General features: G+C 71.0%; 188 protein-coding genes, 4 pseudogenes and 2 riboswitches (2 of these 194 cut by a window edge). Of the genes and pseudogenes, 99 read left to right on the top strand and 93 right to left on the bottom strand.

Annotated elements, in window-relative coordinates; translation table 11 throughout:
• The 3 genes in view from OG792_RS19700 to OG792_RS19690 are tightly spaced (each overlapping or abutting the next) and all read left to right on the top strand, a layout consistent with a single transcriptional unit that may run on beyond the window.
• A protein-coding gene (locus OG792_RS19700; RefSeq protein WP_329111334.1) for an energy-coupling factor transporter transmembrane component T crosses the window boundary here: on the top strand, positions 1-494 show its final stretch. Its footprint begins 646 nt before the window's first position; 494 of the gene's 1,140 nt are visible here — the last part of the coding sequence; the start codon falls outside the window, past its left edge; the stop codon is at positions 492-494.
• The gene (locus OG792_RS19695) at positions 491-2,140 is read left to right on the top strand and encodes an ABC transporter ATP-binding protein (RefSeq protein ID WP_329100946.1); all 1,650 of its coding nucleotides are present in this window, start codon (positions 491-493) and stop codon (positions 2,138-2,140) included. The genes OG792_RS19700 and OG792_RS19695 overlap by 4 nt, the downstream gene beginning before the upstream one ends.
• Positions 2,137-3,057: an ECF transporter S component gene (locus OG792_RS19690; protein ID WP_329100944.1), complete on the top strand. Its 921-nt coding sequence runs from the start codon at positions 2,137-2,139 to the stop codon at positions 3,055-3,057. Before OG792_RS19695 ends, OG792_RS19690 begins: the two co-directional genes overlap by 4 nt.
• 41 nt (positions 3,058-3,098) lie before the next feature.
• On the opposite strand, the gene OG792_RS19685 is transcribed toward OG792_RS19690, so the two are convergent.
• Positions 3,099-4,541: a prenyltransferase/squalene oxidase repeat-containing protein gene (locus tag OG792_RS19685; protein ID WP_329100942.1), complete on the bottom strand. Its 1,443-nt coding sequence runs from the start codon at positions 4,539-4,541 to the stop codon at positions 3,099-3,101.
• A gap of 141 nt (positions 4,542-4,682) precedes the next feature.
• Positions 4,683-4,754, bottom strand: a riboswitch (cobalamin riboswitch).
• Positions 4,755-4,948: 194 nt separating this feature from the next.
• Positions 4,949-5,071, top strand: a riboswitch (cobalamin riboswitch).
• A gap of 97 nt (positions 5,072-5,168) precedes the next feature.
• Here OG792_RS19685 and OG792_RS19680 point away from each other — a divergent pair.
• The 9 genes from OG792_RS19680 to OG792_RS19635 all read left to right on the top strand — a co-directional run bounded on the left by OG792_RS19680 (position 5,169) and on the right by OG792_RS19635 (position 13,704).
• Complete coding sequence (locus OG792_RS19680) at positions 5,169-6,197, top strand: prenyltransferase/squalene oxidase repeat-containing protein (RefSeq protein ID WP_329100940.1); 1,029 nt, start codon at positions 5,169-5,171, stop codon at positions 6,195-6,197.
• A gap of 235 nt (positions 6,198-6,432) precedes the next feature.
• The gene (locus OG792_RS19675) at positions 6,433-7,245 is read left to right on the top strand and encodes an ATP-binding cassette domain-containing protein (protein ID WP_329100937.1); all 813 of its coding nucleotides are present in this window, start codon (positions 6,433-6,435) and stop codon (positions 7,243-7,245) included.
• Entirely contained in the window at positions 7,242-8,561 is a 1,320-nt protein-coding gene (locus OG792_RS19670) for a hypothetical protein (RefSeq protein WP_329100935.1), read from the top strand. The genes OG792_RS19675 and OG792_RS19670 overlap by 4 nt, the downstream gene beginning before the upstream one ends.
• Position 8,562: 1 nt before the next feature.
• Positions 8,563-9,234 carry an NAD(P)-dependent oxidoreductase gene (locus tag OG792_RS19665; RefSeq protein WP_329100933.1) on the top strand — a complete coding sequence of 224 codons (672 nt, stop codon included), beginning with the start codon at positions 8,563-8,565 and terminating at the stop codon, positions 9,232-9,234.
• Positions 9,235-9,352: 118 nt separating this feature from the next.
• Positions 9,353-9,805 carry a hypothetical protein gene (locus OG792_RS19660; RefSeq protein WP_329100931.1) on the top strand — a complete coding sequence of 151 codons (453 nt, stop codon included), beginning with the start codon at positions 9,353-9,355 and terminating at the stop codon, positions 9,803-9,805.
• A gap of 49 nt (positions 9,806-9,854) precedes the next feature.
• Complete coding sequence (locus OG792_RS19655; protein ID WP_329100929.1) at positions 9,855-11,042, top strand: sensor histidine kinase; 1,188 nt, start codon at positions 9,855-9,857, stop codon at positions 11,040-11,042.
• A 3-nt stretch (positions 11,043-11,045) separates the two neighbouring features.
• Entirely contained in the window at positions 11,046-11,696 is a 651-nt protein-coding gene (locus tag OG792_RS19650) for a response regulator transcription factor (protein ID WP_329100928.1), read from the top strand.
• A 120-nt stretch (positions 11,697-11,816) separates the two neighbouring features.
• A complete protein-coding gene (locus OG792_RS19645) occupies positions 11,817-12,860 on the top strand; it encodes a DUF418 domain-containing protein (protein ID WP_329100925.1) in 1,044 nt (347 codons plus the stop codon).
• A gap of 244 nt (positions 12,861-13,104) precedes the next feature.
• Entirely contained in the window at positions 13,105-13,704 is a 600-nt protein-coding gene (locus tag OG792_RS19635; protein WP_442932254.1) for an MBL fold metallo-hydrolase, read from the top strand.
• A gap of 142 nt (positions 13,705-13,846) precedes the next feature.
• Here the strand turns inward: OG792_RS19635 and OG792_RS19630 are convergent, their stop codons facing one another.
• Positions 13,847-14,728 carry a hypothetical protein gene (locus OG792_RS19630; protein ID WP_329100923.1) on the bottom strand — a complete coding sequence of 294 codons (882 nt, stop codon included), beginning with the start codon at positions 14,726-14,728 and terminating at the stop codon, positions 13,847-13,849.
• Positions 14,729-15,421: 693 nt separating this feature from the next.
• Here OG792_RS19630 and OG792_RS19625 point away from each other — a divergent pair.
• Positions 15,422-15,766 carry a hypothetical protein gene (locus tag OG792_RS19625; protein WP_329111620.1) on the top strand — a complete coding sequence of 115 codons (345 nt, stop codon included), beginning with the start codon at positions 15,422-15,424 and terminating at the stop codon, positions 15,764-15,766.
• Positions 15,767-15,796: 30 nt separating this feature from the next.
• Here the strand turns inward: OG792_RS19625 and OG792_RS34740 are convergent.
• Positions 15,797-16,080: pseudogene (locus tag OG792_RS34740) on the bottom strand (VOC family protein).
• A gap of 77 nt (positions 16,081-16,157) precedes the next feature.
• Between OG792_RS34740 and OG792_RS19615 the strand changes: the two are divergent.
• Positions 16,158-16,385: a hypothetical protein gene (locus OG792_RS19615; RefSeq protein ID WP_329100922.1), complete on the top strand. Its 228-nt coding sequence runs from the start codon at positions 16,158-16,160 to the stop codon at positions 16,383-16,385.
• 13 nt (positions 16,386-16,398) lie between these two features.
• Here the strand turns inward: OG792_RS19615 and OG792_RS19610 are convergent, their stop codons facing one another.
• Both OG792_RS19610 and OG792_RS19605 read right to left on the bottom strand, forming a co-directional pair.
• Positions 16,399-16,704, bottom strand: coding sequence for a VOC family protein (locus OG792_RS19610; RefSeq protein WP_329100920.1), 306 nt, complete (start codon positions 16,702-16,704; stop codon positions 16,399-16,401).
• 262 nt (positions 16,705-16,966) lie between these two features.
• Positions 16,967-17,836 (bottom strand): AraC family transcriptional regulator, encoded by an 870-nt coding sequence (locus OG792_RS19605; RefSeq protein WP_329100919.1) that lies wholly within the window; start codon positions 17,834-17,836, stop codon positions 16,967-16,969.
• Positions 17,837-18,783: 947 nt separating this feature from the next.
• Here OG792_RS19605 and OG792_RS19600 point away from each other — a divergent pair.
• From OG792_RS19600 to OG792_RS19580, 5 genes are all read left to right on the top strand, one after another.
• Positions 18,784-19,314: a F0F1 ATP synthase subunit B gene (locus tag OG792_RS19600; protein WP_329100917.1), complete on the top strand. Its 531-nt coding sequence runs from the start codon at positions 18,784-18,786 to the stop codon at positions 19,312-19,314.
• Between the two features lie 316 nt (positions 19,315-19,630).
• On the top strand, positions 19,631-20,176 hold the full coding sequence (locus tag OG792_RS19595) for a LysE family translocator (RefSeq protein WP_329100915.1): 546 nt from the start codon (positions 19,631-19,633) through the stop codon (positions 20,174-20,176).
• 87 nt (positions 20,177-20,263) lie between these two features.
• Entirely contained in the window at positions 20,264-21,100 is an 837-nt protein-coding gene (locus OG792_RS19590; RefSeq protein ID WP_329100913.1) for an NAD(P)H-binding protein, read from the top strand.
• A 386-nt stretch (positions 21,101-21,486) separates the two neighbouring features.
• Positions 21,487-22,590 (top strand): aromatic ring-hydroxylating dioxygenase subunit alpha, encoded by a 1,104-nt coding sequence (locus tag OG792_RS19585; protein ID WP_329100911.1) that lies wholly within the window; start codon positions 21,487-21,489, stop codon positions 22,588-22,590.
• Positions 22,591-22,598: 8 nt separating this feature from the next.
• Positions 22,599-23,207 (top strand): nucleoside deaminase, encoded by a 609-nt coding sequence (locus OG792_RS19580; RefSeq protein WP_329100910.1) that lies wholly within the window; start codon positions 22,599-22,601, stop codon positions 23,205-23,207.
• Positions 23,208-23,263: 56 nt separating this feature from the next.
• Here the strand turns inward: OG792_RS19580 and OG792_RS19575 are convergent, their stop codons facing one another.
• From OG792_RS19575 to OG792_RS19565, 3 genes and pseudogenes are all read right to left on the bottom strand, one after another.
• The gene (locus OG792_RS19575; RefSeq protein ID WP_329100909.1) at positions 23,264-23,962 is read right to left on the bottom strand and encodes a M24 family metallopeptidase; all 699 of its coding nucleotides are present in this window, start codon (positions 23,960-23,962) and stop codon (positions 23,264-23,266) included.
• A gap of 101 nt (positions 23,963-24,063) precedes the next feature.
• Positions 24,064-24,360 (bottom strand): annotated as a pseudogene (eno, locus tag OG792_RS19570) (phosphopyruvate hydratase); the annotation flags it as partial.
• A 29-nt stretch (positions 24,361-24,389) separates the two neighbouring features.
• Entirely contained in the window at positions 24,390-24,854 is a 465-nt protein-coding gene (locus OG792_RS19565; protein WP_329100908.1) for an ATP-binding protein, read from the bottom strand.
• 257 nt (positions 24,855-25,111) lie between these two features.
• Between OG792_RS19565 and OG792_RS19560 the strand changes: the two genes are divergently transcribed.
• Positions 25,112-25,387, top strand: coding sequence for a GlsB/YeaQ/YmgE family stress response membrane protein (locus OG792_RS19560; RefSeq protein ID WP_329100906.1), 276 nt, complete (start codon positions 25,112-25,114; stop codon positions 25,385-25,387).
• 8 nt (positions 25,388-25,395) lie between these two features.
• Here the strand turns inward: OG792_RS19560 and OG792_RS19555 are convergent, their stop codons facing one another.
• Complete coding sequence (locus OG792_RS19555; RefSeq protein WP_329100903.1) at positions 25,396-25,764, bottom strand: STAS domain-containing protein; 369 nt, start codon at positions 25,762-25,764, stop codon at positions 25,396-25,398.
• Between the two features lie 264 nt (positions 25,765-26,028).
• On the opposite strand from OG792_RS19555, the gene OG792_RS19550 reads away from it, so the two are divergent.
• Together OG792_RS19550 and OG792_RS19545 are read left to right on the top strand one after the other, a co-directional pair.
• Entirely contained in the window at positions 26,029-27,315 is a 1,287-nt protein-coding gene (locus tag OG792_RS19550; protein WP_329100902.1) for a hypothetical protein, read from the top strand.
• Positions 27,316-27,394: 79 nt separating this feature from the next.
• Positions 27,395-27,946 carry a hypothetical protein gene (locus OG792_RS19545; RefSeq protein ID WP_329100899.1) on the top strand — a complete coding sequence of 184 codons (552 nt, stop codon included), beginning with the start codon at positions 27,395-27,397 and terminating at the stop codon, positions 27,944-27,946.
• Positions 27,947-28,070: 124 nt separating this feature from the next.
• Here the strand turns inward: OG792_RS19545 and OG792_RS19540 are convergent, their stop codons facing one another.
• The gene (locus tag OG792_RS19540; RefSeq protein WP_329100898.1) at positions 28,071-29,372 is read right to left on the bottom strand and encodes a low temperature requirement protein A; all 1,302 of its coding nucleotides are present in this window, start codon (positions 29,370-29,372) and stop codon (positions 28,071-28,073) included.
• A 384-nt stretch (positions 29,373-29,756) separates the two neighbouring features.
• On the opposite strand from OG792_RS19540, the gene OG792_RS19535 reads away from it, so the two are divergent.
• The 4 genes from OG792_RS19535 (at position 29,757) to OG792_RS19520 (ending at position 35,191) form a co-directional block, all read left to right on the top strand.
• Positions 29,757-31,319, top strand: a complete 1,563-nt coding sequence (locus tag OG792_RS19535) for a DUF4331 domain-containing protein (RefSeq protein ID WP_329100896.1) — start codon at positions 29,757-29,759, stop codon at positions 31,317-31,319.
• Between the two features lie 136 nt (positions 31,320-31,455).
• Complete coding sequence (locus OG792_RS19530; RefSeq protein ID WP_329100894.1) at positions 31,456-32,151, top strand: class F sortase; 696 nt, start codon at positions 31,456-31,458, stop codon at positions 32,149-32,151.
• Positions 32,148-33,503, top strand: a complete 1,356-nt coding sequence (locus OG792_RS19525) for a tetratricopeptide repeat protein (RefSeq protein ID WP_329100892.1) — start codon at positions 32,148-32,150, stop codon at positions 33,501-33,503. The genes OG792_RS19530 and OG792_RS19525 overlap by 4 nt, the downstream gene beginning before the upstream one ends.
• Positions 33,500-35,191, top strand: a complete 1,692-nt coding sequence (locus tag OG792_RS19520; protein WP_329100890.1) for a hypothetical protein — start codon at positions 33,500-33,502, stop codon at positions 35,189-35,191. Before OG792_RS19525 ends, OG792_RS19520 begins: the two co-directional genes overlap by 4 nt.
• Before the next feature lie 91 nt (positions 35,192-35,282).
• Here OG792_RS19520 and OG792_RS19515 read toward each other — a convergent pair whose 3' ends face one another.
• Complete coding sequence (locus OG792_RS19515; protein ID WP_329100889.1) at positions 35,283-35,693, bottom strand: hypothetical protein; 411 nt, start codon at positions 35,691-35,693, stop codon at positions 35,283-35,285.
• A gap of 106 nt (positions 35,694-35,799) precedes the next feature.
• A complete protein-coding gene (locus tag OG792_RS19510; RefSeq protein WP_329100887.1) occupies positions 35,800-37,122 on the bottom strand; it encodes an amidohydrolase in 1,323 nt (440 codons plus the stop codon).
• Positions 37,123-37,307: 185 nt separating this feature from the next.
• Between OG792_RS19510 and OG792_RS19505 the strand changes: the two genes are divergently transcribed.
• Positions 37,308-37,502, top strand: coding sequence for a thiazolylpeptide-type bacteriocin (locus OG792_RS19505; RefSeq protein WP_329100885.1), 195 nt, complete (start codon positions 37,308-37,310; stop codon positions 37,500-37,502).
• Positions 37,503-37,603: 101 nt separating this feature from the next.
• Here the strand turns inward: OG792_RS19505 and OG792_RS19500 are convergent, their stop codons facing one another.
• The 10 genes from OG792_RS19500 to OG792_RS19455 all read right to left on the bottom strand — a co-directional run bounded on the left by OG792_RS19500 (position 37,604) and on the right by OG792_RS19455 (position 54,100).
• Positions 37,604-39,628, bottom strand: coding sequence for a TOMM precursor leader peptide-binding protein (locus OG792_RS19500; protein ID WP_329100884.1), 2,025 nt, complete (start codon positions 39,626-39,628; stop codon positions 37,604-37,606).
• Positions 39,625-40,380, bottom strand: a complete 756-nt coding sequence (locus tag OG792_RS19495) for an ABC transporter permease (protein WP_329100882.1) — start codon at positions 40,378-40,380, stop codon at positions 39,625-39,627. The genes OG792_RS19500 and OG792_RS19495 overlap by 4 nt, the downstream gene beginning before the upstream one ends.
• Complete coding sequence (locus tag OG792_RS19490; protein ID WP_329100880.1) at positions 40,377-41,309, bottom strand: ABC transporter ATP-binding protein; 933 nt, start codon at positions 41,307-41,309, stop codon at positions 40,377-40,379. Before OG792_RS19490 ends, OG792_RS19495 begins: the two co-directional genes overlap by 4 nt.
• Positions 41,309-42,562, bottom strand: a complete 1,254-nt coding sequence (locus OG792_RS19485; RefSeq protein WP_329100879.1) for a metalloprotease — start codon at positions 42,560-42,562, stop codon at positions 41,309-41,311. Before OG792_RS19485 ends, OG792_RS19490 begins: the two co-directional genes overlap by 1 nt.
• Positions 42,559-43,623, bottom strand: a complete 1,065-nt coding sequence (locus tag OG792_RS19480) for a lantibiotic dehydratase C-terminal domain-containing protein (protein ID WP_329100877.1) — start codon at positions 43,621-43,623, stop codon at positions 42,559-42,561. Before OG792_RS19480 ends, OG792_RS19485 begins: the two co-directional genes overlap by 4 nt.
• Positions 43,620-46,334: a lantibiotic dehydratase gene (locus OG792_RS19475; RefSeq protein ID WP_329100874.1), complete on the bottom strand. Its 2,715-nt coding sequence runs from the start codon at positions 46,332-46,334 to the stop codon at positions 43,620-43,622. Before OG792_RS19475 ends, OG792_RS19480 begins: the two co-directional genes overlap by 4 nt.
• 21 nt (positions 46,335-46,355) lie before the next feature.
• A complete protein-coding gene (locus OG792_RS19470; RefSeq protein WP_329111331.1) occupies positions 46,356-47,930 on the bottom strand; it encodes a SagB family peptide dehydrogenase in 1,575 nt (524 codons plus the stop codon).
• A 97-nt stretch (positions 47,931-48,027) separates the two neighbouring features.
• On the bottom strand, positions 48,028-49,929 hold the full coding sequence (locus OG792_RS19465; RefSeq protein ID WP_442932486.1) for a TOMM precursor leader peptide-binding protein: 1,902 nt from the start codon (positions 49,927-49,929) through the stop codon (positions 48,028-48,030).
• 116 nt (positions 49,930-50,045) lie between these two features.
• Positions 50,046-52,304 (bottom strand): TOMM precursor leader peptide-binding protein, encoded by a 2,259-nt coding sequence (locus OG792_RS19460; RefSeq protein WP_329100872.1) that lies wholly within the window; start codon positions 52,302-52,304, stop codon positions 50,046-50,048.
• A 14-nt stretch (positions 52,305-52,318) separates the two neighbouring features.
• Entirely contained in the window at positions 52,319-54,100 is a 1,782-nt protein-coding gene (locus OG792_RS19455; protein ID WP_329100870.1) for a BTAD domain-containing putative transcriptional regulator, read from the bottom strand.
• 461 nt (positions 54,101-54,561) lie between these two features.
• Between OG792_RS19455 and OG792_RS34735 the strand changes: the two genes are divergently transcribed.
• On the top strand, positions 54,562-54,906 hold the full coding sequence (locus OG792_RS34735) for a tetratricopeptide repeat protein (protein WP_442932251.1): 345 nt from the start codon (positions 54,562-54,564) through the stop codon (positions 54,904-54,906).
• Positions 54,907-54,937: 31 nt separating this feature from the next.
• Here OG792_RS34735 and OG792_RS19445 read toward each other — a convergent pair whose 3' ends face one another.
• From OG792_RS19445 to OG792_RS19435, 3 genes are all read right to left on the bottom strand, one after another.
• A complete protein-coding gene (locus OG792_RS19445) occupies positions 54,938-55,378 on the bottom strand; it encodes a hypothetical protein (RefSeq protein WP_329100868.1) in 441 nt (146 codons plus the stop codon).
• Between the two features lie 108 nt (positions 55,379-55,486).
• Positions 55,487-55,780 (bottom strand): DUF1330 domain-containing protein, encoded by a 294-nt coding sequence (locus OG792_RS19440; protein ID WP_329100865.1) that lies wholly within the window; start codon positions 55,778-55,780, stop codon positions 55,487-55,489.
• Between the two features lie 171 nt (positions 55,781-55,951).
• The gene (locus OG792_RS19435) at positions 55,952-58,690 is read right to left on the bottom strand and encodes an ATP-binding protein (RefSeq protein ID WP_329100863.1); all 2,739 of its coding nucleotides are present in this window, start codon (positions 58,688-58,690) and stop codon (positions 55,952-55,954) included.
• A 333-nt stretch (positions 58,691-59,023) separates the two neighbouring features.
• Here OG792_RS19435 and OG792_RS19430 point away from each other — a divergent pair, with 333 nt between their 5' ends.
• A complete protein-coding gene (locus OG792_RS19430) occupies positions 59,024-59,404 on the top strand; it encodes a VOC family protein (RefSeq protein ID WP_329100861.1) in 381 nt (126 codons plus the stop codon).
• A 458-nt stretch (positions 59,405-59,862) separates the two neighbouring features.
• Here OG792_RS19430 and OG792_RS19425 read toward each other — a convergent pair whose 3' ends face one another.
• Positions 59,863-60,297, bottom strand: a complete 435-nt coding sequence (locus tag OG792_RS19425; protein WP_329100859.1) for a VOC family protein — start codon at positions 60,295-60,297, stop codon at positions 59,863-59,865.
• 254 nt (positions 60,298-60,551) lie between these two features.
• A complete protein-coding gene (locus OG792_RS19420; RefSeq protein ID WP_329100857.1) occupies positions 60,552-61,538 on the bottom strand; it encodes a DUF4331 family protein in 987 nt (328 codons plus the stop codon).
• 338 nt (positions 61,539-61,876) lie between these two features.
• Between OG792_RS19420 and OG792_RS19415 the strand changes: the two genes are divergently transcribed.
• A complete protein-coding gene (locus OG792_RS19415; protein ID WP_329100854.1) occupies positions 61,877-62,752 on the top strand; it encodes an alpha/beta fold hydrolase in 876 nt (291 codons plus the stop codon).
• Positions 62,753-62,829: 77 nt separating this feature from the next.
• Here OG792_RS19415 and OG792_RS19410 read toward each other — a convergent pair whose 3' ends face one another.
• On the bottom strand, positions 62,830-64,785 hold the full coding sequence (locus OG792_RS19410; protein WP_329100852.1) for a peptidoglycan DD-metalloendopeptidase family protein: 1,956 nt from the start codon (positions 64,783-64,785) through the stop codon (positions 62,830-62,832).
• A 354-nt stretch (positions 64,786-65,139) separates the two neighbouring features.
• Here OG792_RS19410 and OG792_RS19405 point away from each other — a divergent pair, with 354 nt between their 5' ends.
• From OG792_RS19405 to OG792_RS19395, 3 genes are read left to right on the top strand one after another with little or no spacing between them, the layout of a single operon-like run.
• Positions 65,140-67,800: a helix-turn-helix transcriptional regulator gene (locus OG792_RS19405; RefSeq protein ID WP_329100850.1), complete on the top strand. Its 2,661-nt coding sequence runs from the start codon at positions 65,140-65,142 to the stop codon at positions 67,798-67,800.
• A gap of 20 nt (positions 67,801-67,820) precedes the next feature.
• On the top strand, positions 67,821-68,282 hold the full coding sequence (locus OG792_RS19400; RefSeq protein ID WP_329100848.1) for a globin domain-containing protein: 462 nt from the start codon (positions 67,821-67,823) through the stop codon (positions 68,280-68,282).
• A gap of 35 nt (positions 68,283-68,317) precedes the next feature.
• Positions 68,318-69,520: a low temperature requirement protein A gene (locus tag OG792_RS19395; protein WP_329100845.1), complete on the top strand. Its 1,203-nt coding sequence runs from the start codon at positions 68,318-68,320 to the stop codon at positions 69,518-69,520.
• Between the two features lie 83 nt (positions 69,521-69,603).
• Here the strand turns inward: OG792_RS19395 and OG792_RS19390 are convergent, their stop codons facing one another.
• The 6 genes from OG792_RS19390 to OG792_RS19365 all read right to left on the bottom strand — a co-directional run bounded on the left by OG792_RS19390 (position 69,604) and on the right by OG792_RS19365 (position 84,339).
• Positions 69,604-70,782, bottom strand: a complete 1,179-nt coding sequence (locus OG792_RS19390; RefSeq protein ID WP_329100843.1) for an FAD-dependent monooxygenase — start codon at positions 70,780-70,782, stop codon at positions 69,604-69,606.
• Positions 70,783-70,826: 44 nt separating this feature from the next.
• On the bottom strand, positions 70,827-78,074 hold the full coding sequence (locus tag OG792_RS19385; RefSeq protein ID WP_329100841.1) for a non-ribosomal peptide synthetase: 7,248 nt from the start codon (positions 78,072-78,074) through the stop codon (positions 70,827-70,829).
• 400 nt (positions 78,075-78,474) lie between these two features.
• Entirely contained in the window at positions 78,475-79,836 is a 1,362-nt protein-coding gene (locus OG792_RS19380; RefSeq protein ID WP_329100839.1) for an NAD(P)/FAD-dependent oxidoreductase, read from the bottom strand.
• Between the two features lie 393 nt (positions 79,837-80,229).
• Positions 80,230-81,255, bottom strand: a complete 1,026-nt coding sequence (locus tag OG792_RS19375; RefSeq protein ID WP_329100837.1) for a methyltransferase — start codon at positions 81,253-81,255, stop codon at positions 80,230-80,232.
• Positions 81,252-83,633, bottom strand: coding sequence for an aminotransferase class V-fold PLP-dependent enzyme (locus tag OG792_RS19370; RefSeq protein WP_329100835.1), 2,382 nt, complete (start codon positions 83,631-83,633; stop codon positions 81,252-81,254). Before OG792_RS19370 ends, OG792_RS19375 begins: the two co-directional genes overlap by 4 nt.
• Complete coding sequence (locus OG792_RS19365) at positions 83,626-84,339, bottom strand: tryptophan 2,3-dioxygenase family protein (protein WP_329100833.1); 714 nt, start codon at positions 84,337-84,339, stop codon at positions 83,626-83,628. The genes OG792_RS19370 and OG792_RS19365 overlap by 8 nt, the downstream gene beginning before the upstream one ends.
• A gap of 447 nt (positions 84,340-84,786) precedes the next feature.
• Here OG792_RS19365 and OG792_RS19360 point away from each other — a divergent pair, with 447 nt between their 5' ends.
• Complete coding sequence (locus OG792_RS19360; RefSeq protein ID WP_329100830.1) at positions 84,787-85,251, top strand: heme-degrading domain-containing protein; 465 nt, start codon at positions 84,787-84,789, stop codon at positions 85,249-85,251.
• A 167-nt stretch (positions 85,252-85,418) separates the two neighbouring features.
• On the opposite strand, the gene OG792_RS19355 is transcribed toward OG792_RS19360, so the two are convergent.
• The 3 genes from OG792_RS19355 to OG792_RS19345 form a co-directional block, all read right to left on the bottom strand.
• A complete protein-coding gene (locus tag OG792_RS19355; RefSeq protein WP_329100828.1) occupies positions 85,419-85,784 on the bottom strand; it encodes a hypothetical protein in 366 nt (121 codons plus the stop codon).
• Positions 85,785-85,793: 9 nt separating this feature from the next.
• Positions 85,794-86,195: a flagellar protein FlhE gene (locus tag OG792_RS19350; RefSeq protein WP_329100827.1), complete on the bottom strand. Its 402-nt coding sequence runs from the start codon at positions 86,193-86,195 to the stop codon at positions 85,794-85,796.
• Between the two features lie 183 nt (positions 86,196-86,378).
• Complete coding sequence (locus OG792_RS19345; RefSeq protein ID WP_329100824.1) at positions 86,379-87,419, bottom strand: alcohol dehydrogenase catalytic domain-containing protein; 1,041 nt, start codon at positions 87,417-87,419, stop codon at positions 86,379-86,381.
• 218 nt (positions 87,420-87,637) lie between these two features.
• Between OG792_RS19345 and OG792_RS19340 the strand changes: the two genes are divergently transcribed.
• Positions 87,638-89,365 carry a GAF domain-containing sensor histidine kinase gene (locus tag OG792_RS19340; protein WP_329100821.1) on the top strand — a complete coding sequence of 576 codons (1,728 nt, stop codon included), beginning with the start codon at positions 87,638-87,640 and terminating at the stop codon, positions 89,363-89,365.
• 16 nt (positions 89,366-89,381) lie between these two features.
• On the opposite strand, the gene OG792_RS19335 is transcribed toward OG792_RS19340, so the two are convergent.
• Positions 89,382-90,020 (bottom strand): response regulator transcription factor, encoded by a 639-nt coding sequence (locus tag OG792_RS19335; RefSeq protein WP_329100819.1) that lies wholly within the window; start codon positions 90,018-90,020, stop codon positions 89,382-89,384.
• A gap of 185 nt (positions 90,021-90,205) precedes the next feature.
• Between OG792_RS19335 and OG792_RS19330 the strand changes: the two genes are divergently transcribed.
• Entirely contained in the window at positions 90,206-91,171 is a 966-nt protein-coding gene (locus OG792_RS19330) for an Acg family FMN-binding oxidoreductase (RefSeq protein ID WP_442932249.1), read from the top strand.
• Between the two features lie 135 nt (positions 91,172-91,306).
• On the opposite strand, the gene OG792_RS19325 is transcribed toward OG792_RS19330, so the two are convergent.
• Complete coding sequence (locus tag OG792_RS19325) at positions 91,307-93,376, bottom strand: S8 family peptidase (protein WP_329100818.1); 2,070 nt, start codon at positions 93,374-93,376, stop codon at positions 91,307-91,309.
• 203 nt (positions 93,377-93,579) lie between these two features.
• Positions 93,580-95,337, bottom strand: a complete 1,758-nt coding sequence (locus tag OG792_RS19320; protein WP_329100817.1) for a glycoside hydrolase domain-containing protein — start codon at positions 95,335-95,337, stop codon at positions 93,580-93,582.
• A gap of 218 nt (positions 95,338-95,555) precedes the next feature.
• On the opposite strand from OG792_RS19320, the gene OG792_RS19315 reads away from it, so the two are divergent.
• From OG792_RS19315 to OG792_RS19305, 3 genes and pseudogenes are all read left to right on the top strand, one after another.
• Positions 95,556-96,479: a calcium-binding protein gene (locus tag OG792_RS19315; protein ID WP_329100815.1), complete on the top strand. Its 924-nt coding sequence runs from the start codon at positions 95,556-95,558 to the stop codon at positions 96,477-96,479.
• A 112-nt stretch (positions 96,480-96,591) separates the two neighbouring features.
• A pseudogene (locus OG792_RS19310) lies at positions 96,592-97,338 on the top strand (AfsR/SARP family transcriptional regulator); the annotation flags it as partial.
• Between the two features lie 768 nt (positions 97,339-98,106).
• On the top strand, positions 98,107-98,457 hold the full coding sequence (locus tag OG792_RS19305; protein ID WP_329111326.1) for a DoxX family protein: 351 nt from the start codon (positions 98,107-98,109) through the stop codon (positions 98,455-98,457).
• A 232-nt stretch (positions 98,458-98,689) separates the two neighbouring features.
• On the opposite strand, the gene OG792_RS19300 is transcribed toward OG792_RS19305, so the two are convergent.
• The 3 genes from OG792_RS19300 to OG792_RS19290 all read right to left on the bottom strand — a co-directional run bounded on the left by OG792_RS19300 (position 98,690) and on the right by OG792_RS19290 (position 101,223).
• Positions 98,690-99,070: a hypothetical protein gene (locus OG792_RS19300; RefSeq protein ID WP_329100814.1), complete on the bottom strand. Its 381-nt coding sequence runs from the start codon at positions 99,068-99,070 to the stop codon at positions 98,690-98,692.
• Positions 99,071-99,334: 264 nt separating this feature from the next.
• Positions 99,335-99,970 (bottom strand): response regulator transcription factor, encoded by a 636-nt coding sequence (locus OG792_RS19295; protein ID WP_329100813.1) that lies wholly within the window; start codon positions 99,968-99,970, stop codon positions 99,335-99,337.
• On the bottom strand, positions 99,922-101,223 hold the full coding sequence (locus OG792_RS19290) for a sensor histidine kinase (protein WP_329100811.1): 1,302 nt from the start codon (positions 101,221-101,223) through the stop codon (positions 99,922-99,924). Before OG792_RS19290 ends, OG792_RS19295 begins: the two co-directional genes overlap by 49 nt.
• Before the next feature lie 114 nt (positions 101,224-101,337).
• Between OG792_RS19290 and OG792_RS19285 the strand changes: the two genes are divergently transcribed.
• Complete coding sequence (locus tag OG792_RS19285) at positions 101,338-102,369, top strand: fatty acid desaturase family protein (RefSeq protein WP_329100809.1); 1,032 nt, start codon at positions 101,338-101,340, stop codon at positions 102,367-102,369.
• Positions 102,370-102,422: 53 nt separating this feature from the next.
• Here the strand turns inward: OG792_RS19285 and OG792_RS19280 are convergent, their stop codons facing one another.
• From OG792_RS19280 to modA, 5 genes are all read right to left on the bottom strand, one after another.
• Positions 102,423-103,091, bottom strand: coding sequence for a cysteine hydrolase family protein (locus OG792_RS19280; protein ID WP_329100807.1), 669 nt, complete (start codon positions 103,089-103,091; stop codon positions 102,423-102,425).
• 125 nt (positions 103,092-103,216) lie between these two features.
• Positions 103,217-103,792: a molybdopterin-dependent oxidoreductase gene (locus OG792_RS19275; protein ID WP_329100805.1), complete on the bottom strand. Its 576-nt coding sequence runs from the start codon at positions 103,790-103,792 to the stop codon at positions 103,217-103,219.
• 111 nt (positions 103,793-103,903) lie between these two features.
• Positions 103,904-105,043, bottom strand: a complete 1,140-nt coding sequence (locus OG792_RS19270; RefSeq protein WP_329100804.1) for an ABC transporter ATP-binding protein — start codon at positions 105,041-105,043, stop codon at positions 103,904-103,906.
• Positions 105,040-105,867, bottom strand: coding sequence for an ABC transporter permease (locus OG792_RS19265; RefSeq protein WP_329111325.1), 828 nt, complete (start codon positions 105,865-105,867; stop codon positions 105,040-105,042). The genes OG792_RS19270 and OG792_RS19265 overlap by 4 nt, the downstream gene beginning before the upstream one ends.
• 28 nt (positions 105,868-105,895) lie before the next feature.
• Positions 105,896-106,696: a molybdate ABC transporter substrate-binding protein gene (gene modA, locus OG792_RS19260; RefSeq protein WP_442932247.1), complete on the bottom strand. Its 801-nt coding sequence runs from the start codon at positions 106,694-106,696 to the stop codon at positions 105,896-105,898.
• A gap of 197 nt (positions 106,697-106,893) precedes the next feature.
• Between modA and OG792_RS19255 the strand changes: the two genes are divergently transcribed.
• The 4 genes from OG792_RS19255 (at position 106,894) to OG792_RS19240 (ending at position 111,763) form a co-directional block, all read left to right on the top strand.
• Positions 106,894-107,958 (top strand): class I SAM-dependent methyltransferase, encoded by a 1,065-nt coding sequence (locus tag OG792_RS19255; protein ID WP_329100802.1) that lies wholly within the window; start codon positions 106,894-106,896, stop codon positions 107,956-107,958.
• Between the two features lie 290 nt (positions 107,959-108,248).
• Entirely contained in the window at positions 108,249-109,406 is a 1,158-nt protein-coding gene (locus OG792_RS19250; RefSeq protein WP_329100800.1) for an NAD-dependent formate dehydrogenase, read from the top strand.
• A gap of 161 nt (positions 109,407-109,567) precedes the next feature.
• The gene (locus OG792_RS19245) at positions 109,568-110,776 is read left to right on the top strand and encodes an acyl-CoA dehydrogenase family protein (RefSeq protein WP_329100798.1); all 1,209 of its coding nucleotides are present in this window, start codon (positions 109,568-109,570) and stop codon (positions 110,774-110,776) included.
• Positions 110,777-110,956: 180 nt separating this feature from the next.
• Entirely contained in the window at positions 110,957-111,763 is an 807-nt protein-coding gene (locus tag OG792_RS19240) for an SAM-dependent methyltransferase (protein WP_329100796.1), read from the top strand.
• Positions 111,764-111,813: 50 nt separating this feature from the next.
• Here the strand turns inward: OG792_RS19240 and OG792_RS19235 are convergent, their stop codons facing one another.
• Genes OG792_RS19235 through OG792_RS19225 form a run of 3 tightly spaced genes read right to left on the bottom strand, consistent with a single transcriptional unit; the run spans position 111,814 to position 114,692 of the window.
• The gene (locus OG792_RS19235) at positions 111,814-112,629 is read right to left on the bottom strand and encodes an SDR family NAD(P)-dependent oxidoreductase (RefSeq protein ID WP_329100795.1); all 816 of its coding nucleotides are present in this window, start codon (positions 112,627-112,629) and stop codon (positions 111,814-111,816) included.
• A complete protein-coding gene (locus tag OG792_RS19230; protein ID WP_329100793.1) occupies positions 112,629-113,978 on the bottom strand; it encodes a flavin-containing monooxygenase in 1,350 nt (449 codons plus the stop codon). The genes OG792_RS19235 and OG792_RS19230 overlap by 1 nt, the downstream gene beginning before the upstream one ends.
• Positions 113,979-114,032: 54 nt before the next feature.
• On the bottom strand, positions 114,033-114,692 hold the full coding sequence (locus tag OG792_RS19225; protein ID WP_329100791.1) for a TetR/AcrR family transcriptional regulator: 660 nt from the start codon (positions 114,690-114,692) through the stop codon (positions 114,033-114,035).
• Between the two features lie 66 nt (positions 114,693-114,758).
• On the opposite strand from OG792_RS19225, the gene OG792_RS19220 reads away from it, so the two are divergent.
• Positions 114,759-116,093: an MFS transporter gene (locus OG792_RS19220; RefSeq protein WP_329100789.1), complete on the top strand. Its 1,335-nt coding sequence runs from the start codon at positions 114,759-114,761 to the stop codon at positions 116,091-116,093.
• Between the two features lie 52 nt (positions 116,094-116,145).
• On the opposite strand, the gene OG792_RS19215 is transcribed toward OG792_RS19220, so the two are convergent.
• Complete coding sequence (locus tag OG792_RS19215; protein ID WP_329100787.1) at positions 116,146-117,405, bottom strand: acetamidase/formamidase family protein; 1,260 nt, start codon at positions 117,403-117,405, stop codon at positions 116,146-116,148.
• A 263-nt stretch (positions 117,406-117,668) separates the two neighbouring features.
• Here OG792_RS19215 and OG792_RS19210 point away from each other — a divergent pair, with 263 nt between their 5' ends.
• Positions 117,669-118,751 (top strand): glycoside hydrolase family 19 protein, encoded by a 1,083-nt coding sequence (locus tag OG792_RS19210; protein ID WP_329100785.1) that lies wholly within the window; start codon positions 117,669-117,671, stop codon positions 118,749-118,751.
• Positions 118,752-118,839: 88 nt separating this feature from the next.
• Here the strand turns inward: OG792_RS19210 and OG792_RS19205 are convergent, their stop codons facing one another.
• The 5 genes from OG792_RS19205 to OG792_RS19185 form a co-directional block, all read right to left on the bottom strand.
• Positions 118,840-119,613, bottom strand: coding sequence for an ABC transporter ATP-binding protein (locus OG792_RS19205; RefSeq protein ID WP_329100783.1), 774 nt, complete (start codon positions 119,611-119,613; stop codon positions 118,840-118,842).
• A complete protein-coding gene (locus OG792_RS19200) occupies positions 119,610-120,680 on the bottom strand; it encodes a FecCD family ABC transporter permease (protein WP_329100781.1) in 1,071 nt (356 codons plus the stop codon). Before OG792_RS19200 ends, OG792_RS19205 begins: the two co-directional genes overlap by 4 nt.
• 4 nt (positions 120,681-120,684) lie before the next feature.
• Positions 120,685-121,734, bottom strand: coding sequence for a FecCD family ABC transporter permease (locus tag OG792_RS19195; protein ID WP_329100779.1), 1,050 nt, complete (start codon positions 121,732-121,734; stop codon positions 120,685-120,687).
• Entirely contained in the window at positions 121,721-122,734 is a 1,014-nt protein-coding gene (locus OG792_RS19190; protein WP_329100777.1) for an ABC transporter substrate-binding protein, read from the bottom strand. Before OG792_RS19190 ends, OG792_RS19195 begins: the two co-directional genes overlap by 14 nt.
• Positions 122,735-122,839: 105 nt before the next feature.
• A complete protein-coding gene (locus tag OG792_RS19185) occupies positions 122,840-125,614 on the bottom strand; it encodes an ATP-binding protein (RefSeq protein ID WP_329100775.1) in 2,775 nt (924 codons plus the stop codon).
• A 460-nt stretch (positions 125,615-126,074) separates the two neighbouring features.
• Here OG792_RS19185 and OG792_RS19180 point away from each other — a divergent pair, with 460 nt between their 5' ends.
• The gene (locus OG792_RS19180; RefSeq protein WP_329100773.1) at positions 126,075-126,473 is read left to right on the top strand and encodes a hypothetical protein; all 399 of its coding nucleotides are present in this window, start codon (positions 126,075-126,077) and stop codon (positions 126,471-126,473) included.
• A 121-nt stretch (positions 126,474-126,594) separates the two neighbouring features.
• A complete protein-coding gene (locus OG792_RS19175) occupies positions 126,595-128,742 on the top strand; it encodes a tetratricopeptide repeat protein (protein ID WP_329100772.1) in 2,148 nt (715 codons plus the stop codon).
• Here the strand turns inward: OG792_RS19175 and OG792_RS19170 are convergent.
• Entirely contained in the window at positions 128,692-129,630 is a 939-nt protein-coding gene (locus OG792_RS19170) for a carbohydrate kinase family protein (protein ID WP_329100770.1), read from the bottom strand. The two genes, OG792_RS19175 and OG792_RS19170, sit on opposite strands and share 51 nt — an antisense overlap.
• A 15-nt stretch (positions 129,631-129,645) precedes the next feature.
• Positions 129,646-130,851: a hypothetical protein gene (locus tag OG792_RS19165; RefSeq protein ID WP_329100768.1), complete on the bottom strand. Its 1,206-nt coding sequence runs from the start codon at positions 130,849-130,851 to the stop codon at positions 129,646-129,648.
• A 216-nt stretch (positions 130,852-131,067) separates the two neighbouring features.
• On the opposite strand from OG792_RS19165, the gene OG792_RS19160 reads away from it, so the two are divergent.
• From OG792_RS19160 to OG792_RS19145, 4 genes are all read left to right on the top strand, one after another.
• Positions 131,068-131,994, top strand: a complete 927-nt coding sequence (locus OG792_RS19160) for an AfsR/SARP family transcriptional regulator (protein ID WP_329100766.1) — start codon at positions 131,068-131,070, stop codon at positions 131,992-131,994.
• Positions 131,995-133,097: 1,103 nt separating this feature from the next.
• Positions 133,098-134,351: an MFS transporter gene (locus tag OG792_RS19155; RefSeq protein ID WP_329100764.1), complete on the top strand. Its 1,254-nt coding sequence runs from the start codon at positions 133,098-133,100 to the stop codon at positions 134,349-134,351.
• An 8-nt stretch (positions 134,352-134,359) separates the two neighbouring features.
• Positions 134,360-143,578 (top strand): non-ribosomal peptide synthetase/type I polyketide synthase, encoded by a 9,219-nt coding sequence (locus OG792_RS19150; RefSeq protein ID WP_329100761.1) that lies wholly within the window; start codon positions 134,360-134,362, stop codon positions 143,576-143,578.
• Positions 143,575-145,062 carry a condensation domain-containing protein gene (locus OG792_RS19145; protein ID WP_329100760.1) on the top strand — a complete coding sequence of 496 codons (1,488 nt, stop codon included), beginning with the start codon at positions 143,575-143,577 and terminating at the stop codon, positions 145,060-145,062. Before OG792_RS19150 ends, OG792_RS19145 begins: the two co-directional genes overlap by 4 nt.
• Before the next feature lie 27 nt (positions 145,063-145,089).
• Here the strand turns inward: OG792_RS19145 and OG792_RS19140 are convergent, their stop codons facing one another.
• The gene (locus OG792_RS19140) at positions 145,090-146,217 is read right to left on the bottom strand and encodes a sensor histidine kinase (RefSeq protein WP_329100758.1); all 1,128 of its coding nucleotides are present in this window, start codon (positions 146,215-146,217) and stop codon (positions 145,090-145,092) included.
• Positions 146,218-146,282: 65 nt separating this feature from the next.
• A complete protein-coding gene (locus OG792_RS19135) occupies positions 146,283-146,942 on the bottom strand; it encodes a response regulator transcription factor (protein ID WP_329100756.1) in 660 nt (219 codons plus the stop codon).
• A gap of 157 nt (positions 146,943-147,099) precedes the next feature.
• On the opposite strand from OG792_RS19135, the gene OG792_RS19130 reads away from it, so the two are divergent.
• From OG792_RS19130 to OG792_RS19115, 4 genes are read left to right on the top strand one after another with little or no spacing between them, the layout of a single operon-like run.
• Entirely contained in the window at positions 147,100-147,645 is a 546-nt protein-coding gene (locus tag OG792_RS19130; RefSeq protein WP_329100754.1) for a hypothetical protein, read from the top strand.
• Positions 147,642-148,763, top strand: a complete 1,122-nt coding sequence (locus OG792_RS19125; RefSeq protein WP_329100752.1) for a peptidoglycan-binding domain-containing protein — start codon at positions 147,642-147,644, stop codon at positions 148,761-148,763. Before OG792_RS19130 ends, OG792_RS19125 begins: the two co-directional genes overlap by 4 nt.
• A 5-nt stretch (positions 148,764-148,768) precedes the next feature.
• Positions 148,769-149,452, top strand: coding sequence for an ABC transporter ATP-binding protein (locus OG792_RS19120; RefSeq protein WP_329111321.1), 684 nt, complete (start codon positions 148,769-148,771; stop codon positions 149,450-149,452).
• A complete protein-coding gene (locus OG792_RS19115; protein WP_329100750.1) occupies positions 149,449-150,660 on the top strand; it encodes an ABC transporter permease in 1,212 nt (403 codons plus the stop codon). The genes OG792_RS19120 and OG792_RS19115 overlap by 4 nt, the downstream gene beginning before the upstream one ends.
• 129 nt (positions 150,661-150,789) lie before the next feature.
• Here the strand turns inward: OG792_RS19115 and OG792_RS19110 are convergent, their stop codons facing one another.
• Complete coding sequence (locus tag OG792_RS19110; RefSeq protein WP_329100748.1) at positions 150,790-151,236, bottom strand: hypothetical protein; 447 nt, start codon at positions 151,234-151,236, stop codon at positions 150,790-150,792.
• 860 nt (positions 151,237-152,096) lie between these two features.
• On the opposite strand from OG792_RS19110, the gene OG792_RS19105 reads away from it, so the two are divergent.
• Positions 152,097-152,681, top strand: coding sequence for a MerR family transcriptional regulator (locus OG792_RS19105; protein ID WP_329100746.1), 585 nt, complete (start codon positions 152,097-152,099; stop codon positions 152,679-152,681).
• Positions 152,682-152,795: 114 nt separating this feature from the next.
• Here the strand turns inward: OG792_RS19105 and OG792_RS19100 are convergent, their stop codons facing one another.
• Positions 152,796-153,155: a hypothetical protein gene (locus OG792_RS19100; protein WP_329100744.1), complete on the bottom strand. Its 360-nt coding sequence runs from the start codon at positions 153,153-153,155 to the stop codon at positions 152,796-152,798.
• Between OG792_RS19100 and OG792_RS19095 the strand changes: the two genes are divergently transcribed.
• A complete protein-coding gene (locus OG792_RS19095; RefSeq protein ID WP_329100741.1) occupies positions 153,154-153,624 on the top strand; it encodes a deaminase in 471 nt (156 codons plus the stop codon). The two genes, OG792_RS19100 and OG792_RS19095, sit on opposite strands and share 2 nt — an antisense overlap.
• Before the next feature lie 41 nt (positions 153,625-153,665).
• Here OG792_RS19095 and OG792_RS19090 read toward each other — a convergent pair whose 3' ends face one another.
• A complete protein-coding gene (locus tag OG792_RS19090) occupies positions 153,666-154,271 on the bottom strand; it encodes a TetR/AcrR family transcriptional regulator (protein WP_329100739.1) in 606 nt (201 codons plus the stop codon).
• A gap of 18 nt (positions 154,272-154,289) precedes the next feature.
• Between OG792_RS19090 and OG792_RS19085 the strand changes: the two genes are divergently transcribed.
• Together OG792_RS19085 and OG792_RS19080 are read left to right on the top strand one after the other, a co-directional pair.
• Positions 154,290-155,084 (top strand): SDR family NAD(P)-dependent oxidoreductase, encoded by a 795-nt coding sequence (locus tag OG792_RS19085; RefSeq protein WP_329100737.1) that lies wholly within the window; start codon positions 154,290-154,292, stop codon positions 155,082-155,084.
• Between the two features lie 100 nt (positions 155,085-155,184).
• The gene (locus tag OG792_RS19080) at positions 155,185-155,829 is read left to right on the top strand and encodes a M23 family metallopeptidase (RefSeq protein WP_329100735.1); all 645 of its coding nucleotides are present in this window, start codon (positions 155,185-155,187) and stop codon (positions 155,827-155,829) included.
• 101 nt (positions 155,830-155,930) lie between these two features.
• Here the strand turns inward: OG792_RS19080 and OG792_RS19075 are convergent, their stop codons facing one another.
• Entirely contained in the window at positions 155,931-157,196 is a 1,266-nt protein-coding gene (locus tag OG792_RS19075; RefSeq protein ID WP_329100732.1) for an endonuclease/exonuclease/phosphatase family protein, read from the bottom strand.
• 551 nt (positions 157,197-157,747) lie between these two features.
• Between OG792_RS19075 and OG792_RS19070 the strand changes: the two genes are divergently transcribed.
• The 3 genes from OG792_RS19070 (at position 157,748) to OG792_RS19060 (ending at position 161,018) form a co-directional block, all read left to right on the top strand.
• Positions 157,748-159,685 (top strand): ABC transporter ATP-binding protein, encoded by a 1,938-nt coding sequence (locus tag OG792_RS19070; RefSeq protein WP_329100730.1) that lies wholly within the window; start codon positions 157,748-157,750, stop codon positions 159,683-159,685.
• A gap of 185 nt (positions 159,686-159,870) precedes the next feature.
• Positions 159,871-160,830: a helix-turn-helix domain-containing protein gene (locus OG792_RS19065; RefSeq protein ID WP_329100728.1), complete on the top strand. Its 960-nt coding sequence runs from the start codon at positions 159,871-159,873 to the stop codon at positions 160,828-160,830.
• Positions 160,827-161,018, top strand: coding sequence for a DUF397 domain-containing protein (locus OG792_RS19060; protein WP_329100726.1), 192 nt, complete (start codon positions 160,827-160,829; stop codon positions 161,016-161,018). Before OG792_RS19065 ends, OG792_RS19060 begins: the two co-directional genes overlap by 4 nt.
• A 231-nt stretch (positions 161,019-161,249) precedes the next feature.
• On the opposite strand, the gene OG792_RS19055 is transcribed toward OG792_RS19060, so the two are convergent.
• A complete protein-coding gene (locus OG792_RS19055; RefSeq protein ID WP_329100724.1) occupies positions 161,250-161,744 on the bottom strand; it encodes an FBP domain-containing protein in 495 nt (164 codons plus the stop codon).
• 81 nt (positions 161,745-161,825) lie between these two features.
• Between OG792_RS19055 and OG792_RS19050 the strand changes: the two genes are divergently transcribed.
• The 9 genes from OG792_RS19050 to OG792_RS34730 all read left to right on the top strand — a co-directional run bounded on the left by OG792_RS19050 (position 161,826) and on the right by OG792_RS34730 (position 173,108).
• A complete protein-coding gene (locus OG792_RS19050; protein ID WP_329100722.1) occupies positions 161,826-162,395 on the top strand; it encodes a TetR/AcrR family transcriptional regulator in 570 nt (189 codons plus the stop codon).
• A 341-nt stretch (positions 162,396-162,736) separates the two neighbouring features.
• Positions 162,737-163,723, top strand: a complete 987-nt coding sequence (locus OG792_RS19045) for an ABC transporter permease (RefSeq protein WP_329100719.1) — start codon at positions 162,737-162,739, stop codon at positions 163,721-163,723.
• Entirely contained in the window at positions 163,720-164,643 is a 924-nt protein-coding gene (locus OG792_RS19040) for a carbohydrate ABC transporter permease (RefSeq protein ID WP_329100717.1), read from the top strand. The genes OG792_RS19045 and OG792_RS19040 overlap by 4 nt, the downstream gene beginning before the upstream one ends.
• 71 nt (positions 164,644-164,714) lie before the next feature.
• Entirely contained in the window at positions 164,715-166,349 is a 1,635-nt protein-coding gene (locus OG792_RS19035; protein WP_329100715.1) for an ABC transporter substrate-binding protein, read from the top strand.
• A 68-nt stretch (positions 166,350-166,417) separates the two neighbouring features.
• Positions 166,418-167,104 (top strand): DUF624 domain-containing protein, encoded by a 687-nt coding sequence (locus tag OG792_RS19030; protein ID WP_329100713.1) that lies wholly within the window; start codon positions 166,418-166,420, stop codon positions 167,102-167,104.
• On the top strand, positions 167,101-169,134 hold the full coding sequence (locus tag OG792_RS19025) for a beta-galactosidase (protein ID WP_329100711.1): 2,034 nt from the start codon (positions 167,101-167,103) through the stop codon (positions 169,132-169,134). Before OG792_RS19030 ends, OG792_RS19025 begins: the two co-directional genes overlap by 4 nt.
• Positions 169,131-171,266, top strand: a complete 2,136-nt coding sequence (locus OG792_RS19020) for an alpha-glucuronidase (protein WP_329100709.1) — start codon at positions 169,131-169,133, stop codon at positions 171,264-171,266. Before OG792_RS19025 ends, OG792_RS19020 begins: the two co-directional genes overlap by 4 nt.
• Positions 171,191-172,402 carry a DUF4331 family protein gene (locus OG792_RS19015; RefSeq protein WP_329100708.1) on the top strand — a complete coding sequence of 404 codons (1,212 nt, stop codon included), beginning with the start codon at positions 171,191-171,193 and terminating at the stop codon, positions 172,400-172,402. Before OG792_RS19020 ends, OG792_RS19015 begins: the two co-directional genes overlap by 76 nt.
• 109 nt (positions 172,403-172,511) lie before the next feature.
• On the top strand, positions 172,512-173,108 hold the full coding sequence (locus tag OG792_RS34730) for a carbohydrate-binding protein (RefSeq protein ID WP_442932242.1): 597 nt from the start codon (positions 172,512-172,514) through the stop codon (positions 173,106-173,108).
• Here OG792_RS34730 and OG792_RS19010 read toward each other — a convergent pair.
• Positions 173,020-174,333 (bottom strand): aspartate aminotransferase family protein, encoded by a 1,314-nt coding sequence (locus tag OG792_RS19010; protein WP_329100706.1) that lies wholly within the window; start codon positions 174,331-174,333, stop codon positions 173,020-173,022. The two genes, OG792_RS34730 and OG792_RS19010, sit on opposite strands and share 89 nt — an antisense overlap.
• A 141-nt stretch (positions 174,334-174,474) precedes the next feature.
• Positions 174,475-176,466, bottom strand: a complete 1,992-nt coding sequence (locus OG792_RS19005; protein WP_329100704.1) for an outer membrane protein assembly factor BamB family protein — start codon at positions 176,464-176,466, stop codon at positions 174,475-174,477.
• A gap of 168 nt (positions 176,467-176,634) precedes the next feature.
• On the opposite strand from OG792_RS19005, the gene OG792_RS19000 reads away from it, so the two are divergent.
• The 3 genes from OG792_RS19000 to OG792_RS18990 all read left to right on the top strand — a co-directional run bounded on the left by OG792_RS19000 (position 176,635) and on the right by OG792_RS18990 (position 180,630).
• A complete protein-coding gene (locus tag OG792_RS19000) occupies positions 176,635-177,921 on the top strand; it encodes a hypothetical protein (RefSeq protein ID WP_329100702.1) in 1,287 nt (428 codons plus the stop codon).
• Positions 177,922-178,053: 132 nt separating this feature from the next.
• Entirely contained in the window at positions 178,054-179,700 is a 1,647-nt protein-coding gene (locus OG792_RS18995; protein WP_329100700.1) for a fibronectin type III domain-containing protein, read from the top strand.
• 537 nt (positions 179,701-180,237) lie between these two features.
• Entirely contained in the window at positions 180,238-180,630 is a 393-nt protein-coding gene (locus OG792_RS18990; protein WP_329100698.1) for a hypothetical protein, read from the top strand.
• Positions 180,631-180,676: 46 nt separating this feature from the next.
• On the opposite strand, the gene OG792_RS18985 is transcribed toward OG792_RS18990, so the two are convergent.
• Both OG792_RS18985 and OG792_RS18980 read right to left on the bottom strand, forming a co-directional pair.
• Positions 180,677-181,078, bottom strand: coding sequence for a DUF2267 domain-containing protein (locus OG792_RS18985; RefSeq protein WP_329100696.1), 402 nt, complete (start codon positions 181,076-181,078; stop codon positions 180,677-180,679).
• Between the two features lie 170 nt (positions 181,079-181,248).
• The gene (locus tag OG792_RS18980) at positions 181,249-182,010 is read right to left on the bottom strand and encodes a GntR family transcriptional regulator (RefSeq protein WP_329100694.1); all 762 of its coding nucleotides are present in this window, start codon (positions 182,008-182,010) and stop codon (positions 181,249-181,251) included.
• Between the two features lie 338 nt (positions 182,011-182,348).
• Here OG792_RS18980 and OG792_RS18975 point away from each other — a divergent pair, with 338 nt between their 5' ends.
• The 7 genes from OG792_RS18975 (at position 182,349) to OG792_RS18945 (ending at position 189,874) form a co-directional block, all read left to right on the top strand.
• A complete protein-coding gene (locus OG792_RS18975; protein WP_329100692.1) occupies positions 182,349-183,596 on the top strand; it encodes an ABC transporter substrate-binding protein in 1,248 nt (415 codons plus the stop codon).
• A complete protein-coding gene (locus tag OG792_RS18970; protein WP_329100689.1) occupies positions 183,593-184,498 on the top strand; it encodes a carbohydrate ABC transporter permease in 906 nt (301 codons plus the stop codon). The genes OG792_RS18975 and OG792_RS18970 overlap by 4 nt, the downstream gene beginning before the upstream one ends.
• Positions 184,495-185,337, top strand: a complete 843-nt coding sequence (locus OG792_RS18965; protein ID WP_329100687.1) for a carbohydrate ABC transporter permease — start codon at positions 184,495-184,497, stop codon at positions 185,335-185,337. Before OG792_RS18970 ends, OG792_RS18965 begins: the two co-directional genes overlap by 4 nt.
• 35 nt (positions 185,338-185,372) lie before the next feature.
• Positions 185,373-186,578, top strand: coding sequence for a mandelate racemase/muconate lactonizing enzyme family protein (locus OG792_RS18960; protein ID WP_329100685.1), 1,206 nt, complete (start codon positions 185,373-185,375; stop codon positions 186,576-186,578).
• A gap of 5 nt (positions 186,579-186,583) precedes the next feature.
• Positions 186,584-187,549: an aldo/keto reductase gene (locus OG792_RS18955; RefSeq protein ID WP_329100683.1), complete on the top strand. Its 966-nt coding sequence runs from the start codon at positions 186,584-186,586 to the stop codon at positions 187,547-187,549.
• A 148-nt stretch (positions 187,550-187,697) separates the two neighbouring features.
• On the top strand, positions 187,698-188,732 hold the full coding sequence (locus tag OG792_RS18950; RefSeq protein ID WP_329100681.1) for a Gfo/Idh/MocA family protein: 1,035 nt from the start codon (positions 187,698-187,700) through the stop codon (positions 188,730-188,732).
• A gap of 77 nt (positions 188,733-188,809) precedes the next feature.
• Positions 188,810-189,874 carry a polysaccharide deacetylase family protein gene (locus OG792_RS18945; RefSeq protein ID WP_329100679.1) on the top strand — a complete coding sequence of 355 codons (1,065 nt, stop codon included), beginning with the start codon at positions 188,810-188,812 and terminating at the stop codon, positions 189,872-189,874.
• Between the two features lie 138 nt (positions 189,875-190,012).
• Here OG792_RS18945 and OG792_RS18940 read toward each other — a convergent pair whose 3' ends face one another.
• Positions 190,013-191,044: an LLM class flavin-dependent oxidoreductase gene (locus OG792_RS18940; RefSeq protein ID WP_329100677.1), complete on the bottom strand. Its 1,032-nt coding sequence runs from the start codon at positions 191,042-191,044 to the stop codon at positions 190,013-190,015.
• 688 nt (positions 191,045-191,732) lie between these two features.
• Here OG792_RS18940 and OG792_RS18935 point away from each other — a divergent pair.
• The 9 genes and pseudogenes from OG792_RS18935 to OG792_RS34725 form a co-directional block, all read left to right on the top strand.
• Positions 191,733-193,094: a cytochrome P450 gene (locus OG792_RS18935; protein ID WP_329100675.1), complete on the top strand. Its 1,362-nt coding sequence runs from the start codon at positions 191,733-191,735 to the stop codon at positions 193,092-193,094.
• Positions 193,091-194,014 (top strand): terpene synthase family protein, encoded by a 924-nt coding sequence (locus OG792_RS18930; protein ID WP_329100673.1) that lies wholly within the window; start codon positions 193,091-193,093, stop codon positions 194,012-194,014. Before OG792_RS18935 ends, OG792_RS18930 begins: the two co-directional genes overlap by 4 nt.
• Positions 194,011-195,630, top strand: a complete 1,620-nt coding sequence (locus OG792_RS18925) for a prenyltransferase/squalene oxidase repeat-containing protein (RefSeq protein WP_329100671.1) — start codon at positions 194,011-194,013, stop codon at positions 195,628-195,630. The genes OG792_RS18930 and OG792_RS18925 overlap by 4 nt, the downstream gene beginning before the upstream one ends.
• Before the next feature lie 146 nt (positions 195,631-195,776).
• On the top strand, positions 195,777-198,263 hold the full coding sequence (locus OG792_RS18920) for a sensor histidine kinase (RefSeq protein ID WP_329100669.1): 2,487 nt from the start codon (positions 195,777-195,779) through the stop codon (positions 198,261-198,263).
• A gap of 56 nt (positions 198,264-198,319) precedes the next feature.
• Entirely contained in the window at positions 198,320-198,751 is a 432-nt protein-coding gene (locus OG792_RS18915; protein ID WP_442932241.1) for a roadblock/LC7 domain-containing protein, read from the top strand.
• Between the two features lie 84 nt (positions 198,752-198,835).
• A complete protein-coding gene (locus tag OG792_RS18910; protein ID WP_329111319.1) occupies positions 198,836-199,147 on the top strand; it encodes a DUF742 domain-containing protein in 312 nt (103 codons plus the stop codon).
• Positions 199,128-199,736 carry a GTP-binding protein gene (locus OG792_RS18905; protein WP_329100667.1) on the top strand — a complete coding sequence of 203 codons (609 nt, stop codon included), beginning with the start codon at positions 199,128-199,130 and terminating at the stop codon, positions 199,734-199,736. The genes OG792_RS18910 and OG792_RS18905 overlap by 20 nt, the downstream gene beginning before the upstream one ends.
• Positions 199,737-199,865: 129 nt before the next feature.
• Positions 199,866-200,579, top strand: a complete 714-nt coding sequence (locus OG792_RS18900; RefSeq protein ID WP_329100665.1) for a VOC family protein — start codon at positions 199,866-199,868, stop codon at positions 200,577-200,579.
• A 69-nt stretch (positions 200,580-200,648) separates the two neighbouring features.
• Positions 200,649-200,754, top strand: a pseudogene (locus tag OG792_RS34725) (integrase); the annotation flags it as partial.
• Between the two features lie 52 nt (positions 200,755-200,806).
• Here OG792_RS34725 and OG792_RS18895 read toward each other — a convergent pair.
• On the bottom strand, positions 200,807-201,349 hold the full coding sequence (locus tag OG792_RS18895; protein ID WP_329100663.1) for a dihydrofolate reductase family protein: 543 nt from the start codon (positions 201,347-201,349) through the stop codon (positions 200,807-200,809).
• A gap of 72 nt (positions 201,350-201,421) precedes the next feature.
• Here OG792_RS18895 and OG792_RS18890 point away from each other — a divergent pair, with 72 nt between their 5' ends.
• A complete protein-coding gene (locus tag OG792_RS18890; protein WP_329100661.1) occupies positions 201,422-201,556 on the top strand; it encodes a hypothetical protein in 135 nt (44 codons plus the stop codon).
• 283 nt (positions 201,557-201,839) lie between these two features.
• On the opposite strand, the gene OG792_RS18885 is transcribed toward OG792_RS18890, so the two are convergent.
• The 3 genes from OG792_RS18885 to OG792_RS18875 are packed head-to-tail and all read right to left on the bottom strand — an operon-like array spanning position 201,840 to position 205,590.
• Positions 201,840-204,059 carry a xanthine dehydrogenase family protein molybdopterin-binding subunit gene (locus OG792_RS18885; RefSeq protein ID WP_329100659.1) on the bottom strand — a complete coding sequence of 740 codons (2,220 nt, stop codon included), beginning with the start codon at positions 204,057-204,059 and terminating at the stop codon, positions 201,840-201,842.
• A gap of 1 nt (position 204,060) precedes the next feature.
• Positions 204,061-205,080 (bottom strand): FAD binding domain-containing protein, encoded by a 1,020-nt coding sequence (locus OG792_RS18880; RefSeq protein WP_329100657.1) that lies wholly within the window; start codon positions 205,078-205,080, stop codon positions 204,061-204,063.
• Between the two features lie 3 nt (positions 205,081-205,083).
• Complete coding sequence (locus OG792_RS18875) at positions 205,084-205,590, bottom strand: (2Fe-2S)-binding protein (protein WP_442932485.1); 507 nt, start codon at positions 205,588-205,590, stop codon at positions 205,084-205,086.
• Positions 205,591-205,860: 270 nt separating this feature from the next.
• Here OG792_RS18875 and OG792_RS18870 point away from each other — a divergent pair, with 270 nt between their 5' ends.
• On the top strand, positions 205,861-206,526 hold the full coding sequence (locus OG792_RS18870; RefSeq protein ID WP_329100653.1) for an NADPH-dependent F420 reductase: 666 nt from the start codon (positions 205,861-205,863) through the stop codon (positions 206,524-206,526).
• A gap of 61 nt (positions 206,527-206,587) precedes the next feature.
• Here OG792_RS18870 and OG792_RS18865 read toward each other — a convergent pair whose 3' ends face one another.
• Positions 206,588-209,038: an alpha/beta hydrolase family protein gene (locus OG792_RS18865; RefSeq protein WP_329100650.1), complete on the bottom strand. Its 2,451-nt coding sequence runs from the start codon at positions 209,036-209,038 to the stop codon at positions 206,588-206,590.
• 193 nt (positions 209,039-209,231) lie between these two features.
• Positions 209,232-210,656, bottom strand: coding sequence for an aldehyde dehydrogenase family protein (locus tag OG792_RS18860; protein ID WP_329100649.1), 1,425 nt, complete (start codon positions 210,654-210,656; stop codon positions 209,232-209,234).
• A 221-nt stretch (positions 210,657-210,877) separates the two neighbouring features.
• On the opposite strand from OG792_RS18860, the gene OG792_RS18855 reads away from it, so the two are divergent.
• Together OG792_RS18855 and OG792_RS18850 are read left to right on the top strand one after the other, a co-directional pair.
• Positions 210,878-211,711, top strand: coding sequence for a helix-turn-helix transcriptional regulator (locus tag OG792_RS18855; protein WP_329100647.1), 834 nt, complete (start codon positions 210,878-210,880; stop codon positions 211,709-211,711).
• Between the two features lie 99 nt (positions 211,712-211,810).
• Positions 211,811-213,085 carry an MFS transporter gene (locus OG792_RS18850; protein ID WP_329100645.1) on the top strand — a complete coding sequence of 425 codons (1,275 nt, stop codon included), beginning with the start codon at positions 211,811-211,813 and terminating at the stop codon, positions 213,083-213,085.
• 92 nt (positions 213,086-213,177) lie between these two features.
• Here OG792_RS18850 and OG792_RS18845 read toward each other — a convergent pair whose 3' ends face one another.
• The 4 genes from OG792_RS18845 to OG792_RS18830 all read right to left on the bottom strand — a co-directional run bounded on the left by OG792_RS18845 (position 213,178) and on the right by OG792_RS18830 (position 215,974).
• Positions 213,178-213,390, bottom strand: coding sequence for a ferredoxin (locus OG792_RS18845; RefSeq protein ID WP_329100643.1), 213 nt, complete (start codon positions 213,388-213,390; stop codon positions 213,178-213,180).
• Positions 213,387-214,607 (bottom strand): cytochrome P450, encoded by a 1,221-nt coding sequence (locus tag OG792_RS18840; protein ID WP_329100641.1) that lies wholly within the window; start codon positions 214,605-214,607, stop codon positions 213,387-213,389. Before OG792_RS18840 ends, OG792_RS18845 begins: the two co-directional genes overlap by 4 nt.
• A 50-nt stretch (positions 214,608-214,657) precedes the next feature.
• Positions 214,658-214,897 (bottom strand): hypothetical protein, encoded by a 240-nt coding sequence (locus OG792_RS18835; RefSeq protein ID WP_329100639.1) that lies wholly within the window; start codon positions 214,895-214,897, stop codon positions 214,658-214,660.
• A 129-nt stretch (positions 214,898-215,026) separates the two neighbouring features.
• The gene (locus OG792_RS18830) at positions 215,027-215,974 is read right to left on the bottom strand and encodes a GlxA family transcriptional regulator (protein ID WP_329100638.1); all 948 of its coding nucleotides are present in this window, start codon (positions 215,972-215,974) and stop codon (positions 215,027-215,029) included.
• A gap of 191 nt (positions 215,975-216,165) precedes the next feature.
• Here OG792_RS18830 and OG792_RS18825 point away from each other — a divergent pair, with 191 nt between their 5' ends.
• Entirely contained in the window at positions 216,166-216,822 is a 657-nt protein-coding gene (locus OG792_RS18825; protein ID WP_329100636.1) for a DJ-1/PfpI family protein, read from the top strand.
• Positions 216,823-216,875: 53 nt separating this feature from the next.
• Positions 216,876-217,193 carry a hypothetical protein gene (locus tag OG792_RS18820; protein WP_329100633.1) on the top strand — a complete coding sequence of 106 codons (318 nt, stop codon included), beginning with the start codon at positions 216,876-216,878 and terminating at the stop codon, positions 217,191-217,193.
• 110 nt (positions 217,194-217,303) lie between these two features.
• On the opposite strand, the gene OG792_RS18815 is transcribed toward OG792_RS18820, so the two are convergent.
• A complete protein-coding gene (locus OG792_RS18815; protein WP_329100632.1) occupies positions 217,304-217,666 on the bottom strand; it encodes a PGPGW domain-containing protein in 363 nt (120 codons plus the stop codon).
• Between the two features lie 388 nt (positions 217,667-218,054).
• Here OG792_RS18815 and OG792_RS18810 point away from each other — a divergent pair, with 388 nt between their 5' ends.
• Complete coding sequence (locus tag OG792_RS18810) at positions 218,055-218,573, top strand: cupin domain-containing protein (protein WP_329100631.1); 519 nt, start codon at positions 218,055-218,057, stop codon at positions 218,571-218,573.
• Between the two features lie 93 nt (positions 218,574-218,666).
• Here OG792_RS18810 and OG792_RS18805 read toward each other — a convergent pair whose 3' ends face one another.
• Together OG792_RS18805 and OG792_RS18800 are read right to left on the bottom strand one after the other, a co-directional pair.
• Positions 218,667-219,248 (bottom strand): hypothetical protein, encoded by a 582-nt coding sequence (locus OG792_RS18805; RefSeq protein ID WP_329100630.1) that lies wholly within the window; start codon positions 219,246-219,248, stop codon positions 218,667-218,669.
• A gap of 28 nt (positions 219,249-219,276) precedes the next feature.
• A complete protein-coding gene (locus OG792_RS18800; RefSeq protein WP_329100628.1) occupies positions 219,277-219,918 on the bottom strand; it encodes a CG0192-related protein in 642 nt (213 codons plus the stop codon).
• Positions 219,919-220,089: 171 nt separating this feature from the next.
• Between OG792_RS18800 and OG792_RS18795 the strand changes: the two genes are divergently transcribed.
• Complete coding sequence (locus OG792_RS18795; protein ID WP_329100626.1) at positions 220,090-220,806, top strand: spermidine synthase; 717 nt, start codon at positions 220,090-220,092, stop codon at positions 220,804-220,806.
• An 88-nt stretch (positions 220,807-220,894) separates the two neighbouring features.
• Here the strand turns inward: OG792_RS18795 and OG792_RS18790 are convergent, their stop codons facing one another.
• The 9 genes from OG792_RS18790 to OG792_RS18750 all read right to left on the bottom strand — a co-directional run.
• Complete coding sequence (locus OG792_RS18790; RefSeq protein ID WP_329100624.1) at positions 220,895-222,196, bottom strand: sulfate adenylyltransferase subunit 1; 1,302 nt, start codon at positions 222,194-222,196, stop codon at positions 220,895-220,897.
• A complete protein-coding gene (gene cysD / locus OG792_RS18785) occupies positions 222,196-223,107 on the bottom strand; it encodes a sulfate adenylyltransferase subunit CysD (RefSeq protein WP_442932484.1) in 912 nt (303 codons plus the stop codon). Before cysD ends, OG792_RS18790 begins: the two co-directional genes overlap by 1 nt.
• A gap of 20 nt (positions 223,108-223,127) precedes the next feature.
• Positions 223,128-223,991, bottom strand: coding sequence for a 3'(2'),5'-bisphosphate nucleotidase CysQ (locus tag OG792_RS18780; protein ID WP_329100621.1), 864 nt, complete (start codon positions 223,989-223,991; stop codon positions 223,128-223,130).
• Positions 223,992-224,028: 37 nt separating this feature from the next.
• The gene (locus tag OG792_RS18775) at positions 224,029-224,859 is read right to left on the bottom strand and encodes an ABC transporter permease (RefSeq protein ID WP_329100619.1); all 831 of its coding nucleotides are present in this window, start codon (positions 224,857-224,859) and stop codon (positions 224,029-224,031) included.
• A complete protein-coding gene (locus OG792_RS18770) occupies positions 224,856-225,992 on the bottom strand; it encodes an ABC transporter ATP-binding protein (RefSeq protein ID WP_329100616.1) in 1,137 nt (378 codons plus the stop codon). The genes OG792_RS18775 and OG792_RS18770 overlap by 4 nt, the downstream gene beginning before the upstream one ends.
• A 48-nt stretch (positions 225,993-226,040) precedes the next feature.
• Positions 226,041-227,078, bottom strand: a complete 1,038-nt coding sequence (locus tag OG792_RS18765) for an extracellular catalytic domain type 1 short-chain-length polyhydroxyalkanoate depolymerase (protein ID WP_329100615.1) — start codon at positions 227,076-227,078, stop codon at positions 226,041-226,043.
• A 112-nt stretch (positions 227,079-227,190) separates the two neighbouring features.
• The gene (locus OG792_RS18760; protein WP_329100613.1) at positions 227,191-229,017 is read right to left on the bottom strand and encodes a hypothetical protein; all 1,827 of its coding nucleotides are present in this window, start codon (positions 229,015-229,017) and stop codon (positions 227,191-227,193) included.
• Between the two features lie 117 nt (positions 229,018-229,134).
• Positions 229,135-230,097, bottom strand: a complete 963-nt coding sequence (locus OG792_RS18755; RefSeq protein WP_329100611.1) for a hypothetical protein — start codon at positions 230,095-230,097, stop codon at positions 229,135-229,137.
• Positions 230,098-230,123: 26 nt separating this feature from the next.
• A protein-coding gene (locus OG792_RS18750; RefSeq protein WP_329111318.1) for an alpha/beta fold hydrolase crosses the window boundary here: on the bottom strand, positions 230,124-230,686 show its 3' portion. It continues 271 nt past the right edge of the window; 563 of the gene's 834 nt are visible here — the last part of the coding sequence; its start codon lies beyond the right edge, outside the window; its stop codon occupies positions 230,124-230,126.

Genomic DNA, 230,686 nt, shown 5'->3' with positions numbered 1-230,686 from the left:
TGGACTCCCGGGGCTACGGCCGCGCCGGGGTGGCCACGACCCGCGCCCGCACGCTCACCGGCACCCTGATGGTCATCGGTCTGCTCGGCGTGTGCGTCGGCGTCTACGCCACCCTCGACGGCACCACGCCCCGCTACCTCGCCGCGCCCGTGCTGGTCGCCGGAATCGTCGTGGCGTTGCTCGGCTTCCGCAGCGCCGGCGGTCGGGTACGCCGCACCCGCTACCGCCCCGACCGGTGGCAGCTCGCGGAGGTTGTCGTCGCCGCCAGCGGCCTCGCCACCGCCGTCGTCGTGTTCGCGACATCCAGCGTCGACCCGACCAACCTCAACCCGTCGCTGATCTCACTGTCCTGGCCGATGCTGTCGTGGCCACCGCTGATCGGAGTGCTGCTCGGCGTGGCGCCCGCGTATCTGTCCCCGCCGCCGGCCCCGCCGCTCGACCCGGCCGACGGGCCCGGTGTCGAACCCGAACGCCCCACGAAGGTGCCCACATGATCGTCCTGGACCGCGTCAGCTTCCGGTACCGCGACGTCCCGGAACCCGTCCTGGCAGACGTCAGCCTGGAGATCGGCGAAGGCGAACTGGTAGTGCTCGCCGGCCGTACCGGCGTCGGCAAGTCCACCCTGCTCGGCACCTTCAACGGCCTCGTCCCGCACTTCACCGGCGGCCACCTCGACGGTACGGTCACCGTCGCCGGCGCCAGCACCCGGACCCTGCCGCCCCGGGAGTTGGCCCACCTCGTCGGCGTCGTCGGCCAGGACCCGCTCGCCGGGTTCGTCACCGACACCGTCGAGGAGGAACTCGCGTACGGCATGGAGCAACTCGGCGTCGCACCGCAGGTGATGCGGCGCCGCGTCGAGGAGACCCTGGATCTGCTCGGCATAGCCGACCTGCGCCGGCGTGCGCTGCGTACCCTCTCCGGCGGTCAGCAGCAGCGGGTGGCGATCGGCGCGGTCCTGACCATGCATCCGCCGGTGCTGGTTCTCGACGAGCCCACGTCGGCTCTCGACCCCACCGCCGCCGAGGACGTCCTCGCGACGCTGGCCCGGCTCGTCAACGACCTCGGCACCACGGTCGTGATGGCCGAGCACCGGCTTGAGCGCGTGGTGCCGTTCGCGGACCGCATGATCCACCTGCCCGGCGACGGCTCCGTCGTCGACGGGCCGCCCACGGACGTGCTCACGTCCATTCCGGTCGCCCCGCCGATAGTGGAACTCGGGCGCCTGGCCGGCTGGACGCCGCTGCCACTGTCGGTACGCGACGCGCGCCGCCGTACCGGGCCGCTGCTGCGTGACCTCGCCGCCGCGAACGTCCCCCGGCGGCCCGCACCCGTCGGTGACGACCCGCCGCTGCTGTCCGCGACGAGCATCCTGGTCCGCTACGGCGTCACCGTCGCCGTCCGTGGCGTCGATCTGGACCTGCACGCCGGCAAGGTAGTGGTCGTGATGGGCCGCAACGGCTCCGGGAAGTCCTCCCTGCTCTGGGCGATCCAGGGCAGCGGCCCACGCCAGGACGGCAGGGTACGCGTCGCCGGCGACGATCCGAAGGATCTGCCCAGCGGCGCGGCACGGGCCCTGGTCGGGTTGGTCCCGCAGTCCGCTGGTGACCTGCTCTTCCTGGAGACGGTCGAGCAGGAGTGCGAGGCCGCCGACCGGGAGTCGCGGGCGGCCCCCGGCTCCTGCCGACAACTGCTCGACCGTCTCGCGCCGGGCATCGCCGACGACAAACACCCGCGCGACCTGTCCGAGGGACAACGGCTCGCCCTCGTCCTGGCCATCCAGCTCACCGCGGCGCCGAGGGTGATGCTGCTCGACGAGCCGACCCGCGGGCTCGACTACCCGGCCAAGGCCGCCCTCGGCACGATGATCGCCGACCTGGCCGGGCAGGGCCGGGCGGTGGTCGTCGCCACCCACGATGTCGAGTTCGTCGCCCGCATCGCCGACCGGGTCGTCGTCCTCGCCGAGGGAGAGATCGTCTCCGACGGCCCGACGGCCGAGGTTCTCGGCGGATCCCCGGCGTTCGCGACCCAGGTCGCGAAGATCCTCGGCCCGGACTGGCTCACCGTCGCCGAGGTCGACGCCGCACTGGGTCGGCGGGCCGGAGCGAGCCGGGACTCCGTACCGTGCGGGGAGGAGCGGTGACGCGTCGGTGGGGTCGTGACGACCAGGCCGTACGGCTGGGGCCGCGTTCGGCGGTGGTGTTGACCCTGGCCTCGATCGCCGGGCTGATGATGTTCGTCTGGCCGCTGCTGGTACGGGTCGAGCCGCAGAGCATGCAGCACGGTCCGGACGCCCCGTTCGTGTTCATCGGCATCCTGCCGATCCTCATCGTGGTCGTCCTCGCCGAACTCTCCGAGGGCGGCATGGACGCCAAGGCGCTGGCGATGCTCGGCGTCCTCTCGGCCGTCAACGCGGCCCTGCGCCCGCTCGGCGCCGGCACCGCCGGGATCGAGACCGTCTTCTTCGTGCTCGTCCTCGCCGGCCGGGTCTTCGGCGCCGGCTTCGGGTTCGTACTCGGATGCACGTCGCTGTTCGCGTCGGCGTTGCTGACCGCCGGGGTCGGACCGTGGCTGCCGTTCCAGATGCTCTGCTCGGCGTGGATCGGCATGGGCGCCGGCCTGCTGCCACGTGGGGTGACCGGCAGGGCCGAGATCGCGATGCTCGTCGGCTACGGCGTCGTCGTCGCCTACGCCTTCGGGTTCCTGATGAACCTGTGGTTCTGGCCGTTCATCACCGGCGCCGAGGTCGACTACTACGCCGGGCACATCTCCTATGTTCCCGGCGCGCCGGTGCTGGAGAACCTGCACCGTTTCGCGATCTTCACGCTGTTGACCTCGACCGCGGGCTGGGACACCGGCCGGGCGATCACCAACACCGTCGCGATCCTCATGCTCGGTCCGGCCGTGTTGGCGACGCTGCGCCGGGCGGCCCGCCGGGCCTCCTACGGCGTGGTCGCAACGTTCGGACCGACCACCCCGGCGGCGGCGCCACCCGACGCTGTCGCCCTGCCCGCGGCACCCCGTGCCGCCGACGACGGTGACGTCGCCAACACCGCCTGATCCGCTGTCAGCGCCGACCGGCGGTCACCACCGAACCGGCGTCACCCCCGGCCCGCTGCCGCATCGTCGCGACGCCGACGGGTGAGGAGCATCAGGGCGATCCCGCCGCCGACAGTGCCGAGCCCGACGACGGAGAAGGTCACGATCGACAGGCCGGTGGTCGGCAGGTTGCCGCCTGCGCCGTTCGGCGGCGCTGTCGTGGTGGCCGGCGCGGACGTCGGAGTCGCCGTGACGGAACCGCTGGGGCCGGGGGTGCTCGACGGGGTCTGGCTGGGGTTACCGGTCGGACTCTGCGACGGCCCGCCGCTCGAAGTCGCGGACACGGTGGGCGAAGGTGTGGCTGAGCCGGTGGGGGAGGCGGTCGGTGTCGGCCCGGTGCCGTCGTCGGCACCGATCTCGCCGAGGGGGACCTGGGTGAGCCCGAGAATGGCCTGCGTGGTCGCCCGCCGCCACTGGTCGAGCGCGAACTCCTCGATCCCGGAGGCGACGGCCGAGGCGAAACTCTCGGGCGTGTAGGCGATGGCACCGGCGTGGGCGGCGGCCGCGCCACCGTTCGCGGCGGTCAGCTGCTGGGCCACGACGAACTCGGCGGCGTTCCCGGCGGCGTCGGTGTCGCCGGCGGCGGCCAGCGCCTGCCCGCCCAGGCCGGTGCTGTTGGTGTTGGGATAGTCGGTGACGACGGAGCCGTTGAACGAGCCGTTCTCGGCCTGCACCGACCGGAGCCAGTCGGTGGCGGCCGCGACGGGCTCCGAGGTGCCGGTGGCGCCGGCCCGCTCGGCGGCGATCAACGCCTGGACGACCATACCGGTGGTGTCCACGTCGGGAATCCGGTTGTCTTCGGGGTCCTCGGCGCAGGAGGTGCCGCCGGCCCCCGGGTAGAGTCGGAAGCCGCCGCCGGGACACTGCTGTGTGACGAGGAAGTCGACGACCGGCTGCGGTACGCCACCGGAGCGGGCCAGTCCGAGCACCGCGAGGGACTGCCCGAACATGTTCTCGCCCATCAGACTGCCGGCGTAGTCGTCGTGGAGCCACCCGTTCATCGGCCCGTCCTCGGCGCCGAAGACGAGGTCGAGGGTCCGCTGTCGCCAGTTGTCGCCGCCGAAGTCGGTGCCGTCCTCGCCGCCGGCTGCGGCTGCGGCGAGGACCTTGGCGGTGCTCCCGCCGTCCCGGTACGCGAGGTCGCCGTCGCGGAAGACCGCGTAGCCGTCACCGTTCGCGGCGACCGCTTCGGTGATCTGCGTGACCGCCGCGGGTTGGGTGCCGGTTGCCTGCAACGCGAACAGGGCGTCGATGGTCAGGCCCCAGTCCGTGCCGGCGAAGCCGGGCAAGCCTCCGTCGACGAGCTGCCCGGTGAGCCAGTCGGCGGCGAGTTCGGCGGCTTGGGCGGCCACCGGGTCGGGGGCGGCCTCGGCGGCACGCGGGCTCGACAACGGGCCGACGCCGGCCACGACGGCGGTGACGATTCCGACGAGGGTGACGGTCACGGGAGCGAGCGGGCCACGGGGCATGGCGGGTGCCTTTCCGGACGGTGACCGGGTCCCGTCCGCCGCGCCGCAGGGTGGCGGACACGCACGAAGGGGGCTCGATCCGCATTCCACGACAGATGACGCCGTACGTTCCAGTTCGGGCATTCCGGCTTGCGGACCAGGGGTTCGCACACGGTTGCGGGTCAGCGCCGGATTTGCACCGGCTTCCCCCGACTGGGAACGAATGAAGTTGTGCGCGCGGCAACGGGTGGAAGTGGTCGCGCGAGCCGGACGTTACGGCATCCGGCCTGGCGGGACAACCGAAGGCGACCCCGCGTACGCGGGGTCGCGGGCGGTTCCGGCCCGGATCCCATCGTCGGGGCGATTGACGGCCATACTGTCCTCTGTGCACACTGACCGCGACAACTTGATAGCCGCGCGTTGATAGGGGAAGTCCGGTCGAAACCCGGCGCTGGCCCGCAACGGTAGGCGACAGGCCATCCAGGTCTGCCGCGAGCCCGAATGCCTGTCGGCGCGTGTCCAGGATTCCTCCATCCGTCGTGGCTCACGGGTCGGAACCATCCGGCCTCCTGTGCGCGTTGGGTCGGGTCGTCTCGACCACGGGGCCAGGAAAGGCCCAGCTTGATGGTCCTCTCGTCCCCGCGCGTTCGTGCCGCGTTGGCCGCCCTCACCATGATCGCCACGGCCACGCCGGCCACGGCATCCTCGCCGCCGACCCACAACCGTGTCGACGCCGCCGCCGGATGGCTTGCCCGGCAGATGGTCGACGGCGACCACCTCGAAACCGTCTTCGGCGACGTCTCCTATCCGGACGCCGGGCTGACCATCGACGCCGTCTTCGCCTTCGCCGCCGCGAAGTCGTCCGGCACCAACGCCGCCGCGGCCACGACCTGGCTCGGGCAGCCCTCGGTGCTCACCGGCTACGTCGGCGACGGCATCGGCGAGGCGTACGCGGGTGCGACCGCCAAGCTCTCCCTCGCCGCCCAGGTCAGTGGCCTCGACCCGGCCTCGTTCGGCGGGGTCGACCTCCTCACCCGCCTTCGTGGCCTTCAGGACCCGTCGGGTCGGTTCTCCGACCGGTCCGCGTACGGCGACTTCAGCAACGCGTTGTCCCAGTCCTTCGCGATCCTCGCTCTTGACCGGGCCGGTGGCGCTCCGTCGGCGGCGGTGGACTTCCTCGTCGGGAGCCGGTGCGCCGACGGCGGGTTCCCGGTGCAGTTCGGGCAGCCGACCTGCGAGAGCGACGTGGACGCGACCGCGATGGCCGTCCAGGCGCTCATCGCCGCCGACCACCGCCCCGCCGCGAGGCCGGGCATCGGGTGGCTGGTCGGTGTCCAGGCCGCCGACGGTTCGTTCACGGGCGCCGGCGTTGCCAACGCCAACAGCACCGGTCTGGCCGCGCAGGCGTTGGCGGCCGCCGGACGCCCCGTTGCCTGGCTCAGGGCGCGACAGTTCATCCTCGGACTCCAGGTCGGCTGTACCGGTGCCGCATCCGACCGGGGCGCGATCGCCTACGGCGCCGCGGGCTTCGACCCGGGCACCGCCCCGCGCGCCACCGCACAGGCAGTCCCCGGCGCAGCCGGCGCCCCGCTCGGCAGCCTCTCCGCCGCCGGATCGTCCTCAACCGCGCCGACGCTGGCCTGCCAGCCGTAACGCGAACCGTCGTGGTGGGGTGGCGCCGACCCGGGCCACCCCACCGCCGCCGTGGACCCGCTCGCCCGACCGGTTGCTCCGGCGCTTGAGACGCACGTCACACTCATCCGAGAACCGGAAGCGGGATGCCGGTCGTCTAGCCCGGTGTGAGAGGACGTGGCCCGGTGGGCGATTCCCAGCCGGACGGGAAGGCGATGCCTTCCAGCGCGCCACGAGCCATCGACAAGGAGACCAGATGGTACGCGTGGTGAGCGTCGAGGAGATGGCGCCGACGGCGTACGCCTGGCCGGTGCACGCGCAGGGGCTGAGTCTGCGGGCCGGGCGGCACATGGCCGTCGACGGACTCGACCTCGCGCTGGGGATCGGTGTGCACGGGCTGCTCGGCCCGAACGGCGCCGGCAAGACGACGCTGATCCGGGCGCTCGCCACCGTGCTGCGGCCGGTGTCCGGTCGGCTGGAGATCCTCGGCCAGCCCGTCCACGGCGATGGCGATCTACGGGCGGTCCGGCGCGCACTCGGTTACCTGCCGCAGGACTTCGGGTACTACCGCCGGTTCACCGTCCGGGAGTTCCTGGAGTACGTCGCGTGGCTGAAGGAGATGCCGCCGCGCGACGTACCCGACGCCGTGCAACGGGCGATCGAGCGGGTCGACCTCACCGCGCGGGCCGGCAGCACCATGCGGTCGCTCTCCGGCGGCATGGTACGCCGCGTCGGCATCGCCCAGGCGATCGTGAGCGCACCGACCCTCCTGTTGCTGGACGAGCCCACCGTCGGCCTCGATCCGGAACAGCGGATGACCATCCGGGCGATGCTGCGCGACCTCGGCCGCGACACCTGCGTGGTGGTGGCCACCCATCTGGTCGAGGACGTGGCCGCGGCCTGCACCGACGTGGTGCTGCTGCACGAGGGCCGGCTCGTCTTCCAGGGGGTGCCCGACGACCTGGCGGCCGAGGCCGCCGGGGGCCCGGAAGCAGACGGCGACAGTGAGCTGGAACGCGGGTACGCGATGCTGATGCGCCGCCACCGCGGGTCGGGTGGTGTGCGATGACCCGCCGGATCGTCCAAATCGAGCTGCGCCGCTCCGCGGTGCTCTGGATCGGTGTGCCCGCCGCCGCCCTGGCGTGGGTGATGGTCGGTGACGCCGAACGCTGGGACGGGCTGTGGATGGCGACGGTGCTCGTCCACGCGAGCAACCTGGGACTGTTGTGGCCGCTGGCCCTGGCCGGCGGTGCCTGGCAGGGGCGTCGCGACCGGGCGGCGCGGATCACCGAACTGATGTCGTCCATGCCGCGCACCGGCGCCAGCCGGACCGCGCCGGTGGCGTTCGCCCTCGCCGGATGTCTGGCCGGCGGGTACGTACTGAGCCTGCTCGACGGGCTCGTCCGCGCGATGCTGGCCGCGTCGTACCAGCCGCCGGGTTGGTACTGGCCGCTCCTGGCCGCCGCGCTGGGCATCGCGGCGGCCGGACTACTCGGGCTCGGGCTCGGCCGGCTGATGCCGTCGCGGCTGACCGCACCGCTGCTGGCGGTCGCCGGGCTCGTCGTGATCCTCGGCTCGCAGCTGCTCTGGGAGGACACCGGTTCCCGGGCACTGCTGCTGGCCCCCGGCTACCTCGGAACCAACGACGAATACTCCAGGGTGGACTGGCACGCCGTCGTCGGGCAGGCGGTGTGGTTCGTCGCTCTCGCGGCCACCGGCTGGGCACTGCTGATCGCCGGTACGCGCCGGACCAGGCTCCTCGCCGCGCTGCCGGCCGTCCTCGGTGTCGCCGTCGCCCTGGCCGTGCTGCCGCCGGCCGACCGAGCGGCGCCACTCGACCCGCTCGCCGCCGAACTGGTCTGTGCCGACGGGGAACCACGGGTGTGCGTCACCCAACTGTACGAGCCGTTCCTGCCGCAGCTCGTGGACCCGGCCCGGCGGGCACTGACCACCCTCGGCCGGCTGCCCCATCCGCCGACCGCCGTCGTCCAGGAGACCGGCACGTACGGTGGTTTCGTCGAGCAGCGCCCCGACACCGTCCACCTGAGCCTGACGGTGGTCGGCGACGGGACGATCAGCACCGGTGCGGCCTCGATCGAGGAGGACATCCTCGACGGCGCCGGCACCTGGAAGTGCGGCGCCGCCGACGCCGACACCGACGCGTGGATCCGCATCGACGCCGCCCGGACCGCCGCGGGACTCTGGCTGCGGGGCGCCGACGCCGCGCCGGAGTACCTGTGGACACCGGTCCGTGAGCTGGCCGACAAGGCGTTGGCCACCCTGCGGGCGTTGCCGGTGGACGCGCAGGTGGACCGGGTGGCCGCGATGCGCGACGCCGCCATCGACTGCCGGCCGGACCTGTACGACATCCTCACCGGGGCGTGACGTGAAGCTCACGATCGTCGGGGCGACCGGCGGCATCGGCAGCCAGCTTCTCGTCCAGGCCGTCGCCGCCGGGCACGAGGTCACCGCCGTCGTACGGAATCCGGCAAGGCTGCCCCACGACACGCCGGTACGCGTCGTCACGGCTGATCTCTCGGCCGCCGGTCCGGTGGATCTGCGGGCCGCGGTCGACGGGTCCGACGCGGTGCTCTCCGGGCTCGGGGCGCGCTCGGGTGCCGAGGCGGGCGTCGCCTCACGGGGCACCCGGGCGCTGGTGCGGGCGATGCGGGCGACCGGCGTACGACGGGTGGTCGTCGTCAGCGCCGCGTCGGTCGGTACCGTACCGTCGCCGGGGCGACCGAACCCGCCGAGGCACAACCCCGGCGACGGGTTCTTCATGCGACACCTGGCCGCGCCACTGGCCAAGGCGGCGTTCCGCAGGCACTACGGCGACCTGGCCCTGATGGAGGACGTCCTGCGGGACAGCGAACTGGACTGGACCGTCTCCCGCCCACCCCGCCTGCTCGACCGGCGGTGGAAACGGAGCTACCGGACGGCGTACGGGCAGAACGTCCGCGCCGGAATGTTCATCGCCCGCGCCGATGTCGCCCACCACATGCTCGACGTGCTCGACCGTCCCGAGACGTTCCGACGCGTCATCGGAATCGCGTACTGACCTCCACCGGCAAGTCTTGAGGTAAGGAGCAGGACATCCATCCTCCGAAGAGTTTTGGGCGCCCGGGCGACATCCGTGGGCTCGGATGGTCGGCCGGGGTCGGCGCGCGGTGGGCCGCGTGAGGCGACGGCGGCTACACCGGGCGACGTTCGTCGCGGCCGGGGCGTACAACATCGCCTGGGGTTGCTACGCGGTCCTCGATCCGCAGTGGTTCTTCCGCCTCAGCGGGCTGCCGCCGTCGAACTCGCCGCAGCTATTCGCCTGCCTCGGCATGGTCCTCGGCCTGTACGGTCTGCTCTACCTGGAGGTGGCCCGGCAGCCCGAACACGGCTGGCCGGCGGCCGCCGTCGGGCTGGCCGGCAAGATCCTCGGGCCGCTGGGCCTGGCGTGGCTGATCGTCACCGGCGTCTGGCCGATCGGTACGGTGGTCATCATCGTCACGAACGATCTGATCTGGTGGTTGCCCTTCGGTCGCTACCTCGTTGACGCCTGGCCGGACTTCCGAGCCTCGTGGAATCCCCGGCCGCGCCAATCCGGTTGGGTACAGGACGTTCCCGACGCGCCCCGGTGAGCGCCCCGGCCGACCGGCGAATGGCGAGAGACGTGGTGGTGACGGCGTGATGCGTGGTTGGCGAGCGTGGACCCGCCGGCAGTGGCCGCTGGCCGTACTGCTGGTGATACTGATGGCGGCCGACGTGGAGTCGGCGCGGGGTCTGCCCTTCTTCGACCAGTGGTGGGGGCTGCCCGGCGCCGCCGTGATGTCCGGCCTGGCGTTGGTGGCGCCCCGATGGCCGGTAGGGGTCGGCGTCGCCGCCGCCGTGGTCCTGCTCCTCGGGTCGACGGTGTTGCGGCTGTCCGATGCCGTGCTCCTGTCGGCTGGCGGGCCGCTGCTGTTCGCCGAGGTCGCCGCGCTGATGGCGGTCGTCGTGTCCGTCGTCCGGGTGGTTCCCGGCGCTACCGCCGTCGGCGTCGTCGGGCTGTTGGTCGCCGGCTTCGTCGGGGCGCAGGTGCTCCGGCCCGGCGACCCCGACTCGCCTCGCGACCTGGGATGGGCGTTCCTGCTGCAAGCCGTGATCCTGACCGGTCTGTCGGTCACCGCCGGGCGGTCCCTGCGCAAACGCGACGACGAGCAGGCCCGCGCGACGCGGGCGGCGGTGGTGGCGGCGCAGCAGCGCGAGCGGGTGCGCCTGGCCCGGGAACTGCACGATGTGGTGGCACACCACATCGGGGGAATGGTGGTGCAGGCACAGGCGGCCCAGGCCGTGGCGGGCAACGATCCCGGCGCGCCGGCCCGGGTGCTACCCGCGATCGAGGGGGCCGGGACCGACGCGTTGTCCGCGATGCGCCGGATGGTCGCCGCGCTGCGCGACAGCGACCCGGACGGTGGTGGAAGCGGTACGCCGCTGACCCGGACCGCGGATCTGACCGCCGATCTGCGTGCCGTCACGGCGTCTCCGACGGGTGGCACACCGGTGCGGTTGGCGGTGGACCTCGTCGAGCCCGTACCGGCAGAGGTCGCGACCTCCGTGCTCCGCCTGGTGCAGGAGTCGGTGACCAACGCGCGTCGGCACGCCGCCGGGGCGCGGGAGATCGCCGTCGGGGTACGGGCCGAGGACGGGATCGCGCAGGTGCTGGTCACCGACGACGGCCGGCCCGCAGGGGAGCCGAAGACGTACGGCGGGGGGTACGGTCTGGTCGGCATGCGTGAGCGGGTGCAGTTGCTCGGTGGACGGTTCTCGGCCGGCAGGACACCGGGCGGGGGATGGCAGGTGATGGCCGACGTGCCGCTACGGGATCCGGGGCAGTAGGACATGCGTGTGTTGATCGCCGACGACCAGGAGCTGATCCGGGTCGGGTTCAGGATGATCCTGGAGGCCCAGCCGGACATCACCGTGGTGGCCGATGTCGCCGACGGCCTCGCCGCGGTGGACGCCGCCCGCCGGTTGCGTCCGGACGTGTGCGTGCTGGACGTACGGATGCCGGGCCTGGACGGGCTGGAGGTGACCCGGCTGCTCGCCGGCCCCGACGTCGCCGACCCGATCGCGGTTGTCGTCGTCACCACGTTCGACGTCGACGAGTACGTCAACACCGCGCTCCAGTTCGGCGCGAGCGGGTTCCTGCTCAAGGACTGCGGACCCGCGTTGCTGGTCGAGGCCGTCCGCGCGGCCGTACGCGGCGATGCGCTGGTGGCACCCCAGGTCACGGTGCGGCTGCTGCGTCACTTCCGGCAGCGACCGCAGGCCCGGACGACGGTGCCGGTCCAGGCGCTGACCGACCGGGAGACCGATGTGGTGCGGGCGGTGGCACGCGGCCGGACCAACCATGAGATCGCGGCGGACCTGTTTGTCGCGGTGTCCACCGTCAAGACGCATCTTGCCGCCGCGCAGGCGAAGCTCGGTGTGCGGAACCGGGTCGAGGTCGCCTCCTGGGCCTGGCACACCGGCCTGCTCGACGACCGGTAGCCCAGCACGACTTCTCCACCTTTCGGGGGAGGCCGCCGCGCGCGATCTCATCTCAGCGCCGGGCCGGCGTCGGCTCGCAGCCGGAGGGCAGCGTGGCCGGCAGACGGAATTCTCTACCGCATGACCCCGACAGTGGCCGATTCGAACACCGCCGAACCCGACGTCACCGTGCCGACGAGCACGCCCGGATCGCCCCCTCGCATCGCCGCCCTCGATGCCCTACGGGGCTTCGCCCTGGCCGGCATCCTGCTGGTGAACATCCCGTGGGGAATCGTCACCATCCGAATGCCGTCCGGTCCGTCATCGGGTGGCCGCTACTTCGCCGTCGAGGTGCTCGAATACACCGTCCAGGGCCGGTTCTTCCCCATCTTCTCCTTCCTGTTCGGCGTCGGCTTCGCACTGTTCCTCGACACCGCCGCCGCCCGATCCCGCCGCCCGCGGCTGGTGCTGCTGCGCAGGCTCGCCGTGCTGGGCGTCCTGGGCATCGCCCACCAGCAACTCCACGGCGGAGAGGCGCTGCTTCCGTACGCGATCTTCGGGGTCCTGGTCCTGCTGCCCGCGTCCTGGCTGCCCCGGTGGATCATTGCCCCGATGGCCGGCGTCGCGCTCGTCGCCGGCATCCTTCTCGGCGGCGGACTGCTGCTCATTCCCGGACTGTTCCTGCTCGGAATGACCGCGGTGCGCTACGGCATCGTGGAGACCCTGCCCCGGCGCCGCACGCAGACAGCGGTGCTGTTCTGCCTCTCCGCTGCGGCGGCGATCTCGGCCACCGCCTGGCAGGCGGCCACCTACACCACCCCGAACGGGGAGATCGCCGCGGCGATCGCCGGACTGCTCGGCGCCACCGCCTACGGCACCGGTCTGCTCCTCCTGCTCGGCACCCGGGTCGGGACCGTGGTCGAGCGGGTCCTGGCGCCGCTGGGCCGCATGGCCCTGACCAACTACGTCGGCGCCACCCTGATCGCGGCGGCCGCCGGACCACTGCTCGGGCTGTACCAATCCGCCCACTACGGCCGCATGCTCCTGCTGGCCGCCGCGATCCTGGCCAGCCAGGCCCTCTTCAGCCGCTACTGGCTGGCCCGACACCGGTACGGGCCACTGGAATGGATCTGGCGCTGCCTGACCTGGTGGGCCCGGACCCCCAACCGACGCATGCCAGCATGACCGCCTCGCCGACGTCGGCACTGCTCCGACAGCGGCCCCGCCCTGCGGTGCCTATCCCCAGCAGGATGTGGTTGGGGATGGAACGGCTCGCAATACTGTGAGTCATGGACGCGAAACGACAGCTCGGTGACTTCCTCCAGGCCCGACGCTCCCAGTTGCGGCCGGGGACACCGGGGTAGCTACCTTCGGTGACCGCCGCCGGGTACGAGGGCTACGCCGGGAGGAGCTGGCCCTGCTGGCCGGCGTGAGCGTCTCGTACTACTCGCGGCTGGACCAGGGCCAGGCCGTCAACGCCTCGCCCGAGGTGTTGGACGCCCTCGCCCGAGCCCGGCTCGTCGACGGGCAGTGGCTGCCGACGTTCCCGAATGCGACCTACCTGATGCCGGCCGCCGACTTCCACCACTGGAACCCCGCGAACAACCCCGGCATCGCCGGCAGTGTCAACGAGAACGCGTACGACGACAGCATCGCTCCCGTACACGCCGCCGGGCAGGTTCGACTGTGGGAGGACACGTACCCGATCGACGGCAACCTGCGGCTGGAAGCCGCACCCGGGCACACGCCCGGCCACGCGGTGATCAAGCTGGAGTCCGGCGGCGACCGGGCGCTGTTCGCCGGCGACATCGTCCACAGCCCGCTGCAACTGCAACGGCACGAGCACAGCAGTTGCTTCTGCGAGGACCCGTCCCGGGCGGCGACCACCCGACGCCGTCTGCTCGACTGGGCGGCAGACACCCGGGCGCTGGTGCTGCCGGCGCACTTCAGCGGTCACTCCGCCGTCGAGATCGAGCGGCACGGTGAGTCGTACGCCGTCAGGCAGTGGGGTGAGTTCCCCCGATACTGACCCTCGGCCGGGGCCCGCCGTCGACCTGCGCCGGCGGTGGGCCCCGTCCTCGTGCAGGCGCGATGCCACCGGCCAATGTCCGATGTGCACAATCAAAAGCTGTGGCGCCCCGACGGGACGCCACAGCTTCGTCGGCGGCGTGCTAGCCCTGCTTGGCCAGGTCGGAGCAGCTGGTTTCCTCGGGGAGCAGCGGCCGGAACGCGATCTTCCACCGCTTGCCGGCTGATTCCCACGGCGTGTCGCTGTTGGCCTTCTGAGCCGCGCCGATCACCTTGCTCGCCTCGTCGCCGGCGGCCAGCACGCAGCCGACGTCGACGCTGGCGTTGAGCCTGTCGCCCGGCAGGGCCGGCCCCGGCCAGGCCACGGCGGGCTGGGCCGGCAGCGCCGGGTCGGGCTGCGCCACGTGCGGTGTCGCGATCGCCGCGATCGCCGTCGGCGAGTAGGTTTCCGGCTCCGTGACCCGGTCGGCACCGAGCGTGGCTCGTACGTCGTTCAACTCGTTGACCAGGTCGGAGAGCTTCTTGCGGGCCGTCTTCTGCGCGTCGGTCAGGCCGCCGACGTCCTCCATGCCGAGCGCGACCACCTCCAACGTCTTGGTGCCCTCGGGGGTGGCCAACGTGAACCGGGTGTTCTGCACGTCGGCGACCGGGGGCTGGCCGACGTCGGCGGCGGTGCCGACACCCGCGTCCTGCGCCTTCTTGACCAGCGTCTGCACGTCTTCGGCTGAGATCACCGTCTGTAGCAGATTGGGTAGCGCAGGGCCGGGATAGATGAGCGTCACCGGCCCCTGGGTGATCACCCGGCCGTCGCCGTAGATCGACACCACCGGCAAACGGCTCGGGATCGTCTCGACCGGGACGTAGCCGCCGGTGTAGTCGATCCGCAGCACAACGGCGTCGGCGTCCAGGGACGCCACTTCCGCCGGAGGCGGGCTTCCAACGCTCGACTGGGGGCCGCAAGCGGTCAGCAGCAGCAGTGCCGGTGCGGTTGCCGCCAGGCCCAGACGGGATCTCCGTGTCGTCATGCCGGTCAGACGACGCGAACGGCGATCCGGTTCCCGGCGATCGTGGCGCGATCGAATCGGTGGCGAAGGGGTCCTCGCGGGCACCGGCACGACCGGGGAGTGGGCAGCCGGGTCGTCGGCCGGGTCGCCGCGCTCGGCCACGAGCGGTCGCTGATCGTACGCGATCCGGCTCGTGCTCCACACCCGACGGAGCGTGCGTCGCCGTCGCGAGCGCCACCGACGCGGGCGCCGGGCGTTGACGTCGAGGGGGAGCGGATGCCGTTGCCCGGGGACCGTCACCATGGCGCGGTTCGCCGAGGTGGGCCGGTCAGGACGGCGTGCCCGGCGCGTTGAGGCTCGACCAGCCCGATCCCGAAAGAGCTGGTCAGGGCGGCCACGGGGGGAGCCGCCCTGACCAGCGATTCCGCAACGGTACGAGCGGACGTTGCGGGCATCAACCCGTCGAGCGGCCGGCGGCGACGGCGACCAGGGCAGTGCGGTTCGTCCGTCCGTGCTGTGGTGGACGCCTGCCGGCGGCGACGGGTCCGACCGGCCGGCGCTGCTCGGGCTGGGCTGCCGGATCGTCAGGCCAGATCCGGCGGCGGGACGGACAAGGTCGAGTCGGCCGATCGACGCGGATCGTGAACATCGGGGCGGGAAGAGGCCGATGACCGGGCCCTGTCCGCTCACGGCAGCCCGCACTACCGTTGCGAGATGAGTGCGAGCGACGTAACCCTCCGTGAGCAAGCTGGTGTGCCGAAGCTGATGATGTCGGCCGAGACCGTGCGCCTGCTTCACGCAGCCGAGGTTGATCCCCACCTTGCCCGGGTGCTGGCGTACATCGAGAAGGAGTTGAGCGATCGGTTGCGCAGCGATGCCGAGGACGACCCGGCCGTCGCGGTGCAGGAGAGGACCGCGCGTCGCCTTCGGCTGCTTCGTCGCATGGCGGCCCGGTACGAACCGGCCGCGAACCGCGGCAGGCTGAGCAACGGCAACGCCGGTCTCATGCTCGCCGCGCTTGCGCGTCTCGCCTGCCCGGTGCGGCTACGGCACCTGTAGGTGGGGCCGCACTCGCGCCCCGTCGCGGCCTCAGGCGACGCAGAACTCGTTGCCCTCGGGGTCCTGCATGACGACGTGTCCCAGGGGCCCGGACCCGCTACCCGGACGTCGACGTGCATCCGGTTCTTAGCGGATTTCCCCTCGGGCACCCTCAGGAAACCGATGGCGGGGCCTGTGCCGTCCGGATCGACGATGGACGCCGCGTCGGGCTCATCGAACCCGGCCTCCTTGACGTATCCCAGGGCAAGCGCCCAGAAGGCAGCTATCCGCTGGGGATCGTCGGCGTCGCACCCCAGGGTCCAATAAGTCGCCACAGTGCCAACCTACGTGAGCCGGAAAGTGGGACAACCGCCGCTGTCACCGTTTCGGATCGATCACTTACCGTCGATGCGTGAGAATCGGTCGTACCGCTGCCGCCCTGGCCGCCATGGCCACGCTCGTCGTCACGCTGTTCATCGCCGCGCCCGCCGAGGCCAACAAGCGGCTCCGCATCTTCGCCGAGTTCGCCACCGAGATCCAATGCATCGAAGCGTTGCCCAGTTACATTCCGATGGGGGCGAGCGGTTGGACCTGGCACGCCGGCAGGTGGATCATCTGGGGCCCGTACGAGGTCGCTTGATCGGTAGCGGCGCCTACTGGGTGAGGCCGATGATGTTGCCGTCGGTGTCCCTGACCATCGCCACCAACATGCCGCCGCCGACGTCGGTCGCGTCCTGGAGCACCTCGGCGCCCACCTCGACCAGACCGGCGATCGCCGCCGCCACGTCCGGGACCTTCCAGTAGGGGACCGGCGCGGTCATGCCCTTCTTGTGTCCGTTGGGGTCCAGGCCGACTTTCTGTCCATCGACCTCGTACTGGACGTAGTAGGGCGCGTCGACGACCGGGGCGACGCCGAGCAGGGTCGCGTACACGGATTTGGCTCTGTCGAGGTCACTCACCGGGATAATGATCGTTTGCGCGGCGCCAGTCACGGAATTTCCTCTTCTCGCGGGTCACAGGGCGTGGATGCCCTCCTGAAGCAACCTACGACCCGCGCCCGGGGTGACGCTTCTTCATTCCTGATCGTTTTCGACCGGGCCCGTGCGGCCGAGCCGCCGGATCAGCGGCGGTTCACCCTTCGACGCCGCCCGGCCGCCCCGGTGCGGGAGGTGGGGTGGCCGGGCCGGTTACCCGGTGTAGTCGACGTGTCGGTGGTACCGGTCAGGTCGGTTCGACCGGGAGCCACAACTCGCAGGTGGCGGTGCTGAAGTCGGCTTCGCGTTCGATCACGGCGACGATTTCCGGGCCCGGCCGCAGGCGCCACCGGTTGGAGGGGAACCACTCGGTCGCGGTCGCGGCCCAGGTCTCCTGTACGGCGCCGGGGTAGGGGCCGGTGGTACGGAAGACCGCCCAGGTGCCGGCGGGAACCTCGATGGTGTCGAGGTCGTCGACAGTCGGTGTGTCGTAGGAGGTGGCGACTCCGTGCAGGTAGGTCAGTTCGCTGCCTTCGGTGCGGTCGGGGTCGAGGTCGTCGCTGACCGCGAGCAGCCCGGCCGGTTCGGTGTTGCCCAGCTCCTTCAACCGGAGATGCTCCTCCGACGGCAGTGAGGTGATGTGCCGGTGGATGTGCGAGTTGACGCCGTGGTGGAGCAGGGGCGCCCTGGTCGCGTGTCCGACGAGCCGGAACGCGGGGCGGTCGATGACGCGGGTGTCCATGGGGGTGCTCCCTTCGACGGTCAGGCGGAACCTGAGCTGTGGTTGTGTGCGTAGGGGGCCACCGTCGCGGCGTACGTCGCCGGGGCCGGCGCCGTGGACGGCCCGGAACGCGCGCCCGAACGCCTCGCCGGAGCCGTATCCGTGTCGTACGGCGATGCCGAGCAGGTCGTCCCCGGTGCTGATGACGTCGGCGGCGGCGACGGTCATGCGACGTCGGCGTACGTATTCCGAGAGCGGCATGCCGGCCAGCGACGAGAACATCCGACGCAGGTGGTACTCGGTCGTGCCGAGCGCCGTGGCGAACCCGCCGACGTCGATCTCCTCGGTGAGGTGCTCCTCCACGAGGTCGACGAGCCGGTTGAGTGCCGAGATCACATGGCCTCCTTTCGACATCAATCCTGGCCGGGGCCACCGGGTCGGTGCCCGACAACTGCGGTCCGATCCGATCATCCGACGGATTCCCCTCCGAGCTGCGGACGGTCCGGGCAGTCGACGGGCTCGGATCGATCCTCGACGCCCTCGCCGTGCACCTGCGGGACCACCGGGCCAACACGGAACGGAGACCGTCATGACCCACGGCAAGGCGGAGTTCGACGGAGTGATCGAGAATCCGGTTCACCTTCCGCGACGGACTCATCGCCCGCGTCGACTCGTATGTCGTCCCGCTGCCCTGAGGGGGCGGGCGACTGCGTCGCGGGGTCAGTGGCGGAACAGTCGCAGCCCGGTACGGGTCACGGTGATGCCGTGCCTGCGTGCTGCCTCGGCCACCGCGTCCGAGCGGATCGAGCCGCCCGGCTCGGCGATGTGCCGTACGCCGAACCGGGCCGCCTCGGTGATGTTGTCCTCGAACGGTAGGGCCCCGTCGGAGGCGAGGCTGACCCCCTGTAGCGGTACCGGCGGATCGATCTCCTCGGCGAGCCGAAGCTCGTGGGTCCACCCCGAACATGCCCGCCGTCACCGGATCGATCGGCCCGGCCAGCGCCGCCCCGGCCGGCGACACGTGTTGAACGACGCCGCCGCGGCGGTCCCGGATCCGGCGGCGGCCTCCCGGACCAGCTGCCACGCACTGATCGCGCCGAGCAGATTGAGTACGAGGGATACCCGTGCACCACGCTGAACGGTGCCGCGCCGATCGGTTCGACCGACGCCGGACTCTGCTGAGGGTTCATCCGCCGCCGCCGCCGTCGAACGACCGCGAGCCGCGAGCGGTCCGCCGTCGCTGGATCTGGCACGGCGTACGGGCACACCGACCGACTCGCCGATGCGTATCGTATTGAGCCTCATCTCGGCCTGCCAGCCGCTCTCCCGACCGGAGGTCTCCCGTGCGTTCGATCCTCGCGGTAGCCGAACAAAAGCCGATCGTCCCGCTCTGGCAGGAGGTCGTGGTGGGCGCGGTCGGCTTCGCGATCGTGTGCTACATCCTGATGAAGTACGTCTTCCCGCGCATGGAACAGACCTTCGAAGCCCGGATCGAGGCCATCGAGGGTGGCATCAAGCGGGCCGAAGCGACGCGGGCCGAGGCCGAGCTTCTGCTGGACCGGTACCGGGCCGAGTTGGCCGAGGCGCGTACCGCCGCTGCTCGGATCCGGAACGACGCGCGTGCCGATGTCGAGGTCATCCGGCAGGATGTCCTGGCCGAGGCGCGGCAGGAATCGGAGCGGATCGTCGCGGTCGGCAGGGAACAACTCGCCGCCGAACGCCAGACGATCATGGAGGAACTGCGGGCCGAGATCGGCACGCTCTCGGTGGAACTGGCCAGCAGGATCGTCGGCGAGTCGATCGCCGACGAGGCGCGCCGCAGGGGCACGGTCGAGAGGTTCCTCGCCGAGCTTGAGAGCGCACCGAGCCGCTGACAACACCCCCGGCCACCGGTCTGGCATCCCCCGCACCAGCGAACCTGCGCTGCACGGGGGATGCCACCGAGCAGGCTCGGCACCAACCGGTGCGCGGCGGCCAACCGGATCAGCGCGATCGGGAGCGCAGTTCTACGCTTCTTCGGGTTGCCCGGTCAGTGGCGCGCGTAGATCGTCGAGAAATCGGGTACGGGCTCGCGCGGGTGGCGTGTTTGTATATGCCTCATGGTGCCCAGTGATCGACTACTCGGGTTCGCGGTAATGTCGTTCCTGCTGATCGTGGTCCCCGGACCCAGTGTGCTGTTCGTGATCGGGCGTGCGCTGGCGCAGGGCCGCCGCCGCGCTGACCACGGTGGTGGGCAACACGCTCGGCGCCTACGCGCTGGTCGTCGCCGTCGCGCTCGGGGTAGGGGCCATCGTGGAGCGCTCGGCCCTGGTCTTCACGGCGCTGAAGCTCATGGGTGCGGCGTACCTGGTGTATCTCGGTGTGAAGGCGGTGCGACGACGCGGATCGTTGCACGCCGAGCTCACCACCGAGGGGCTCGCCCACGGCAGTTGGCGTACGTTGTGGGAGGGGTTCATGGTCGGCGTGGCCAACCCGAAGACGATGGTGTTCTTCGCCGCCGTGCTGCCGCAGCTCGTCGACCGTGGACAGGGGCACGTCACGGCCCAGATGCTGCTGCTGGGACTGGTCTTCAACATCATCGCGTTGGCCTGCGACAGCGTGTGGGGACTCGTCGCAGCCACGGCGCGAAGCTGGTTCGCCCGCTCACCGCGGCGACTCGCACTGGTCGGTGGGATCGGCGGACTCACGATGATCGGCCTCGGCGTCACCGTCGCCGCGACCGGTCGCAAGGACTAGGAGCCGTCGCCCGGCCCTTGACCTGAAGTGTTGTTGAGGTCCTACCGTGCCGTGGACGCGACCAGCGGCCAACGGTGGGAGAAGACGATGACGATCCTGGTGACCGGCGCAACCGGAAACATCGGCAGCGCCCTGTTGGGGCAGCTGTGTGCGTCGGGTGCCGCGCCCATTCGGGGACTGACTCGCCGTACTGTCCGGGCGTCGTTCCCTGACGGAGTCGAAGCCGTTGAGGGTGATCTCGCGCGGGCGGCATCGCTGCGGCCCGCGCTGGACGGGGTGCGCTCGCTGTTCCTGGTGTCGCGCGTGGGCGCGGACGCCGACGTCATCGAGGAGGCCCGGCAGGCAGGCGTGGAGCACGTGGTGCTCGTGTCGTCCATAACGGTGCAGACCCACCCGCACATGCCTGCCGCCGGCGAGAACCTGGCCGTCGAGCGGCTGCTCGCGGACAGCGGCATGAACTGGACGATCCTGCGTCCGACCCAGTTCGCCTCGAACACCCTGTGGTGGGCGGCGTCGATCCGCGACCGTGGCACGGTGCACGTGCCGTACGCGGACGTGGGGCTCCCGACCATCCACCCGGCGGACATCGCGGCGGTGGCCCGAGTGGCGTTGACCGAGCCGGGCCACCGGGGGCAGACGTACGCGCTGACCGGGCCGGAACGGGTCACGCCCCGGCAGCAGGTCGAGGCCATCGCGGCAGCTCTCGGGCAGGACGTGTCGTTCGTCGAGATCAGCCGGGTGGAGGCGTGCCGGCAGATGGCCGTCCTCATCGGAGACCGGGCCGCGGACGCGGTGCTCGACCTGATGGGCGGCGACGTCAACGACGAACTGCGCATGGTGCGGGACACGGTCCCACGGGTGACCGGCTCCCCGGCCAGATCATTTCGGCAGTGGGCCGAGGAGAACGTGGGCGCCTTCTGCTGAGATCGGTTGGTCCTGAAACAGGGCGGTAACCGTGCGCACCGATACTGGCAGCGGCATCGGTGCGTGGGACACGGCGCCGACTCCTTCGAGGCGGGAGGTCGACGGTGACGGGTGCGGCGTTGTCTCGGTGGCACGTCGATCTCCGTCGCTGTACGCACCAGAGTGCGTGGACCCGCGGTCGCGTCGCCCACGGGTGGTTATCGGGGCACTGACCGGCGCCGATCCCGGTAGTGGGGAACAGCGCCGAAGAGTCTCATGTGAACGCGGCTCGTTGCGGCCACAGCCTCGATCCCTGGCGAGCTGTTGCGCCGATCCGGGCCTGATTCCGGCCGCATACCCGCCCTCTGCCGTGCGCTACGGCGCCCGCTGCCTCATCGGAGGTCCCGATGACTATCGCCGACATCTCTCACAGCCCCCGAGTCGCCCGGAACAGGAACACGACCACCAGTTCCGCCGACGCGCTGCCGCGCGAGTGCACCTTCGACCCGGCCGACTGGGGCGTCCTGGCGGCCCACTGGTACCCGGTCGCGCTGTCCCGCGACGTTGTCGAGGCACCGGTCGCGGCGACCCTGCTCGACGAGCCGCTCGTCGTCTACCGGACCGGCGACACGGTCGTCGTCGCCAACGACATCTGCCCACACCGTGGGGTTCCGCTCTCGCGCGGCACCGGCGACGGCGCGACCGTCGCGTGTGCCTACCACGGGATACGTTTCGGCGCCGGTGGAAGATGCGTCGCGGTCCCGGCCCATCCCACCGCCAGCATCCCCAAACGGCTGACCCTGCGTACCTATCCCGCGGTCGAGCGGTACGGCCTCGTCTGGACCTGCCTCCGGCCCGACCCGGTGACGTCGCAGGAGCCGGCGGCGGCACCGATTCCCGCGATGCCGGGTTGGCACGATTCCGGATACCAGGCCGTGACGTGCCCGGCGTTCGACGTCGCCGCGTTCGCCGGCCGGCAGGTGGAGGGCTTCCTCGACGTCGCCCACTTCGGATTCGTCCACGTCGACACCTTCGGAGATCCGGACAACACCGAGGTGCCCGACTACAACCCGGTCGCGTCCGCCACCGGGTTCAGCGTCGATTACTGGAGCACCGTCGGTAACTACCCGCACGGCACGGCGATCGCCGACCCCGGTTACCGGTGGTTGCGGCGCTTCGACGTACACCTGCCCTTCACCGCGACGCTCGTCGTGCACTTCCCCGACAACGGGCGGCTGTGCATCATGAACGCCGCCTCGCCCGTGTCGGCGCGGCGTACCCGCATGTTCGCCCCGATCGCGAAGAACTTCGCCACCGACCAGCCCGCGCAGGAGATCTTCGACTTCAACCTGCGCATCTTCGAGGAGGACCGGGTGATCGTCGAGGTGCAGAAGCCGGAGAACCTTCCACTCGACCCGCGTATCGAGGTCAACATCGCCGCCGACCGCAGTTCCGTCGCCTACCGCCGCGGACTGCGGGCCATGGGCCTGAGCCACTTCTTCACCGCCTAGGAGCCGGCATGGACCCCAGCACCATCGCCACGAACTTCGGCGCACGACTGCCGGGCTGGGTCACCGACGAGATCGCGTCCGTCGACCCGCTGCTGCCCGACATCGAGGACCGCATGCGCCTCGTACACCGGCTCGCCGACCGCAACCACCGCGAAGGCACCGGCGGACCGTTCGCCGCGCTGGTCACCGACGCGGCGACCGGCGAGGTCGTGTCCGTCGGAGTCAACCTGGTCCTCGCCGCGAACCTGTCGGCCATGCACGCCGAGATCGTCGCCATCTCGCTCGCCCAGATCAGACTCGGCACCTGGGACCTCGGCGGCCCCACCGCCACCCCGACCGAACTCGTCGTCAACTGGCGGCCCTGCGCCATGTGCTACGGCGCCACCGTGTGGTCCGGAATCGAACGCCTCGTCATCGCCGGCGAAGGCGACGAGGTCGAGCACCTCACCGGGTTCGACGAGGGCCCGATGCGGACCGACTGGAAGGAACAGCTGCAACAGCGCGGGATCGACGTCACCACCGACGTGCTACGTGACCAGGCCCTCGCCGTATTCCGCGACTACGGCCAGCGCACCGACACCACCGTGTACAACGGCCGCCGCCAGCAGGTCGGGTAGCCGCAGCGGGTCCGCTCGGCGCCGCCACCGTACCCGCCGGTGGCGGCGCCGAGCGGTCAGCGGGGTGGGCCGAGGTCGAGGAGTTGTTCGTGGAAGCCGCCGAAGCCGCGGGCGCGGTCGACGAGGTGGATTTCGAGGATCCAGTGGCAGCGCCGCCCGGTACGGTCCGTCCGACGCATCGGCTGGGTGCTACCCGGCGCGATGTAGTGCTCCACCTGGTCACCGGCGATCCGCTCGTGCGGGAACTCGCCCACCAGGTGACCGGCGTGCGGGCCGCCGTACTCCCAGCCCGCCTGCTCGGCCAGCGTACGGACGTGCGCGAACAGTTGCTCGCCGGTAACGTCCGGCTGCTCGTGGAAGAAGCGCCGACCGGCCTCGAACACGATCGGAAGGTCGTCACGCAGTCGATGCTTGACCGGATCGTCGCCGAGGACGAACGTACGACCGAAGTCGGCCTCCCAACCGGCGAAGATCGGACCGAAGTCGCAGAAGGCGATGTCATCGGCCTCGATGACCCGGTCCGGCGGATTCTCCCGGTACGGCTGGAGCGTGTTCGGCCCCGACCTGACGATGCGCTTGTGCCAGAAACGGTCGACCCCGAACAGTTCATTGGCAAGATCACGGATGTGGTCGCTGACGGCCTGCTCACGCTGCCCGGCAGCGATCAGCCCACGACGTTCGACCTCGGCGAACAGCTCAACCGCCTTCGCCTCGGCGTCCAGCAACCGCGCCGCCCGTTCCGATTCGATCTCCACGCCATGACCCTACAAACACCGGCGCGACCAGCCAACCACTGCCGGCGGGCGGTTGATCGCCCGCCGGCGCCCGCTCCTACGCTCCCGTCCGGGTTACCCGGTCACGGACCGACCACGGTCCCTCGGCCACGCTCCGGGTAGAGCGCCTGATCGCCGAGCTCCTCTTCGATGCGGATGAGCTGGTTGTACTTCGCGGTGCGGTCCGAGCGGGACAGGGAACCTGTCTTGATCTCACCGCAGCCGACGCCCACGGCAAGGTCCGCGATGGTGGTGTCCTCGGTTTCGCCGGAGCGGTGCGACATCACCACCACCCCGTCGACGTCGGTGCAGAACACATCGTCGCCGACCAGCTGGATCCGGTCGCCGGCCAGGGCCGTGAGCCGCTTCCAGCCGGCGAATCGGGTCGCGTATCCACCGATGACTTCGACTACGAGGGCGTAGCCGGCCGGATGCCCTGCCCCGTGGGCAGCGGGTGTCGGGTGGATGTGCGCAGCTGTATCGAGGTGCCGGGCGCCCGGTGGGTGATGGTGAGCGAGTCGGTGAGTTCCCGGGCGAGCCGAAGCCCACGTCCGCCTGTTCGTGGCACCGCGTTGTCGGCACGGGCACCGGGGGAGAAGCCGGGACCGTCGTCGTCGACCTGGCAGACGAGGTCGCCGTCGAGGTGTTCGAGCCGCATCGAGCCCGTGCCGCCGCCGTGACGTACGGCGTTGGTGAGGATCTCGTAGACGGCGAGCACGAAGTCGTCGAGCCGGTCGCCGTGCAACCCGTTGCCGGCCGCGAGCCGTGCCACCCTGTGACGCAGCGCACTGATGTCCGTCGCGGTGAAGGACGCCATCAGTGCGCCGGGCGCGGCCGACGACAGCGCTGAGTCGCCGTCGCGTGCGCCGCCCATGAGGCCCGCCTTCCCAACCTGTTTGGAGATGCCCGACGGCGAACGATCCGCGGAAGGACCCGAGGAGGGTTCGCAGAGGTGTTCCACGTACCAGTGCCCAGTACCGGCGGCCCGCACACTACCGAACCCCGTCCGAGGAGCCCCCGATCCCGTCCGGGTGCCGGCAGTTGCCCGTGACATAACAGCAATCTGCGACCGGGGTTGACCGCGCCGGCCGGGTGGGTACTGCAACGTCGCAGACAACGAAGGGAAGCCCCATGGAAATCAGCGGCATCATCACCGCCCTCATCATCGGCCTCGTCATCGGTGCGCTCGGGCGGCTGGTCGTACCCGGCAGGCAGAGCATGCCGATCTGGCTCACCCTCGTCATCGGTGTCGTGGCGGCGCTCCTGGGCACCATCATCGCGGGCGCGATCGGCGTCGCCGAGACCGGCGGCGTGGACTGGATCGAACTCTTCCTCCAGGTCGGGCTCGCCGCTGTCGGCGTGGCGATTGCCGCTGGTTCCTTCGGACGCGGGCGTCGCATCGCCTGAAACCCGGCTCAGCTCGGGTTGCCGCCGGCGCCGTCGTCGCCGGCCCGATCACCGGTTGGCCGCGCGCCCTGCGGCTCGGGGGCGAGAAACCTGTCGAGTCCGGTGGCCGCGAGGACCCGGGCGACGCCACCGTTGGCTCCGACGACCCGCAGCCAGCCACCCGCGTCGGTGCACAGGTTGTTTCCACGGACGAACCCGCCCAGGCCGGTGGAGTCACAGAACGACAGGCCGGAGAGGTCCAGCAGGATCCGGGTACGACCGACCTCGACCAACCGGTCGACCCGGTCGTTGAGCTGGGGGAGGGTCGCCAGATCGAGCTCGCCGTCGAGGAGGAGCACCGAAGGGTCCTCGCCGCTCGTGACAATGGTGAAGGTCATGGGCCTGTTCTTCCTCGCCGGCATCCTGCCCGTGAAGCTTCGCACGTGATCACCGGGACGACTCCCGCCGGTGTGTAACGATCGCCGGGCCGTTGCCGCCCCCGGATTGGGCACCGCTGCGCCGGCGCTGCGGAGGTATCGTCACGGCCGCTCGCGGGTCCGGCCCGACTATCGGTGACAGATGCTGTACGTGACTTGCCTGATGCCCTGGGTTACCGTCGGGTGAGCGTCCGGGGCGTCGTCCGTTCTGCCGGGGAGGCATCTATGCGGCGAGCAGCGTCATCCGGCGTCCTGGTGATCATGGGTTCCGGTGAGACGAGCCCGACGATGGTGACACTGCACCGCCGCCTGGTCCGTGGGCTGGGCACGGACCGGCCCGAGGCGGTGCTGCTGGAAACGCCGTACGGTTTCCAGGAGAACGTCGCCGACATCTCCGCGCGGGCGCAGGGCTACTTCAGCCGGAGCGTGGACCTGCGGGTGTCCGTTCTGCCGGGCATGCGCGGCCACGACGATGGCGGGGCGGACGTCGACGGCGGTTTGGCGGCGCTCCGTACGGCTGACTGGATCTTCTCCGGGCCGGGCAGCCCGTCGTACGCGTTGGAGCACTGGCGGCATGGCCCGGTCGCGCGGGCGTTGCGTGAGCGGGTCGCCGCCCGGCGTGGGGTCACCGTGCTCGCCTCGGCCGCCGCGGCGACGATGGGCAGGTTCGCGGTGCCGGTGTACGAGATCTACAAGGTCGGCGCCGTACCTCGGTGGCTCGACGGGCTGGACCTGCTCGGCGGCCTCGGTCTCGACGTGGCGGTCATCCCGCACTACGACAACACCGAGGGCGGCACCCACGACACCCGCTACTCCTACCTCGGGGAGCGGCGGTTGGCGGTGTTGGAGGAGGCCCTGCCCGTCGACGCCGCGGTGCTCGGCGTGGACGAGCACTCGGCGGTCGTGCTCGACCTGGTGGCGGAGACGGTCGAGGTCACCGGGCGGGGCGGGCTGACCGTACGACGTGCGGGTCGCAGCTGGGTGCTGACGTCGGGCACCACGGCCACCCTGGCCGACCTGCGCGCGCTGGTCCGGCAGGGGCGGCGCGAGCCGGTACCGCCCCCGGCCACGGTGAGGATTCCCGCCCAGCCACCGGCACGGCCGGTACCGCCGACGCTGTCGGAACTGGCGGCCGAGTGCGAGCGGCGCTTCGCCGCCGGGCAGCAGGGGCGTGACTCCGCCGAGATGGTGCGAGCCGTCCTGGAGTTGGAGGCCGGGATCGAGGAATGGGCGGCGGACACCGAGGAGGACGACGGTACGAAGCAGGCTCGCGCGGTGCTCCGTACGCTGATCGTCCGTCTCGGTGACGTCGCCACGGTGGGTCTGCGTGATCCGGGTGAACGGCTCCGGCCGCTGGTGGAGCCGTTGATCGCACTGCGCCAACGCCTGCGTGACGAACATGCCTTCCCGACCGCCGACCTGATCCGGGACGCGCTCAACGCCGGCGGGCTCGAACTTCGGGACACCGGTCGCGGCACCGAGTGGTCGCCGTACCCGCCGGCCGGGGACTGACCGGTTCGGTGGTGGGGGAGTGGTCCCCCGAAGGGGGAACCCCGCTCGCGTCCGGTCACTATTGCATAACCTGTGCAACATGGTCGTCGTCGCAACAGCGCCGGGTAACGCAGCGCGGTCGGGGGTACCGGCGCTGGTGGAGGTGATCATGCTCAGTGCGGGCTCCGGCACCCTGCGGTTCCGTACCCGGATCGCCGCACTCGCCGATGGCGCGCACCCGGACGCGCTCGCCCATCAGCTGGCCGGCTTCGGCGACCGCCGCGATCCGGCAAGCCTGTCGCACTCCACCTCGTGGCGCTTCGCCGACTCGCGGATCGTGCTCACCTACGTCGCCCTGCCCGACCCGCAACCCGACGCGGCGACGCTGGAAGTGCCGCTCGACGCGACGGCCCGTGGCGCCGATCCGCTGGCCCCGACGCCGCAGGAGATCCGGCCGGTGGACGTGGCGGCACACGCCTGCCGGCACCTGGCCTTCCTGCACCGTACGGATCCGGTGGTGGCCGCCGCCGCCGCGCGGGAGCCGGTGCTGTGGCAGCTCGTCGACCGGTTCGTCCCGGGGGTCGCCGGACTACTGACCGCCGCACCCGGCCCTGGCGCCGCCGCGCGTACGGCCGCGGGATCCGGGCGATGACGCCCCGGTCTCCGGCCGTACGCCGCACCCGGACCGACCCGGTTTCGGCGCCGCCCGGACGGGCGCGCGTTCGCCCTGCCCGCCGACGAGGCTGAGGTACTCGACGCTGGTGGCCCGTGGTGGGTCAGCGGTGTCGGCGGCGCCACTCGGTTTCGCGGGCGGCGTGGCTGAGGGCTTCCTGGTGAACTGCGGTTCGCAGGGCTCGTCGGGAGTCGGCGAAGATGACAAGTTCGGTGATGGTGAGCGCGAGGCAGACCGCGGTCAGCAGGCCGAGGGCGCCGAGTCCCGGCATCCGGCCGGCCAGCGGTACGAGCGCCGCGAGCCCGACGATCGTGATGACCCGGGTCCACGAGACCGTACGCAGTGCGCGTAGTTGGAAGGCCAGGTGTCCGAGGAGGAAGAGGATCGTCCCGCCGTAGAGCAGGTAGAGGGCGAGCCCGCGCAGCGGCTGGTGCATGGTCACGGGGTTGCCGGCCGCGCGGAGGAGTTTCTCGGCGCCGAGGGAGAGCGTGATGATGCCGGCGATCATGGGGAGGTGCAGGTAGTTGTAGGCGTCGCGGGCGAGGGCGACGCGGGCGGCTCCGTGGAGTTCACGCAGCACCTGTTCCGCGGCGAGGGCGATGAGGTCGAAGTAGGCCCACCAGAGGCAGGCGGTGAGCACGATGCCGAGCACGGCCGCGCCGATCAGGGGCCAGGTGACCGACGGGCCGACCTCTCGGGCGCCGGTTCCCACCGAGATGATCGCCTCACCGAAGGCGATGGTGGTGATCAACGCGTACCGCTCGGCGCAGTGCGCGGCGGAGGGGATGTCGAACCCCTTGAAGCCGACGGCGACGCTGGCGCCGTACTCGATGATCACGGCAAGTGACCACAGTGCGACCCGGGTGTCGAATCGGTGCGGCTGGTCGACCAGGTGCTGTGGCACCAGCGCGGCGGCGACGAGCAACAGGGTGGCGACGAGCGTGGGCACGGTGATCCGGACGAGCTGGTGTCGCAGCAGCGGGTTGTTGTGCGCGACGTACCAGAAGACCGACAGGTGCAGGGCGCGGACGAGGAAGTAGCAGACGGCGAAGACCAGCGGGGCGGACAGCGTCCCGGGTCTCTCGGTGAAGGACTGGGGAATGGTCAGGCTGGCGACGAAGATGATCGCCATGGCGGCGAACAGGACGACGGGCATGATCCCGGCGTCGGTACGGACGCTGTTACCGGTCATCACGTAGGAGCACCAGCACCACCACAGCAGGGACAGGACCAGTAGTCCGCGCAGCAGTCCGTCGAGGTTGAAGTCCTCCGACGTCGACCGGGCCATGTTGAAGAACGCGTAGACGAACACCAGGTCGAAGAAGAGCTCCAGCCGGGTGACCTTGGTGCCCTCGGACAGCGGGGTGAAGCGCCACCGCCACCAGCGGTCACCGATAGCCCTCAACCTTGGGTCTCCCAACCACCTTGGGATGAAGACATTCCTGAGCCAGAAAAACCCTCTTTGGGACAGTATTAACCTTCCCGGCTTGTGCGGCGCTCAATGGCCAAATTCGCTCATCCGCCGGTCAGCGGCGCTGCCGGGCGACCTCGTGCCCCCGGAGCGCCGTGGGCGGATCGCGACGGGATTACCCATTCGGGTGATCTCTCGTTGGGATGGGGCGATTCCCACGGCTCACGTCCGTGGTGCCGGTTGAATCGGCTTTGCTGGTGTTTGCCTAAATTCGGTTTGATTCGTTACGGGGGATGGTCGGATATGGCACGGAGCAGAGTGTTATCCAGCCCGGGGCGTGCGCCCCTGGCCTGTTGCGCGGCCGCCGCGGCACTCGCCGTGGTTGCGAGCACGGGTGGAACGGCCCTGGTCACCGAGGTCGCGGACGCGTCGAGTCACCGGGAGGCCCCGCTGATCGCGGGAGACCCGAAGGTCGACAACACCGATGTGTACGCCTTCGTCAGCCCGGACAAGCAGGACACGGTCACGTTGATCGCGAACTGGCTGCCGTTCCAGGAGCCCAACGGCGGGCCGAACTTCTACTTCTTCCAGACCGACGCCCACTACGACATCAACATCGACAACGATGGTGACGCCGTCGCGGACCTCACGTACCGGTGGGTCTTCACCAACGACGACAAGCGGGACGGGACGACGTTCCTCTACAACAACGGCGTCGTCAACAACCTGAACGACCCGACCCTGCTGTTCAAGCAGCGGTACACCCTCACCGAGATCACCGAGAAGGGCTCGCGGGAGCTGGTCAAGGACGCGATCGTCGCACCGTCGGACGTCGGTCCCGCGTCGATGCCGAACTACGGCCAGCTGCGCAGCCAGGCGGTCACCCCGGTCGACGGTGGCGGGCTGACCTACGCCGGCCAGGCCGAGGACCCGTTCTTCCTCGACCTGCGAGTCTTCGACCTGATCTACGGCGCCAACCTCTCCGAGCGTGGCCAGGACACCCTCGCCGGCTACAACGTGCAGAGCGTCGCACTACAGGTGCCGAAGTCGGCCCTGGCGCTCAACGGCGACGACGCCAAGAACCCGGTGGTCGGGATCTGGAGCGCGACGTCCAAGGCGAGCATCGACGTCAAGGACTCCAAGGACGGCGGCGAGCAGGTCCAGGTGTCGCGGCTGGGTAACCCGCTGGTGAACGAGCTGGTCCCGGCGGCGAACCAGAAGGACGCCTTCAACGCCAGCACACCGGCCGACGACGCCACGAACCAGGCGCTGGTCAACCGGGTGCTCACCCCGGAACTGCCGCAGGTCATCCAGGCGATCTACGGGATCCCGGCCCCGGCGACCCCGCGCAACGACTTGGTCGAGATCTTCCTGACCGGCATCGCCAAGAACGCGCCGACGCTGGACGGTTCGACACCGCCGATCCAGGCCGACCTGAACTCGCAGATCCTCAACGGCGACGTCGACCCGAAGAACTTCGTCCCGTCGGAGGAACTGCGGCTCAACATGAGCGTCCCGGTGACCGCGAACCCGAATCGGCTCGGCGTACTCGGCGGTGACTTCCAGGGCTTCCCGAACGGGCGCCGGCTCGCCGACGACGTCGTGGACATCGAGTTGCAGGCGTTCGAGGGCGCCGCCCAGACCGGCGTACTGGTGCCGGCGCTGGCCGCCGGGGACAAGGTCAACACGAACAACGTGCCGTTCGGGAGCACGTTCCCGTACCTCGCGCTGCCGAGCAACGTCGCGGTCAACCAGATCGACGTCGACGGCATGCCGTCCGGCGGCGTCCCCGGCGGTGCCGGCGGCACCGCACCCACCGCAACCGGCTGGGTACGGATCGCCAGCGGCCTCGGTGCCGTCGCGTTCCTCGGCGCGGGCTTCGTCCTCGCCCGACGCCGCCAGCAGATCGGCCTGACCAGCACGCCGATCAGCACCAACTGAACCGAACGGGTGCGGTGCGACCAACCGGGTCGCACCGCACCCGCGTTCGATCCGCCCGAGCGCGACCCCGCATCCCACCCGCCCGAGCGCGCACTGAGCCGCAGCTGCGCGAGTGCGACCCACGAGGAGGCATTCGATGGCCGGATCGGACAGACCACGGCACGGCCGTACGCGGCTGGCCGGCAACCGGGGCCGTCTCGGCCGGCGGCTGCCGTCCGTGGTGCTGCTCGGGCTCGCCGCGCTCTGCCTCACCGTCAGCCATCCGGGTACGCCGGGATCCGCCCCGGCGGACACCCCGGTCCGGGCGTTCGTGCCGCCGCCCGCCTTCGCCGCCGCCCCCGGTCAGCCCGCGCTCGCGGGGCTGCCGGCGGAGTACGCGCCGCCCGCCGAACTCACCATCGCCTCGATCGGTGTCCGGTCGCCGCTGGTGGACCTCAATCGCAACCCGGACGGATCCCTCACCGTCCCCGCCGACTACCGGGTCGCCGGCTGGTACGCCAACGGACCGACGCCCGGCGAGGCCGGCGGGCCACCGGCGGTGATCGCCGGACACGTGGACTCCACCGACGGGCCGGCCGTCTTCTACCGCCTGAGGGACCTGAAGACGGGCAGTGAGATCGCGGTCCGTGGGATCGACAACGTGGTCCGCCACTTCACCGTCTACCGGCTGGCCGACTACGCCAAGACCGCCTTCCCGGCCGACGAGGTCTACGCCCCGACCGGGAAGGCGGAACTGCGGTTGATCACCTGCACCGGTGACTTCGACCGTCGCGCCGGCAGCTACCGCAGCAACCTGGTCGCCTACGCCGTACTCACGAAAGATGGATCATGAAATTTCGTCTTCCTCGGCGACTCACCCCGGTTCGGGGACTGAAACGCCTGCCGGTCGTGCTCCTGCTGGCCGTACTCCTGTTGGTGGCCGGCACGCCACTGGTCTGGGACCGGCGCGACGACCCGGAGCCGGCACGTCCCGTACCGGCCGCGCCGGTCGGTCCGCGTACGGGCGGGCGGGCCCTCGAATCGGCGATCGAGGCGGCACAGCAGCGGCTCAAGAACCTGCCCGGGGACTGGACGACCTGGGCACGGCTCGGGTCCGCCTACGTCCAACAGGCCCGGATCACCGCCGACCCGTCCTACTACCCGAAGGCCGAGGGCTCACTGAAGCGGTCACTCGACCTGGAGAAGACCACGAACTGGCAGGCGATGGTCGGCATGGCCACACTCGCCAACGCCCGCCACGACTTCCGCGCCGCCCTCGACTGGGGCCGCCGTGCGGAACAGGTCAACTCCTCCGCCGGAAGCGTCCACGGTGTCCTGGTCGACGCGCTGACCCAGCTCGGCGAGTACGACCAGGCACGCGACTCGTTGCAGCGCATGCTGGACTCGGATCCGGGCGTGTCGTCGTTCACCCGCGCGTCGTACGACTTCGAACAGCGTGGACAGGTCGGCAAGGCCCGCGAGGCCCTGCAACGGGCACTCGCCGACTCCGCCGCTCCCGCCGACGTCGCCTTCTGCCGCTACTACCTGGGCGAACTGGCCTTCAACAACGGCGACCCGACGGAGGCGCTCCGCCAGTACGAGCAGGCGATCACCGCGGACCCCGAATACCAGTTCCCGTACGCCGGGCGGGCCAGGGCGCGGGCGGCCCTCGGTCGCACCGCCGAAGCCCTCGCCGACTACGAGCGGGTCACCACGGCACTGCCCCTGCCCGAACTGCTCGTCGAGTACGGCGACACCCTCACCGCCGCCGGCCAGCCGGACCGGGCCCGACAGCAGTACGACCTGCTCGGCGCCGCCCGGCAACTCTCCGCCGGCAACGGTGTGGTCGACCACCTCACCACGGCGACCTTCCTGGCCGACCACGGTCAGCCCGCCGAGGCGCTGGAGCAGGCGCGGGCGGAGTGGGACGCCCGGCACAGCGTGCTCGCCGCCGACGCGCTGGCCTGGGCGCTGCACCGCAACGGCCGCAGCGCCGAGGCGCTGGAACACGCGACGAACGCGACCGGACTCGGCTGGCGCAACGCGACGTTCTACTACCACCGGGGTGCGATCCACGAGGCGCTCGGCAACCGTGACCAGGCCCGCCGGGACCTGAGCACCGCGCTGGCGATCAACCCGCACTTCGACATCCTCCAGGCACCGATCGCCCGCGAACTCCTGGATTCGCTCGGCGGTCCGGTATGACCTGGCCGCGACGCTGCGCCGTGGCGCTGCTCGCCGTCGTGGCGATCGTCGTCGTTTCGACCGCACCGGCCGGCGCCCACCCGCTCGGCAACTTCACCGTCAACCACTACCACGGCCTGCGCCTGCACCCGGACCGCATCGAGGACACGGCAGTGCTCGACGACGCGGAGATACCGACCATGCAGCGCCGGGCCAGCGTCGACGCCGACGGCGACGGCACGGTCAGCGTGGCCGAGCGGGTACGGCACGCCACGACCACGTGCGCCGAACTGGCCGGCAACCTCCGTACGGAGGTCGACGGCCGTGCCGTCACCTGGCGGGTCACCGGCAGTGGATTCGACTACCGGCCCGGTGCGGCGAACCTGCCGACCGGCAGGACCGAGTGTCGGCTCACCGCCGCCGCCGACCTGAGCCGTCCGAGGACCGTGCACTTCCGGGACGGCTACCAACCGGACCGGATCGGCTGGCACGAGATCACCGCCGCCGGCCGTGGTGTCGGACTCGGCGACTCCCCGGTGTCCGCCACGAGCATCAGCGACGAGCTGCGGACCTACCCCGACGACCTGCTCGCGTCGCCGCTGGACCAGCGAACGGTCGACCTGATCACCACCCCGGGCGACGACGCCCCCGGTACCGCGTTCGAACCGACGGTCCCGGCGGCAGGTCCGCTGACCCGTACCGTCGGGACGGTCGGTGACCGGCTCGACAACCTGGTCGGCTCGGACCGGCTGACCCCGCTCGCCGGGCTGCTCGGCATCCTGCTCGCGTTGCTGCTCGGTGCCGCCCACGCCGCGTTGCCCGGCCACGGCAAGACGGTCATGGCCGCCTACCTCGCCGGCCGCCAGGGCACCTACCGCGACGCCTTTACCGTCGGTGTCACCGTCACCGCGACCCACACCGGCGGCGTACTCGTCATCGGACTGCTCCTCACCACCGTCTCCAGCCTCGCCGGAGAAACACTGCTCGGCTGGCTCGGGGTGGCCAGCGGTCTGCTCGTCACCGCCATCGGCGCCGGGCTCCTCGCCAGCGCACTGCGCGCCCGGCGCGTACGAGCGCGGGCGGCTGCGGCGGCAGCCGCGACGAGGGACGGCAGCCGTACGGAATCGTCCCTGGTCACCGTGGCGACCACGAACGCGGACACCCACGGTCACCCCCATCACCACGACGCCACCGACCACCACCACAGCCACGGCCACGGTCACGGTCACGGTCACGGTCACGAAAGCAGTCACGGCCACGGCCACGGCCACGAAAGCGGCCACGGTCACGAAAGCGGCCACGGTCACGAAAGCGGCCACGGTCACGAGAGCGGCCACGGCCATGGGCCTGGTCATCGGCACGGATTCGGGGGGCGGCTGACGGACCGCCGGGGGCTGATCGGGATCGGCGTAGCGGGCGGGCTCGTACCGAGCCCATCGGCCCTGATCGTGCTGCTCGGCGCGATCGCGCTGGGGCGTACCTGGTTCGGGGTCGTGCTCGTCATCGCCTACGGCCTGGGCATGGCCGCCGCCCTCACCGCCGCCGGACTTCTCCTGGTCCACCTGCACGGACGCCTCGCGAACCGGATCGGCGCACTCTCCGGCCGGCTCACCGCCGTGACCCCGTGGGCCACCGCGACCCTCGTCCTCGTCGTCGGCATCGTCCTGGCCGCACAGGCGCTCGGCCCCCTACTCGACCTCGGGACATAGCCGGTGGTGCCACCATCGCCCTGCGCCGGCACGTCCGGCGGACGTGCCGACAGCGGACGGCTCGCCCCGCTGTCGGTACGTCCGAGACCCGTCACAGTTCGCTGAAGCTGGCCTTGCCGATGGTCGTCAGGACGTCGGTCCGTACCTGCGGGCATTCCTTCTCGGTCAGCTCGTCCATCTCCGCGCCGTCCCTGGGCTTGCTGCCCTGCTGTTCGAACCAACCGGCGAGCCCGATCGCGAGCTGCGCCATCGCGCCCACCTCCGAGCCGACGTCCTTCAGCCTGGGCAACTCGCCCCGGAGGTAGTCGCACAGCTCGGTCGCGGACAAGCCACCGGCCGGTGGTGCGGCGGAAGCATCCCCGTCCGATGTCGGGGCCGACGTCGATCCGGTGTCGGCCGGTGCCTGACCATCGTCCGCTCCGCCGTTCGCACAACCGGTCAGCACCAGGGCCGACAGGCATACCAGCGCGAAAATCCTGATCCGTATCATCTTCCAACCCATCTGATCTCCGGGGTGACGGGGATCAGCGTGGCAGCGTTCGCAGCCGTACTGCTCCTCTGTTCGTGCCAAGCCCGGCACGCTGTCAGCAGGTCGACCACGCTCCGCCTCAGCCGCCGTCGGCGGGTCCCGGCGGTAGCTGGGTCAGCACGGCGGTGACCAGCGCGGCGATCCCGGTGGGCAGGGTCTGCGCCAGCTGCGGGGCGAACCTCGGCGAGTGGTTGGCCGGCAGCGCCGGTGCGTCCGGACCCTGGGCCGCGGCCCACTGTCGTGGGCCGACCGAGCCGAGCATCCAGTACGCGGTGGCCACACCTCCGGCCGCGAGGTACGGGAAGTCCTCGGTGGCCAGCGACGGCGGCCAGGTCGCCACCCGAGCCGCCCCCAGCAACTCCTCGTGGGCGGCCCGGACGGCGCTGGTGAGCGCCGGGTCGGGGGTGAGGACCGGGGACTGCGCCAGGATCCGGAACTCGGGTGGCTCGACACATCCGGAGGCGTCGCACTCCGCACGGACCACCCGTTCCAGGGCGGTGCACATCCGGGCCAGCGACGCCGGGTGCAGTGCCCGCAGGGTGATGCCGAGCCGGGCGGTGTCCGGCAGGACGTTGCCGCGCTCGCCGGCCCGTACCGAGCCGACGGAGACCACCGCCTGCTCACCGGGGACGGTCTGCTGGGCCACGATCGCCTGGCACCGGAGGATCACGGCGGCGGCGACGACGATCGGGTCGACGGCCAGGTACGGCGTCGCGGCGTGTCCGCCCCGACCGTGGATGACCACCTCGACGGTCCGGCTGGCGGCCAGCACGGCACCGGTGCCGTGGGCGACCATCCCCGCCGGCAGCGGTGCGGTGTGCTGGGCGAACGCCGCGTCGGGCAGCCCGAAGCGCTGGTAGAGCCCGTCGTCGAGCATGGCACGGGCGCCGTCGAGGGTCTCCTCGGCGGGCTGGCCGACCACCAGCAGGGTCCCCCGCCACCGGTCCCGCGACCCGGCCAGCAGCCGGGCGGCACCGGCCACCGCCGCCAGGTGCAGGTCGTGGCCACAGGCGTGCATGACCGGCACCGTACGCCCGTCGGGATCGACGCCGGTGGCAGTGCTCGCGTACGGCAGCCCGGTCTGCTCGGCCACCGGGAGGGCGTCGAGTTCGGCCCGCAGCAGCACCGTCGGTCCCGCCCCGTTCGCCAGTACGCCGACCACCCCGTGCCCGCCGACGTCGCGGACCACCGGTAGCCCGTCGCGCGCCAGCCAGCCGGCCAGCAGACCCGCCGTGCGTCGCTCGGCGCCGGAGAGTTCCGGGTGGGCGTGCAGGTCGAGGTAGAGCGCGGCGGCCTCGGTGGTGACCGTACCCGGGTTGGCGAGAATCCGGGCGGCCCGACCGGCCGCCGGCAGGTTCGCGATCACGTCGACCACCCGGTCGCCGAGGAGGCAGCCGACCATCGCCACCCGCCGGCGCGGCCGGTTTCCCGGCCCGGGTGCCGCCGCGACGGCCGCCGCCGGTGGTCGCTGACATCGGCGGTGAGCGGATTGACAGCCGGACGACGGTCGCCCGGTGAGCGCGGTCGGATGGGATGACAGTGGCGGTACGGTCCGACCCCGCCGGCCCGGAGCATCCAGGAGGAGCCATGTCCATCAACGCCGACCAGGCCACCCCGAGCGACCTCGCGTCCCTCGCCGAGGAACTGCTCGAACTCGAATCGGAGACCTTCTCCATCTCGGACTACGCGGACGCGTCCGAGGCGATCCTGGCCTCGTGCTCGTCCTCCGGCACGACCAGCACGTGCAGCAGCACCACCTCGACCACCAGTTGCAGCGCCTGACCCGTCGAACCCACCGGGGCGGTCGTCGCGGCCACGGCCGTACGGTCGCCCCGGTCGCGTCGGTGTGACCCGCCGGCCGGGCCGGATCCGGGCGGTGGCGGTCACGGGAACGGGTGCGGTACGCGGCGCAGCTCCGCCTCGGTCAGGTCGGTCGACCGCCAGCCCGCCCGCCGGTACGCGGTACGCAGCCGGGGCATCCGCAGCGCCCGTTGCCGGGACCAGCCGAAATCGATCGGGAGCAGACCCGGCACGATCGCGCAGACGCTGTGCAGACCCAGCCGTTCCTGCTCCGGTGTGGTCTGGTCCACGATGATCACGTCGAAACCGGCCCGTACCAGCTCCCGCCGGCAGTGGTCCAGGTCGGCAAGCAGGTCGGTCCGGCCGGGAACCGCACCGGGCCGATCGTCCGGGTAGAGGTCGCGCATCGTCGCCACCTCCGCCCGGTCGAGGTACGACGCGGCGTGCTCCCGCATCCGGGGCAGTCCGAACAGTCCGGAGTGGTCGGCCAGTTGCCGCACCAGGTGGTAGTCGTCGACCATCGCCTCCAGCTCGGCCCGGCGTCGGCGGACCTGCCGGGGCATGTGCGGGATGTAGGTCAGCACCTCGGCGAGCGCCGCCTCGACCGCCGTCTCCGGATCGAGGCTGGCCCCGGCGGCGAAGGACAGCGCGCCCGGACCGTCGTCCCGACGGGTGGCCAGCCCGGTGACGACCGGCACCGCCAGGTCGACCCGGTTGTCGTAGGCGCGTACGTCGTAGCCGTGCAAGCGGGCCCGGTCGACCATCGCCCGGATCCGTGGACTGCGGCACGACCCGAGGTCGATCTCGGTGAGCCGGGCGCCGCCGTACCAGCCGAGCAGGAACGCGTCCCGTTCGATCAGTTCGAGCAGGCCGTGCAGCACCGCCTCCTCCAGGCACCCGCCGATGGCGCAGCCGCTGGAGGTGGAGAAGACAAAGCCGTCGTCGGGCGTACCGCTGCTGTAGTGGCACAGCCGCCGGGGGACCAGGATCGGGCGGTCGTCGCGCAGCGAGTGGCCCCACACCCAGGGCATGACCCGGTCGGGTGAGAACGGGGTGGCCAGCGGGTCGGTCCGGTACGTCTCCGCCGGGTAGAAACCGACGTCGGCCGGATTCAGCGCCACCTCACCGAGCCGGCGGTAGGAGTCGAGAACCGGTGTGCCGGCGCGGCGGCGATGGGTGCCGGCGTACCGCTCCAGCCCCTCCAGCAGCGCCAACGTGTGGCTGGACGCAAAACTGTTGCCCTGCCCGCTCCACGAGACGTCGACCAGTCCGGCGTAGCCCCGGACGAAGGCGCTGCCGGTGACCGGCGCGGTCGTCGGCGAGGTGAGGTTGACCAGGGTGCCGGCGCCGAGCACCCCGCAGACCGGGTTGACCAGTGCCGTGGTCGGCAGCGCCAGGTCCTCCAGCGCGGTGACCCGGTACGTCCGGTGGTCCGGCTTGGCCCGGCTCACCAACCGGGGCGGGGCCGGTTCGTCGCGGTCGCCCGGCCCGCCGCAGCTCGGGCAGAGCGGCTCGGCGAGCAGCGGATAGGTGGTCACCCGCAGCGTGGCGAGGTCCAGTCGGGACACCCGGGGCAGGGCCGCGTCCGGCACCGGCACCGACGTGGGTCGACCCGGATCGGGTACGGCGGCCGGGCCGGTCACGGCGATCAGGTACAGCGCCCAGACGGCGTCCACCTGGTAGTCGGTCAGCACCGGCCAGTGCACCCCGCCCCGGGAAGGTTCGGACCCGATCTCCAGCGCGCTTCGGGGCGGACCCGACCCGATCTCCAGCGCGTCGCGTTCGGACCGGGTACGCAGCCGCTGCCAGCGCACCCCGAGGCAGTGGCCGCAGCCGACCGGCGCCCCCGGTGCGCCACCCCGGGGTCCGACCAGCACCGTACGGGAGGTCAGGTGCACGTTCGCGTCCCGCCGTACCGGGTCGGCCCGGTCCAGCACGGTCGCGGCGCCGAGCGGCACCACGACCGGTGGGAGCGGCCGGGTGGTGGCCGGGAACGCGGCCCGGTCGTACCGCTGGAGCAGCGACCGGCGCAGCTCGCGGACGGCCCCGGCGAGCGGTCCGGTCCGCTCGCCGGTTTCCGGGTCGGCACTCTCGGCCACCGTGGTCACGACTGGTTGCTCCACCGGAAGGTGCGGGCGCCGATCACCCCGAAGACGACGGTGAAGCCGATCAGCGCCGCACAGGCGATGCCGTAGTCGGTCATGTCGCCCCGACCGGCGATGGCGACCGCGATGCCGTCGTTGACGTAGCGCAACGGCAACGCCTCGGAGAGACCCTGGAGCCAGCCGGGCATCATGTCGAGCGGGAAGAACGACCCGGAGATGAAGGCCATCGGTACGACTATGCAGTTGGCGACCGCCGCCACCGCCTCCGGTGTGTTGGTCCGGGAGCCGACGATCAGACCGAGGGCCAGGAACGCGGTCACGCCGAGGACCAGGATCGGCAGGGCCAGCGGCCACCGTCCGGACAGGTTGAGGCCGAAGATCGGCAGCAGCGCCACGCCGATGAACAGCACCGCCTGGAGTACGCCGACCACCTGGGCCACCACGTAGCGGGAGGCGATCACCGACCAGAGCGGGGCCGGGGTCATCCGGATCAGCCGGAGGATGTCGTCGCTGCGCCACTGCATCAGGGTGAACGCGATCCCGAACAGGGCGGCGTTGGCGACGCCCCAGGAGAGTACGCCGGGTGCTATGTAGTCGATGTAGTTCCAGCCGGTGTCGTCGACCTCGCGGCCCTGGAAGATCAGGCCGAAGACGAGCAGGAAGACCAGTGGGAAGGCGAAGGTGAAGAAGACCGTGGTGGCGTCCCGAACCGACGCCTTGTACGCGGCCGTGGTCAGTGCTCCGTACGCGCTCACTGCGCCGCCTCCGGTTCGGTCAGTTCCAGGTAGATGTCCTCCAGCGTGACCATCCGGGTCTGCACCTCGTCCAGTCCCACCGTCGTGCCGAGCGCCGCGAGCACCCGGCCCGGTGTGCGGGTCTCCACCACGAGTTCGTTGCCGTCGACGGCGACGGTCTCCGCCCCGTCGAGCCCCTTCGCCTGTTCCAGGCTGATCCGGCCGGCGGGGACCGACACCCGGGTCGGCAGCGCGGAGCCGCCGATCAGTTCGCGGGGGCTGCCCAGGGCCCGGACCGCGCCGGACACCAGGATCGCCACCCGGTCGCAGAGCGCCTCGGCCTCGTCCAGGTGGTGCGTGGTGTAGACGATCGTCTTCCCGGCGGCCTTCAGGTCGCGCAGGACCCGCCACAGGTCCCGGCGGGCCTTCGGGTCGAGCGAGGCGGTCGGTTCGTCCAGGAAGAGGATCTCCGGGTCGTGCACCAGCGCCGAGGCGATGGCCAACCGCTGCCGCTGCCCGCCGGAGATGTCGTTCACCCGGGTCCGGGCGGCGGCGGTCAGCCCGACCATGTCGAGCGTACGGTCGACCGCGTCCCTGGCGACCCCGTACAGCGCGGCGACGGTTTCCAGGTGCTCGCGGGCGGTGAGCCGGACGAAGAAGGCGGAACTCTGGGTCTGCACCCCGATCCGGGGCAACAGCGCCGTGTTGCGCGGCGTCGGCGGGATGCCGAGCACCGACACCCGGCCCGAGGTCGGTTCGCGCAGACCCTCGATGATCTCGATCAACGTGGTCTTGCCGGCGCCGTTCGGCCCGATCAGGCCGAAGAACTCCCCACGGTGGACCGTCAGGGAGACCCCGGCGAGTGCCTCCAGGGTTCCGTATCTCTTACGGATGTCGGTCAGCGTGATCGCCGGATCCGGCTCGCCATCCGTCTGGTCGGTTGAGTTCATCAATCCCTGCCTTTCTGGGGGGTGGCACGTTCGGTGGCGTCGGGCGCGCGCGGCGCGCGGCGCGGTCGGGCCAGCCAGCCGGTCACGGTCATCGCCACCACCGCGAAGGTGACCACGACCGCGGTGGCGCCGAGCCGGTCGGCGGCCACCGCCCGACCGAGCAGCACCGTCGCGGTGCCGGCCGTCACCGCCAGGATCAGCGCGATCAGGCCGTAGGCGGCGTAACGCAGCCGGGCGGTGCTCGGGTAGGCGCCGATGCCGGTGCCCCGGCCGACGAGGCCGCGTACCGCCAGCCACAGGAACTGTCGGGTGCCGGTGGCCAGGTGCGTGACGCCGAGCGCGTGGCTGACGATCTTGTAGCCGTCCAGCGGCGGCAGGGGGATGAGGTTGACCAGTGACTGCGCGCTGCCGACCAGCACGATGCCGGCCAGCGCCGGGCGGGCCGGCGCGGTCGGCGCGAGGACCAGCCAGGTCAGGGCGAAGGGCACCATCAGTACGCCGTTGGCGAGCCCGCCCGCGCCGGCGATCGTGATCTGCGCCCCCGGCGAGCGCAGGTAGGGGTAGCCGTCGACCCGGCAGCGCAGCGTCACCACGCTGATCGCGGTGACGGCGCAGCCGAAGTGTCGGGCCGCGACGCCGTGCGCCAGTTCGTGCAGTGCGGCGCTGGTCCAGGTCAGCAGCCCCAGCGCGATCAGCCACAGTGGGTGCTCCCAGAACCAGCCCAACCCGGCCACCGCCCGGTCGAGGTTGGCCAGCAGGACAACCTGGGTGGCGACGGTGAGCCCGAGCAGTGACAGCACGACCGGGCGGGCCAGCGCCCACCTGATCCGCCGGTAGCTCCACTCGATCAGCGGCACCGACGCCCGGTCCGACGGCGCCACCGAGCCGGACCCAGCCGGGGTGCGGCCCGCGGCGGCGCTGCTCGGGTCGATGCCTGGGTCGGCGGTGCTCTGGTCGGCGGTGCCAGGGTCGAGCAGGCCGCGTGCGTACAGCAGGCCGAGCAACTGCTGCCAGTGTGCCTCGGCCAGGCGTCGGCCGAACTCGCGCGCGTACTCGTCGCCGATCTCGGCGAGGCTGCGCCGGCCGTCCAGCCGGGCGACGAGGAAGTGCTCCCGAGGCGCCAGCTCGAACGCCCGACCGCTGAGCAGGTCCTTGACCAGGTGGATTTCCGCCGGCCCGCGCAACAGCCGCCGGCTCAACCGGACCTCGGAGTGCAGCCGGGGCCGCTTGGACAGCAACGTCCCGGCGGTCACGACGCACCCACCGGCCCGACGACCTCGTCCAGCGCCCGACCGAGCATGTACGCGAGGTACGCCTCGTCCCGGATCGTGACGTGGAACCGGTTGTTCGTCATGTGCAGGTACGGCGAGAGCAGCGTCTGCGCCGCCGCGTGCGGGTCCGTCACGTGCGCCGACCCGGCCCCGTCCCACGAGTCGAGTCGCAGACCGCCGTGTACGGCCAGGTCGTGTACCCGCGACCGCAGTTCGAGGCAGTGTTCGGCCCAGCCGCGCAGGAAACCGGGCAGCCGCTGGAGCTGTCCACTGTCGAGCGCGTCGAGGGTGTTCGCGAACCGTTGTCGCAGTGCTGGCGCCATGGACTCGTACATCCGCTGGTATTCGCTGGTCCCGATGAAGTTGGTACCGGCGAACGCCCGATGCCAGAACGCATAGTACCGGTTCAGGTACGCCACGAGTTCGGCCCGGTCGGGCAGGAAACAGCCGGCCGTCACCATCATCAGTTGGGCCGCCACCCCGAACAGGATCGGCCGCAGGTGCAGGTTCATCGTCCGGATCGAGCCGATGACCAGGTCGCTCGACCGCTGGAAGTGCCACTCCGCCAGCGCCACACCGGCCGGGCCGCCGTACTTGCCGTACTCGGGTTCGTAGGGGCGGAAGCTGTATGAGTTGTTCGGTTGCAGTCGCATCTGCCCGTCCGGGCCGAGCAGCTCGGCCGGTGCCCCGTCCCGGAACTCCAACTCGAACAGCCGGTTGTACAGCTCGCCGAGGAACCCGTGCCCCATCGCGTACAGCGCCGGTCGCCGGCGCAGGAACGCGTCGATCGCCGCCGCCGCGCGGGCCCGTACCTCGTCGGTCGCGTCCGGGGTGGACGGACGCAGCCGCAGCCGCACGTGCGGGCCTTCGAGCCAGTAGTTGATGAAGAAGTGGCCGGCGAGCAGCCCGTCGGCGGTCAGCTCCTCCACCAGTGGACCCACGCAGTCGACCAGTAGCGGCTGCGGGTTCGCGGCGTAGAACACGTGCACGGCCTGCCACGGCCCCGCCGGGGCGGGGTCGCCGGCACCGGTCGGGACGCTCATCCGATCCTCCGTTGCGTCTGTACGGCCAGCTCCGCGACGTGCGTGCCGAGGTCCGAGTGGACGTGGAGCTGGTCCTCGGCCGGCAGCATCTCGCGCAGGACCAGCCGCGCCTGCCGGGTCTTGACCAGTCCTTCGAGCGCCACCAGCGAGAGCACGCTGTCGAAGTCGAGATACTGCGGTTTCGCCGGCCGGCCGGTGGCGCCGCCGGGCTGGTGGACGGTGACGAAGACCTGCCGGGGCAGGGCGTGCGTCAGCCGCCACCGCCGCCAGCCGAGGAACCACTCGTGCTCCGGCGTCCCCGGCACCCGGATCGGCAGCTCCGCCGCGTACGCGTGCCAGCTGCGTCGGCTCAGCACGACGTGGCCGTACCGGACCCGGGGGCGGGTGGTGACCCCGGCGTGTGCCTCGCCGGCCGGCACCCCGGCCCACACGTCGAGGTGCCCGGTCGAGGCCGGCGACAGCAGCAGCAGCGTACGGGCGATCTCCGGCAGCGCCACCGGGATCAGGTAGCCGAAGTAGAGCGGGATCACCTCCCGCCCCAGTCGTCGGGAACGCAGCACCAGCCGGTCGGCGCCGACATCGTGGGTGACGGTGAGGTCGCCGAGCGGGAGCTGCCGCTCCGGCGGCGCGCAACTGGTCTCCCCGGGGTTGACGATCTCGTGGTCGACCAGCCGGCCGTGCAGGTTGAGGTTGGTGCTGGCGGCCCCGCCGGTCACCTCGGCCAGCACCGCACCCTCGGGCGCGACCAGTCGGGCGTGCCGGCGCAGCCGGTCGGCGAGGTCCGGCCCGAAGCAGTGGGTGAAGCGGCTGAACGGGAACGACAGGCCACCGTAGGACTGGTTCAGCACCACCAGCGGGTCCGGCTCGCGCGCCACCAGCTGGACGAAGTGGCTCTGTGCGACGAACGGTCCGCGCAGCGGCTCCAACCGGGCCGCCACCTCGGCCACGACCCGGTCGTCCAGGTGCAGGTCCGCGCCGGGCGGGTGACCGGCGTGCAGCGTACGCAGGTGTCCGGCGAACAGTTGCCGGGCGTCGTCCAGGGCGGTGATGCCGGGCAGCCCGAGCCAGTTCTCCTCGGGCAGGTACGCGCCGTGCTCGTCGTACGGCCGCCGGTCGGCGGTGTACGAGACGTACTGGCGGTAGAGGTCCTCGTGGAAGTCCTCGACCAGCTTGAGTACGTCGTCGCACCGGCCGCCGACGCCGAACCGGGCCACGAAGAAGCCCTTGAGGGTGAGCCGGTGGGCCAGGATCGGGTCGAACGCCGGCAGGATCCGCTCCACCGCCGCCAGGCCGGGGCCGATCAGCCGCTCCCACCGGTCCAGGTCCAGCCGCGCCGGGCCGCCGTCGACCGCGACATCCTCGTACAGCAGCGCCTGCGGGATCGGGGCGGCCGGCGCGCCGAGGTCGCGGGCGATCTCCCCCAGGTCGGCGCGCAGGTCGGCGAGGAGCCGGCGGCGGGTTTCGACGTCCGCGGCGGGGTAGCGGTCCAGGTAGCGGACCAGCCCGTCCAGCCGCCCGGCCAACCCGGTCGCCCAGGGCCGGTCGACATCGCGCAGCGCGTCCCGCAGCGCCCGCAGCGGATCCGGGGTGTGTACGTCGGTCCGCAGGCACCGCACCTGCAACATGCCGAGGTCGAGCAGGGCGGACAGGTAGCGTTCGCACTCCTGTGGCGCGGCGCCCTGCTCGTCGGCCAACCACCGCAGCAGGTCCCCGCAGCGCAGCGCCGGCCGCTCGGCGAACAGGCCGATCAGCCGGTCCAGCAGACCACTGCGGCGCAGGAAGAACAGCCGGTCGCGGATCGAGTCGAAGCTGACCGGGGCGTCGTCGTCGCCGGTGGTCACCCAGTGGCGCACGTACCGGATCCGGTCGTCGTCGTGGCGCCAGCCGGCGGTGAGTTCGACCGGGAGATCGGCCCGCCGGCCGGGATCCGCCATGACCAGCTCGACCAGCCGGCCGAGCACCACCACGTTCAGCCGGACCCGACTCGTCCACGCCCCCGGCAGGTCGATCCGGTCACCCTCGGCGGTTGTCGTCGGTCCGGCGGTTGTCGTCGATTCGACGGGTGTCGTCGGTTCGGTGGTGAACCGGCCCAGGCCGACCGCGGTGAAGGTGCTGAACGGGCTGGTCTTGCAGGCGGTGCGGTAGAGGTAGGACAGCACCGAACGCTCCAGCCGGCGGGCCCGTTTGTCCCGGGCGCCGTCGCCGGCCGGTAGCTCCCGTAGCTGCCCGGCCAGCACCGGCGAGGCGACCAGCAGGCCCAGTCGCAGCCGGGGTTCGTCGACCAGCAGGCGCAGCTCGTCCCGGTTGCGGGCGAGTTCGTCGGCGAGCACCGCCGCACCGGCGTCCCGCAACTCGGCCAGCTCCCGCCGGTCCCGCAGCCACCCGGACAGCCGGGACGCCACCGGGTCGTCGGCCGACCCGACCAGCTCGACCGCACCCGCCGGGTCGGCCGGCAGTACGTTCTGGAACACCTGCCGGCGCAGGGTCAGCAGCCGACGCCGGGACAGCTCGTCCTCGTTCGCCTTGACCAGCCCGTGCAACGCCTCGCTCAGCTCCGCGCCTCGGGCGGCGAGCCGGTGCTCCCGGCGTAGCACCTCGTCGGCCCACTCGCTGGTGGTGGGGGAGCGCAGCCGACGTACGGCGGTGACCGGGAGTCCGGCCACCCGCAGCACGAACAGCGGGCCGAGGGTCGGGTCGTGCGTCGCGCTCACCACGATGCTCCCTCCGGGGACTCAGACAAGCTCGTAGCGGAAGTCGGCCGGATCCGGCCGCTCGTGACCGACCAACATGATCAGCAGCGGGTACTCGCCGGAGTCGGCCAGCTCCAGCTCCTCGACATAGGAGATGTTGTCGAAGCCGAGGGCGACCCCGCAGCCGAGACCGGCCGCCGAGGCGGCGGTGTAGCAGTTCTGCGCCACCGCCCCGATCGTCGCGTTGACCAGGTGGTAGCCACGGTCACCGACCGCCCCGAGTACCGCCGCCGTGCGTACGGTCGGGACCAGCACCGCCGCCGCCTGCTCCAGGTTGTAGTTGGCCAGGAAGTAGTTGCGCTGGAGGAACCCGCCGGGTGGGCCCGGCCGGACCAGCCGCAACGCGTTCGACACCGGCTCGTACTCGTACGCTCCGGGCGGCACGTTCCGGACGTGGTTGACGAAGGCGTACACCTTGGTCAACGGTGGCAGGTGCGGGCCCGCCGCGTCGGTGTCGAACCGGGCCCCGGCGCTCGCCGCGAGCAACGCGGCCAACTGCTCCGCCTCGATCGGGGTGCGCGCCTCGAACCGGCCGAAGCTGCTGCGGCGGCGGCGCAACGCGGTCCGCACGTCGACGGTGAGCGGTCGCGGCTCGGGCAGGGCAAGGCGTGGACCGGGTACGGCGGCAACCGCGGCGGCGGTACGCAACGCGTCCGGGGCGGGCCGCCGCGCAGCGTACCCGATGGTGGCCCGGCGCATCCGGCGCGGCGCGTCGAAGGTCAGCACCCGCCGCGACCGTTCCCGGTCCCGGTGCCGGACCGCCGGAGCCGGCCGGTCGGGCGCCGACGCCCGGGTGTCGTCCCCGGTCGGCGGGGCGGCGGTGGTCGACCAGGGCAGCGGCACCACCGCGAAGATTCCCTCGTCCTCGGCCGACACCCCGAGCAGCCGGTTGAGCGGCTCCTCGTCGAACCAGAGCACCGGATCCACCCGCAAACCCTGGGCCTGCGCCCAGATCCGCCAGGTCTGCACCACCGTGCCGACGTCCATGGTCACCGCGTGGTAGGAGAAGCTGTTGTACTTGAAGGCGTTCTGCCACATTTTTACGCCGAGCAGGAGGAACTGGTCGGTCCCGGTGGCCGCCGGCAGGTCGCCGAGGGCGGCGCGGACCACGCCGGTGACGTCCCCGGTCAGCAGCGGCGCGAGGGCGTGACGCGGGGTCGAATAGTGGTAGACGCCGGGCGTCAGCGGCCCGCTCGGCCCACAGACCCAGTAGACGGCGCACGGGTACAGCCCACCGCCGGACGCGGTGCCCCGGAACCAGTTGGCATGCGGGTACGACGGCAGCGCGGCCAGGTCGGTGTTGGCCTGCACACCGAGCCGGCGGCCGATGGTGGCGCACGAGTCGAGCAGCATGCCGCCGAGCGTCGGCAGGGTGAACCCGCGCCCCGGCCGGTCTGTTGGCGGGTGCAGCCCGTTCTGCACGCTGGCGGTCGCGGGAACGTCGCCGGTCGGCAGCGGCAGCAGGTCGACACCGGGGAAGAACCTGCCCTTGCGGGGCGCGTCGCCCCAGTCGGGCGTGAAGTCGACCGGTTCCATCGGCACCCGGCCCCGCCACATCACCGCGTCGGCGTACTCCTGGGCGTAGCCCACGCTGGCTCCTTTCTCTCCTCCGCCGCGCGCGCCCGGCACTCCGGCACTGCTCACGGCTCACTGCTCACGGGAACGGGTGTGGGGCGGTGTGGATCTCGTCCGGGCGCAGGTCACGGTCGCGTCGACCGGCGACCCGCAGGGCCGTACGCGTCCGGGGCAGCAGCGGTGCCCGTTGCCGCTGCCAGCCGAAGTCGATCGGCACCAGACCCGGCACGATCACCTTGACCGTGTGCAGGCCGAGGTCACGCTGCTCCGGCAGGGTCTGGTCGACCACGATCACGTCGAACCCCGCCGAGGTCACCCCGGCGACGCAGCGGTGCAGGTCGTCGAGCAGGTCGGCCGACGGCGGCGCGACCCCGGCGAACCGGTCCCGCAGCGGTTCCGGCGGCCGGTCCGGCACCGGATCGAGCAGGAACGACGCGTGCCGCGCCATCGGCGGTAGTCCGTAGAGCAGCGGATGGTCGTGCAACCCGCGTACGAGGTCGAAGTCGTCCAGCATCGGGCGCAGCCGGGCCTCGTCGGCGCCGGCCCGTACCCGCAGCTTCACCGCGTCGGTGGCGATCTCGCACAGCGCCGCGGCCAGCGCCGCCTCCGGGTCGAGGCTCGCCCCGCCGCCGAAGCAGAGCGTGCCGAGGCCACCGTCGCGACGTACCGCCACCCCGGTCACGACCGGGATCGGGAAGGTGATCCGGGCGTCGAAGAACCGGGCCTGGTAGCCGTACATGGCCAGCCGGTCGACCATCTGCCGGGTCTCCGGTCGGGAACTGCTCTGCGGTTCGATCTCGGGCAGCGGGGCCCGGCCGTACCAGGCGAGCAGGAAGGCGTCCCGTTCGACCACCTCCATCAGCCCGAAGTAGACCGCCTCCTCCAGGCTGCCGCCCGACGCGCACCCGTTCGAGGTCTCCTGCACGAACCGGGCCTGCACCGGCGGCGTGTGGTAGTACGCCAGCACCTCCGGCACCAGGATCGGACGCTCGTCGCGCAGCGAGTACCCCCAGACCCAACTCACCTCCGTGTCCGGGGTGAACCTGGTCAGGTACGGATTCGCCCGGTAGAACTCCTCCGAGTACAGGCCACAGGTACGGGCGTCCAGCGCCTCGTCCCCGAGGGCCCGCAGCGGCGCGACCAGGGTGGCGGTCTTGCCCCGGGCCCGCAGCCCGGCGGCCCGCTCCAGCCCCTCCAGCACCGCCACCCTGGCGCTGGTGGCATAGCTGTCCGTGTGCCCGCCGTAGAGGGTCTCCCGCAGGTAGGGCCCGGAGCGCAGGGTGAAGGCGCCGATCACGGCGGCGGTGGAGGTCGAGGAGAGGTCGTGGATCGCCGAGGCGCTCAGCGCGCCGCAGACCGGGTTGACGAACGCCTCCACGTCGAGCGGGTACGCCTCGATTCCGCGTACCCGGAACGAGCCGGGGTCCGGTTTCGGGGCTGCCGCCAATCGCAGCACCGCCCGGTCCCGGCTGTCGGTGGTACGTCGGCCGCAGCGCGGGCACTCCGGGTCCGGCACCAGCGGCAACCGGCGTACCCGCAGTGTGGCCAGGTCCACGTGCTGCACGCCGGCCGGCCGCGCGGCGTCGCCGTGTCGGCCGTACCGAAGCTCGGCCTGGATCAGCGCGGCCAGCAGGTCGGCGGTGAACGGCGTCAGGTACGGGGAGACGCCGACCGCACGGGTCCCGCCACCGAGTTCCAGCGCGTCGCGCAGCGTCGCCGGCCGGACCGACTGCCAGCGCCGGGCCAGGCAACCCGGGCAACCGGCCCGACCGGGTACGGCGTCCGGCGCCGGTCCGAGCACGGCGTGCTGCCCGTAGAGGAACACCGGAAACGCCTGCCCACTCCCGACCCGGTCAACCGGACTCGGTCCACCCACCGGTCCGTCGCCCACCAGTTCGTCGCGGACGCCGAGGGTGTGCACCTCGATCGCCGGCCCGGCGGTCGGCTGCGGGGCGGGCTCCCCGGCCGCAAGCGGGGCCAGGGCCTGCCGGATCAGCCGGGCGAGGGTGTCGCGGGTCGCCGCCGACCAGGGATCGTCGGCTTCGCGGCCGGTAGGCGCCGTGACGGGTGGCCCGGGGCGGGGCAGGCTCGGCGCGCTCACCCGTCCACCCGCCGTGCGAGCAGCACCCGGGCCGTGACGAGGCCGCCGATCCGCAGGTCGGCCGGGGTGGTCGGGACGACGAGCGCATCGTGACCGGACTCCCGTACCGACGCGGCGAGGTCCGGCCAGCCGTGGCGGGCGTCCGGCCGGGCGGCGACGACCCCGTCCACCACCAGCGTGCCGGCGTCGAAGTCGGTCAGCAGGGGATCGCCGTCGTCGACCGGTTGCCCGGCCGGCAACTGCCGGCGCAACTGCGCCACGCCCAACAGGTCGCGTACCGCGTCGACCGCCGCGCGGGACCAGGACGCGTGGGCTGAGGCGCGCCACTCGGTGAGCCCGGTGGACTGCTCGACGTACCGGGCCAGCAGCACCTGCGTACCGGCCGGACCGGTGGGGGTGAGGTCGAGCAGTTCCAGTTCGACGCCGAGGTTGACCGCGGACTTGACCAGGAACTCCAGCTCCGGATCTCCGACCGCCGTCTCCGGTGCGACCTGCCGTGGCCGGGTCAGCCCCCGGATCGACCGCTGCACGGCGAGATGGCACAGCGCCGAACGCAGGCCGCGCCAGACCGCCGCCGCGAGCGTCCCACCGGCCCCGTCGCCCGCCGGACCGGCCAGGAACAGCCGATCCCGGTTGTCCGGGCCGAGCGGCCGGACCGCGCCGGCCGGGACCTGCCACCGCTCGCCGGTGAGTAGGGAGGTGGCCGGACACCAGCGCGCCGAGTCGTCGGCACCGGCACCGGCTCCGGATCCGCTGATGATGCTCAGCGTTGCCGGATCCACCGTCGGCAGCCCCGGCAGCGGCCGGCCGTCCGCCCGGTACGCGGCCCGCGCCGCGTACGTCTGGGCCGCTGTGTGCAGCGCGCGGCGACGCGCCCCGGCGACATGGTGGACGTCGAACGCCGCGATCCGGCGTCGTCGGGCGTGACCCAGGGAAACCTCGATCGTGCTCACCTTGAGCGGGGTCTGGGTCCAGGCGTCGTCGTCGAACCGGGTGAACACGCCGGCGTGCCGGCCGACCAGCACCATCCGCTCGTCGAGTTCGGCGAGGATCGTCTCGGCCTCCGCCTGTGGGTCGGCCGGCTCGACGTCGGGTGTACCGGTCACCACGGCGACGAGGTCCGCCTCGGCCAGACCGGTCGGCGCCGGCGTGGTCAGGTCGGGCAGAGCCGACTCGTCCCGGTCCGGCGCGCAGAGTGCGCAGGCCGGGTGCGGGAGCAGATCCTCGCTGAGCACGTCCAGCGACTCCAGGTTCTGGATGATCACCTTGCCCTCGGTCTCCGCCGGCAGCGCGCCGGTGGTGATCCGGAAGATCTCGTAGCCGAGCAGGTTGCCCAGCATCGCCGCGACCGGTCCGACCGGCGGGTGGTCGGGGGCCGGCGCGATCACCGGCAGGCCGGCGCCGCTCCACAGGTCGGCCGCCGCGCCCGGATCGCCGTTGCCGCCGAGCCGCAGGGCGGCGCAGACCCAGCAGCCCCGGCTGCCGGCGGTGCTCATCGGCCCGGCGACGGCCCGGTCACCGAACGTCCACAGGGGCAGCAGGGTCCGACCGGCCGGGATCCCCGGTTCGAGCAGGCGCAGCGTCTGCCCGGGGGCGCCCTCGCCGTCGATCACCACCACCATCTCGTACGCGGCCAGCTCCGCCCAGGTGAGCGCGGTGGCACCCGGACCCAGCAGGAGAACCTCGGCCGGCGAGCCGTCCCCGGTCAGCTCCCGTGCCTCGGCGACGATGTCGTCGAACCCGGGCACCGCTCGGTCCGCCGCCGGAAGGGTCCCGACCCGCGCGACGCCGTTGCGGACCAGACTGCGTACGCAGGACCGGGCGACCGGCCCCGAGCCGAGCACGGCGACCGGGGTGTCCCGGAAGCGGCGGAAGCGGGCGACCGGCTCGTCCCGGTAGTGATCGAGGTAGGCGAGCTGGGCGGCGAACCGGCGCGCCACCCCGGCCGGCAGGTCCGCATCGGCGTTGGTTTCCAGCGGTACGTCCCGAGCCAGGTCCCGGGCGTAGAGCGCGGTCACCAGCTCGACCACCATCTCCCGCTGGCTCGGCGGAAGCGGGGCACAGATGTCGGCGACCCGGTGCCGCCCGTCGAGGTACGGCACCAGCAGGGAAGCGAACCGGTAGGCCGACGCCGAGTTGAGAGCGAAGCCGCCCTCGGCGTTGTGGAACAGCACCCCGTCCGGGGTCCTGGTGAAGAGCAGGTCCCGCCGGATTCGCGGCCTGCTCCGGGCGATTCGGTCGTACGTCGCGGACAAGGGGCACACCTCTCTCAGGACACCGGGCGGGCGGCACTGCGGGCAAAGATCCGGAGCAGTTCGTGCATCGTGTAGTGGCCGGAGCCCTCCTCCAGCAGGTTCGCGTCGACGAGCCGGTCGAGCAGCTGTTCGGCGGCGGCCGGAGTGGTGCCGAGCACCGCCGCCCCCGACTCGGTGCCGAAGACCGGCGGGGCGGTGCTGCCGACCCGGACGAAGGCGTCCACGAGCGGGGGGTCGAGCTGGTCGAGCCAGCCCCGGAGCCGGTGTACGACCGACATCTGGGGATCGTCGGGCAGGGCCAGCCGGTCGATTCGGTCCTGCGCCAGCCAGGCGACGGCGTCCTCGATCCGCATCCGGGGGCGGGTGAGCAACCGCGCCCCGGCGATGCGCAGGGAGAGCGGGAAGTGGCCGCAGGCGTCGGCGAGTGCCCGCAGCGCCGTCGGTTCCGCACCGGCGCGTGCGGTGCCGAGCAGCGCGCACAGCAGTTCGTCGGACTCGTCCGGGTCGAGCACGTCCAACCGGTGCACCCGGGCGCCGTGCCGCGCCACCAGACCGGCGAGGCTCATCCGGCTGGTGATGATCACCGCTCGTTCCGGATCCCACTCCAGCAGGGGGCCGGGTATCTGCTCCGGCCCGCCCACGTCGTCGAGTACGACCAGGGCACGTCGCGTCCGGTTCGGGCGTACCCGGTCGAGCACCGCGCGTAGGTCCGCGGCGATCTCGTCGGCGGACCGGGGCGTGCCGTCCGGCCCGGTCGCGCGGACCAGGCCCGGCACTCCCGCGCCGCGTTCCCCGGCGAGCCGGGCGACCTGTAGGGCCAGCGCGGTCTTGCCGATTCCGGCCGGCCCGGTCACCACTATCGGGCCGTGTCCGGGCCGGTCCGGGGCAAGCTGGTCGAGGATGGCCGCGCCGACCCCCGCGCGGCCGGCGAACTGCGGTACGAACGGGAGGTGCCCGGTGCCGGCGGAACCGTTCACGAAAGTGCGCGGCCGGTCGTCCCGGTACGGTCGGCCCAGTTCCTCGCCGCGCAGGATGGCGATCTCCAGTTGCCCGAGTGACCGGCCGGGATCCACCCCGAGTTCGGTACGCAGGTAATCCTTGATCCGGCGGATCTCGGCCAGCGCGTCCGCCTGTCGGCCGGTCCGGTAGAGGGCCTCGGCGAGCTGCTCGGAGATGCGTTCGTGGCCGGGGTAGGTGCGCGCCGCGTTCCACAGTCCGGGCAGTGCGGCACCGGCCTGCCCGAGCGCCATCCGCAGCTCGCTGGCCCGTTCGACGGCCCGGAGTCGTTCCTCGGTCAGCCGGGGCACCGCGTCGTGCCGCAACACCTCGGACGGTACGTTCACCAGGGGCGGGCCGTGCCACAGCGCGAGTGCGTGGTCGAGCAGTTGCAACCGTTCCTCGGGCTCGCCGGGATCGGCGGCCCGTTGGACCAGTTCACGGAAATGCACGAGGTCGAGCGTCCGGGCGTCGGCGACCATGCGATAGCCACCGGCCACGGTCTCGATGGCGGTATTCGCTATTCCGTATTTACCGAAGAGTTGACGGAGTCGTAGTACGCAGGTCTGTAGCGCGGCCCGTGCCCCGGCCGGCTGTTCGTCGTCCCACACCGCCTGTCGTAGCTTTTCGGTGTAGACGACATTGTTCGCGTTGAGTAGCAGGGTGGCCAGCAGAACGGTCGGTTTGGACGGTGGCAGAACGACCGAGTCGTATCCGTCCACAATCGTCAGAGGGCCGAGGATCTGAAATGCGTGTTGTCGGCCGGGCTGGCCCGGCAGCGCCGCGTCGACACTGCTCATGCCGTACCGGGCGTCGACCGAGCGGCCGGCGGATTCGATGGTATGACCCGGGCGGTATGGCGCGGTGCACGGGTGTCGGACGCTGAGTTCCGGTGCGTCATGGCATACCCCCTGCGACGACGTGACACCTATGGAACACCAGTCGTCTGGCGATCCGGGAGACCCGACTGCGCCCGGTTGCCAGCTGCGAGGCCCGGAGCCGGGGTCACATTACCGAAACCTGGATCTGGCGATCAATAGTTCGGGGCAAATATAGGTAGCCGAAAATCCGTACGGGTTCCCGGCGGCTGGCCCGGCCCGTACCGCGATCAGTCGAGGATGTACATCGCTGGCAAATCCCGCAAGCCGCACTTATACGATCGTTAAGCTCAGTCCCGTCAAATCGGCTGTCCGACGGTGACCCGATCGCCGCGTTCGAGCGGGCCTGCGCATGGGACTCGACCGGACACTCCGACCGCGCCGTGCCGCTCTACCGGTGGGCGCTCGACCACGGGCTGGCCGGCTACCGGCGGCGCCGGGCAGTGATCCAGATGTCCAGCTCGCTGCGGAACATCGGGCAGGTCGAAACCGCCGTAACAGTGCTGGAAGCCGAGCGTGACATCGCCCCGGCGACGTTGGACGAACAGACACGGGCCCTCGCCGACGCGATCAGCGCGACCCTGGCGCTGTGCCTGGTCGACAGCGGCCGTGAGCGGGAAGCGGTGTCGGTTGCGCTGGCCGCGTTGGCTCCGCACCTTCCCCGCTACCAGCGCTCGATGGGCAACTACGCACGGCTGCTGCTCGACCCCGCCGACAACCCACGGTAGGACGTCGTTGGTTCGGACGGTTCGGCGGTGGTCACGACGTGACCGGGCCGCTGCTCAGATCGCCGACCACGAGCATGAGCTGTAGTGGTAGCTCCTTGTCCTGATGGCCGACCTCGACGACGATCCCGCGATCGCCGAGCTTCCACAGGTCCACCTCGAAAAACCACTCGGAGAGGTAGCTGAACAGGGCGCTGCCCGGTTCACTGGGCGGCGGCTCCGAGTCGAAGTACGGCTGGAGGTCCTTCTGCTGCGCTGGCCCGTACCGGAGGCTGATCGCGTGGGCGAGCCGATCGCGTTCCGCCTGGAACTCGGCGTAGAGCGGCCCGATGGTCTCGTCTCGGGTCTCGTCGTCGTAGAAATCCTGGCTCACCCGCAGGTCGATGTGGTGGGGAGCGGGCTGCTCCGCCCGATCGGCGCCGGCAGGGAACGGCCTGGCGAGCAGTTCGTCGAGCAGGGCGAGCCATCTATCCACGGCAGCGAGCCTAGTGGATCGTGGCGTACGACGACGGCCCCCGTGACGCCGACCCGTGTTTCGGCAACGGGCATGACCCCGTACGGAGGTCTCCGCATTCAGCCGGCGTCAGTCCTCCACCGCGTCCAGAATGCGAATGTCGCGTTCGGCGCCGTCGCCGAGCTCCGTGAGCGCCTCCTGGTAGGCGGCGCTGCGGTATGCCGCGACCGCGGCGTCGGCGCTGTCGAAGCGGATGACGGTTGTGCGGAGACCAGCGGACCCCTCCAACACGTGCACCGGGTTGCCACGGGCGAGGAACACTCCGCCTGCCGCCCGGATCGCCGGGCCGGCCAACTCGACGTAGCGGGCAAGCCTGGCCTCGTCGTGGATGGCCGTGAACGTGTTGATCCAATAGGCGGTCATGGCCCTATGATGCCTCTTCCCCGCCGGGTCGGACGGGCGGGCCGAGGACCACGGAAATGCCGCGCCGCCGAATGCCGCGCCGATGCCCGTGCGCGGTCACTTCACCGTACGGCTGTGCTCGTCGCCCTCGCGGGACACTTCTCGATGCCGAGCACCCGCAGCAGCTCCCGGTCAGTGCCGGCCGACGAGGTCGCCCACCTCGGTCCGGGACGAGACACCCAGCTTCCGCAGGATGTTCGAGACGTGCACGGCGGCGGTCTTCGGTGAGATGTAGAGGCGCCGGGCCAGCTCCGTGTTGGTCAGCCCGTCGCTGATCAGCACGGCCACCTCCCGCTCGCGGGGGGTCAGGGCGGCCGGGCCGGTGACCGCGGGCGCCGCGTCGACCGGCGCCATGCCCAGCCGGGCGCGAACCTGGGCGAGCTGCGCCACCCGCCAGCCACGCCATTGCGCCAGCAGCGGTGCGGCCGCCTCCACCTGCGCGGTGGCCTCCTCGCGCCGGTCGTCGGCGAGCAGGCAGCGGGCGGCGTCGACGCGTACGGTGCCGCGGGTCGCCGGCCCCAGAATGTGGGCCTCGGCGATGGACAGGTAGCCGGCCAGTGCCTCGACGTGCTGGCCGCGCGCCTGGGCGAGCTGGGCGTCGACGAGTGTCCGGTACGCGTCCCACACGTTGGCGTCGAGTAGTGCGGTGGCCAGCTGGTCGAGCCGGTGCGCCGGCAGGCCGATGTCCAGCGCGGCGGAGATCAGGTCGTGGGCCTGTTCACCGCTGCGCCACGCCTGCCCGGTCAGGGCCGCGACGAGTTCCTCCAGGCTCGCTTCGGCGCGCGGGAGGTCACCGCGGCGGCAGGCGAGGTGGAACGCGAGGCCGGGAATCGTGGTCGCCGGGTTGTTGGGCAGCGCCGCCAGGTCGCTGACGAGCCGCTCGACCTGGTCCAGCTCGCCCGCCTCCAGGTAGAGCCCGGCGAGGAAGACCCCGTGGTAGTCGGCCCAGCGGCCCCGGCGCCGGTAGCCGCGGTCCTGTTCGCGCCCCTCCTCCAGCGCCGCGATCGCGGTGCGCAGGTCGCCGGCCCGCAACGCGAGCCGGGCCCGGCCCTGGAAGTACGTCGCCACCGCGAGTGACTCGAAACCGGCTCGCTCGGCGTCGACCCGCATCCGTTCCAGGGTCTCGGCGTGCTCGGCCGGCGAGGTGGGTGGCTCACCGTGGACCAGGGCGTTGAGGGCGCGGGCGGCCAGCACCCACTCGCCCGCCTCTTCGGCCTCGTCGACGAGGGTGGACAGGATCTTCCGGCCGTCGGCGGCGGTCTGCGGGCGCTCGGTGAGCGTCGAGCCCTTCTCGATCAGCGCGGCCAGGCGTACGTCCGGCAGGTCGAACTCGTCGGCCAGCGCCAGCGCGCGGTCGGACCAGAGCAGCGCGGCGTCGAGATCGTCGCGCAGGTACGCCGACTGCGCGATCGCGGTCATCGCCCGCGCCTGGTCGGCACCGGGTGGGAGCTGCGCGATCAGGGTCCCGATGTCGTGCGTGAGGGCGCGCATCTCGTCGGTCTCGCGGGACTCCCAGGCGATGCGGACCAGGAGGTACAGCGACTCGGCCCGGTCGGTCGTGGTGCCGGCGAGGTCACGCCAGCGCCGGCCGTACCGCAGGGCGTCGTCCAGCAGCCCGGCCAGCCATGCCGCTCGGGCGGCGGAGGCGAGCAGGTCGGTATCGTCGGGCACCTCGTCGAGGCCCATCTCCGCCAGTTGCAGGGCCTGGTAGGCGGAGCCGATGGAGAGATAGAGCGCGGTGCCTCGGCGGGCGGCGGCGATCATGTCGTCGTACCGGCCGGCGCCGCGGGCGTGGTGCGCCACCATGGCCGGGTCGGAGGCACCACCGTTCAGGAGTACGTCGAGCGCCGCCTCGTGCAGCCGCCGGCGCTGCCGGCCGAGCATCTGGTCGGCGATCGCCTCGCGTACCAGCGCGTGCCGGAACGCGAACTCGTCGTCGCCGGACTCGACCAGGACGCCCCGGGTGACCAGGTCGCGCAGCACGGCGATGAGTTCGTCCTCGCCCGCGTCGGTCACCTCGGCGAGCAGGTCGAACGGGATGCGGTGGCCGAGCACGGTGGCCGCCTCGACGATGCGGTGGCTGACCGGGTCGAGGTCGTCGACCTGGCGGCGGAGCACGTCGGCGAGGCTCCACGGAAGCGGTTGCTCGACCAGCGCCTCCACGTCGTAGCCGGGCAGCGCGCGCAGCAGCTCCTCCAGGAAGAACGGATTGCCGCCGGTGCGGTGGTGCAGCGCCGTCGCGGCGCGCAGCGGCGCCGGACCGCCGGTGGCCGCCGCGAGCATCGCCGCGGTCTGCGACGGGGTGAGGCGATCCAGGCGTACGTGGGTGACGGTGTGCCGGCGTTCCATCCGGGCCAGCAGGCCGGCCACCGGTTGACGGCGGGTCACCTCGTCCGGCCGGTACGTCCCGATGAGCAGCCGCGGACCGCGCTGGTCGGCGATCCGCTCGAACAGCGCCGCGCTCTCCGAGTCGGCCCAGTGCAGGTCCTCGAAGACGACGACCGCGGGGTAGTCGCCGATCAGGTCGGCCAGGATCGCGATTCCGGTGTGCAGGCGCTCGACCGGGCTGCGCCGAGGGTCCGCCAGGGCCGCGAGCTGCTCCTCGTCGACCTCCGGACGGCCGACGATGGCGTCCAGGAGCACCTCGTACGGCCGGGACAGCGAGCCGGGTTCCGCCTGGCCGACCAGCACCACGGTCTCCGCCGGCACGGTTGTCAACAACTCGTGCACCAGCCGGGTCTTTCCGATGCCCGGCTCGCCCGCGATGATCGCGACCGCCGGCTCACGCGCCGAAGCGAGCTGCGCCAACCGGCGCAGCTCGCTTTCCCGCCCGATCATCACCGGGCTGGCACCGCCGCGGATGGTTCGCACGACGTCAGGGTACCGGTGGGCCGTCCCCGGACGGCCGGTGCTTTGCGGGCCCGGCGGGCCCGACGGGCGCGGGTGAGTAGCCGCCCCCGGTCGGCCTCGGAGATCAACTCGCGCCGACGATCGTTCGCCAGAACCAGCAACGTGTCCGGGTGCATGAACATGGCTTGCCTCCTTGTCAACCGCTGATGGATCAATCCTCGGTTGACCAGGTCGCTGCCACATCGGAAGCGCCTACCTATCTTCGCTGGTCAGTCGGGTTTAGTGGAGTACGCGGGCCGCCTAGGCATACCTAGACCCCTCCTGGCCGGCGGCGGGAGAGGTTATGGTGATCAAGTGGCATGTCGCATAACCGAACTGGTCCTGGACGCACACGATCCCGAACTGCTGGCCCGGTCCTGGTGCGAGGTACTCGGCTATGTCGAGCTGGAACGCGTCGGAGCGGACATCGAGATCGGGCCGCCCGGCGTCGGTTTCGGTGGCCCGCAGCCCACGATCGTCCTCAACCAGACTGACGAGCCCAAGGCCGGCAGGTTGCGTCTGCACATCGACGTGAATGCCACCGACCGGGATCAGGACGATGAGCTGGAGCGGTTGCTCGCGGCCGGTGCCCGCCGAATCGACATCGGGCAGACCGGCGCCGAGCCATGGCACGTGCTCGCTGACCCGGAAGGTAACGAGTTCTGCCTACTGGGACGTCGAGTAACAGAGGTGTAGTCGATCAGGGCAGATGGAGCCATGACCGCTTCCCAGAGCATGCCGTACCTCGTCGCCACCGAGCGCCTGGGCTGGCCCCGCACTCGATGGTGGCATGCCCCAATGATGTTCTTCGGGGAGGTGCAGACACGGCTGCGCTACGAAGCCGAACCGGAGGAGCCGACAGCTACCTGTCACCTACAGGCGTGTGACGACGACGATGCTCTGTGCGGCTATCCATCGGAGCTTTTGATTCGTGTGCCCCGACAGCCACCCTGGGGCGAGCTCCCGCAATGGCTGCGGTGCGATGAGTGCGAGGCCAAGTTGTGCTGACGGCCGTGCACGCGTTACCGGCGGAGCAATCCCGCCCGCCGGGGGTTCTTCTCCGGTCGGCCGAGCCACTCGGGCAGCGGCAACTCCGTCAGCTCCGAGGGGTAACGAGACGGACAAACCGTCCGACATCGATCTCATGCATCCGCTCAGTCGAGGCAGAACTCGTTGCCCTCGATGTCCTGCATCACGAGGCACGACTCGTTGTAGCCGTCGGCGCGCAGTAGCCGCACGCGTGTCGCGCCGAGCGGGAGCAGCCGTGCGCATTCGGCCTCAAGTGCGGCCAGGCGCTCTTCACCCACGAGCCCGGTGTCGACCCGTACGTCAAGGTGCAGTCGATTCTTGGCGACCTTGCCTTCGGGAACGCGCTGGAAGAACAGTCGCGGCCCCACACCCGAGGGATCAATGCATGCGAACGCCGAACCCTGACGCTCTGGCGGCAGCGCGCGATCGAAATCGTTCCAGTTGGCAAACCCCTCCGGCGGCGGCGGTACGACGTACCCCAACACCTCGCACCAGAAACGAGCGACGCGCTCGGGTTCCGCGCAGTCGAAGGTGACCTGGAACTGCTTGACCGATGCCATCGGTCCACCATAGAGGCGGGTTCTTTCGTCGTCCCCACGGGCCCGCCGGTCCGGGCCGCGAACTGCTCGATCACGCCCTTAGACCCACCACATTCCTGACGATCGTTCTCGTAGCCAAGCGCCAAGACTGTCGTGCGCCTGGCCACGCTCGGTGCGGACGGCCCGACCGGGTCCTTGCAGGACGAGCTCGGGGAGTTGCGCTGGTAGGCGCGGCTCGGTGTTCCTGCTTCCGGCGCCTCGTTCGAACTCGCTGACTAGGGGTTGGGCGGGCCGAGGTAGGGGAAGCCCGGCAGCAGGTCGTCATGCGGCTGGAGGCCGGTCGGGGGGACCTTGCCGTGGGTCAGCCACGCGAAGCGGTAGCTGAAGACGTCATCGACGAGCGCCCGGCCATTGGGATAGGAGGCGGGCCCGGTGCGGTCGTAGCGGAGGACGTCGGGCAGACACTCCAGGGCCGTCTTCTTGGCCTCCTCCGGTGAGTACCCGCCCTGCTCCAGCAACTGGGACCACGGACCCAGGTAGTTGGCCACGTCGTCGGCGGGCTGCCGGGTGTTGTACAGGTTCTTCTCGCCGTCGGGATTGATGAACGGGTTGATGGTCGGGTTACCGCCGCGGTCCATCTGCTCCAGCGCGCCGTCGCGGCGCCGGCTGATCGAGGCCCACACCCCGATCGCCGGGCCGGGGCCGAGCAGGTCGTTGGGCACCTCCAGCGCTATGCAGTCGACGTTGTTGCCGGCGAAGTCGTCGTGCCCGGTCCATTTCATTCCGTGCAGGGCGCCCTCGACGTCGGCGAAGAACGGGTCGCTGCGCAGCCCGGTGAACAGCCGGATCGGCCCCGGTTCGTCGATCAGGACAGGTCGGGCCGTGCCGTCGAAGCTGACCGGGACGGACTCGGCGAGCACCCGGCCGACCGGCTCGGGCTGACGGGCATCGGGGCCGGTGGCGTACCAGACGGTGCCGGTCTGGCTGCCGTTGTCGTACTCGGAGAAGGTGAACGTGAACGCGATGTCGGCGTACGCGTCGCCGTCGGTGTCAACGTTGATCCGGTAGATCGCGCCGGGGTAGAACTCCGGACCGGTGGTGGGCGCCGGTATCGGGGGCGGAGCACTGGTCGGATTCGCATCGATGATCAGCACCGTTTTGCCGGGGTCCTCGGTGGAGGCGAAGACGTACAGGTCGGTGAGTTCGAGGCGACGGTCGTCGCCGGGAAACTTGAGGTTGTCGGCGCTGAAATGGTTGGACATGGTGCTCCTCGGGCGGTCAAGGGCGGGGCGCCAGCTGCGAAAGAAATTCAGCAGCGCCGCATTGTCGCTGGGCACGGCTGCTCGGCTCGGTCATGACGGGATGCTAGTGAGACCGGGGGCGGCCCGTAGGAGATTCGCGGACGCGTACCTGACCGGGTGAAGGATGACGGTCCTTCTCACAGGCCGGAAACAAGTATCGCGGAACCACGGCGGATCCGGCCGATGCTCCGGTCCGTCCTCGCCCTTCTGCTACGGTCGCGACCGGAGCACGAAAAGGCCGCGCCGGGGGCGGCAATCGTCCGGCGACCATTCCACGGAACTGCGAAGGAGTTCGGCGCGTGTTCGGCGGATTCGAAGAGTTCGACATCTCCACGTCGGCGGCGACGATACACGGACGTCGTGGCGGCAGCGGGCCACCCGTCCTTCTCCTGCACGGCATTCCCGAGACGCACCTGATGTGGCACCGGGTGGCGGCGCGACTCGCCGAGCGGTACACCGTGGTCGCCACCGACCTGCGAGGGTGGGGCGGCAGTGGCAAGCCGTCGAGCACCGCCGACCATGAGCCGTACAGCATGCGGGCGATCGCCCGCGACCAGATCGAGGTCATGCGGAACCTGGGCTACCCGCGGTTCGGCGTCGTCGGACACGATCGCGGCGCCCGCTGCGCCTACCGGCTCGCCCTCGACGAACCGGACGCCGTCAACCGGCTCGCCGTCATGGACGTCGTTCCGATCGGCGACGCGTACGGTCGCGCCGAGAGGAGGTTCAGCCTCGCGTACTGGGTCTGGTCATTCCTGGCGGCACCGGAACCGGTGCCCGAGCAATTCATCGGCGCGGCACCCGAGGTCCTCGTCAATTTCATGCTCGACACCTGGGCCGAGGTGAAGGACGCATTTCCCGCCGAAGTGCGCGCCGAATACGTCAGACAGTTCAGCGATCCCGACACCGTCCACGCGATCTGCGAGGAATTCCGCGCCGCCTCGACGGTGGACTACCAGCAGGACGTGGCAGACCGAGGCAACCGGAAGATCGCGTGTCCGGTGCTGTTTCTCTGGAGTGAACGGGGTTCGGTCGCCAAGCTCTACGACGATCCGCTGGAGATATGGCGGGGATGGGCCGACGACGTTCGCGGCGGGCCCGTACCGGTTGGGCACTTCATCCCGGAGGAAGCTCCCGAGGAAACCACCCGACAGCTACTGAATTTCCTGAAGTAGAGTCCGCGCACCCTGTTGCGCACAACGGCGTACGGATCAGGTGGCGGAGCACGGCCACCCGACCCGTCGCGCCGGTGTCAGCGGCGCCAGGCTGCTCCGTACCGGAGGGTCTTGCCGTCGACGTAGCCGGCGACCGCCCTGGTCAGGTAGTCCGCCTTGCGTCGGTCCTCCAGTTCGGTACCGAACTGGCCGCTGCCCATGTTGTGCCGGCCGGCGGTGCCGCCCTTGCCCGGTGCCCGTTCCTGGAAGATGGCCGAGATACGGAAGCCGCCGGCGTGCTGGCATGCGCTGAAGTAGGTCAGGTGCAGCCCGGCCTTCGTGTTGGTCGTGAAGGCGGCCTGGTAGTCGGCCGAGGTGGCGAACGACGGTGCGTCGAACGCGCCGACGTCCTCCCTGTGGTAGAACGCGGTGAACCGCGGGTCGTCGGCGGGCGAGACGATCGAGATGTTGACCGGCCGGAAGCCGCCCTTGGTGAGGGTCTCGAACTGCGCCTGGTGGTCGGCCTTGCTCGCGCCGTGGTACGCCGCCAGGGTCGGGCCGGCCTGCTTGCAGAAGATCGCCGCGTACCGCACCACGCCGTCCTGGACGTAGCTGGTGACGTTGGTGAGCCGGTGTCCTTCGCGGTCCATCCCGTCGAACTGGGTCTGGTACTCCGCGCCGGTCATGCCGACCCGGTGCTGCCAGGTCGTGCCGTCCTTCGGGTGGAAGATCACGTTGAAGAAGACCGAACGGTCGACCTCGTGCGCGTCGATCCAGACGGGACGGTAGCCGGACGCCTTGAGCCGGTCGAAGACGACCTGGTAGTCCCCGGCCGGTACGCCGTACAGCACGATCTCGCTCTTGCCCGGCGGATACCAGGCCGGCTTCGACGCGGCCGGCCAGATGAGCACGTTCGAGTTCGGGATCGCGCGGCCGTCGGTCGGCCCCCACATCGGTGACTCCGGGTTCCACGGGGTGTTGGCGAGCCGGTCGACCAGCCACGCGTCGCTGATCATCAGCGGTCGCAGCGGGTTGTCACCGGGCTTGTCCTGCCGTACCTCCAGGTGGATGTGCGGCTCGGAGGCGTTGCCGGAGTCGCCGAGCTTGCCGAGCACCTGACCGGCGGCGACCGTGTCGCCGGTGACGACGGTGACGGTGCCCTGACGCAGATGGGTGTAGTAGGTCAACGTACCGTCGTCGTGCCGCAGCCACACCTGGTTGCCGCCCACCTGCGCCGGGGTGGGATCGGGGAACGCGCCCGGAGCCTGGTTGTCGATCATCCCGTCCGAGGCGGTGAGGACCGTGCCGTCCGCGACCGCCCGGACCGGCAGGTCCCAGCAGCGGTAGTGCTCGTTCCTCGAACCGTCGGTGCCGGGCAGGAGCCGGTTCCACTGTGCGCCGTCCCAGCCGACCACGCCGACATCGTGGGCGTAGATCTGGTCCCCGCGTACGCCGCCGTTGGCCCAGTGGTCGCCAGCCGCCGACATCACCTCGCCGGGGCGCAGGTCCGAGACGTCGATCGGCAGGCGGTGCGCCACCTGGTACGGGGTCAGCGGCAGGGTCACCTCCACCGGTGCCACGAATCCGGTCACCCGTACCCGCACGGTCACGGTCGCCGGCGCGGGTACCGGCAGGTACACCTGGTTCTTGATCACCACGTTGCCGGGCAGGGTGACGGTGCCGTTGGACCAGACCTTGGACTGACCGGGCAGGAACACCCCGTTGTCCGAGTTGACGTTGAGCAGGATGTCGACCCCGAGCATCGGCGTGGTTCCGCCGCCCGGGAACACGAACTCGATGGTGTCGATGGTCATGTTCTTGGTGCCGGTGTTGGTCAGCAACAGCCGCAGCACCACCTTCGCGCCCTCCGGACCGCCCGCCACCTGCGGGGCGAGCAACGCGTACGCCGCGTCACCCGCCTCCAGCGGCTCGACCGCGATCTTCAGCGGCGCGATCGGGTTCGGCGGGGGACCGGCCAGTGCCGGTCGACCGGCCCCGAGCACGGTGGTGGCCGGAACGGCCGCGGTCAGCAGGAGAATCTTGCGACGGTGCACGGTGGCTTCCTTCGTCGTGGTGCGGGCGACCCGGTGGCCGCCGCCGACACCAGGTAAGCAGCGCAACCGGGTTCGGGCCTGAGCAACGGTTGCTCACCAGCGCCGCCCCGTTGCTCATTTCCGTACGGCTACGCGCAGCTCAGGACCCATGCGCCGGAACCCGTCAGCGGGATTGTCGGGTAGTTGATCGACGCGATGACCGGGCCGGACGTGAGCCGCTCCCAGGGGCGTACCGTACTCGCGCGGCCGTCCGTCGCACCCCGACCGACCGGCCGCCGACCGCGTGCGAAACTGCGCAGCGCGGTTGGCACGCGGCGGCTACCGGTGGGCATCGACGGGGGCGGGGGAGGCGGGGTGACGACGACTACCGGAGTGCACTGGCCGTTCGTGGGCCGGCGAAGCGAGCTGGAACGGTTTTCCGACGCCCTGCGCGACGGCCGGTTGGAGGCGTTGCTGGTCACCGGCGCGTCCGGCGTGGGCAAGAGCCGCCTCGCCCAGGAGTGCCTGGCCAGCGCCGAGGCACTGGGACACCCGGTGGCGCACGTCGCCGCCACCGCGAGCGCGGCCGAGGTACCGCTGTCGGCGCTGGCACCCCTCCTGCCGGCCCGGGTGGACCTGGCGGAGCCACACGCGCTCTTCGAATCCGTACGGCAGCGGCTGCGCGACCGGTCGTCGGATCACCGCTTCGTGCTCGCGGTGGACGACATCGACCTGCTCGACCTGGTCTCCCTGGCGCTGCTCTCGTTCCTGCTCGCCGACGGGTCGCTGTTCGTCATCGCCACCCAGCGGGCGGAGGCGCACATTCCCGACGCGCTGGAGTCCCGCTGGCGAACCGGCAGCGCGCTGCGGATGCGCCTGGACTCGTTGGATCGCCAGGGCGTCGAAACGCTGCTCCACTTCGCGCTCAACGCCCCGGTCAGCGCCGCCGCCGCCCAGGCGCTCTGGGACGCCAGTCAGGGCAACATCCTCTACCTCCGGGAACTGGTCTGGTGCGCGCAGGCGGACGGCACGCTCGACGGCGGCGACGGGGTGTGGCGGCTGCGCGGCCGGCTCACCGGAAGCGCCACCATCGTCGAACTTGTGGGCCAGCGGCTGCGCGGCCTGTCGAAGGCCCACCGGCGGGTACTGGAACTGCTCGCGCTCTGCGAGCCGCTGGGCGTCGACGACCTGCTCGAACACTGCGCCGTGGACACGTTGACGGAGTTGGAGGAGCAGGGGCTGATCGTGGTGCGGCCCGACGGCCGCCGGCAGCAGATCGCCCTGGCCCACCCCCTGCACGCCCGCGCGCTGCAACACGCCATGCCCCGGCTGCACGCCCGGTCGCTGTTGCTCGCCCAGGTCGAGCGGGTCGAGCGGCGCGGCGGACGCCGCAGTGGCGATCCGCTGCTGCTGGCGTCGTGGCGACTGGACGCCACCGGCACCGCCGACCCCGCACTGCTCGTCCGGGCCGCGCGGCTGGCCCGGTACGCCCATGACTCGCCCCGGATCGAGCGGCTCGCCGAGGCGGCGCTCCGGCATGGCCCGGACACCTCGGCCAGCCTGCTGCTCGGCGAATCCCTCACCGAGCAGGGCCGTCACCAGGACGCCGAGCGGGTGTTCGCGGCGGCCTGGCCGAGCGCCTCGGACCAGGCGATGGGGCCACTGGGGCTGGCCCGGGCCAGCAACCTCTACTTCGGCCTGGGGCAGATCGAACAGGCACAGGCGAGGCTGCACGAGACGGCGCGGCGGGGCGGTGCCGCCCTCGCCCCGGCCGTCGCAGCCGTCGACTCGATGCTGGTCAACGCGGTGGCCGGCGCCGAGCGGGCGATCGCGCGGCTGGGCGACACCGAGCCGCCGGAGTCCAACCCGTCCCACCTGAACCTGTGGCTGCGCAGCCGGGCGATCCTGCTGGCCGAGACGGGCCGGCTCGACGACGCGGCCGAGGCCGCGATCCGCGGCCACGCGCTGCCCCAGCACACCGACGACTGGATCACCATTCCCCATCCGGCCGGGCACCTGGTGATCCTGGCCGAGGCGCGGTTGCACAGCGGGCGGTTCGCCGAGGCGGAGCGGACCGCCCGGTCGGGGCTGGAGACGGCCCTGCGCGACGAGTTGAACTCGCTGGTCATGTGGTTCTCCTGGCAGCTGGGTCGGGTGGCGCTGGGCCGGGGCCGGGTGGCCACCGCCGAGCGACTGTTCCGGGAGGCCGGGACGCACGCCCGGGGATCGAGCCAGGCCGTCGCCGGGATGACGGCGCTTGCCGGACTGGTGCGTGCCCTGGCGTACCGCGCGATGCTGACCGAGCGGGACCCGCTGCTGGCACAGCTCGACCGGGCGGCCGGGGCCGCACCACGGGTCGCCGAGCTGCAACGGGCCAGGGCATGGGCGCTGGCCAGCCTGGGCCGGCAGGCGCAGGCCCGGGAGATCCTGCTGTCGACCGCCCGGCTCTGCCTGGAACAGGGGCGTCGGACCGACGCCACCGCCCTGCTGCACGACCTCGTACGGCTGGGCGACGCCACCACGGCCGGTCCGGAGCTGATCGCCGTCGCGGCCCTGGTGCAGGGCGAGTTCGCGGCCGTACGCGCCGCGCACGCGCGGGCGGCGCTGTCGGCCGACCCGGACGGGTTGGCCGAGGTCGGCGAGCTGTTCGCCGGACTCGGCGCGTACCTGCTCGCCGCCGAGGCGCTGCTGGCCGCGTCGGCGCTGTACCGTGCCGAAGGCGGTCAACGCGCCGCGACGGCGTGCCTGTCCCGGGCCACCGCACTGCGTGAACAGTGCGAGGGCGCGCGTACGCCGGGCCTGGTCGCCGACAGTGGGCCGATCCCGCTCAGTGACCGCGAGCGGGAGGTGGCGGCCCTGGTCGCGCGGGGCCTGCGCAGCCCGGAGATCGCCAAGCTGCTCTTCATCTCGGTCCGGACCGTCAACAACCACCTGCAAAACATCTACGGCAAACTCGGCGTGAACAGTCGCGGCGAACTGGCCGAGCGGATCGCGGCGCCGGGTGCGTCCGGTACGGAAGGGCAGGGACGCCGGTGACCCCCGAACAGGTGGCGATCGTGAGTACCAGCGCGGACGCGCTGCGTACCCGGATGGGCGCGGTGGTCGATGACTTCTACCGCCGGCTTTTTGCCGCCGACCCCGGGTTGCGTGGGATGTTCACCTCCGATCCGGTCCGCCAGCGGCAGAAGTTCGTGGACGAATTCGAGGCGATTGTCGACTCGATCGCGACGTTCGACGAGTTTCTCCAGCGGACCCGGCTGCTCGGTGCCCGCCACGCCGGCTACGGCGTGCGTACCGGGCACTACCAGCAGGTCCGTACCGCCTTGTTCGAGGCCTTCGGCGCGGCGCTCGGCGCGCGGTGGACGCCGGAGGTCGACGCGGCCTGGCGTACCGCCTACGACCTGGTGGCGGAGGCGATGATGCTGGGTGCGTCGCCGGCCCGTCCCGCGCTGCCCGTCGGCACCACAGCATCCAAGCCGCGTGCTGGCTCGTTGGGTCTGGAGATTGCCGACGGGTGAGGGGGCCTGGTGACGGATGACCGCGTCGTGGGCAGATGACCGGCGCCGGGGATATCGGGCTGCTCCGCAGCGAGGCGACCTCGCAACGGGCGACGTTCCTGGAGCTGTTCTTCGACCTGGTCTTTGTCTTCGCGCTGACCTGGGTGTCCCAGCGGCTGATCAACGACTTCGGCAGCGGTGGGCGACTCCTGCTGTCCGAGGCGGGGGAGACCCTGGTGCTGTTCCTGGGGCTGTGGCTGGTCTGGTCGTTCACCGCCCTGATCACCAGTCGGCTGGATCCGGACCAGCCCGCGATCCAACTCGTGGTCATCGTCAGCATGCTGGGCGCCCTGGTGATGGCGGTCGCCATTCCCGGGGGCTTCGAGCAGCGCGCGCTGGTGTTCGCCGGGGCGTACGTCGCGGTCCAGCTCGGCCGGTCGGTGTTCCTCGCGGTGGCCCACCGGCGGGAACGGATCCTGTCCCTCCGGGTGATCTTCTGGCTCGGGATGAGCGCCATCCTGTGGCTGCTCGGCGGGGTGACGTCGGAGCCTGCCGTACGCGGGGTGCTGTGGACCCTGGCGGTCGGGCTCGACTTCGCCGGTGCGGCGTCCGGCTGGCCGACGCCGAGACTCGGCCGGTCCCGGGTCTTCGAGTGGTCGATCGCCGGGGAGCACCTGGCCGAGCGGTACCAGCAGTTCCTGCTCGTCACCCTGGGCGAGTCGATCCTGGTGATCGGTCTGGCGTTCAGCGGCGAGAGCTTCGCCCTCGACCGGACGACCGCGTTCCTGGTCGCGTTCCTGACCACCGTGTTGCTGTGGCGGGTCTACTTCCACCGCGCCGGACAGTTCCTGCCGGCGGCTATCACGTCCGCGCGCCAGCCGGCCCGGCTCGGGATCGACATGGCGTACACGCACCTGTTGATGGTTGCCGGCATAGTGCTCACCTCGATCGGCTACGAACTGTTCGTCACCCGACCGCTCGGGCACTCCACACCGGTCTGGCTGTGCGCCATCCTCGGCGGGCCGGCGCTGTTCCTGGCCGGACGGGCGCTGTTCGAGTACCAGGTGGTCGGTTGGATCTCCTGGCCCCGGATCATCGGACTGATCCTGCTGGCGCTGATCGCGCCGGCGATGGTCCTCGGGCGCCTGCCACCGCTGGTGACGGGTGCCGCGGCGGCTGCCGCACTGGCCGGGATCGTGGTCGCCGACGCGATCCGATCGCGGGGATGGACGGTGGACCGGTCCATACCGCCGATCTGAGCCGGGCGCTCCCGCGCCGACACCGGTGGTGACCGGCGGCCCCTCGCGGACCGGGTGGTCGCGCGAGGGGCGGACCGGGGCCGCTACCGCTGCACCACCGGGAAGGTGAGGATGTCGCGCTGCTGCTCCTTGAGCACCTCGATCGGCACCCGGCGCAGTTCCTCGTCGCGGATCTGCCGTTCCGGGTCCTCCAACTGCTCGCGTTCGCTCAGCGCCCGGGACGCCTCCACGACCGCGCGGGTACGGTCACGGCGCTGGTCCTCGTACGCGCGCAGCGCGGCCGTCGGGTCGCTGATGCGGGCCAGGGTGGCGGCGAGGACGACGGCGTCCTCGATGGCCATCGCGGCTCCCTGACCGAGGCTGGTGAGCATGGGGTGGGCCGCGTCGCCGAGCAGGGTGACCCGGCCCTGGCCCCAGTTCTCCAGGAAGGCACGGTCCCGGGCCGGTACGGCGATGATGTCGGCCTCCGGCGTCACCCGGATCGACGCCTGCACCTCGTCGGCCCAGCCGGTGTAGAGGGCGGCGATGTCGTCCTTGGTGCCGGGCCAGTCGTTGGCCACCTCCACCGGCATGTTCTTCGTGGCCCACCAGTAGAACTCGCCGTGGCCGATGTCGAGCAGACCGAAGCGCTGGCCGCTGCCCCAGTAGTGGGCGGCGGCGCCGGTGGGCAGGTTCGGGTGCTGGAACGGGGCGATGGCCAGCCAGCAGACGTACCCCGGCTCCTGCATCGGTTCCGGGCCGGTGATCTGGGCGCGCAACGCGGAGTTGATGCCGTCCGCGCCGATGACGACGTCCCCGGTGGCCCGGGAGCCGTCGGCGAACAGGACGCTGGCACCGTCGGCGTGGTTCTCGAAGCCCACGGCCGCGCGACCCAGGTGGATCGGGACGTCGCCGACCGCGGTCAGCAGCCCCTGTTGCAGGGCGGTACGGCTGATCAGCACGGTGGGCGGCAGGCCCAGTTCCACGCTCACCTCGGGCAGCGGTAGCCAGGCGATGTGACCGCCCTTCTCGTCCTTGATGGCGAAGCTGTGCATCGCCTGGCCGCGCTGTTCCAGGCCGATGTCGATGCCGAGCGATTCCAGTGCGGTGACGGCGTTGCTCACCACGCCGAGACCGGAGCCGCCGGCGCGCAGCTCCGGGGCCCGCTCGTAGATCTCGGCGTCGATGCCGACCGCGCGCAGGGCGGCGCCGAGGGCGAGGCCGCCGATCCCGGCGCCGACCACGATGACCTTCCGACCGTTCGGTGTCCTGTTCGATGTCATGTGACGTCCATGCCTTCCCTGGTTGTGGGCGGGGTGTCGATCGTTCATCGGGTCGGGCCGGAATGGGCCGACGGGTGGAGGGTGTCCTGGTACGGGGGTTCTTCGGTGGGCCGCAGCAGCGCGGCGATGGTGTCGGCGAGCTGGGCCACGCCCGGCTCCTCCATCATCGAGAGGTGATCGCCGGGTACGCCGACCACCTCGATCCGGCCGTCGGTCATGCCGTGCCAGCCGTTGGTGGGATCCTGGTGGAGACTTCCGGCCGCGCCGTGCATGGCCTCCAGGACCTTCGGCAGTGGATCGTGGGCGCGGAGCAGGGTCAGGTCCTGGTCGACCGCGTGCGGCCGGTAGGCAAGGGTGGCGTCCCAGTTCGTCCGGTAGACCTCGAAGAGGCGGCGGATGACGGCGTGGGAGCTGTCGGCCGGGAGCACGCCCCGGTCGGCGGCGCAGCGAGCGATGTACGCGAACTTGTCGTCGAGCGAGGTGAGGCCGTCGGGGATGTCCTGAAGCGGTGAGGTGCCGCCGCGCTCGGTCCACAGGAGTTCCCAGAAGAACCAGCCGAGCAGTGCCTCGTCGGTGTACCGCTCGCGCAGCAGGGGGTTGAGGGCGACGGTGTCCAGGAGGATCAGCCGGTCCACCCGTTCGCCGGCCGCTCGTAGCTGACGAGCCATCTCGAAGGCGACGAACCCGCCGAAGGACCAGCCGCCGACGGTGTACGGGCCGTGCGGCTGGACCGTCCTGATGGCTTCGAGATAGTCGGCAGCCAGGGCCGCGACGGTGCGCAGGGGCTCCGTACCCGGGTCGGCCCCGGCGGCCTGGAGGGCGTACAACGGCTGGTCGGACGGCAGTCTCCGGGCCAGCGGGAGGTAGCAGAGGACATTGCCGCCCATCGGGTGGACCAGGAACAGGGGTGGGCGGGTGCCGGATGCCTTGACCGGCACCAGGGGATGGAACGGTGCGACCTCGGCCCGCCGCACCCCGAGGCGTACGGCCAGGGCGGCGACGGTGGGCGCGGCGACGAACTCCGACAGCGGGATCCTCGTGCCGAAGCGCTGCTCGATGGTGACGACCAGGCGCATGGCGGTCAGCGAGGTGCCGCCGAGGGCGAAGATGTCGTCGTGTATCCCGACCGCCGGCAGGCGTAGCAGATCGGCGAGGATGTCGGCGAGGATCCGCTCCGGTTCCGTACGCGGGGAGGTGTTGTCGCCTGCCGTCCCGGGCGCGGTGAGGGGCAGGGACCGCAGGGCCGCGTCGTCGCGCTTCCCGCTGGGAGTGGACGGCAGCGTGGCGAGCCATTCCACGTGGCCGGGCACCATGTACTCGGGCAGGGCCTCGCGCAGCCGGCTGACCACCGCGTCGCTGTCCACGGTGGACGGATCACCGGTGAGGAAGGCGGCCAGGAACGCGTCGCCTCCGGGTCGGACGCGGGCGACGACGGCCGCTTCCCGGATGCCCGGATACTCGGCGGCCAGCCCGCCGATGGCGAGTTCCACCTCGGCGGTCTCCACCCGGTAGCCGCGGACCTTGACCTGGGTGTCGGCACGCCCGGTGCAGACGATGGCGCCGTCCGGCAGGGTGAAGCCGAGGTCCCCGGTGCGGTAGAGCCGGCCGTACGGGTGCGGGCCGGTCAGGAACCGTTCCCCGGTGAGGTCGTCCCGGCCCAGGTAGCCCCGCGCCAGGCAGACCCCGCTGACGTACAACTCACCGGTGACGCCCGCCGGCACCGGGCGCAGCCGCGCGTCCAGCACGTGGACCCGTACGCCGTCGATGGCGGTGCCGATCGGCGGCAGTTCGGGGTGGTCGGCGGGCGGTCCGCTCAGCATCTGGTGGGTGACCACGTGCGTCTCGGTGGGACCGTACTGGTTCTCCAGCAGTACGCCCGGCAGCGCGGCACAGAGTCGACGGATCTCCTCGGTGATCCGGAGCTGTTCGCCGGAGGAGACGATGACCCGCAGGCCGCGGGGGACGATCCCCAACGCGTCCGAGGTGACCGCTACCTGCTGGAGGGCGATGTAGGGCAGGAACACCCGTTCGACCCGCTCCCGGTCGAGCAGGCGGAGCAGGGCCGGCATGTCCCGGCGGGTCTCCTCGTCCACCAGGCGCAGCGTGCCGCCGGCGCAGAGGGTGGAGAAGATCTCCTGGAAGGAGACGTCGAAGCTCAGCGGCGCGTACTGGAGGGTGACGCCGGACGCGGCGCTGGCGATGCGGTTCTGCCAGGACACCAGGTTGGCCAGCGAGCGGTGGGGCATGGCGACGCCCTTGGGCCGGCCGGTGGAGCCGGAGGTGAACAGCAGGTAGGCGATGCCCTCCGGGTCGGCGCTCGGCGCCGCCCGGTTGCCGGCGGGGCGGGCGGCGGTGAGCTGCTCGGGCCGTACCAGCCGCTCGGGGCGACCGAACAGGGTGTCGTGCCGCGCGGTGGTGACGATGTGCGCCGGCTCCGCCTGTTCGATCATGTCGGCCAGCCGGGCAGCCGGGTATCCGGTGTCCAGCGGCATGACGGTCGCGCCGGCCCGGACGATGCCGAGTATCACCGCGATCAGCTCCGGGGAACGGTCCAACGCGACACCGACGACGGCGCCGGGGGTGATTCCCCGGTCACGCAGACCGTCCGCGACCGCGGCGGAGGTCGCCGCCAGGTGGGCGTAGCTCCACCGCTGTGTCGCGGTGGCCACGGCCACGGTTTCCGGGGTTCGTGCCGCCTGCTCCGCGAACCGTTCCACGACGGTGGGCCCGGTGTGCTCGCCGACGGAGTAGGCGGTGGGTTCGGTCTGCTCGCCGGTGGTCTGGACGGGTGCCGGTTCGGTGAGGAAGTCCCAGCCGGGCGGCTCGTCCGGGTAGCGGAGCATCCGGTCGAGTACGCGGGCGTAGTAGTCGGCGAACTGCCGCAGCTGGGCGTCGGTGACCACCCGGCCGTCGCCGTCGAGACGCAGCCACAGGTGCTGGTCGATCGGGTCGGTGACGACGTTGACCAGCAGCGTGAAGTTGGTCTCCTCGGCGGTGCGCATCTCGGTCAGCTTCACGCCGGGCAACTGCCCGGCCTCGGTGAGCTGGGGCAGGTGGACGTAGTTGAACGCGGTCTCGGCGATCGTGCCGCCGAGATCCTCCTGGATCGCGCTCAGCGGGTAGCGGCGGTGCGGGTAGGCGTCCTGCTCACGTCCGAACGCCTCCCGGGCCACGCCGATCCAGGTGTTCGACGCCGTGTTGACCCGCAGCGGCAGCGTGTTGAGGAAGAGGCCGATGATCCGTTCCGCGCCCGCCAGTTCCGGCCGGCCGTGGGTGATCAGGCCGGTGATGACGTCGGTGCCGCCGGAGAACAGGCGCAGCATCAGGCAGTGCGCGGCGAACAGCACCGACTTGACCGGGAGCAGGTGGTCCTGGGCGAACGCCCGGAGGCGTTCGGTGAGCCCCGGTGGCAGGTCCGCCCGGTGGGTCACCGCCGCCCCGGTCGTCGCGGTCCTCGGCTCGTGCGGCCGGAATCCGGGCAGGGTGAGCGATTGCGCGGCGGCCAGTTGACGACTCCAGTACCGCCTGCTCGCGGCCGAGTCCAGGGCGAGGCGTTCGGCGTGGACGTACGCGGCGGGCGAGGGCAGTGGGGTGTCGGGCACCGGGTGCGGGTGTCGGCCGAGTGCGTGGGCGTAGTCGTGCAGCAGTTCGGCGACGACGAGGGCGACGCTGGCCCCGTCCAGCAGGGCGTGGTGGAAGCTGAGCACGAGGTCGATCTCCGACTCGCGTACGTGGACCCGGAACAGGTAGGGCGGTACCCGGTCGAACGCGTAGTCGTGGAAACGCCGTTCCTCGACGTGTCGCCGTACCTCGGCATCGCCCTCGTTCCGGGGGCGACCGCGCAGGTCGAGCACGTCGAGGCGATCGGGCACCGTCGGGTGGACGACCTGGAGCGGCTCCGAGAGCCCGGCGAGGTGGAAGGTGGTGCGCAGCGCCGGATGACGGGCGGTCAGCCGGGCGAAGGCGTCCCGGAACGGCGCCTCCTCCCAGTCGAGGGACAGGGTGTAGTGGAAGACGTCCTTGTAGACGGCGGACGTCTCGTGCCGGCGGCTGTGGTAGATCAGGCCGAGTTGCATCCGGGTCAGCGGATAGGCGTCGCGGGCGTCCGCGAGGCGGGCCCGGTCGACGCCGGCGACGAGGGCGAACGGGTGCGGTGCCTCGTCGCCGGGACCGCCGTCGCCGCCTGCGTGCGCGGCCAGGCCGGCGAGGGTGGGGTGCCGCATCAGGTCGGCGAGGGAGAAGCCGACGCCGCGACGCTCGGCGAGGGCACGAACCCGCAGCATCAGCAGCGAGTCTCCGCCGAGGGCGAAGAAGTCGTCGTCGGCGGCGATCGGGCCGCGGCCCAGCACCCCCGACCAGATGTCGGCCAGCAGCGCCTCGGTCGGGGTGAGCGGCCGGGACGCGCGGGCCGGGGCATCGGTTTCCGGAGCGGGCAGGGCGCGCCGGTCGGCCTTCCCGTTCGGGGTCAGCGGGATGCGGTCGATCGGCACGAGGTGGGTGGGGACCATGAAGTCGGGCAGGGTCCGGGCGAGGTGGCGGCGTACGTCGGCGGCGGTGGCGTCGGTCGCGGGGACGTAGTAGCCGACCAGGTGGGTGCCGCGCGCACCGGAGGCCCGGTCGACCACCAGGGCGTCCCGGACCCCGGGTACGGCCAGCAGGGCGCCGGTGACCTCGCCGAGTTCCACCCGGTTGCCCCGTATCTTCACCTGGTCGTCGAGCCTGCCCAGGTACTCCAGGCTGCCGTCGGTGAGCCAGCGCACGAGGTCGCCGGTGCGGTAGAGCCGGCCGTTCCCGGTGAACCGGTCGGGAACGAACCGCTCGGCGGTCAGCTCGGGCCGGTCCAGGTAGCCGAGGGCGACCTGGACGCCGCCGACGTACAACTCGCCGGGCAGGCCGTCCGGTTGCAGGGCGCCGTCCGGCCCGATGACGTACAGGTCGGTGTTGTCGACGGGGCGGCCGATCGGCACCCGGCCGACGGGAACGGACGGGTCGGCCGGGCAGTCGTGGAAGGTGACGTCGACCGTGGTCTCGGTCGGGCCGTACAGGTTGACCAGCGTGGGCACGGTACGCCCGTCCGTGTGCAGGAGCCGGTTGAACTGGTCGACGCGGGCCGCGGGCAGCGCCTCGCCGCTACAGAAGACCAGCCGTAGCGTGCCGCCGTCGGGGGCGGTGCCGGTGGCCGGGACGGTGTCGAGGAACGGGCCCAGCATCGAGGGGACGAAGTGCGCCACCGTGACCCGGTGGTCGCGTACGGCCTGCCGGATCACCCGTGGGTCCTTCTCGCCGCCGGGCGGGAGCAGCGCCAGGCTCGCTCCCTCGACGGCCCACCAGAACAGCTCCCACACCGAGACGTCGAAGGAGACCGGCGTCTTCTGGAGCAGCGTGTCGTCCCGGCCCAGCGGGTAGCGGCGCTGCATCCAGGCCAGGCGGTTGACCACCGAGCGGTGGCTCACCCGGACGCCCTTGGGTCGGCCGGTCGAGCCGGAGGTGTAGATCACGTACGCCACGTCGGTCGCGGTGGCCGTCGTGGCCAGCGCGCGGGAGTCGCCGTGCAACAGGTCGGTGACCCGGTGCACCGGCGGACCGGCGATGTCGGGCTGACCCCGGCCCGAGACCAGGACCGCGGCCGGGCGACTGTCGTCCAGCAGGAACCGGATCCGTTCGGCGGGATAGCCGGGGTCGACGGGTACGTACGCGGCGCCCGCCTTGAGGATGCCGAGCAGGGCGGCCAGCAGGTCGGGGCCACGTTCCACGAGTACGGCGACCCGGTCCCCCACACCCACCCCGTCGGCCCGCAGCCCCCGGGCGACCTGGTTGGCACGGGCATCGAGCTGGCCGTACGTCAGCGCCTGTCCCGGTTCGGGTCCCACCAGGGCGATCCGATCGGGGTGGCGGGCGACCCGGGCCTCGAACAACTCCGGCACGGTGACCCGGTCCGGGTGCCGGACACGCTCTCCACGACCCCGCGCGATCAGCTGGTCGCGCTCGGCGGGGGAGAGCATTGGTACGGCCGGGGCGGGTTGGTCGGCCAGTGCGACGCCGTTGCGGAGCAGGCTGCTCAGGTGCCTGCCGACCGACTCGATGGGTTGGTCCTCGTCGAACACGTCGGGGGCGTACTCCAGGTCGAACCGGATCTCGTCGGTGTCGTCGAAGGCGAGCACCACGATGGAGAGGGCATCCTGTTCGTGGCAGGGTGACCTCATCGACGTCCGGCGGGACAGTTCCGGTGTGTCCTTTGGCCGAGTGACCCGCAGGTACGACAGCTGCACGTCGAACAGCTGCCGTGACCGGCCGGTCAGCGTCGGCAGGGCACGCAGCACGTCGCCGAGCGGGGCCCGTTCGTGTTCGCGCAGCACCGTGATGGCTGCCCGCAGCCGGGCCGCCAGGTCGAGTACGGTCGGCTCGCTTCCCGGAGCCACCCGCAGCGGGAGGGTGTTGGCGAACTGTCCGGCGGTGCGGAGGTACTCCTGCGGACGGTTGAGCAGCGGGATCCCGAGAACCACCTCGTCACTGCGGTGCACCCGGCACAGGTACGTGCCGACCATGGCGGCGATGTAGGGGAACACCGGCAGCCCGGCGGCGCGTACCCGGCGGACCCAGGAGCCCTCGATGCTGAAGGAGTACCGGGCCCCCCGTCGTGGTTCGGGTGCGGCCCGCCGGGGGAAGAGCACCGGCGTGGCGTCGGCCAGGGCCGCGAGGTGGGCGTCGCGGTCGTCGTCGGCGGCGGCGGATGCCCGGTACGCGGCCTCCTCCGCGACGAAGGACCGGTACGACGGAGGGTTGTTCTCGGCCGACGGTCGGCCCTGGGTCGCGGCCGCGTAGTCGCGGAAGATCTGGTGGCCCAGCTCGTTGTGCGACCAGCCGTCGGTGATCAGGTGGTGCAGCACCATGTACAGGTGGACCACCCGTGGGTTCTCCACCAGCACCAGGATTCGACCGACCGGGCCGCCGCGCAGCGGGAAGGGGCGCAACTGCTCCTCGGTCAACCGGTCCCGGCAGGCCGCCTCGGGATCGCGCGTACCGGAAAGGTCGACCAGCTCGACCGCGGGACCCCGGTCCGCGACCCACTGGAAGGGTGTGCCGTCCTCGTCGCCGAACCGGATCCGCAGCGCCTCGTTGCGCCGCACCGCCGCTTCCGTGCAGGCGACCAGCGTCGCCGGGTCGACGTCTCCTTCGAGCCGCTCGTGGAGCGAGGTGTTGTACTGCGGGGATTCCTCGGCGCGGGCCGCGGCGACCCAGATGTCGAGTTGGTACGCGGTCAGCGGAAAACGTTCCGGAAGCGCTGCGGGCACGGTGGGAAGCACGTTCCAGCCTCCATACGGGACGGGTCGGATGACGGACTGGCGGGCATCGCGGGGCCGGACGAGGGCAGGGCGTAAGCGCCCACGCCGGGGCTGGGTCGATTGCGCGCTGCCCGCCGGGCGAGCCTGCGGAAACAGACGCTGGTATCAGCGGACGGCGACAGCGCCGGCCGTCATGGCGCCCCGATCTGCACGGTCGATGTTCCTTCCGTAAACGGTCTTGGTGGTCCGCGACGTGGTCCGCGACGTGGTCCGCGACGTCGCCGGGGGCGGATCCGGTGGCGCGCGGCTTCATCCGGGGCGCGGTGGTCGGCGCCCCGGATGGCGTTGATATGGGGTGAACGGGCCGGGATGAGGGGTGCGGCGCTACGTCGTGGTCGGGGGTGGAGGTCTACGGGCGCGAGGCCACCTCGCGGACCCGGTCCGTGAACACCGGGTCCTGGAGCGCCTCGGGCCGGTCCTGTAGGTTGACGAGCCGAACCAGCGAACGTGCCACGTCCAGGTCGCGGGAGGCCGCGAGGTAGGTCTGAGCGAGGAAGGCGTTGGCCTCCTCGATGCCGGGAGGACGTTCGCCCTGCACCTCGGGGTACTTCAGGTCCTCGTTGACGGCCATCGCCCAGACCACGTCCAGCAGCGGGGTGACCCGGGCGAAGAAGCTCGCGGCCAGGGCGCCGTGCCCCGCTGTGTCCGGCCGGTGCAGACCGTCGCGCAGGCAGTCGCCGAGCAGCCGCGCCTCGGTCGCGGCGACCGACATGCCCTGCGCGTACACCGGGTTGAAGCTGCACAACGCGTCGCCGAGGACCAGGTAGCGGTCCGGGAAGCGGTCCAGCCGCTGGTAGTGGCGGCGTCGGCTGGCCGGGTAACGGATGATGGCGCCGTCACCGACCGGCTCGGAATCGCGTACCACGTCGTGGATGTCCTTGCTGTCCAGGGAGCCGGCGAACTCGGTGAAACCGGCGAGGTCGACCGGCGCCTGCTCGCCGACGTAGCCGAAGAGGGTGACGATCCAGGTGTCGTCCTCCTGGGCGTTCATCGTGCCGCCACGGCGGTTGTCGCCGGTGGTGATGATGATGGCCCGGTCGTGTCCCAGCTGGTCGGGCCGGCGCCGGAAGTGCCGTGTGGTGTACACGAGGTCGATCTCCACCTGCTCCTCGGTGGGCGCCTCGAAGCCGGCCTCGCGCAGCCATGCCACGCCTCGGGCGCCGCGTCCGGTGGCGTCGACCACCAGGTCCGCCCGTAGCGTCTCCTCCCCGCGGTCGGGTGCGGGCAGCAGGCGCACCCCGGCCACGCCCTGCCCGGTGTCGTCCACGACCAGGCCGGCGACCTCGCGTCCGTCCAGGATGGAGACGTTGTCGAGGGCGCGCGTCCGGTCGCGCAGATGTCCCTCCAGGAGGGGGCGGCTGGCCAGCAGTGCTCGGGTTCCCGCCATCGCCTGCCGCATGCGATGGCCGCCGAGGTACCAGCGGCACTCGCCGTGCAGGTCGGGCAGGCTGGCGCCCTCGGCGGCCAACGCCTCGGTCAGGCCGGGCAGCAGTTCCTCCATGCTCTCCCGGCCGGAGGCCATCAGGCAGTGGGTGTGACGGCTCTGCGGGACGCCGCGTCGGTGTACGCCCTCCACTGGCAGCCGGTCCCGTTCGATCACACTCACCCGGGAGTAGTGGTCGGACAGGACGCGGGCGGCCAGCAGGCCGGCGAGACTGCCGCCGACAACGATGGCATGGCCGGTGGACGGGGCGTTTTTCGTCGTTGCCATGAAATCTCCTGCACATGATTGTCCGGAAGCCGTCTCCGGTGACGGAGTATTGGCCTCTCAATACAATTCAGCGTTGGTGGGATCGTCAGTGCCGCGTGTCCCTACGCGCTCCGCGATATGCCCTTTGTTATTCCAAAGGCGTGCCCGTTCCATCATCAATTACATTTACGCCTATGCATGGACCCTAGAGGGGCCTTGATTTTGAGTCAAGCGACGATCACGGTCTGTAGTGTGATTAGGGGCACAAAAACTGTTGACTGAAACACTTGTAGTGGTAGGCGACGCAGGTCGCGGACCAGACCCCGACAAATCAGGGGGATGACGCACGCTGGCCCGGGACCGGGAGATCCCCGTCGTCCCGGGCCAGCATGCCGGCCGTACGCGACCCGCCGGTCAGCCCGGCTTGTACGCGACGACGAGTTCCCAGCCGCCGGGCAGCACCTGGATCTTCTCGAAACCGATCTCGCCGAGCAGACCGGTGTAGAAGTCGACGTCGCGTAGCCGGCTGACGCAGCTGTCGACGCCGATGAGGAAGTAGGACCAGAAGAACTGCATGGCGAGCCGGTCCGGGGTACGGAACTCCTCGCAGATCAGCAGCATTCCGCCCGCCGGCAGGGCCCGGTACGCGCTCTCGATCAGCTGGCGGGACACCGGGGTCGGCCAGTCGTGCAGCACCCGGACGAAGGCCAGGGCGTCGTAGCCGGTCGGCAGCGGCTCGGTCAGGAAGTCGCCGGCGACGAATCCCAGCCGGTTCGGGTGGCCGCTCCGTCTGCCGGTCTCCTCGACCAGCGGGGCCACGGCCGGCAGGTTGTAGACGTCGGCCGTCAGGTCGGGCACATCGTCGAGGATGCGGGCGGCGAGCGTACCGGCGCCTCCGCCGACGTCGAGGAACCGGCGCCGGCCCGTCCACAGGTGGGGTGCGTGCCGGTGGAAGGTCTCGATGACCGGTCCGAGTCCCACCGACATGCTGCGCTCGAACGCCTCGGTCTGTTCGTCCGTTTTCGGGGGCCAGGCGAAGTCGTCGTCGGTCATGCTCACGTCGCCCCGGAGGCTCTCCGCCAGCCGGCCGTGCAGCCGCTGCCACGGGTACCGGTCGCGGTCGCGCTCGATCGCGTCCGGTCCGACGGCGGCCGTCGCGGCGGCGAGCAGTCCGGGTACGGCGCGGTACGTGGCCTCGTTGATGTCGTCGCTCGGCTCGTGCCGTACGACGAGCCCGAGACTCTCCAGGCAGTCCAGGAACTTGTAGAGCCGCAGCGGTCGCGACTCGAAGCGGGTGGCCAGCTCGCGGAGACTCACCGGCCCCGGTTCCAGTGCGTCGAGCAGCCCGATGGTGAGCGCGGTCTCCACCACGTCGACGGCCTTGGACCCGTTGAAGAGCAGGCTCATGAGCGCACGCGGCGACAGCGCCGGGGCGGTCATCGCCGGCCCTCGCGCGAGACGTGCTCAAGCGCGTCCATGAACTCGTCGATCTCGTCCAGCGTGTTGTAGACGTGCGGGCCGATCCGCAGGTAGCCGCGCCAACTACAGATCATGTTCCGCTGGGCCAGCCGGCGCTTGACCGCCTCACCGTCGGGGACGTCCAGACACACCACGCCGCCGCGTCGGTCCGGCTCGGTCGGGCTGATCACCGGGATGCCGGCCGCCTGCGCCCGCGTGAGGATCCGGTCCGTGCATGCCAGCGAGTGGGCCCGGATGGCCTCGATACCGACACTGGCCAGCAGGTCCAGGCCGACCTGGGAGACGAGCGAGGTGAGCGGGAACGGTGTGCCGCCAGCGAACCGCCGCGCGTCGGGCGCCCAGCCCGTCGACGGCTGGAAGGTCAGTGCCCGGTCGCCCGCCTGCCAGCCGGTCGCCGCGGGTTCGAGGCCGGGCAGCAGATCCGGGCGTACGTACAGGAAGGCGTTGCCGACGCCACACATCCACTTGTGCGCGCCGCCGAGGACGAAGTCGACGCCGAGCGCCGTGACGTCGAGCGGCATGATCCCGACGCTCTGGAAGGCGTCGACGATCACCAGGGCGCCGACGTCGTGTGCGTGTTTCACCAGCCGGGCCAGGTCGATGGTGGCCCCGGAGGAGTAGCTGGCGTGCGGTACGCACACGAGCAGGGTCCGTTCGTCGATCCGCCGCAGCAGCGCCTCCTCGTCCAGCTGCGGACCGCCCGAGCCGACCACGTCCGGGTCTGCGCCGTACCGGCGGAACGCGTTCCAGATGAACGGGATGGTGGGGAACTCCAGGTCGGTCGTCACCACCCGGTTGCGGGGTGCGGTGTAGTCGAAGCAGGAGGCGATCCGACCCAGCAGGGTGCTCAGGTTGGCGTCGGTGATCACGCTGCCGGCCGGGGCGCCGATGAACGCCGCCAACGCGTCGGTGTATTTCTGGAGGCCGTCGTGCCAACCTTCCCAGACGTCATCGCGCCACGTACGCAGTGTTTGCCAGTAGTGTGTCAGGACGTGCTCCGCACCCTGCGGAACGGCACCGGTGGAGTTGTTGTTGAGATAGACACAGGTTTTTAACAATGGAAATTGGTCACGGAGCGCCGTCTGTATCTGGGTGGGATGTTGTCGGGATTCGTTCATCTGGGCTCGCCTCGCAGGGTCTGGCGTGCTGAACACTGGTATGGAGCGGGCGACCGCCAGATATGGCGTGCCCTCGGTGTACCCGGTGCCGGTACGGTCGCCGAGCATCCGTACGGCGATCCGGTAGTGGGTCTGGCGCCACTGGGTGAGAACGTTCGCGAACTCGCCCATCCGGGCTCGAAGGAGGCGGCGGTCCGATTCCCCCAGGCGGCCGAGCCGGCTCGCCTCGTCGTACGCCTGCTCGATCGAGGGCTGTCCGGCCAGCACCCGGTCCCGCACCTCCGGCACCGACTCGTACGCCGCGGAGGACAGCCGCGGCGCCTCCGGCGAGCGACACAGCGACTCCACCAGCTTGTAGGACCGGGACTGGATGGCGCTGGCCCCCTCGGTGTAGACGCGGAACGCGCGGAACGAGTCCGGCTGCATGGTCGCCATGAGCGAGAACAGCGGCGCGGCACTGTCGAGCAGCTCTCGGGCGTACGCCAGCCGTTCGGCCGCAGCCTGCGGGACCCCGTCGGCCAGGTCGTCGATCGTCGCCCGCAGCTCGCCGGCGAGCGACGCGAAGGTGGACTCGTACGCCTGGAGCACCCGGATGAACATGTACTCGTCGTGCACCAGGTAGACCGGCTGCATGCCGAGTTCCAGCTCACGCCGCTCCGTGGCGCTCTGGTCGGCGACCACCGCGGCGTGCAGCGCGGCCACCGTGGCCGCCGGGTCCGGGTGTTCGACCGGGGCGGGTCGACCCAGGCGGGCCAGGGCCGGCGACACCGCCCGGATCCCGAGCCGGTAGCGCTTCGCGACCAGGGCCGGTTCCGGACGTTGCAGGGGGAACAGCTCGGTGCTGCGCGCCTCGGCCGCCGACTCGAAGGCCAGGGCATCGGCGATGAGCTGCACGTAGAGTCGGTCGTGTTGCCGTCGTCGGTCGTTCCCCGGTGCGTCGGCGGACTCCTCGCCGGGCATCGAGAGCAGGCTCAGCGCCAGGTAGCTCCGGTAGTCGTACCGGCCGTCCCACTTGTCGAGCGCGACGTCGAGGAAGTTCCGCAGGAACTCCGTCGCGGCGCTGGGCGCTGTGTTGGCCGCCGTTCGGCTCCGGTCGAGAAGGACGAGCAGGTCGTCGGCGACGAAGTGCTTGCCGGTCCGGTGGAACGCGGCCAGGACTGGCGCATAGGGGAAGGTGTCGGGGTCCGCTCCGGCCGACAGCCAGCTCGTCAGCTCATGCAAGGCAAGCCTCGCCCGTCGGGCCGCCCCGGGCGTGGCTCGCGCGTGCCTGCCACAGTTCGGGGAAGAAGCGGTGGTCGATGAGCTTGGCGAGCATGCCCGAGGGGCTGCCCGGGGTGCCGATGACACCGTGGCTGCCGACCCGGACGGCGAGCTTGTAGTGGTGCACCCGCCAGAGCGAGACCCGATCGTCCCACTCCACCATCGCCTCGGCGAGGCGGTGGACGGGATCGGACGGTTCCCGCGAGTAGAGCGTCACGAGGTCGATCTCCAGCGCGGCGAGGTACCTGACGAACGCCCGGGCCAGCCTGCGGCTCGCGGCCTGGGTCTGCCGCCAGCCCGGGGACTCCGCACCCGAGCCGTTGCCGAGTGCCGGTTGCAGCGCCTGGAAGTCCGCCGGGGTGAGCCGCGCCAGCATCTCCAGCTGGTCGGTGACCAGCCGTACGGCGAGGATCGCCCGGCCGAGCAGGAGCTCGGCGGGTGCCGGCTCGCCCGCGTCGATCCGCGCGACCGCCTCGGTCAGCTCGGCCGCCGCCAGTTTGAGCCACAGTTCGGTGGACTGGTGCGCCACCTGAAAGAGCAGTTCATCACGGTGAACAACCTCCTCGGGCCGCCGTTGCAGGTCGAGCAGCACCTCCGTACGCATGTAGCGGGCATAGTCGGTGTCACCCTCGCCGGCCAGCGTAGGTCCATCGTTTTTCTGCTTCACGAGTGCATCCCTTCCCGCCGGTCCCGGCGAGTCCGACCCGATCCGCAGGAGATCATCGCGCGCGCGGTGATCAAATGACAATAGGCAATATCGAAGTCCTGAAACCTTGTGATCTTGCGGATTGTTACATCCGTAATAGTCAATAGAAGTGCCGAAGATTGAAGACGTGAAAAATATCTCTCCAGGAACCCGTTGTGGGTCTGGCTTCACCACTAACAGGGCAGATGCGTTGTTATCGGGATGCTAGCCGTGAGATCACCCACGCGAAACTCGACATCCATCTGCGTCATTTCCGGACACGCATCCGGTCGGCCACCGAACCGCTCCGCCAGCCCTCGCGGCCACGGTGGGTGACGGTGCGCCGGACGCACCCGCCGACCGTGGGACCACTCGCCGGTCCTGCTCTGTTTAGATCGTGGCGACGATCGAGGAAGGGAGCGGTACGCCGTGCTGCCAGAGCTTCAGGAGCAAGAAGAACGCCTCCAGTTCGACCGCTTTGACCACGAGGACGCCTGGGACCTGGGCAATCACCTGGTCGGACTGGCCCGGGAGCGCGGCCACCCGGTCACCGTCGACATCCGTCGAGGCGACCACCAGCTCTTTCACTACGCGCTGCCCGGCACCTCGGCCGACAACGACGACTGGATCGAACGCAAGATCCGCGTCGTCCGCCGGTTCGGGCACAGCTCCTACCTCGTCGGCCAGACCTACCGCGACCGCGGCACCACCTTCGACCAACAGCCCCACCTCGACCCGGCCCGGTACGCGGCACACGGCGGCTGCTTCCCGATCATCCTCAGGGGCACCGGCCCGGTCGGCACCGTCACCGTCTCGGGCCTGCCCCAACTCGACGACCACCGCCTCGTCGTCGAAGCCCTCGGACTCTTCCTGGGATCCAGGAGCCCCGAGTAGGGGACTGTCCCGCGAACCGCTCTGCCCCACCCTCGCCGGTGCGTCCGGCGAAGCGGGCGTCGGCGGCCAGGGCGACGATGTAGGCGTGGCGATCCCGTCGACGGCGCCGCCGGGCCGGGGCAGCGTCCCCGGCCCGGCGGCAGGTGTGTCGACCGGGCGTCGGTCGGTCACAGTCCGATCTTCACGGTCTGCGGATTCGAGATCCAACCGATCGACTCGTTGACGTACGGGTAGACCACCCGAGTCGCGCTGTTGGTGCAGGCCGGGCCGTAGGAGACCTGGACGGCCCGGTCGAGGGTGCTGCGGGCGGTCCAGGCCAGCAGACCGGTGGGCTGGTTGATCGGGTAACAGGCGCCGTTGGTCGGGTCGGTCAGGGTGGTGGTGACCGCGACAAGGCCGTTAGCGCTGTACGCGGTGAGGATCAGCGTGCCGGTGGCGGCGTTGGCCGGGCCAGTGCTGATCGTGACGGCGGCGGCCCCGATGAGTCCGATCGCGGTCGCGGCGGCGGCCAATTTCCTGCCGATGTGATGCACGGCTTCCCCTCAGTACTGGTAGGAGACGCCGACGCTGTGCGTGTAGGCGTACACCGGTGGATTGATCACGCGGGATCCGGTGCCGAACACCAGGACGAATTCGTAGCGCCAACTGTTGACGGCCGGATCGCCGTTGAAATAGGTCGACGTACCCGAGTTTCCGCCGAAGGTCCAGAGGGTTTCGCACCGCTGGTTGTTGCACAGCTGCCGGGTCAGGTTCGACGGGTAGTCCCCGAGGGTGAACTGCCACGTCACGCCGGTGATGGTCGCGCCTGCGGGGATAATTCCCGGGTTGCTCGCGTACGAGCTGGTGTAGACGGTGTTGGTCCGGTAGACCGTGCCGCCACTGGGTGTGGCGGTGTAGGAGCCGACCGCCGCCTGTGCGGCGCTGGCCGGCAGGAGCGCTGCCACACAGGGGCCCAATGATATTCATGGGAATGCATTTCCGTATAGGTAATCGTCCTCATATCGACTTCGCTTCATCTGATGAGGTCAGCCCTCGGGAAATGCTCTATTCTGCGGCATCCGAGAAACCTCGAAAGGTGCGCGCCTGCCGAGTGCTCCGGCGCGTTTGGGCGGCATGACCGGGCGGGATCAGGTACGGTTCAGCAGCACCTTGAGCGCGCCACTCCGCCCGGGCTGGGAGAATTCGTCGTACGCGTGCATGATCTCGTCCAGCCGGAACCGGTGGGTCACCAGCTCGCCGACGTCGAACTGCCCGGCGGCGAGCATCCCCAGCAGCACCGGGATGGTGTTCGTGTCGACCAGTCCGGTGGTGATGGTGACATCGCGTGCCCAGAGTTCCTCCAGGTGCAGCACGGCCGGAGCGCCGTGCACGCCGATGTTGGCGACCCGGCCGCCCGGCCGTACCAGGGTGGTGCAGAGTTCGAACGCCTCGGGCGCCCCGACCGCCTCCATGGCGACGTCGGCACCGAGTCCGCCGGTGACCGACCGCACCACCTTCTGCGCATCGTCGTCGGGCGCCACCGTGATGTCCGCGCCGAGGTGCCGGGCGGCCTGTAACCGGCGTTCGGCCTTGTCGACGGCGATGATGTGCGTGGGCGAGTAGAGGCGGGCGGTCAGGATGGCGGCGAGCCCGATCGGGCCCATTCCGACGATCACGACGGTGTCGCCCGGCCGGACCTGCCCGTTGAGCACACCGACCTCGTACGCGGTCGGCAGGATGTCCGCGAGCAGGATGGCCGCCTCGTCGGTGACGGCCTCCGGCAGTGGGTACGTGGACAGGTCGGCGAACGGGATCCGGGCGTACTCCGCCTGTACGCCGTCGACCAGGTGGCCCAGTATCCACCCGCCGCCGTTGACGCACTGGCCGTAGCTGCCCGAGCGACAGAAGCGGCAGCGTCCACAGGCGGAGATGCACGAGGCGAGGACCCGGTCGCCGGGACGTACCGTGGTCACGGCGGCGCCGACCTCCGTTACGGTGCCCACCGCCTCGTGGCCGAGAATCCTCCCCGGCTGGACCTCCGGGACGGCACCGCCGAGGATGTGCAGGTCGGTCCCGCAGATGGTGGCCGTATCGACCCGAATGATCGCGTCGGTCGGCTCGACGACCTGCGGATCGGGGGTCGTCGTCCAACTGCGCTCTCCTGGGCCGCCGTAGACGAGCGCCTTCATTGTCCTGGCCTCCCTTGTCCCACTGACCTGGGACTCATCCAGATTGTTCCAATTGCGATATCGGCACGCATCTGAACCCGAAAATCCAGTTGAGCGTTCGCTCGCCGTTGAAGCCGGCTGCCGAGAGGGCGAAGGCACGGCAGACGACGACCGCCCGGCGTCCGGGCCGCCGGGAGCGCGGCAGGACCGGCTCGGCGGCTGCCAGCTAGCATCAGCGGATGGACGTGCCGAGACCCGCCGAGGACGACCGTCGCGACGGCCCCTCGCTGGGGCTCAGTCCGCTGTCCCGGGTCCGGCTCGACGAACTGCTCCACGAGATGCTCGTCCGGGTCGGCGAGGTCGTCACCAGTCGGGAGCGGCTGCGTGCACTGCTGGACGCGGTGGTGGCGATCGGCACCGATCTCGACCTCCGGACCACCCTGCGGCGCATCGTCGAGGCCGCCTGCGGACTGCTCGACGCCCGGTACGGCGCGCTCGGCGTGATCGGCCCCGATCGGTTGCTGACCGAGTTCATCACCCACGGCATCGACGCCGAGCAGCACGCCACCATCGGCGACCTGCCGCGCGGACGGGGCGTACTCGGGCTGCTGATCGCCGACCCCCGACCGGTGCGCGTGCCCGACATCACCGAGCATCCCCAGTCGTACGGCTTTCCTCCCGGTCATCCGCCGATGCACGGTTTCCTGGGCACCCCGATCCGGATCCGCGACCAGGTCTTCGGCAATCTCTACCTGGCCGGGAAGAAGGGCGCGGGGGAGTTCACCGAGGACGACGAGGAGATCGCCGTCGCACTCGCCGCCGCCGCGGGTGTCGCGATCGAGAACGCCCGGCTGTACGCCGTGGCGCACCGCCGGGAGAGCTGGCTCGCCGCCACCGCCGAGATCACGACCGTGCTGCTCGGCGAGGTCCGCCGTACCGACGCGCTGGCCCTCGTCGCCCGCCGCGCCCGTGAGGTCGCCGGCGCCGAGCTCGTCCTCGTGCTGCTCTACGACGAGGAGGCCGCGCAGTTCACGGTCGAGGTCGCCGACGTGGCCGGCGAGGCGGTGTCCCCGCTGGTGGGAGCGGTCCTGCCGGCGGCCGAGACGACCTTCGCCGCCTCGGTGACCGAGCGGCGCCACATCATCGTCGAGAGTCTGGCCAAGGTGGCGCCCTGGCCGGTGCCGGTCACCGACGGCCCGGCGATCGTGTCCCCGCTGTCGGCGGCCGAGACGTTGCACGGCGTTCTGGTCGTGGCGAACGCCGCCGGGCAGTCCTGGCCGGGCGAGGACGACGTGCCCCTGCTGGCCAGCTTCGCCGCGCAGGCGGCGTTGGCGATGGAACGCGCCCGCGCGCAGGAGGAGAGGGAACTGCTCGTCGTCCTGGCGGACCGCGAACGGATCGCCCGTGACCTGCACGACGTGGTGATCCAGCGGTTGTTCGCCACCGGCTTGCAGTTGCAGAGCACGGCCCCGTTGACGGCCAGGGCCGAGGTCGGCCGGCGGATCAATGCCGCGGTCGACGAGCTCGACTCCACGATCCGGGACATCCGCCGGGCCATCTTCGAACTCCGTACGCCGATGAGTGCCGCCCTGCGGACCGAGATCCGCGACGCGGTCGACGCCGCCGCCGAGTCCCTCGGGTTCCGGCCGGCGCTGGAGATCGCCGGTCCGGTCGACAGCGCCGTGCCCGACGCCGTACGTCCGGACCTGCTGGCGGTGCTGCGGGAGGCGCTGTCGAACACGGTTCGCCACGCGCGGGCCGCCCGGGTGACGGTGCTGGTCCGGGTCGATCGTGGCCGGCTCACCCTCACGGTCGAGGACGACGGGATCGGCACCGGTCTCGACGCGGCGCGCGGCGGCCTGGTCAACATGAGCGAGCGTGCGGTGGGCCGCGGTGGCGAGTTCGCGGTTTCGGCCGCCGCACCGCGCGGGACCCTGGTGCGCTGGAGCGTGCCGCTACGCGACTGACGAGGTCGGCCGACGCTCAGGAGCGCTGGCCGAGCAGCCGGGTGGCCAGCACCGCGGCCTGCGTACGCCGCTCCAGGCCCAGCTTCGCCAGCAGGCTCGACACGTAGTTCTTGACGGTCTTCTCGGCGAGGAACATCTTCGCGGCGATCTCGCGGTTGGTCAGCCCCTCGGCGACATACTCCAGGATCCGCCGCTCCTGCTCGGTCAGCGTCCGGAGTTCGCGCGGCTGCTCGACGCCGTTGCGGATGCGTTCGAGTACCCGTTGGGTCACCGCCGGGTCGAGCAGTGACTGACCCGCCGCGACCCGGCGTACCGCGTCGACGAGGTCGGTGCCGCGGATCTGCTTGAGCACGTACCCGTGGGCGCCGGCCATGATCGCCGCGAACAGCGCCTCGTCGTCCTCGTACGAGGTGAGGATCAGTCCCCGGATCGACGAGTCGACGGCGCGTACCTCGCGACACACGTCGATGCCACTGCCGTCGGGCAGCCGCGCGTCCAGGATCGCCACGTCCGGTCGCAGCGCCGGTATGCGCGCCGTGGCCTCCTGCGCCAGCCCCGACTCGCCGACCACCTCGATGTCACCGGCGCTCTGCAACAGGTCGGCCAGGCCACGGCGGACGACCTCGTGGTCGTCGAGAAGGAAGACACGGATCATGTGTCGTTTCTACCCCGGCCGGACCGGCGGGCACAGGGCCGAAGGTCCCCCCACCACCGGGACCGGCCGGGCCACCGGCCCCGATCGGGCGGGACGTCCGGCCCTGTCCGACCCGATGCCGTCCGCGCGACGGTGGTGACGGACCGAAGCGGAAGACGCCCACACCGACCCAGGAGCCGTCCGTCATGACGATCGCCACCACCTTCAGCGGTGCCGACCTGTGCGGCGCGGTAGCCGCGGCGGTCCGGGCACCGTCGCTGCACAACAGCCAGCCGTGGCGCTTCCGGCTCCGGGATGGTGGCATCGAGGTGAGCATCGACCCCGAGCGGCTGCTGCCGGCCAGTGACCCGACCCGCTGGGCGGCCCGGATCAGCTGCGGTGCCGCGCTGTTCAACCTGCGCCTGGGACTGGCGTTCGCCGGCACTCCCGCGCGGGTACGGATCCGCCCGTACCCGTACGACCTGGACGTCGTGGCCCGGCTGGTCCCCGGCCCGCCGCGGCCCGCGACCCCGACCGAACGCGACCTGTACGCCGCGATCCCGCTTCGGTGCAGCAACCGCGCACCGTTGCGGCCCGACCCGGTCCGGGCGGAGGCCCGGTGGCGCCTTGTCGAGGCTGCCCGCGCCGAGGACGCGTGGCTGGAGATGGTCATCGGCGCCCCGGCGGTGCAGGCGGTCGCCGAGATCAGCCGGGCCGCCAACCGGGTTCTCGAACGTGACGACGACTACCGCGCGGAGCTGGCCGGTTGGGTCCGGACCGGTCTCGACCGCGACGGCGTGCCGGTCGAGGCGGGCGGCCCGGCGGGTGAACCGCACGACCTGCTGCCCCAACGGGCCTTCGGCGTACGCACCCGCGCACCCGGCCGGGACTTCGAACCCGAACCGCTGGTCGCCGTCCTCGGCTACTCGGGTGACAGCCCCGCCGACCAGATCGCCGCCGGGCAGGCCCTGCAACGTGTGCTGCTCACCGCCACCGACGCCCGTCTCGCCGTCTCGATGCTGTCCCAACCCATCGAGGTGCCTCGGGCCCGCGAGCAGTTGCGGCTGGCCCTCGGCCGGCACGGCGCGCCCCAGATGGTGATGCGGATCGGGTACGGCCAACCGGGCTGGCCGACGCCCCGACGTGATCCGGACGACGTGATCGACGGGTAGACCGGCACCGCCACGGCTGGTCACGGGCGCTCTGCTGACCGACAACGACGTCTCGCTCGCCACCGCCGGGTCTGCCGTGAAACCGCGGGTGCCCGGGCGCGCGCAGGCACGCCCGGGCACCGCGATCAGCGGCGGTCAGGACACGGTCAGCGCCGTGTCATCGATCACGACCGAGGTGGGCAGGGACCAGTCCTCGGTGGCGTAGAAGCGCAACAGGAACGTCTGCCCGGCGAAGGCGGACAGGTCGACGGTGCGCAGTACGTAGTCGGGGGTCGCGTCCAGGTTGGTCCAGGTCGCCAGGGGGGTGGTGGTCGAACCGACGATGGCCTGCACCTGGATGCCGTCGAAGGCGAGGCCCTCGTACTCGGCTGTGCTGATCTTCATCCAGAAGCTCAGCTGGTAGGAGGAGCAGCCGGCCGGCAGGGTCACCGTCTGCTGGAGGATGTCGTACGTGGTGAAGCCGTACCCGAGCAGCCAGGCGTTGTACGACCCGGTGCGGGGCGGCTGGTAGGGCGCGTGCTGGCCGATCACGTCCGGGGTCATCTGCCACACCGAGTGCCCCGCCTCGAAGCCGGGGTTGCCCAGCTTCTGGCCGGGGCTCGGGCAGCCGCCGGTCCCGGTCACGACCAGGGTGTACGTGGCCGTCCGGGTGCCCGAGGCGCCGCTGCCGTTCACCGTGACCGGGTAGCTGCCCGGCGGTGTCGAGCCCGACGTCTGGATGGTCAGCGCCGAGTTGGCACCCGAGGTGACCGAGGGCGGCACGAACGTCGCGGTGGTGCCGGCGGGCAGGCCGGTGGCGGAGAGGCTGACCGCCTGCGCCGAGCCCGAGGTGGTCGCGGTGACCACGGTCGTGGCGACCGATCCGCCCTGCGGGGTGGTGCCGGAGGCCGGCGAGACGGCCACGGAGAAGTCGTTCGCCGGCGGGGTTCCGGTGTTGGCGACGTACAGCAGCTTGTTGACCGAGCCGGTGCCGGGGTTGCCGACCACGCCGTTGGTGGCGTCGTTGACCAGCGCATCGCGTACCTGCTGGGGGCTGAAGGAGGGGTTCTGCGCGAGCACGAGTGCCGCCGCTCCCGCCACGTGCGGGCTGGCCATCGAGGTTCCGCTGATGGTGTTCGTGGCGGTGTTGCTCGTGTGCCAGGCCGAGGTGATGCTCACCCCCGGCGCGAAGATGTCCAGGCAGGTGCCGTAGTTGGAGAACGACGCCCGGGCGTCGCCGCTGTCGGTGGCGCCGACGGTGATGGCGGTCGGCGTGCTCGCCGGGGTACGGGTGCACGCGTCGGTGCTCTCGTTGCCGCCCGCGACCGCGTAGCTGACGCCGTCGGCGATCGAGTTGGCGACGGCGGCGTTCACCGCGGTGCCGGCGCCGCCGAGGCTCATGTTGGCCACCGCCAGCTCACCGGGATCGTGGTCGGCGGTCACCCAGTCGACGCCGCCGATGACCTGGGCCCAGGTGCCCGATCCGTTGGCGTCGAGCACCCGGACGCCGACCAGGGTGACGCCCTTGGCCACGCCGTAGGAGCCGCCGCCCACGGTGCCGGCGACGTGCGTACCGTGGCCGTTGGCGTCGTCGGCGCTGCCGCCGTCGACGGCGTCGTACCCGCTGACCGCGCGGCCGCCGAAGTCGGTGTGTGCGAAGTGGATGCCGGTGTCGATGACGTAGGCGCGTACGCCGGACCCGGTGACCGGGTAGGTGTAGCTGTTGTCCAGCGGGCGGTTGCGCTGGTCGATGCGGTCCAGGCCCCAGGAGGGTACGGGGGTCTGGGTGCCCGCGATCGACACGGTGTGGTTCTGCTCGACGTAGGCGACTGACGGGTCAGCGGCGATCTTGCGGGCGGCCTGTTCGTTCACCGTGATCTCGAAGCCCCGCAGCGCGTGCGAGTACTGGTGGCCGATCCGGCCGCCGGCCCGGGTGGCGACATCCCGCGCCTTGCCGGCCACGGCCGTGCGGGAGACCACGGAGTCCTTGAAGACGACGATGTAGCTGTCCTTGACTGCTGTCTTGCCGCCGGCCCGCAGGATGGCGCCGGCCGTGCGTGAGCCGGGCGATCCCTTGGCGTCTGCGCTGACCGGGCCGGTGCCGGTGGCGGCCGGGTCGGTGCCCGCCGACGCCGGGATGGCCGTCGTGGCGAGGACCAGCGTGCTGGCGGTGAGCACTACGCCGAGTGCCCGCCATCGACCGATCGTCCTGGTGGAGAACGTCATTCTCACTTACCTCCGGATGAAGTGCGGTGGCAACATCGAGGTACTTGCATGTGTCTATACCAGCGCCCGGACTGGCCACAATCGACCTAACGGCTGGTTGCCCCACTGTGGACACACCGGGACGCCCGGCCCGGCCCGGGGGACCGGGCCGGCCGGGCGACAGCCACGACCTCGCGACGTAACGGTGAACGGCAGCGGCGCGGTCAGTCCCGCGTCGGCCCGGCGCCGGGCGTGGTCATCGTGGTGACCCGGCGGGTGATCCGCACCGCGTCGGCGACGACATGACCGGTGCCGGCGGTCCACCGGCTCACCCCCACCCGGCTGCCGTCGCCGGCGGCCAGCGTGAACGCGCCGAGCGACACCCACCGGCCGCCGTCGACGCGCTGGTTGACCCGTACCGTCTGGTAGCCGCCGGTGGTGGCGATCATGTACGGGGTCGAGTCGTTGTAGCCCGCGTCGGCCGGGTACCAGACCGCCACCTCGTAGGACGCGGTCTCCGGGATGTCGACCCGGTACCAGGCGACATCGCTGGCCGGGGTCGGGTTCGCGAACCGGTAGTCGGTGCCGAACCGCTGGCCGGAGTAGCTGGAGGTGCCCCAGTTCGCACTCGCGGTGAACCGGCCGGGGGTGGTGTTGTCGACCGTGCTGCTCCAGGCCGGCGGACCGGTGCCGGTGGAGACGTCGAGGTAGTTACGGTCGATCCGGATCTGTACGCCGCCCCAGGTCTCGTAGACGTCACCGGCGTACTGGTGCAGCCGCTGGTGGTCGGCCCAGTACGCCGCCGGCGCGTACGGTCCGGCGTCGGTGTTCGCCACGTTGTTCCACCAGGCGAACCAGATGTGGTCCACCCGACTGTAGGAAGGATCGTTGTACGCGCCGGCCACGTCCGTGATCCCGGACGCGCCGCTGGAGTACACACCCGCGAGGTAGCCGTACGAGTGGAGCGTGTCGGTCCAACCGGAGAGGAAGGAGAGGACCGCGGCCCGACAGGACGCGTTCGACGGGTAGCCCTCGACGTCGTTGTAGATCGCACTGCCGGCGGGGATGCCCAGCGCCTGTGCGGCACCGACCGCACCGGTCGCCGCGGTCGAGCCCTGCGCTCGTGCGGTGGCCGGGTCGCTCGACATCAACAGCGTGTAGCGGGCGGAGCAGGGTGCCTGGCGGCCGAGTTCGATCGGGATCAGGCGCCAGCCGTTCGCGGTCTGGTTGGTCACCCAGCTCGCGGTGAGGTTCGGCTGGGCACAGGACCGGTTGGCGCCGCTGATGTAGACGCCGATCGCGCGGTAGGGCGAGCTGGCCCGCCAGGCGTTCATGGTCGACTGCGATGGTGCCGTACACGTGTCGAAGCCCCTGCCGGTGTAGGTGCCCGGCTGTGGACCGGACGCCGCCAGTGGTGTCCGCCCGGTCGCGGCCCGCGGCGCGGTGGCGGCGGCGGGCAGTGCCGACGGCACCGCGTCCGGGCCGAGGGTCGCGGTGCCCAGGATTCGGCGGACCAGGGATTCGGTCAGCGGGGTGTGTACCGCGCTGACCAGCACGCCCGCGTCGCGCACCGCGACCCGGATCGAGTCGTCGCGGGAGGCCGGGGCGCTCGCGGCGGCCGTGCCCGGTGCCGTGGTGGTGGTGTCCGCCGTGAGACGCTCCGCCGAGACGGCGTCGATCGGCTCGATGACCAGGCCCGCGGTACGACCGACGAGGTGCGCGGGGCAGGACGACCCGTCACCCGGATGTCCCAGGTAGACCGTGGGTCGGTCGAACCGGACGCACTCGCTCGGGTGGTCGGTCAGGTCGACGACCCGCCAGGTGCCCGGAACCGTCACGCGATAGCCCCGGTAACCCACGGTGCGGGATTCCGCCGCCGCGTGTTGGTTCTCCGGCGGGGCCGCACGCACCGGCGCGGCGACCACCACCGAGCCGGCGACGGTGAGCAGGAGGCCGGTCAGACCCGCCATGATTCTTCTCATCCCAGCCTCCGTCGGAGAATCTCTCTACTTGCGGAGAAGTTTGGGCAATTCATACCATGTATTGACGTTTGCCACTAGAGGGTTGTCGCCCAATCGTCGACCGATGGCCCCGATCGACCGATTCTTCCCGGCCCGGCACCGCAACCGAATCACAACCGGCCGGTGCTGCACTCTCGTGGCGGGCGACGGACGTCCGTGGCACATCAATGGAGGCTCCTTTGTTCGAGAGGTCGCGCAGGACCATGGCCGGCGCCGGTGCGTCGCTGGGGTTGGTCGTCGCGCAGCTACTGGTCGGTGTGACGCCCGCGCTGGCGGCGGGCGGCTCCGCCCACGTCGCCGGGACGACGGTCCACTTCGTCGCCGACCCGGGCCTCGCCAACGAGGTGACGGTCGAGCAGACCGGGGCCGCCTTCCGGATCACCGACAACGCGGCACCGGTGGTGCCGGGCGCCGGCTGCGTCGCGGTCACCCCCAACCAGGTGAGCTGTACGGCCCCGGTCGTCACCACCATCTGGGCCGACACCGCCGACCTGGACGACACGCTGACCATCCGGGCGACGGGGGCGTTCGGCACGTTCTACGGCGGCAGCGGCGACGACCGGTTCCAGTTGCAGGGCGTACGGGGCACGTCGGTGTACGGGCAGGACGGCAACGACGTGGTCTTCGGCAGCGACGCACCCGACTCGATCTACGGCGGCCCCGGCGACGACCGGCTCTACGGGTACGACGCGGCCGACCTGCTGCTCGGCGGTGCGGGCGCGGACCTGATGTCCGGCGGCACCGGCTACGACACCGTCAGCTACGCCGACTACTCATCGGCGGTGAGCGCCGACGCGGACGGCGTGGTCGGTGACGACGGCGCGGCACACGAAGCGGACACCATCCGGTCGGACGTGGAGAAGATAGTCGGCGGCCGGGCCGCCGACGTGCTCCTCGGCACCGATGGCGACGACGAGCTGGCCGGCGGCGGTGGCGACGACATCCTGATCGGTTCCGGTGGCGACGACCTGCTGCTCGGCGGCTCCGGTCTCGACCGGCTGTACGGCGACAGCCAACGGACCCTCGTCCTGCCGGTCGATCAGGACATCTGCGAGGCGGGCAGCGGCGGCGGCGTCCTGTACGGCTGCGAGACCGCCCGGTAGGCGGCCCGGAGACCGCTACGGCCGGCCCCGGTCGTCATCGCGACAGAACCCGGTTGCGACTGGCGATCGGGGCCCGGTCGTGCTCTCCTCCTCGGAAAGGGGGGAGATCACGATGGCGGACAACGGCGGGGCACCGGTCATCGCCGACATCCGGTTGCTCGGGCCACTGGAGGTCGACGCCGGTGGCGTACGGGTGGCGTTGGGTGGGCCCCGGCAGCGCAGCCTGCTCGGTCTGCTCGCCCTGCGGGCACCGGATATCGTCCCCCGGCCCCAACTGATCGACGGAATCTGGGGCGAGGATCCGCCCGGCTCGGCCACCAAGACGCTGCACGCCCACGTGGCGTACCTGCGGCGCGCGCTCGGCGCGGCCGGCCTGACCGAGCTGATCGTCACCCGGCCACCCGGGTACGCCCTGGACATCACGCTCGGCCGGACCGACGCCCGGCGCTTCGAGGAGTTGGTGGTGGTCGGCCGGCGGGCGTTGCGCGCCGGGGCCAACACCGAGGCGGCCGAGGCGCTGCGCGCCGCACTGCGGCTGTGGCGCGGCGACGTGCTCTCCGACTGTCCACTCGGCGAGTGGGCCCGCGCCGAGGTCGCCGCCCTGCGGGAGTCCCGGCTCTACGCGACCGAGGATCTCTACACCGCCGAGCTGGCGCTGGGCGAGCATGCCCGGGTGGCCGCCGAGCTGGAGGCGCTGGTCGCCCGCGATCCGCTGCGGGAACGGCTCTGGGAGCTGCTCATGATCGCGCTGTACCGGTCCGGCCGGCAGGGCGAGGCGCTCGGCGCGTACCGCCGGGTCCGGACCGCGCTGGTCGAGGAGTTGGGCATCGAGCCGGGCCGCCGGCTGCGCGAGACGGAGGCGGCCATCCTGGCCGACGACGCCTTCGGCGGCGAGGTGGTCGGCGCCGGCCCGGTCGGCGCCGCCGCCGGGTCCGCCGCCCTCGCCGCCAGTGCCGGGGGTACGGCCGAGCGTGGCGCGGGTGCCAGCGGTACGGCCGAGCGCGGCGCGGGTGCCGGCGGTAGAGCGCTACCGGACGGGGCGGACGCGTACCTGCCCGCCCCGCTGACCACGCTGATCGGCCGGCGGGTCGAGGTCGCCGAGATCCGGGAACTGCTCGGCAGCCGGCGGCTCGGTGACCTCCAGTTGACAGGCCTGGGTCACGGTGGTGGCGATCGGCTTGACGTCGACGAAGTAGGAACGGCCGGTCGGCGTGTTGTTCCAGCCCCCGCTGGCGGTCGAACCCGCCGCCAGGTTGTCGACCGTGGCGATCCGGTAGGTGCCGGCCGAGCCGACCTCGGCGAGCGCCGAGGCCGGTGCCGGGCTTGCCGCCGCACCCAGCGCGACCACCGCGGCCGTCGCACCGAGCAGCCCGGCCACCTTACGGATCCTGGTCTTGTTCAACATGAGCTTCCCCCTTCGTCCACCAGCACCGGGACCATCCCGTCGAGGACTGGGCAATTTCTACGCGGGGTCGACTGTGAATCGATTGCGATCGGGTTGGCCGCCCTGACCAGGGCCCCGCCCCGCCGCCGGCCGTCAGGCGCCCGTCGCCGGGAACTCCGTCGTCAGAACACGTCACACTCTGCGGCACCGGCTCGTCCTCGAAGTAACCACGAAGGAGAGCCCATGTTCGCCGCTTACGTTACGGTCACCATCCTCGCGTCGGTCCTCAACGGCATCGCCGCCGTCACCTACCTGATCGGCCACGACTATCCAAAGGCCCAGGCGGACATGAAGCGTGTGCCACGGTCATGGGTACCGGTGTTGGGCACGCTGCTGGCGGCGGGTTCCCTGGGGCTGCTGGTCGGGTTTGCGGTGCCACCGCTGGGGACGTTCGCCGCCGCCGGTCTCGTGTTGTACTTTCTCGGCGCGTTCGTCGCGCATCTGCGAGTGGGTTCCCGTCAGCTCGTGGGATGGGCCGTGTTCTTCGCCACGGCGGTGGCCGCACTGACGGTGAACCTGAGCCACCACTGGTGAGGTATCCGGTCGCCGACGGCGCTCCGGTGCCGCTCGGCCCGGGCGGGGAGTGGGGACCTCATAGCCCCGTCACTCGGCCTCGAAGCCGCCACGTTCCCGGGCGGGGGTGAGCCACTCCAGCCCGCGACGATCTTGCACTTGTGGTGGCATGCAAATCCGGATGAGTGTCCCAAATCAGGCGCCACAAGTGCAAGATCGTCGAAGTCGTGGGTGTTGGGGTGGGGGTGTGTGTTTAGTGGAAGTGGTTGGTTTGGTTGTTGTGGTTGCCGAATTGGAGGCCTTGGGCCTGACTTGCGTCTATGTGGTAGCTGCCAGCTCGGATTTGGTGTGGGTCGGCGAGGTTCAGTAGTCGGTGTGCCATGGCCAGCACCTCCTCGTCGGTGTCCGCGCCACTGTCGGCCAGATCGTCGCCGATTGTCGCCTGCCAGCGGCCGGGTTCGGTCTCGTGCGCGTCGAGGACCTCCTGCGCCTCCGGGCGCCCTGCCAGGCGTCCCCGGAGGAGGTTCTTCAGCCCGGTATAGGTGTCGGTTATCACCGTCTTGGCCACGTCCGTCGAGCCCGCCGTCGCGCCCGCGACGAGAGCCGCGATGATCACCTCAACGCCAGTTTCCATGATCGCCTTCCAGGAGGGGACCGGTCGATTCTGTCACCGCTGCGCAACCCGGTGCCGTCGAGTGGTGGTCGGAGGAGGCGGCGGTGCTCGTCGAGCAGACCGCCGTACCCGCGATCCGTTCGCCACACGCGGTCCGAGGGGACTCGAATCGACTGTGGCCGGGACGAGGTCGGCCGGGTGGCGATGGCCGATCCCGACGGCAACGAGTTCTGTGTCCTGACCGCCGACGGGGGCTTCCCACTCGCCCGACTGTTCCCCGGACGTTCAGGAATTGAGGTACGCGAGGACGGCCAGGACCCGGCGGTTGTCGTCATCGGAGGGGGGCATGTCGAGCTTGGTGAAGATGTTGTTGATGTGCTTGCTCACCGCCTTTTCGGTGATGCGGAGCTTGCCGGCGATCGCGGCGTTGGAGCGGCCCTCGGCCATTTCGCCGAGCACCTCACGTTCGCGCGCGGTGAGCACCGCGAGCGGCTCCCGGCGGGCGAGTAGCTGCGAGATCACTTCCGGGTCCATCGCGGTACCGCCGTCGGCTACCCGACGGACCGCGTCGACGAACTCGCCGACGTTCGACACCCGGTCCTTGAGCAGGTAGCCGACACCACCGTGCGGGGTGCTGAGCAGTTCGCGGGCATAGAGGGGCTCGACGTGCTGGGAGAGCATGAGGATCGGCAGGCCGGGAATCTGGGTACGGGCCGCGGTCGCGGCCTGTAGTCCCTCGTCGGTGAATGTCGGTGGCAGGCGGACGTCGATGACCGCGACCTGGGGCCGGTGTGTGATCAGGGCGGGCAGCAGCGCCGGGCCGTTGTCGACGGCGGCGACAACGTCGAAGTCGAAGGCGTTCAGCAGCCGGGTCAGTCCGTCACGGAGGAGGGCATGGTCCTCGGCGATGACAACGCGCACGGCAGCTCCATGGTGATGACGGTCGGTCCCCCGGGCGGGCTCGACAGCAATATCGTGCCATCGAAGGCCGCGAGGCGGCGTTCGATACCGCGCAGACCGGTGCCGGTGGCGGGGTCGGCACCGCCCTTACCGTCGTCCCTGACCACCATCGTCAGCACACCCTCCGAGTGCCGTAACGACACCGACCCGGTGTGGGCGCGGCTGTGTCGGATCATGTTGGTCAGGGTCTCGGCGACGGCGAAGTACGCCGCGGACTCCACCGGTGCGTCGGCCCGGCCGGGAAGCACGGTGGTGACCGTGATCGGCATCGCCAGACTGAGCGCCAACGCGCGGACCGCTCCGCCGAGCCCCCGTTCGGCGAGCACCGGCGGGTGAATTCCGCGGACCAGGTTCCGTAGCTCGACGAGCGCCGTACTGCTGGACTCGCGCGCCTCGGTGAGCAGCTCGCGGGCCGCCACCGGGTCCCGGTCGATCAGCTCGTCGGCCAGACCGATCATCATGCCCAGCGAGACGAGGCGGGCCTGGACGCCGTCGTGCAGGTCGCGTTCGATGCGACGCAGCTCCGCCGCCTGAGCGCCCACCGTGTCGGCACGGGTCACCGTCAGCTGGGTGACGCGCAGCCGGAGTTCGGCGGCCCTGGTCGGTGCGAGGAAGAGCCGGGCGAAGTACGCGTCGACGCGGCCCAGCCACGGCGCGGCCGCCAGCCCGGCGAGAAGGACGACGGCGCCCTGCGGCAGGCAGAGCAGCCCGTCGCTGAACGTGTCGATGGACCAGATGGCGCCGTAGCCGTACCAGCCGGTGCCGAGCCAGATCCACAACGGCGCCAGGGTCAGACCCAGGAGCCCGTACAGCGGCACCGCCACCCGGACCGTTCCGAGCGCGAACCCGACGACCGCGCCGGGCGCGAGCCAGGCAAGATCACGCCAGGTGGCCGGGTCGGTCACGGTCCACCGGAAGCGCCGCCAGCCGCCGGCCACGGCCCGTTCCGGGGGCGGATGGTACGGACGTGTCACCGGCACCCCGGTCCGGGAGGCGCGCCTGCGCTCCAGATCGGCGCGCAGCCGGACCAACGTCATCGTCCACGGCACCAGCGCCAGGCCGAGGAAGGGCACCGGAGTCAGGGCCAACGCGACAACGGACACCGCCAACAGCGGCAGGTTGGCGACCGCCAGACCGATCGCGGCCACGCCGCCCAGCACGGAGCGCACCCCGCGTCGGATCCAACGGCCCAACCGTTCACCGGTCCCGGACATGTCCACGGATCATATTGTGCCCGCAGGTCAGCGGCACGATGGTGGTGCTAGCACCACCACACCGAGGGAGTTAGCGCTCCTGACAGCGCGGGCGTCGAGCGGTTCGATAGAAATATGACGATCACCACGACGCCGTCGCGGGCCACTACCGGCAGTGACTTCGCCGTCCTGTCCCGGCGGATCAGCGGCGAAGGGCTGATGCAACGCCGGCCCGTCTACTACGCCGCCCGGCTGAGCATCGTCGCGCTCATGCTCCTCGGCGGTTGGGTCGCGTTCTTCGTCATCGGTTCGTCCTGGTGGCAGTTGGTGACGGCAGCGTTCCTCGCCGTCACATTCACCCAGGTCGCGCTCGTGGCGCACGACCTGGCACACCGCCAGGTGTTCCGCACCAAACGGCCCGGTGAATTCGCCGGACGGCTGGCCGGGAACCTCGGCGTCGGGATGAGCTACGGCTGGTGGATGGACAAGCACACCCGTCACCACAACAACCCCAACCACGACGACCTCGACCCGGACGTCGCACCCGAGGTGCTGATCTGGGCCACGGAGTCGGCCCTGGGACGGCGTGGGCTGAAGGGCTTCATCACCCGGCACCAGGCCGGGCTGTTCTTCCCGCTGCTCACCCTGCTCGCCGTCGACCTGAAGGTGGCCAGCGTCAAGGCGTTGCGCGGCGGCACCGTGAAGCGCCGCGGCCTGGAGAGCGCGCTGCTGATCCTGCACGCCGTCGGCTACCTCTCGGCCCTGCTGATCGTCCTCTCGCCGCTCCAGGCAATCGCCTTCCTGCTGGTGCACCAGGCGCTGTTCGGCGTCTACCTTGGCATGACGTTCGCACCGAACCACAAGGGCATGCCGCACCCGACCGGCGACGAGGACTACCTCCGTAAGCAGGTGCTGACCTCACGCAACGTCCGCGGCGGCTGGCTGACCGACGCGGCGCTGGGCGGCCTGAACTACCAGATCGAGCACCACCTGTTCCCCGGCATGCCGACCCCGAACCTGCGCAAGGCCCAGCCGATCGTGCAGGCGTACTGCGCCGAGATCGGCGTGCCGTACGAGCAGACGAGCCTGGTCACCTCCTACCGCCAGGCCCTGCGGTACCTGCACGAGGTGGGCGCACCGGCCCGCGCCGAACACGCGGCACGCTGAGAGCGGGTCCCGCTGGAGCGGGTCGTGAACCAACCTCGTACGCGGACACGAGCCTAGCCAAGCCGACCGGACAGGGCGGCGGTGATCTCGTCGCTGGTCAGTAGCTGCACACCGATCCCGGCGATCTCCCGGAAGCCCTGCTCGCTTGCCTGGGAGACGGCGTCGGTGGCCAGGACTGTCCGGTAGTCGCGCTCGCTCGCCTCGATGATGCTGGCGCGGGGGCAGTTGGGCAGGTTGCACCCGGCGAAGACGACGGTGTCGACCGCCAGGTCGTCGAGCAGGGACGCCAGCGGTGTCCGGTAGAACGCACCCCATCGCGGTTTGAAGATCACGTACTCGGTGGGGTTCAGCCTCTGCGGCTTGCCGCCGAGCAGTCGCGGGTGGTCGAGTTCCGGCGCTCCCGCCGGCAGTAGGCCGGGGGCGAGTTGACTGCCCGGCGATCCCGGCGCCACGATCCGCGCGCCACCGGCGAGCAGTGTCCGCCGGGCCAGGTCGGCGTTTTCGCCGCCGGGCGGGTAGAGGCGCACGATGTGCACGATCGGCCGGCGGGCGGCCCGGAACGCGTCGGCGAGGTGGCGCAGGTTCGGCACGATCTCGGTGGTGCCGGCCAGGCCGTACGGACTGTCGGACAGGAAGTCCACCTGCATGTCGATGGTGACCAGCACCGCCGACTCCCAGTGCGGGATCAGGTGCGGGTCCGGGGTCTGTCCAGTGTGGGTCACGGAGCTCCTCCTACCGTCGGCGCTGGGCCAGGATCGCCGAGCCGGTTCGGCGGCCGGATCACGGGACGGCCGGGTCCTGCCCTGTGGAACCCCGGGGAGGACCCGACCACCGCCAGCGGTACGGGTTACCGGCGGGGAGCGGTCAGCTGGAGGCTGACCAGGCTGGAGACGTACCTTCCCCCGTGCCTGTCGCCCGGCACGACGACCCGGGGCCGTCCGTCGGCGGTCGGCTGTCCGTCCTCGGTGATGGCCACGAGTACGGTCTTGCCCTCGAAGTCGGGGTCGATCTCGCCCCAGGCGAAGGCGGCCTGGTACCGGTCGCTGCCGGTGGCCGTGACGACGTGCCGGAGCTTGTGGTTCTTGATCTGCGGGTCGAAGCGCGGTTGGGCGCGGTTGAGGACGTCGAGCAGGAGCGGTCCGGTGTAGGTGTGGGTCTGGGGACCGGATCCGCTCTGGTAGGTCAGGGTGATGGTCCGCTGCGGCAGCCGGGCGAGGTCGGCGTTGCTCAGGTGCAGCCGGCGACCCACCGCGCCGTCGACCCGCAGGGCGAGACGATGGGCGACGGTCGCGCCCGCGGTTCCCGTGTCGCCCGAGGTGCTGGTCGGGGCGGCGTGGGCGGCGGCGCCACCGAGGGTGACGACGGTGGTCAGGGCGATGGCCAGGCCGATGATCCGGCGCAGCGGTGAGACGGTCGTGGTCATGGCGACTCCTCTGGTTGGGCCGGGGTGGCGACGGTGGACAGTGGCCGGGTGTGCCCGTGGACAACGATGGGCGGTTGGCCGGCGATGTCCGGATGGGTCACCGCCGGGAGGTCACGGGGCGCCGGCGGGGTAGACCCGGGTTTCGGTGGCCCTGACCGCCGCCCACACGGGTTGGCCGGGTACGAGGTGGAGTTGGGCGGCGGCGAGCGGGGTGACGTCGGCGGCCACCCCGATCGGGCCGTCGAGTTGGATGCGCAGGTTGTCGCCGTGGCGCTGGATGCCGGTGATGGTCGCGGGCCAGGTGTTGCGGGGACTGCTGTCGGGGCGGTTCGGGTGCAGTGCGACGGCCGAGGGCGGGAAGGCGACGAAGACGTCCCCGTCGTGCCGCTCCGCTACGGCGAGCGGGAAGGCGTCGCCGACCAGGACCGTCGACCCGTCGGCGTGCCCACGGTAGAGGTTGAGTCCGACGAGGCGGGCGACGTAGTCCGTACGCGGCCGGGCGGTGATGGTGGCGGCGTCGCCCTGCTGCACCATCCGGCCGTCCTCGACGATGACCAGCCGGTCGGCGAGCACCAGCGCGTCGAGCGGGTCGTGGGTGACCAGCAGCGTGGCCCCGCCGTGCTCGCCGAGGTGGCGTTGCAGCTCGGCGCGGGTGTCCAGCCGGGTACGGGCGTCGAGCGCGGCGAGGGGTTCGTCGAGTAGCAGCAGCGCCGGGTGGACCGCGAGTGCGCGGGCGAGTGCTACCCGTTGGGCCTGGCCGCCGGAGAGCTGCCGTGGTTTGCGCCGGGCGTGTTCGGTCAGACCCATCCGGTCGAGCCAGCCGGCGGCCTGCTCCCGGGCCCGGCGCCGGTCGACACCGTGTCGGCGGGGTCCGAAGGCGACGTTGTCCAGCGCGCTGAGGTGCGGGAAGAGCAGGTAGTCCTGGAAGACGACACCTATCGGGCGGCGCTCGGTGGGCAGCCAGGTCCGGTGGTCGGGGCGGTCGAGGTCGGTCCCGCCGAGGGTGATGTGCCCGGCGGTGAGCGGTTCCAGGCCGGCGAGCGTACGCAGGGCGGTGGTCTTGCCGGCACCGTTCGGCCCGAGCAGGGCGACCACCTCACCGGGGTCGACCCGCAGGTGCAGGTCGAGGCGGAAGGTGCCCCGGTCGACAACGAGGTGGGCGTCGAGCAGGGCACCGCCGGTGCTCGCCCGGCCGGCGGTGGGTGTCGGGGTGGCGGTGGGTGTCGGGGTGGCGGGCACGGGTGTGGTCATGGGCTGGTGATCCACCGGTCGCGGAGGCTGGCGAGGATGGCGACCGAGACGGTGAGCAGGATCAGGCTCAGCACGATGGCCGATTCCAGGTCGGTCTCCAGGGCGAGGTAGACGGCGAGCGGCATGGTCTGGGTACGGCCGGGGAAGTTGCCGGCGAAGGTGATGGTGGCGCCGAACTCACCGAGGGCTCGGGCCCAGCAGAGGACCGCCCCGGCGGCGATGCCGGGGGCGACGAGCGGGAGCGTGACGTGGGTGAAGGTGGTCCAGCGGCCGGCGCCGAGAGTGGCGGCAGCCTCCTCGTATCGGGTGTCCGCGCCGCGTAGCGCGCCCTCGACGGCGATGATCAGGAACGGCATGGCGACGAACGCCTCGGCGAGCACGACGCCGGTGGTGGTGAACGGCAGCGTGATGCCGAAGGTGGAGTCGAGCCAGCCGCCGAGCAGCCCCCTGCGGCCGAAGACGAGCAGCAGTGCCACCCCGCCGACGACGGGTGGCAGGACGAGCGGCACGGTGACGAGTGCGCGTACGACCCGCCGGCCGGGGAACTCGATTCTCGCCAGAAGCCAGGCCAGGGGTACGCCGAGGGCGAGGCAGAGCAGTGTGGCGAGGGTGGCGGTCTGCAACGACAGCCGCAGCGCGGTGAGTACGCCGGGTTCGGCGAGCCGCTGCGGCAGGGTGCTCCACGGCGTCCGGACCAGGAGGCCGACCAGGGGCAGGACCAGGAACAGCAGACCGAGCGCGGCAGGCACGAGCAGCGCCACCGGGATCCGTCCGGTGCGCCTGCGCCGGTGCGGTGGCGCGACCGTCGCCGGCCGCGCCACCACGTCGGGCTCTTCGAGAGGTGGCACCGTTCTAGGGGGCCTGGAAGCCGGCCTGGGTGAGCACGGACTTACCGGCGTCCGACAACACGTACGCGACGAACGCCTGGGCGCCGGCCTGGTTCGGCGCGCTCTTCAGCACGGTGATCGGGTAGTCGTTGATCGCTCCGGCCGACTCGGGGAACTCGATCCCGTCGACGTCGGCGGTGGACGCCTTCGCGTCGGTCCGGTAGACCAGGGCCGCGTCGACCTCGCCGAGCTTCACCTTGGACAGGGCGCCCTTGACGTCCTGTTCGAGGGTGACCGGGGTCAGTTTGACGTTCGCGGCGGTGAGTGCCTTCTTCGCGGCCGCGCCGCAGGGGACCTGCTCGGCGCAGAGGGCGACCTTCGCGTCCGGCTTGGTCAGGTCGGTCAGCCCGGTGACCCCGTTCGGGTTGCCCTTCGGTACGGCGATGACGAGTTGGTTCTTCACGAAGGTGGTCGGGGTGCCGTCACCGTTGCCGGCGTCGGTGACGGTCTTCATGTTCGCCGGTGCGGCGGAGGCGAACACGTCCGCCGGTGCGCCCTGGTTGATCTGGGTGGCGAGGGCGGAACTGCCGGCGAAGCTGAAGGTGACCTTCGCGCCGGGGTTGGCCGCCTCGAAGTCCTTGCCGATGGCCGTGAACGACTCGGTCAGCGACGCCGCAGCGAAGACCGTGATCGTGCCGGTGACGCCGGGGCTGCTGCTGCCCGGTTGCGGGCTGGCGGTGTCGGCGTCACCGGCGCAGCCGGTGAGACCCAACGCCGCAAGCGCGGTGAGCGCGGCCAGGGCGGTGCGGAACCGTCGTGCTCTCACGAACTGGTCCTCCCTCTACTACCGGCGGTCAGGGCGGGTTTCTCCACCATGACCGTGGTGGATTTGATGACTGCGATCCGAAACACCGTCACGTTGGACACCCTAGTCCGTCGCAACTGCGAGGATTAATGGGCTGATCGGGCCGTATCCTCGGTGTGCTGTTTCATTCCGTGGGTCGCATCTGCATCATTGCAGTCATGGCTGGTGAACCGGTGTCGCTACCGGCATGGCAGACCCTGACCGACGAGCAGAGCCGGCGCTGGACCGAGGTCCTCGACCATGTCGCCGACGCGCTCCCGTCGGGCGCCGTTTCCGTCGTGATCGACGGCGGTGCCGCGCAGGCGGCGGTCGTCGCCGACCGCCTCGCCGACACCCTGCACGCCAGCGGACGTCCGTGCGCCCGGCTGACCGAGCCCACACCCGCAATGGCGGACGACTGGCGCGCCGGACGTGCCCCGGACACCGTCGCGGTCGCCGACGGCTCCCACTGGCGCGGCCGCCCGCCGACCGTTGAGTGGGACGTTGTCGTCTGGCTCCGTACCCCACCCGTCGGCCGAGCCGCGACCGGCGGCCGTGGCCCCGGCTGCGACATCGTCATCGACCTGCACGATCCGACCTGGCCGGTGATCCGCCAACTCACCGACCGGCTCGTGCCACACGACCGCTGGTACCTCAGCGAATCGCGAGCCTTCTTCGCCATCCGCGCCGCGACCTGGGACACGAAGTTCGGCGACGACATGCCCGCCTACGCGGCCGCCGTGACCGAGGCGAACCTCACCACGGGTGGCGTCGTCGTCGACATCGGCTGCGGAACCGGTCGCGCGTTGCCCGCCCTGCGTGACGCGGTCGGCTCGCACGGCGTCGTCGTCGGCCTCGACCTCACACCGCAGATGCTCACCGCCGCCCGGACACACGCGCAACGGGCCGCCGCCGACCTGCTCCTGGGCGACGCCCGGAACCTCCCGCTCGCCGACGCGTCCGTCGACGCGGTGTTCGCCGCGGGTCTGCTCACCCACCTGCCCGACCCCGAAGCCGGCCTGGGCGAACTCGCCCGGATCACCCGGCCCGGCGGACGACTCGTGCTCTTCCACCCCTCCGGCCGAGCCGCCCTCGCCGCCCGTCACGGCCGCCCCCTACGCCCCGACGAACCCCTCGCGCAAGCACCGTTGCGGCACTCGACCGCCCGCACCGGCTGGCAGCTCACCGGCTACGACGACCCACCGCACCGATTCTTCGCGACCGCCACCCGCCGGAACACCTGACGGGACCGGTACGCCACCCGCGTCCCGTCGCCGACCGCCCGCTACCGGGGCCAGACCCCGGGCACAGACCCGTCTGCCCGGGGTCTGTCGTCGCGTGGGTGATCGCGGCGGGGCCGTCGATAGGCGTCGCCTATCGACCATTCGGAACTTGCTCATTGTCCCGCCGGCACCGGTACAGCACGCTGAAATTGCGCCGAAACAATCAACGGACCAGCGCTGACGCATCGCCCGTGCGTGGTACGCCGCCCGCTGATCATTTCCGTCCCTCGACAAGCCCGGAGGAGTCCGCCATGGCGAAGATATTGTGCGTGTTGTACGACGACCCGGTCACCGGCTATCCCACCACGTACGCTCGGGACACCCTGCCGCAGATCGACCACTACCCCGGCGGTCAGACCGTACCGAGTCCCGAGAAGGTCGATTTCCTTCCCGGGCAACTGCTCGGAAGCGTTTCCGGCGAGTTGGGGCTGCGTTCCTTCCTCGAATCGCTGGGCCACACGTTCGTCGTCACCTCCGACAAGGAGGGACCCGATTCGGTGTTCGAACGGGAACTCGTCGACGCCGACATCGTCATCTCCCAGCCGTTCTGGCCGGCGTACCTGACCCCGGAACGCATCGCGAAGGCGCCCAACCTGAAGCTGGCCATCACCGCCGGCATCGGCTCGGACCACGTCGACCTCTCCTCCGCGATCGGACGCGGCATCACGGTCGCCGAGGTGACCTTCTCCAACAGCATCAGCGTGGCCGAGCACGTGGTCATGATGACCCTGGCGCTGGTCCGTAACTATCTCCCGTCGTACCAGTGGGTTCTCGACGGTGGCTGGAACATCGCCGACTGCTCGGCCCGTGCCTACGACCTGGAGGCCATGCAGGTCGGTACGGTCGCGGCCGGGCGGATCGGGCTGGCGGTGCTGCGCCGGCTCAAGCCGTTCGACGTCGGGCTGCACTACACCGACCGGCACCGGCTGGCCCCGGAGATCGAGGCGGAACTGAACCTCACCTGGCACCCGGACGCCGAGTCGATGGTCCGGGTGTGCGACGTGGTGACGATCAACTGCCCGTTGCACCCGGAGACCGAGAACATGTTCGACGACGCGCTGCTGGGCAAGATGAAGCGCGGCTCGTACCTGATCAACACCGCCCGGGGGAAGATCGTGGACCGGGACGCGATCGTGCGCGCGTTGGAGTCCGGCCGGCTCGCCGGCTACGCCGGTGACGTGTGGTACCCGCAGCCGGCGCCGGCCGACCACCCGTGGCGGACGATGCCGAACCACGGCATGACCCCGCACATCTCCGGCACCTCGCTGACCGCCCAGGCACGGTACGCCGCCGGCACCCGCGAGATCCTCGAATGCTTCTTCCAGGGCCGGCCCATCCGGGACGAGTACCTCATCGTCGACGGCGGTCGTCTCGCCGGCACCGGCCAGCACTCCTACAGCGCCAGGTAACGACGGCCCGACGGGTCCGGCTCGTCCGTTCGGCGGGGTCAGATTCCCAGGTCGACCTGACCCCGCCGCGAGGACGCGGTCGGCCGGTCGTGATTCGGGCCATGATCAATTGTCCCGTCCCGGTCGTGCCGCAGCCGAGATCGCGATGCTACGGTGCGCTGGTGACCGATGCCGCCGCGTACCTCAGTTCTCACGACGACGCGGTGGCGGCAGCGCACCGCGTGGCGCAGACGTTGGCGCCGGGGGTGATCGAGCGCGACCGGGCGGGCGCCTCGGTCGTACCCCGTGACGTCCTCGCCGTCCTCGACGGCTCCGGTCTGCTCGGCATCACCGTCCCGGCCGACCACGGCGGACCGGGCCTCGGACCGCGCACACTGGCCGAGGTCACCCGGATCCTGGCGAGCGTCGACCCGGCCATCGCACAGGTACCGCAGGGACACTTCCTCGTCGTGGACATCCTCGCCGTCTGGGGCGGGGCCGCGGCACGCAAACGCCTCTTCGCCGAGGTGCTCGCCGGCCGACGGATCGGGAACGCGCTCGCCGAGCGCGGTGGCCGGCACGCGCAGGACCTCACCACCCGGCTGGCCGCCGACGACAGCGGTCGGCTGCGGCTCGACGGGCGCAAGTACTACTGCACCGGCGCGCTGACGGCGGCCTGGGTGGCGGTGAGCGCGCTGAACGACGAGGGCCGGCTGACGCTGGTCGTCGTGCCCCGCGACGCGGCCGGACTCGACGTCGACCAGGACTGGAACACGATGGGTCAGCGGGCGACGATCAGCGGCACCACCACGCTCGACGCCGTCGCGGTCGACCCGGACCTGGTGCTGGACTACGCCGCCGCGTACGCGGTCCCGCAGCAGCTCGGCGCACGCGCGCAGTTGGTGCACGCCGCGATCGAGGCCGGCATCGCCGGCGGCGCGCTCCGCGACACCCGCTCCTACCTGCGCGACCGCGCACGGCCCAGCACCGAGGCGGTCCGGGCGGGTGCCGATTCGGCGGCCGGTGACCCGCACGTCCTGCACCGCTACGGTCGGCTCGCCACCCGGGTACGGGCCGCGGAAGCACTCCTGGCCGACGCGGCGACGGTCCTGGAGAACGTGGGGCTCGTGCCGGTCGACGCCGCCGCTGCCACGACCGGATCCCTGGCCGTCGCGGGCGCGAAGGCATTCGCCAGCGAGGTGGCCGTGGAGGCGGGCAGCGAGCTGTTCGCGCTCTGCGGTACCAGCGCGACCGACGAACGGTGGGACCTGCACCGGCACTGGCGCAACGCCCGTACCCACAGCGTGCACGATCCCGTGGACTGGAAGTACCACCACCTCGGCGCGTACGAGATCGGTGACACCGTGCCGCCGAACCACGGTCAGCTGTAGCCGACCGACCGACACGTGCTCGTGCCGGAGCCGCCTCGGACGGTGCGGTCGGCGATCGGAGTTGGTCGAGCCCGGTGTGGTCTCGGCCGTTCCACTGTGGAGATACATGGGCCCACGGGCCGCCGGAAGTCCTCTAGGATCGTCAACCGGCAACGGTGAGACATCACGAAAGAAGGATTGATGGCGGAGCAGGACCGGTCGACCTCGGTCGGAATCGACCCCTCGAAACCGAGTATCGCGCGTGCCTACGATGTCGTTCTCGGCGGTAAGGACAACTTCGCGATCGACCGCGCCGTTGTCGGGGAGATGCTCAAGATCGTGCCACAGCTCCCCGAGGTGGCGGCCTACAACCGGCAGATGCTCAGCCGGGGTGTCCGCTATCTGGTTGAACAGGCCGGCATCCGGCAGTTCATGGATCTGGGATCCGGGCTGCCGACGAGGGAGAACACCCACCAGGTGGCACAGCGCTCGGCGCCCGAGGCCCGTGTGGTCTACGTCGACAACGATCCGATCGTCCTGGCCCACGGCCGGGCCCTGCTCGTGGAGAACGACAACACGACAGTGGTCACGGCCGACCTGCGGGACCCCCGGGCCGTACTCGCCGACCCCGAGGTGCACCGCCTCATCGACTTCTCCCAGCCGGTCGGCATCCTGCTCGTCGGGATCCTGCACCACCTGCACGACAGCGAGGACCCGCAGGGCGTCGCGAAGGCGTACATGGACGCCGTGCCCGCCGGCAGTCACCTGTTCATGACCAGCTTCTGCGCGTCCTTCCCCGAAGCCGCCGAGCTTGAGGAGACCTACCTCAGCGTGCTGGGCACCGGCCGATTCCGTACGCTGGACGAACTTCAGGGTTTCTTCGGCGACCTGGAGATGGTCGAGCCGGGCCTGGTGTCCCTACCGGAATGGCGGCCGGAGGCCCCCATCACCCACGAACTTTCCGTAGCCGAGCGCCTCATGGCCGGCGGCATAGCCCGGAAGCGCTGATCCTCGCGGCCTGCGCACCGTGCGGCGGTCGGCGGTCGGCGGTCGGCGGGTCAGCGGCCCGCGCGGCGGCGCATGCCCTCGGACAGTGGGGCCCGGTCCAGGTCGCCGGCGGCGATGCGCCGCGCGATGGTGCGGCGCACCATCGCGCCGGCGAGCGAGGGCAGGTGCCGGGCCAGGAACAGCTCGACCCGGCCGCGCCCGGTGGTCGCCACGTCGCGCGGGGCCCTGTGCGCGGTCGCCGCGCGCAGGATCGCGTCGACCACCCCCTCGACGGGTTCGTACCGGGAGACGCCCCGCAGGGACAGGCCGGCCGCGGCGGAGGCGTCGTGGATCGGCGACGCGACCATGCTCGGGTAGACCACACTGACCCCGATGTGGGTGCCGACCTCCAGGCGCAGCGCGTCGGCGTACGCGACCAGGGCGCGCTTGCTGACGCCGTACCCGGCGGCCAGCGGGAGCGGCAGCAGGGCCATCCGGCTGGACACGAACACGATTCTGCCCCGGCTGAGTTCCAGGGCCGGGACGGCCGCGGCGGTGGTGTGCCACGCCGCCATCAGGTTGACCTCCAGCTGCCGGCGGGCGGCGTCGCCGGGCGGTAGCTCGGCCGGGGCGGGCCCGCCGACACCGGCGTTGTTGACCAGCAGGTCGAGGCCGCCGAGGGTCTCGATCGCCCGCGTGACCGCGCCGGGCACGGCGGCGCCGTCGGTGAGGTCGCAGGCGATGACCGGGGTCGTGCCGACGCTGGTCGCGCGCAGGTCGATGCCGACGACCCCGGCACCGGCCAGTTCCAGCCGCGCGCACAGCAGCCGGCCGAAGGTGCCGTCGGCGCCGGTGACGATGACGCGCTTGCCGTCGAAGGTGCTCATCAGGGACCCTCCTGGACGTTTTGGGTGCGGTGCCAGCGCACGCCCCGGCCGCGACGGGCCCGGGTCGTACCGTCGGCCAGTTCCTTCGCCGCGAACGCGAGGTAGGCGTCGAAGTCGACCCGCATGGCGGGGCGGCGTTCGCCCCAGCGGTCGCGGGCGGCCCGCAGCTCGGCGGCGATGTCGGCGGCCTGCGCGGCCGGGCTGGGCAGCGCGTACCGGCCGGCGAGGTGTGCGGCGACGAGCCGGGCCTGTGCCTCGACCACGGGCAGCGCCGAGCCGGTGGACTGCATCAGCCCGACGAACATCAGGCCGGGTGCCTGCCGGTGGAACACGTGCCGGAACAGCGGGAGCCGGTCCGCGCCCTCGCCGAGCAGCGCCGGGTCGAGGAACGGCAGGTGGATGTCGTACCCGGTGCACCAGGCCACCAGGTCGATCCGGTCGGCGGTGCCGTCGGTGAAGCGGACCCGGTCGCCGTCGAAGCGTTCGATACCGGGCCGTACGCCGATCTCGCCGTGGCTGATCCGCGACAGCAGCGAGTCCGACAGGGTGGGGTGGTCCTGGAGGAACCCCTGTCGCGGCGCGGGCAGGCCGTAGCTCTCCGGACGGCCGACGGAAAGGCGCAGCATGGTCTGGCTGACGCGCTGGCGCAGCCGCCACGGCAGGCGCCGGGCCAGCGCGCCGTTGAGGGTGTCCGACGGTCGGCCGAACAGGTGCTTGGGCACGATCCACACGCCACGGCGCAGCGAGAGCAGGGTGCTCCGCGCGACGTGGGAGGCGTCGACGGCGATGTCCACGGCCGAGTTGCCGGCGCCGACAACCAGCACCCGCCGCCCGGCGAGCTGGCCGGGGTCACGGTAGTCGTGGCTGTGCAACTGCTCGACGGTGAGCTCGCCCGGATAGGCGGGGGAGGGCAGCCTGGGCCGGCTGTTGTGGCCGTTGGCGACGACGACCGCCTCGACGTGCACCGTGGTCGTGCCGTCCGGGCCGGCGGCGACGACCCGCCATCGTGCGCCGTCGCGGGTCACGTCGGTGACGGTGTGCCGCAGCCGCACCGCGTCCAGCAGGCCGAACCGCCGCGCGTAGTCCAACAGGTACTCGGCGACGCGGGTGTGGTCGGGATAGTCCGGCCAGTCCGTGGGCATGGGCAGGTCCGCGAACTCGGTGCGGGTCCGCGAGGTGTTCAGGTGCAGGGTGCGGTACGCCGAGGAGTGCGGTGCGCCGTACACCCACAGCCCGCCGATCCGGGTGCCTGCGTCGAAGGCGATCGCGGGTACGCCCCGGTCGGCCAGCGCCTTGAGGGTGGCCAGTCCGGCCGGTCCGGCGCCGATCACGGCGACCCGTGGCTCCATGCCTGCCCCCCAAATCCAGCGTCTGATGGATATTGCGCCCGACCGGGCCCCACGTCAAGTTCCCTGCCGGGGTCGGGGAGGGGCGTACATGCGGTCGAGCCAGCGGTGGGCGAAGGTGCGGAACTCGCGCCGGCGGCGGGCACCGTCCGCGCCGGCGAGCAGGCCGACGACGTGGGCGTGGACGGACCAGACCAGGCTGCGTACGGCCAGGTGGGGCTGGGGTTCGCTGAGCACCCCGGCCGCGTCGGCATCGGTCAGCACCTGCTCGACGGCCCGGTAGAGCGGGGCGGAGTAGCGCTCGTCCAACTCGGCGTGACGGTCGGGTTCCAGCCAGCGGCGCAGCCAGAGTCCGGTGGTCTCGGGGTGGTCCTCCAGGAAGTCGACGAACACGTCGACCAGCTCGTGCAGTGCGGCCATGGCCGTTTCCGGTCCGTCGGCCAGGCCGTCCCGGGCGGCGGCCACCGCCCTGGTCAGCACCACGCTCTCGGCGGCGAACACCCGTGCGAAGCAGCCCTCGTACAGCGCCGCCTTCGTGCCCACGTGGTGGTGCACGGTGGCGACGTCCACCCCGCAGGCGGCGGCGACCTCGCGCATGCCGACCGCGTCGAACCCGCGCCGGGCGAACAGTCCCGCCGCGATCTCGATGATCATTTCGGGGGTGGTGTGCTGGTCGGTGCGCCGAGGGCGGCCGGGTCCCCGTCGGGGTGTGGTCATGTGCTCCATCGTGCCCTACTATCCAGCGAACGTTGGATTATGCCCGCGGCGCGGCGAGGAGACGGTATGGACGAGGCGGCGCGGCTTCCCCGTCGCGGCCTGCTGGCCTTCGCCGGCGGGTCGCTGGGCATGGGCACCTGGGTCACCGTACCGGGCCTGCTGCTGCTCTACTTCCTCACCGACGTGCTGGCCGTGGCACCACTGGTCGCCGGCCTCGTCCTGCTGCTACCGAAGATCGCCGACGTGCTGCTGCACCCGTGGATCGGGCAGCTGTCCGACGCCGAACTGGCCCGCCGAGGTCACCGCCGGCTGCTCATGACGGCCGGTTGCGCCCTGCCGCTGGCCTTCGCCGCGCTGTTCCTGGCACCGGGCGGGCTCACCGGCAATCCGGCCGCGGCCTGGGTCGCCGTCGCCTTCGTCGCCGGCAACCTGCTGTTCGCGGCGTACCAGGTGCCCTACCTGTCCACCCCCGCAGACCTCGCCATCGGATACCACGAGCGCACCCGGCTGATGGGCTTCCGGATGGTGGTGCTCACCGTCGGCATCCTGCTCAGCGGCGTGCTCGCGCCGATACTGACCGGCGGGCCGGACCCGACCCGTGGCGGCTACGCCCTGATGGGCCTCGTGCTCGGTACGTCGATGCTGGTCACCATGCTGATCGGCATCTCCGGAACCCGGCGGCTGACCGTGGCCGCCCCGGTCCCGGCCAGCACCTCCGGACCCGGCGCGGCCGGCCTGCGTACGCTGCTCGTCGCGCTGCGCGACCCGCAGTTCCGCTGGCTGGTCGGCTCCTACCTGGCCATGTCGACCACCACCCACCTGGTGCTGGCCGCCGTCCCCTACTTCGCCCGGTACGAACTCGGCCGCCCGGGCCTGACCACCGTGCTGGTCGCCGCGTTCGTCGCCCCGGCACTGGTCGCCACCCCGGTGTGGGTCGTCGTGGCCCGCCGGATCGGCAAGCAGCCGGGCCTGCTCATCGCGCAGGGTGCCTTCGTGCTCGGTTCGCTCGTGCTGGCGCTCGGCAAGGCCGCCGGCCTGCCCGTACTGGTCGGCGCGGTGGCGGTGCTCGGCATCGCGTTCGCCGCCATGCAACTGCTGCCGTTCTCGATGGTCCCGGACGTCATCGGGGCCGGTGGCGCCGACGGCACCAGTCGGGCCGGCACGTACACCGGCGTGTGGACCGCGGCCGAGGCCACCGGCGGCGCGCTCGGCCCGTACGTCTACTCCGCCTGCCTGGCCGTCGGCGGTTTCCTCGCCAGCGGCGCGGGCACCGGGGGCGTCGTGCAGCCGGAGTCCGCGCACACGATGATCCGGCTCGGGATCGGCCTGGTCCCCGCGCTGCTGATGGTCGTGGCGATGCTCTCGCAGCGCCGGTACACGCTGGACCGCGCGCTGCGCTGAGCGGACCGCGACCGGGAGACGCGAGCCCCCGGCGCGGTCCGATCGGGACAGCTCAGCGGCGGTCCTTGAACACGCTCTTCGGGATGTGGCCGGTCACCACCTGGGTACGGTCGACGACCTCGGCGTTGTGGTAGTTCACCGCGATCGAGGCGAACGAGTACGCCTTCGGGACGGTCATGCCCCGGGTGCTGACGAGGAAGTCGACGGTCTTCTCGACCGCGATCCGCATGGCGCGGTCGAGGTCCCAGTGGATGCCCATCATCACCCAGTGGTCGTCGGTCTCGGCCCACGGCAGCTCGGTTTCGACATTCTTGATCAGGGTGATGCGGAAGGTGCCGGCGAGCGAGTGCTCGACGGCGGTGCCGCTGACCTCGCCGTCGCCCTGGCAGCTGTGCGGGTCACCGATGAAGATCTGCCCGCCTGGCTGGAAGACCGGCAGGTAGAGCGTCGTGCCGACGCCGAGGTCGCGGACGTCCATGTTGCCGCCGAACCTGCCCGGCGGCGTCGAGTTCTGTACGCCGCTCGCCGGCGGTGGGGCGTTCTCGGTGTTGCCGACGAACTCGCCCGTCGGCGACGCGACCGCGATGATGCCCATGAACTTCTGGGTCGGGATGATGATGTCGTCGGCGAAGAAGACGACCTCCCTGCCGCGATGCGTGCCGGTGCGGTAGAGGTGGGTGCGGACGTCGGGCCAGACGCCGGCCGGAAGACCGGGCGGGATCTCGGCGGGGATGTCGAGGCCCGCGTCCCCCTCGCGCCAACCGGGGTAGAACGTCGCCATGACACCGCTGGTCGGGGCGGTGTTGTTGAAGCCGTAGGGTACCCGGGTGTCGATGTCGAGCATGTCGATGGCGATGGTGTCGCCCGGCTCGGCGCCCCGGACGTAGATCGGGCCGGTCAGCACGTGCCCGCCGTACTGCCGGCCGGTGGCCTGGCGCTCGGGCAGCGTTTCCCAGAACGCCAGCCCGTCGGACAGGATCTCGTTCGGCCTGACCCCGAAGGCACCGAAGTAGGCGCGCGGGTCGACCGCGGGGTTGGTGAAGCCCTGGTGGGAGAGGGTGTCCACGCGTACGGTCTCACCCGAGGCCATGGTGAGGCCGGGCTCCGAGCCGATCGGGAAGCCGCCCCAGTGCAGGTTGTCCGGGGTGGACCTGAGGTGGTGGTCCCACCTCGCGCGCCTGGGGCCGCCGCGGTCGTCCCGTTCACCCGGTGCTGCCTGGGCGGGAGCGGCGACACCGGCCGCGAACGTCGCGGTCAGGCCGGCGGCCAGCAGGCTCCTCCGACTTGCCGAGCTCCAGTGGTTGCTGGACATGCTGGACTCCCATCGCTGCCGGGCGGCACCGCACGCGGTGCCGTGTCCCTTCCGATGATCTCCGGTCGGTACACCGTGGCCGTCCGGTGTTTCGGCCGCATGACGATCATGAAAATCCGGTGCGCTTCCGATCAACGGCGGGCGGGCCGGGCGCGGGCCTCGTCCGCCAGCAATAGTAAAGATTGTGAACAGAAGATGTTAGAGTCACCTTTGTCGATGAATGGTTCGGTCATCGGCCCGTGGAATCAGGAAGGAGTGATCACATGTCGAGACTGCGCGCCCTGGTCGCGCTCGTGGCGGTAGCCGTCGCTGGCGGACTGGTGGCGATCATCCCGTCGACCGCGGCGTCGGCCGCGGCCTGCGCGGCACCGTGGCAATCGTCGGCTGTCTACACGGGAGGCGCCCAGATCTCCCACGGCGGCCGTAACTACCAGGCGAAGTGGTGGACCCAGAACGAGGCACCGCCCGGCACCACCGGCGTCTGGCAGGACCTCGGCGCCTGCGGGGGCGGTACGACGCCACCCCCCGGAGGAACCTGCAACCACCCGAACTGGGCCGCCGGCACCTGGTACCCCGCCGGGGCGATCGTGCGGTACACCAACGGCCTGTACTACGTCGCCGAGCACGAGAACCCGGGCTACGACCCCGTCATCAGCACCTGGTACTGGGAGCCGTACAGCTGCGGCGGCCAGCCGCCGACCAGTAGCCCGCCCCCGCCCAACCCCGGCGGCTTCGTGGTCACCGAGGCACAGTTCAACCAGATGTTCCCGGGTCGGAACCCCTTCTACACCTACTCCGGGCTCGTCGCCGCCCTCAGCGCCTACCCGGCGTTCACGAAGACCGGCAACGCCACCGTCCAGCGCCAGGAGGCCGCGGCGTTCCTCGCGAACGCGTACCACGAGACCGGCGGACTCGTCCACATCGTGGAGCAGAACACCGCGAACTACCCGCACTACTGCGACTACGGCCAGTCCTACGGCTGCCCCGCCGGGCAGGCCGCCTACTACGGGCGTGGACCGATCCAGCTGAGCTGGAACTTCAACTACAACGCTGCCGGCAACGCCCTCGGGCTGCCGCTGCTGACCAACCCCTGGCTGGTGCAGAACGATGCCGCGGTGGCCTGGAAGACCGCGATCTGGTACTGGATGACCCAGAACGGGCCGGGCACCATGACCCCCCACAACGCGATGGTCAACGGCGCCGGGTTCGGCGAGACCATCCGCAGCATCAACGGCTCGATCGAGTGCAACGGCGGGAACCCGCCGCAGGTGCAGAGCCGTGTCACCAGGTACCAACAGTTCGTCGGCATCCTCGGCGTACCCGCCGGGAACAACCTGTACTGCTGATCGGTGTGCGGGCCTCGTCACCCCGGCGCGACGAGGCCCGCATCCGGGAGCCGACCGGGGGACGGGCTCGGACCGGGCGCGGCCCGGTTCAGGCGGGCACGATCATCGGTGTGCCGGCGATCGGATCCGGTACGACGAGGCAGCTGAGACCGAAGACCTTCTCCACCAGTTCGGCGGTGACCACGTCGCCGGGGGCGCCCTCGGCCACGATCGCGCCGTCCGCCATCGCGACGAGGTGGTCGCAGTAGCGGCAGGCGAGGTTGAGATCGTGCATGACGATGACGATGGTCTTTCCCGACTCGGCGTTCAGCTTCCGGAGCAGCCGCAACAGCTCGACCTGGTGGTTGATGTCCAGGTAGGTGGTGGGCTCGTCGAGCAGCAGCAGGTCGGTCTCCTGGGCCAGGGCCATGGCGACCCAGACACGTTGGCGCTGACCGCCGGACAGCTCCCGGATCGGACGGTCGATCAGGTCCGCCGTACCGGTGGCGTCGAGCGCACGGGCGACGGCGTCGTGGTCGCCCTCGGCCCACCGCCGGAACCAGCCCTGGTGTGGGTAGCGACCACGGGAGACGAGGTCGGCCACGGTGATGCCGTCGGGCGCGATCGGGGTCTGCGGGAGCAGCCCGAGCACCTTCGCGACATCGATGGTGCGCAGGTCGGCCAGGGTCCTGCCGTCGAGCAGGACGGCGCCGCCGCGCGGTGGGAGCAGCCGGGCCAGGCCGCGTAACAGGGTGGACTTGCCGCAGGCGTTGGCACCGACGATCGCGGTGACCTTCCCGTCGAGTACGGCGACGTCAAGGTGGTCGACGACGGTCCGGTCGTCGTACCCGAGGGTCAGTCCCTGGGCGCGTAGTCGGGTCATCCGCCCGCTCCTTGCCGGTTCGTGGTGGCCAGCAGCCACAGCAGGTAGGGAGCACCGACCGCCCCGGTCACCACGCCGGTGGGCAGTGGCGTGGGCAGCAGGTGCACGGCGACGAGGTCGGCGGTGAGCAGCAGCGCGGCGCCGACCAGCGCGGCGGCGAGGATGCCACCGGTGGCCGGACCGAGCAGCCGGTTGGCGATCGGCCCGGCGACGAGGGCGACGAAGACGATCGGCCCGGCCACGGACACCGCGAGGGCGACCAGCACGACGGCGGTGCCGAGCAGGCCGGCGCGGCCGAGTTCGGTCCGGGCGCCCAGCGTACGGGCGGCGTCGTCGCCGAGGTCGAGGGCCCGCAGCGGCCGTTGGAGCAGTACCGCGACGGGCAGCAGGACCACCAGGGCGCCGACGAGCAGGCCCAGTTCGGTGGTGCTGGCCTGCCCGACGGAGCCGGTCAGCCAGTGCATGGCCTGGCGGGCCTCGAACAGCTGGGCCCGGCTGAGCACGTAGCCGACGAGGCCGTCGAAGAAGACCGAGACGCCGATGCCGATCAGGATGAAACGGTAGCCGGAGACGCCGTCGCGCCAGGCGAGCACGTACATCAGCAGGGCGGCGACGATGGCGCCGCCGAGGGCGAGCCCGCTGACGACGAGTCCGCTGGCCTGGAGCAGCACGATTCCGACGACGGCGGCAAGCCCGGCGCCGGAGGTGATGCCGACAAAATCCGGGGAGGCGAGGGGATTGCGCAGTAGCTGCTGGAAGATCGTCCCGGAGGCGCCCAGGGCGAGACCGACCGCGAGGGCGGACCCGGCGGTCGGCAGCCGCAGGCCGCGGACGACGAAGTCGACGCTGGGGTTGTCGGACAGGTGCAGTACCGAGGCGATGACCTCGCCGGCGCCGATCCGGAAGCTGCCCACCATCATGGTGAGCACGAACAGGGCGGTCACGATGGTGGCCAGGGCACCGGTCACCACGATGGAACGGCCGGTTCGTCGCCGCCGGTTGCCGCGCAGCGCCGCCGCCGCGTCGGTCGGCGCGGCGGGTCCGTCACCGATGGTTGTCGTGGTCATCCGCTCACACCTCCGACAGCCGGGCGTAGCGCACGATCAGCACGAACACGGGTGCGCAGGCCACCCCGAGCACCACACCGACCTGCAACTCGTCCGGGGCGGCCAGCACCCGGCCGAGCACGTCGGCGAGCAGCAGCACGATCGGCGCCAGCAGCATCGAGTACGGCAGGATCCAGCGGTAGTCGGGGCCGCAGACGAATCTGGCCAGGTGCGGCACGACGAGCCCGACGAAGACGATCGGCCCACAGGCGGCGGTTGCGGCGCCGGCGAGCACCGCGACCACGGCGAAGGCCGCCGCGCGGGTACGGGTGACGTGCTGGCCGAGGCCACGGGCCACGTCCTCGCCGAGCGCGAGACCGTTGAGGGTACGCCCGAAGCCCAGTGACGCGGCCAGGCCGAGCAGCAGGAACGGCGCGACCCCGGTCAGGATCGGGGTGTACCGGCCGGCGAGCGACCCCACCTGCCAGAACCGCAGCTCGTTGAGCGCGTCCACGTTCGTCATCACGATTCCGCTGGTCACCGAGGCCAGGCCGGCGGTGACGGCGGCACCCGCCAGGGCCAGCTTGACCGGGGTGGCGCCCTCCCGGCCGAGCGAGGCGATCGCGTACACCAGCGCGAGCGCCGCGATCGCTCCGGCGAAGGCGAACCAGACGTAGACGCCGACTCCGCGTACGCCGAGCACGGTGATGGCGAAGACCACGAACGCGGCCGCACCCGAATTGATGCCCAGGATGCCGGCGTCGGCGAGGGGGTTGCGGGTGACGCCCTGAAGGATCGCCCCGGCGACGCCGAGCGCGGCGCCGACCAGTATGCCGAGCAGGGTGCGGGGGACCCGCATCTCCAGCGTGACCGTGCTGGTGATCGACCCGTCGTCCATTCTGGACAACGCGTGCAGCACCTCGGACAGGCCGATCGAACGCGAGCCCATCGTCACGCTCAGGAACGCGACGAGGGCAAGCAGCGCGCAGAGGACGACGAGCCCCGGCCCGAGGGCGGAGGCCCGGCGCCCGCTGTGCGTCGCGGTGCGCCGGGCGTACGTGCTAGTCGCCGACATTCGGATCCGCGGCCTTGACCGCCTCGGTCAGCTTGTCCAGCTCGGTGGCGAAGTCGCCGTACGTGTGCAGCCAGAACGCCGGCCACGACACGACGGCACCGGCCTTGGCCGCCTTGATCCTGAACCAGGTCGGCTGCTTGCTGCCCCACTCGGCGTTGGCGGTGGGCGTGAACGAGCGGCCGTCGAACAGGATCAGGTCGGGCTGGTACTTGTCGGCGTTCTCCCAGCTGAGGTTCTCCCAGTAGGGGAAGCCCGGGTCGGGGCTGGCCGGGTTGAGCACCTTCAGGCCCCAGCTCTGGAGGTCGAGCAGTTCGGGTGCGTACTCGGGGTTGGCGACGTACACCTTGTCGTCCGCGGGCGACATCGCCGCGACGGTCAGGCCGGGCTTGCCCGCGACCGTCTCCCTGAACCGGGTGACCGCCTCCTCGAAGCGCTTCTTGTTCGCCGCGATCTGCGGGCTGTTCACGTCGGCGCCGAGGCTCGCGGCCAGCTTCTCGTACCCGTCCGCCAGCGCCACGATCGACCTGCCCTGCGAGACACCGACGACGGGAGCCAGTTCGGCGAGCTTCTTGCTCTTCTCGTCGACGCCTTCCTCCATGCCGCTGTGTGCCTTCTCGGCGGGCCACCAGTCACCGACGATGAGGTCCGGCCGCAGGGCGGCCGCCTTCTCCACGTCGATCTTGCCCCACTCCTCGCCGAGGATCTCGATCCCGGTGAGGTCGAGGTTCTTCAGGTTGGGGTCGGTCTTGACCGCCTCGTCGGCGTACACACCGACGGGTTTGATGCCGAAGGACAGCAGCGCCGCGGCCTCGCCGGCGTGCGCGATGATCCGGGTCGGGGTCTTGTCGGCCGTGACGACCTGACCGGACCCGTCCGTGAACGACCAGGGGCCGGTGGCGGCGGCGGTGTCACCGGTGTCGGAGTCGTTACCGCAGCCGGCAAGCCCGGCGAGTACGACGCTCAGCGCCGCCACGGCCAGGATCGGTCGCCGTGCACGCATGGTGAGGTTTCCGTTCTCTCTCGTTGGACCGAGCCCAGCGGCTCAAGTTAGGTTAGGCTAACCAGAGTTGATCGCCTTTGGCTAGTCGGCATGATCAGATTCACCTCACTCGTGTCCGCCCGGAGCTGCGGGAACGTCGCAGCCGTGCGGGGTAGACCACGGTTCCGGACGTCCGACGCAACCTCGACGACGCCCGTCGGTGGTCGTGCCGGCCGCCAACTCGGCCGCCGTACGGGCCGCACGGAGTGCTCCGATGCGCTGATAGATGCCCTGGGCCTGACCGAGTTTCTCCGCCGCCTCGGCGCGGTTTCCCAACCGCAGGGCGCAGCGGCCGATACCTTCGATCGAGTGGGCCTCCGCCCGAGGATTCTGGGCCCGGCGGGCCAGCTGTAGGGCCTGCCGGTGGCGGTCCAGCGCCTGCGCCGGTCGGTCGTCCGCCAACAGCAGCTGACCGACCCCGTTGAGCACCTCGGCCTGGCCGAGGCGGTCCCCGATTTGCCGGAAGATGGTCAGGGCCTCGTCGTGCGCCCTGGCGGCGGCCTGCCTGTCACCGGTCAGGCGCCGGAGCGCGCCGACCTGGTTGAGCGCGTCGGCCTGGCCGGGCCGGGAGCCGAGGGCGCGGTAGAGGGCCAGCGCCCTGGCGAGCGCCTGTTCGGCGGCGGCATAGTCGCCGGTGTGGCGGTGGACGATCCCCAGGTAGTTGAGGGCGTTGGCCTGACCCTGGCGGTAGCCGAGGTCGCGATGGATCTCCAGGGCCCGGGTGAGTACGTGCTCGGCGGCGGCGTACTCGCCGGTCTCGATGAGCGCGGCGCTGAGAAAATTCAGTGCCCGGGCCTGACCGAAACGGTTTCCGAGCTCCCGATAGATGGCGAGCGCCCGCTCGTGCGCCTCGATCGCGGGCGGGTACTCGCCGGTGAGCCGCTGACCGGCACCGAATCGGTTGAGGGTGTCGGCGTGTCCCTGGGGGTCGTCCAGGTCGATGTGGATGGCCAGCGCCCGGCGCTGGGTGTGTACGGCCGTGGGATGGTCGTCGGCCATGTGCTGGACCACCCCCAGTTCGTTGAGGGCGTTGGCCTGCCCGTACAGATTGCGCTGGTCCTCGTAGAGGCCCAGGGCCCGTTTCAGGTCCCGGGCCGCGCCCCGGTGGTCGCCCGAGCGCCAGCGCACGCTCGCGAGCTGGGTGAGGGTGTCGGCGACCTCGCGACCCTGATCCAGCTGCTGGTGCAGCTCCAGCGCCCGGTGCAGGGCCTCGGTGGCGGAGCCGTAGTCCCCGGTCGAGCAATGGATGATCCCGAGTTCGTACAGGGCACTGGCGAGGGCCCGCCGGTCCCCGGTTCGTCCGGCGGCGGTGACCGCCGCCTCGTGCAGCGAGATCGCGAGGTCCCACGGGCCCGCGATACGCAGGTAGGTCGCCATCGCGGCGGCCAGAGCGATCGTTCGCGGGTGCTCCCTGCCGGCCGAGAGCAGTGTCGCGCAGGCGGACAGGTTGTTCCGTTCGGCGTCCATCCAGGCCAGCGCCTGTTGCCGGCTGTGCAGACCGGGCAGGGTGGCGAGACTGCCGGCGGGGATCGGCGGCTGCTGGTGGCCCGGCCGCGACAGGTGGTGGTTCGCCGTCTGCGCACCGTGCTGGTAGTGGTCCAGCATCCGTACGAGAGCCCGGTTCCGGTCCCCGGCCGGGTCGCTGTCGGCTCGCGTACGGGCGTAGTCGCCGATGAGGTCGTGCATGCGGTAGCGACCACGGACCGGCTGGTCGAGCAGGTTGTCGTGGTACAGGGCGTCGAGTTGCCGCTGGGCGCCGGCCGGGGAGATGCCGTCGAGCGCGGCGGCCGCGTACATGTCGAGGTCGGGGCCGGGGTGCAGGCTGAGCCGTCGGAAGAAGCGTCGCCGGCCGGCGGGCAGCAGACGGTACGACAGGTCGAACGCCGCGGCGACGGCGACGTCCTCGGCGTGCATCTCGGCCAGCCGGTGCTTGGCCAGCGTCAGGTCCCGGACCAGATCGGCGACGAGCCAGTGCCGCTCGGGGCGCAGCTTGGCGGCCAACAGACAGATCGCCAGCGGCAGGAACCCGCAGAGGCGTACCAGTTCCCCGACGGCGTCGGCCTCCGTGCCGGTCATCGGTCGGGCGGCCATGCTCGCGAAGAGTGCGGCGGCGCGGTCCGGCGACAGGGTGTTCAACGGCAGGGTCACGGCGCCGTGGCGGGCGCCCAGGCCGGTCAGCCGCCGCCGGCTGGTGATCAGGACCAGACAGCCGGCGGCCCCGGGCAGCAGCGGCTCGACCTGCCACCGCCCGGCGGCGTTGTCGAGAATGAGCAGGGCCTTCTTGCCGGCCATGCGACCGCGCCAGAGTGCGGCTCGGGAGTCGAGGTCGGCGGGGATCTGCGTGGGGTCGACGCCGTCGGCCGACAGCAGGGCGTCCAGGGCGTCGGTGGGGCGGACGGGACCCCGGCCGGGACTGTGCGCGTGCAGGTCGATGAAGAACTGCCCGGCGGGGAACCGGTGCCCCAACAGGTGCCCGGCATGGATGGCCAGGGCACTCTTGCCGATCCCGGGCATGCCGTCGATCGCGTGTACGGGAATCATCCGGGCCTGGTCGGCCAGCTCGGCGACCGTGTCGAGCAGCGTGCGCAGCTCCTGGTCCCGGCCGGTGAACGCGGCGGTGTCCCGGGGGAGGGTGTTGCTCACGGCGGCGGGCGCCGGTGCGTGCCGGTGGTAGATGTACTGGTCCCCGGCGGCCTGGTAGACGCGGTTGTTGTCGTGTGCCCGCAGTTGACGTTCGGCGGTCGGGGACGTCGCTTCCGGATCCGGGGGATCCCCGGCGGGTCGGGTCCCCGACCTGTTCTCTGTGCCCGGCGCTGGTTCGTCGGCGGTCGCGGGCATCATGATCGCCTCGTCCCCGGCGATGGACGGGCGGTGTCGTCGGTACGCGGGCCGCTGGCGTACGTTGCGGGCGTGGCGACTGCTGGATTCACGGGTCCCCCTACAAAACGTGACGATGTAATCACGGTAGTGATGTGGGTCGATGCAGTGAATCTTCTGTCACGTATCCCTGTTGATCTGGCCGACCCGGTGTTCCGTCGCCGGAAATTCGGACGTAAGCGGGCATAATGGACGGTAGTGCAAGATTGCCTTTGAGTCTGATCAATGGGCTGATGGCCTGGTGCAATATCATTCATCTAGTTCTTTCATTCTCTTTCGTGCATTCATGGATAACCCCGAGAGGTTGATCCAATGGTGGTTTGGATGAATCCGCGACTGGGGGCAATTCCGGCCGTTCGCTGACGGATCCGACATCGGGGCGTCGTAGCCTGGGAGACCTCCTATGTGCCGGCGGAGGTGGCAGATGTATGACCCGGTGCTGGTCGCCGTGGCAGCGGCGCTCGCGGGGAAGGCTGCGGAGGGATTGTCCGAGGGTGGTCGGGCCGCCTTCGCCGCCCTCGCCCGACTCGTCCGCCGCAAGGTGCAGGCCGACCCTCCGGCGCAGGCCGCCCTGGAGTCCGCGCAGGCCGAGCCGGACGACGACGCCCGCATTCGTCGTTTGGCGCAGGTCCTGGAGTCGGCCGTGGCCCGGGATCGGCTGTTCGCCGACGAGCTGGGCCGGCTGTGGGATGTCCTGCGGGACCAGCAGGCGGTCGCCGTGGACGGTGCGGTGGTCAACCAGGTGTCCGGCGGGGTGAGTGGCACGGTGGTGCAGGCACGGGACATCCGGGGTGGCATCTCCTTCGGGTCGGCCAACCCCTGACCGGTCCGCTGAGCGATCGATCACGGTCAACAGACCTTGACGGTGATCGATCTTCCGTGATCCCGTTGTCTTTCGCGGGCAGGTCGTCTGACGGCCGAGAAAGTGGGGCGGGGAATGCGCCATGTCGCGCAGCAGCGGAAGTGGTGACGTAAGCAACGCCCTGCGCGGCACCGTACTGGGGCCGACCGTGCAGGCCGGCAGTGTCCACGGGGGCGTGCACTTCCACCATCGGGAAGCCGATGAGGTCCCCGTCCCCCGGCAGCCCCCGGCACCACCGGCCCATTTTGTCGGACGGGACGCCGAGCTGCTGGAGATCGACCGGCTGCTGGCCGAACCGAGGGACGGCCCGGCCCTGGTCGTCATCACCGGTGTGGGCGGAATCGGCAAGTCGGCGCTGGCCCTGCGGTGGGCCCAACGGGAAGGTGGGCAGTTCCCCGACGGCCAGTTGTACGGCCGCCTCGGCGCCTTCGACCCCGCCGGCCCGGCGGCTCCGAGCGAGATCCTCGGACAGGTGTTGCGTTCGCTGGGGGTGGCCCCCGAGCGCGTCCCGGCCGAAACCGCCGAGCAGGCGGCGATGTTCCGGTCGATGACCGCGGACAGGAAGCTGCTGCTACTGCTGGACAACGCGGTGTCCGCGGCCCAGGTACGCCCGTTGCTGCCGGCCTCGTCGGCCTGCGTGGTCCTGGTCACCGCCCGCTGGCGCCTCGGCGGGCTGGTGGTGGACGGTGCCCGCTTCCTGACCGTCGAGCCGTTGACCGAGCCGGCGGCCACGGAACTGCTGACCAGGGCGGTCGGTGCGGACCGGACCGACGGCGACCCGGCCTCGACCTCGTCGTTGGTACGGATGTGCGCGGGGCTACCCATCGCGTTGACGGTGACCGGAGCACGGCTGGTGACCAGACCCCGCTGGCCGATCAGCCGCGTTGTCAACGAGTTGGCCAAGGAACACCAACGGCTGTACACCCTCGGTGGCCGGGAGGACGTGTCCGTGCAGGGAGCTTTCGAACTGTCGTACCAGGAGCTGGCCCCACCCGTCGCCCGGTGCTACCGGGTGCTGGGACTGCACCCCGGGGTGGAGTTCGGTAGCGTGGTGGTGGCCGCCGCGCTGGGGGTGGACGACGAGGAGGCGGCCGCGCTGCTGGACGCGCTGTTGCAGGCGAGCATGCTCAGTGAAACGGCCGAGGACCGATATCGGCTGCATGACCTGGTTCGTCTGCATGCGAGGCAGCACGCCGACGCCGACCCGGACCACACCACGCTGACCCGACGCATCTTCGAGTGGTACCTGGCCGGGACGATGGCCGCGGATCGCCGGTTGACCCCCTACCGGCGCCGTGACCGGGACAGCCCCCTCACCCTGCTGGACGCCGACGCCGTCGTGCTGGCCGACCGGGACGAGGCACTGTCCTGGCTGGAGGAGGAGCGGGCGAATCTGGTCGCCGTGATCCAGTACGCCGCGCCGGAGTCGCCGCTGCTGGCCTGGCAGCTCGCGGACGCCATGTGGCCCCTCTTCCACTACCGTCGCCACCACCGGGACCGGATGCTGGTGGATCGCCTCGGGGTGGAGTGTGCCCGACGGCTGGAGGACCCCGACCGCGAGGCGCGGATGCTGCGCCGATGGGCGTTCGCGCACTTCGACGTGGCCCGGTTCGACGAGGCGGGCGAGCTGTTCGGGCGCTGCCTGAGCCTGTGCGAGAAGATCGGCGACCGGTACGGGACGGCCTCGGCGTACGAGGGGCTCGGCTCCGTCGCGCTGGCTTTGCACCGGTACCCCGACGCCGCCTCGTTCTTCGAGCGCCAACTGCGGCTGTGCCGGGAACTGGGCGAGCACCGGCGTACCGGCCTGGCGCTGCTGAACCTGGCCCTGGTCGGGAACGAGTTGGCGGACTACCCGCGGGCGTTGTCCCACCTGCGGGACGCGGCGGCGGTGTTCGCCGGGCTCGGCGACGTCGACCCGTACAACGCCGCTCGGATCCGGATCGAGTTGGGCCGCGCGCTCGGCCACTCGAACGAGCGGCAACGGGCCCGGCAGGAGCTGGACGGCGGACTCGCCGACATGCGGGGCCTCGGCTCTCCACGGGGGCAGGCGCAGGCGCTGCACCGGCTCGGCGAACTCGCGCTGAACCAGCGAGAGTTCGCCGAGGCGCGGGTCCGACTGACCGAGGCGCTGCGGATCTATCGGCAACTCGGGGACGTCGAGGCCGAGCAGGTGAGTCGGCTAGCTCGGCTGATCCCACCAGCCGAGGCTGATCCGGACCGGATGCCGTGATCGCAGTTGGGCCAGCTCCGACTCGTTGAGCAGCACCGACGTCGGCTGGCGGTGTCCGATCCGCCAGCCGGCGAAGACGACCGCGTCACCGAGCGCCTCGACCGGATTCCCGCTGGCCATCCAGCTGTGCAGGAAGGCGGCGAAGAGGGAGTCGCCGGCCGACGAGGTGTTGCGTACGCCGAGCGGGGCGACCGCCGCCGCGGTGACCAGCCGTCCGTCGCGCAGCCCCAGGATGCTGCCCCGCGCACCACAGCCGACGGCCGCCATCGCCGCCCCGGGATAGCGGGTCAGCACCCGGGCGATCCACTCCGGCGCCGGGCAGGGAAGCCGCTCGTGGCTGCTGAAGATGATGTCCGCTACGTCCAACCATGGGGCGTAATACACCTCGTTGATGTCGGCGATCACGTTGACGTCGACCGCTATCGGCACCCCCCGGAGCACCGCGGCCGGCAGCAGCGCGCGTACGAAATCGGTGTTGGTCAGGATCGCCAGGTCGGCCCCGGACAGGGCCTGCACGAACCTCGACTCCGGATAGCGCACCGCGTTGACCACCGCCAGGTGCGGGTACACCATCCGTTGGCCGTCCGGCGCGACCAGCACGACCGTCTGCGAGGAGGCCGGACCCTCGACGACACCGGGTCCGTCCAGTTCGGCGGCCCGCAGTTGCTCCCGTACGATCGCGCCGGCCGCGTCGGCACCGACCACCGTGCACAGATCGACCTCGTCGCCGAGACCCTTGAGGATGGTGGCGATCTGGGCGCCGGCACCACCCGGACCGGTGTCCAGCCAGGCCGGCGTGGACACCGGCGCGTAGCGGACCGGAAAGCCGTCGACGGCCAGGTGAACGGCGAGGCTGGCCACCCCGGCGACCACAATTCTGCTGCCCATGATGAAGGTCGCTCCTTACTCGTCGACGAGAACTGGTGGACCCACGGGCGCGGCGGCGCAGCCGCCGGTGGGCTCGGACAGGGCCGCGAGGCGGTACAGGTGGGCGCGCAACAGTCCCGCCGCCCGGCCCGGCTCGGAGGAGATCGCCGCCGCGACCGGTGCATTCGGGTGCCGGCGGGCGGCCAGTATCGCGGCGTCGAGCTGGGCCGACAACGGCCGGTCCGGCGCCAGTGCCGGCGCCGTCCGAGCCAGCAGTTCGGTGGCCGAGCCGGGGGCGGTGGAGCCGGGCGGGGTGGGGGAGCGGAGCACCGGCACGCCGATCGCGGCGGCGTAGGTGGTCGCCGACCCGTGGTCGCCGATCAGGACGTCGGCGGCCGTGACCAGTCCCCGCCAACTGGTCGGCTCCACCAGTCGTAGACCCGCCCGCCGGTGCTGCCGCAACCAGCCCATGACCTGACGCGGACCATGACCGAACCATGCCGCCGGGTGCATGGTGACCCGCACGCTGTACGTCGACTCCGGTAGCTGGTGCAGCAGGTCGAACAGCATCCGCCACGATCGTCCCAGTAACGAGTCCGGCCCCCAGGTCGAGCTGACCGCGACCACCATGTGTCGCTCCGGCACCCCGAGTGCGCGCCGGTAGGCGTCGCGGTGCGGTGCACTCGCACTCAGCCGGTCCAGGCACAGGTCACCGGTCACGATCGCCACCGGAACGGCCTGCGGACACTGCTGGGCCAGCACCGGGATCACCTGTCGGTGGGACACGGCGACTGCCGCCGGGACCAGGCGTCCGTACCAGGTGAGCCAGGGGGCGCCCAGCCCCACCACCAGCCCGCTGGCCGGTCCGCCCAGCGCCGCCGGCGCCACCTTGTTGTTCACCACCCCGTGCGACAACATGACCACCGGACCGTGCAGCTCGTGCACTCCCGAGCAGTCCGCCGCCAGCACGAGGTCGAAGTCGGTCTGGGTGGCCTGGTGCCAGGGAATCACCACGCCGCCGAGGGCGCGCAGGTGTTCCCGTACGCCGTTGCTGAACAGATCCGGCGCCTGGGTGAACACCACCTGGATCCGCCGGTCGGACTCCAGCAGCTCCACCGCGTCCAACACGTGACCGGCGCTGGCGACCGTGTGCACCACGGCCAGGACCACCCGCTGCGTCGCCGCGGTCCGCCAGGGCCCGGCGTCCCTTCCTATCGGAACCCGTAACCATTCCTGTGCCATCGCACGCACCTCGCCTCGACCTCGGCTCCAACATCGCGGTCAGAGGATGCGGGGGGACGCCGGACACCAGTGCGGGCACCACATTGGACACGAACCCGGACGCCAGCATATCGACGCAGGTCAGTGCCAATGAAACCGGTTGAAAAAATCCCGGGGTACGGCCGCAGTGCCACACTTTCATCAGCGCGACCACTGCCACCGCTCGCGGGAGACAAAATGGATCTTCGGTTGCTGGGGAGTGTGCAGATCCACGTCGAAGATCGGATCATCGGTCTGGGGCGCGCCACGGAGCGCTGCGTCCTGGCCACTCTCGCGCTCAGTGCCGGTCGCCCCGTTCGCGTCTCGACCCTTGTCGAGAACGTCTGGGGTGATCATCCTCCGGCGAAGGCGGACGAGACGATCGCCCATTACGTGCGGGCTGTCCGACGGGTGATCGAGGAGGCCGGTGGCGGCCGGGACTGGCTGGTGAACCGGCGACCCCGCTCCTACGAACTCCGCGTCTCCCCGGCGGTGGTCGACTACCACCGCTTCGTCGCACTCGTGGCCGAGGGCCGGGCAAAGGCAAATTCGGGCGAGCATGATGACGCTGTTGTCGCGTACCGGCGGGCGCTTGACCTCTGGTTGGGCGATCCGTTGGCGAACGTGAACGGCGACTGGGCCGATCGATGCCGGCACGCCCTGCAACAGGAACGGCTCGATGCGATCTGTGCCCTGTTCGAACAGCAGATCAAGGTGGGCGACCATGTGTCGGTGGCGACCACGGCCACCCGACTGGTCAACGAGATAGTGCCCACCGACCGGGTGATAACGCTGGCAATGGTCGGCCTGGCTCATTGTGGCCAGCAATCGATGATCCCGGACTTCGTTTCGCGCGCTGCACGACGAATGTGGGACGCCGTGGGCGTACGGCCGAGCGCGGACGTCAATGCGCTGGCCCGAAGATTGGCCAGCGATACGACCATTGCGGGATCCGGGCACGAGCCGCTCGGGGCGCCGTTCCTGCCGGATATCGTGGACCGGTCATCGCCACCGCCGAGCACCGATAATCAGCCGAAACGAAATGGCGCCGTGGCCATGACGGCCTGGTCCAACGGAACCGTTTATCAGGCCGGCGGAAATCAATACATTACGGAATCCGAGTGATCGGGGCGGCGACGCCTCTCGTATTTGTCCAGTTTTACCCCATTATGTACTAGTGGGCGGGGAGGCGCGACGCCGGGGCCGGAAGAACCCCTGGTCGAACGGCACTGGCTCGGCAATCCGCAGCGCGCTCTGGTTCGATCGATGGCATTACGGCTGTTCAAGTGATGCGTGGCCATTGCGGTGCTCTCGGTTACGAGTCCACGTTTTCGCAGGTCGCGACCGTGAATGGGTCGATCCGGACCTTCGTGATAGCGTCCTCGCACTCGCTACCGCGGGCAAGGGAATACAGGTTACGTGCCGGTCATGAGAAGGTGACCCTTCGTGATCGTTGCGGTTATGTCGGCCTGCTGAAATCCCGGCTGTTTCGGCATGGGTATCCTGGCCGAACCAATCCCCGAGAGGTGCCCGCCGATGTGGGTGCCTCTGTTGCTATTGTGCCTCACTCGCGATCGGAGTTATCGCCAGTGATTCGGCGGAGGGAGCATTTTGTGTACAGAGTCCGCGGGCTAGTACTGGCCGGCGTGGTTGCCTGCGGGGCGGCGACCCAGTACGTCCATTGGGAGACGATCTTCGCCGGATGACGTGAGTAATATTTGATAGCGGGAGTGTCGGTGCCGGGCGAGCCACTGGTCGCCTGGCGCCGGTGATCTGCCCGGCGGGCATCGTGTACGCCGGCAGACGCACCATCGGCGCGACGAGCGCCCGGCAATCCGTACGCTCCGACCCGTGGTGTCGGTCGCGGTCATCGCCCGTCCGATCGCCCACCTCGATCCCGCACGGGCCCGACGGCAGTCCTGTGGCTGCCGAGGTGTTTGCCCTGCTCCGGGGTATGGCGACTGCCCTGAATCGGGCCATACCCGGCAGGCTGTCCCATGTGGACAAATCACCGAACTTCCGGATCAAGGGGTCACTCGATGACCTTCCGAAGTGGACCTTGCTAACATCCAGGCATTCCCATACTCTGACTCGCGGAAGTCGCCCTATCGAATGCGCGCCAACGGCGTCCGCCGGTCCTGGGGGCACAATTTGCCGCACAATTCATCCCCTGCTGGTCGCGTCAGGCGCCTGACGTCGACAACAATTAACGCGCCCTTTTTCTGCCCGTGACGATCCTGGATCGAGGCGCCGGGCGTACGCGGGACGGGATGCGGCACTTCCGGTTCCTGGTGGTCGGCAACGCCGTCTCGGCGTACGGCAGCTACCTGGACATGGTGGCGCTCAACCTGTTCGCGTACTCGCTGACCGGCAGCGCGTTGCAGACCGGGCTGATCATGGCGCTGCGCCTCGCCACGAGCGTGCTCGCCGGCTTCGGCGCCGGCAGCCTCGTCTCCCGGCTCGACCGCAAGCGGATCATGGTGATCTCCGATGTCACCCAGGCGCTCGCCCTGATCGGGCTGGTGCTCGCGCCGGCCGCGTCCCAGGCCGGGCTGCTCTACCTCGTCGCGGTCGTCACCGGCACCGGCGCCACCCTCACCAGCGTCGCGCTGCGCAGCAGCATCCCCGAAATCGTCGGTCAGGACCAGCGGGTACGCGCCAACGCGCTGCTCGCCACCGGCCGCTCGATCGCGATGGTGGCGGGATTCGCCTCGGCCGGTCTACTCATCGCCACGGTCGGCTACTCCGGCGCGTTCCTCATCGACGCCGGGGCGTTCCTCTTCTCGGCCGCGAACCTGGCCCGACTGCCGATCACCACCCGCCGCACCGAGGCGAAAGCCGGGTCGGGCGGGGCGCAAAAGGCACCGGGGGTGCTCGCGGCACAGCTCACCGCCCTGCGCTACCTGCGGCTGACCCCGATCCTGCTCGCCCTGATCAGTCTGCGTGCCATCGACGCGTTCGGGTCGGCGTCGCACAACGTCGGCCTGCCGGTGTTCTCCACCGCGCTCGACCCGGAGCACCCGGCCGCCTTCGTGTCGCAGTTCTGGGCCACCTGGGCGATCGGCAACATCGTCGCCCAGCGGGCCGTCGCCGCCTGGGCGGGTCGTACCGGTCGGACCATCGACGAGCGGGCGTTCGCGCTCGGCGCCGCGCTCATGTCGGCCGCGTTCATCCTCACCTTCACCGCACCGCCGTTGCCGCTGGCGATTCTGGTCGCCGCCATCGCCGGTGTGGCGGACGGCTTCACCGAGATCGCGTACAACAGCCGGTTGCAGGCCGCCCCCGACGAGCAGCGCGGGTACGTCTTCGGCTTCTCCGCGATGGCGGAGAACCTCGGCTTCGGCATCGGCATGGTGGCCTGCTCGTTCCTGCTGGAACGCCTCACCCCGCTGACCGTGGTCACCACGTTCCACGGCCTCGCGGTGCTGATTGCCCTGGTCATGGTGGCCGCGCTGTCGATCCGGCGGCGGCCGGCGAAATGAGGGACACGATGTACGGCAGCACCGACGACCGGCGGATAGCGATCGTCGGGATGGCGTTCCGGCTGCCCGGCGCGGACACGCCCGAGGGCTACTGGCACAACATCCGTAGCGGCGTGACCAGCGTACGGAGGTTCGGCCCGGCGGAGCTGGCCGGTGCCGGGATACCTGCGTCGGTACGCGAGTCACCCGACTTCGTGGCGGTCAGCGGGGTGCTCGACGACATCGACTCGTTCGACGCGGAGTTCTTCGGGATGAGCCCGCAGGAGGCGCGCACCGTCGACCCGCAGCACCGGCTCTTCCTGGAAACCTGTCACCACGCACTGGAGAACGGCGGGTACGCGGCGACGCCGCCCGACGTACGGGTGGGGATCTTCGCGGGCGTCGGCTACCACCTGTACCCGCTCAACACGTACCTGCGCAACAACCTGGGCGAGGCCCGGTGGGAGGGCGACTTCGCCTCCGCGTTCCAGGTCGCCGTGGGCAACTTCAACGACTTCGCCGCGACCCGGGTCGCCTACCGGCTCGGGCTCACCGGGCCGGCGATCACGGTGCAGACCGGCTGTTCGACCTCGCTGGTGGCGGTGCACCTGGCCGGGCAGGCGCTGCTCGCCGGTGACGCCGACCTGGCCCTGGCCGGCGCGGCGGCGGTGCACACCCCGCAGATCCTCGGCTACCGGCACGTCAAGGGCACCATCCTGTCCCGGTCCGGCCGGTGCCGCGCGTTCGACGCGTCGTCCGACGGGACCGTCGGCGGCAACGGGGTCGCCGCCGTGCTGCTCAAACGGTACGACCGCGCGGTCGCCGACGGCGACACCATCCACGGGGTGATCCTGGGCAGCGGCGTCAACAACGACGGCGCCTCGAAGCTGAGCTACCTCGCGCCGAGCGCGACCGGGCAGCGGGGCGCCATCCTGCGCGCACTCGACGTGGCCGGGGTGTCGCCCGACACCATCGGCTACCTGGAGACCCACGGCACCGGCACGTACAAGGGCGACCCGATCGAGTTCGACGGCATGACCTCCGCGTACCGGGAACGCACCGACCGGACCGGGTACTGCGCGATCGGCTCGGCCAAACCCGCCATCGGCCATCTGGACGCCTGCGCCGGAATGGCCGGCCTGCTCAAGACGGTGCTGGTGCTCAAACACGGGGAGATTCCGCCGCTGGTCGGGTTCGAGCGGCCCAATCCGGCGCTGGACCTGGCCGGCAGCCCGTTCTTCATCCCGACCGAGGCGCGGCCCTGGCCGGACCTGCCCGGCCCGCGCCGGGCCGGGGTGACCTCGCTCGCGGTCGGCGGGACGAACGTGCACCTGATCCTCGAAGAGCCACCACCGTCGACCCGACAGCCACGGCAGGTCGCACCGGGCCGGCGAACCCCGCCGGATCCGGTGCCGCTGCCGCTGTCCGCGGACCACCCGGACAGCCTGCGTACGCTCGCCGGCCGGTTCCGCGACCACCTTCGCGCCGACCCCGGACCGGACCTGGACGACCTGGTCGGCACCGCCGCGCTCGGCCGCCCGCACCTGCGGCACCGGCTGGTCGTGACGGGTGCGACGCCGACGGCGCTCGCGGACGCGTTGGACACCTACCTCGCCGCGCCGCAGCGGCAGGTCGCGAACCGGGTCGCGACCGCCGGCCCGGTGCCGGCCGGGGGAATCACACCCATTTTTGTGTACGGCGGGCAGGGCACCCCGTACGCCGGGCTGGCCGCACCGCTCTACCGGCGCTATCCACGGTTTCGTGAGGTGTTGGACGAGTGCGAGGCGTACCAGCGCCGGACCGGTGGACCCTCGCTGCTCACGCCCCTGCTCGGTGACGCCGGGGGCGACCCGGCGGCGGCGGACGGCTCGGCCGGTACCGGTCCGGTCTGGGAGACCGACGTGGCCCAGCCGGCGCTGTTCGCGTACCAGGTCGCGCTGACCCGACTGTGGCGGTCGTTCGGGGTGACGCCACACCTCGTCGCCGGCCACAGCGTCGGCGAGTACGCGGCCCTGGCGGCGGCCGGCGCACTGTCGATCGAGGACGGGCTGCGGCTCACCGGACTGCGCGGACGGCTGATGCGCGAGTACACCGCACCCGGCGGGATGGTCGCGGTGTTCGCCGCCCGACCGGCGGTCGACGACCTGCTCGCCGACGACCGGCGGCTCGACCTGGCCGCGATCAACGCGGCCGAGAACCACGTCGTCGCCGGGCCGGTCGAGGCGATCGATGCCGCCTGCCGTCGGCTGGACGAGCGTGGGCTGCGCTGGCACCGGCTCGCCGTCAACCGCGCCTTCCACACCGCCCTGCTCGACCCGATCATCGCCCCGCTGGGCGAGGTGCTCGCCGCGATCCCGCTCGCCCCGCTGGACATCCCGCTGGTCAGCGGCATGGACGGGACCGTACTGCCGGTCGGGCACCGGTTGGATCCGGCGTACCCGGTCCGGCAGACCCGGGCGGCGGTCCGGTTCGACCTGGTCACGGCCGCGCTCGCGGCGGCCGGGGACGGCGTGGCCGGCAGCCCGGTGCTGGAACTCGGCCCGCACCCGAGCCTGGTCGGGCTGCTCCGGCCGGCGCTGCCCGGCTCGCCGGTGCTCGCCGCCCAGCGCCGGGGCGTCGGGCTCGACCAGCACTTCGAGGCGGTCGCCCGGCTGCACGTACACGGGGTCGACCTGGACTGGGCCGCCGTGCTCGGCCCCGGTGCCGGGCACCGGGTGCCGCTGCCCGCCTATCCGTTCCAACGACGGGTCCACTGGACCGGACCGCCGCTGGCCCGCACCGACCCTGGAGGCGTGATGGTTGACGTTGACACCGGCCGCGACACCCGCACCGGCGCGGTCGCCGACACCACCGAGCCCCACCTCGGGCCGGTGGTCGAACGGGTACGCGAGATCAGCGCCCGGCACCTCGGCTGCGCCCCGGCCGACATCGACATCCACCGCCCGTTCTTCCAGATGGGCGCCGACTCCCTCGCGATGATCAACGCGCTGCGGGAGTTCGAGGGCGAGTTCGGCGTACGGCTGGCCATGCGGGAGCTGTTCGAGGAGGCGGACACCCCGCACCGGCTGTCCCGTCTGATCCTGTCCCGCCGGGTGCCGGTGGTCGCCCCGGTGACCGCGCCGGTGGTGGAGCCGCGCGTGGTGGAGGCGCCGGCCGCTGTGGTCGTACCCGAGGTAGCGGAACCGGCTCCGGCGCCGCAGCCGGCGGCGGTGGCCGAGGTGCACGGGCCGAGGGTGGTCGTGGCGCCCGGCGCGGGGCAGGCCGGCGCGGTCGCCACCGACGGCCAGCGGGCCCACGTGGAGGACCTGCAACGTCAGTTCGTGGCGAAGACCCGGCGTTCGAAGGAGATCGCCCAGCGCTACCGGGGCGTGCTGGCCGACAGCCGGGCCGTGGTCGGGTTCCGCGGCGCCACCAAGGAGATGCTGTACCCGATCGCCGGCCAGCGCGCGAAGGGCGCCTGGCTGGAGGACGTGGACGGCAACCGGTACCTCGACATCACCATGGGCTTCGGCGTGCTGCTCTTCGGCCACGAGCCCGACTTCGTCGCGGACGCGGTACGCGAGCACCTGTCCCGGGGCGTCCAACTCGGCCCGCGCAGCGTCGACACCGGGGAGGCCGCCACCCTGCTCAGTGAGCTGACCGGGATGCAACGGGTGGCGTTCGCGAACTCGGGCACCGAGGCGAACTCCGCCGCGATCCGGCTCGCCCGCGCCGCCACCGGACGCGACACGATAGTCATGTTCCACGGGTCGTACCACGGGCACGCCGACAACGTGCTCGGCCGCTCGGTCGGCACCGGCGCGGACCGGACCACCGTCGCGGTCTCCACCGGCATCCCGGCCAGCGCCGTCGCCGACCTGGTGGTGCTCGACTATGGCACGCCGGATGCCCTGGAGACGATCGAGGCGCTCGGCGAACGGCTCGCCGCCGTCATCGTCGAGCCGGTGCAGAGCCGCCACCCCACGCTCCAGCCGACCGCGTTCCTGCACCGGCTGCGCGAGATCACCCACCGGTACGGCATCGTGCTGATGTTCGACGAGATGCTGACCGGGTTCCGGCCGCACCCGCGCGGCGCGCAGGGCCTGTTCGGCGTGACCCCGGACCTCGCCACGTACGGCAAACTGCTCGGTGGCGGCTTCCCGATCGGGGCGATCGCCGGCCGCGCCGACATCATGGACGGCGTCGACGGCGGCTTCTGGCGGTACGGCGACGACAGCCGCCCCGAGCGCGAGACGACCTTCTTCGGCGGCACCTACATCCAGCATCCGGTGTCGATGGTGGCCGCCCGTGCCGTACTGACCCGGCTGAAGCAGCAGAGCCCGGACCTGCAACAGGCGCTCAACACCCGGACCGACCGGCTGGTCGGCACGCTGAACGCATTCTTCGAGGAGGACGAGTATCCGGTCCGGCTCGGCCACTTCGGCTCCCAGTTCCGCTTCGAGCACCGGGCCGACCTCGAACTGCTCTACCACCACCTGCTGCTCAAGGGCGTGTACGTCTGGGAGTGGCGCAACTTCTTCCTCTCCACCGAACACACCGACGACGACGTCGACGCCGTCATCGACGCGGTGGAACGCTCGCTGCGGGAGATGCGCGCGGCCGGCTTCCTGACCCGCCCGCAGGTAACCGCCGTACCCGCGTCCGCACCGCTGCCGGCCGTGGCACCCGTGCCGGCACCCGTGCCGGTGCTCCCGGCGACCGAGCCGGTAGAGCCGGGGGTGGTGCGGGCGGCGCCGGATTTCAGTGTGTACTTCTTCGGGGACTACCCGCAGGACGCGACGGCGGACGACGGGGATCCGGTCGACCCGTACGAGTCGATTGTCGAGACCGCCCGGTTCGCCGACGAGCACGGGTTCCACGCGGTGTGGATTCCGGAGCGGCACTTCCACTCCTTCGGCGGCGTGTTCCCCAACCCGGTGGTGCTGGCCGCCGCGCTGGCCCGCGAGACGAGCCGGATCCGGCTGCACGCCGGCTCGGTGGTGCTGCCGCTGCACGACCCGATCCGGGTCGCCGAGGAATGGTCCATGGTGGACCGATTGTCCGGCGGACGGGTCGGGATCGGCTGCGCGCCGGGCTGGCACGCGGGCGACTTCGTGCTCGCCCCGGACAATTTCGCACCCGCCCGCGACGTCATGTACGGCCACCTCGACCAGGTACGACGCCTCTGGCGAGGGGAGGCGGTGCAACGCCGCTCCGGCACCGGCGAGACCATCGAGGTACGCACCCTGCCGCGCCCCGTACAGGCGGTGCCACCGATGTTCGTCGCGGTCGTCGGCAACCCGGAGTCGTACCAGCGGGCGGCCGAGCACGACCTCGGCATCGTCACCAACCTGATGAGCCAGTCGGTGGAGCAGTTGGCCGACAACATCGCGCGCTATCGCAAGACCCGTGCCGCGCACGGGCTCGACCCACGGGGCGGCCGGGTCGTCGTGCTCGTGCACACCTACCTCGGCGAGGACTCGGGGCGGGCCCGGTCCGAGGCGTTCGCGCCGCTGCGGGCGTACATGCGGTCCTCGCTGTCGCTGTTCGGGCAGCTGACCAACAGTCTCGGCTTCCGGGTCGACCTCCAGGACGCCCGCGAGGAGGACCTGGACTACGTGTTCCGGCGCGCCTACGACCGGTACTGCGAGTCCCGCGCGCTGATCGGTTCGCCCGAGCAGGGCGCCGCGCTGATCGACGCGCTCACGGCGGCGGGCGTGGACGAGGTGGCCGCGCTGGTGGACTTCGGGGTGCGGCCGGAGCAGCTGCGGGCGGGGCTGCCGCACCTCGACCGCCTGCGCGCCCGCTACCACGAGGCGCGAACCGCGCCGGCCGGACCGCCTGCTGTCGCGCCGCCTGCTGTCACGGCGCCCGCTTCCACACCGCTCGTGCCGGTCGACGTCGACACGGCCGCGTTGGGCGCGGGCCCGCGGGTCGGTCCGGACCGGTCGGGGCCGTTGTCGCGCGGGCAGTCGCGGATGTGGTTCCTCGAACGGTTGAACCCGGGCCGGGGCGCCTACAACGAGCCGACCGCCGTACGACTCGACGGGCGGCTGGACGTGCCGGCGCTGCACACCGCGCTCGGACGGCTGGTGGCCCGGCACGGCGCGCTGCGTACCGTGTTCCGCGAGCGGGACGGCGAACCGGTGCAGATCGTGCTCGGCCGGGGCACCCTGGACTTCGCCGTCGAGCAGCACACCGGCCGGGACGAGGACGACGTCGTACGGTCGGCCCTGGCCGCCGAGAGTCGACGCGCGTTCGACCTGGCCACCGGCCCGCTGTTCGTGAGCCGGCTGCTGCGCTGGTCCGACGAGCGGCACGTGCTGGTGCTCTCGTTCCACCACATAGTCCTCGACGCGACCTCCGCGACGGTGCTGGCCCGGGACCTGTCCGCGCTGTACCGGGCGGAGCTGACCGGGCACCCGGCCGACCTGCCGGATCTGCCCCTGGACTGTCTGGACCTGGCCCACCGGGAGGCCGCCAGCACCAACGGCACCCACGCCAGCGGCACCCACGCCAGCGGCGCCTACGGCAGCGGCACCCACGGCAGCGGCACCCGCGACAGCGGCGCCAACGGCGATGCCCCCGGCACCGGCGCGGAGCTGGACTACTGGCGGGAGCGGCTGGCCGGGGACCTGCCGGTGCTGGACCTGCCGACGGACCGCCCGCGCCCGACCGTGCAGGCCGGCAACGGCGCGTCGGTGCGCCGTACGCTCGACCCGGAGCTGTCGATGCGACTGCGCCGGCTCGGCGGCGAGCACCGGAGCACGCTGTTCATGACCATGCTGGCCGGGTACGCGGCCACGCTGCGCCGGTTCACCCGGACCGACGACCTGATAGTGGGCACACCGGTGTCGGACCGGCCGGCCGGCGCCGAACAGGTGGTCGGGTTCTTCCTCAACACGATCGCGCTGCGGCTGGACCTGTCCGGCGATCCGACCTTCGCCGACCTGCTCGGGCGGGTACGCGGCACCGCACTCGACGGGTACGACCACGCGCACGTCCCGCTCGACTCGGTGGTACGCGCGGTGCGGCCGGTCCGGGACCCCGGCCGGAACCCGATCTTCCAGACCATTGTCGAGTTCGAAAACGACGACGCGTTCCGGTTTGACCTGCCCGGCGTCGGCGCCCGTACGCTGGAACACCGGGCCGAGCGCGCGGTGGTCGACCTGAGCCTCTACGTGACCAACCACGCCGACGGGATCGGCTGCCGGTTGGAGTACGACACCGACCTGTTCGATTCGAGCAGCGTCGAGCGGCTGCTGTCGTACCTGGTCGCGATCCTGGAGGCGGCGGCCCGCGACCCCCGTACGCCGATCTCGGCGCTGGTCGGCGTTCTCGACGCGGACCGGGAGAAGCTGGCCCGCTGGGGCACCGGCCGGCGCCGCGAGCTGCCGTCGGGCTGCCTGCACGACGCGGTACGGCAGTGGGCGCACCGGACATCGCAGAGCGTGGCGCTGATCGGCGGCGGCAGCGTGCTGACCTACCGGCAGCTCGACGAGCGGGCCTCGGTGCTCGCCGACCGGTTGGCCACGCTGGGCGTCGGGGCCGGTGAGATCGTGGCGCTGTGGCTGCCCCGGTCGCCGGAGTTCGTCGTGGCCACGCTGGCGGTGCTGCGTACGGGCGCGGCCTACCTGCCGCTGGATCCGTTGCTCAACGACCGGCAGGTGCACTTCATGATCTCGGACAGCGGTGCCCGGGTGGTGCTGACCACCGAGGGCAACGAGCCGCCGGACCTGCCCGACGGCGTCCGCCCGGTCTACCTCGACGTGGAGGTGGACGAGGCCACCGTGCGCGGCGCCCTGACGCGGGTGGCGGACGACCCGGACGCGCCGTGTTACGTGATCTACACGTCCGGTTCGACGGGCCGGCCGAAGGGGACGGTCATCACCCACCGCAGCGTGCTGAACCTGTGCCGGTGGTACCACGACAAGCTGGAGCTGACCGCCGCCGATCGCGGCGCCGCCGTCTGCGGGCAGAGTTTCGACGCCTCCATGCTGGAGATCTGGCCGATCCTCATGGCCGGCGCCAGCCTGACGATCGCCGACGACGCCGTGCGCCTGGACTCGATGGCGCTCGCCCGCTGGATGCGTACCGCCGGGGTGACCATCGCGATGCTGCCCACGCCGATCGGCGAGGGGCTGCTCTCGCTGCCCGTCGTGGCCCAGCCACGCCTGCGCCACCTGGCCGTCGGCGGCCAGCAGCTCCGGGTACGCCCGCACCCCGACCTGCCGTACGTGCTGCACAACATCTACGGGCCGACCGAGACCACGGTCGTCGTGGTGGTGGACGTGGTGGCCGACGCGTCGAAGGCATCCGCCGGCCCGATCCCGATCGGCCGCCCGCTGGACAACATCCACGTCGAGGTACGCGACCAGCGGGGCAACCTGGCTCCGCTCGGTGCGGTGGGGGAGCTGTTCATCGGCGGGGCCGGGGTGGGGCGCGGGTACCTGAACCGGCCCGAGCTGACCGCGCAACGGTTCGTGGACGATCCGGGCGGCGGACCCGGTGCCCGCTTCTACCGCAGCGGCGACCTGGTCCGGTGGACCACCGACGGGGTGCTCGTGTTCCTCGGGCGGGCCGACGACCAGGTCAAGATCCGGGGCAACCGGGTCGAGCCGGGGGAGGCGTCGGCCGTACTGCGCGGACTGGACCTGGTCGCCGACGGCATAGTGGTGGCCCGTCGGGACCACAACGGGGACGTGTACCTGGCCGGGTACGTGGTGCCCGCGCCGGGCGTACCGCACGACGGGATCGCCGACCGGCTGGTGACGGCGATGGCCCGCGAGCTGCCCGACGTGCTCATCCCCCGGGTGTGGGCGCTGCTGCCGGTGCTGCCGCAGACCGGCAACAACAAGTTCGACCGGGCCGGCCTGCCGGAGCCGACGATCCGTACCGGCCTGCCCACCCCCACCCTGCCGGTGCCGCCGCCGCGCCCGGCGCCGCCGCTGCCCGCGCCCGTGCCGCCTCCGCCGCCGCCGGTCGCCGAGGTCACCGACGACATCGGGGAAACGGTACGGGCGCTCTGGGCCGCCGAACTCGACCGGGCACCGGAGCAGATCGGGGACGCGTCCTCCTTCTTCACCCTCGGCGGGCACTCGATCAACGCCCTGCGCCTGCTCAACCGGGTACGCGAGGCGACCGGCGTCGAGTACCCGGCGCTCGACTTCTTCCGCGCCCCTACCGTCTCCGCCATGGTCGGCCGGCTGCGCGAGCACGCCACACCCGCGATCAACGGTCACGCCGGACGGATACGGGGCACGCTGTGACCTTCGAGGAGGTCCTGGAGTACCTCGCCGTCCGCGACGTACGACTCACCGGCGTCGACGGCACACTGCGCTACGACGCCCCGGCGGCGGTGATGACGCCGGAGCTGGTGGCGGCGCTGCGGTCGTACAAGGGTGAGCTTCTGCGCTGGCTGGCCGGACCGGCCGACGAGCGTGAGGTGACGCGGGCGCCGCTCTCGGCCCAGCAGGACCGGATGATCGAGAACGTCGAGCGGACCGGGAACTCCAGCGGCTGGAACGTCGGGCTGCGGCTGGAACTGGTCGGCGTACTCGACGTCGCCGCGCTCGACGCCGCCGTCGACGGGCTGGTCGCCCGGCACCACGCGCTCCGGGCCCGGCTCGGGCGCGACGGCGACACCCGGATCCAGCGGATCATCGCCCATCGGCCGGTCCCGCTGCCGGTTGTCGACCTGACCGCACTCCCGCCCGACCAGGCGCGGGTACGGGCCGAGGCCGCCTGCCGGGCGGTGGTGGAGCCGGCGTTCACGCTGGCCGCCGAGGCGCCACTGCGGTACGCCCTGATCCGCCTCGATCCGGGTGAGTCCTGGCTGGTCCTGGTCGTGCACCACGTCGCCTGCGACGGCTGGGCCATCTCGGTCCTGCTGCGCGACCTGGCCGCCGGCTACCGCAGCGCGCTCACCGGGGGTGTGGCCGACCTCGGCCCGCCCGCCGCGCAGTGCACCGGATACGCCCGCTGGCAGCGGGAGCAGTGGGACGAGCCGACCCGACGCCGCCGGCTCGCCCACTGGGCCGAGCACCTCGGCGACGGGCCGCTCACCCTGGACCTGCCGTTCGACGGCCCCGCCCCGGACCGGGCCAGCGGACGCGCCGCCACCCACCGGTTCGAGATCCCGGACCGGGCCCGGCTGGCCGCCGAAGCGCTCGCCCGGGCGCGCGGCGCCACCGTGAACGCGGTGACCGCCGCCGCGATGGCGGTCCTGCTGGCCCGGCTCAGCGGACAGCCCGACGTGACGCTGTCGGTGCCACACGCGAACCGCTCACCCCGGGCGTACGAGGAGGCGGTCGCCGTGATGACCACGGCGCTGCCGCTGCGGATCCGTACGGCCGCCGCCGCGACGTTCGCCGACCTCGTCGACCAGACCGCCGCCGGCCTCTTCGCCGGGATCGACAACCTGCTGCCCACCGCCTGGATCTACCGGCAGTTCCTCGGGCCGGCGGGCGGCGCGATGCCGGCCGGGGTGATGGTGAGCTTCGCGTTCCAGAACACCCTGGACATGCGGCTCGACCTGCCCGACCTGGCCGTACGGGTGCACGACGTGCCGACCGACGCCGAGCGGGGTGCGCTGATGTTCGGTCTGGTACCCGGCCCGGACCGACTCGACGGCTATCTGGAGTACCCGTTGGACCGGCTCACCGACGGAACCGCTCGCGCCTGGGTGGCCAGCTACGTCGACCTGCTCGCCGACGCCTGCGAGCACCCGGACCGCCCGCTGCCCGGCGCCTGAGCACTCGCGGCGGCCACCCGGCCGGGGTCAGGGTTGGGCCCGTGTGCCCGACGACGTCCTTCGTCCGTCCTCAGGGTGCAGGAAGGACGCCGACGCGGAGCGCGGCAGCCGGACGACGACGTCGAGGCCGCCGCCGTCGCGTGGGTCGGCGTGTACCGAGCCCCGGTGCGCCGAGGCGATCGAGGCGACGATCGACAGCCCCAGACCGACCCCGTGCCCGGAGCCGTCCCGGCCGCGGCGGAGCTGCCGGAACGGTTCGAACAGCTCGGAGGTGGAGGTGACCGGCACCGTCGGGCCGGTGTTGCCGACCCGCAGTGCCGTACCGCCGCCCACCCGCAGCCAGACCTGGCCGCCCGGGTGGTTGTACTTGATCGCGTTGTCGACCAGGTTGTTCACCAGCCGCTCCAGCAGCACCCGTTCCCCGTCGACCAGTTGCGGTGTCAACTCGCTGTGGATGCGCAGCCCGGCGCGGGCGGCCGGACCGCGTTGCGCGTCGATCACCGAGGCCGCCACCTGGTCGAGGCGGACCGGCTCCTGGACGTCCAGGCCCCGGTCACTGCGGGCGAGTACGAGCAGCCCCTCGATCATCGACTCGATCCGTACGTTCATGGCGAGCAGGCGCCCGCACAGGTCGCGTACCGACGGATCGCTGGTGTCCCGGCCCAGGGCGACCTCGACCAGCGTGCGTTGCGCCGCCAGCGGCGTACGCAGTTCGTGCGAGGCGTTGGCGACGAAGCGGCGCTGGCTGTCGAACGAGGCCGAGAGCCGGTCGAGCATCTTGTCGAAGGTGTCGGCGAGGTCGGTCAGCTCGTCCCGGGGACCCTGCATCCGGATCCGCTGGTCGAGGTTGTCGGCGCTGAGCCGCCGCGCGGTGGCGGCCATCGCCCGTACCGGCCGGAGCATCCGGCTGGCCACGATCCAGCCCACCAGCAGCGCCAGCAGGAGCGTGATGGACAGCGTGACGCTGGACTGGGCGAGCAGCGTGTTCAGTACGTCGATCCGGTACTCGGCGACGGTGTCGGCCTCGATCGGCCGGACGATCGAGGTCGGACCGCTGTGGCCGGTTTCGGCGCCCTCGGCCACGGCCGGTGGGAGGGCGGCGCGGACCAGGAGGTAGTTGATCGCGAGCAGGACGGTCGCGCTGAGGACGAACATCCCGCCGCAGAGCAGGGCCAGGTGTCCCTTGAAGGTGAGCCGACGGGACAGCGACAGCGGCAGGGCTAGCCGCCCAGCCGGTAGCCGACGCCGGCCAGTGTCTCGATCACCGACGGGGAGCCGAGTTTCTTGCGCAGCGTCATTATCGTCACCCGGACCGCGTTGGTGAACGGATCGATGTGCTCGTCCCATGCCTTCTCCAATAGTTCCTCGGCGCTGACCGCGGCTCCCTCGGCCCGCATCAGCACTTCCAGGACGGCGAACTCCTTCCGGGATAGCGCGACGAACCGGCCGTCCCGGAACACCTGGTGCCGGGGTACGTCGAGTTCGATACCGGCCCGGCGGAGCACCGGGGGGAGTGCGGGTCGTGCGCGTCTACCGAGTGCCTGGACCCGGGCGATGAGTTCGGCGAGTGCGAATGGCTTGGTCAGGTAGTCGTCCGCGCCGATGTTGAGTCCGTACACCCGGTCGTCCAGCTCGACCGAGGCGGTCAGCATGATCACCCTGGTTTCGCCGCCGGCGGCGACGATCGCCTGGCAGACGTCGTCCCCGTGGACGACGGGCAGGTCCCGGTCGAGGACGACCACGTCGTACCGGTTGACGCTGATCAGCTCCAGGGCGACCGCGCCGTCCCCGCAGGTGTCCACCGCCATCGCCTGTTGGCGCAGCCCTTCCGCGGTCGCCTCGGCGAGCACCGTCTCGTCCTCCACGATCAGTACGCGCATTCAACTCCTATCTCCGTTTGCGCTCTCCATTGTGCATGAAACAGTCGTAAGTAGGAGATAAGCAATATCGCTTACGCCACCCATATCAGTCGGCGAGTAGACCTGTCGGTGACAATCGACATCCTCCTGACTAGGAGAAATCATGCGACGACAATGGATGTTACCCGTCCTGCTGACGGTGGTCCTGTTGACCGGCGGTTGTTCCCGCGAGGGTTCCGACCGGTCCGATCGTGAGGTGGCCTCGGTATCCGGTTCGGCCACACCGACATTGGCCCCGGCCGCCGAGCGGGACGACTTCACCGAGTGCATGAAGGACAACGGGGTCGATCTCGGTGCGGAATCGGAACCCCGTTCCCTGGACGGCAACACCGGTCCGCTGTCCAACGAGGTCGACGAAACCGAGTCGCCGGACCAGCGACAGCGCCGACTGGCCGCGCTGGAGCAGTGCCGCCAGCACCTGCCCAACGGCGGCGACCCGCAACCGCTGCGCCCCGAGGTGCTGGAGCAGGAACGAATCCTCGCGAAGTGCATGCGCGCGGCCGGCGTCGACTACCCCGACCCCGACCCGCACAGCGGCGCCGGCAACGGGGCGCGGGCGATCCCGCCGGGGCTCAACCTCAACGATCCGACCGTACTGGCCAAGCTGCGCGAGTGTCAGCGGGAGGCCGGTTACGGCGGGAACACCCCGGGCACCGGGTCGTGAGCGAGCCGTCCACCACGGCTGCGGCCGGGCCGTCCGGTGCGGCGGGGCCGGCGTACCCCACGGGGCCGGCACGGGTGCGGCGCCGACGGCAACGGTGGCTGCTCGGTGGTGTCGTCACCGTGGTCGTCCTCAGCACCGGGGGTGTGGTGGCGTTCAGTCGGCTGCAACGGGTGCCGGTCGACCCGGTGCGCGACAGCGCGCCCCGGACGACCGCCATCGTCGCCCGGACGGACCTGGTCGAACGCATAGCGGCGAGCGGTACCGTCGGCTACGGCGAGCCCAGCCCGGTGGCCGGCCGCAGGGCCGGCACCCTCACCTGGCTGCCCCGGCCGGGGACGGTGGTCGAGCGGGGCGGCCGGCTCTACTCGGTGGACGCCAGGATGGTTGCGATGATCATCGGCGACACCCCGATGTACCGCTCCCTCGGTCCCGGCGTGACCGCCGGGCCGGACGTGCTCATCCTCAAGCGGAACCTGCACGCCCTCGGCTACGACGTGGGCAAGCTGGACAGCACCTTCCGGGCCAGCACCGGCCGGGCGATCAAGCGCTGGCAGCGGGCGTCGAAGCTGCCGGAGACCGGCCGGATCGACGTCGGCGACGTCGTGGTCCTGCCCGCCGACGTACGGGTCGACGAGGTCACCGGGCAACTCGGCGGCTCCGCCCAGGGGCCGGTGCTCGCGGTCACCGGCGTCGGGCGGCTGGTCCGGGTCGAGCTGGACGAATCCCAGCGCGGGTTCGCCCGACCCGGGGCGAAGGCCGCCGTCGACCTGCCCGGCGGGCGGTCCGCCACGGTTACCGTCGCCTCGGTCGGCACCGCCAACGGCGAGGACGACAAGCAGCCGAAGCTGGCGGTGACGGCCACCTTCGACGACGCGGCGGTGGCCGGCGGCATCGACGCCGGCCCGGTGACCGTACGGTTCACCGGCGCCCGCCGCGACGACGTGCTGGCCGTACCGGTCCAGGCCCTGCTCGCGCTGCGCGAGGGCGGGTACGGGATCGAGGCCGCCGACGGTGACCAGCGGTACCTCGCGGTGGAACTCGGCCTGTTCGCCGACGGCCTGGTCGAGGTGTCCGGCGCCGGGCTGACCGAGGGCGTACGGGTGGTGAGTGCCGGATGACGCCGGTGATGGAACTGGCGGACGTCTCGAAGACCTACCCGGGCGGCATCCACGCGTTGCGGCACGCGAACCTGCGCGTGTATCCGGGCGAGATGCTCGCCGTCGTCGGTCCGTCCGGTTCCGGCAAGTCGACCATGCTGCACCTGATGGGCACGCTCGACCGGGCCACCTCCGGCACCGTACGGATCAACGGCCACGAGACCGACCGGCTGGGCGACCGTCGGCTCTCGGCGGTGCGGGCCTCCTGGATCGGGTTCGTCTTCCAGGCATTCCACCTGACCGACGGGCTGACCGCGCGGGAGAACCTGATGGCCGCGCAGGTGTACCGGGGGGTGCCGGCCCGGCACCGGCGGGCACGGGCGGACGAGGCCCTGGACCGGGTCGGGCTGTCGCACCGGGCCGACCATCTGCCGACCGAACTCTCCGGCGGGGAGCGGCAGCGGGTCGCCATCGCCCGGGCCGTGGTCAACCGTCCCAGCATCGTGCTGGCCGACGAGCCGACCGGAAACCTGGACTCCGCCGTCGGCGGCGAGGTGCTCGGGCTGCTGCGGGAACTCAACGGCGAGGGCACCACGATCGTGGTGATCACGCACGACCCGGCCATCGCCGGGCGGTTGCCCCGTCGGGTGGAAATGTTGGACGGCGAGATCCGCGCCGATCGGGTGGTCTATCGCGAGGAGTCCGGATGAGCGTCGAACTTCCACCGGGTACCCGGCTGCCCCTGGCCGACCTGCTCCGGCTCGGCACGGTCGGGATCCGGGCCCGTCCGGCCCGGACCGTGCTGGCGGCGCTGGGCATCGCCATCGGCATCGCCGCCCTGATCGCGGTGATCGGCATCCCGGCGTCGAACCAGGCGGCGGTGCGGGCCGGGTTGGCGGCGCTCGGGCCGAACCTGCTCACCGTCACGCCGGGGCAGGACGTGGTCACCAGACAGCCGGCCACGCTGCCGCCGGAGTCCGTCCTGATGATCAGCCACATCGCCCCGGTACGCGGCGCCAGCGCGGTCGGTTACACCTCGGCGACCGTACGGCGCTCCGATCGGGTGCCGGAACGGGAAACCAACGGACTGGCGGTCGCCGCCGCCCGGCTGGATCTGCTGTCCGTGCTGGAGACGACGACGCGCGCCGGTGTGTTCCTGGACGCCGCGACCGAGCGGTATCCGGTCGTGGTGCTCGGCTCCCGGGCCAGCGAACTGCTCGGTATCGAGCCACGTCCGGGCCAGCCCGCGCCGCCGGTCTGGATCGGTGACCGCTGGTTCACCACGATCGGGGTGCTCGCCTCCCTGCCACTGGCCCCGGAGATCGACAACTCGGTCCTCGTCGGCTGGCCGGCGGCGCAGAGCTATCTCGGCTTCGACGGCCTGCCCGAGAAGATCTTCGTACGGACCGACGACGCGGCCGTCGACGACGTGCGGGCGGTGCTGGGGCGTACCGCCAACCCGCAGCGCCCGGACGAGGTACTCGTCTCCCGGCCGTCCGACGCGCTGGCCGCGCAACGGCTGGTCGAACGGGCGTACTCCTCGCTGTTCCTCGGGCTCGGGGCGGTCGCGTTGCTGGTCGGCGGGATCGGGGTGGCCAACACGATGATCATTTCGGTGTTGGAGCGCCGTCGGGAGATCGGCCTGCGCCGGGCGCTCGGGGCCAGTCGCCGGCATGTCGCCGGGCAGTTCCTGGCGGAGTCGGTGCTGCTCACCGGCATCGGTGGCGGGCTCGGCCTGCTGTTCGGCACGGCGGTCACGGCCGGGTACGCGGTGCACGAACGGTGGCCCGCCGTGCTGCCGCCGCAGGCACTGCTCGGTGGCATCGGGATAGCGATCGTCACCGGCGTGCTCGCCGGGGTCTACCCGGCGGTGCGCGCCGCCTGGCTGGCGCCGACCGAGGCGCTGGCCACGAGCTGAACCGGTGGGCGGCGCGCCGTCGTCCGGGTCCCGTCGGGCGGGCCGTCCCCGGGGTACCCGCGCAGGTGCGGCTCCCCGGTATCCGGGGAGCCGCACCCTGTCTGCGGGTCAGTGACCCGTCCGCGTGGTTCAGTCGGACCCGATGAACTGGTACTGGGTCGCCGTGTAGCTTCCACAGTTCACCCAGGCGTACCAACTGCCCACGGGGAGCCAGCCGACATAGACCCAGCCGTAGCCGTCACAGAACACGCCGAAGAGGACGTAACCCGAGGTGACCGTGATGTACGCCTCGACGAAGTTCGGCGGCGTGTAGTACAGGGTGTAGCTGTACGCCCAGTTCGGCTTGACGACCGAGTCCTTACCGAGGACCGTGGCGCCGTTCGGCGTGGCTGCCGGCGCGGCGACGCCGGCCTGGGTGCCGGACGTCGGGGCGACCTTGTGGGTGCCGTCCACCCCCGCCTGAGCGGGGCTGGCGATCATCGCGGCCGCGAAGAGCATGGCCACGGCCAGCGTCCCCTGTAGCAGGAGAGTGCGGAAGCCTCTCCCCTTTTGCCCGGAAGTTGCGGAAACGTTCATCCTGGGACCTCCCTGAAGTCTTGGATTTCGCGGACACCAATAAGGATCGGCAGTTCGTGGGATCGCTCATATAAACGGAAGCGTTTCCTTCCACGAGACATGGATAGTGCTGAATATTCATCCTTTTTCGGGCTCCCCTGATCGTCCTTTGCGGATACGACGAACGGTCAGTGCGGTTTTTGTCAATCCGATTGCCGTCGGATATGCGTCGCACGGCCGACGCCCATCGGTGTACGGGAGGCTGATTCGTGGGCGGTGACAGGGGGCCTGGCTTGCCCTAATCGTGATCGATGTGGGCGGCTTCCATTAGTGGGCGGAGCGCGGGCGGCAAGAACGGTCAACTTGGTACAAATTGATGTCGGACCAAATTGACTACGGGCGGGTCGCTGCGATCGAGCGTCTCGATCGGCGTCGCCAATGTGTCGGCCACTCGCCCGTAAAGTGCGGACACCATGGTAAAACGCGCTAACTGCCTGCTGTGTCGCAAAACGGCGCAGGGTCGCTCGGGCGTCCGGAGGGCGGCGGCGTCGGGTGTGCGCGGGTGGCCAACGCATTGATGGACACCTTATGTTCTGCTTATCGCGACACTGTCACAATCTGGATTCAGGGAGGATGGAGAAATATCCACGAAATGCCTCGCCGCAACTGCTCCGGGCGGATGCGCTCGGACGGGTGAGATCAGCTGACAGCTCACTCTCGCCGAAGTGTGGCAGCGGCGTTCGTCTCCTCCGTGAATCCTTCTGCTTTCCCTCTCGGGCTTGGCCGTGAGGGGGTGGTGCGACTGTGACAACTGTCTGTGGTGCTTCCGCCCGGGGCTCCGGAATCACCGCGACGATGATCGAAGGTAGTGACCAGAGTTGATGACTATTGATCGTTTCGCGGCCGAGGTCTGTCTCACTCCACGCACGATCCGCTCGTACCACACGAGAGGACTGTTACAGCCGCCGGCCCGGATCGGCCGTACCCCGTATTACGACCGGTCGCATCTGACCCGCATGCGCAACGTCGCCCAGTTGCAGGGCCAGGGCCTTCCCCTGGAGGCGATCCGGGCCCTGCTCGACCCCGACCTGGTACTCGGGCAGTTCATCCTGCCGGCGGCGACGATCAGCAGCGTGCTGCGTACCAATCCGGATCTGATGCACGCGCTCACCAACAGCGGCGTGCTGATCCGGCGGCCGGACGGCGCGTTCGCGGTGTTCGGCGTACGGGCGGTGCTCGCGGCCAGGGCGGCGAGCCGGCCCGAGACGCCGCTCACCGACGCGTTGCGGGTTCTCGCCGACGCGGTGACGGCGGTGCAGCCGCTCGCCGAGGGCGCGCTGTCACGGGTACGCGCCGAACTGCTGCGCCGAGTCCCCGGCGGCAGCGAGCAACGGCAGGAACTGCTGGACCTGACCGTGGAGGCGGTGCGCATCGGACTGTGGCTCCAGGAGCAACCGACGGGCTGACGTCGTGGCGGCCGGTGGCGTGACGAGGCCGCCAGGGGCGCCGGATGGGTGGAGCGCAACAGCCGTGGTCCCGCGCCGACGAATCGACGCGGGACCACGGGTACGGCTGGTCGGTCAGGCCGCGCAGACGGCGTACGCGCGGACCTTCCAGTCGCTGCCGAAGCCGTCCTCGTCCTCGGCGGCGCGGACGGTCACCGTCGTCAACGAGGTGGCCCGCATCTCGGTCAGGCGTACCTGACCGTTGCCGCCGACAATCTCACCGCCCACCCCGTGCACCCGCTTGCCCGCCGGGCAGGACAGCTCCAGGAACTTCGGGTTGACGGAGTTGATCGCCGACTGACCGTTGATCACCTCAAGGCCGGCGGGCGGTGGGGCACAGAGCGCGCTGGCGGTGACCGCCCAGTTGCCGGCGACGCCGTTGGCGTCCTCGCGGCCGGTCACCGAGTAGAGGTTGGCGTCGGCCAGCGGCAGCATGATGTCCAGACCGACCTGTCCGGGCCCCGATCCGGTGACCGCACCGCCGCCGCCGATGACCCTGGTGCCCGACGGGCAGATCGCCCTCTGCGTCTTGGCGACGCTGTCGCTCGGTCCGAACGTCGTCCTGAGCAGCAGGCCGGGCACTGCGGCCGCCGGGCCGACGAGGGCCACCTGGCCGAGCAGGACCGCGCCCAGCGCCGCACCCGCGGCCACCGTCGCGGCCAGGTGGGCGGGCCGAGAACTCGCGGCCGACACGGCGGCGGGCACGACCATGTACACCAGCTGCCAGCCGTGCAACATGTGCACCGGTGCCATCGAACGCTCCGGGCTCGGCCGTGTCGTGTACGCGCTGTCCACCGAGCAACTCCTGGCCCTGAAGCCGTCCGGCGGGTTCCCGGTCGTGCCGCACGAAGGTCCGTCCCTGCCCGACGAGGCGCGCATCCCGGTCGACGGCTACTACCGCTAGTACGCGGTCGGGCCGGCGGGCGCGGCTTTGTCGACCGTCTCCTACCGGTCGGCCTGCCCGTCGAGGGCGGCGGAAAGCGCTGTGGCGATCAGATCGGGGAGGTCGGGCCGGCCGTCCTCACCGGCCCAGCGGGTCAGCGCGACGTGCAGTGCGGCGAGGCAGGCGCCGGACGAGGCCCGGACCCGGAACTCGGTCTCGGCGTCGGCGTTTTCACCGCACAGGGCGTCGACAATGGCCTGCTGCATGGCGTATTGGCTGTCCAGATGCCTTGCCCGGAGGGCTGGCGTGCTGATCATCAACTTGAGGCGGTCGAGCAGTAGCTCGTTGGCGCCATCCGGGGAACCGGTGATCGCGGCCGCGGTCTCGATCAGGGCCCGGCCGATCCGCTGGACCGGGGAACCGTCAGGAGGTCCAGCGGCGATCCGCTCGGCGATGAGTCGGTCGATCTGGTCGACGAGGACCAGGTCCTCCTTCGTGGCGAAGTGCCGGTACAGCGTCATCGGCGAGACGCCCGCGGCCTCGGCGACCTGGTTCACGGTGACCGATTGATAACCGTGCTCGATGAACAGTCGTACCGCCTGGATCTGGATCGTGCGTTGGGTCTCCGCTCGGCGGCGATCCCGGAGGGTGGATCCGATTTCGCTCATGTGGTAGACACTACCATCATGACAGAGACTAACCGCGATGGCCGTGGGCGAGAACTCGTCGGCCGCGTCGCCCTGGTGACCGGCGCGTCGCGTGGAATCGGGCAGGCGATCGCCATCCGGCTCGCCACCGCCGGCGCCGCCGTGGCCGTGCACTACGGCTCCGACGAGACCGGCGCGAAGTCGACGCTGGCGGCGGTCGAGTCCGTCGGCGGGACCGGATTCCTGGTCCGGGCCGAACTCGGCGTCGAGGGCGACGTCGACACCGTCGTCCGCGGTTTCGAAGCCGGTCTCAGCGGCGGGCAATTCGACATCCTGGTCAACAACGCGGCCGCGGCACCGGCAGGATCCATTGACGACACAACCCCGGAGCAGTTCGACCACCTCTTCGCGGTCAACGTCAAGGCCCCGTACTTCCTGGTCCGAAGGCTCCTGCCGGCGCTGAGGGACGGCGGGCGGATCATCACGATCTCGTCGGTCGCCACCCGGATGGCCAACACCACCCAGACCTCCTTCGCCATGACCAAGGGAGCGATCGAGACGATGAGCCGGACGCTCGCCAACGAACTGGGCGTGCGCGGGATCACGGTGAACGCGGTCGCGCCGGGCGCCACCCGGACAGCGACGAACGGATCGTTCTTCGAGGCACCCGGGTTCGCGGAGTTCGTCGCCGAACGCACCGCCCTGAACCGGCTGGGGGATGCCGCCGACATCGCCGACATCGTCGCGTTCCTGGCCTCCGACAACGCCAGGTGGATCACCGGCCAGGTGCTCGATGCCAGCGGGGGCCTGCACCTCGGACCTCGCCTCCGATAGCCCGGACCGTCGTGGCCAGCCGGTTGGGTCCGATCCGTCGGCCCGCTCCCGCGCCCCCTGAAGGTCGCCCGCCTTGCCGGCGTCTGGCAGGCTCGGGGTGATGACGACCGGCCGCCCGACCAGCCCCCGTACCCGCTGCCGGGTCCGCGCCGTATGGGCCGTGTTCGCGCTCGGTGCGGTCGCGGCCGTTCTCGCCGTGGTCGTGGTCGTCGTGACGATGCTGCGGCCGCCGGGCCCGCGCCCGCTCTTCCAGCTCCCCGTTCCCTGCGGCGAGACCTGGCAGCTCGGCACCTACCCCGGCCACGACGACTACGACGTCGACCTGTTTCCCACCGAGGGCGAGGCCTGGGGACGCCCGGTGCTCGCGTCCTACGCCGGCGCGGTCACCGAGGCGGGAATCAACGGATCCCTGGGCGACCGCACCCCCGACAACCCGGACGGCCCGCGCGGGCGCGGCGGCGGTTACTGGGTGAAGATCGACCACGGTGGCAGGTGGGAGACGCAGTACCTCCACCTGCTGGAACCACCGTCGGTCCGGGTCGGTCAGCGAGTCGAGATGGGCGAGCAGATCGGCCGGGTCGGCAGCACCGGCAACTCCGGTGCCCCGCACCTGCACTATGAACAGCGCCGGGGCTGGGACAAGGTCGAGACCCACTTCGACGGTGCACCGTCGGAAATCACCCACGACGAGGCCGAGTACACGGTCACGCGGACGAGCGAGAACTGCGTTCCCGAACGGCCGTAGCCACTATCGGCCGCCGGGAGCCGCCGGGCGGATCCGGGTCCCTGACGCACGGCGTACGCCAGGGACCCGCTCGCCTTTCGGCGGCCGCCGACCTGGTCGGGCTATCGGCCGACGCGGAGGTCGAGCCAGACCAGCCGGTGGTCGGAACTGGGGAACGGGAACGTGCCGGTGAGCCGCGCCAGCGGGTCACCGGCCACCGGCCAGAACACACCACCACCGCGTACGTTCAGCCCGCGCGAGGGCAGCACGTAGTCGGCGCGCAGGTTACCCGGTCCGGGGACGTCGGCGAAGTCGGCCGTGTCCTGGGCGGGATTGGTGCGGTGGGCGCTGTTGACCCCGCCCTGTAGCGCGCCGGCCTCGGCGGCGCCCGCGCTCGACGGGGTGAACCGGGCGTTGACCCGAGGGTGGTCGAGGAGCTGCTGGGCCGCCCCCGGGATGCTGTCGCCGTCGAACGGGTCCGAGTTCTGGTCGCCGGCGATCACGAACTCGGAACCGGGTCGCAGTCCGCCCCGGTGCCCCTCGTCGTCGTAGATGTAGCGGCCGCCTCCGGGACGTACGTAGTCGGCCCAGAACCGGATCTCGTCGAAGTTGCGCCGCCCGTTGCGGTCCTCGGCCCCGTCGAAGACCGGCGGCGTGGGGTGGCTGACCAGGAAGTGCACGGTCTCGTGCCCGACCCGGATCGGCAGGTCCCAGTGGCTCTTCGACGACAGCCGGACCGCCGCCAGCTCCTGCCGGGAGTAGAAGTCGCCGGGTGCCGCGGTGGTCGGGTCGTCGGGCAGCAGCGCGCCCGGCATGTCCTTCCAGCGGAAGTTCTGGAAGGTGCGGGTGTTCCCGGTGTCGATCGGGTGGCGGGAGTAGACGACCATGCCGTACTGGCCGGGGAAGGCGCCGAAGCCCAGCGCGTCGTCGCCGTACCCGGGCGCGCCCGGCTGGGTGACCACCGTGCCGTCGTTGTTCAGGTCGAAGCCCGACACGATGCCGGTGTTGCTGGACGCGATGAACCAGTACGGGTAGGAGACCGGCCTCGCGCCGTTCTGGCCGACCGCCAGGTAGTTGTCCCGGAACAGCCGCGCCGCCTGCGGGTCGAAGTCGAACTCGTTGATCAGCAACACGTCCGGCCGGGAGCGCTGCACGATCTCGGCGATCGTCCGGGCCTGTGCGTTGCCCGGCGTGGACAGGTCGGCCCGCAGCGCCCCGGCGGTGCCCCGGTTGAGGGAGGCGTTGAACGTGGCGAACCGCAGCTCGCCACCGCCACCGCCGTGCGCTGCGGCCGGTACCGCGATGGTGGGCAGCGCGAGGGCCACCGCGGCGGCGAGCATTGCGCTACGGGCCACGACCTCTCGAAAACGCCTCAGGTTCAAGGACATGCATCCTCCTCGTCATGTCATCCGGCCGCGGTATCCCGCGACCGCCCGGCACAGTCCACACCGGACCATCATCGGTGTCGACGTCCGTACGCGTGTCTATCGGCGGACGCCTACCAACCGGTGGCGGCTACATGAACACTGGGACTCGTCAGCACCGGGGCTCGTCGCCGGGCCGGGGTCGGCTGGCCGTCCCGGAAGCGCTACCTCAGGTCACTCCCGGCAGGTCGGGCCATCCGCTCCGCGAGCTATCAGTCCAGGTTCCTAGGATGGTTAGGGGCTGTGACCCGGACGAGCGTCCGACGGGGCCCCGACCCTCTCGATCAGGGCGTGAGTACGGACGTTGACACACGTGTTCGACACGCCGGTAACTGCGTGACTCGATCTGGTTGCTGAACGTAAGCTGCCGCTGCGTGGTACCTCGTCCTCGCGCTCGGCGAAGACGCCCCGTCCGCCAAATCCAGACTCCGGTGGCAGCCCGGTGACGCACCCTGCCCGAGACCCGTTGCCGCCCCGCGCCGGCCGAAGTTCCACCCGCTGCTTGAGGAGGTCGTGTGGAGACCGTGATCAGCCCCCGTCAGCCCGCGGACCAGGACGAGACGACGAACAACGCCGACGAGTCGGTGCTGCCGGAGATGGAGGATCCCGACTGGATGCACCACGCCCGCGAGGTCGCGCAGACGAGCTTCTGGGCGGTGGCCCGGCGCCTGCCCCACCTGGTGCGGGAAGCGATCGGGGTGGCGTGGGCGACAAGCCGCCGGGACACGATCGCCTCGATCGGCCTCAACATCGCCGCCGGGTTCATGACCACCTTCGGACTGCTGGCCACGACCACCGTGCTGACCGAGTTGTTCGCCGCCGGTCCGACCCCGGACCGGGTACGCGCCGCGCTGCCGGCGCTCGCGGTGGCAGCGGCGGCGGTGATGGCCAAGGGTGGCCTGACGATCGCCGCCGGTTGGGCCCAGGCCCGGTTGATGCCGCAGATCAACTATCGGGTGGAACTGCGGATGTTCGAGGCGACCACGGCGGTGGACCTGGCCGCGTTCGACGACGCCGGGTTCGCCGAGGAGATGGACCGGGCCCGGGACCGGGGCATGCGGGAGGCGGCCTCGATCGTCGACAACACCGTCAACCTCATCACCGGCGTGGTCGGCGTGCTCGCCACCGCCGTCGCGGTCGCCGTCATCCAACCCATCCTGCTGCCCTGCCTGCTGCTCGCCGCCGTACCCGAGGCGATCACCGCGGTACGGATCGCCCGCCGCCAGTACCTGAACCTGCTGGCCCGGATCACCCGACGCCGCCGGATGTGGATGCTCGCCACCCTGATGGCCAACCGGCACACGGCGGCGGAGATCCGCTCCTACCAGATGCGGGAGTTCCTGCTCGGCGAGTACCGGCGGATGATGACCGCCGAGACCCGCGCCGATCTCGACCTGGTCCGCTCGCAGACCAAGACCCGCGTGTTCGGGGCGTCCGTCGCCGGGCTGGCCAGCTTCGCGGTGTACGGGGTCCTCGGCGGTCTGCTCCTCGTCGGGTGGGTCGCCCTCGCCGCCGCCGCGACCGCGCTGCTGGCGTTGCAGTCCGCGCACTCCAGCCTCGGGATCGCCGTGTTCGCCACCAACTCGCTGTACGAGGACGCCCTCTACTACCAGGACTACCGCGACTTCCTCGACCGCGCCCACGGTCGTACCCGGCCGGCCGACGGTCGGGCCACCACCGGGTTCGACGCGATCGAACTCGACCGGGTCAGTTTGAGCTACCCGGACACCGACACCCCGGCGGTGGACGAGGTCAGCCTCACCGTACGGCGGGGTGAGGTGATCGCCCTGGTCGGGGAGAACGGCTCGGGCAAGACAACACTGGCCAAGCTCATCGCCGGGCTGTACCGGCCCAGCTCCGGTGCCATCCGCTGGGACGGCACCGACACCGCCGAACTCGACCCGTACAGCCTTGCCTCGCACGTCGCGGTGATGAGCCAGGACTGGTGGCGGTTCCCCTTCACCGCCCGGCAGAACATCCTCATCGGACGACACGACCGTCCGGTACACCGGCCGGGTCCGAGCATGGAGGACGCCGCCCGGGCCGCCGCCGCCCACGACATGATCCTCGACCTGCCGTACGGCTACGACACCCTGCTCGACCGCGAGTTCAAGAACGGCCACGACCTGTCCGGTGGCCAGTGGCAACGGCTGGTCGCCGCCCGCAGCCTCTACCGCAACGCCCGCCTGCTGGTCTGCGACGAACCCTCGGCCGCCCTCGACGCGCGGGCCGAACACGCCATGTTCCAGCACCTGCGCCGTCATCCCGACCGTCTGGTCGTCCTGATCACCCACCGGCTCGCCAACGTCCGGCACGCCGACCGGATCTTCGTCATGCGCGACGGGCGACTCGTCCAGCAGGGCGACCACGACGAGCTGATGGCCCAGGACGGGCTCTATCGCGAACTGTTCGACCTACAGGCGGCCGGGTACCTACCCGGGGTCGCACCGTGAGCCGCGGTCGGGTCGTCGTCGATGACGACGCGACGGCTACGAGGCCGCCGAACGCTGGAAGAAGGAGAACGGCCGCTGACTCGCCCGGGCACCCGATAACAGCCCACTATCCGGTACATGGGTCTGATCGTGGTCAGCCCGGCCTGCGGCGGGCGTCTCCGCTCAGGGGAGGAGGCTGACCAGTCATGGCCACGTCCCTGCTGACCCCGGTCACCACCGCCACCCCGGAACTGGTCGCGCTGGTCAACGCCGACCGGCTGCCCGGCCAGCCGGCCTGCACCCCGGCGATGCTGCAAGCCGCGATCGAGGGTTCCTCACCGGTGGACTCGGCGTGGTGGGCGGAGGAGGCTGGACTGTCCCTAGAGGCCGCCGGTGAGGCGCTGGAGTGGTCGCGGTCCACCATGTACCGGATCGAGGGTGGGGGCTCGTCGGTTAAGGCTCGTGACGTCGCAGCCATGTGCTCGCTGTACGGCACGTATGCCGAGATGACCCAGGCCCTCATCAAATTGGCCGCAGAAACGAAGGCGAACGGCTGGTGGCACGCCTACGGCGACACCTTGCCGGCCTGGTTCGAGCTGTATGTCGGGATGGAAGCGGCGGCCTCCCGGCTGCGTCACTGGGAGCCGAACTCGCTGCCTGGACTGCTGCAAACCAGGGAGTACGCCGAGCGCCTACTGCGATCGCATCCGGGTCTTCCCACACGTGAGGCCGACCGTCTGGTCGAGGTCCGCATGGAACGTCAGAAGATCTTGAAGCGGAAGCAGCCGGAACCCCCGCGCCTAGAGGTCATTGTGGATGAGAACGTGCTGCGCCGGCCGACCCCCGGCATGGCAAACCAGCTAGTTCACCTTCACAACCAGGTGGCCGCCGAGGTGGCATCGATCCGCGTCGTGCCTCGGACCACTCCACCCAACTACGCCCTGACCGGCGACGGCTTCGTCATCTTGGAGTTCCCCACGTTCGGAATCCGCACCCCCGAGCCCACTACTGTCTACCGCGAGTCGTTGACGGGTGCCCTCTACCTCGACAGGCCGACGGAAGTTGCGTTGAACTCTGTGACTTGGAAGGCGCTTGAGGGTCTGGCGCTCGACGCGGACCGGTCGGCCGACCTACTAGCCGTGATAGCCAAGGAGATGCAGCAATGAGCAACCTAACCGGTGCCGTGTGGCGGAAGTCGAGCCGCAGCAACGGCGCGGGCGGGCAGTGTGTAGAGGTCGCCGACAACCTGCCTGGTCGCGTACATGTCCGGGACACCAAGGACCGTGACGGTGGCACGCTGACCTTCGGGCCGGAGGCGTGGAGCGCGTTCGTCGGGCTGGCAAAGCAGCAGTAACCGCCCGTAGCGGGCACGGGGTGCCCTGTCTGCTGACGACTGTGACGAAAAACGTCATTCCCTTAATCCTCCTCAGGAGAAGCGAACTCTTGAGAGAGAAACAGAGAATGACGTTTTTCGTCATCCGCGTCAGCGTCCCCGCAGGCTGGCTGTTCTCGGCCGCTCGCCCCGTACGCCTTGATCAGCAGCCCTCGGGGGACCGCTGTGTCTGTCGTGCCGTGCCACACGTGGTCAGTCGACCACCCGGCTCAGGAATCCGGTCAGGTTGGCCGTGGTCCGTTCGATCTGTTCGGCCAGCGTGAGTGACTCGTGCAGCCGCCCGCCGGGCGCGGCCTGCTTCTTTCCGCGCAGGTACAGCGAGCAGGCCAGATCCGCGCAGATGTAGGCGCCGACCGAGTTGCCCTGCTGTCCACTGGGTCCCGCCTTGCGCGCGGTCATCAGCGATACGCCGTTGCCGGTGTGCGTGGTCAGGCACAGCGAGCACATGCTGCGCCGTGCCTGACCGGTGTGGGGCGACGCCAGTCGTAGCGCCACGCCCATGAGGCCGTCGCCGGTCTCGGTGACCAGGTACGCCCGCTGCGGCGCGGCGTCGTCGCGCCATCCGAGGAAGTCCAGGTCGTGCCACGGCCGGGTGGCCAGGTCACGGGGCAGGGCCAGGCGCTTCGTCTCACCCTTGGTGCAGTTGACGAACGACGCGCGGATCTCATGCTCGGTTGGCTGTAGCACGGGCAAAAAGCTACACCGGCCAGCCCAGTACGGCGAATGATTATGTACTAGCCTAGAGCCTCTAGGTTTTGGGAGGGACCCATGGCACGCGCGGGGGTGACCGCCGAACGCCTGGCCCGGGCGGCGGCGGACCTGGCCGACGAGGTCGGCTTCGAGAACCTGACCGTCTCGGCGCTCGCGCGCGGGTTCGGTGTCAGGGACGCCAGCCTCTACTCACACATCAGGAACGTCCGGGACCTCAGGGTGAGGGTGGCGGTGCTGGCCCTGGCGGAACTCGCCGACCGGGTCGCGGCCGCCCTGGCCGGCCGGGCCGGCAAGGACGCGCTGGTCGCCTTCGCGAACGCCTACCGGGACTACGCCAGACAGCATCCGGGCCGGTACGCCGCGATGCAGGTCGAACTCGACCCGGAGACGGCGGTGGCCAGCGCGGCAAGCCGGCACGCGCAGATGACCCGGGCGATCCTGCGCGGCTACCGGCTGCCGGAGCCGGACCAGACGGACGCGGTCCGGCTCCTGCACAGCACTTTCCACGGATACGTGAGCCTGGAGCGGGTGGGTGGATTCAGCCACCACCCGCGCGCGGCGGACGCCTCGTGGTCCAGGGCCCTGGACGCCCTCGACACGGTTCTCCGCAACTGGCCGCCGGCCTGACCGCGCCACCGCGCCACCGCGCGCCCGCCGGTCGGTCGGCTAAGCCTCGTCGGGCCAGAAAGTTGTCGAGAGCGCCTGAAAGTTTCGGCGAGATGCCAACATGATCGGATGGCTCAGGGAGCCGTTCGTGACGGTGGTTGCGCCGGTCGGGAGGCTTGTGCTGGTCGTCGCCGTACCGTGATCGGACGTGGGTGCCCCTTTGTGACCCTTGACACGCATAGACGGTGGCCTCTAGGTTGCCGAAAAGGTTACGGAGTTTACCGAAACTTTCGGAGCCGGATACGGTCGCGACTCGATGCGTCCGGAGGCCGGATCCCGTAGGGCGGACAGGAGGTCGGGAGATGGCATCCGAGACACTGCGGCGGCCGGAAGGAACCCGACCTCCCGCTTTGCCGCGGACCGGACCCGATCGGCGTACGCGTCGTCGGCGCGGCTGGCGGCAGGCGCTGCGTCGGGACTGGCAGCTCTACTCGCTGGCCGTCCTGCCGCTGCTGTTCTTCCTGGTCTTCCGGTACCTGCCGATGCTCGGCAACGTGATCGCGTTCCGCCGGTTCGAACCCGGCGGGAACCTGTTCGGCGAGTACTGGGTCGGCCTGCGGTACTTCCGGATGTTCTTCACCGACCCGACGTTCTGGGAGGTGTTCACCAACACGCTCGTGCTGGGAACGCTGACCCTGCTGTTCTGCTTCCCGCTCCCGATCGTGCTGGCGTTGCTGCTCAACGAGGTCCGCACCCGTACGCTGAAGCGCTTCGTCCAGTCCGTGTCCTACCTGCCGCACTTCCTGTCGATCGTGATCGTGGCGGCCATGGTCATGCAGCTGCTGTCGGTGGACGGGACGGTGAACCAGCTCGTCCGCGGTCTCGGCGGCGACGCGGTGCCGTTCCTACAACAGCCGGAGTGGTTCCGGACCATCTACGTATCCTCGGAGGTCTGGCAGACCGTCGGCTGGGGCACGATTCTCTACCTCGCCGCGCTCACCACCATCGACGAGAACCTGTACGAGGCGGCCCGGATCGACGGGGCCAACCGGTGGCGCCAAACCTGGCACGTGACGCTGCCCGGAATCCGGCCGACGATGGTGACGCTGCTGATCCTCAACATCGGCACGTTCATGGCGGTCGGGTTCGAGAAGATCCTGCTGCTCTACAACGCACTGACCTACCCGACGGCGGACGTCATCTCCACCTACCTGTTCCGGATGGGCTTCGAGTCCAGCAACTTCAGCTACGCCGCCGCGATCGGTCTGTTCGAGGCCGTGATCGGGCTGATCCTGGTCCTGACGGCGAACACGATCTCCCGTCGCACTGTGGGAACGAGCCTGTGGTGACCGTGGGGACCGGCGGATCCCGGTCGGCGGCCGTCGGCCGGCGCGGGGTACGGCCGAGCCGGGGTCGCCGGGTGTTCCAGGCGGTCAACGCCGTCATCCTGACCGGCGTCGTGATCGTGACGCTGTACCCCTTCGTCAACATCGTGGCCCGTTCGCTCAGCGACGAGGCGTACCTGATCTCCGGGCAGGTCAACCTCGTGCCGCGCGGGTTCGACCTGACCGCGTACAAGCTCGTGTTGTCCGACTCGATGTTCTGGACGAACTACCGCAACACGGTGGTGTACACCGTCGTCGCCACGTTCATCGCCATCGTGCTGACCACCTGCTACGCGTACGTGTTGTCGAAGCCGCAGCTCAAGGGGCGCGGCGCGTTGGTCGGCGTCGCGGTGTTCACGATGTTCTTCTCCGGCGGTCTGATCCCCAACTACGTGCTGATCACGAGCCTGGGCATGAAGAACAGCATCTGGGCGGTTGTCGTGCCGAACGCGATCAGCGTGTTCAACCTGCTGGTGATGAAGGCGTTCTTCGAGAGTCTGCCGGTCGAACTGGAGGAGGCCGCCGCCGTCGACGGCCTGAACACGTACGGCACGCTGCTGCGGATCGTGCTGCCGCTGTCGAAGGCCATCATCGCCACGATGGTGCTGTTCTACGCCGTCTCCTACTGGAACTCGTGGTTCACCGCGTTCCTCTACCTGGACCGGCAGGAACTCCTCCCGGTGACGGTCTACCTGCGCAACCTGATCTCGGGAGCCACCGGCGCGCAGTCGGCCGGTGGCGTCGCCGACGCGGACGCGGTCCAGGCCGCGGCCACCCTCCAGTCCGTGACCATCGTGCTCACCACCCTGCCGATCCTGCTGGTCTACCCGTTCGTCCAGCGGTTCTTCGTATCGGGCGTGATGCTCGGCGCGGTCAAGGGGTAGTCCGCTCGGCCCACCACTGTTGCACCGCACACCACCTCACCCCAACCACCACCGCACCGAAAGGACGGGCCATGCTCCACAGAACGTGGCGCCGGGTAGCGATAGCGGCTGCCGGTCTGCTCACCCTCAGCCTCGTCGCGTGCTCGGAGGAATCCCCGCAGGCCACGGACCTCTCCGGCAACCGGGCCGGCGCCATGGCCGACTTCGCCGTCGGGGACCAGTTCAAGGCCACCGAGCCGCTGTCCTTCTCCACCCTCTACAACAACCACTCGTTCTACCCGCTGAAGAACGACTGGCTGTTCTGGTCGGAGCTGACCAAGCGCACCAACGTGAAGCTCGAACCGGTCGCGGTGCCGTTGAGCGACTACGAGCAGAAGCGCAGCCTGCTCATCGGTGCCGGCGACGCACCGATGATCATCCCGAAGACCTACCATCCGCAGGAGAACGCCTTTGTCTCCTCCGGCGCGATCCTCCCGGTGAGCGACTACCTCGACCTGATGCCCAACCTCAGGGACAAGATCGCCAAGTGGAAGCTCGAACCGGAGATCGACACGCTGCGGCAGTCGGACGGCAAGTTCTACCTGCTCCCCGGCGTACACGAGAAGCCGACGCACGACTACTCGCTGGCCGTCCGGGCCGACATCCTCGACCAACTCGGCCTCCAGATGCCGAAGACCTGGGACGACCTGTACGTGGTGCTGAAGGCGATGAAGGCGAGGTACCCGGACACGTACCCGTTCTCGGAGCGGTGGGGCAAGCCGACCCCCGGCGGCAGCCTGCTCAACATCCTCGGCGTCTCGTACGGCACCCAGGCCGGCTGGAACTACCAGCACGCCACCTGGGACCCGAACGCCAAGAAGTTCCTATACACCGGTGCCACCGAGCAGTACAAGCAGATGCTCCAGTACGTCAACAAGCTGGTTACGGAGGGGCTGCTCGATCCGGAGAGCTTCACCCAGACCGATGACCAGGCGCGCCAGAAGCTGGCCAACGGCAGGTCGTTCGTCATCGGCGCCAACGCGCAGACCCTGGTCAACGAGAACCGGCCGGACCTGGCGAAGACCCTGCCGAACGCGAAGCTGGTCAAGATCCCACTGCTGGTCGGCCCGGCCGGGGAGATCAACCCCGCCTCCCGGCTGGAGAACGGCATCATGATCTCCACGAAGGCCCGGGACAGCAAGAACTTCGTCGCCATGATGCAGTTCATCGACTGGCTGTGGTACTCCGACGTGGGCCAGGAGTTCGCCAAGTGGGGCGTCGAGGGCACGACGTACACCAGGGACGGCTCCGGCAAGCGGACCCTGACCGTCGACGTCGACGTCCTCGGGCTGAACCCCAAGGGGACCAAGCACCTGCAAAAGGAGTTCGGCTTCCAGAACGGGGTGTTCGTCTACGGCGGCAACCTCGAACTGGTGCAGTCGTTCTTCCCGCCGGAGGAGCAGGAGTTCCAGAAGGTGATGAGCGCCCGCAAGTCGCTGGCGGTGCCGCCGCCGTACCCGTTCACCGACGAGGAGCGCGAGCAGGCGTCGCTGTGGGAGACGCCGCTGAAGGACTACGTCACCCAGAACGGGCTGCGGTTCATCCTCGGCCAACGCCCCTTCACCGAGTGGGACGCCTACGTGGCCGAGCTGAAGGCCAAGAACTCGGAGTCGTACCTGACGCTGGTCAACAAGGCGTACGAGCGTTTCCAGAAGGACAACGGTTGACCGCCGGTCCGGCCGGGCCCACCCACCGGGCCCGGCCGGACCGGTCAGCTTCGTCGAAGGAGCAGCCTGTGAGTGACGTCCGGACGCGGGGACAGGTCGGTGACGGGCCGCTGTCCCGGGCGGCCGCGTTCGTCTACACCCTGCTGGTCGTCGAGCTGCTGCTCCTGCTCACCACCCTGCCCGGTCTGGTCCCGCTCGTCCTGCTCGGCGGCGACGCCAGCAACCTGCCACTGGTCGCGATCTGCCTGGTCCCGGTCGGCCCGGCCGTCTCCGCCGCCCTGTACGCCCTGCGGCACCAGCGGCCCGACCCGACCGATCTGCGCCCCGCCGGCCTGTTCTGGCGGGCGTACCGGGCCAACCTTCCCGGTGTGCTGCGGGTCTGGGTGCCGACCCTGCTGTGGCTGACCGTCATCGCGGTGAACCTGGCCAACCTCGGCGCCGCCACGGTCCCGGCCGGCTGGGCGGTGCCGCTGGTCCTCGTCGGCGTGGGCGTGACCCTCTGCGGGGCCAACGCGCTGGTGGTCACCTCGCTGTTCACCTTCCGTACCCGCGACGTGGCCCGGCTGGCGCTGTACTTCCTGGTCCGCACCCCCAGCGTCCCGATCGGCAACGTCGTTCTGCTCGCCGCGGCGGCCGCGCTCACCGCCGTCTTCTCCGAGGCGGTGGTGGCGCTGCTGGCCGTTGTCCTCGTCTGGGCGTTCCTGCGGATCGGCGACCCGATGATCGACAAGATCCGGAAGGAGTTCATCGGATGAGCCTGCCGGTCACCGCGAAGGTGCCGTTCGGCGGGGACTACAACCCCGAGCAGTGGCCCGAGGAGGTGTGGCAGCAGGACTACCGGCTCTTCGACGCGGCCCGGATCGACACCGTGACCCTGGGCGTCTTCGACTGGGCGCTCACCCAGCCGTCCGAACGGGTCTACGACTTCTCGCTGCTGGACCGCATAGTCGAGCGGGCCGCCGGGCGGGGCCGGCAGATCTGCCTGGCGACCGGGACCGGCGCCCATCCGGCGTGGCTCGCGCGGGCGTACCCGGAGGTGACCCGGACCGACTTCGAGGGCCGCCGGCACCGGTACGGGCAGCGACACAACTCCTGCCCCAGCTCCCCGGTCTTCCGCCGGCTCTCCGCCGAACTGGCCCGCCGGGTCGCCCGGCGGTACGCCGCGAACCCGGCGGTCGTCGCCTGGCACGTCGGCAACGAGTACGGCGGCGCCTGCTACTGCGACCACTGTGCCGCCGCCTTCCGGCACTGGCTGCAACGCCGGTACGGCAGCCTCGACTGCCTCAACGCGGCCTGGTACACGACCTTCTGGTCGCACACCTTCACCGACTGGGACCAGATCGAGCCGCCGTCCGCCCTCACCGAGCACTGGCGCGGCCCGGACCACACCGCCTTCCAGGGCATCACCCTGGACTACCTGCGGTTCATGTCCGACGCCATGCTCGCCAACTTCCGCGACGAGAAGTCGGCCATCCGGGAGTCCAGCCCCGACACACCCGTGACCACGAACTTCATGGGCATGTACCGGCCCATCGACTACCACCGCTGGGCACCACACCTGGACTTCGTCTCCTGGGACAACTACCCGCCCGACGACCGGTCGGCGGCCAGGATGGCGTTCACCCACGACCTGATGCGCGGGGTCGGGGACGGCCAACCGTTCTGGCTGATGGAGCAGACCCCGAGCCACACCGCCGCCCGGGACGTCAACCCGCTCAAGCGACCCGGGCTGATGCGACTGTGGAGCTGGCAGGCGGTGGCGCACGGGGCGCAGGCCGTACTCTTCTTCCAGCTGCGGGCCTCGCGCGGGGCCTGCGAGAAGTACCACGGGGCGGTCATCGGTCACGCCGGCCGGTCGGACACCCGGGTGTTCCGGGAGGTCGCGCAGCTCGGCGCCGAACTCGACCGGCTCGGGCCGGCGGTGCTCGGCGCCCGGACCCCGGCCCGGGTCGCGCTGCTGTTCGACTGGGACAGCTGGTGGGCGTTGGAGATCTCCGACGGCCCGTCCCGACTGGTCCGCTACCAGCAGGTGGTGCTGGCGTACCACCGGGCGCTGTGGGACGCGGGCGTCGACTTGGACGTGCTGGCGGTCACCGCGGACCTGTCCGGCTACGACGTGGTCGTCGCGCCGGCCCTGCACATGCTCAAGGGCGACCTGCCGCAACGCCTGGAGGCGGTGGCCGCGCGCGGCGGGTCGGTGCTGACCACCTACCTGTCCGGGCGGGTGGACGAGGACGACAACGCGTTCCTGATGGACGTGCCCGGTCCACTGGGCCGGCTGATGGGGGTACGCGTCGACGAGTGGGACGCGCGGGAACCGGAGATCGTCAACCCGGTCCGACTCGACGCCGGCGACGGGCCGCTCGACGTCGAGTCGAGACTGCTGTTCGAGCTGGTCATCGCGGAGGGAGCCGAGGTGGTCGGCAGCTACCTGGCCGACTTCTACGCCGGCACCCCGGCGGTCACCCGCAACTCCTTCGGCGCCGGCCACGGCTGGTACGTCGCCGCCGGGCTGGACCCGACCGGGGTGTCCTGGGTGGTCCGGCAGGTGTTGGCGAACCACGACCTGCTCGGGCCGTACCCGGAGGTGCCGGAGCTGGAGTCCGCCGTACGGGTCGCCCCGGACGGGTCCCGACTGCTGTTCCTGCTCAACCACCGGGCCGAACCGGTCGAGCTGACCGCCCATACCGGTGGGGTCGAACTGCTCACCGGGGAGCGGATCGCGCCCGGCGAGCCGCTGCGGCTGACCGGGCTGGGGATCGTGGTGCTGCGGGAGGACCGATGAGTACCGGCGTGCACGCCGCCTGGCTGCCCCCGGCGGCGTTCCGGGCGCTCGGCTCCCGCCGCGTGCTGGTGCACGGTGACGGCCCGCTCGTCGACACCGTGTTCGACGAGGTCGCGGCGGCCTGTGCCGAGCACGGCGGGCGGGCTCGGCGGACCGGCGCCCGGCCGCCGACGTCCGCCGACGCACCGGTCGACGGGGTCGCCGTCGGGTCGGCCGACGACCCCGTCGACCCGGTCTTCGACCTGGTGTTCGCGCTGCGCGGCACCGGGCCGCTGCCGGCACCGACGGTAGCGGCAGCGGCGTCCCGGGCCGAGGCGGCGGGGGCGGCGGAACTCGGTGACGGGCTCGGCGACGAGGGGTTTCTGCTCGCCGTCGGGGCGGGGGCGACGGTGGTGCTGGCCGACGCGCCGGCCGGTCTGCTGTACGGGCTGTTCCACGTGGTCCGGCTCGGTGCGGCGGCCTTCGACGGCGCCCGTCCGCCCCGGGCGTACCGGCCGGCGTTGCGCAGACGCATGCTCGACCACTGGGACAACGTGGCCGTGCACCCCGTGATGGGGCAGGTCGAGCGGGGCTACGCCGGCGGTTCGATCTTCTGGCGCGACGGCGCCGCCCGCCGCGACCTGCCCCGGCTGCGGGCGTACGGCCGGCTGTTGGCCGCCAGCGGCGTCAACGCCGTCTCGGTGAACAACGTCAACGTCCACGCCCCGGAGGCGCGGCTGCTGACCGACCGGCTCGGCGACGTGGCCGAGATCGCGCGGGTGCTGCGCCGCTACGGCATCCGGGTGCACCTGTCCGTCACCTTCGCCGCCCCCGTGGTCCTCGGTGGCCTGTCCACCGCCGACCCGCTCGACCAGGGCGTACGGGACTGGTGGGCCGCCACCACCCGGCGGGTGTACGAGCGGATCCCCGACTTCGGCGGTTACGTGGTGAAGGCCGACTCCGAGGGGCAGCCCGGCCCGTTCACGTACGGGCGCAGCCACGCCGAGGGGGCGAACCTGCTCGCGGAGGCGCTCGCCCCCACCGACGGCGTGGTGCACTGGCGGGCGTTCGTCTACAACCATCGCCAGGACTGGCGGGACCGGACCATCGACCGGGCCAGGGCGGCCCACGACCACTTCGCCCCGCTCGACGGGCGGTTCCGGGACAACGTGATCCTCCAGGTGAAGTTCGGCCCGATGGACTTCCAGGTCCGCGAGCCGGTCTCCCCGGTGATCGGGGCCATGCCGGCCACCCGACTGGCCGTGGAACTCCAGGTCACGCAGGAATACACCGGCCAGCAGCGACACGTCTGCTACCTCGGTCCCTGGTGGAGCGAGGTGTTGCGGTTCGCGCCCTGGGGTCCGGGCGGCGCGACGGTCGCCGACGTCGCCGCCGGTCCGGCGGGCGCGGGCGGCGGCCTGGTCGCGGTCTCCAACGTGGGCGACGACCCGTTCTGGACCGGGCACCCGTTGGCGCAGGCCAACCTGTACGCCTTCGGTCGGTTCGCCTGGGATCCCGGCCTCGATCCGCTGGCCGTCCTCGACGAGTGGATCGACCTCACCTTCCCCGTGTCGGCCACCGGCGATCCTGACCTGGTACGAGACACGCTGCACGACGTCATGGACGACTCGTGGCAAACCTACGAGCGTTACACCGCGCCGCTGGGTGTCGGCTTCATGGTCCGCCCCGGAAACCACTACGGCCCCGACGTCGACGGGTACGAGTACACGCGGTGGGGCACGTACCACTTCGCCGACCGGGACGGGGTGGGCGTGGACCGTACCCGGGCCACCGGAACCGGCTTCACCGGGCAGTACCCGCCACCGTGGTCGGAGGTGTACGAGGCGCGTGAGCGGTGCCCCGACGAACTGCTGCTCTTCTTCCACCACGTCCCGTACGGGCACGTGCTGCACAGCGGGGCGACGGTCATCCAACACATCTACGACACCCACTTCGCCGGGGTGGAGCGGGTGGACGCCATGCGCCGGCGGTGGAAACTGCTCGCCGGGGTGATCGACCCGGCGGTGTACGAGCGGGTGGTCGAGCGGCTCGACGAGCAGTGGCGCTGCGCCGTGCAGTGGCGGGACCAGATCAACGCGTACTTCTTCCGCAAGTCCGGCGTGCCGGATGCGCACGGGCGCCGCATCCACTGAGTGCCAGCTGCTCCGGATTCGACCCGGCACCGAGGTTCGCGGCTTTTCGGCATCACCTTGACACCCCGCTCGCCGCTCAGACCGGCCAGCTCTACATCAACGATCTGTACGTCTTCGACGGCGAGCGCGGCACCGTCTTCGACGGCGAGCGCGGCACCGTCTTCGACGGCGAGCGCGGCACCGTCTTCGACGGCGAGCGCGGCACCGTCTTCGTGATGGACGTCAACAGCTCGATCACCGGGGCCGACATCAAGCGGGGCTTCCAGACCGAGGCGCGCTACGAGATCAAGGTTCACTTCGACGGCCGGGAGATGGAGGAGTTGACCTACCGGGTGGCCTTCGGCGAGCCGGACTCCGACGGACGGCAGCCGGTGACGTTGCACGCCGTCACCGGCGACCAGGCCCAGGACGACTCCGCGACCGGCACGCAGGTGCTCGAAGGCCGGACCGGCGAGACCGTGAGCGGCGGCAACATGCGGCTGTGGGCGGGACGGATCCGCGACCCGTTCTTCATCGACCTCGACCAGCTCGCGACCGTCAACGACGCGTTCAAGAACGGCGCCAAGCTGGACCGGTCGGCATGGCGGCCGGACAAGGCGCAGAACACCTTCGCCGGCAACACCGTCGAGTCCATCGTCCTGGAGGTCACCGGGGACGGTCCGGTGCGCGAGGGTGCCCAGATCGGCGTCTGGTGCAGGACCGTGCTGGCGACCGACGCGGGCGGTTGGCGGCAGGTGAACCGGGCCGGGCACCCGATGATGTGGCCCATCTTCTGGCCCACCGACACCGACTTCTCCAACCCGGCCAACTTCCGGCACCCGTGCGACGACATGAGGGCCGGGGGCGCGGAGATCGCCACCGCCGTCGCCAGTGTGGTCGCGGCGAACGGCACCGCCCCCGACCCACAGGCGTACGGCCGCAGCGTGGCCGAGCAGGTCTACCCGGACCTGCTGTCGTACCGGGTCGGTTCCCCGGCCAACTACGGGTTCGCGGTTCGCAACGGGCGCACCATGCTCGACAACGCGCCCGAGGTGATGCTCTCCCTGGTGCTGAACACGGGGATGACCTCCGGACTCACCTCCGAGGCCACCGTGGACACCCGCTCCGCCGCCTTCCCGTACGTCGTGGCAGCCTGACCGCGGTCGCGGAGCGCGGCGGACGGGGTGACCCGTCCGCCGCGCCGCCGCATGCCTGATCAACTAACTGATCACGTCGCCATCTCCTGTAGATCACTGGGCCAGGCCCGTGGGTTATCGGAAGCTCGGCAGAGTCTCAGCCTGGTCGCGTCCCGGCAACCACCCGCTCATCGCGTCGTACGGCGGCAACGAGTACCTGAGGGCGGCGCAGGGCAGCGTCACCGTGACGGTGAACCCGCCACCGGCCTGGACCGCCGCGAAGGTCTACAACAACGGTGACCGGGTCGGCTACCAGGGCCGGGTCTACCAGGCATCCTGGTACGCGCAGAACCAGAAGCCCGGCGACCCGAACGGACCGTGGGAGGAGATCGCCCCGGCGCCGCCGGACAACAGCCCGGCGGCCTGGACGCCCACGACGGTCTACAACGCCGGTAACCGGGTGGCGTACCAGGACCATGTGTACGAGGCCGGTGGTACACCCGCAACCAGGTGCCGGGTGACACCAACGGCCCGTGGAAGTCGATCGGCTAGCGGCGGTTGGTTCGCCGGCGAAAGCCGTACGCCGGCCCGGGACCGCACGTGTCCCGGGCCGGCACCTTTCGCGCGGACCCGGAGCCTCAGCCGACCGGGGACCCGGAGGTCACCTCGCCGATCGCCCGGTCCAGGATGTCCAGGCCCTCGGCCAGTTCCTCGCGGGTGCAGGTGAGCGGCGGCGCGATCCGAAACACCCCGCCCATCCCCGGCATCTGGACCACGTTCATGTGCAGACCCAGTTCCAGGCACCGGCGGGTGACCGCGGCGCCCAGCTCGTCGGCGCCCTCGCGGGTCTCACGGGAGAGCACCAGCTCCAGGCCGATCAGCAGCCCGCGACCGCGGATGTCGCCGATCACCTCGTGTCGTCCGGCCAGTTCGACCAGGCCCTGGCGCAGGAAGGCGCCGAGATCCGTCGCGGCGGCATCGAGCTTGTCCCGCTCCAGTACGTCCAGGACGGTGTTGCCGACGGCGGCGACCAGGGGATCCGCCACATGCGTGGTGTAGAACAGGTAACCCCGTTCGTGCGCGGTCCGCTCGATCGCCGTACTCGTGATCATCGCGGCCAGCGGCAGTCCGGCGCCGAGCGTCTTCGACAGGGTGAGGATGTCGGGGACGACGCCGTCGCGTTCGAAGGCGTACCAGGTGCCGGTGCGGCACAGGCCGGTCTGGGCCTCGTCGAGGATGAGCAGCATGCCGCGTTCGTCGCACTTGCGGCGCAGCGCGGCCAGGTAACCGGGCGGCGGGTCGATCACCCCGCCCGAGCTGAGGATGGGTTCGACGATGCAGGCGGCGAGGCTGCCGACCGACTGGGCGTCGACCAGGTCGAACGAGAAGTCGAGCTGGCGGCGCCAGTCCAGCTCGCCGTCGGGCGTCAGGAAGTCCGGCCGGTACGGGTTCGGCGTGGCGATCGCGAAGTTGCCGGGCGCGGCCGGGCCGTACCCCTTGCGACCCGAGCTGTAGGTGGCGCTCGCCGCGGCCTGGGTCATGCCGTGCCAGGACCGGGCGAACGACACGATCTCGTGGCCGCCGGTGACCAGCTTCGCCATCCTGATCGCGGCCTCGTTCACCTCGGCACCGGTGGTCAGCAGCAGCGCCTTGTCCAGCGGGTCGGGCAGTGAGTGCGCGAGCCGCCGGGCCAGGTCGACCACCGGCCGGCTCAGCATTCCGCTGAAGAGGTGGTCGAGGGTGCCGGCCTGGCGCCGGATCGTCGCCACGACCTCGGGGTGGGAGTGGCCGAGGATGGCACTCATCTGTCCGGAGGTGAAGTCGAGGATGCGCCGGCCCGTGTCGGTGAAGACGTAGCTGCCGGCGGCCCGCTCGATGATCTCGGGGGTGAAGCGTCCGGCGCCGGAGTAGCGGACGAGATGCCGGTCGACGTCCTGCCAGAAAACATCCATCCGCCGACGGTAGGCAGCCTCGGGCACCGCGTCCATCCCGGAACACACCCGTCGTCGTCTCGCCGTGCGCCGGCGGACCGGTACGGACAGCCTGACGCTGCTCGCACCGGGTCCGCCGGCGGGACCGGTCGGGCTCACCCGCTACGGGCTGGTACAGCTCACCGGGCTCGGCACCGCGTTGGCACCGCCGGTCCAGCTGGCGAGGAAGCCGAACGTGGTGGTGCCGTTCGCGGGCAGGGACCCGTTGTAGGAGACGTTGCCTACCGTCACGTTCGAGCCGCTCGTGGTCGTGGTGCCGCTCCAGGTCTGGGTGATCCGCTGGCCGTTGGCGAAGGCCCACCGTACGGTCCAGCCGTTGATCGCCGAGCTGCCCGCCCGTACCGTCACCTCGGCCTGGAAGCCGCCCGGCCACTGGCCGACGATGCGATAGGTGGAGCTGCACGCCCCACCGGGCGGTGTGGTCGGCGGCGGTGTGGTCGGCGGCGACGTGGTGGGCGGGGTCGTCGGTGGTGTGGTGGGCGGTGTGGTCGGTGGTGTCGTGGGCGGGGTCGTCGGTGGGGTGGTCGGGCCGCCGGGAAGCCGGAAGGAGTAGAACCGGGTGCTCGCGGTGCCGCCACGGGAGTAGCCGTTACCCCAGTACAGCCTGCCTCCGACGATCGCCGGGCCGGCGTTGGACGAGCCGGCGCCCTGGTACTCCCACAGCACCCGGCCGTTGTTGGCGTCCAGCGCGTACATGAAGTTGTTCATCGAGCCGACGTAGACCACGCCGTTGGCGTGGGTGACCGGGCCGATCGACCGGCCGCCGCGTGCCTCGGGTACCTGCCACAGCACCCGCCCGGTCGCGACGTCCAACGCTCCGAACGAGCTGTAGTTGATCCGCTGGCCGTTGGGGAGCTGGTGCTCGATGTTGCCGGCGTTGCTTGAGGTGAAGAAGACCCGCTGCCCGTCGGTGGCGGTGCCCCACTGGATGCCACCCTGTGTCGAGCCCGGCCCGACGGCCGCGCTCCAGATGACCGCCCCGGTGGCCGCGTCGAGCATCCAGAACTCGCCGCTCTTCTGCCCGGCGCCCACCGCGCGACGGGTCGTACCGTTCGGGCCGGGGATGTCGTACAGGTGGGTCCCGTCGCCGGTGTCGTGGTCCGGGCCGGGGTTCGGGCAGTTGTTCGGCGGTACGCCCGGCAGGCAGCCGAAGTTCCACTCGTCGAAGCGGGGCGGACCGGTGTTCCACTTGATCGCGCCGGTGCCGAGGTCCAGCGCGATGATCGAGTCCTTGGCGTTCCACGCCGGCAGGCACTGTTGCGGCGTACCGCCGTTCGCCTGGCACTCGCTCGCACTGCGGGGAATCGAGTAGTTCTGCCCCGTACCGATGAAGATCGTGTTGCTGCCGGGGTCGATGCTGGGCGTGGTGCCCCACACCGAACCGCCGCTGAAGATGTCGCCGCCCGGCCCCTGGTCCGGCAGGGTGTACGACTTCCACCGTTGCGCGCCGGTGGCCGCGTCGATCGCCACCAGACTGCCCCGGAAGGTGCAGCAGTCGTACGACGGGTCCGTGGCCAGGGAGAATTCGTCCGAGGAGACGCCCTGGTAGAGCACCCCGTCGTAGTAGACGGCCCCACCGGTGAGCACGGCGCGCGGGTGCGGGTCGGTGGCGACGTTCCACCGCAGGTTGCCGTTCGCGGTGTCGATCGCCAGTAGCCGGGCACCGGCCTGGGTGCCGATGTACACGGTGTCGCCGACCACCACCGGGCTGGTACGGGCGACCACGGTGCCGCTCGCGCCCACGTACGAGGCGACCGAGCGGGACCAGAGCACCGCGCCGGTGTTCGCGTCGACCCGGTGGAGGTACCCACCCCAGTCCGGGAAGTAGACGGCGCCGGCCACCACGGCGGGGGTCGCCGAGACGTCACCCCGGGTGGTGTACGTCCAGTTGGTCGTCAGCCCGCCGACGGTCGACGGACTGAGCTGGGTCTCGGCCGGGTTGGACCGGGTGTTGCTGATGTTCTGGCCACCCATCGTCCATTGCGGATCGTCGGCGGCGCTCGCGGGTGCCGAAACTATCGCCGCGAACGTGGTCGCCGCACAGGCCACGATGACCGTGGATGCGGCCGCCATTCGTCGGATGACAGAGGTCATGGCGCCTCCCTACCAGAGAACATTGACATGGATGAATTCCACTGTACCGGACTGAGCTTCCGGAAAGGTTCCGATAGCAGCGACGGATTGCTCCACCGGGAGCACGGCGACGCGGGGGGACCGCCGCCGACCGGCTCGGGTGTCGGTGGCTACCGACAGAATGCGTACATGCCCCTGGCGAAGGACCGTCACGAGACGTGGCGCACGGAACTGCTCACCCCGGTCGCGCGGCAGTGCGGCGGGGCCGCCCTGACCGTCCACTTCGAAGACCTCCCGTCGAGGTGGCGCGACACGCCCGTCCGCACGTTGCGCTGCACCGACGCGGACAACTCCTGGGCGGCCCTGGTCACGGTGGTCCGCGGCCACCGGGTGCGGGCGGAGGACTCGCTGGTCGGCAACGAGTTCGGCCGCGACCCGCACACCGGCTACGACCTGGACTCGCCGGGTGACCTGGTGTACGAGGTGCAGGTCACCGAGGACGACGGCTTCGACGAGCACGAGCTGCGGGCCTTCCGCCTCTTCGGCGACCCGGGCAGCGCCGGGGCGGAGGTGCTGCGGTGGGCCGGGAAGAAGGCGACCTACTCGGTCAGCCCGCCGGTCGAGCGGGTCGAGTTGCGTCAGCGCCGGGAGCGGCGGCAGTTCGACCACCGGCAGTCGGCGGCGGCGTCACCGAACGTCCGGATCGGCACCGTGGCGGACGAGGCCGCCGCCGACCTCGACGCGATCGACCACTCGGCGTTGAGCTGGCACTTTCCGCGCGGCCACACCGGTGCCTACCAGCGCTCCGCGGTGGTCGCGCTCGCCGGCTACGACGAGCACCGGCCGCACCTGCGCGGCCGCTGGCTCACCGCCAGGGTCGACGGCGACGGGTTGGTCGTCGGCGTCGAGGAGCTGATCCCGGCCAACCAGCGGCACCGCTGGGAAACCGCCCGCTGGCTGTGGGACCGCCGGCACGCGGACACACCGGCGATCCTCCGCTGGCAGGTCGACCGGCCCGAGCAGGCCGCCCCGGCGGTCGAGGCGGTTCGCCGGGGCGCGTTGCCCGACGCACTGAACACCGCCGGCGTACGGACCGACCCGCAGCTCGGGGCGCTGCTTAACGGGGTGCCGTACCAACTCGCCGACGCGGAACTCACCCCGACCTGGGTGGCGAACCTGTACCGGGGACTCGCCGACCTCGCGCCCTGGCGGCTGGCCGAGGCGTACCGGGGTTGGGCTGCGGGGCGACAGGGCATGGGCCTGCCGGTTCGGGACCCGGTCGTGCTGTTCGGGCTCGGTGGGGTCGGCGCGGTGAGGAAGCCGAAGGTCGCACTCGACCACGACGGCGACGCACCGCTGCTGTGCCTGATCCACACCGGCAGCAGCGCGGTGCTGCCGTACCAGCACTGGACGGTCCCCGCCGATCTCAACGCCCTGCTGTACGGCTGGCAACCGACCCTGCCGTACCCGATCTGACACGCCCGGTCGGGTGTGGCGCGTGGGGCCGCGCCCAATCGTAAGCGCCCCGCCCGGTGTCCAGGTCGCGCCGGTGTCCAGGTCGCGCCGGGAAGATCGCCGGACAGCCACGGTCCGACCATCCTGGACGCCATGCGTAACCGAATCATCCGCGCCGGCGTGCTGGCGGTGCTGACCGCCGCCGCTGTCGTCGGCGTCGTCACCGGCCCGGCCGCCGCGTCACCCGTGTGCGAGGTGCCCAACCCGCCACCGGTCTGTGAACCCGGAGACGGGGCCGGATCCCCGACCGTCACCCTCGCCACCCCGGTCCGCCAACCGAGCGGACTGGTGGTGAGCGGCACCGCGAAGGATCCGGACGGATCCACCGGTGTCCAGGTACAGATAAAGATCCAGGGCGTTGTCGTCGCCACCCTGACCGCCAACCGCACCAGCGGCGCGTACTCCGGCACCGTTGCGGCGCGGGCCGGCAGCACGGTCTGCGCCGTGGCCAAGAACCAGAACGAGGGGCAGGACCGGTCGGTCTGCCGGACCTTCGCCGTACAGGTCGACCCGTTCGGATCGGTCGACGAGGTCTCGCCGGGGCCGGCGGGGCTTCGGGTACGGGGCTGGGCGATCGACCCGGACACGGCCAACCCGATCGACACGCACATCTACGTCGACGGGGTGTTCGCACGTTCGGTCAACGCCTCCGGCAGCCGGCCGGACGTCGCCGGGGTGTACCCCGCGTACGGCGCGGCGCACGGCTACGACCTGACCCTGCCCGCCGGACGCGGCCAGCACACCGTCTGCGTGTACGGCATCAACGTCGGCACCGGCACGGTGAACAGCCAGCTCGGCTGCGGCACGGTCACCCAGGGCGGGCCGCCGGGCGCACCGAGCATCCAGGTCAACGCCTCCCCGACGCTGCCGAAGATCTGGGTGTACGTCACCCCGGCCAGCGCCGACGCGACCGGCTTCGTCATCGACCGGTCGACCACCGGCAGCGCCGGCCCGTGGACGCAGGTGCACAGCAACGGCCTCACCGGCAGCGCCAGCTTCACCTGGGAAGACACCACCGTGGTACAGGGCACCGGCTACTGCTACCGGGTCCAGGCGGTCAACCCGTACGGGGTGGGGATCTCCCCGGTCGTCTGCCGGGACCTGACCCTGCCCGCCCTGCCGAGGGCGACCAACGTCACGGTGACCGGGGTGACGGCGAACTCCGCTACCCTGAACTGGACCGATAACGCGGTGGACGAGGCCCAGTACCGGATGGACATCGTCGGGGTGAGCAACCACTACCGGCCGAGCGTGGCCGGAACCGGGTCACGGGCGAGCTTCACCTTCAACAACCTCGACCCCGGTCGGAAGTACTGCTTCCAGGTGGGTCCGATCAAGCCGGGGCACGGTTACGACCCGACCACGGAGGTCTGTGCGACGACGTCGACCAAGCCCACCCCGCCGCCGACGTCGACCTCGGTCCGTACGGCGAACCTCTGGAACTGCGAGGACAGCGGTCAGGCCGGCACCGTCTGGCTGTTCGACCACGGCAACGGTTCCTGGACCCGGGCCGCCTCCGCACCGAGTAGCTGGGTGGACAGCCTCTGCGGGATTCCGTACTCCCAGCCGTCGGCCAGCGTGAACCTGCCGGACGGGCGGGTGGTGACCGTCGTCCTGGTGATCGTCGACGGTTTCCTCTGCCGCTCCGACGATCCGAGCCAGAGCGCCTGCCGGGTCTGGGAGGCCGGACCGGTGCTCGGCGGTGCGAAGGGCATCGTCACCAGCGACGTCATGCTCTGACCGGGCGGACGCCTCGGGTGCTGGCACACCAGTGTTGACCTGACCACTATCGAGCAGACGAACACCGGTGCCGACCAGCCCATCTTGGACCGGTCGGCACGGGTGTCGACCCCGCCGTGTCACCGTGGGCGCGGCAGGTCACCTGCCCGCCCATCGGGTGAGGTCGGATGTGGACGACATTGGTCGCCCACTTCTCCTAGAGTGATTGCTGTCGACGGGAGACAGACTGTGGCCGATACCGGCAATCACCCGCGAGAGCATCACCCGGCTCCGTCGGCGCGCGCCCGTTGGCACTCCGCGCCCTGGTGGGTCGGGGTGTCCGGCCTGTTCACCATCGTGGGAGTGGTCGTCGCGCTCGTCGCTCTCCTGTACCAGCCGGACGACGGCCCGACCGGGTCGGGGCAGCCGTCGAGGGAGGTGGCCGGCTCGTCAACTCCCGGCCCGCCCAGCCGCTCGCAGCCCGTCGAAACGGGCACCGGCTCCGCCACCCCGTCTTCCGGACCGGCGTACGGGGATCCGGTGACGGAGGAGCTCAGAATGCCCGCGCCGTCGGTTGGCAGGAGCAGTTGGCTCGACATCGACCAACCACGGGTGTTCCATGTGCCCAGTTACTCGGACGAGGTAGACGCGCGGACCCAGGCGGACCTTGAGTACACCTCCGAGGGCGAGTTCTCCACCCTCTTCACCAGCGGGTTCGCGCGGGTGGGGTACGTGCCCGCCGGGGATGTGACGGTCGACCAGTGCCTGGCCAAGGTGGAGTTGCAGGCACTCGGGCAGCACGAGGAGCCCGAGGTGGGTGCCAACCTCTGCGTGGTCTCCGCCCAGGGCACGGTGGCGTGGGTCCGGGTGGTGGAGTTCACTGAGCCCCGGCTCTACGACAACCCGACCCTGCGGATCCGGGCGACGATCTGGAAGCCGGTCGGCACCTGACCCGGTGCGTGGCCGTTCACCTCGTCAGAACACGCACGGTGGTCGTCTATCCGCGCGGTCCGGGTGCGTTCACCGGCTCGGTCATCTGGCGTATGCCGGTCGGCAGCTGCGACCGCATGTCGTCGAACTCGTAGTCGGGCACCGCCTCGCGCAGGGTGCTGAACACCGCCGCCACCCCGGGTGCTGACTGAGGGTCGTCCAACCCGGCGCGGTCGCGTACCCGGTTCAGGAATTCGGCGAGGTCGAACGGGTCGGCGAACTCGCTGCTCGGCGGCTTGCGCAGCGGGTCGGCGAGCCGGGTGGGGACCTTGTCGGCCAGGTCCTGTGCCTCGCCCGCGCTGATCCGGTCGGCCAGGGTTTGCAGGGTGGCGAAGGTGAGGTCGGTGGCCTGCTCGTTCGTCAGCCCGGTCCGTCGGGCGACGGTGGCGATGAAGTCGTCGTACGTCACGTCGGAGCCTCCTCTGTGCGCTGGCGGCGGTACGCCCGGCCGGCATCAAGGGCTTCCCCGCCGCGGCCTACCCAAACGACCGCGCACCTCGCGAGAACACCTCCGGTACGGGACAGTGGCGATCAACCGGCGTATACCGAGCCGTCACGGGTACCCGCGCGGTGGGTTGTCTACTCGGTGGGCTGCTTGCGGTGGACGTCGACCAGGAACCGGCTGAGGTCGCCCCGATGGAATCCGGCGAACCGTTCGAGCGGTACGCCCGAGTCGTCGAACGCCAGGCTCCGCAGGATGAGCAGGGGAGCGCCGGGTAGGACCCGCAACGCCTCGGCCATTGTCTCGCTGGCGAGTCCCGCCTCGATCGACCGTCGTCCGGTGGCGAACTGGACGCCGTACTTGCGCTCCAGCAGGCCGTAGAGGGAGACGTTCGACAGGTCCTCGTCAAGGACGAACCTGCCGATGGACAGCGGTAGTTGCGTGATGGTCAGGGCCCAGGGCTCCTCGTTGACCATCCGCAGCCGTTCGATCTCGACCACGGTGCTGCCCGGTGCCACCCCGAGTTCGGTGGCGACGGCGGCGGTGGCCGCCACGGTCTCCAACCGTCGTACGGCGATCGTCTGCTCGCCACTGCGGCCGCGGACGTCCTCTTCGAACAGCCCGATCATCGCGTGCCCGAAGCCCTCGGAGGTCTTGCGGTCGGCGACGAACGTGCCCCGGCCCTTGACCCGGGAGATGACCCCTTCGAGTTCGAGTTCCTGGAGCGCCTGACGTACGACGGTCCGCGACACGCGGTAGCGCTCGCACAGCTCGAAGTCGCCGGGTAGCCGGTCGCCGGGTTCGAGCCCACGGGCCGCGATGTCCTGGACTATCAGCAGCTTGAGCTGGTGATAGAACGGCAGCGCGGAGCCGCGGTCGATGGCGGGAACAGGGTGCACGGTGACGACCATAGCCGCTCACCGTCGCGTTGGCGCAGCCACGTGTTGCGAATTTCTGCGTCACCCTCCACGATCGAACCGCCCTAGAGGCGACGAATACCACGAACAGCATCAGATAGGAAATAATGGCTGCAATTCGACAGGGCTCCCGTCGATCCAAAAGCCGTAAATCCGGCAATTAACCCGTAAATCAGTCTGATTGCGCTGCCGTGAGCGCGTCGACAGCTCGGCCAATTTCGAGGGTTGACATCCTGTACGTACAGGATGACACTGCTCGACACGGCCGGCGCTTCGCCCCGCCTGCCGAGACTTCGCCTCTTGAGCAACGGAGCAAAGAGATGACCATTCGTCCACGCACAACCGCACTGCTCGCGGCGGTAGCCGTGGTGGTGCTCGGGGTTGTGGGTGTCATCGTTTTCAACACCACCCGGAGTTCCACCGACTCGTCCAACACCGTCACCTGGTGGGTCCCGGACTGGGACTGGGACGTCGCCACGACCCTCGTGCAGCAGTTCGAGAGCGAGAACCCCTCGCTGCACGTCGAGATGGTGAAGACCACCGGCGCCACGGTCGCGAACAAGGTGTCCGTCGCGCTCGACGCGGGCAACGCCCCCGACCTGGTCACCGAGTCGATCGCCCGCACCAAGACGTACATCGGCAAGGGACAGCTGGCGGACCTGACCAGCCTCTACGACGACAAGATGCCGGCGTCGGACTTCGCGCCGGGGCTGACGGACACCCTGTCCGTCGACGGCAAGACGTACGCGGTGCCGTACCGGTGGGCCACCAACGCCCTGATCTACAACACCGAGCTGTTCGCCAAGGCCGGCATCACGACCCCGCCCACCACCTGGGCGGAGTTCATTGCCGACGCCAAAAAGCTCACCACCTCGACCGTCGCCGGGACGGCCTGGCCGATGCAGGGTGACCCCAGCGACCTCACGCTGCGGTTCCTCGACTTCGCGCTGCAAAACGGTACGACGATCGAGAACGGCACGCCGAAGTTCACGGCCGACTCCGTCCAGCAGGCATTGCAGCTCATGGGCACCTCGGTCACCGAGGGGTACGCCACCAAGAGCTCGTTCGAGCTGGACAACACCGGGATCCGCGACCTCTTCCTCCAGGGTCGGGTCGGGATGTACCTGGGTGGCGTGTTCGACGCCGACACGGCGGCGAAGCAGAACTTCCCGGTCGGCACCGCCATCGCCCCCGGCCCGAGCGGCCCTGGCGTCCAGGAGGGCGTCGGCTGGACGTACATCGTGCCGGCCAAGGCCGAGAACCTCGACGGCGCGAAGAAGTTGGCGTCGTTCCTCGGTCGCCCCGAGAACATGGCGAGCCTCACCCTGACCTTCCCGGCGCGGGTGAGCGCGACCCAGGACGCCAAGTTCCAGACCGACGTCCGCAAGGCATACGGCGAGCAGCTCGCCAAGCACTCGATTCCCGCCCCGAACGACCCGCGCTGGACCGCGATGATCCCGTTCGTCCACGACACGATCCAGGAGATCGCGCTCGGATCCAAGAGCCCGCAGGAGGGGGCTAGCGCGATCATGGCCCAGGCCGAGAAGAACCTCGGCGGCGCCAAGTGAGCACGGCCCAAACGGTGCGTCGGGCCGACCGACCGGGTTCACGCCCGGCCGGCCGGCCCGGCACCGGGGCGACCCGCCGTGGGATCGCCCTCATGCTGCCGGCCGCCATCCTGATGGCGGTCCTGACGGTCGTCCCGGTCATCGCGGTCCTCGACCGCGCCCTGTCCGACACCGAGGCGTTCGGGCGGCTGTTCGACGCGCCCAACTTCGGGCGCGTCATGCTCAACACGCTCGTCTGGACGCTGGTGTCCGTCGCGGGCGCGCTCCTGATCGGGTACGCGGCCGCGCTGCTGCTGCGTTCCCCGTTCCTGCGCCTCACCGGGGTGTGGCGCGGCCTGTTCATGATTCCGTGGATCATTCCGGGCGTGGTCGGCGCGACCGTCTGGCGGTGGAGCCTGTCCAGCGACTACGGGCTGGTCAACCACTGGCTCGTCCAGTCCGGTCTGATCGAGCAGCCGATCGCCTGGCTGTCCAATCCGGACGTCGTGCTGTACGCGGTCGCGCTGATCCAGATCTGGACCACGGCACCGTTCGTCATGCTCATGGTCTCCGCGGCGCTGACCGGCATCCCGGCCGAGCGGTACGAGGCCGCCCGGCTGGACGGCGCGTCCGGCTGGCAGACCTTCGCCTACATCGTGCTGCCGGCCATCCGTTCGACCACCTGGATCGCCGTGCTGACGCTGGTCACCTGGGCGCTCAACTCGTTCACGATCATCTGGGTGATGACCAGCGGCGGTCCGGCCGGTGCCTCGACCATCCTGCCGATCCAGCTCTACCAGGCGTTCCAGCGCGGCGACCAGTCGATGGTCTCCGCGATCGCGGTGCTGCAACTGGCGATCTGCGCCGTCTTCGTCGCGATCTACGCCCGAGCGATGCGATCCGACCTGGAGGAGTTGTCATGACCCGGTCCATGTTCCGGCGCCCGCTGTTCGCGGTGCTCACCTGGGTCGCGCTCGCCGTCGTACTCGTCTGGACGCTCTGGCCGATCGTCCTGATGATCTTCACGTCGTTCAAGCCCGGCAACGAGATCTTCGCGATCCCGCCGACGCTCACCCCCAAGCACTGGACGCTGGACAACTACACCAGCGTCTTCACCGAGTCGTCGATGCCGCACGCGCTGGTGAACTCGATAGTCGTCGGCCTGCTGGTCGCGGCCGCCACCCTGATCTTCTGCTTCAGCGCCGGGTACGCCCTCGCCCGGTTCAAGTTCAAGGGCGCCCGGTCGGTCGCGCTGTTCATCCTGGTCGGGCAACTGGTGCCGCTGACCGTGCTGCTGCTGCCGCTGTACCAGATGGTCAACAAGCTGCAACTGCTGGACACCACCATCGGGCTCGCGTTCGTGCACCTCACGATCACGGTTCCGCTGGTCACCTGGATGATCCGCAACCAGATCGCGGCGATCCCGATCTCGCTGGAGGAGGCCGCCGAGATCGACGGTGGCTCCCGGTTCGACGCCGTCAGCTACGTGACCCTCCCGATCGCCGCGCCGGGGCTCGCCGCCGCCGGTATGTTCGCCTTCCTCCAGTCCTGGCACGAGTTCCTGTTCGCGTCGGTGTTCGCCACCTCCGAGTCCGCGCGTACCGCGCCGGTGGCCCTGACGGAGTTCGCGACGGAGTACCACGTCGACTGGGGCTCGACGATGGCGGCCTCGGTCGTGCTGACCGTACCCGTGGTGATCGTGTTCATCGCGTTGCAGCGGTATCTCATCGGCGGACTGACCAGCGGTGCGGTCAAGGGCTGAACGCCCACCGCGCTTCGAAAGAGAGCACTGACACTATGAAGATCCTTGATGTCCGGTGTGCCGTCATCGGGGCCAGTCCGATCGTCCGGGTGGTCACCGACGAGGGCATCGACGGGTTCGGCGAGATCGAATACTCCAAGCCGGCGATCCACAACCTGGTCGGGCTCTACTCGGACCTGCTCGTCGGCCAGGACCCCACCGACGTCGAGCGGTGCATGCTGCGGATCCGCCGGTTCGGCGGCTTCAAGCCCTGGGGCGCGCTCGTCTCGGCGATCGAGATGGCCCTGTGGGACGTCGCCGGCAAGGCCGCCGGCCTGCCGGTCCACAAGCTGCTCGGCGGCAAGGTCCGCGACCGGGTCCGGGTCTACAACGGCGGCGTACGACCCGTGCTGCGCGGCCACCAGCCGGAGGACTACGCCGAGTCGATGGCCGCGATGGCCGCCGCCCCGGAGGGCTTCACCCTGTTCAAGGAGGGCGTCGGCTTTCACGGGTTCATGGCGCCGAACGTGTCCGGGTTCTTCTACGGCGACCTGCGCGAGGGCCCCAAGCACCCGAACCGGGGCATGCTGACCCGCACGGGCATCGACCACATCATCGCCTGCGTACGCGCGATGACCGACGTGCTCGGCGAGGGGCGTGGCCTGGCCCTCGACATGGGACCGGGGTTCACCGTCCCGGACGCCATCACGGTCCTGCGCGAACTCGAACCGCTGCACATCGTCTGGGCGGAGGACCTGCTCAGCGGCGACGGCGTGCCGTGGGTCGACGCCGGGCAGTACCGCGAGGTCACCCGGGCCACCAGCATCCGTACCCACACCGGCGAGCAGATCTATCTGCGCAACAACTACAAGGAACTGATCTCGACGCAGGCCGTACGCGTAATCGGGCCCGACCCCGGCGATGTCGGCGGCATCGCGGAGCTGAAGTGGATCGCGGAGTACGCCGATCTGCACGGCATCCAGATCGCGCCGCACGGGGTCAGCAGCGGTCTGTTCGGGCTGGCCGCCCTTACCCAGGTGTGCGCGACGCTGCCGGACAACTTCATCGCGTTCGAGTACCCGGTGCCGACCCACGACTGGTGGTACTCGATCGTGCAGGGCCTGCCGGACCCGATAGTGGTCGACGGGTTCGTCACCGTCGGCTCCGCGCCGGGCCTGGGCATCGAGCTCGACCGCGAGGCGACGCTGGCCCACATGGACCCGGCCGACCACCACTTCTTCGACTGGATTCCCCGGAGCTGAGACCCATGAACGATCCCGACCAACGGCTCCCGACCCGGCCGCTGGGTGCGACCGGCCTGGACATCACCGTACTGACGATCGGCGGCGCACCGCTCGGTTCGATGCCGGGCAACTTCGGCCGCGAGGTACCGCCGGAGACGGGAACCGCCACGGCGCTGGCCGCGATCCGGGGGCCGGTGCGCGCACTGGACACCTCGGCCGCGTACAGCGCGGGTGAGTCCGAACGCCGGATCGGCGCGGCGATCCGCCGCGCCGGCGGGCTACCCGACGGGTACGTCCTGTCGACGAAGATCGCCCGCGACCTCGCCTCCGGGGTGTTCGACGCGGTACAGGCCCGGCGGTCGATCGCGGAGAGCCTGCACCGCCTCGGGCTCGACCGGGTTCCGCTGCTCTACCTGCACGACCCGGAGAAGAACGACTTCGACCAGCTCATGGCAGCTGGTGGACCCGTCGACATACTGCGGGAGCTGCGCGAGCGCGGCGTGGCCCAATCGATCGGCGTCGCCGGTGGTGACCTGGCGACGATCGAGCGGTACGTCCGGACCGGCTACTTCGACGTCGTGCTCACGCACAACCGGTGGACGCTGGTGAACCGGTCCGCCCGACCGCTCATCGACCTCGCCGCGTCGATGGGGCTCGGCGTCGTCAACGCCGCCGTGTTCGGCGGTGGGATCCTCGCCTCGGGCACCGGCGGCTCGCACCGGTACGCGTACCGGGAGGCGCCGGCCGGACTGCTCACGGCGATCGGCGAGATGGAGGCGGCCTGCCGCGCGCACGGGGTGCCGCTGGCCGCCGCCGCGATCCAGTTCTCCACCCGCGACCCGAGGATCGCCAGCACCATCATCGGCGCGTCCCGTCCGGAACGGGTCGACCAGGCCGTCGCGCTCGCCTCGACCCCGGTGCCGGACCCGCTCTGGGCCGAACTGGATGCCATCGCGACCCGCGTCGACCCAGCCACCCTGCCCGCCTGACGACCAGTCCGCCGCCCCTGACGACCAGTCCGCCGCCCCTGACGACCAGTCCGCACGACGATCCCGACGGCCAGTCCGCCTGACGATCCCCGACGATCACTTCGCCCGACGATCCCCGACGATGAGTCCGACAGACGAGGAAACTCCAGTGTCCGATCCCTGCGCGCAGCCGCTGCGCGTCCTGCTCTTCGGTTACGGCCTGGCGGGCCGGGTGTTCCACGGCCCGCTGCTCGCCGCCACCGGCGACTACACCATCGACGTCATCGTGACGTCCGACCCCGACCGGGCCGCGGCGGCACGCGCCGACCATCCCGGTGCCCGGGTCGTGGCCGACGCCGACGCGGCCTTCGCGGTCGCCGGCGACTGCGACCTCGCGGTCGTCTGCACCCCGAACGACACCCACGTCGAGCTGGCCCGGCGGTCCCTCGACGCGGGGCTGCACGTGGTGGTCGACAAGCCGCTGGCCCTCACCGCGACGGAGGCGGAGGGCCTGGTCGAGGCGGCGGACGCGGCGGGCCGCACCCTCACCGTCTTCCAGAACCGGCGCTGGGACGGTGACTTCCTGACCGTGCGCGACGTGCTCGCCTCCGGCGAACTGGGCGACGTGTTCGGCTTCGAGTCGGCCTTCGAGTGGTGGAAGCCCGAGGTCACCGACGGCCGCAAGGATCGCGCCCTCCTGGCCGACGGTGGGGGGATCCTCTACGACCTCGCGCCGCACCTGGTCGACCAGGCGATCCTGCTGTTCGGGCCGGTCCGCGCGGTGCACGCCGAGGTGGACGCGCGGCGGCCGGGCGCGGTGAACGACGACGACGTACTCGTCAGTCTGGAGCACGTCAGCGGGGTCCGCAGCCGGCTGTGGATGAGCAGCGTGGCCGCCCAGGTACGCCCCCGCTTCGTCCTGCGCGGCACCCGTGGCGCGTACGTGAGCTTCGGGCTCGATCCGCAGGAGTCCCAGCTCGAAGCGGGCAGCCGGCCCGGCGACGAGGACTTCGGGGTGACGCCCCGCGAGCGGTGGGGACGGATCGGGGCGGGTGCCGACCTGCGGGAGGTGCCGACCCGGCGCGGCTCGTACGAGTCCTACTACCGGGAACTCGCCGTTGCGCTGCGTACCGGCTCGCGGCCACCGGTCGACCCGCGCGACAGCGTCGCGGTGCTGCGGGTCATCGAGGCGGCTCTCGACTAGTACGAAATAACCGCACTTTGCCGTGCAGAACGTACGTAACCTGAGGGGTCGGGGGCGGTGCGGGCGAGGAGGCGGGCATGGGCTCGACGCGTGGTGGCCGGGCCTCGACCGGCCGGTACGGGCCCCGCCGGAGCGGGCTGACCGGCCGGCGCCAGCTGCGTCTGATCATGATCCTCGGGTTGGTGGTCGGCTCGATGCTGGGCGGCGGCTACCTCCTCGGGCACACGTTCGTCGGGTCCGGACCGTCGCGTGACCCGCTCGGCGAGCCGGGGCCACCGAGCCCGTCCCGGCCCGCCACCGGCTCACCGACCCCCGACCCGCCGCACAGTGCCTCCCCGTCGGCCACCACTGCCCCGACCCGACCGGCCCCGATCCGCTCCGCCCCGACCCGCCCGGCCCCGATCCGCTCCGCCCCGACCCACTCGGTCCCCGTCGCCCCGGCCCCAGCCAGCCCGGCCCGATCCGCCGAGCCTGTTCCGGAGGCGCCCCTCGCCGATGACCGCCCCCGGCTGCCAATGGGGACCGGCGGCCCGTACAGCAGCCGGATCAGCACCGGCTCGCGCGGCGTGGCGCTCACCTTCGACGACGGGCCGAATCCCGTGTACACCCCGCAGGTGCTCGCCGAACTCGCCCGTTTTCGGGTCAGGGCGACCTTCTGCCTGGTCGGCGAGCTCGCTGCGGCGTACCCGGAACTGGTCCGGGCGATAGCCGCCGCCGGACACACCCTGTGCAACCACTCCTGGTCCCACGATCCGGACCTGGGCAGCCGGTCGAAGGCGGCGATCCGGACCGACCTGACCCGTACGAACGCGGCGATCCGGGCCGCCGTACCGGATGCCCTGATCCTCTACTACCGGCAGCCCTACGGCGGCTGGACGGCCGGTGCGGTCGCCACGGCCCGCGAACTCGGCATGACCTCGGTGCACTGGGACGTGGACGCGGAGGACTACAGCCGGCCGGGCGCCGGCAACATCGCGTCGAACGTCACGGCCGGCGTCGTCCCCGGTTCGATCGTGCTGATGCACGACGCCGGCGGGAACCGCCAGCAGACGATAACCGCCCTACGAACGATCCTTCCCAACCTGCTGCGCCGTCTCAACCTGGTACCACTCCCCACCGGCCCACCGCAAAACAACCCATAAACCACCCCCTCCCTCCCACCCCTCCCCACCCCCGATTCCGTCGACGATCTTGCACTTGTGGTCGTCCACAAATCGGGATGAGTGCCCTAACTCGGTCACCACAACTGCAAGATCGCCGACGGAATCGGGGGAGGGGGTTTAGGGGGTTGTGGGGTGGGGTGGGTGCCAGGCCAGGGCGGGGCCCAGGTGGGTGGCCATGTCGGTGAGGATCTGGATGTAGTCGTCGTGGTCGAAGGTGAAGGGGAGTGCGAAGGCGACCTCGTTGATCTCGCGGAACGCGGCCTGGGCGTAGAGCCGTTCGGCGATCTCGGCTGAGCTGCCGACCAGGTCGGGGGCGAACATCAACCGCGCCGGCCCCTGCGGCGTGGCGGTACGCGGCATCCGCTGCTCCGCGTACGCCAGGTACTTCGCGCGCTGCCGGGGCGTGGCGCTGTCGGTGGGGATGACCACCAGGCCCTGGGAGACGCGGGCGCGCTCGCCGTCGGGGTGGTGCGCGCGGAAGGCCCGGACGTGGGCGAGCTGGATCTCGGCGAAGTCCTCGGACTCCTCCGCCTTCACCACGCTGCTGGTCAGGAAGTTCATCCCGTTCTCGCCGGCCCATCGGGCGGAGCGCAGACTCGCCCCGCCGTACCACATCCGGTCGCCCAGCCCCGGTGCGTGCGGCTGCACCCGGTCGGAGAACACCTCGAAACCCTGGACACCGCTGAAGTCGGTGGCCGGCTCGCCGCGTACGAAGTGCAGCAGCCGCCGTACGCGTTCGTAGCTGAAGTCCTCGGTATCGGCGGTGTCCGGGTACAGCGCCTGCCTGACCCGGTCGTAGTGCATCGGCGGGCCGACGCTGACGCCGGGATTGAGCCGTCCCCCGGACAGGATGTCGACCGTTGCCAGGTCCTCGGCCAGCCGCAGCGGGTTCTCCCAGCCCAGTGGAATGACCGCGGTGCCGAGTTCGATCCGGCTGGTGCGCTGGGTGGCGGCGGCGAGTACGGCAACGGGGGAGGAGATGCCGTACTGGAGGTGACGGTGCCGCAGCCAGGCGCTGTCGAAGCCCAGCCGCTCGCCCAGCTCGATGACCTTGAGCGTCGACTCGTGACCCCGGCGGGGGTCGGCCTCCTCGAACAGCCCGATGGTCAGGAAACCGAGTTTCCGCAGGGGCTCCGAGGGCAGCGGCACGGGTCCTCCATCGTCCACGGCAGGATCTGCCGAACATCAACGCAGCCCCGATTGTGGCAGGCGACCGACGGGCCGGCGCGGGAACGTGTCCCTCGGGGTGAACGGGGTTACGGCGATGTGTCCGCCGTGTAGCCAAGCCCTTTAGGTTGCCTGTTGTGACCCGCGTCACTAACTACTTTCGGGCCCGTGTGGTGGGTGCGTTTCCGACGGGAGCGGAATTTCCCTCATTACCGGAGGTAATGACCCGCGCAAAACCAGCGAAAGACCCATGGCTACCCAGGGTTGCCGCGATCCGTGGCATGGCTGGCGGATGGGAAGGAGCGCGGGCATCCCTGACCTGGTCGCTCGCGTGACTTCGCCAACTTCGTCGGCCGCCGGCGCGGACAGAAAGTAGCGAATCCGAAGATTGGTGATCATAGCCAACATCTCGCAGCGCCGGCCTTCTGTGACGGTCGGTTGCTGAGGGTCACCATCGAGGTGCTGTGCGGGGTGGTGGAGGCACCCGCCGTGCGGCGGTCCCTCCCGGACAGACCATCGTTGCATCGATGGACCGGGCGAACCGAGAGATCTACAGTGGCCCGGATCAGCTCGATCAAGCTGCCACCCCGCGGACCCGGTCACGAACCGGTCACCGCAGCCGCCGGTTGACGGGCGAGGCCGAACCGCGGCGACGTCCTGGAGGGATCCGATGGCTGAGACGGCGTCCGGGACCCGAGCCCGACGACTTGCCCTGCGCAAGCTGCCGGGTCTGGTCCGGCATCCACTGGACGCGTTGGTGGAGGCCGGCAACGCGGCGAACGGCGAAATCGTCCGGCTGGGCGTCGGCTCGGTCGGGCCGTACCTGGTGACGTCGCCGGATCACCTGGAAACGGTGCTGCACAACCCGGACCGGTACGTGCGGGAGGGGTTGCTCTGGGATGGCGTACGCCGGGCCGTCGGCGAGGCGATCCTGGTCACCGAGGGCCCGGTCTGGAAGTCGAGTCGGGACGTGCTGCGCCCGCTGTTCACCCCCGGTCGGGTCAACACGATGACCGACCGGATGGCCGAGGCGATCCGGGACGCGGTGACCGACCTGGAGGGAACGGCCCGGACGGGCGGAACCGTCGACGCCGCGAGCGAGTTGGCCCGGATCGTCTGCCGGGCCACTATGCGGGTGCTGTTCGGTGACCGGATCAGCGTGCCCGACGCCGTACGGATGGTCGACGCGTTCGGCGTGATCGCCACCGAGATGATTCCCCGGATCGTGCTGCCGTGGGCGCCGAACTGGCTGCCGCTGCCCGGTGACCGGGCCTTCGCCGCCGCGGTCGCGACGCTCGACGACATCGTGCTGCCGATCATCAGGGAGGTCCGGCGGAACCCCGACGGTGGCGAGGACGTCATCTCCACGCTCTGCGCGGCGCGCGGCGTCGACGGCGAGGAGGTGACCGAGCAGCAGATCCGCGACGACGTGGTCGCGATGGTGTCGACCTCCACCGAGACCACCATCGCGGTGCTGTCCTGGCTCTGGCCCGTACTGGCGGCGCATCCCGAGGTCGCCGCCAGACTTCACGCCGAGGTCGACCGGGTGGTCGGCAATTCCGAGGTACGCCGAAGCCACGTGCCGCAACTGCGCTACACCCGGATGGTGCTGGACGAGTTGCTCCGGCTCTGGCCGGCCGGCTGGTTCATCCCCCGGATGGCGGTCGGCGACGAGGTGCTCGGCGGCACCCGGATCGAGGCCGGCGCGACCATCCTCGTCAGCCCGTACGTGACCCACCGGATGGCGGCGTTCTGGTCGGACCCGGACGACTTCGATCCCGAGCGGTTCGATCCGGACGGGCCGAAACCCGAGCCGTACTACAGCTACTTCCCGTTCGGCGGGGGTCAGCACCGCTGCCTGGGCCAGTACCTGTTCGCGGTCGAGGCGCCACTGATCATCGCCACGCTGCTGAGTCGTTTCCGGCCCGAGCTGGTCGGCCCGGCCGACTTCACCCCTCGGCTGGGTGCCTCGCTACGACCCGCCACCGAGGCCAGGCTGGTGCTGCGTCCGGTCCGGGCAGTGGTGGCGTGAGGACGGTCGAGCCGCGCGTCGACGTCCGGCGGGACTTCTCGTCCGGCACCGGGTTGGCCGCCATCGGCGCGCTGACGATCGCCGCCCAGCGTGACCTGACCGACCGGGTCCGCGCCTACCCGGAACTGTTCGCGGGGGAGCCGTTCGACGCCGCACTGGTCGGCGCGGTGGCGTACGCGACCGCCTGCAACGCGACCTGGGCCACCCCGGCCGACCTGCGGGTGGCGAACCGGGCAGCGCTGTGGATCTTCGCACTCGACTGGCAGGTCGACACCCTGGCCGTTGCCGTCGAGCAGGTCGACGAACTCGTGGCCGGCTGCCTCGCGGTCGCCGACGGGGCCGTACCCGATCCGGGTGCACCCCTCGCCGGCTTCCTGGCCGACATCCGCGACGAACTGGTCGCCGCGCCGGCGTACCCGGAGCACGCGTCGCTGTGGCGGGCGGAGCTGGGCCGGACCCTGGCCGCGATGGCCCGCGAATGGCGCTGGAAGTCGGCCCGCGCGGCCGGCGACGAGTCGGGCCTGCCGGACGTCGACACCTACCTGGACGCGGCCGACAACACCGGCCTCGCCTGGGTGAACCTCTCGCACTGGCTGCGTACGGGCGAGCGGGACTGCCTGGACGCCCTCGACGGGTTGCGGGGCGCCGGCCGGCAGGTGCAGCAGGTGTTGCGGCTGGTGAACGACCTTGCCACCTACGACCGTGACGTGGCCTGGGGCGGGGGCGACCTGAACGTGCTGATGCTCGGGGTCGACCGGAACTGGGTGACGGGCCGAATCGGTGAGCTGGTCGACCAGTGCCTCGACCTGCTCACGCCGCTGCACCCGGGCTGCCCGCGCCAGGCGTCCTACCTGGCACGGCAGCTGGGCTTCGTCACCCGGTTCTACGGCGGCGGCGCCGACTTCTGGGGTCGGCTGTGACCACGTCCGTCGTCCCCGATTCCGTGACCGACCCGGGTGATCTCGCCGGCGAGGTCGACCGGCTGCTCGCCGGGCTGGTCGAGCAACCGTGGGGCCGGGTCGCCCCGTCGGTCTACGAGACCGCCCGGCTGATCACACTGGCGCCCTGGCTGACCGGGCACGCCGAGCGGATGCGGTTCGTGCTGGCAGCGCAACGCGGCGACGGCGGCTGGGGCCCACCGGGCGGCTACGCCCTCGTACCGACGCTGAGCGCGGTGGAAGCGCTGCTGGCCGTACTGCGTCGGGACGCGGCGGGTGGCCGGTTCACGGTGGCCGGGCCGGCGCTGGTGGGTGCGGTGGACCGGGGGCTCGCGGCGCTCGCCGGCTGGCTCGGCGACGAGACGCTGCGCCTGCCCGACACGCCGGCGATCGATCTGATCGTGCCGGCCCTGGTCGAGGCGATCAACCGGCACCTCGACGATCCGCCCGCCCGGCCGTCCGGGTGGCGGCCGGGCCCGAGCCTCGGCCTGCCGGCGGGCATGAGCGGCGCCCGGCTGGTCGCGGTCCGTCGGCTGGTCGCCGCCGGTGCCGAGGTGCCCGCCAAGCTGGCGCACTCGTTCGAGGTGGTCGGAGCCGCCGCCGGGTTGCCGTCCGGCATCCTGCCCGGCCGCTACGGCACGGTCGGGGCGTCACCGGCGGCCACCGCCGCCTGGATCGCCGCCGCGGGACGGGCGGACGGCACCGACGCCGCCCGGACCCACCTCGAAGCCCTGGCACCGGTTCAGGACGGCCCGGTGCCCTGCCCGACCCCGATCACCGTCTTCGAGCGCGCCTGGATCCTGAGTGGACTCGCCCGCGCCGGGGTCGATTTCACCGCACCCCGGGAACTGGTCGACAGTCTGGTCCGCGCGCTCGGTCCGACGGGAACCGCGACCGGACCGGGGCTGCCGGCCGACGCCGACACCACCGCCGTCACCCTCTACGCGCTCGGACACCTCGGCGTGCCGACCGAGCCGGACAGCCTGTGGGGCTACGACACCGGCGCCCACTTCTCCACCTGGCCCGGCGAGGACGGCGCGTCCGTCTCGACCAACGCCCACGTCCTCGACGCGTTCGGGTTGCAGCTGGCGACCCGAGCGGACCCGGACCCGCGGTACCCGGCCGTGGTACGCCGACTGTCGGCCTGGCTCCGGGAGCAGCAGCGGCCCGACGGGGCGTGGTACGACCGTTGGCACGCCTCCCCCTACTACGCGACCGCCTGCGCGGTGCTCGCACTGCGCGAGCACGGTCGGGGGCGCGGGGTCACCGAGGCGGTCGGTCGGGCGGTCGCCTGGGTGGTCGCCGGTCAGCGACCGGACGGCTCGTGGGGTCGGTGGTCGGGTACGGCGGAGGAGACGGCGTACGCGCTGCACGTTCTGCTGGGGACGCGCGCGCCCCTGCCCGGTGCGCTGCGCGCATCTGTCCTTAGTGGATACTCCTATCTTCGGCACACGCTCGGGCGAAAGAAGCACCCGGCGCTGTGGCACGGCAAAGACCTGTACGCACCGACGGCGATTGTGCGATCCGCCACCCTGGCGGCTGTCCATCTTGTAGCCAGCAGGGCGGACCTGGCGGTAGCAGCCCCGGCACCGCAATGAAGCCGCATCATCCCATTGTGTGGACTTGAGATGACTTGTCCGATACTGCTAGCGTGACCGCACTTCCCGAATGACCCGGTCAACGTATTCGGTACGTCGCATCACCGACATATGACGACACCCCCAATCCGGCCTGGGACGGTGTAATGGCTTCCCGCATTCCTCGCGGCAGCAGCGCGAACCTACGTACCAAAGTGGTCGCACTCCTGGTGTCGCTGACCGCCCTGTGGGTGTTCGCCGCATGGGTGACCCTGCGCGAGGGAACGAACCTCCTGTTCGCCCAGGCGCTCAACAGCTACGTGTACCAGCCGAGCGAGCCCCTGCTACAGGGACTCCAGGACGAGCGCCGGCTGTCGCTGGCGTACCTGGGTTCGGCCAGGGCGGCCCGGACCGAGATGGACGCCGCGCGGGCGAACACCCGGGGCCTCGCGGCCGAGTTCCGCAGTTCCGCGGAGAGCCGGCAGGCCGACATCGCCGGCACCTCGGAACTCAAGCGTCGGATCGGCGCGACCGTCGTGCAGCTCGACGAGCTGAACACCATCCGGGCGCAGGTCGACTCCCGGACCATCGACCGGGGCGCGGCGGCGGCGGCCTACACCGCCGTGGTCGACGGGATCTTCCGGGTCTACGACGCCCTGGGCAGCCTCGACGACGAGACGATCGCGACCCAGGCCGCCGCCCTGATCGACCTCAACCGGCAGTACGAGCTGATCTCCCAGGAGGACGCGCTGGTCACCGGGATCCTGGCCGCCGCCAGGATCACCCCCGCCGAGTACGCCGAGGTCACTAAACTCGTCGGGGCGCAGCGCTTCATGGGCTCCAAGACCGTCAGCGACCTGGAGAGCCGCGACCGGGCCCGGTACGACGGGATGCTCGCCGGCGACGCGTTCCTGCGCCTGCGGGCCGCCGAGGACCGGCTGATGCTCGCGAACCGGAGCGGCACCGCGCCGCCGATCCAGCCGGCGGACTGGCCGGGTGTGGTCGAGCCGGCGCTGCGGCAGCTCCACGAGGTGGTGGTCACCGGCGGCGACGGCATCGTCGAGCGCAGCACACCGGGCGCCATCTGGGTGATCGTCCGCATCTTCCTCGCCGCCGTGCTGGGCGCCTTCGCCGTCGTCGCCTCGGTCATCGTCTCGGTGACCACGGCCCGTGCCCTGGTCGCCCAGCTCGAACGGCTGCGCGAGGCGGCCCGGACGCTGGCCAACGAGCGGCTGCCCGGCGTCGTCGAACGGCTCGGCCGGGGCGAGGAGGTGGACGTCTCCGCCGAGGCGCCGCCGCTGGACTTCGGCAACGACGAGATCGGCCAGGTGGGCCAGGCGTTCAACGCGGTCCAGGAGACCGCCATCCGGACCGCGGTCGAGCAGGCAGAACTGCGGCGCAGCGTACGGGACATCTTCCTCAGCCTCGCCCGGCGTACCCAGGCCCTGGTTCACCGTCAGCTCATCCTGCTCGACGCGATGGAGCGGCGGGAGAACGACGCCGAGGAGTTGGAGGACCTGTTCCGGGTCGACCACCTGGCCACCCGGATGCGGCGCAACGCCGAGAACCTGATCGTGCTCTCCGGCTCGAAGGCGGGGCGTGCCTGGCGTCGCAACGTGCCGATGGTCGACGTCGTACGCGGTGCGGTGGCCGAGGTGGAGGACTACACCCGGGTCAACGTGCTGCCCATGGGTTCGGTGGCCCTCGCCGGCCGGGCCGTCGGTGACGTGATCCACCTGCTGGCCGAGCTGATCGAGAACGGGCTGTCCTTCTCGCCCCCGAACACCGCGGTCGAGGTGAAGGGGCAGATGGTGGCGAACGGCTTCGTCGTCGAGATCGAGGATCGCGGCCTCGGCATGAGCGAGGAGGACCTCGCCCTGGCCAACGAGCAGATCGTCAGCCAGCAGGAGTTCAACCTCGCCAACGCCACCCGCCTGGGCCTGTACGTGGTCAGCCGGCTCACCGAGCGGCACGGCGTACGGGCCCACCTCAAGGAGTCGCCGTACGGCGGCACGACCGCGGTCGTGCTCATCCCGCTCGGCCTGGTGACCGACGGCGGCGCCGAGCCGGACCAGCGGGACACCGCCCCGGCCCGGCCGCCGGCCGACAGTGTGCCGACGCAGGTCCGGGTCGGTGCGACGACCGTGGGCGGGGGACCGAACCAGGCACCCACCCCGGCGTCGTCGGCGGCGGTTCCGGACCGGACCGATCCGCCGCTGCCGGCCCGGTCCGCACGGCCACCGCTGACCACCCAGCGGGTGGACAGCCTGATCCCGCGACAGCGTTCGCAGGCGGGTCCGGCGCAGTCACCCGGAGCGGTCGCCGCGCCCGGTGTTGCGCCGGGGGACCAGCCGCCGCCGACCCCGGCGGAAACCCGCGACACCGGTACGGGCCAGACCCCGTCCGGGTTGCCGGTACGGGTCCGGCAGGCCAACCTCGCCAAGCCGTTGCAGCAGGAGGATCCGGGCGGGACGGTCGAGGACGACGACGCCCCTCGACCGCCGGAGCAGATCCGCTCGATGATGAGTTCCTACCAGCTCGGCACCAGGCGCGGCCGCTCCGAGGCCGCCCGGCTGACGCACGAGGAGGCGCGGGCGCAGGCCGCTCCGGCTGACCGGGACGACAACACGCCCCGGGACCAGCCGCGTACGTGACCGAACCAGGAGAACGACTCGGCGACCCCTCGCCGACAGGAGACAGAGGACAACGAGTGGTGCACAAAACAGCGTCGAGCGCCGACCTGGCCTGGCTGTTGGATGATCTGGTCGGCCGGGTCAAGCAGGCTGAGCATGCCATCGTCCTGTCCGTGGATGGCCTGCTGGTGGCCCGATCGAAGGGATTGGGCCGCGACGACGGCGAGCACCTGGCGGCGGTCGCGGCCGGGATCCAGAGCCTCGCCCGGGGCGCCGGGAAGCGGTTCGGCGGCGGCACCGTGCAGCAGACCATCATCGAGATGCAGTCCCAGTTCATGTTCGTCACCGCGGCGGGCCGGGGCGCGTGCCTGGCCGTACTCGCCGACGAGGACGCGGACGTGGGGCTGATCGCGTACGAGATGGCGATGCTGGTGACCCGGGCCGGGAAGTTCCTCGCCTCACCGGCCAGGGAGTCCGGCCCGGCGGCGTCGACCGGTGGAGAGAAGTAGGCCGCCGTGACCGTCGCAGAGGGAGGATCCACGGAGGATCAGTGGGTTGACGACCACGCCGGGCCGGTGGTCCGTCCGTACGCGATGACCCGTGGACGGACCAGGCCCGTACGGGGCAGGTTCGACCTGATCTCACTGGTGCTGACGACCCGGGCCGACGCTCCGCTGGAGCTCGGCCTCGGGCCCGAACACCTCGCCATCGTCGGCCTCTGCCATCGGACGCAGTCGGTCGCCGAGGTCGCGGCGCACCTCAATTTGCCCCTCGGCACCATCCGCGTCCTGCTCGGCGACCTGCTTGAGCGGCACTTCGTAGAGGTGCGGGAACCCCGGCCGGCGACCGCCCTACCGGACGACAGCGTATTCGAGGCAGTGATCAATGGACTACGAGCACTCTGACGCCCCTGCCGGTAGCCACACGCTGCCGACGGCCTTCAAGATCCTCATCGCCGGCGGCTTCGGGGTCGGTAAGACCACCATGGTCGGGGCGGTCAGCGAGACCGGACCGCTGCGTACCGAGGAGGTCCTGTCCGAGCAGGGCATCGGGATCGACGACCTCTCCGGCGTCGAGGCGAAGACCACCACGACCGTCGCGATGGACTTCGGCCGGATCACGATCAACGACGATCTGGTCCTCTACCTCTTCGGGACACCGGGCCAGGACCGGTTCTGGTTCGTCTGGGACGAACTGGCGCTCGGTGCACTGGGCGCGGTCGTCCTCGCCGACACCCGCAGACTCGCCGACTGTTTCCCCTCGATCGACTACTTCGAGCGGCAGGGCACCCCGTTCATCGTGGCGGTCAACTGCTTCGAGGGCGCCCGCCAGTACGCGCTCGAAGAGGTCAAGCTCGCGCTCGACCTCGATCCGGACGTACCGGTGATGCTCTGCGACGCCCGGCAGCGGCAGTCCGGCAAGGAGGTCCTGATCGCGTTGCTGCGCGAGGCCATGCAGCGTCGCGAGCGGGACCGCGCGGCCGCCGGCCGCTAGCCACCGACGACCACCGGGTGGGCGCCGTCCGTCGACGGGCGGCACCCAACCCCGGTGATCGGCGTACGTCCACGGCTGTGCGCCCCGGCCTGCGCGAATTTGTCGGGGGGCGGGGGCAGGATGGTGGGCATGACTGTGACAGGACGTCTGGAGGCCGTCGCACTCGACGCGCCGGATATCGAGAAGCTTGCCTCGTTCTACGCCGAGCTCGCCGGTTGGGAGATCGTCCGGAAGGACCCCAACTGGATCACCGTACGGACCTCCGACGGGCAGGAGGTCGCCTTCCAGCTCGCCCCGGACCACGTCCCGCCCCGCTGGCCGGGCCAGGACCAACCGCAGCAGTTCCACCTCGACCTGCTGGTCGACGGCCACGAGGCGGCGGCGCAGCGGGCGGTGAGCCTCGGTGCCACCCGGTTGGCCGACGGCGCGACCTGGATCACGCTGGCCGACCCGGCCGGCCACCCGTTCGACCTGTGCCAGCGCGACGGTGTCGGTCCGGCGATGGAGCTGTTCGCGGCGACGATCGACGCGCCCGACGCACCGGCCCTGGCCCGGTTCTACGCCGACCTGCTGGCGATGGAGGTCACCTACGAGGGGCCCGAGGGCGCACTCATCGCCAGCGGTGCCAGGAACGTGATGTTCCAGCAGGTCAGCGACTACCGGGCACCCCGTTGGCCGGATCCGGCCAACCCGCAGCAGGCGCACCTGGACATCCTCGTCGACGACCTCGACGCGGGCCAGGCGCGGGCACTGGAGCTGGGCGCGTCGCGGCTGGACGGCGGTGGCGAGCGGTTCCGGGTGTTCGCGGATCCGGCCGGGCACCCGTTCTGTCTCACCTGCTGAGGCCAGCGAGCAGTGGTCGCCCTTGCCCGTCGCCGTACGCCCACTGCGACCCGCGAGGGTGGGCGGGAACGCTGGCGCAACGCCAAACACCCGCCACCCCGACGTCCTAGCCGCACAACGCCGCGAACGCGTCCCCAGCGAACGCTGGGGACGCCCACGACCCCAAGCTGCCTGATCACACCCGGTGAAGGTTCAGGGACAGCGCTGTAGCCGTTGGAGGGCCGCGCCTACTTTCGCACGCGGAAGCGGAGCATGGTGACGGCGCCCGACTGGGTATTGCTGAAAGGTTCCAGGTCGATCCTGTCGAGGCCCGGAGGCGAGAAACGGACGCCGTCGCCGAGTAGCAGCGGTAGGACATACACCAGGATCTCGTCGACAAGCCCGCGCTGTAGACACTGGGCGGCCACATCGGCACCGAGGATCTCCAGGTTCTTGCCGCCTGCGGCGCTGCGTGCCGTGGCAACGGCTTCCTCAAGTCCGCAGGTGAGGAATGTGACGGCAGGGTCCGGCTCGGCGGGAGGATTGTGGGTGAGGACGAACTGTGCTCCCCCGTCGTAGCTGGGGTTCTGGTCGGCCATACGCTTGCCGACCTCGTAGGTATTCCGGCCGACGAGCATGGCGCCCGTGGCCGCCATGACCTCCGGGACCGTATCCGCGGTCATGTACTCGAAGACCCAGTCCATCGAGTGGCCAGGACCGGCAATGAAGCCGTCCAGCGACATCACCCTGTTCACGACCACCTTGCCAGTGACGGTGCCTACATCACTCATACGTTTCTCCAGGGATCTTGGAAACCGAGGTCGGACCCTAGTTCGGCCCGGCGGGGAGGGCAAGGACGAGAGTTGCACGCGCATCCGTGGTGGCGCAACGCGAACACACCGGCACCCGAATGTGTCGCGAACGTGCTCGGGTACGGCGTGAACGACACCGCCGGCGAGGTCGCCCTCGGTCCCGGACTGAGTGACCAAACCCGGTGATCGTTTGTGGTCAGCCTAGCCAGGAGGAAGCGTGGTTAAAAGGTGGAGCAGCGCGCTACCTTCGCGCTCTCGAAGTCGTCCCGGGGCGGCCCTGCCCCGACATCTGGTGCACTATCTTCCAGTCGGAGGGCGAGATCGGCAGTCCGTGGGCCCATGAACCCGGCGATGTATCACCGAAGGCCGCCTTCGTGTCCACCCATGACACCGCGAAACATCAGCCGAGAGAGTCGAAGGTTAGAAACAAGATAGGCCGGGCCCGCTTCGGGTGCGAACCCGTGCGGGTTCAGGCCCGTACGGAAAGCAGCTTTTCGAGCCGGATCGGCAGCTCCCGGATCCGGACCCCGGTGGCGTGGTGCACGGCATTGGCGATGGCGGCGTTCACGCCGCTGGTGGCGAGTTCGCCGACGCCCTTGATCCCGAGTTCGTTGAGCGAGTTGTCGATCTCCGGAATGATGATGATCTGATGGTCGGTGATGTCGGCGTTCACCGGGATGTGGTAATCGGCGAGATTCGTGTTCGTGTACCGGGCGTACCGTTCGTCGAGGTCGGTCCCCTCGTACAGGGCCATGGACGTGCCGAAGATCTGTGCACCCATCAGTTGGCTCTCGGCCGTCTTCGGGTTGATCACCCGTCCGGCCGCGTACGCGCCGACGATCCGGGGCAGGCGCACCTCACGGGTCTGCCGGTGGACGCGCACCTCCACGAACACGGCTCCGAACGAGCACTCGGCGCGATCCGGCAACCGGTATCCGCCGCTGGGCATCGGGCTGCCCGCGTACAGCATCCGCCTGCCGCTGTCCGGCACGCCCCGGGGCAGGAACTCCGCGTACGCCTCGATGGCGCCGCCGCCGTCGCCGGGCGTCGTCGCGGCCCGGCGTACCCGGATCTGCTCGCACGCCTTCGCCACGGCGCTGCAAACGCTCGCGGTGGACATCGAGCCGCCGGCGATCGGGCCCGGTGGCAGGTCACTGTCCCCGAGGTCGACGCTGATCCGTCCCAGCGGCACCTCCAGCAGGTCCGAGACCGTCATCGCGATCGCGGTGCCGAGGCCGCCGCCGACATCGTGTCCGCCGGTCTGCACCCGGACCCAGCCCTGTGGCGACACCGTGATCCGGGCGCTGGCCGGTGCGGCGAACGCGGTGTGCGACATCGCGGCGCAGCCGTACCCGATCTGCCAGTCGCCGTCGACCATGCTGCCCGGCCGTGGGTCGCGGTCGGCCCAGCCGAAGGCGTCGGCGGCGGCGTCCAGACAGGCGACCAGGTTTCGCGAGGTGTACCGGCGGCCGTTGACCGGCTCGACCATGGTGTCGTTGATCCGGCGCAGCTCGACCGGGTCCATGCCGAGGGCGTAGCTCAGCTCGTCCATCGCCGACTCGATGGCGAACAGGTACACCACCTCGGGCGGGCAGCGCATGAAGCCCGGCGTGTTGCGGTCGGCGTGCACGACGGTGACCGCCGAGCCCACGTTCGGGCAGTCGTACAGCCGGGTCGACGACTCCGTACCGGCGACCTTGAAGGTGTCCGCCCGGCTGCTGATCTCCCAGCCCCGGTGGGTCAGCGCGCGCAGCCGGCCGTCCGGCGTCGCACCGAGTCGTACGTGCTGGCGGGTCTCGGCCCGGTACGTGGCGATGGTGAACATCTGCGCCCGGGTGACCGCCAGCCGGACCGGGCGTTTGAGTCGCCGGGCGGCCAGCGCCACGATCGCGGTCCGCTGGTTGAGGAAGCCGCGCGACCCGAACGCACCCCCGATGTACGGCGACACCACGCGTACGTCGTCGGCGTCGATGCCGAGCTGCTCGGCCAGCCCGTTGCGGAACCCGGTCACGTTCCGGGACGACTCCCAGACCGTCAGGCGGGACCCGGTCCAGGCGCAGGTGGTGGTGAACAGCTCGATCGGGTTGTGGTGCTGGGTCGGTGTCGCGTACCACGCGTCGACGGTCACCGGCGAGTCGGCCTGGGCGCCGTCCGGGTCGCCGACGCCCTCGGTCTCGGCCGGGTCGGCCGTACCCGACCGCGCGTCGGACTGCCCGGCCGCGCCGGACCGCTCGGCGGCCACGAAGTCGTCGTCGGCGAAGGTGGACTTCGCGGGTTCCGCCGCGTAGTCGATCCGGAGCCGCCCGGCGGCGTCGCGGGCCTGCTCGAACGACTCGGCGATCACCATCGCGACGATCTGGCCGGCGTACCACACCCGGTCGGAGGCGAGCGGGGCGACGGTGGAGTCCATCACCCCCTGCCGTGCGAAGTCCCGACCGGGCTTGATGGCGTCGCCGACGTTGCGGTACGTCAGGATGTCGAGCACCCCGGGCAGGCTCCGCGCCCCGGTCTCGTCGATGCCGGTGATCCGGCCCCGGGCGATCGCGCTGGTGCGCAGGTACGCGTACGCCTGGTGTGGGACGGCGTAGTCGGAGCCGTACCTGGCCGCGCCGGTGACCCGCATCCATCCGTCGACCCGGGAGGTGGGTGTCCCGATGCGGGTCGGTCTGCCGTCCGGTGGGGCTGTCATGTCACACCTGCAACTGTGCGGCCTGGATCAGGGCTCGGGCGACCGTGCGGGCGCCGAGTTCGGGGGAGTGGTCGTTGTCGCCGTGGGTGACGGCGCCGTCGAGGGCGACGCGTCCGGCCTGCTCCGCGCTGTCGGCGGTCAGTGGTCGGCCGCGCAGGAACTCCTCCGCCGCGTCGGCCCGCCAGGGCCGGTAGGCCAGGCCGCCGACGGCTATCCGCACGTCGGTGACGGTTCCGTCGTCCGCCAGGTCGAGTGCGACCGCCGCGCTGGCGACCGCGAACTCGTAGCTTTCGCGGTCGCGTACCTTGACGTACGTCGAGCGCCGGGTGTGCGGACCCGACGGTACGAACAGCGCGGTGATCAGTTCGCCCGGTGCGAGGATGGTCTCGACCTCCGGTCGGTCCGCACCCGTGTGCAGGTCCCGCACCGGAAACGTCCGTACGCCGTCGGGGCCGAGGGTCTCCACCCGCGTGTCGAGGGCGACGAGTGCCTGGGCGAGGTCGCCGGGGTAGCTGGCGATGCAGCTGTCGCTCACCCCGAGCACCGCGTGCATCCGGTTCCTCCCGCCGATGGCGGCACAGCCGGAGCCGGGCCGGCGCTTGTTGCACTCGTCGTAGTCGACGTCCCGGAAGTAGCCGCACCGGGTGCGTTGCAGCAGGTTGCCGGCGAGCGAGGCCATGTTGCGCAGCTGTGGGCTGGCGGCCCGCCCCAGCGTCTCGGCGATGACCGGGTAGTCCCGGACGACCGCCGGGTGGTCGAGGGCCTGGCGCAGGCGGACCAGCGAGCCGAACCGGATCCCGTCCGGGGTCACCTCGATGGAGCCGTGCTCGTCCCGGAGCCCGTTGATGTCGACCAGCTCGTCGGCGGTCCAGCAGGACAGCTTGAGGTAGTCGACGATGTTGGTGCCGCCGGCCAGGAACTGGACCGGGGAGTTGGTCGGGCCGACAGTGCCGTCGACCGGGGCGGCGCGGGCGACGGCCTGCTCGGCGGTGTCGACCCTGGTGTAGACGAAGGGGCGCACGGCTCAGCCCCGCCCGGTCGCGGTGCCGTGGGCGGTCGGTCCGGTCCCGCGCGCCGGTGTCGTGTCCCGAACCTGCCGTACGGCGGCGACGATGTGCGGGTACGCCCCGCACCGGCACAGGTTGCCGCTCATGTGGTCGCGGATCTCGTGGTCGGAGCCCGCGTACCCGTCCTCGACGCAGGCGATGGCGGACAGGATCTGACCCGGCGTGCAGTAGCCGCACTGGAAGGCGTCCTGTTCGATGAACGCCTGCTGCATCGGGTGCAGGGTCCCGTCCGGCGCGGCGAGCGACTCGATCGTCTCGACCGGCTCGCGTACGGCGACCGCCAGGGTGAGGCAGGACAGGACCGTGCTGCCGCCGACCCGCATCGTGCAGGCGCCGCACTGGCCGTGGTCGCAGCCCTTTTTCGACCCGGTCAGGTCGAGGTGTTCGCGGATGACGTCGAGCAGGGTGGTGCGGACGTCGACCAGGACCCGGCGGGGCTCCCCGTTCACCGTCAGGTCGACCACGGTGAGCGGCCCCGGCCATTGCGTCGGGTCCGCCGTGGATTCGCCGTACTCCCGGTCCACGGTGGCCGTGGTGGGTCTTGTCATCCCGTTTCCTTCCGCGTGGTTGCCGGGACGGCGGGACGGTGACCCGCCCGCAGGCCCGACCCGGAACCCGAGAGCCAGGCTATCCGGACGAGGCGGACGAAGTACCTCAAACCCCGATCACTCAGCCGTCAGTATGCTCGACATCCGGAACCGACCGCTGCCCGGACCGCGCGCGAAGGGGCGATGATGAGCGACGGCGTACCCGTCCTGGCGCCGATGCCACGGCTCGCGGTGCTCGGCGCGGGCCACACCGGCCCGGTGATCGCGCGGGTAGCGATCGCCGCCGGCTATCCCGTGACGATCGCCGCCGCCGGTGACCCCGCGCGGATCGCCCTGATCACCCGGGTGCTGGCCCCCGGAGCCGAGCCGCGCTGGGCCGCCGACGCCGTCACCGACGCCGACATCGTGGTGCTGGCCATCCCGCTGCACCGGTTCGCGACCTTCGATCCCGACCTGGTGGCCGGCAAGCTCGTCGTGGACACGATGAACTACTGGACGCCGATCGACGGTGTGCAGCAGATGTTCGAGGACCCCGCGTACGGCAGCAGCGAGATCGTCCAGCGCCGGCTCGCCCACTCCACCGTCGTCAAGACCTTCAACCAGTTCGGCTACCACGAACTTGAGGAGGAACGCCGGCCTGCCGGCTCACCCGAGCGCCGCGCGCTCGGCGTCGCCGGGGACGACCCGGCCGGGGTCAAGGTGGTGGCGGAACTCGTCGAACGCGTCGGCTACGACAGCGTACGGCTGGACAGCCTCCGCGCCGGCCGCCTGCTCGAACCGGGCGGACCCGTCTTCGGCGCCTCGCTGCGTCGGGCCGAATTCGAACTGGCCCTGGACACCGGAACCGGTTAGGCGACCGGGACGACGTGTCGTGGGGTCGGCGGACGCGCCCGACCCCACGACTCGTTCTCGGTCAGGCGGTGTCGTCGTCGAGCACGGTGAGCCAGGCGAAGCCGTCACCGATCACGGCCCCGGTCGGCGCCGAGATGGTGATCTTGTAGCGGAGCGAGGCGGTGTTGACCGCCGTGTTGCCGACCAGCGGCACCTCGATCCGGGCCCCGGTCGCTCCCCGGGGGATGGTGACCGGGAACGACAGCAGCGGCACCTGTCCGGCGGACGCGGACCCGCTCGCCGCCGCCTGGACCTGGACCGTCGCCGCGCTCCTGAGCCGGTCGGTGAGGGTCAGTCGCATCGTCGCGGTGCCCGGCCCGGCGCCCTCGCTCACGGTCGCGTCGGCGATGCTGACCTGTGCCGCCGAGGTGGCGCCACCGTCGCCGACGCCGGGGCTGTCGAAGCTGATGTCGGACAGGTAGGCGCCACCGGTGGGCGTGGCCGGGCGTACGGTGACGAACCGAATGTTCCTCAGGTCCACTCCGCGCATCGAGTCGACCGGCAGCCGGACGGTACGCAGCCAGGTCTTGCCCAGCCGGCTGATCCCGTTCGGGGTGTTCGTCGAGGCCGGGAACGGATCGAGGGCGGGGCTGACGGTGCCCACCCGGACGGTCGCCGAACGGCCCGCCCAGTCGACCACCGCCACGTCGAGGTCGACGTCGCCGACCGCCGCCTCGTCCCGAGCCAGCCGGAAGGTGAGCGCGTCGTACCGGCGTACGTCCCGGTCGCCGGTCGGGACGGCCACCCGTACCTGCGGGGACGTCGATGTCGGGCTCCACCCCAGCCGCAGGACCGGGCTGGTCGGGACCGAGGTGGCGAAGGTGGCCGGCGTCCAGTGCGGGATCTTGGACGTGGCGGTGGTCGCCGAGCACGGTGTGTCGCCGACCAGGACCCGCGAGGCCACGCTGTAGCAGTACGCGCCCAGGTCGAAGCCGGTGACCGAGACGGTGTCGGCGGGACGTTCCAGCGGGGCGAGGTCCAGGCGGCGCGAGCCGGGTGCCTGGGCCTGGGCGTACACCTCCGCCCGGCCGGCCGACGGCACCGTGCCGTCGGTGCCGTCGAACAGCGGGAGGAACGCGGTCTCCCCGCCCTGTACGAGCCGGAAGAACCCGGCCATGTACGCCGTGCCGACGGCCCGCTGCTCGGCGCCGGTCAACCGGCTCGGGCTGGCGCTGCCGCACACCTCGTCGGTGGCGGGTGACCAGTCGTCGTTCGACGGCGAGACGGAGACGCCCGGCGTCCACTCGGTGTTGAAGAAGTTGTGGTTCGCGCCCATGATCATGAGCGAGGAGCGCAGCACGTCGTCGTCCACCGAGTAGCGGGTGTCGTCGAAGAAGTGCTGCCCCTGCTGGTTGGAGACATCACCGTCGCAGTACGGCAGCAGCACCGCCATCGGGACGTCCGGCAGGGTCGGCCGGCCGAAGTCGACCGGTGCGAGCGGCAGTACGGCGCGGATCCCGTACGGGTGCCGGTTCCCGGCGTTGAGCAGCGCGGCCTCGACCACGCCCTCGCCACCGCGCGAGTGTCCCATCAGCCCGACGTTGCGCAGGTCCAGGCGCCCGGCCAGCGGATGGCGGGACCACGACGGGCCCTTCGAGTCGTTCCACCGCGCCAGCTGGTCCAGGTGTCGCAGGACGAGCTGTCCACGGGCCAGCGCGCCGTTGTCGTCGGTGTTCGTGGCGTCCTTGGCGTTGATGCCGTTGGCGCTGATCGAGACCACCACGTAGCCGTGGCTGGCCAGGGACTCGGCCGTCTCGGTGTAGCCGAGGTGGCTGTCGATCGGGATGAACCCGGCCAGGCACGGCCAGTTGGTGTTGTTGGTCTGCCGGGTGACGGGGTTGTAGCAGGCCGAGTGCCGGCCGTGCAGGAAGACCACCACCGGGCGGGGCCCCTTCGCGCGGGCCGGGGCGTAGACGGCGGCGCGCAGCTCGACCGGGAGGTTGTCGAGCCCGGACAGGGTCGTGGCGGTGTCGCCGAGGTCGTAGTCGAGCCGTTCGACGGCGTAGCGGCCGGGCGTGGCCGGGTCGGTGAAGAGCGGCTTCTTCCGGTGCGGGCCCCTGCGGCCCTCCGGTGCCGGGGCGCGCCGCTGCGGCGACGGCAGCAGGTCGGGAACCACGCCGTTCCACCCGACGTCGACCCGCTCGGCGTCGGCGACGCTGGCGTCGGTGGTCTCCGTGCTGAGGGTGAGTCCGTCGGCGGACTCCTCGGCCGTACCGATGATCTGACCGTCCACGGCCAGTTCCGGTACGGCGTCGCGGACCGGCAGCGGCTCGTCGAGCCGCAGCTCGACCCGCCACCCGCCGTCCGACAGGGGCTCGACGGTGAAGCTGTTCGAGCCCGTCGCCCCGTCGTTGGGTTGCGCGGCGGCGGGAGCGGCGATCAGTCCGGGTACGACGAGGCATCCGGCGAGCACGGCGGTCGACAGCGCTGCCGCCGCTCCGGCTCGGCTGTGCGGTGGGACGAAACGGGCCATGTCTGGTTTCTCCTTCTCGCGCTGTGGAGGCAGCGCGAGCGGACACTATGGATTCCCTGTTCCAAATGATCTCTGTCGAGGAAACGGACTCGTTACCGAACTTCGCAAGATCACCCAACCTCGGCGCCCGAGGGCGGCCCTGCGTCTCCGGGACCACCGCGCGGCGACGGCGCGGTGGCCCCGACCGGCGTGGTCACAGTTGGATGGACTTGGTCTCCAGGAACTCCTCAAGACCCTGCCGGCCGAACTCCCGACCGTTGCCGGACTGCTTGTAACCCCCGAACGGGGCGAGCGGGTTCCACTGGGCGCCGTTGACGTCGACCTGGCCCGTACGGAGCCGCCTGGCGATCGCCAGGGCGTGCCCGCGCTCGCCGAACACACCCGAGGTGAGGCCGTACACCGTGCTGTTGGCGATCTCCACGGCCCGGTCCTCGTCCGCGTACGGGATGATCGTGAGCACCGGGCCGAAGATCTCCTCCTGGGCGATGGCGGAGTCCGGGTCGACGTTCGCGAAGATCGTCGGTCGGACGTAGGCGCCCTCCGACAGCCCCTCGGGTCGCCCCGGACCACCGAAGACGAGGGTGGCGCCGTCGGCGATCCCACGTTCGATGTAGCCGTCGACCTTCCGTCGGTGTGCCTCCGAGGACATCGGGCCGATCCGGGTCGTCTCGTCCAGCGGATCCCCGACCGGATATTGCGCGGCGGCGGCGACCGCCAGCTCGACGATCTCGTCGTGCCGGGACGCCGGGACCAGCATCCGTGGCCAGGCACCGCAGACCTGGCCGCCGTTGGAGAAGGCCATCATCACGCCCGTCTCGACCGCTCGCGCCAGGTCGGCGTCGTCCAGGATGATGTTCGCCCCCTTGCCGCCGAGTTCGAGCGCGACCCGTTTGACCGTTTCCGACGCGACCACGGAGATCCGCCGGCCGGCCCGGGTCGAGCCGGTGAAGGACACCATGTCGATGTCCGGATGGGCCGAGATCGCCTCGCCGACCACCGGGCCGGTGCCGTACACGATGTTGAAGACCCCGGCCGGCAGGCCCGCGTCGCGGCTGACCTCGGCGAGGATCCGCGCCGTCAGCGGCGCTACCTCGGACGGTTTGAAGACCATGGTGTTACCCGCCACCAGCGCGGGCGCCAGCTTCGAGACGATCTGCTGGAGCGGGAAGTTCCACGGCGTGATCGCCCCGACGACGCCTATCGGTTCGCGGACGATCAGCGAGTTCCCGACCTCCTCGGTCCACTCGAAGCCGGTGGCGAGCGCGGCGACCGACTCCGCCACCGCGACCGGGAAGCCGACCTGGGCGGTGCGGGACATGGTGATCGGCGAACCCATCTCGGCGGTGATCGCGGCGGCGATCTCCTCGGCGCGGGTTTGCAGGCCGGCGGCGATGCGCCGCACCACGGCGGCCCGCTCGGCCGGGGCGGTCGCGGCCCAGGCCGGAAGGGCGGCCCGTGCGGCGGCGACCGCACGGTCGACGTCGGCGGCGGTGCCGGCCGGTACGTCGGTGACGACCCTGCCGGTCGCCGGGTTCACCACCGTGGTGGTCTCGGCGGATCCGGCGACGGCCTCGCCGCCGATCCAGTGGGCGGGTACGGGGAAGGTGGCTGTGTTCATGAACCGACCGTGGCACCGTCACCCGGCGGCGACCATGTGCTCCGGATCCGGGTATTCGCGGTACATGGATCCGGCCGGCGGGTGGTGCGAACCTCGACCGGAACACCGGGACACCCCGGTTCGTTGTGCGGGAGTGTGGGCCGGCCGGCCTCCTGACCGGCGGGCTCGGCGGGAGTGCTCGACGGGCTCGGCGGGCCCGCGAACAGCGCGAGGAGGCAACCGTGGACCGAGCCCGACTCGCCGACTTCCTGCGTACGCGGCGGGAGGCGCTGCAACCGGAGGATGTGGGACTGCCGCGCGGGCCGCGTCGGCGTACCGGCGGGCTGCGCCGGGAGGAGGTAGCGGTCCTGTCCGACATGTCGATCGACTACTACAGCCGGTTGGAGCAGCAGCGCGGCCCCCACCCGTCGGAGCAGATGCTGGCCGCCCTCGCTCGGGGGCTGAGGCTCTCCCTGGAGGAGCGCGATCACCTGTTCCAGTTGGCCGGCTACGCCAGCCCGCGACGGACCGTACGCGCGGAACACATCAATCCCGGCATGATGCGCATCTTCGACGGGCTTGAGGACGCCGCCGCCCAGGTGGTCAGCCATCTCGGCGAGACGCTGAGGCAGACCCGCCTCTCCGTCGCCCTGCTCGGCGACGAGGCCGCCTTCACCGGCCTCGCGCGCAGCAAGCACTACCGCTGGTTCACCGACCCGACGTCACGGTCGATCCACCCCGAAGAGGACCAGGCGGAGCAGAGCCGACTCATGGTCGCCAACCTGCACGCCGCGTACACCCGTGACGGCACGGGTTCCCGCGCCGTCGCGATCGTCGACGCACTGCTCCCGGTCAGCCCGGAGTTCGCCGAGCTGTGGCGCGCCCATCCGGTGGCCGGACCCTACTGCGCGCCCAAGCGCGTCCAGCACCCGCAACTCGGCCTGATCGAGTTGCACTGCCAGACCCTGGTCGACCCGGACCAGTCCCAGCTCCTGGTGGTCTACACCGCCGTACCGGGCACCGAGAGCCACCGGAAGCTGCGATTGCTGTCGGTCATCGGCGACCAGCTGGCCTGACCCCGGCCCGGCGTCCCGCCTCCGGCCGCGGGCCGGCAGCACCGGAGGCGGGAATATGGGTATACCGTCGGGCGATCACGGACGTAGGGTGCTGACCTTGTGAACAAGGTGCTGGAGACGGTCGTACCGGCGCGGTTGGGAACGGGCTACCGCTGGTTGCTCGCCTCGTCCTGGGCAACGAACCTCGGTGACGGCGTGGCGGTCGCGGCCGGGCCGCTGCTGGTGGCATCGCTGACCGACAACGCGTTCCTGGTGTCGCTGGCGGCGCTGCTGCGGTGGGCGCCGCCGCTGCTGTTCGGCCTGTACGCCGGCGTGCTGTCCGACCGGCACGACCGGCGCCGGATCGTGATCGTCGCCAACGCGGTCCGGGTGCTGGTGCTGGTCGTCCTGGTCGTCACCATGCTGACGGATCGGGCGTCGGTGGTCGGGGTGCTGGTGGTGCTGGGAGTGCTGGCCACCGCCGAGGTGTTCGCCGACAACACGTCGACGACGCTGACGCCGACGCTGGTGTCCCGCGACGACCTGGGGCTGGCCAACGTACGGTTGCAGACCGGTTTCATCACGCTCAACCAGCTCGCCGGCCCGCCGATCGGGGCGGCCCTGTTCGCGGCCGGCTCGGCCTGGCCGTTCGTGACCGAGGCGGTCCTGGCCGCCGCCGGTGCACTGCTGGTGTCGAGGGTCGTGCTGCCGGTCGCGGGACAGGAAGCGGCAGGTGCGCCGACGGGCGTGTGGCGGGAGATGGTCGAGGGTTTCCGCTGGACCGTGCGCCATCCGGCCATCCGTACGCTGTGTCTGACGATTTTGATCTTCAACGTCACCTATGGTGCGGCCTGGTCGGTCCTGGTGCTCTACGCCGGGCAACGACTGGGTCTGGGCGCCATCGGGTTCGGCCTGATCGCCACCGTCTCGGCGGTCGGTGGCCTGCTGGGAACGGCCCTGTACGGATGGATCACCCGACGGGTGAGCCTGGGTAACGTGATGCGGGTCGGACTGGTCATCGAGACCCTCACCCACCTCGCCCTCGCCCTCACCACCGTGTGGTGGCTGGCCTCCCTGATCTTCTTTGTCTTCGGCGCGCACGCGTTCGTCTGGCACACCACCTCCCTCACGGTGCGGCAGCGGGCCGTCCCGCTGCATTTGCAGGGGCGGGTGAACAGCATCAACACCATCAGCGTCTTCGGTGGCCTGGTCGTGGGCTCGGCCATCGGCGGCACGCTGGCCGCCCACTACGGCGTGACCGCACCCTTCTGGTTCGCCTTCGCCGGCTCGGCGATCTTCGTGGTCGCGCTGTGGCGTGAGCTGACCCGGATCGCACACGCCGACGAGCGGTCACCGGTGGTCGTCACGCCGGAACCGGCGTCGGCGCCCTCGTGACGTCGGTGCTCCGGCCCGGCCCAGGGGCATGGCCGGGACATCGCCGCTGTCGACGGCGGCCGGGACGTCGCCGCCGTCGACAGCGGCCGGGGTCACTCGTCCAGCCGGATCGCCCCGGCCGGGCAGAGGTCGACGGCCTCCCGCAGTCGGTCGGCGTACTCGGGTGGGGGCTCGGGCTGGTGCAGGACAACCAGCCCCTCGGCGTCGTCCTGGTCGAAGACCTCGGGCACCGTCACCACGCAGTTGCCCGAGCCGCAGCAGCGGTCCCGGTCGACCGTGATCCGCACCGGCTGGCCGCCGCTCACCAGGTGACCGGAAGTTCGGTGAGCCCGTACACGACCGAGGTGGTCCGGCCGGGTATGTCGGCCAGCGCGGCGTTGGCACGCAGGTCGGGGAACCGTCGGGCGAGTTCGACCAGCGCGATCCGCAGCTCGGCGCGGGCGAGTGGCTGACCGATGCACTGGTGTACGCCGAAGCCGAACGCGATGTGCTGGTGCGCCTGCCGGTCGAGGACGAAGTCCTCGGGGTCGCCGAACACGGCGTCGTCCCGGTTGGCGAGGGAGAGCAGCGCGATCACACCCTCGCCGGCCCTGACCAGGTGACCGCCGACCTCGATGTCCTCGGTGGCCAGTCTGGGCAGGCCGCTGCGCACGATGGTGAGGTAACGCAGCAGTTCCTCGACCAGTCCGGGCGCGAGCGTCGGGTCGGCGCGCAGCGCGGCCAGGTGGCCGGGATGTTGCAGGAGCAGCAGCGTACTCAGGCCGATCATGTTCGCGGTGGTCTCGTGGCCGGCGATGAGCAGCAGCAGGGCCATCCCCACCAGTTCGCCGACGGTCAGTTCGCCGGTCCGTACCCGCTCGTTGACCAGGCGGCTCAGCAGGTCCTCCGAGTCCACGGTGGACCGCTGTTTCGCCTCGATCAGGGAGCGCAGGTAGTCACGGAGTTCCTGGGCGGCGGTCGCGACGCTTTCCGCCGAGGCGCTCTGGTCCAGCAGGGTGTGACTGCGCGCCTGGAAGAACCCGTGATCCTGGTACGGCACCCCGAGCAGGTGGCAGATCACCATCGACGGTACGGGCAGCGCGAACGAGTGCACCAGGTCGGCGGGGGGACCCGCGTCGTACATGTCGTCGAGGGCCCGGTCGACGGTCTCCTGGATGAGCGGCTCGATCCGGCGAATATTCTTGATCATGAACTCGGCGGTGAGCATGCGGCGCAGCCGGCTGTGCTCCTCGCCGTCCATCCGGATGAAGCCGCCCTGCCGGTCCTCGTCGCTTCCCAGCGACACCGCTCGCAGCATCGGGAAGTTGGGTCGGCCGAAGTCGGCGCTGAATCCCGGATGGCGCAGCACCTGGCGTACGTCCGCGTGCCGGGTGACCAGCCAGGCCCGCTGGCCGGTGGGTAGCTGGACCGGGGTGAGCGGGTCGTCGATCGTGGCGCGGTCGGCCTCGGTGAGCGGGGCGAACGGGCTTGCGGTGTTGAAGAAAGGGAACAACGGCAGGTCGGTGGTCGTGGAGCCGGTCATCGACACCTCCGGTGATTGCGCACCGTATTCATAACGCTTCGATACGTTACCTATCGATCGGTGGTGCGGCAAGGCCGCCGCCGTACCGGACGATCGGCGGGCCCACGGATCGGGCGTTCCCGCATCGCGACCACGATCTCGGCGTCGGCGAGTCGCCGCACGAGCACCTCGGCGTCGTCCACGTGGTCGGTGAAGACGGTCAGCTCGACCCGGTCGCCGAGCCGGTTCCAGCCGCCGAACTCGCGCGCCACGTCCTGGTAGTCGTCGAGCACCGCGACCCGAACGGCCATCCTCGTCTCCCGCACCATCGTCACCCGCCGCTGACGACCGCCGTCGAAGCGGCGCGGACCACCCGTACCCGATCATGGCACGGACCCGGCCCGGACCAGCGGCTCCCGGCCGGACCGGCCGGCCCGGCGTCAGTGCCGGTCGGTCCGGAAAGTGCCGCGGTACGCCCGAGGCGCGACGCCGCTGACGCGTTTGAACTGGGTACGGAAGTTTGTCGGCGAGGTGAAGCCGACCTGGCGGGCGACCCGGTCGATCCCGTGGTCGGTCGTTTCGAGCAGTTCCCGGGCCCGGCGGATCCGCACACCGTTGAGCCACTGCATGGGCGTGTGGCCGGTCTCCTCGTGGAAGCGGCGGTTGAGCGTACGGATGCTCATGGCGGCCCGGTCCGCCAGGTCGCCGAGGTCGATGTCCCGGTGCGAGTTCTCCTCGATCCATTCGAGGACGTGGGCGAGTGCGGGTGCCGTCGGACCGGGGCCGGCGCGCACGATGAACTGCGCCTGCCCGCCGTCGCGGTGCAGCGGTGCGACGGTCAGCCGGGAGGCGTCGGCGGCGACCGCGGCCCCGTAGTCCCGGCCGACCAGGTGCAGGCACATGTCGATCCCGGCGGTGGCACCGGCGGACGTCACGATCTGACCGCTGTCGACGTAGAGCACGTCGGGGTCGAGGTCGACGCCGGGGAAGGCGGCGCGGAACCGGTCGGTCGCGGCCCAGTGGGTGGTGGCGCGCCGGCCGTCGAGCAGACCCGCCGCGGCGAGGGTGAAGGCGCCGACGCAGATGGAGGCGATCCGGGTGCCGGCGGCGGCGGCCTCGCGCAGCGCGTCCGCGACGGCTGCCGGGGTCGCGGCCGACGGGTCGTTGCGGCCGGGCACGACGATCGTGTCGGCGCGGGTCAGCGCGTCGAGCCCGTGGTCGGTGGCCAGCCGAATCGGTCCGGCGGTGACGGTGGGTTCGTCCGCGCAGACCTGTACCCGGTAGCCGGGTCGGCCGCCAGGCAGGCGCACCCGGCCGAACACCTCGATCGGCGTGGTCAGGTCGAACGCGATGGTGTCCGGCAGGGCGAGGACGACCACGGTGTGCACGGCAAAATCCTAGCGCCCGACCGTACGCGCGGCGATCGGCGAGACAGCGTGTGGATGGCGACAACACCTGGTCGGATCAGGTTGGCAAAATTCAGCCGGAGGATGGCATTCGAGCCAGTGGAGTTGTCGACCCGGGTTGCCGAACATGGACGGGGCACCGACACCCATCCGCACCAGTTCGAGGAGTCCCGATGTACGCCCAGATCGTTCTGTTCGACGGCTTCGACCCGCTGGACGTGATCGCGCCGTTCGAGGTGCTCGCGGCCGGCAGTGACGCGGTGGGTGGTGAGCTGGTCGTGGAACTCGTCCGCGCGCAGGGTCCCGGTCCGGTGGTGAGCGGCACCCGTGGCCTGGTGCTGGACGCCACCTCCCGGCTCGACCCGGCCAGACCCGGTTACGTCCTGGTGCCGGGTGCCAGCGGACCGACCGTCGGTGATCCCGACGAGGGGATCGAGACGATCCCGGTGCTGCTCGCCCGCTTCGGCGACACCGAGGCCGTGCCGTTGATCCGGCAGGCGCTGGACAACCCGGAGGTGACGGTGGCCGCCGTGTGCGGCGGTTCGCTCGCCCTGGCGATGGCCGGCCTGATCACGGGACGCCATGCCGTGACCCATGTGCAGGGCATGGACGTGCTACAGGCAACCGGCGTGTCCGCCGTACCGGCCCGGGTCGTCGACGACGGCGACCTGATCAGCGCCGGGGGAGTGACCTCCGGGCTGGACCTCGGACTGCACATCCTCGAACGCGAGTACGGGCCGAGGGTCGCCCACGCCGTCGAGGCCCTCTTCGAGTACGAGCGCCGTGGCACCGTCTGGCGGAACGTCGGACGGCAACCGGTCGCGGTCTGAGTCGCCCGCCAGGTCACCCGTAGTCGATCACCCGTCGCATCCGGAAGGAACTCGTGAACTCCATCGTCGGGACATGGGATCTGAGGCTGAGGACGCCGGTCGGCACCCTCGCCGTCGTCTACACCTTCACCGACACCGTGGCGGGCCCGCGCGGCCTGGCCGAGAGCACGGGCGAGACCGTCTCGCTGACCGACATCGAGGAGCAGGCGGCGGCCGAGGGCCGCCGGGTCACCTGGCGACAGTTGGTCACCCGGCCCATGCGGCTGAACCTGGACTTCGATGTCACCGTGGTCGGCGACACCCTCACCGGGCACTCCCGCGCCGGCCGACTGCCGCGCAGTAGCGTCACCGGCACCCGCAGGCCCGGCTGACCGCCCCAATTCCAGGAAAGCGGCCGGTCGAAATGGGGCCCGCCGGTCGGATGCCGTTTCCGTTCATCGGCGGAACCGGGTCAGCACCATTCGGCACGTACTGATTCTCGTCAGAAGAGTACCCGCCAGAGCACAATGCCGATGATTGCCAGCATCGTGATCGGCAGGGCGGCCTGTACCGCGGGTGGCTGCGTCACGAACCGCCGACGGAGCAGCGCGGCACGCCACTCGGTCCAGGCTCGGGCGCGAAACGCCCAGTCGAACTCCAGGGCCAGCAGCCCGAAGCCCGCCAACAACAGTGGCAGGCCGAACTCCGGAGCCCACAGCAACACCAGGCCCACCAGGGAAAGCAGGCCACCGCCGAGGTCGATCAGGGCCCGTACGACCGCCGGACGGCGCCGGTGACGCTCACGCCGAGCGGCCAGCCGCGTCGCCGTCGCCCGTTTGACCAGCTCACTGTCCGGAGAGTTCAACGTTCCTCCGCTCGAATGCCCGATCGGTGATCCCTCGGGGCGAGCGTAGGCGGAATGGCCTGCCGGTGTCCCTTTGATTAGCGCAGAGCAGACGAACCGCCATCGGGTCCCGGACCGACATATTCGGTAGAGCCGGTTCGTGTCGGATGGGGAACGCGCCGGCAAAGGCCGGTTCATTCGTACGACGTATCGAAAACGGTTCCGGTGCGCTCCGTTGTGGACGCGTGGCTCGGTGGCCGTACGACGGCGGGTGGGTTTGGGTTTTCCCTCGGGATCGACATCGAGTCGGGCTCGGGCACGCCACGTTTCGATCCCGCACCATGGGTAAATACGGCAGGAAGCGGAGGACGAGGTCCGCCACGTGGTTCGCCAAGATGGGAGACAGGGCATGAACGACTCCGCCATCCCGCCCGACGACCCCAACCGCACCCTGGTCCACTCCCGGCCCGACGATCCCGCACTGCCGCACGTCGCGGTCGCCGGCGGCACCTACACGATCCTCGTCGCCGGCGAACAGACCGCCGGACGGTACTGCCTGATCGACATGCGGGTCCCGCCCGGCGGTGGGCCGCCCCCGCACCGGCACGATTTCGAGGAGATGTTCACCGTGCTCGACGGGGCCGTCGAGTTCACCTTCCGGGGCGAGAGCACCGTGGCGAGGGCCGGGGAGACCGTGAACATCCCGGCGAACGCGCCGCACTTCTTCCGTAACTCCTCCGACCATCCCGCGCGCCTGCTCTGCATGTGCACCCCGGCCGGGCAGGACGAGTTCTTCCTGCGGGTCGGCGACCCGGTGGACGGCCCGACGGCACCGGCGCCGAAGCTCGACGCCGCGCAGCAGGACGAGCGGAAGGCACGGGCCGGACGGCTGGCAGCCGAGTACCGGACCGAGATGCTGACGCCCTGACGGTGTCGGGCGGGTGCCGAGGTGCCCGTGCGCGACGGGATCGGCCCCCGACCGGGGGAAGGTCGCTCGCCCTCCCCCGGATCGGGGCGTGGGTCAGTGCGACTTCCTGTGGAAGTTACGGGAGCACTGCTTCAGGTCGACCGTCACCCGCTGCCCCAGGTTGACGTTGACCGGCGTACGTTGCAGCACCGTGCCGTCCGGCCGTTCGCAGGTCAGGATCCACGGCTCGCGGTAGAACCCGGTCTGGTTCGGTTGCACCCCACCGGTCTGGTACGGAGGCACCGGCCGGTAGGACGGATTGACCGCCCAGCTGAACCTGCCGTTGGACCTGCTGACCTTCAGATCGGAGGTCAACGTCGTGTCGAACGGGGTCGGTCGGGTCGTCCCGTCCGACTGGAGGTGGGGCTGGGTGTACATGGTGAAGGACTTTCTGATCCGCAGCACCGCGCCCTTGGGCGCCCTGCCCTCGATCACCCCGTGCTGGTCCGGGTCGGCGGTCGTCTCCAACGCCTCGAACATGGCGAGCCGATGCTCGGCGTAGGTGTCCACGACCTGGGTCTGGAAGGTCCGTTCCACACCGGGGTCGGGGCAGGTCTCGGCGGTGAACGCCAGTCCCCGGGATGTGGTCGCGAAGGGATCCCGCGCTCCGCTACGCCAGCCAGCGGCAAGATCCATTGACCGTATCGATCAACGTACGCGCCGGTCAAGGGGCGACATCGGCGTACGCCAGTGTCAGTGGGTTCGGCTGGCCGCTCCACGTACCGGTGAGGGTCGGCCTGTCCGGCCGCTCGTCGCCGCCGGGCCGACGGATCACGGTGAGCCGCACCCGGCCCGCCGTGATCACGGTGGCGTCGTCCTCGTCCGTCACCACGGGACGGTGTCCACCGGCGGCGGGGACGTCGGCGTCACGGGTGCCGCTGCCGACGACGACCATGTCGGGATCGCGCCGATCGAGTCGACCGTCGACCTGGACGAACTCCTCCGCCTGCCCGGCACCGGTGTGGATGGTGCTCGCCAGCGCGGCGACGTACACCGGATCCCCGCACGCGTCGTACACCCAGCGCCGGCCGAGGACCGAATGCTCGGTGGTACCGACCAACCAGCGCTCGCCGCCGTCCAGGGGCGCGCCACGGTAGGTGAGCGGGACCTGGTGCGCCGGCGAGTCACCGGCGCTGACGAGGAGCGTCTCGATCCCGACCTCGCCCGCCGGGTCGTCGAAGCGGCAGGCCGCCACCCGGACGATCTCGGCGCCCGGCGACCCCCGGTACCAGCGGCGACCGGGCAGCCACGGCGCGAGAAGCTCAAGTTTGGTGGGGTGCAGTGAGGCTCGGTGCAGCAATGCCATGATCCCGATGCTATCGGCAAGGTCATCGCCGCTCGAACGACGCCCGCGGGCCCGTCGATCGCCCGACCACGGTGGGCGGGACCTGCCCTGTAGGGTGCAGACAATCGCTTCCGGCCCCGTGAGCTGGGAATCTGGGGCTGCCGGCGGTGCCGACCAGAGGAGAGGCTACGGGTGGGTGCGCGTTTCGAGGAGCTCGACTGGCGTGAGACGGAGATCGGCGCGATCAGTCTGCGTCGCCGGTTCGACCCGTCGCTGCGGGTCGAGGTGTACGAGGTCAAGCTCGACGACGAGTTCCTCATGTCCAGCCTGTTCACCGTGGCCGAGGTCGAGCTGGCCCGGCTGGGCCTGGCCGAACTCTCCGGTGGCGACCTCGACGTGATCGTCGGCGGCCTCGGCCTCGGCTACACCGCACGAGCGGCGCTGGAGGATCGGCGGGTGCGCTCGCTGACGGTGGTCGAGGCGCTCGGTGCGGTCATCGGCTGGCACCGGGACGCGCTGCTGCCGTACGCCGCCGAGCTGACCTCGGATTCGCGTACCCGGCTGGTGCACGGCGACTTCTTCGCCATGGCCGCTGGCGACACCGGGTTCGACCCCGACGCCCCCGGTCGCCGGTTCGACGCCGTCCTGCTCGACATCGACCATTCGCCACGTCAGGTGCTGCATCCGGGCAATGCCGCCTTCTACACGCCCGACGGCCTACGGCGGTTGGCCGGGCGGCTGCGGGCGGGCGGGGTGTTCGCGCTCTGGTCGAACGATCCACCCGACGACGACTTCATCGCCGTACTCGACGAGGTGTTCGCCACGACGAAGGCGCACGTCGTCAGTTTTCCCAATCCGCTACAGGAACGCATCGCCACCAACACCGTCTATGTTTCCCGGCTGACCTAGTGGGCGGCATCAACACCCGCGAGATCTGACGTGCAGAGGGGCCCTTCCCATCGCAACACGACGGGAAGGGCCCCTTTCTGCTGGTGGGTTAGTTGGTGTCGACGATCATGCCGGCGGCGACGGTGCGGTTGGTGGTCTCGTCGATGAGGATGAAGCCGCCGGTGGTGCGGTTGCGGCGGTATTCGTCGGCGAGGAGTGGGATCGTGGTCCGGAGTCGGATCCGGCCGATTTCGTTGAGGCCGAGTTCGGTGGCGGTCTCGTCGCGGTGTAGTGAGTTGACGTCGAGGCGGTAGTGGAGTTCGCGGATGACGGTCCGGGCGGTGCGGGTGGTGTGTTTGATGGCGTATTTCGCACCGGGGCGTAGCGGCCGGCTTTCGTCCATCCAGCAGATCATCGCTTGGATGTCCTGGGCGATGGTCGGGGCGTTGTTCGGTCGGCAGATCAGGTCGCCGCGGGAGATGTCGATCTCGTCGGTGAGGCGGACGGTGACCGACATCGGTGGGAACGCCTCGGTCACGGGTCCGTCGGCGGTGTCGATGCCGGCGATCCTGCTGGTGAACCCCGACGGCAGGACCATCACCTCGTCGCCGGGTTTGAGTACCCCGGAGGCGACCTGTCCGGCGTAGCCGCGGTAGTCGGTGACCGTGGTCGACTGCGGGCGGATCACGTACTGGACCGGGAACCGGACGTCGACCAGGTTCCGGTCGGAGGCGATGTGGACCCGTTCGAGGTGGTGCAGCAGCGACGGGCCCTCGTACCAGGGGGTGTGTTCCGACCGGGTGACGATGTTGTCGCCGTGCAGGGCGGAGATCGGGACCACGGTCAGGTCGGGTGCTTCGAGTTTCGCGGCGAACGCGGTGAACTCGTCGCTGATCCGTTCGAAGACGTCCTGGGACCAGTCGACCAGGTCCATCTTGTTGACACACAGCACCAGGTGCGGCACCCGCAGCAACGAGCACAGGAACGCGTGCCGCCGGGACTGCTCGACCAGGCCCTTACGGGCGTCGACCAGGATCAACGCCAGGTCGGCGGTCGACGCACCGGTGACCATGTTCCTGGTGTACTGCACGTGCCCGGGGGTGTCGGCGATGATGAACTTCCGCCGTGGGGTGGCGAAGTACCGGTACGCCACATCGATCGTGATGCCCTGCTCCCGCTCGGCCCGCAGACCGTCGGTGAGCAACGCCAGGTTCGTGTACTCGTCCCCCCGAGCCGCACTGACCGCCTCGACGGCGGCCAACTGGTCGGTGAACAACGACTTCGTGTCGTACAACAGTCGGCCGATCAGGGTCGACTTCCCGTCGTCGACACTCCCGGCGGTGGCGAAACGCAACAGGTCCATCGCCCGACCCTCGACCGGAACCACCTCGGTGACCGCTGTGGTGCTCATCAGAAGTAGCCTTCCCGTTTGCGGTCTTCCATCGCGGCCTCGCTGACCCGGTCATCACCACGGGTCGCCCCACGCTCGGTGATCCTCGTCGCGGCGACCTCCTCGATCACCAACTCCACCGAGTCGGCGACCGAACGGACCGCCGCCGTGCAGGAGGCGTCACCGACCGTCCGGTACCTGACCCGCTCGGTAAACGGCACCTCACCACCACGCGGGGCGATGAACTCGTTCACCGCGTACAACATCCCGTCCCGCTCGATCACCTCACGCTCATGCGCGTAGTAGATCGACGGCAACGCCAACCGCTCCCTGGCGATGTAGTGCCAGATGTCGAGCTCGGTCCAGTTCGACAACGGGAACACCCGGATCGACTCACCCGGATGATGGCGACCGTTGTACAACGACCACAACTCCGGCCGCTGGTTCTTCGGATCCCACTGCCCGAAATCGTCCCGGAAGCTGAACACCCGTTCCTTCGCCCGCGCCTTCTCCTCATCCCGACGCGCACCCCCGAACAGGGCATCGAACCGGTACTTCTCCACCGCCGCCAACAACACCGGAGTCTGGATCCGGTTCCGCATCCCATCAGCGGACTCCCGCACCAACCCCGACTCCAACGCCTCCGGCACCGACGCCACCACCAACTGCAACCCCAACTCGACCACCCGCCGGTCCCGATACTCCAGAACCTCGGCGAAGTTGTGCCCCGTGTCGACGTGCATCACCGGAAACGGGATCCTGCCCGGAGCGAACGCCTTCTGCGCCAACCGGAGCATCACTATCGAATCCTTACCGCCCGAGAACAGCAACACCGGACGCTCCAGCTCGGCCACCACCTCACGCATGACGAAGATGCTCTCCGCCTCCAGAGCATCCAGATGCGACACCCGGTACGCCGCCGGGGTAGTCATGTCCACGTCTGCCATCGCGGTCAGCCGGCTGCCGTGGTCGTCGCCGGCACGAGGGACAGGTGCCGGCGCAGTGCGGCGAGCAGTGGCTCGGCCAGTTCCGGCCGGCAGACCACCAGATCGGGCAGCCGGGGGTCAGCCTCGTTGTATCTCAGCGCAGAACCGTCGATTCGGGAAGCGTGCAGACCCGTGGCCGTCGCCACAGCCACCGGCGCGGCCGAATCCCACTCGTACTGACCACCCGCATGCACGTACGCGTCCACCTCACCACCGACCACCGCCGCGATCTTCGCACCCGCCGACCCCATCGGCACCAACTCCGCACCCACCTCCTCCGCCAACTCCGTCAGGAACGCCGGCGGCCGACTACGACTCGCCGCCAACCGGATCGTCCGCCCATCCGGCGCCGCCGGTCGGGGCGGGGGATTCTCGGTGCCGAGGGTGCGGTGCTGGGCGGGCAGGGCGACGGCGCCCGCGACGAGCCGATGCTCCGTCGCGGCGGTACGCGCCCAGAGCGCCACGTGCACCGCCCAGTCCGACCGGCCCGGCTCGGAGAACTCCCGCGTCCCGTCCAACGGGTCGATGATCCACACCCGGTCGGCGCCGAGCCGGTCCGGTGCGGCTCCGGCCGTACCGTCGGCCCATGCCCGCCGGGCGTCGTCGTCCTCCTCCGAGAGCACCGCGTCGGTGCCCCGGTGCCGGGCCAGTTCGTCCCGCAGCAGGTGGTGCGACGCTTGGTCACCCGCGCGCTTCAACGCGGCCGGGTCGTCGTGACCGTGTTCGGCGCGTACCCGCAGCAGCAACCGGCCGGCCCGCTCGGCCAACCAGGCGGCGAAGTCACCGTCCGACGTGGGAGCAACGGAGCTGGGGGGTTCCAGCACGTTCATCGACGAGCACCTCCGGGGGAGACGTTGACCGTGCCGCTCATTGAACGGCACGCCGACTGAAACTACGTACGCCGGTGGCGGTGACCGTGGCGGCCACCGCGCTCAGCACCAGAAGACAGATCCAGGCCGGTATGTGCGCGACCTCGGGCAGCATCGCCCCGCGTACCCCTTCGGAGACGTAGGTCATCGGGTTCACGGCGGTGACCGCCTGGAACCAGGGCATCGAGGAGAGCCGCGGCCACGGGTAGTGGATGCAACCGGTCCAGATGATCGGGGTAATGACCAGCGAGAACGTGACGTTGATCCGTTGGATGGGCAGGATCGTCGCCAGCGTCATGCCGATCCCGCCGCCGATCCAACCGCCGAGCAGGACCGTCAGCAGGACCATCGGCAGCCGTTCGGGTTGCCAGGGGGCCGAGCCGACCATCAGCGCGCCCAGCGGGTAGATGAGGGCGGCGGCGATAAGTCCGCGCAGCATCGCGACCACCAGTTTCCCCACCGCCACCAGGTTGGTCGACAGCGGGGCGAGCAGCCGGTCCTCGATCTCGCGGGTGAAACCGAACTCCTTGACCAGCGGCAGCGCGACGCTCTGTAGCGCGGTGGTGAGCGCGGCCAGCGCGATGATGCCGGGCAGGAACAGGTCGGCGAAGTCCCGGGTGACGATGCCCTGCCCGCCGAGCACCTTGACGAAGACGAAGAGCATGAACAGCGGGGTGAGGCCGACCTGGACCAGGATGACCCAGAGTTCCTTGCCGGTGACCAGCAGGTCCCGGCGCAGGATGGCCAGGAACGCCCGGTGGGCGCGGGGTCGCGGGGGTGCCGGCGTGGAGATCGCCGCCGGCACCGGTGGGGCTTCGAGGTCGGTCACCGTGGGTCCCTTCCGGTCAGTCCGATGAAGACGTCTTCGAGGCTCGGCTCGGCGATGTGCACGTCGGTGAGCTTCGCCGACCGGGTGGTCAGCACGGCGAGCGCCGGCCCGAGCACGGCCGCCGGATCGGTGGCGAGGTGCAGCCGGATCCGTACCCGTTGGCGCCCGCCGGGGTCGGGGGCGAGCGTGGCCACCGACCGCTGTCGGGCCAGCGCGGCCAGTGCGGCGGCCGGCGCGCCCGAGCCGAGACCGAGCCCGGCGCCGAAATCCGGGCCCGGTCGCCCGGCACCCGGCCCGGCGGCCGGCGGCGCCGCCGGGGCGAGGCGTTCACCCTTGCGTACGCCGGGAACCTCCGACAGCGTCCGCAACAGCTCGTCCGGATCGTCGGGCCCGGCCGGCGTGACGGTCAGGTCGAGGATCGAGCGTCCGCCGAGGCCCCGGACCAGGTTGCCCGGTGTGTCCAGGGTGAGCAGCCGGCCGTGGTCGACGATGCCGACCCGGTCGACCAGGGCGGCGGCCCCGTTCATCTGGTGGGTGGTCAGCACCACCGTCACGCCGCGTCCGCGCATCTCCCGGATCCGGCCCCAGATGAGGCGCCGGGACTGCGGGTCCAGGCCGTTGGTGGGTTCGTCGAGGAAGAGCACCGCCGGCTCGTGGATCAGCGCGCGGGCGATCATCAGCCGCTGCGCCATGCCGCCCGAGTACGCCTCGATCCGCTTGTCCGCCCGGTCGGCGAGGCCGAAGCGGTCCAGCAGCTCGTCCGCGCGGGTGTTGCGTACGGCGCGGCCGACGCCGTGGTACGCCGCATGGAACAGCAGGTTCTGCCGTGGGGTCAGCGCCCGGTCCAGGTTGTTGTGCTGGGGGACGACGGCCAACTGGGCGCGGGCCGCGACCGGGTCACCGAGCACGTCGACCCCGCCGACCACGGCCCGGCCCGCCGTTGCCCGCAGCCGGGTGGTGAGGATGCCGATGGTGGTGGACTTGCCGGCACCGTTCGGCCCGAGCAGCCCGAAGATCTCGCCACGGGCCACCGTGAACGACAGCCCGTCCACCGCCGGGGTCTTGCTTCCCGGATAGCGTTTGACGAGGTCGACGACCTCGACCGCGGCCGGGGTGCCACCACTGCTCGGCATCTGCTGCTCCCTGTCCTGGGTTGTCGGGTGGGTGGGTGCCGGTGTAGCTCAGCCGCCGGTGCGGTGGTGTGCCTCGAAGAAGCGCCAGATGGTGTCGGTGGCGTTCGGCGCGGTCGCGGGCGGATCCAGGTCGAGCAGGCGTCGTGCCTCGGGCGCGGGGCCGGCGGCACCGGGCCACTGGTGGCCGGCGTCGGCGACGGTGATCAGCTCGACCGCCCGCCCATCGGGGCAACCGGCGGCCGAGGTGGTGACCGGGCCCGAGGTGGTGGTCACCGGCGCGTCGCAGCCGCCGATCGTGCGCCACCGTGCGAGCAGTTCGGGTGTTGCCGGACCGTCCATCCGGACGGGGTTGCGGCCGGTTCCGCCGTTGTCCCGTCGGCCCGGTCCGCCGGCGTACGGCACGGTCCGGTCCGCCGTACCGTGGATGTGGATCACCGAGGTCGGTGCGGGTGACGGGCACGGGCCGAGCTGGGTCGCCGCCACCGGCCCGATCGCGGCGAACAGGTTCGTGTCGCAGGCCAGGCGGTAGGCGAGCATTCCGCCGTTGGAGATCCCGGTGGCGTAGACCCGGTCGCGGTCGACCGGGAGCCGGTCGGCCACGGTGTCGACCAGTTGCCGGATGAAGGCGACGTCGTCCACCCCGTCACGGGCCGGTGGACCGCAGCAGTCCGGTGCCACCGCCCAGGTGCGGCTGAGCCCGTCCGGGTAGGCGACGACGAAGCCCTCCCGGTCCGCCTCGGCGTTCCAGCCGTACGAGGTTTCGGCCTGGCTGCCCGTACCGAGCGCGCCGTGCAGCATGACCACGAGCGGCACCGGGGTCGACCGGGCGAGGTTCGCCGGCTGGTAGAGCCGGAAGTCGCGGTCCTGCCCGTCGACCACGACGGTGTGGGTCGACGTGCCGGCCGGCGCGGTCGCCACCGCACCGGCCTCGGGCCGCTGCGGGGTGTCCCGGAACAGTCCGCAACCGGCCGTCAGGGCGAGCACCGCGACGAGCGGCAGGACCGCGAGCGGACGTTGCCACGGGGTACGGCCGCACCGGTCGAGCCGGCCCACCCAACCTGTCCAAGATCTACTGATTTCAGTCATATTCGCACCATGGCATGATGATGTTCGGGGAAGGTAAGGACGAGCGCTGGTCGGTGTATCCGCGAGGTGGCCCCGCCCGTGCCCGCTGACGATGCCGAGCGGGGCCGACCGATCAACAGCGCTGCATGCTCAGCCGGATCAGTTCCCAACCACCCTCGGGAACGTCGTCGTCCGGGTCCGTACGCAGGTTCATCGGATTCGCCATGCCCAGGTACAGGGTCGTCCCGTCGGCGACCATGTTGCGGATCCCGTAGTTCAGATAGTTGCCGAGCCCGCTGTCGTCCACCACCCGGGCCGGCTTGCTGGTCGAGTCGAAGACGAACAGGTCGCCGCCGTACACCGGGGCCGGGGGCGGCGGCGGATCGTCGGCCAGCACCGAGGCGTCACCGAACTCCGCCGCCGCCGGGCCGCTGACCCCCAACCGGCTCGCCGTCTCCTGACCCAGGTCCTTGGAGATGTAACTCCAGTCCATGGTGCCGACGTACAGTTTCCCGCCCGCCACCGCCATCTTCCAGGTGTAGTTGTTGTACGGATTACCCATGCCGGACGGGCCGTAGAGCGGGGTGTAACCGGTCGGGACCGGAGCCCAGGCGCCCGCGCCGCCGTTCCCGGCCGGGTCGTACGCGGGCAGCTGCGGTGCCCCGTACAGCAGGTCCACCCGCTGGTGGCGGTCGCCGAAGCTCTTCCCCCGGAAGATGCTGATCGCCCGCTGGGTGCCGCGCACCGAGGCGCGCAGCGCGGCCTCGTTCGCCGGCGGAAAGGTCGCGATGTGTACGGTGGTCGCCTTCATCGGTACGTGCATCGTGCCCCAGTAGAGGTAGCCGTTGAACGAGGCCAGCCCACCGAGGGCGTAGGTGCGGGCGATGGTCGGGTCCGGCTCGTACTGGTCCACCGTCCAGACCTGGGTCCAGCCGTTCGCGTCGGCCGGGGTGAGGCCGCGTTCCCCCTGCGACAGCTTCGGGCTCATCCACACCCCGGCGACGCCGGGCAGCGGCTCGTCGGTGCTGCCCGGAACGGCGGCGGCGAGGGCGTCGTCGCCGGAACCCGTCCAGGTCGTCACGAAGATCCGTCCGTCGTGCACGGTCAGGTCCGCCGCCTGGGCCGGCAGGTTCGCGACCTCGACGAAACTGAACGGGTTGCTCTTACTACCGGTCCAGCGCAGCACGTGGCCCCGGTTGCCGCCGTTCGCGCCCACCCCGACACCCGCGTAGAGCGCCCCGTCGGCCACCACGAAGTGACGGATGTTGCCGTACGCCGGCAGGTTGACCGAGCCGAGGAAGCCGCCGGTGTGGGTGTCGAAGGCGAACAGGTTGATGCTCTCGCCCAGCGCCGGCCCGCCGAGGAACGCCACCCCCTGATGGGTGCCGGCGGCCCGGATCCCGGCGGTCGAGGCCAGCCGGTTGGCGTCGGTGGTGGAGGCGTTCTTGATCAGGTCGGTCTTTTCCGTCAACCGCTTGGCCCGCTTGTCGTAGGTGTACAACCGGGGCGGACGGTGGTCGCCGAGGGTGGCCGGCAGGGTCGGGTTGCGCTTCACGATCTGGCTCTCGCCGTACTCGCACACCCAGTCGTCGTTCAGGTTCGGCGTCGTGTTGCGCAGGTTGCGCCCGCTGGTCAGGCAGTTGACGTTCGCTCCGGTGCCGAACCAGAGGCTCTGCTCGGTCTGGGTCATGCCCCACAGGTACGACTGGTTCACCTTCGGCTGGCCGGTCGCGCACGGGGGACCGGTCGGATAGGCCAGCCCGACACCGGCGAAGCACTCGTCCGGGGTGCCCTTCCCGAGCAGCTTGCGCTCGTACGTCGGCGGGTGTCCGGCCGACCCCCGCGCGTCCGTGTCCGTCGGCGCGGCGGTGACCGACGACGGTGCCGCCAGCACGTACAGCAGTCCCAGTACGGCGGCCGCGGCGAGCGGTCGCCGGCCCGACATCCGGAATGGTTTCACCAATCGTTCCTCTCGTTCGAACGGATTCGTCAGCGTTCGACGGTCCCGGCGTCGTTTGCCGCCGGAACCGAAGCACTTCGCCGGTGCAACCCGCCCCGATCGGGGCGGGGCGTGCGGTCAGGCCGCGGCGACCTCGCGGGACCGGGCGGGCGCGACCACCCGGCCGGCGACCCGGCGCGCCCAGTCCGCCCAGTCCTCGAACTCCAGGAACCGGCCCAGCCGCCCGAGCTGTTCGACCGGATCGACGACCAGTTCCTCGTAGCTCATCCGGTGCAGGTGACGCGGCGGTAGGTCGGTGAGCGCCTGCTCGGCCTGGCTGGTCAGGAACGCGCTGAGGCCGAGGTAGCGGCGCAGGTCCTGCCCCCGCTCCCGGAGCAGGTCGGCGGTGAGCCGGTCCGGCAGGTACCGTTCCAACTCCGCCGGCACCGACTGGCCGGGCTCGATCCGGAACGGATCCAGCCCGCACCGGCCGAGGAACTCCACCCGGAGCTGGATCAACTGGAACGACGAGTGGTTGCTCATCGACCGCGCCGTCGCCTCCCGGTCGCGGGTCAGGTACACCACCTTCGCCTCGGGAAACGCCCGCAACAGGTACGGCGCGACGTGGCTGGAACCGCCGGACCGCTCCACCCAGCGCTGCTTGCCGGTCACCTCGGCCAGCAGGTCGAGGAACATCCGGTGGTGGTCGCCGACCGACTGGGTCGGGAAGTCCGGCACCCGTACGGCGAGCCGGTCGAACAGGGCGTCCGGGTCGTCGGTGAGCTTCGACAGGGTGATGGCGAGGATTCGCGGCAGCTCGGTCATCCGGTCCGCCCACCGGCCGGTCGGGGGATAACGCACCTCCTTCGGCGGCAGTCCGATCCGGAACAGCGTCGCGAGTTCCGCCTTCGGACTGCTCAGCACCGCCCAGTACGCCGCACCGTCGAGCACTTCGGAGCTGCGCGCCCAGGGCGCGACGGACATGAAGAACTCCTGCGCCGACAGCGTTCCGGGCTGCTCCGCTATCAGGTCGGAGAGCAGCGTCGAACCGCACCGGCCGTTGCTGATGATGATCGACCTGCCGGCGATCGGGGTGTCCATCCGAAGACCTCCTGCACGATGGGTTGTCACGGGGTGGCGGCGGCCTCGGCCACCGCGACGGAACACTCCTCGCGGAGCCAGGCGAGGACGAGCCGGTGTACCGCCTCCGGCCGGTCGATCAGGACCGTGTGCTTCTCGCCGGGTAGGGCGACGGTCCGCGCCTGCGGCAGCAACCGGACCACGGCCGGGGCCAGCTCGACCACCGCCGAGTCCGCGCCGTACAGGCAGAGCACCGGTACGCCGATCGCGCTGATCCGGCCGGCGGAGGGCAGCGCGCTGGCCGGAAGGTCCCGGGCCAGCGTTGTCGTCAGCAGCATCTCGCCGGTCGCCCGCGCCCGACGCGCCACCCGCTCGCCCCGCCCGGCGGTGATCCGCTCCAGCGCCTCCGGTCGGGGCAGCAGGTCGACGGCCCGGTCCAGCCGACGTGCGATCCGGTCCATCCACGCCCTGGTCGGCGGCGAGGACTCGATTGTCGCGATCGAGGCGACCCGGTCCGGGTGGCGGGCCGCGTAGCCGAAGGCGATGGTGCCGCCGAACGAGTTGCCGAGCAGATGCACCGGACCGGTGACGTCGAGTTCGGTCAGCATCG

Origin of the sequence: Micromonospora sp. NBC_01699 (assembly GCF_036250065.1) — a bacterium.
Taxonomy (GTDB): Bacteria; Actinomycetota; Actinomycetes; order Mycobacteriales; family Micromonosporaceae; genus Micromonospora_G.
This window is presented reverse-complemented; position numbering and strand designations above follow the sequence as displayed.

Excerpts from the sequence above, each read along its gene's own strand:
- OG792_RS19695 (WP_329100946.1), top strand. The coding sequence starts at position 491 with ATGATCGTCCTGGACCGCGTCAGCTTCCGGTACCGCGACGTCCCGGAA.
- OG792_RS19680 (WP_329100940.1), top strand. The coding sequence starts at position 5,169 with ATGGTCCTCTCGTCCCCGCGCGTTCGTGCCGCGTTGGCCGCCCTCACC.
- OG792_RS19675 (WP_329100937.1), top strand. The coding sequence starts at position 6,433 with ATGGTACGCGTGGTGAGCGTCGAGGAGATGGCGCCGACGGCGTACGCC.
- OG792_RS19670 (WP_329100935.1), top strand. The coding sequence starts at position 7,242 with ATGACCCGCCGGATCGTCCAAATCGAGCTGCGCCGCTCCGCGGTGCTC.
- OG792_RS19655 (WP_329100929.1), top strand. The coding sequence starts at position 9,855 with ATGCGTGGTTGGCGAGCGTGGACCCGCCGGCAGTGGCCGCTGGCCGTA.
- OG792_RS19650 (WP_329100928.1), top strand. The coding sequence starts at position 11,046 with ATGCGTGTGTTGATCGCCGACGACCAGGAGCTGATCCGGGTCGGGTTC.
- OG792_RS19645 (WP_329100925.1), top strand. The coding sequence starts at position 11,817 with ATGACCCCGACAGTGGCCGATTCGAACACCGCCGAACCCGACGTCACC.
- OG792_RS19630 (WP_329100923.1), bottom strand. The coding sequence starts at position 14,728 with ATGACGACACGGAGATCCCGTCTGGGCCTGGCGGCAACCGCACCGGCA.
- OG792_RS19625 (WP_329111620.1), top strand. The coding sequence starts at position 15,422 with ATGAGTGCGAGCGACGTAACCCTCCGTGAGCAAGCTGGTGTGCCGAAG.
- OG792_RS19590 (WP_329100913.1), top strand. The coding sequence starts at position 20,264 with ATGACGATCCTGGTGACCGGCGCAACCGGAAACATCGGCAGCGCCCTG.
- OG792_RS19585 (WP_329100911.1), top strand. The coding sequence starts at position 21,487 with ATGACTATCGCCGACATCTCTCACAGCCCCCGAGTCGCCCGGAACAGG.
- OG792_RS19580 (WP_329100910.1), top strand. The coding sequence starts at position 22,599 with ATGGACCCCAGCACCATCGCCACGAACTTCGGCGCACGACTGCCGGGC.
- OG792_RS19565 (WP_329100908.1), bottom strand. The coding sequence starts at position 24,854 with ATGGGCGGCGCACGCGACGGCGACTCAGCGCTGTCGTCGGCCGCGCCC.
- OG792_RS19560 (WP_329100906.1), top strand. The coding sequence starts at position 25,112 with ATGGAAATCAGCGGCATCATCACCGCCCTCATCATCGGCCTCGTCATC.
- OG792_RS19555 (WP_329100903.1), bottom strand. The coding sequence starts at position 25,764 with ATGACCTTCACCATTGTCACGAGCGGCGAGGACCCTTCGGTGCTCCTC.
- OG792_RS19550 (WP_329100902.1), top strand. The coding sequence starts at position 26,029 with ATGCGGCGAGCAGCGTCATCCGGCGTCCTGGTGATCATGGGTTCCGGT.
- OG792_RS19545 (WP_329100899.1), top strand. The coding sequence starts at position 27,395 with ATGGTCGTCGTCGCAACAGCGCCGGGTAACGCAGCGCGGTCGGGGGTA.
- OG792_RS19530 (WP_329100894.1), top strand. The coding sequence starts at position 31,456 with ATGGCCGGATCGGACAGACCACGGCACGGCCGTACGCGGCTGGCCGGC.
- OG792_RS19525 (WP_329100892.1), top strand. The coding sequence starts at position 32,148 with ATGAAATTTCGTCTTCCTCGGCGACTCACCCCGGTTCGGGGACTGAAA.
- OG792_RS19520 (WP_329100890.1), top strand. The coding sequence starts at position 33,500 with ATGACCTGGCCGCGACGCTGCGCCGTGGCGCTGCTCGCCGTCGTGGCG.
- OG792_RS19515 (WP_329100889.1), bottom strand. The coding sequence starts at position 35,693 with ATGGGTTGGAAGATGATACGGATCAGGATTTTCGCGCTGGTATGCCTG.
- OG792_RS19510 (WP_329100887.1), bottom strand. The coding sequence starts at position 37,122 with ATGGTCGGCTGCCTCCTCGGCGACCGGGTGGTCGACGTGATCGCGAAC.
- OG792_RS19505 (WP_329100885.1), top strand. The coding sequence starts at position 37,308 with ATGTCCATCAACGCCGACCAGGCCACCCCGAGCGACCTCGCGTCCCTC.
- OG792_RS19490 (WP_329100880.1), bottom strand. The coding sequence starts at position 41,309 with ATGAACTCAACCGACCAGACGGATGGCGAGCCGGATCCGGCGATCACG.
- OG792_RS19480 (WP_329100877.1), bottom strand. The coding sequence starts at position 43,623 with ATGAGCGTCCCGACCGGTGCCGGCGACCCCGCCCCGGCGGGGCCGTGG.
- OG792_RS19470 (WP_329111331.1), bottom strand. The coding sequence starts at position 47,930 with ATGTGGCGGGGCCGGGTGCCGATGGAACCGGTCGACTTCACGCCCGAC.
- OG792_RS19455 (WP_329100870.1), bottom strand. The coding sequence starts at position 54,100 with ATGAGCAGTGTCGACGCGGCGCTGCCGGGCCAGCCCGGCCGACAACAC.
- OG792_RS19440 (WP_329100865.1), bottom strand. The coding sequence starts at position 55,780 with ATGACCGCCTATTGGATCAACACGTTCACGGCCATCCACGACGAGGCC.
- OG792_RS19425 (WP_329100859.1), bottom strand. The coding sequence starts at position 60,297 with ATGGCATCGGTCAAGCAGTTCCAGGTCACCTTCGACTGCGCGGAACCC.
- OG792_RS19420 (WP_329100857.1), bottom strand. The coding sequence starts at position 61,538 with ATGTCCAACCATTTCAGCGCCGACAACCTCAAGTTTCCCGGCGACGAC.
- OG792_RS19395 (WP_329100845.1), top strand. The coding sequence starts at position 68,318 with ATGACCGGCGCCGGGGATATCGGGCTGCTCCGCAGCGAGGCGACCTCG.
- OG792_RS19390 (WP_329100843.1), bottom strand. The coding sequence starts at position 70,782 with ATGACATCGAACAGGACACCGAACGGTCGGAAGGTCATCGTGGTCGGC.
- OG792_RS19380 (WP_329100839.1), bottom strand. The coding sequence starts at position 79,836 with ATGGCAACGACGAAAAACGCCCCGTCCACCGGCCATGCCATCGTTGTC.
- OG792_RS19375 (WP_329100837.1), bottom strand. The coding sequence starts at position 81,255 with ATGACCGCCCCGGCGCTGTCGCCGCGTGCGCTCATGAGCCTGCTCTTC.
- OG792_RS19345 (WP_329100824.1), bottom strand. The coding sequence starts at position 87,419 with ATGAAGGCGCTCGTCTACGGCGGCCCAGGAGAGCGCAGTTGGACGACG.
- OG792_RS19340 (WP_329100821.1), top strand. The coding sequence starts at position 87,638 with ATGGACGTGCCGAGACCCGCCGAGGACGACCGTCGCGACGGCCCCTCG.
- OG792_RS19335 (WP_329100819.1), bottom strand. The coding sequence starts at position 90,020 with ATGATCCGTGTCTTCCTTCTCGACGACCACGAGGTCGTCCGCCGTGGC.
- OG792_RS19330 (WP_442932249.1), top strand. The coding sequence starts at position 90,206 with ATGACGATCGCCACCACCTTCAGCGGTGCCGACCTGTGCGGCGCGGTA.
- OG792_RS19325 (WP_329100818.1), bottom strand. The coding sequence starts at position 93,376 with ATGACGTTCTCCACCAGGACGATCGGTCGATGGCGGGCACTCGGCGTA.
- OG792_RS19320 (WP_329100817.1), bottom strand. The coding sequence starts at position 95,337 with ATGAGAAGAATCATGGCGGGTCTGACCGGCCTCCTGCTCACCGTCGCC.
- OG792_RS19305 (WP_329111326.1), top strand. The coding sequence starts at position 98,107 with ATGTTCGCCGCTTACGTTACGGTCACCATCCTCGCGTCGGTCCTCAAC.
- OG792_RS19300 (WP_329100814.1), bottom strand. The coding sequence starts at position 99,070 with ATGGAAACTGGCGTTGAGGTGATCATCGCGGCTCTCGTCGCGGGCGCG.
- OG792_RS19290 (WP_329100811.1), bottom strand. The coding sequence starts at position 101,223 with ATGTCCGGGACCGGTGAACGGTTGGGCCGTTGGATCCGACGCGGGGTG.
- OG792_RS19285 (WP_329100809.1), top strand. The coding sequence starts at position 101,338 with ATGACGATCACCACGACGCCGTCGCGGGCCACTACCGGCAGTGACTTC.
- OG792_RS19275 (WP_329100805.1), bottom strand. The coding sequence starts at position 103,792 with ATGACCACGACCGTCTCACCGCTGCGCCGGATCATCGGCCTGGCCATC.
- OG792_RS19270 (WP_329100804.1), bottom strand. The coding sequence starts at position 105,043 with ATGACCACACCCGTGCCCGCCACCCCGACACCCACCGCCACCCCGACA.
- OG792_RS19255 (WP_329100802.1), top strand. The coding sequence starts at position 106,894 with ATGGCTGGTGAACCGGTGTCGCTACCGGCATGGCAGACCCTGACCGAC.
- OG792_RS19250 (WP_329100800.1), top strand. The coding sequence starts at position 108,249 with ATGGCGAAGATATTGTGCGTGTTGTACGACGACCCGGTCACCGGCTAT.
- OG792_RS19240 (WP_329100796.1), top strand. The coding sequence starts at position 110,957 with ATGGCGGAGCAGGACCGGTCGACCTCGGTCGGAATCGACCCCTCGAAA.
- OG792_RS19235 (WP_329100795.1), bottom strand. The coding sequence starts at position 112,629 with ATGAGCACCTTCGACGGCAAGCGCGTCATCGTCACCGGCGCCGACGGC.
- OG792_RS19230 (WP_329100793.1), bottom strand. The coding sequence starts at position 113,978 with ATGGAGCCACGGGTCGCCGTGATCGGCGCCGGACCGGCCGGACTGGCC.
- OG792_RS19225 (WP_329100791.1), bottom strand. The coding sequence starts at position 114,692 with ATGACCACACCCCGACGGGGACCCGGCCGCCCTCGGCGCACCGACCAG.
- OG792_RS19220 (WP_329100789.1), top strand. The coding sequence starts at position 114,759 with ATGGACGAGGCGGCGCGGCTTCCCCGTCGCGGCCTGCTGGCCTTCGCC.
- OG792_RS19215 (WP_329100787.1), bottom strand. The coding sequence starts at position 117,405 with ATGTCCAGCAACCACTGGAGCTCGGCAAGTCGGAGGAGCCTGCTGGCC.
- OG792_RS19210 (WP_329100785.1), top strand. The coding sequence starts at position 117,669 with ATGTCGAGACTGCGCGCCCTGGTCGCGCTCGTGGCGGTAGCCGTCGCT.
- OG792_RS19205 (WP_329100783.1), bottom strand. The coding sequence starts at position 119,613 with ATGACCCGACTACGCGCCCAGGGACTGACCCTCGGGTACGACGACCGG.
- OG792_RS19200 (WP_329100781.1), bottom strand. The coding sequence starts at position 120,680 with ATGACCACGACAACCATCGGTGACGGACCCGCCGCGCCGACCGACGCG.
- OG792_RS19195 (WP_329100779.1), bottom strand. The coding sequence starts at position 121,734 with ATGTCGGCGACTAGCACGTACGCCCGGCGCACCGCGACGCACAGCGGG.
- OG792_RS19190 (WP_329100777.1), bottom strand. The coding sequence starts at position 122,734 with ATGCGTGCACGGCGACCGATCCTGGCCGTGGCGGCGCTGAGCGTCGTA.
- OG792_RS19185 (WP_329100775.1), bottom strand. The coding sequence starts at position 125,614 with ATGATGCCCGCGACCGCCGACGAACCAGCGCCGGGCACAGAGAACAGG.
- OG792_RS19180 (WP_329100773.1), top strand. The coding sequence starts at position 126,075 with ATGTATGACCCGGTGCTGGTCGCCGTGGCAGCGGCGCTCGCGGGGAAG.
- OG792_RS19175 (WP_329100772.1), top strand. The coding sequence starts at position 126,595 with ATGTCGCGCAGCAGCGGAAGTGGTGACGTAAGCAACGCCCTGCGCGGC.
- OG792_RS19170 (WP_329100770.1), bottom strand. The coding sequence starts at position 129,630 with ATGGGCAGCAGAATTGTGGTCGCCGGGGTGGCCAGCCTCGCCGTTCAC.
- OG792_RS19165 (WP_329100768.1), bottom strand. The coding sequence starts at position 130,851 with ATGGCACAGGAATGGTTACGGGTTCCGATAGGAAGGGACGCCGGGCCC.
- OG792_RS19160 (WP_329100766.1), top strand. The coding sequence starts at position 131,068 with ATGGATCTTCGGTTGCTGGGGAGTGTGCAGATCCACGTCGAAGATCGG.
- OG792_RS19150 (WP_329100761.1), top strand. The coding sequence starts at position 134,360 with ATGTACGGCAGCACCGACGACCGGCGGATAGCGATCGTCGGGATGGCG.
- OG792_RS19140 (WP_329100758.1), bottom strand. The coding sequence starts at position 146,217 with ATGTTCGTCCTCAGCGCGACCGTCCTGCTCGCGATCAACTACCTCCTG.
- OG792_RS19135 (WP_329100756.1), bottom strand. The coding sequence starts at position 146,942 with ATGCGCGTACTGATCGTGGAGGACGAGACGGTGCTCGCCGAGGCGACC.
- OG792_RS19130 (WP_329100754.1), top strand. The coding sequence starts at position 147,100 with ATGTTACCCGTCCTGCTGACGGTGGTCCTGTTGACCGGCGGTTGTTCC.
- OG792_RS19115 (WP_329100750.1), top strand. The coding sequence starts at position 149,449 with ATGAGCGTCGAACTTCCACCGGGTACCCGGCTGCCCCTGGCCGACCTG.
- OG792_RS19110 (WP_329100748.1), bottom strand. The coding sequence starts at position 151,236 with ATGAACGTTTCCGCAACTTCCGGGCAAAAGGGGAGAGGCTTCCGCACT.
- OG792_RS19105 (WP_329100746.1), top strand. The coding sequence starts at position 152,097 with ATGACTATTGATCGTTTCGCGGCCGAGGTCTGTCTCACTCCACGCACG.
- OG792_RS19095 (WP_329100741.1), top strand. The coding sequence starts at position 153,154 with ATGATGTCCAGACCGACCTGTCCGGGCCCCGATCCGGTGACCGCACCG.
- OG792_RS19100 (WP_329100744.1), bottom strand. The coding sequence starts at position 153,155 with ATGCTGCCGCTGGCCGACGCCAACCTCTACTCGGTGACCGGCCGCGAG.
- OG792_RS19090 (WP_329100739.1), bottom strand. The coding sequence starts at position 154,271 with ATGAGCGAAATCGGATCCACCCTCCGGGATCGCCGCCGAGCGGAGACC.
- OG792_RS19085 (WP_329100737.1), top strand. The coding sequence starts at position 154,290 with ATGACAGAGACTAACCGCGATGGCCGTGGGCGAGAACTCGTCGGCCGC.
- OG792_RS19080 (WP_329100735.1), top strand. The coding sequence starts at position 155,185 with ATGACGACCGGCCGCCCGACCAGCCCCCGTACCCGCTGCCGGGTCCGC.
- OG792_RS19075 (WP_329100732.1), bottom strand. The coding sequence starts at position 157,196 with ATGTCCTTGAACCTGAGGCGTTTTCGAGAGGTCGTGGCCCGTAGCGCA.
- OG792_RS19065 (WP_329100728.1), top strand. The coding sequence starts at position 159,871 with ATGGCCACGTCCCTGCTGACCCCGGTCACCACCGCCACCCCGGAACTG.
- OG792_RS19060 (WP_329100726.1), top strand. The coding sequence starts at position 160,827 with ATGAGCAACCTAACCGGTGCCGTGTGGCGGAAGTCGAGCCGCAGCAAC.
- OG792_RS19050 (WP_329100722.1), top strand. The coding sequence starts at position 161,826 with ATGGCACGCGCGGGGGTGACCGCCGAACGCCTGGCCCGGGCGGCGGCG.
- OG792_RS19045 (WP_329100719.1), top strand. The coding sequence starts at position 162,737 with ATGGCATCCGAGACACTGCGGCGGCCGGAAGGAACCCGACCTCCCGCT.
- OG792_RS19035 (WP_329100715.1), top strand. The coding sequence starts at position 164,715 with ATGCTCCACAGAACGTGGCGCCGGGTAGCGATAGCGGCTGCCGGTCTG.
- OG792_RS19025 (WP_329100711.1), top strand. The coding sequence starts at position 167,101 with ATGAGCCTGCCGGTCACCGCGAAGGTGCCGTTCGGCGGGGACTACAAC.
- OG792_RS19020 (WP_329100709.1), top strand. The coding sequence starts at position 169,131 with ATGAGTACCGGCGTGCACGCCGCCTGGCTGCCCCCGGCGGCGTTCCGG.
- OG792_RS19010 (WP_329100706.1), bottom strand. The coding sequence starts at position 174,333 with ATGGATGTTTTCTGGCAGGACGTCGACCGGCATCTCGTCCGCTACTCC.
- OG792_RS19005 (WP_329100704.1), bottom strand. The coding sequence starts at position 176,466 with ATGACCTCTGTCATCCGACGAATGGCGGCCGCATCCACGGTCATCGTG.
- OG792_RS19000 (WP_329100702.1), top strand. The coding sequence starts at position 176,635 with ATGCCCCTGGCGAAGGACCGTCACGAGACGTGGCGCACGGAACTGCTC.
- OG792_RS18995 (WP_329100700.1), top strand. The coding sequence starts at position 178,054 with ATGCGTAACCGAATCATCCGCGCCGGCGTGCTGGCGGTGCTGACCGCC.
- OG792_RS18990 (WP_329100698.1), top strand. The coding sequence starts at position 180,238 with ATGCCCGCGCCGTCGGTTGGCAGGAGCAGTTGGCTCGACATCGACCAA.
- OG792_RS18975 (WP_329100692.1), top strand. The coding sequence starts at position 182,349 with ATGACCATTCGTCCACGCACAACCGCACTGCTCGCGGCGGTAGCCGTG.
- OG792_RS18965 (WP_329100687.1), top strand. The coding sequence starts at position 184,495 with ATGACCCGGTCCATGTTCCGGCGCCCGCTGTTCGCGGTGCTCACCTGG.
- OG792_RS18960 (WP_329100685.1), top strand. The coding sequence starts at position 185,373 with ATGAAGATCCTTGATGTCCGGTGTGCCGTCATCGGGGCCAGTCCGATC.
- OG792_RS18955 (WP_329100683.1), top strand. The coding sequence starts at position 186,584 with ATGAACGATCCCGACCAACGGCTCCCGACCCGGCCGCTGGGTGCGACC.
- OG792_RS18945 (WP_329100679.1), top strand. The coding sequence starts at position 188,810 with ATGGGCTCGACGCGTGGTGGCCGGGCCTCGACCGGCCGGTACGGGCCC.
- OG792_RS18935 (WP_329100675.1), top strand. The coding sequence starts at position 191,733 with ATGGCTGAGACGGCGTCCGGGACCCGAGCCCGACGACTTGCCCTGCGC.
- OG792_RS18920 (WP_329100669.1), top strand. The coding sequence starts at position 195,777 with ATGGCTTCCCGCATTCCTCGCGGCAGCAGCGCGAACCTACGTACCAAA.
- OG792_RS18910 (WP_329111319.1), top strand. The coding sequence starts at position 198,836 with ATGACCCGTGGACGGACCAGGCCCGTACGGGGCAGGTTCGACCTGATC.
- OG792_RS18905 (WP_329100667.1), top strand. The coding sequence starts at position 199,128 with ATGGACTACGAGCACTCTGACGCCCCTGCCGGTAGCCACACGCTGCCG.
- OG792_RS18900 (WP_329100665.1), top strand. The coding sequence starts at position 199,866 with ATGACTGTGACAGGACGTCTGGAGGCCGTCGCACTCGACGCGCCGGAT.
- OG792_RS18895 (WP_329100663.1), bottom strand. The coding sequence starts at position 201,349 with ATGAGTGATGTAGGCACCGTCACTGGCAAGGTGGTCGTGAACAGGGTG.
- OG792_RS18885 (WP_329100659.1), bottom strand. The coding sequence starts at position 204,059 with ATGACAGCCCCACCGGACGGCAGACCGACCCGCATCGGGACACCCACC.
- OG792_RS18870 (WP_329100653.1), top strand. The coding sequence starts at position 205,861 with ATGAGCGACGGCGTACCCGTCCTGGCGCCGATGCCACGGCTCGCGGTG.
- OG792_RS18865 (WP_329100650.1), bottom strand. The coding sequence starts at position 209,038 with ATGGCCCGTTTCGTCCCACCGCACAGCCGAGCCGGAGCGGCGGCAGCG.
- OG792_RS18860 (WP_329100649.1), bottom strand. The coding sequence starts at position 210,656 with ATGAACACAGCCACCTTCCCCGTACCCGCCCACTGGATCGGCGGCGAG.
- OG792_RS18840 (WP_329100641.1), bottom strand. The coding sequence starts at position 214,607 with ATGACCGGCTCCACGACCACCGACCTGCCGTTGTTCCCTTTCTTCAAC.
- OG792_RS18835 (WP_329100639.1), bottom strand. The coding sequence starts at position 214,897 with ATGGCCGTTCGGGTCGCGGTGCTCGACGACTACCAGGACGTGGCGCGC.
- OG792_RS18825 (WP_329100636.1), top strand. The coding sequence starts at position 216,166 with ATGTACGCCCAGATCGTTCTGTTCGACGGCTTCGACCCGCTGGACGTG.
- OG792_RS18810 (WP_329100631.1), top strand. The coding sequence starts at position 218,055 with ATGAACGACTCCGCCATCCCGCCCGACGACCCCAACCGCACCCTGGTC.
- OG792_RS18805 (WP_329100630.1), bottom strand. The coding sequence starts at position 219,248 with ATGGATCTTGCCGCTGGCTGGCGTAGCGGAGCGCGGGATCCCTTCGCG.
- OG792_RS18800 (WP_329100628.1), bottom strand. The coding sequence starts at position 219,918 with ATGGCATTGCTGCACCGAGCCTCACTGCACCCCACCAAACTTGAGCTT.
- OG792_RS18790 (WP_329100624.1), bottom strand. The coding sequence starts at position 222,196 with ATGAGCACCACAGCGGTCACCGAGGTGGTTCCGGTCGAGGGTCGGGCG.
- cysD (WP_442932484.1), bottom strand. The coding sequence starts at position 223,107 with ATGACTACCCCGGCGGCGTACCGGGTGTCGCATCTGGATGCTCTGGAG.
- OG792_RS18780 (WP_329100621.1), bottom strand. The coding sequence starts at position 223,991 with ATGAACGTGCTGGAACCCCCCAGCTCCGTTGCTCCCACGTCGGACGGT.
- OG792_RS18770 (WP_329100616.1), bottom strand. The coding sequence starts at position 225,992 with ATGCCGAGCAGTGGTGGCACCCCGGCCGCGGTCGAGGTCGTCGACCTC.
- OG792_RS18765 (WP_329100615.1), bottom strand. The coding sequence starts at position 227,078 with ATGACTGAAATCAGTAGATCTTGGACAGGTTGGGTGGGCCGGCTCGAC.
- OG792_RS18755 (WP_329100611.1), bottom strand. The coding sequence starts at position 230,097 with ATGGACACCCCGATCGCCGGCAGGTCGATCATCATCAGCAACGGCCGG.